This is a genomic window from Paenirhizobium naphthalenivorans, assembly GCF_007992095.1.
Taxonomy (GTDB): Bacteria; Pseudomonadota; Alphaproteobacteria; order Rhizobiales; family Rhizobiaceae; genus Allorhizobium; species Allorhizobium naphthalenivorans.
In genome coordinates this window covers 170,594-332,537 of record NZ_BJZP01000003.1, presented here as the reverse complement: position 1 = coordinate 332,537, position 161,944 = coordinate 170,594, and the positions used below count along the sequence as shown (strand labels likewise).

The 161,944-nt window shown below is 61.8% G+C and carries 148 protein-coding genes, 1 tRNA gene and 1 pseudogene (1 of these 150 only partly in view); 74 read left to right on the top strand and 76 right to left on the bottom strand.

Annotation, left to right across the window (positions count from 1 at the left end):
- Positions 1-2,031: hypothetical protein (locus RNA01_RS23625; RefSeq protein ID WP_170253359.1), on the top strand; the 2,031-nt coding region annotated here is incomplete at its 5' end.
- Positions 2,032-2,067: 36 nt separating this feature from the next.
- Here RNA01_RS23625 and RNA01_RS05030 read toward each other — a convergent pair.
- The 4 genes from RNA01_RS05030 to RNA01_RS05015 form a co-directional block, all read right to left on the bottom strand.
- Positions 2,068-2,670: a hypothetical protein gene (locus RNA01_RS05030; protein ID WP_147178857.1), complete on the bottom strand. Its 603-nt coding sequence runs from the start codon at positions 2,668-2,670 to the stop codon at positions 2,068-2,070.
- Positions 2,671-3,729, bottom strand: a complete 1,059-nt coding sequence (locus RNA01_RS05025; RefSeq protein WP_147178856.1) for a hypothetical protein — start codon at positions 3,727-3,729, stop codon at positions 2,671-2,673. It abuts the gene before it with no gap.
- A gap of 1 nt (position 3,730) precedes the next feature.
- Positions 3,731-5,113 carry a tyrosine-type recombinase/integrase gene (locus tag RNA01_RS05020; RefSeq protein WP_147178855.1) on the bottom strand — a complete coding sequence of 461 codons (1,383 nt, stop codon included), beginning with the start codon at positions 5,111-5,113 and terminating at the stop codon, positions 3,731-3,733.
- A gap of 99 nt (positions 5,114-5,212) precedes the next feature.
- Positions 5,213-5,289: transfer RNA gene (locus RNA01_RS05015), tRNA-Arg, on the bottom strand.
- Between the two features lie 317 nt (positions 5,290-5,606).
- Between RNA01_RS05015 and RNA01_RS05010 the strand changes: the two genes are divergently transcribed.
- Positions 5,607-6,074 carry a MarR family winged helix-turn-helix transcriptional regulator gene (locus RNA01_RS05010; RefSeq protein ID WP_235916423.1) on the top strand — a complete coding sequence of 156 codons (468 nt, stop codon included), beginning with the start codon at positions 5,607-5,609 and terminating at the stop codon, positions 6,072-6,074.
- A gap of 127 nt (positions 6,075-6,201) precedes the next feature.
- Here RNA01_RS05010 and RNA01_RS05005 read toward each other — a convergent pair whose 3' ends face one another.
- The 6 genes from RNA01_RS05005 to RNA01_RS04980 form a co-directional block, all read right to left on the bottom strand.
- Positions 6,202-6,651, bottom strand: coding sequence for a hypothetical protein (locus RNA01_RS05005; RefSeq protein ID WP_147178854.1), 450 nt, complete (start codon positions 6,649-6,651; stop codon positions 6,202-6,204).
- Between the two features lie 101 nt (positions 6,652-6,752).
- On the bottom strand, positions 6,753-7,580 hold the full coding sequence (locus tag RNA01_RS05000) for a transglutaminase family protein (protein WP_147178853.1): 828 nt from the start codon (positions 7,578-7,580) through the stop codon (positions 6,753-6,755).
- Positions 7,581-7,606: 26 nt separating this feature from the next.
- On the bottom strand, positions 7,607-8,548 hold the full coding sequence (locus tag RNA01_RS04995) for an alpha-E domain-containing protein (RefSeq protein WP_147178879.1): 942 nt from the start codon (positions 8,546-8,548) through the stop codon (positions 7,607-7,609).
- Between the two features lie 7 nt (positions 8,549-8,555).
- The gene (locus tag RNA01_RS04990; protein WP_170253358.1) at positions 8,556-9,965 is read right to left on the bottom strand and encodes a circularly permuted type 2 ATP-grasp protein; all 1,410 of its coding nucleotides are present in this window, start codon (positions 9,963-9,965) and stop codon (positions 8,556-8,558) included.
- Positions 9,966-10,461: 496 nt separating this feature from the next.
- The gene (locus RNA01_RS04985; protein ID WP_147178852.1) at positions 10,462-11,853 is read right to left on the bottom strand and encodes a DEAD/DEAH box helicase; all 1,392 of its coding nucleotides are present in this window, start codon (positions 11,851-11,853) and stop codon (positions 10,462-10,464) included.
- Positions 11,854-12,152: 299 nt separating this feature from the next.
- Positions 12,153-12,857 (bottom strand): helix-turn-helix transcriptional regulator, encoded by a 705-nt coding sequence (locus RNA01_RS04980; protein ID WP_147178851.1) that lies wholly within the window; start codon positions 12,855-12,857, stop codon positions 12,153-12,155.
- A gap of 98 nt (positions 12,858-12,955) precedes the next feature.
- Here RNA01_RS04980 and RNA01_RS04975 point away from each other — a divergent pair, with 98 nt between their 5' ends.
- Together RNA01_RS04975 and RNA01_RS04970 are read left to right on the top strand one after the other, a co-directional pair.
- Entirely contained in the window at positions 12,956-13,255 is a 300-nt protein-coding gene (locus RNA01_RS04975) for a hypothetical protein (RefSeq protein ID WP_147178850.1), read from the top strand.
- Between the two features lie 7 nt (positions 13,256-13,262).
- Entirely contained in the window at positions 13,263-14,384 is a 1,122-nt protein-coding gene (locus RNA01_RS04970) for a DNA alkylation repair protein (RefSeq protein ID WP_147178849.1), read from the top strand.
- Positions 14,385-14,405: 21 nt separating this feature from the next.
- On the opposite strand, the gene RNA01_RS04965 is transcribed toward RNA01_RS04970, so the two are convergent.
- The 4 genes from RNA01_RS04965 to RNA01_RS04950 are packed head-to-tail and all read right to left on the bottom strand — an operon-like array spanning position 14,406 to position 17,750.
- The gene (locus RNA01_RS04965; RefSeq protein ID WP_147178848.1) at positions 14,406-15,314 is read right to left on the bottom strand and encodes a purple acid phosphatase family protein; all 909 of its coding nucleotides are present in this window, start codon (positions 15,312-15,314) and stop codon (positions 14,406-14,408) included.
- 59 nt (positions 15,315-15,373) lie between these two features.
- The gene (locus RNA01_RS04960) at positions 15,374-16,720 is read right to left on the bottom strand and encodes a sensor histidine kinase (RefSeq protein ID WP_147178847.1); all 1,347 of its coding nucleotides are present in this window, start codon (positions 16,718-16,720) and stop codon (positions 15,374-15,376) included.
- Complete coding sequence (locus tag RNA01_RS04955; protein ID WP_147178877.1) at positions 16,717-17,382, bottom strand: response regulator transcription factor; 666 nt, start codon at positions 17,380-17,382, stop codon at positions 16,717-16,719. Before RNA01_RS04955 ends, RNA01_RS04960 begins: the two co-directional genes overlap by 4 nt.
- Positions 17,382-17,750, bottom strand: a complete 369-nt coding sequence (locus RNA01_RS04950) for a PepSY domain-containing protein (protein WP_210245728.1) — start codon at positions 17,748-17,750, stop codon at positions 17,382-17,384. Before RNA01_RS04950 ends, RNA01_RS04955 begins: the two co-directional genes overlap by 1 nt.
- A gap of 134 nt (positions 17,751-17,884) precedes the next feature.
- On the opposite strand from RNA01_RS04950, the gene RNA01_RS04945 reads away from it, so the two are divergent.
- From RNA01_RS04945 to RNA01_RS04935, 3 genes are all read left to right on the top strand, one after another.
- Positions 17,885-18,160, top strand: coding sequence for a PepSY domain-containing protein (locus tag RNA01_RS04945; RefSeq protein WP_147178846.1), 276 nt, complete (start codon positions 17,885-17,887; stop codon positions 18,158-18,160).
- Positions 18,160-18,732: a cytochrome b/b6 domain-containing protein gene (locus RNA01_RS04940; protein WP_147178845.1), complete on the top strand. Its 573-nt coding sequence runs from the start codon at positions 18,160-18,162 to the stop codon at positions 18,730-18,732. Before RNA01_RS04945 ends, RNA01_RS04940 begins: the two co-directional genes overlap by 1 nt.
- Positions 18,733-18,975: 243 nt before the next feature.
- Positions 18,976-23,076 carry a PAS-domain containing protein gene (locus RNA01_RS04935; RefSeq protein WP_147178844.1) on the top strand — a complete coding sequence of 1,367 codons (4,101 nt, stop codon included), beginning with the start codon at positions 18,976-18,978 and terminating at the stop codon, positions 23,074-23,076.
- Here RNA01_RS04935 and mnmC2 read toward each other — a convergent pair.
- On the bottom strand, positions 23,050-23,796 hold the full coding sequence (gene mnmC2 / locus RNA01_RS04930; protein WP_174824536.1) for a tRNA (5-methylaminomethyl-2-thiouridine)(34)-methyltransferase MnmC2: 747 nt from the start codon (positions 23,794-23,796) through the stop codon (positions 23,050-23,052). The two genes, RNA01_RS04935 and mnmC2, sit on opposite strands and share 27 nt — an antisense overlap.
- On the opposite strand from mnmC2, the gene RNA01_RS04925 reads away from it, so the two are divergent.
- The 5 genes from RNA01_RS04925 (at position 23,795) to alc (ending at position 28,344) form a co-directional block, all read left to right on the top strand.
- Entirely contained in the window at positions 23,795-24,973 is a 1,179-nt protein-coding gene (locus tag RNA01_RS04925; RefSeq protein WP_147178842.1) for an NAD(P)/FAD-dependent oxidoreductase, read from the top strand. The genes mnmC2 and RNA01_RS04925 overlap by 2 nt on opposite strands.
- Before the next feature lie 102 nt (positions 24,974-25,075).
- Positions 25,076-25,783, top strand: a complete 708-nt coding sequence (locus tag RNA01_RS04920; RefSeq protein ID WP_147178841.1) for a DUF1045 domain-containing protein — start codon at positions 25,076-25,078, stop codon at positions 25,781-25,783.
- Positions 25,784-25,894: 111 nt separating this feature from the next.
- The gene (gene puuE / locus RNA01_RS04915) at positions 25,895-26,818 is read left to right on the top strand and encodes an allantoinase PuuE (protein WP_147178840.1); all 924 of its coding nucleotides are present in this window, start codon (positions 25,895-25,897) and stop codon (positions 26,816-26,818) included.
- Position 26,819: 1 nt separating this feature from the next.
- The gene (uraD, locus tag RNA01_RS04910) at positions 26,820-27,320 is read left to right on the top strand and encodes a 2-oxo-4-hydroxy-4-carboxy-5-ureidoimidazoline decarboxylase (protein WP_147178839.1); all 501 of its coding nucleotides are present in this window, start codon (positions 26,820-26,822) and stop codon (positions 27,318-27,320) included.
- A 1-nt stretch (position 27,321) separates the two neighbouring features.
- Positions 27,322-28,344, top strand: a complete 1,023-nt coding sequence (alc, locus tag RNA01_RS04905) for an allantoicase (RefSeq protein WP_147178838.1) — start codon at positions 27,322-27,324, stop codon at positions 28,342-28,344.
- Between the two features lie 25 nt (positions 28,345-28,369).
- On the opposite strand, the gene RNA01_RS04900 is transcribed toward alc, so the two are convergent.
- Positions 28,370-28,543, bottom strand: a complete 174-nt coding sequence (locus RNA01_RS04900) for a DUF2735 domain-containing protein (protein WP_147178837.1) — start codon at positions 28,541-28,543, stop codon at positions 28,370-28,372.
- 400 nt (positions 28,544-28,943) lie between these two features.
- On the opposite strand from RNA01_RS04900, the gene RNA01_RS04895 reads away from it, so the two are divergent.
- The 4 genes from RNA01_RS04895 (at position 28,944) to RNA01_RS04880 (ending at position 31,825) form a co-directional block, all read left to right on the top strand.
- The gene (locus tag RNA01_RS04895; RefSeq protein ID WP_147178836.1) at positions 28,944-29,984 is read left to right on the top strand and encodes a glutamine synthetase beta-grasp domain-containing protein; all 1,041 of its coding nucleotides are present in this window, start codon (positions 28,944-28,946) and stop codon (positions 29,982-29,984) included.
- Between the two features lie 247 nt (positions 29,985-30,231).
- Positions 30,232-30,732: an ureidoglycolate lyase gene (locus tag RNA01_RS04890; protein WP_147178835.1), complete on the top strand. Its 501-nt coding sequence runs from the start codon at positions 30,232-30,234 to the stop codon at positions 30,730-30,732.
- Positions 30,729-31,085 (top strand): hydroxyisourate hydrolase, encoded by a 357-nt coding sequence (gene uraH, locus RNA01_RS04885; RefSeq protein ID WP_147178834.1) that lies wholly within the window; start codon positions 30,729-30,731, stop codon positions 31,083-31,085. The genes RNA01_RS04890 and uraH overlap by 4 nt, the downstream gene beginning before the upstream one ends.
- Complete coding sequence (locus tag RNA01_RS04880; protein WP_147178833.1) at positions 31,085-31,825, top strand: metallophosphoesterase family protein; 741 nt, start codon at positions 31,085-31,087, stop codon at positions 31,823-31,825. The genes uraH and RNA01_RS04880 overlap by 1 nt, the downstream gene beginning before the upstream one ends.
- A gap of 42 nt (positions 31,826-31,867) precedes the next feature.
- On the opposite strand, the gene RNA01_RS04875 is transcribed toward RNA01_RS04880, so the two are convergent.
- The 5 genes from RNA01_RS04875 to RNA01_RS04855 form a co-directional block, all read right to left on the bottom strand.
- A complete protein-coding gene (locus tag RNA01_RS04875; protein ID WP_147178832.1) occupies positions 31,868-33,019 on the bottom strand; it encodes an alpha-hydroxy acid oxidase in 1,152 nt (383 codons plus the stop codon).
- A gap of 38 nt (positions 33,020-33,057) precedes the next feature.
- On the bottom strand, positions 33,058-33,459 hold the full coding sequence (locus RNA01_RS04870) for a potassium channel family protein (RefSeq protein ID WP_147178831.1): 402 nt from the start codon (positions 33,457-33,459) through the stop codon (positions 33,058-33,060).
- Positions 33,460-33,527: 68 nt separating this feature from the next.
- Positions 33,528-34,835, bottom strand: a complete 1,308-nt coding sequence (guaD, locus tag RNA01_RS04865; RefSeq protein ID WP_147178830.1) for a guanine deaminase — start codon at positions 34,833-34,835, stop codon at positions 33,528-33,530.
- Positions 34,832-36,067 carry a urate hydroxylase PuuD gene (gene puuD / locus RNA01_RS04860; protein ID WP_147178829.1) on the bottom strand — a complete coding sequence of 412 codons (1,236 nt, stop codon included), beginning with the start codon at positions 36,065-36,067 and terminating at the stop codon, positions 34,832-34,834. The genes guaD and puuD overlap by 4 nt, the downstream gene beginning before the upstream one ends.
- Before the next feature lie 120 nt (positions 36,068-36,187).
- Positions 36,188-37,105 (bottom strand): LysR substrate-binding domain-containing protein, encoded by a 918-nt coding sequence (locus RNA01_RS04855; RefSeq protein ID WP_147178828.1) that lies wholly within the window; start codon positions 37,103-37,105, stop codon positions 36,188-36,190.
- A gap of 111 nt (positions 37,106-37,216) precedes the next feature.
- Here RNA01_RS04855 and RNA01_RS04850 point away from each other — a divergent pair, with 111 nt between their 5' ends.
- Complete coding sequence (locus RNA01_RS04850; protein ID WP_147178827.1) at positions 37,217-37,447, top strand: hypothetical protein; 231 nt, start codon at positions 37,217-37,219, stop codon at positions 37,445-37,447.
- Positions 37,448-37,551: 104 nt separating this feature from the next.
- Here RNA01_RS04850 and xdhC read toward each other — a convergent pair whose 3' ends face one another.
- The 4 genes from xdhC to RNA01_RS04830 form a co-directional block, all read right to left on the bottom strand.
- The gene (gene xdhC, locus RNA01_RS04845; RefSeq protein ID WP_147178826.1) at positions 37,552-38,349 is read right to left on the bottom strand and encodes a xanthine dehydrogenase accessory protein XdhC; all 798 of its coding nucleotides are present in this window, start codon (positions 38,347-38,349) and stop codon (positions 37,552-37,554) included.
- A gap of 210 nt (positions 38,350-38,559) precedes the next feature.
- The gene (gene xdhB, locus RNA01_RS04840) at positions 38,560-40,896 is read right to left on the bottom strand and encodes a xanthine dehydrogenase molybdopterin binding subunit (protein WP_147178825.1); all 2,337 of its coding nucleotides are present in this window, start codon (positions 40,894-40,896) and stop codon (positions 38,560-38,562) included.
- Position 40,897: 1 nt separating this feature from the next.
- Complete coding sequence (gene xdhA / locus RNA01_RS04835) at positions 40,898-42,367, bottom strand: xanthine dehydrogenase small subunit (protein WP_147178824.1); 1,470 nt, start codon at positions 42,365-42,367, stop codon at positions 40,898-40,900.
- A gap of 32 nt (positions 42,368-42,399) precedes the next feature.
- The gene (locus tag RNA01_RS04830) at positions 42,400-43,173 is read right to left on the bottom strand and encodes a 3-hydroxybutyrate dehydrogenase (protein ID WP_147178823.1); all 774 of its coding nucleotides are present in this window, start codon (positions 43,171-43,173) and stop codon (positions 42,400-42,402) included.
- A 244-nt stretch (positions 43,174-43,417) separates the two neighbouring features.
- Between RNA01_RS04830 and RNA01_RS04825 the strand changes: the two genes are divergently transcribed.
- Positions 43,418-44,464 carry an LLM class flavin-dependent oxidoreductase gene (locus RNA01_RS04825; RefSeq protein WP_147178875.1) on the top strand — a complete coding sequence of 349 codons (1,047 nt, stop codon included), beginning with the start codon at positions 43,418-43,420 and terminating at the stop codon, positions 44,462-44,464.
- Positions 44,465-44,517: 53 nt separating this feature from the next.
- Positions 44,518-45,267 carry a type I methionyl aminopeptidase gene (map, locus tag RNA01_RS04820; protein WP_147178822.1) on the top strand — a complete coding sequence of 250 codons (750 nt, stop codon included), beginning with the start codon at positions 44,518-44,520 and terminating at the stop codon, positions 45,265-45,267.
- A gap of 41 nt (positions 45,268-45,308) precedes the next feature.
- Here map and RNA01_RS04815 read toward each other — a convergent pair whose 3' ends face one another.
- Positions 45,309-45,539 carry a hypothetical protein gene (locus RNA01_RS04815; protein ID WP_147178821.1) on the bottom strand — a complete coding sequence of 77 codons (231 nt, stop codon included), beginning with the start codon at positions 45,537-45,539 and terminating at the stop codon, positions 45,309-45,311.
- A 180-nt stretch (positions 45,540-45,719) separates the two neighbouring features.
- Between RNA01_RS04815 and RNA01_RS04810 the strand changes: the two genes are divergently transcribed.
- Complete coding sequence (locus RNA01_RS04810; protein WP_147178820.1) at positions 45,720-46,889, top strand: YbfB/YjiJ family MFS transporter; 1,170 nt, start codon at positions 45,720-45,722, stop codon at positions 46,887-46,889.
- A gap of 166 nt (positions 46,890-47,055) precedes the next feature.
- Positions 47,056-48,321 carry a peptide antibiotic transporter SbmA gene (sbmA, locus tag RNA01_RS04805; RefSeq protein WP_147178819.1) on the top strand — a complete coding sequence of 422 codons (1,266 nt, stop codon included), beginning with the start codon at positions 47,056-47,058 and terminating at the stop codon, positions 48,319-48,321.
- A 372-nt stretch (positions 48,322-48,693) separates the two neighbouring features.
- Here sbmA and RNA01_RS04800 read toward each other — a convergent pair whose 3' ends face one another.
- Entirely contained in the window at positions 48,694-49,692 is a 999-nt protein-coding gene (locus RNA01_RS04800; protein ID WP_147178818.1) for a polysaccharide deacetylase family protein, read from the bottom strand.
- A gap of 128 nt (positions 49,693-49,820) precedes the next feature.
- Here RNA01_RS04800 and RNA01_RS04795 point away from each other — a divergent pair, with 128 nt between their 5' ends.
- The 3 genes from RNA01_RS04795 to der all read left to right on the top strand — a co-directional run bounded on the left by RNA01_RS04795 (position 49,821) and on the right by der (position 52,662).
- Complete coding sequence (locus RNA01_RS04795) at positions 49,821-50,405, top strand: NnrU family protein (protein WP_147178817.1); 585 nt, start codon at positions 49,821-49,823, stop codon at positions 50,403-50,405.
- Between the two features lie 119 nt (positions 50,406-50,524).
- The gene (locus RNA01_RS04790; protein WP_147178816.1) at positions 50,525-51,196 is read left to right on the top strand and encodes a tetratricopeptide repeat protein; all 672 of its coding nucleotides are present in this window, start codon (positions 50,525-50,527) and stop codon (positions 51,194-51,196) included.
- Between the two features lie 38 nt (positions 51,197-51,234).
- Positions 51,235-52,662, top strand: a complete 1,428-nt coding sequence (gene der / locus RNA01_RS04785) for a ribosome biogenesis GTPase Der (RefSeq protein WP_147178815.1) — start codon at positions 51,235-51,237, stop codon at positions 52,660-52,662.
- Between the two features lie 18 nt (positions 52,663-52,680).
- Here the strand turns inward: der and RNA01_RS04780 are convergent, their stop codons facing one another.
- Positions 52,681-53,748: a glycosyltransferase family 4 protein gene (locus tag RNA01_RS04780; RefSeq protein WP_147178814.1), complete on the bottom strand. Its 1,068-nt coding sequence runs from the start codon at positions 53,746-53,748 to the stop codon at positions 52,681-52,683.
- Between the two features lie 305 nt (positions 53,749-54,053).
- On the opposite strand from RNA01_RS04780, the gene bglA reads away from it, so the two are divergent.
- Positions 54,054-55,718: a beta-galactosidase BglA gene (gene bglA / locus RNA01_RS04775; protein WP_147178813.1), complete on the top strand. Its 1,665-nt coding sequence runs from the start codon at positions 54,054-54,056 to the stop codon at positions 55,716-55,718.
- Positions 55,719-55,736: 18 nt separating this feature from the next.
- On the top strand, positions 55,737-56,183 hold the full coding sequence (aac(6'), locus tag RNA01_RS04770; protein ID WP_147178874.1) for an aminoglycoside 6'-N-acetyltransferase: 447 nt from the start codon (positions 55,737-55,739) through the stop codon (positions 56,181-56,183).
- 12 nt (positions 56,184-56,195) lie between these two features.
- On the opposite strand, the gene RNA01_RS04765 is transcribed toward aac(6'), so the two are convergent.
- From RNA01_RS04765 to RNA01_RS04745, 5 genes are all read right to left on the bottom strand, one after another.
- Positions 56,196-56,978 (bottom strand): potassium channel family protein, encoded by a 783-nt coding sequence (locus RNA01_RS04765; protein WP_147178812.1) that lies wholly within the window; start codon positions 56,976-56,978, stop codon positions 56,196-56,198.
- 15 nt (positions 56,979-56,993) lie between these two features.
- Positions 56,994-57,245, bottom strand: a complete 252-nt coding sequence (locus tag RNA01_RS04760) for a DUF2442 domain-containing protein (RefSeq protein WP_147178811.1) — start codon at positions 57,243-57,245, stop codon at positions 56,994-56,996.
- Complete coding sequence (locus RNA01_RS04755) at positions 57,226-57,471, bottom strand: DUF4160 domain-containing protein (RefSeq protein ID WP_147178810.1); 246 nt, start codon at positions 57,469-57,471, stop codon at positions 57,226-57,228. The genes RNA01_RS04760 and RNA01_RS04755 overlap by 20 nt, the downstream gene beginning before the upstream one ends.
- Before the next feature lie 215 nt (positions 57,472-57,686).
- The gene (gene ade / locus RNA01_RS04750) at positions 57,687-59,381 is read right to left on the bottom strand and encodes an adenine deaminase (protein WP_147178809.1); all 1,695 of its coding nucleotides are present in this window, start codon (positions 59,379-59,381) and stop codon (positions 57,687-57,689) included.
- A gap of 64 nt (positions 59,382-59,445) precedes the next feature.
- Positions 59,446-60,324, bottom strand: a complete 879-nt coding sequence (locus RNA01_RS04745; protein ID WP_147178808.1) for an aldose 1-epimerase family protein — start codon at positions 60,322-60,324, stop codon at positions 59,446-59,448.
- 393 nt (positions 60,325-60,717) lie between these two features.
- Between RNA01_RS04745 and RNA01_RS04740 the strand changes: the two genes are divergently transcribed.
- Both RNA01_RS04740 and RNA01_RS04735 read left to right on the top strand, forming a co-directional pair.
- Positions 60,718-61,635: a DnaJ C-terminal domain-containing protein gene (locus tag RNA01_RS04740; RefSeq protein WP_147178807.1), complete on the top strand. Its 918-nt coding sequence runs from the start codon at positions 60,718-60,720 to the stop codon at positions 61,633-61,635.
- On the top strand, positions 61,632-61,961 hold the full coding sequence (locus tag RNA01_RS04735) for a chaperone modulator CbpM (RefSeq protein WP_147178806.1): 330 nt from the start codon (positions 61,632-61,634) through the stop codon (positions 61,959-61,961). The genes RNA01_RS04740 and RNA01_RS04735 overlap by 4 nt, the downstream gene beginning before the upstream one ends.
- A 165-nt stretch (positions 61,962-62,126) precedes the next feature.
- On the opposite strand, the gene RNA01_RS04730 is transcribed toward RNA01_RS04735, so the two are convergent.
- From RNA01_RS04730 to RNA01_RS04700, 7 genes are all read right to left on the bottom strand, one after another.
- Positions 62,127-62,498: a hypothetical protein gene (locus tag RNA01_RS04730; RefSeq protein ID WP_147178805.1), complete on the bottom strand. Its 372-nt coding sequence runs from the start codon at positions 62,496-62,498 to the stop codon at positions 62,127-62,129.
- 279 nt (positions 62,499-62,777) lie between these two features.
- On the bottom strand, positions 62,778-64,106 hold the full coding sequence (gene aptA, locus RNA01_RS04725) for an omega-aminotransferase AptA (RefSeq protein ID WP_147178804.1): 1,329 nt from the start codon (positions 64,104-64,106) through the stop codon (positions 62,778-62,780).
- A gap of 499 nt (positions 64,107-64,605) precedes the next feature.
- Positions 64,606-64,923: an ArsR/SmtB family transcription factor gene (locus RNA01_RS04720; protein WP_147178803.1), complete on the bottom strand. Its 318-nt coding sequence runs from the start codon at positions 64,921-64,923 to the stop codon at positions 64,606-64,608.
- A 111-nt stretch (positions 64,924-65,034) separates the two neighbouring features.
- The gene (locus tag RNA01_RS04715; RefSeq protein WP_147178802.1) at positions 65,035-65,784 is read right to left on the bottom strand and encodes a HugZ family pyridoxamine 5'-phosphate oxidase; all 750 of its coding nucleotides are present in this window, start codon (positions 65,782-65,784) and stop codon (positions 65,035-65,037) included.
- A 44-nt stretch (positions 65,785-65,828) separates the two neighbouring features.
- Positions 65,829-66,875: a choline ABC transporter ATP-binding protein gene (gene choV, locus RNA01_RS04710; RefSeq protein WP_147178801.1), complete on the bottom strand. Its 1,047-nt coding sequence runs from the start codon at positions 66,873-66,875 to the stop codon at positions 65,829-65,831.
- Positions 66,872-67,747 carry a choline ABC transporter permease subunit gene (gene choW / locus RNA01_RS04705; protein WP_147178800.1) on the bottom strand — a complete coding sequence of 292 codons (876 nt, stop codon included), beginning with the start codon at positions 67,745-67,747 and terminating at the stop codon, positions 66,872-66,874. Before choW ends, choV begins: the two co-directional genes overlap by 4 nt.
- An 80-nt stretch (positions 67,748-67,827) precedes the next feature.
- Positions 67,828-68,784, bottom strand: a complete 957-nt coding sequence (locus RNA01_RS04700) for a choline ABC transporter substrate-binding protein (RefSeq protein ID WP_147178799.1) — start codon at positions 68,782-68,784, stop codon at positions 67,828-67,830.
- Positions 68,785-69,075: 291 nt separating this feature from the next.
- Here RNA01_RS04700 and RNA01_RS04695 point away from each other — a divergent pair, with 291 nt between their 5' ends.
- From RNA01_RS04695 to RNA01_RS04665, 7 genes are all read left to right on the top strand, one after another.
- Entirely contained in the window at positions 69,076-69,459 is a 384-nt protein-coding gene (locus tag RNA01_RS04695; protein ID WP_147178798.1) for a c-type cytochrome, read from the top strand.
- A gap of 231 nt (positions 69,460-69,690) precedes the next feature.
- Positions 69,691-70,779, top strand: a complete 1,089-nt coding sequence (locus RNA01_RS04690; RefSeq protein ID WP_147178797.1) for a coiled-coil domain-containing protein — start codon at positions 69,691-69,693, stop codon at positions 70,777-70,779.
- Positions 70,780-70,947: 168 nt separating this feature from the next.
- Positions 70,948-71,808, top strand: a complete 861-nt coding sequence (locus RNA01_RS04685; RefSeq protein WP_147178873.1) for a prohibitin family protein — start codon at positions 70,948-70,950, stop codon at positions 71,806-71,808.
- Positions 71,809-71,829: 21 nt separating this feature from the next.
- A complete protein-coding gene (locus tag RNA01_RS04680; protein ID WP_235916417.1) occupies positions 71,830-73,002 on the top strand; it encodes a hypothetical protein in 1,173 nt (390 codons plus the stop codon).
- A 3-nt stretch (positions 73,003-73,005) separates the two neighbouring features.
- On the top strand, positions 73,006-74,928 hold the full coding sequence (locus tag RNA01_RS04675; RefSeq protein ID WP_147178796.1) for an AAA family ATPase: 1,923 nt from the start codon (positions 73,006-73,008) through the stop codon (positions 74,926-74,928).
- Positions 74,925-76,223, top strand: a complete 1,299-nt coding sequence (locus RNA01_RS04670; protein ID WP_147178795.1) for a DUF6638 family protein — start codon at positions 74,925-74,927, stop codon at positions 76,221-76,223. The genes RNA01_RS04675 and RNA01_RS04670 overlap by 4 nt, the downstream gene beginning before the upstream one ends.
- On the top strand, positions 76,216-77,325 hold the full coding sequence (locus RNA01_RS04665; RefSeq protein ID WP_147178794.1) for a DUF2333 family protein: 1,110 nt from the start codon (positions 76,216-76,218) through the stop codon (positions 77,323-77,325). Before RNA01_RS04670 ends, RNA01_RS04665 begins: the two co-directional genes overlap by 8 nt.
- A gap of 419 nt (positions 77,326-77,744) precedes the next feature.
- On the opposite strand, the gene RNA01_RS04660 is transcribed toward RNA01_RS04665, so the two are convergent.
- A complete protein-coding gene (locus tag RNA01_RS04660) occupies positions 77,745-78,467 on the bottom strand; it encodes a helix-turn-helix transcriptional regulator (RefSeq protein ID WP_147178793.1) in 723 nt (240 codons plus the stop codon).
- A gap of 166 nt (positions 78,468-78,633) precedes the next feature.
- A complete protein-coding gene (locus RNA01_RS04655; protein ID WP_147178792.1) occupies positions 78,634-79,095 on the bottom strand; it encodes an Lrp/AsnC ligand binding domain-containing protein in 462 nt (153 codons plus the stop codon).
- A 110-nt stretch (positions 79,096-79,205) separates the two neighbouring features.
- On the opposite strand from RNA01_RS04655, the gene putA reads away from it, so the two are divergent.
- The 3 genes from putA (at position 79,206) to RNA01_RS04640 (ending at position 86,756) form a co-directional block, all read left to right on the top strand.
- Positions 79,206-82,325 carry a bifunctional proline dehydrogenase/L-glutamate gamma-semialdehyde dehydrogenase PutA gene (putA, locus tag RNA01_RS04650; protein ID WP_147178791.1) on the top strand — a complete coding sequence of 1,040 codons (3,120 nt, stop codon included), beginning with the start codon at positions 79,206-79,208 and terminating at the stop codon, positions 82,323-82,325.
- 283 nt (positions 82,326-82,608) lie between these two features.
- Positions 82,609-84,288, top strand: coding sequence for a formate--tetrahydrofolate ligase (locus RNA01_RS04645; RefSeq protein ID WP_147178790.1), 1,680 nt, complete (start codon positions 82,609-82,611; stop codon positions 84,286-84,288).
- Positions 84,289-84,572: 284 nt separating this feature from the next.
- On the top strand, positions 84,573-86,756 hold the full coding sequence (locus RNA01_RS04640) for a TonB-dependent hemoglobin/transferrin/lactoferrin family receptor (protein WP_147178789.1): 2,184 nt from the start codon (positions 84,573-84,575) through the stop codon (positions 86,754-86,756).
- Positions 86,757-86,820: 64 nt separating this feature from the next.
- On the opposite strand, the gene RNA01_RS04635 is transcribed toward RNA01_RS04640, so the two are convergent.
- Positions 86,821-87,528 carry an extensin-like domain-containing protein gene (locus RNA01_RS04635; protein WP_147178788.1) on the bottom strand — a complete coding sequence of 236 codons (708 nt, stop codon included), beginning with the start codon at positions 87,526-87,528 and terminating at the stop codon, positions 86,821-86,823.
- 334 nt (positions 87,529-87,862) lie between these two features.
- On the opposite strand from RNA01_RS04635, the gene RNA01_RS04630 reads away from it, so the two are divergent.
- Entirely contained in the window at positions 87,863-90,052 is a 2,190-nt protein-coding gene (locus RNA01_RS04630) for an anthranilate synthase (RefSeq protein WP_147178787.1), read from the top strand.
- Between the two features lie 95 nt (positions 90,053-90,147).
- On the opposite strand, the gene RNA01_RS04625 is transcribed toward RNA01_RS04630, so the two are convergent.
- The 3 genes from RNA01_RS04625 to RNA01_RS04615 are packed head-to-tail and all read right to left on the bottom strand — an operon-like array spanning position 90,148 to position 93,123.
- The gene (locus tag RNA01_RS04625) at positions 90,148-90,921 is read right to left on the bottom strand and encodes an SDR family NAD(P)-dependent oxidoreductase (RefSeq protein WP_170253357.1); all 774 of its coding nucleotides are present in this window, start codon (positions 90,919-90,921) and stop codon (positions 90,148-90,150) included.
- Positions 90,922-90,949: 28 nt separating this feature from the next.
- Positions 90,950-91,783 (bottom strand): alpha/beta hydrolase, encoded by an 834-nt coding sequence (locus RNA01_RS04620; RefSeq protein WP_147178785.1) that lies wholly within the window; start codon positions 91,781-91,783, stop codon positions 90,950-90,952.
- The gene (locus RNA01_RS04615) at positions 91,780-93,123 is read right to left on the bottom strand and encodes a flavin-containing monooxygenase (RefSeq protein ID WP_147178784.1); all 1,344 of its coding nucleotides are present in this window, start codon (positions 93,121-93,123) and stop codon (positions 91,780-91,782) included. Before RNA01_RS04615 ends, RNA01_RS04620 begins: the two co-directional genes overlap by 4 nt.
- A gap of 858 nt (positions 93,124-93,981) precedes the next feature.
- On the opposite strand from RNA01_RS04615, the gene RNA01_RS04610 reads away from it, so the two are divergent.
- The 3 genes from RNA01_RS04610 (at position 93,982) to RNA01_RS04600 (ending at position 97,795) form a co-directional block, all read left to right on the top strand.
- A complete protein-coding gene (locus RNA01_RS04610; protein WP_147178783.1) occupies positions 93,982-94,911 on the top strand; it encodes a cation diffusion facilitator family transporter in 930 nt (309 codons plus the stop codon).
- On the top strand, positions 94,908-95,372 hold the full coding sequence (gene queF, locus RNA01_RS04605; protein ID WP_147178782.1) for a preQ(1) synthase: 465 nt from the start codon (positions 94,908-94,910) through the stop codon (positions 95,370-95,372). Before RNA01_RS04610 ends, queF begins: the two co-directional genes overlap by 4 nt.
- A 152-nt stretch (positions 95,373-95,524) precedes the next feature.
- Positions 95,525-97,795, top strand: coding sequence for a putative bifunctional diguanylate cyclase/phosphodiesterase (locus RNA01_RS04600; RefSeq protein WP_170253356.1), 2,271 nt, complete (start codon positions 95,525-95,527; stop codon positions 97,793-97,795).
- Between the two features lie 46 nt (positions 97,796-97,841).
- On the opposite strand, the gene RNA01_RS04595 is transcribed toward RNA01_RS04600, so the two are convergent.
- Positions 97,842-98,414, bottom strand: a complete 573-nt coding sequence (locus RNA01_RS04595) for a HupE/UreJ family protein (protein WP_147178780.1) — start codon at positions 98,412-98,414, stop codon at positions 97,842-97,844.
- 269 nt (positions 98,415-98,683) lie between these two features.
- Entirely contained in the window at positions 98,684-99,178 is a 495-nt protein-coding gene (locus tag RNA01_RS04590; protein WP_147178779.1) for a hypothetical protein, read from the bottom strand.
- Positions 99,179-99,472: 294 nt separating this feature from the next.
- Here RNA01_RS04590 and RNA01_RS04585 point away from each other — a divergent pair, with 294 nt between their 5' ends.
- Positions 99,473-100,951: a protein adenylyltransferase SelO gene (locus RNA01_RS04585; protein ID WP_147178871.1), complete on the top strand. Its 1,479-nt coding sequence runs from the start codon at positions 99,473-99,475 to the stop codon at positions 100,949-100,951.
- Positions 100,952-101,103: 152 nt separating this feature from the next.
- Positions 101,104-103,671 (top strand): GcvT family protein, encoded by a 2,568-nt coding sequence (locus RNA01_RS04580; RefSeq protein ID WP_147178778.1) that lies wholly within the window; start codon positions 101,104-101,106, stop codon positions 103,669-103,671.
- A 260-nt stretch (positions 103,672-103,931) separates the two neighbouring features.
- Here RNA01_RS04580 and RNA01_RS04575 read toward each other — a convergent pair whose 3' ends face one another.
- Positions 103,932-105,035 (bottom strand): saccharopine dehydrogenase family protein, encoded by a 1,104-nt coding sequence (locus tag RNA01_RS04575; protein ID WP_147178777.1) that lies wholly within the window; start codon positions 105,033-105,035, stop codon positions 103,932-103,934.
- Positions 105,036-105,159: 124 nt separating this feature from the next.
- On the opposite strand from RNA01_RS04575, the gene RNA01_RS04570 reads away from it, so the two are divergent.
- The 4 genes from RNA01_RS04570 to RNA01_RS04555 all read left to right on the top strand — a co-directional run bounded on the left by RNA01_RS04570 (position 105,160) and on the right by RNA01_RS04555 (position 108,435).
- Positions 105,160-105,591: an Lrp/AsnC family transcriptional regulator gene (locus RNA01_RS04570; protein ID WP_147178776.1), complete on the top strand. Its 432-nt coding sequence runs from the start codon at positions 105,160-105,162 to the stop codon at positions 105,589-105,591.
- Between the two features lie 323 nt (positions 105,592-105,914).
- Positions 105,915-106,496 carry an ATP-dependent Clp protease proteolytic subunit gene (locus tag RNA01_RS04565; RefSeq protein ID WP_147178775.1) on the top strand — a complete coding sequence of 194 codons (582 nt, stop codon included), beginning with the start codon at positions 105,915-105,917 and terminating at the stop codon, positions 106,494-106,496.
- A 212-nt stretch (positions 106,497-106,708) separates the two neighbouring features.
- A complete protein-coding gene (locus tag RNA01_RS04560) occupies positions 106,709-107,851 on the top strand; it encodes a hypothetical protein (protein WP_147178774.1) in 1,143 nt (380 codons plus the stop codon).
- Positions 107,852-108,099: 248 nt separating this feature from the next.
- Positions 108,100-108,435 carry a hypothetical protein gene (locus RNA01_RS04555; RefSeq protein WP_147178773.1) on the top strand — a complete coding sequence of 112 codons (336 nt, stop codon included), beginning with the start codon at positions 108,100-108,102 and terminating at the stop codon, positions 108,433-108,435.
- Between the two features lie 97 nt (positions 108,436-108,532).
- Here the strand turns inward: RNA01_RS04555 and RNA01_RS04550 are convergent, their stop codons facing one another.
- The 3 genes from RNA01_RS04550 to RNA01_RS04540 form a co-directional block, all read right to left on the bottom strand.
- Complete coding sequence (locus RNA01_RS04550; protein WP_147178772.1) at positions 108,533-109,438, bottom strand: hypothetical protein; 906 nt, start codon at positions 109,436-109,438, stop codon at positions 108,533-108,535.
- A gap of 284 nt (positions 109,439-109,722) precedes the next feature.
- Complete coding sequence (locus RNA01_RS04545) at positions 109,723-110,964, bottom strand: saccharopine dehydrogenase family protein (RefSeq protein WP_147178771.1); 1,242 nt, start codon at positions 110,962-110,964, stop codon at positions 109,723-109,725.
- 48 nt (positions 110,965-111,012) lie between these two features.
- Complete coding sequence (locus RNA01_RS04540; protein WP_147178770.1) at positions 111,013-112,110, bottom strand: carboxynorspermidine decarboxylase; 1,098 nt, start codon at positions 112,108-112,110, stop codon at positions 111,013-111,015.
- Between the two features lie 248 nt (positions 112,111-112,358).
- Here RNA01_RS04540 and RNA01_RS04535 point away from each other — a divergent pair, with 248 nt between their 5' ends.
- From RNA01_RS04535 to RNA01_RS04520, 4 genes are all read left to right on the top strand, one after another.
- On the top strand, positions 112,359-113,543 hold the full coding sequence (locus tag RNA01_RS04535) for a benzoate/H(+) symporter BenE family transporter (RefSeq protein ID WP_147178769.1): 1,185 nt from the start codon (positions 112,359-112,361) through the stop codon (positions 113,541-113,543).
- A 327-nt stretch (positions 113,544-113,870) separates the two neighbouring features.
- On the top strand, positions 113,871-115,586 hold the full coding sequence (gene leuA, locus RNA01_RS04530) for a 2-isopropylmalate synthase (RefSeq protein ID WP_147178870.1): 1,716 nt from the start codon (positions 113,871-113,873) through the stop codon (positions 115,584-115,586).
- Between the two features lie 3 nt (positions 115,587-115,589).
- Positions 115,590-116,378: an alpha/beta fold hydrolase gene (locus tag RNA01_RS04525; RefSeq protein ID WP_147178768.1), complete on the top strand. Its 789-nt coding sequence runs from the start codon at positions 115,590-115,592 to the stop codon at positions 116,376-116,378.
- A gap of 127 nt (positions 116,379-116,505) precedes the next feature.
- The gene (locus RNA01_RS04520) at positions 116,506-117,168 is read left to right on the top strand and encodes a CerR family C-terminal domain-containing protein (RefSeq protein WP_170253354.1); all 663 of its coding nucleotides are present in this window, start codon (positions 116,506-116,508) and stop codon (positions 117,166-117,168) included.
- 3 nt (positions 117,169-117,171) lie between these two features.
- Here the strand turns inward: RNA01_RS04520 and RNA01_RS04515 are convergent, their stop codons facing one another.
- Positions 117,172-118,080, bottom strand: a complete 909-nt coding sequence (locus RNA01_RS04515; RefSeq protein ID WP_147178766.1) for a metallophosphoesterase family protein — start codon at positions 118,078-118,080, stop codon at positions 117,172-117,174.
- A 41-nt stretch (positions 118,081-118,121) separates the two neighbouring features.
- Here RNA01_RS04515 and RNA01_RS04510 point away from each other — a divergent pair, with 41 nt between their 5' ends.
- Positions 118,122-118,613 carry an NUDIX domain-containing protein gene (locus RNA01_RS04510; RefSeq protein WP_170253353.1) on the top strand — a complete coding sequence of 164 codons (492 nt, stop codon included), beginning with the start codon at positions 118,122-118,124 and terminating at the stop codon, positions 118,611-118,613.
- Positions 118,614-118,622: 9 nt separating this feature from the next.
- Here the strand turns inward: RNA01_RS04510 and RNA01_RS04505 are convergent, their stop codons facing one another.
- Entirely contained in the window at positions 118,623-119,603 is a 981-nt protein-coding gene (locus RNA01_RS04505; protein ID WP_147178765.1) for a glutathione S-transferase family protein, read from the bottom strand.
- Positions 119,604-119,862: 259 nt separating this feature from the next.
- On the opposite strand from RNA01_RS04505, the gene RNA01_RS04500 reads away from it, so the two are divergent.
- On the top strand, positions 119,863-120,399 hold the full coding sequence (locus tag RNA01_RS04500; protein ID WP_147178764.1) for a GNAT family N-acetyltransferase: 537 nt from the start codon (positions 119,863-119,865) through the stop codon (positions 120,397-120,399).
- Here the strand turns inward: RNA01_RS04500 and RNA01_RS04495 are convergent.
- Positions 120,383-120,802: a GNAT family N-acetyltransferase gene (locus RNA01_RS04495; RefSeq protein WP_147178763.1), complete on the bottom strand. Its 420-nt coding sequence runs from the start codon at positions 120,800-120,802 to the stop codon at positions 120,383-120,385. The genes RNA01_RS04500 and RNA01_RS04495 overlap by 17 nt on opposite strands.
- Before the next feature lie 138 nt (positions 120,803-120,940).
- Between RNA01_RS04495 and RNA01_RS04490 the strand changes: the two genes are divergently transcribed.
- Positions 120,941-121,477 carry a hypothetical protein gene (locus RNA01_RS04490; protein WP_147178762.1) on the top strand — a complete coding sequence of 179 codons (537 nt, stop codon included), beginning with the start codon at positions 120,941-120,943 and terminating at the stop codon, positions 121,475-121,477.
- Between the two features lie 55 nt (positions 121,478-121,532).
- On the opposite strand, the gene RNA01_RS04485 is transcribed toward RNA01_RS04490, so the two are convergent.
- Genes RNA01_RS04485 through RNA01_RS04470 form a run of 4 tightly spaced genes read right to left on the bottom strand, consistent with a single transcriptional unit; the run spans position 121,533 to position 128,370 of the window.
- A complete protein-coding gene (locus tag RNA01_RS04485) occupies positions 121,533-123,602 on the bottom strand; it encodes a hypothetical protein (RefSeq protein ID WP_147178761.1) in 2,070 nt (689 codons plus the stop codon).
- Position 123,603: 1 nt separating this feature from the next.
- Positions 123,604-126,405: a DUF4159 domain-containing protein gene (locus RNA01_RS04480; RefSeq protein WP_147178760.1), complete on the bottom strand. Its 2,802-nt coding sequence runs from the start codon at positions 126,403-126,405 to the stop codon at positions 123,604-123,606.
- A complete protein-coding gene (locus RNA01_RS04475) occupies positions 126,402-127,322 on the bottom strand; it encodes a DUF58 domain-containing protein (RefSeq protein ID WP_147178759.1) in 921 nt (306 codons plus the stop codon). Before RNA01_RS04475 ends, RNA01_RS04480 begins: the two co-directional genes overlap by 4 nt.
- 34 nt (positions 127,323-127,356) lie before the next feature.
- Positions 127,357-128,370, bottom strand: coding sequence for an AAA family ATPase (locus tag RNA01_RS04470; protein ID WP_147178758.1), 1,014 nt, complete (start codon positions 128,368-128,370; stop codon positions 127,357-127,359).
- Positions 128,371-128,530: 160 nt separating this feature from the next.
- Here RNA01_RS04470 and RNA01_RS04465 point away from each other — a divergent pair, with 160 nt between their 5' ends.
- From RNA01_RS04465 to RNA01_RS04455, 3 genes are read left to right on the top strand one after another with little or no spacing between them, the layout of a single operon-like run.
- Positions 128,531-129,154, top strand: coding sequence for a DUF1285 domain-containing protein (locus tag RNA01_RS04465; protein WP_147178757.1), 624 nt, complete (start codon positions 128,531-128,533; stop codon positions 129,152-129,154).
- A complete protein-coding gene (locus RNA01_RS04460) occupies positions 129,151-129,783 on the top strand; it encodes a CoA pyrophosphatase (protein WP_147178756.1) in 633 nt (210 codons plus the stop codon). Before RNA01_RS04465 ends, RNA01_RS04460 begins: the two co-directional genes overlap by 4 nt.
- Positions 129,780-131,036, top strand: coding sequence for a CCA tRNA nucleotidyltransferase (locus RNA01_RS04455; protein ID WP_147178755.1), 1,257 nt, complete (start codon positions 129,780-129,782; stop codon positions 131,034-131,036). The genes RNA01_RS04460 and RNA01_RS04455 overlap by 4 nt, the downstream gene beginning before the upstream one ends.
- 119 nt (positions 131,037-131,155) lie before the next feature.
- On the opposite strand, the gene RNA01_RS04450 is transcribed toward RNA01_RS04455, so the two are convergent.
- From RNA01_RS04450 to hemF, 3 genes are all read right to left on the bottom strand, one after another.
- On the bottom strand, positions 131,156-131,341 hold the full coding sequence (locus tag RNA01_RS04450) for a DUF1059 domain-containing protein (RefSeq protein WP_147178754.1): 186 nt from the start codon (positions 131,339-131,341) through the stop codon (positions 131,156-131,158).
- Between the two features lie 140 nt (positions 131,342-131,481).
- Positions 131,482-131,754 (bottom strand): hypothetical protein, encoded by a 273-nt coding sequence (locus tag RNA01_RS04445; protein ID WP_235916415.1) that lies wholly within the window; start codon positions 131,752-131,754, stop codon positions 131,482-131,484.
- A 158-nt stretch (positions 131,755-131,912) separates the two neighbouring features.
- Entirely contained in the window at positions 131,913-132,827 is a 915-nt protein-coding gene (gene hemF / locus RNA01_RS04440; RefSeq protein WP_147178752.1) for an oxygen-dependent coproporphyrinogen oxidase, read from the bottom strand.
- Positions 132,828-132,991: 164 nt separating this feature from the next.
- Between hemF and RNA01_RS04435 the strand changes: the two genes are divergently transcribed.
- Positions 132,992-133,252, top strand: a complete 261-nt coding sequence (locus RNA01_RS04435) for a hypothetical protein (RefSeq protein ID WP_147178751.1) — start codon at positions 132,992-132,994, stop codon at positions 133,250-133,252.
- Between the two features lie 199 nt (positions 133,253-133,451).
- On the top strand, positions 133,452-134,411 hold the full coding sequence (locus RNA01_RS04430; protein ID WP_147178750.1) for a flagellin N-terminal helical domain-containing protein: 960 nt from the start codon (positions 133,452-133,454) through the stop codon (positions 134,409-134,411).
- Positions 134,412-134,485: 74 nt separating this feature from the next.
- Here RNA01_RS04430 and RNA01_RS04425 read toward each other — a convergent pair whose 3' ends face one another.
- Both RNA01_RS04425 and RNA01_RS04420 read right to left on the bottom strand, forming a co-directional pair.
- The gene (locus RNA01_RS04425; RefSeq protein ID WP_147178749.1) at positions 134,486-135,853 is read right to left on the bottom strand and encodes a cell envelope biogenesis protein OmpA; all 1,368 of its coding nucleotides are present in this window, start codon (positions 135,851-135,853) and stop codon (positions 134,486-134,488) included.
- 213 nt (positions 135,854-136,066) lie between these two features.
- Complete coding sequence (locus RNA01_RS04420) at positions 136,067-136,522, bottom strand: tRNA (cytidine(34)-2'-O)-methyltransferase (RefSeq protein WP_147178748.1); 456 nt, start codon at positions 136,520-136,522, stop codon at positions 136,067-136,069.
- A 377-nt stretch (positions 136,523-136,899) separates the two neighbouring features.
- Between RNA01_RS04420 and RNA01_RS04415 the strand changes: the two genes are divergently transcribed.
- The 5 genes from RNA01_RS04415 to RNA01_RS04395 all read left to right on the top strand — a co-directional run bounded on the left by RNA01_RS04415 (position 136,900) and on the right by RNA01_RS04395 (position 144,008).
- Positions 136,900-138,753, top strand: a complete 1,854-nt coding sequence (locus tag RNA01_RS04415) for an ABC transporter ATP-binding protein (protein ID WP_147178747.1) — start codon at positions 136,900-136,902, stop codon at positions 138,751-138,753.
- 226 nt (positions 138,754-138,979) lie between these two features.
- Positions 138,980-140,911 (top strand): HAMP domain-containing methyl-accepting chemotaxis protein, encoded by a 1,932-nt coding sequence (locus RNA01_RS04410; RefSeq protein ID WP_147178746.1) that lies wholly within the window; start codon positions 138,980-138,982, stop codon positions 140,909-140,911.
- 219 nt (positions 140,912-141,130) lie between these two features.
- Positions 141,131-141,601, top strand: coding sequence for a DMT family transporter (locus RNA01_RS04405; protein WP_147178745.1), 471 nt, complete (start codon positions 141,131-141,133; stop codon positions 141,599-141,601).
- Positions 141,601-142,023, top strand: a complete 423-nt coding sequence (locus tag RNA01_RS04400; protein ID WP_147178744.1) for a DMT family transporter — start codon at positions 141,601-141,603, stop codon at positions 142,021-142,023. The genes RNA01_RS04405 and RNA01_RS04400 overlap by 1 nt, the downstream gene beginning before the upstream one ends.
- Before the next feature lie 104 nt (positions 142,024-142,127).
- Positions 142,128-144,008, top strand: coding sequence for an ABC transporter ATP-binding protein (locus RNA01_RS04395; protein WP_170253352.1), 1,881 nt, complete (start codon positions 142,128-142,130; stop codon positions 144,006-144,008).
- A gap of 40 nt (positions 144,009-144,048) precedes the next feature.
- On the opposite strand, the gene RNA01_RS04390 is transcribed toward RNA01_RS04395, so the two are convergent.
- Positions 144,049-144,996 carry an endonuclease/exonuclease/phosphatase family protein gene (locus RNA01_RS04390; protein ID WP_147178743.1) on the bottom strand — a complete coding sequence of 316 codons (948 nt, stop codon included), beginning with the start codon at positions 144,994-144,996 and terminating at the stop codon, positions 144,049-144,051.
- A gap of 289 nt (positions 144,997-145,285) precedes the next feature.
- Here RNA01_RS04390 and petA point away from each other — a divergent pair, with 289 nt between their 5' ends.
- The 4 genes from petA to RNA01_RS04370 all read left to right on the top strand — a co-directional run bounded on the left by petA (position 145,286) and on the right by RNA01_RS04370 (position 148,720).
- The gene (gene petA / locus RNA01_RS04385; protein ID WP_147178742.1) at positions 145,286-145,864 is read left to right on the top strand and encodes a ubiquinol-cytochrome c reductase iron-sulfur subunit; all 579 of its coding nucleotides are present in this window, start codon (positions 145,286-145,288) and stop codon (positions 145,862-145,864) included.
- 13 nt (positions 145,865-145,877) lie between these two features.
- Positions 145,878-147,146 carry a cytochrome b gene (locus RNA01_RS04380; RefSeq protein WP_147178741.1) on the top strand — a complete coding sequence of 423 codons (1,269 nt, stop codon included), beginning with the start codon at positions 145,878-145,880 and terminating at the stop codon, positions 147,144-147,146.
- A 25-nt stretch (positions 147,147-147,171) separates the two neighbouring features.
- Positions 147,172-148,050 carry a cytochrome c1 gene (locus RNA01_RS04375; protein ID WP_147178740.1) on the top strand — a complete coding sequence of 293 codons (879 nt, stop codon included), beginning with the start codon at positions 147,172-147,174 and terminating at the stop codon, positions 148,048-148,050.
- A gap of 127 nt (positions 148,051-148,177) precedes the next feature.
- The gene (locus tag RNA01_RS04370) at positions 148,178-148,720 is read left to right on the top strand and encodes an adenine phosphoribosyltransferase (protein ID WP_147178739.1); all 543 of its coding nucleotides are present in this window, start codon (positions 148,178-148,180) and stop codon (positions 148,718-148,720) included.
- A 10-nt stretch (positions 148,721-148,730) separates the two neighbouring features.
- Here the strand turns inward: RNA01_RS04370 and RNA01_RS04365 are convergent.
- The 5 genes and pseudogenes from RNA01_RS04365 to RNA01_RS04345 form a co-directional block, all read right to left on the bottom strand.
- Positions 148,731-149,341, bottom strand: a pseudogene (locus RNA01_RS04365) (LysE family translocator).
- 78 nt (positions 149,342-149,419) lie between these two features.
- Entirely contained in the window at positions 149,420-150,085 is a 666-nt protein-coding gene (locus tag RNA01_RS04360; protein WP_307725725.1) for a helix-turn-helix transcriptional regulator, read from the bottom strand.
- Positions 150,086-150,229: 144 nt separating this feature from the next.
- Positions 150,230-150,709: a glutathione peroxidase gene (locus tag RNA01_RS04355; RefSeq protein ID WP_147178738.1), complete on the bottom strand. Its 480-nt coding sequence runs from the start codon at positions 150,707-150,709 to the stop codon at positions 150,230-150,232.
- A gap of 11 nt (positions 150,710-150,720) precedes the next feature.
- A complete protein-coding gene (locus RNA01_RS04350) occupies positions 150,721-151,188 on the bottom strand; it encodes a MaoC family dehydratase (protein WP_147178737.1) in 468 nt (155 codons plus the stop codon).
- Positions 151,185-151,652, bottom strand: a complete 468-nt coding sequence (locus RNA01_RS04345) for a MaoC family dehydratase (protein ID WP_147178736.1) — start codon at positions 151,650-151,652, stop codon at positions 151,185-151,187. The genes RNA01_RS04350 and RNA01_RS04345 overlap by 4 nt, the downstream gene beginning before the upstream one ends.
- 67 nt (positions 151,653-151,719) lie before the next feature.
- Between RNA01_RS04345 and RNA01_RS04340 the strand changes: the two genes are divergently transcribed.
- The 3 genes from RNA01_RS04340 (at position 151,720) to RNA01_RS04330 (ending at position 153,951) form a co-directional block, all read left to right on the top strand.
- Positions 151,720-152,382, top strand: a complete 663-nt coding sequence (locus RNA01_RS04340; protein ID WP_147178735.1) for a Crp/Fnr family transcriptional regulator — start codon at positions 151,720-151,722, stop codon at positions 152,380-152,382.
- 78 nt (positions 152,383-152,460) lie between these two features.
- Positions 152,461-152,667: a YgaP family membrane protein gene (locus RNA01_RS04335; RefSeq protein WP_147178734.1), complete on the top strand. Its 207-nt coding sequence runs from the start codon at positions 152,461-152,463 to the stop codon at positions 152,665-152,667.
- A 195-nt stretch (positions 152,668-152,862) separates the two neighbouring features.
- Positions 152,863-153,951, top strand: a complete 1,089-nt coding sequence (locus tag RNA01_RS04330) for a hypothetical protein (RefSeq protein ID WP_235916413.1) — start codon at positions 152,863-152,865, stop codon at positions 153,949-153,951.
- A gap of 45 nt (positions 153,952-153,996) precedes the next feature.
- On the opposite strand, the gene ychF is transcribed toward RNA01_RS04330, so the two are convergent.
- Positions 153,997-155,100 (bottom strand): redox-regulated ATPase YchF, encoded by a 1,104-nt coding sequence (gene ychF, locus RNA01_RS04325; RefSeq protein WP_147178732.1) that lies wholly within the window; start codon positions 155,098-155,100, stop codon positions 153,997-153,999.
- 188 nt (positions 155,101-155,288) lie between these two features.
- On the opposite strand from ychF, the gene clpS reads away from it, so the two are divergent.
- Positions 155,289-155,600: an ATP-dependent Clp protease adapter ClpS gene (clpS, locus tag RNA01_RS04320; protein WP_147178731.1), complete on the top strand. Its 312-nt coding sequence runs from the start codon at positions 155,289-155,291 to the stop codon at positions 155,598-155,600.
- 6 nt (positions 155,601-155,606) lie between these two features.
- Here the strand turns inward: clpS and RNA01_RS04315 are convergent, their stop codons facing one another.
- From RNA01_RS04315 to RNA01_RS04295, 5 genes are all read right to left on the bottom strand, one after another.
- Positions 155,607-156,059 (bottom strand): GNAT family N-acetyltransferase, encoded by a 453-nt coding sequence (locus RNA01_RS04315; RefSeq protein WP_147178730.1) that lies wholly within the window; start codon positions 156,057-156,059, stop codon positions 155,607-155,609.
- A complete protein-coding gene (pth, locus tag RNA01_RS04310; RefSeq protein ID WP_147178729.1) occupies positions 156,059-156,778 on the bottom strand; it encodes an aminoacyl-tRNA hydrolase in 720 nt (239 codons plus the stop codon). The genes RNA01_RS04315 and pth overlap by 1 nt, the downstream gene beginning before the upstream one ends.
- A gap of 93 nt (positions 156,779-156,871) precedes the next feature.
- The gene (locus RNA01_RS04305) at positions 156,872-157,588 is read right to left on the bottom strand and encodes a substrate-binding periplasmic protein (protein ID WP_147178867.1); all 717 of its coding nucleotides are present in this window, start codon (positions 157,586-157,588) and stop codon (positions 156,872-156,874) included.
- A 28-nt stretch (positions 157,589-157,616) separates the two neighbouring features.
- Entirely contained in the window at positions 157,617-159,992 is a 2,376-nt protein-coding gene (locus tag RNA01_RS04300) for an EAL domain-containing protein (protein ID WP_147178728.1), read from the bottom strand.
- Between the two features lie 236 nt (positions 159,993-160,228).
- A complete protein-coding gene (locus tag RNA01_RS04295; protein ID WP_147178727.1) occupies positions 160,229-160,828 on the bottom strand; it encodes a 50S ribosomal protein L25/general stress protein Ctc in 600 nt (199 codons plus the stop codon).
- A 326-nt stretch (positions 160,829-161,154) separates the two neighbouring features.
- On the opposite strand from RNA01_RS04295, the gene RNA01_RS04290 reads away from it, so the two are divergent.
- On the top strand, positions 161,155-161,944 hold the 5' portion of the coding sequence (locus RNA01_RS04290) for a putative bifunctional diguanylate cyclase/phosphodiesterase (protein ID WP_147178726.1). 1,304 nt of this gene lie beyond the right edge of the window; the window shows 790 of its 2,094 coding nt (coding positions 1-790); the start codon lies at positions 161,155-161,157; the stop codon falls past the right edge of the window.

The window sequence follows — 161,944 nt, the reverse complement described above, 5'->3', positions numbered from 1 at the left end:
GGACCTGACGCGAACTACGTCCCGCTCGTCGCGGAACACAATCGCATCGCCCACCTCGACCAGATCGTCCACCACGAGGTCATGGAGAAGTTCTTCAAGGAAGCCATCAAGGACCACGGAGGAGCCCGTATCTCGGACGACCTCGCGGGCCGCATGGCGAAGGGCTATTGGGCCAACATCCGCAAGGCGGGCTACGGGATCGAGGACAGCATGTCCAAGGCTCTCCACCTTGAGGACCGAGAGGGGTTCAAGAAGGCGTTCCAAGAGGCTCTGGAGGACCAAGGCGCTCTCTCGAACAAGGAGCTTGAGGAGGTCTTCGACTTGCTCTCGGGCATGATGGATGAGGCGAAGAAGACGGAAGGCGATAGCTCCAAGGGCGTCGGCTACCTCAAGCGCCGCACCCTCATGAACTACGACTACAAGGCCACCATTCAGGACCGTGACGGGAACCTGATCGAGCTACGTCCTCGTGACCTGTTCGAGCAGGACGCGGAGCTTCTGTTCCGCCGCTACGCTCGCTCGATGTCGGGCCGGATCGCATTCGCCAAGACGAAGATTTACAACCCGGAAACGGGGGCTCTCATCGTTGACGGCATCCGATCCCAAAGCGATCTCGACAAGCTCAAGCAGTCCCTCAAGGAGAGCTACCGGCTTATGCCTGGCTCTCGTGCCGACAAGGAAGCGGAACTCTCGAACGCGCTGGAAAACATCGACTTCGGGTGGGCCAAGATCAACGGCATCCCGATCTACGGTCAGGAGAAGGGCTACGCTCAGTGGGCACGGCGGCTCAAGTCGGCTCAGTTCATCCGCCTCATGTCCAACATGGGCCTGAACCAAATTCAGGAAACGTGGAAGATCGTGTCCCTGACGGGGTTCCGGGCGTCTCTCTCGCAAATCCCCGCGATCAAGGACATGGGCCGCGCAGTGGCCTCGGGGAAGATGAGCAAAGACAAGCTCCTGAACGAGCTGGCCGACATGACGGGGATCGGGATGGACAACCTGTGGAACCGCTACGACCTGCGTCTGGACGATGATCGTCTCGGTGCGCAGTCGGGCGGGCGGATCACTCAGGTGGTGGATAACGTCCTCGACGCGGGACAGCGCCTCACGGCCAACGTCTCGTTCATGCGGCAAATCCACGACTACCAGCAGCGGTGGGCCATGAAGGCCATCACGCAGCAGATCGCGCACATGGCTCGGAAGACCCGCAATGCGGACGGCTCCTTCGACTACTCGAAGCTCAAGCCCCGCGACCGGGACCGTATGGCCTCCATCGGGCTCGGAGAGGACGACGCCAAGCGGCTGTTCAAAGACCTCCTCGATCACGCGGAGTTCGACGGCAACAAGATCGTCGGCATCAACACGATGAAGTGGGACCCGGCGACTGTCTCGAAGTTCCGTGTCTTCCTCAACCGCTACACGGATCGGCTGGTCCAGCAGAACGATTACGGCGCTCTGTCGAAGTGGATGAGCCGCCCGGTTGCGTCAATGTTCGTGCAGTTCCGCACGTTTGTCTTCGGTGCGTGGGCCAAGTCCACCCTTTGGTCCCTGAACCACGGGGCATTCACCGATCCCAAGATGATCGTCCTCTTCCTCGGAGAGATTGCAGCCGGTTCGGCTACTTACGCGGTGCGCCAGTCCGGTCAGGCCGTCACCGAGGATGGATGGGAGAAGTATTGGGAGGAGACCATGGACCCGGCGAACCTCTTGAAGAACGGGTTTGCTCGAACGGCGACTGCTTCGGTGGTCCCGATGTTCCTCGACAGTGTGCTGTTAGCTACCCCGCTCGGCCCCCAGTTCGGACAGGCCCGTGCCTCGGGATCGGCTACTGACGTGTTCTTTGGGACTCCTGCAAAGGATCAATGGGACAGCGCCGTGAGCTTCACCAGAGGTGCGGCTACATCTGTCTGGACGGGGGAGGACATGACCCAAAGCCAAATCCGGCAGGGCATCCGGGCGTTCATGCCGCTCGGGAATTGGGTGCCGCTAACGGCGGCTATTGGTGCGCTGATCGAGGATCGACCGGAGTAACCAAAATGGTCCCGCCTTCGGGCGGGGCCGCTAACTTCAATCATTAGGCTGATGCATTCGCTCGGTGAGGAAAAATATCCCGTGAAGCGTGGTGATCAGCATCGAGCAGAACCCCAAAAGCAGTGCAGAGCCCACCATGAATTCGACAATCGATAGAAGCCATGCACCGTAGGAGAATGTTTCCATGTAAGCTGCGAAACCCGGCAATGTGGGGGCAAGAGCGTTGATCCCCAAAATCGACAGGCAAAGTATGAACGACAGAACGACAAGGTAGGAAAACAAATAGGATAGAAACTGACGGCGACTAAGGTCATGGGGGATGAATGTTCCGCGCACCCGAATAGTAATTGAGGGGGTCGGCGTGGGCATCGTTGTGTCCATCCCGTGTCCTCCAAACGTCGCAACCGCAGCTAGTCCCGCGAAATAGAAGCCGGGCAGCGTCGAAAGGATGGTCTGCAATCCGGCAAAAACGCCGTTTTCACCTAACCACTTGAAGTCAAGGCCAAATCCGTAGTAGATTGTTATGGAAATACAATAAACTAGAAGCGGAAGCCATAGTGTGTACTTCGGCATATCAGGGTGACGTATAGCGCGATAAGCAAAACCTCTCGTTAGCTCGTACAGAAGTTCCCTAAACATTTAGATCGCCCTATAAGACTTAAATTGCTTTATTGCCGGATCACTTAAGCGCGTCACTACCGTTTTCGAAGAATGCGCCAACGGTGGGAAGATGGGGCCGATTTCGAAACTCTCCACATACAAATCGCTCAAAGGATGTCCTGTGGTCGAATTTAACTCAACAGTAACAAACCTTTTGCTTCCGGGCCGTTGATAGGAAACTTTCGCGGTGCCAAAATCACCTGAATTCGCCTTCAGCGCACGTTCGATGGAGCCCCAAACTTGCATCGGCAAATTCTTGAAGTCGATGTCAAGTTTCAGTTCTGTCTCTGATTTTCGTAGAAAAGGGGCACCCGCAATCGGTGTGATGGCCTCACTTCTAATAAGGCTGATCCCGGTTAAACGCCCGTTGTTTATGTCCTTGATCATGGAAGCGGAAGGACGCCCGCGCAATTCAGTATGTGGGCAACAGCGCTCCATTCGAGGCTGATTGTCTCTGTTTAAGCCGCCGCCGGGGTGCGGATACTTGTAGAATTCAGCATTCTCATTGTATTCGTAGTTCAGCATTTTGCTCAATATTCGCTGAACTAGTCCGGCCGATATGCCCGGTACTCGCTCTATAGCGCATGTATATACGTTGGGCTGCGCCTTCTCCATGACCGTTGAGATGATAACATGGCACGCAAAGTCCGCACCAATCTTACCCTCTTTTACGTGTTCAACGTAATCTCCATTAGACGGGTTTGAGTAAACGCTGTTAGGTGCCGCAGTGTCGGAGATGCGAAGTAGCATAGTAATGCAATTTTCTTGATCGTCGCGGACAATGTCGCCTATTAGAAGTGTGGCTTTATCGTTGTTTAGTGGATATACGCGCCCGTTCTTCCACATTTTATGCCAAACTGCGTATGCGTCGTCGAACGAAAGGACTTTTGCTCCGTCCTTCCTCGCCGCCAATTCGAGATCATAGATATAAAACGCCCGCCGATCATTCTTCATTACATTGCCCCATGTGACTGCATCCCTTACTTTCAACAGAGTTGTATCGGTATGCAACCACAATCGGCCGTCAGAAGCTTTCACGTCACAACTCGGATGAGATGGTCCCGGCATTTAGGCTTAGAGCCGCTTTCACAGCCTTGAGCGCGGCTTCTAGTCGCGCATCCGGGCCACCGTACCGCTCGCTCATTCCACCTTTGGTGTGACCGAGGACAAGATTTCTGTCAAACTCCTCGACTCTCGCCCTGATTAGCCTGTCTTCCATCGTGTGCCGCAGGGAGTGGACTGTAATCTTCCGGCTAGTCGTCACCTTGCGAACATGCTTCATGAGTGCGTTGGAGGCGTGGGTTGCCGCCTTCTTTCCCTTGCCCTTGCCGCCCTTAGTCTTCACGACACCGGCATATTGGACGAACAGATACGGCCCTTCGCCCGCAGCCTTCACGGCGTCTTTCGCCGCTTCCAACGCGTCACCCACAAGCGGCACCCTTCGGGCAGAGCTTTGGTTCTTGACGCGCCGATGTTCGCGGAAGCCGACATCGAGATAGGGGATGGGGGCGTCTAGTTTCACGTCTTCAACCAGCAGGGCGGCAACCTCTGCCAATCGGCACCCAGTCCCCTCAAGCATTCTCCACAGTTGCCACAGATCTGGGCCAGCGTTGGTGGACAGCGTTTCCCTAATAGCCGGGAGCATGTCTTCCGGGATCGGGTGCCGCTCATCCACAACAAGGGTCTCAACCCTAATCGTAAGGCCGTTGAACGGGTTGCCGACGCTGCTCATGTCGTTCTCCCGGAGGCCAAGGTTCACCATCGACCGAATGTCAGCGATATACCGCTTCACGGTTCCGGGCTTCATTCCGAGATCGCGGAGCATATGGTCTCTGACTTCGCGGGCATCTTCACGGGTCAGCTTGTCGAGCGGCCTACTCGCCTCAACGGCATGGGCAAGAATGTCCATGACGCGACCCAGTCGGAGAGTCCGGTTCCTCTCGTTTATGTCGCCTTTGACCTTCTCTGCTAGATAAAGCCGCTTTGCGTCCTCGACAGTAGGAACGGGACGAGGAAGGTTCCCCCCGTTTGCCACCAGATTAACGGCCTGACGCTCCACCGGATCGGAGACACCCTTCGATAGGGCGCTGTCACGGATCACTTCCGCAGCTTCTGGATCGGCTCCAGTCAACTCCCGGCCACCGACATAGACCTTCATTGCTGCCAGTTCGGTAGCCCGCAATTCAGCGAGTCGGCGGATTTCCAACGCCGTAAGTGCGTCGTTTTCAGGAGAAGCCGCACGAGCCCCCGCCACTAATTGTTCATACAGCGCGTTGATTTTCGGGAAATTCTTCAAGGCTTCGCGCTCAGTCTCGCCCAGTAGGCGCTTGAATTCGCTCTTGCCGATAATCGTCGCTACGTCCTTGGGAACTCGGCGGCGGTAGTGAAATGTGCCCGCTTTCGTGACTACGATATGCTTCAACGTTAAACCCATTGTGTACTTTCCGTGGACCTGAATGTGGACCGGAAAGGCTGACAAATCATTGGAACTGTTGGAAATTATGGGGTTTTCAGAGAGAAATGGCGCACCCGACAGGATTCGAACCTGTGACCTTTGGAATCGGAATCCAACACTCTATCCAGCTGAGCTACGGGTGCATCCGTCAGCGTGTCCTGTGACTCGCCGTCAAACCAGTTTGGCGGTAATAGCCCAGACTCTCATCCGCATCAATGCGGAAAATGCGCAATTCGCAACGCTTGTCCACTTGCCGGGGAAGGAAGGCCGTTGTGCCTTTTCATCCCTGCAAACCGGGCCGGCGCTTGGCTGACAAAACTGTCGACTTTCGTAGTGCTCTGCCGCGTAACGCTTGTGCGCCATCCGCATTGCTATAAATTCATAACTTATTTTCCAGACATTGCAGTGTCTCGCGATTCTGTCGTCTGGGAGTGGGGGCAAGTACAAGAATGGCGACGGCATGACGGATGATCACGCTGAGAAGGTAGCCCAGGGCGCTTCCAAGATAGATTTTTCAATGATGGAAGACGCAGTCGGCTATCGCCTGCGTCGAGCGCAACTGGCCGTTTTCCAGCATTTCAACGAATCTTTTTCGGCCAAGGGGTTGCGGCCGACCGACTTCGCCGTGCTTCTGCTGCTGACGCGAAACCAGGGCGCCAAGCAGAGCGAGGTGGCCGAAGCCCTCGGCATTCAGCGCGCCAATTTCGTCGCGATCGTCGACGGGCTGGAGAACAAGGGGTTTGTCGTGCGGCGGAAGTCCGAGGTCGACCGGCGCGTCCAGGCCCTGCACATCACCGATGCCGGACTTGCCTATCTCGATGAACTAATGCCGATCTGGCGGGAACACGAGGAGCGGCTTTTGGCCCAGCTCGGTGGCGAACAGGTGCGCGATCAGTTGATCGGATTGCTGAAACGCCTCTACGATTGAACCGGCCCGGGCGCGCGCTTGGGGCCGGCGCAGCAGCCAGAAGAACACAATCACTTTTCATCGAGAATGATGCTCGACTTTCAAAGTGTCATATCGTCCCTGGCCGGTCTGAAAAGAGGCGCCGCGCTTAACCGAGCGTGCGGATCGCCTCGTCGACCAGAAGATTGGCGATCTTCATGCGCGTCGTCGCGGGGCCGCGGAAGGGAGCGGGCTGACCATCGGGGTGGTTGAGACGAGCGAAGGCGCGGCGCTTTTCGGTCAGCGTTTCCCGATTGTCGTCCGCCCTCAGGTCGAGATCCTCGGCGATTTCCTCGATTGTCAGCCGCGCCAGATGCTTTGGCATGGCCGGCGCCGCCGCGCGCCCGGGTGTTTGCTGTGTCACCGTTTCTGGCATCATGGCGAGATAGGCATCGAGGCGAAAGCTCTCCGCGTGGGTCGAAGCGACGCTCTCGGCGACAAAGCCACTCGACAGGCCGGAGACGCGGTAGCCCGCTCCGACCGGAACGTCATCCACTTCCTCGGCCTCTTCGGCAAGCCGTTCGACCACCGACTGAAAGAGCGATTTTCCAAACAGCATCCGCCGCCTCTCCTCTGGCTGCCGATGATGACAGCACGGCAAGGTGGCGCCGGGCTTGCGATGGGCACCGGGGGGCGGAATGCAAGGGCGGGCGGGGTGCCTCAGCTCTGGCTCTGGCTCTGGGACTGGCTCTTTGCTTCGTCGACCACCACGCTGACGTCGAGGTCCTCTCCGGCCGGTCCGATTCGCATGCCGGAAACCGGTGCGGCATCGGCATAGCAGAGGCCGGTCGCCAGCCGCACGTAGCGCGCATCCGGGCAGTGATTGTTGGCCGCGTCGAAGCCGACCCAGCCCAGGCCGGGCAGGTGGACTTCCGCCCAGGCGTGCGTCGCGGCCTGCGCGATCGCCTCGTCCATTTTCAGGTAGCCGGAAACATAGCGCGCCGGCACGCCCATGCAGCGGGCCGCGGCGATCATCACATGGGCATGGTCCTGGCACACGCCCTGGGCGGTTTCCAGCGCCTGTTCGGCTGTGGTCTCGGCGTCGGTGCGTCCGGGAAGATAGGCGATCTCCTGGTGGATCGTCTCCATCAGGTCATGCATCTGGGTGAGCGGTTCGGGGGCGGTGATGCTCTTGACCAGTTCTCGGGTCAGCTTTCCAGCCTTGGTGCGCGGCGTGTCACGCAGGAACAGCCACAGCGGGCAAAAGCCGACATGGGGACCGAAAACGCCGGCATTGTCTTGCGTCACCACCTCGCCGCAGGCCTCGATGCGCACTTCGTGGGCCTCACCCTCGGTCGAGACCAGGTGGACATGATTGCCGAACTGGTCGTTGTAGCCCGCTTCGACGGTGGCGCCATCGACGGTGATATGCCAGCTCTCCACATGCTGCAACGCGCAGGTCGGCGGCGTCAGCCGGAGCCGTTGCAGTGAATAGAGGACCGGTGCTTCGTAGCGGTAAAGGGTGGTATGGGTGATCTTCAAGCGCATGATCTCTTGTCCATTCCCGGCATGCCTCAGCTGTAGAAGCGGTAGCCCTCGGTGATTTCCTGGCCGAGCCGGTTGTTGCGGGCGATGAAGCTGTCGAGAAACTCGTGCAGTCCCTGGTCCATGATCGTGCCGATTGTTGTCGATTGCAGTGTCGTGCGCATATCGTCGGCGGTGTCGTGAGCCGCCAGGCGCTCGCCGTAGTCCTTGGCGATGTAGCCGAGATTGCTGGCGATCTTGTCATAGGAGTAGGCGAGCGAGCGCGGCATCTGACCGTTGAGGATCAGGAAATCGGCGATGTTGGCGGCGCGGTAGTCGCCGTCGTAGACCCAGCGATAGGAGCGGTGGGCCGAGACCGAGCGCAGGATCGATTCCCACTGCATGTTGTCGAGCGACGAACCGACATGGGTGATCGCCGGCAAAAGCACGTAGTATTTCACGTCGAGAATGCGGCTGGTGTTGTCGGCGCGCTCGATGAATGTGCCGATCCGGGCGAAATTGTAGATCTCGTTCCTGAGCATGGAGCCGTGGAACGCGCCCCGGATCAGGCCGGCCCGGCGCTTCACCGTGTCGATCACCTCCGGCAGGTCGGCCGATTTCAGCCTGCGGGCGAGCATTTGCTTGAGGTCGATCCAGCACTCGTTGGTCGCCTCCCAGGTCTCTCTCGTCAGCGCCGTACGCACCATGCGGGCATTGTTGCGCGCCGCCTCGATGCACGACATGACGCTTGACGGGTTGGCGGTGTCACGCAGCAGGAAGTCGATCGCGTCGGCGGCGGTGACCTTGGCGTGGCTTGCGTCGAAACCCTCGCGCACGTCGGCGCTCAAAAGCACCGCCGCCCAGTCGTCGTCGCTGGCGCCGCTGCGCGTCAGCGACATTCTCAGCCCCGCGTCGACCAGGCGGGCAATGTTCTCGGCCCGCTCGATATAGCGGAACATCCAGTAGAGGCCGTTGGCCGTTCTTCCGAGCATGACCATGTCAGTCCTCCAGTACCCATGTATCCTTGGTGCCGCCGCCCTGGCTGGAATTGACCACGAGCGAGCCCTGCTTGAGGGCCACGCGGGTCAAGCCACCGGGGATGATCTGCACCTTGTCGGAAACGAGGACATAAGGGCGAAGGTCGACATGGCGGGGTGCGATCCCCTTGTTGACCAGAACCGGGACTGTGGAGAGCGACAGTGTCGGCTGGGCGATGTAATTGCCCGGACGGGCCTTCAGTTTCTCAGCGAAGGCGGCCCGCTCCTTCTTCGAGGCAGCCGGGCCGACCAGCATGCCGTAACCGCCCGAGCCGTGGACTTCCTTGACCACCAGTTCCTCGAGATGTTCGAGCACGTATTTCAGGCTGTCCGGTTCGGAGCAGCGCCAGGTCGGTACGTTCTCCAGGAGCGCCTTGCGGCCGGTGTAGAATTCGACGATTTCCGGCATGTAGGAGTAAATCGCCTTGTCGTCGGAGATGCCGGTGCCGGGGGCGTTGGCGATGGTGATATTGCCGGCGCGATAGACATCCATGATGCCGGGCACGCCGAGCGCCGAATCGGGCCGGAAGGTCAACGGATCCAGGAAGTCGTCGTCGACGCGGCGGTAGAGCACGTCGATCGCCTCATAGCCGCGCGTGGTGCGCATCTTCACCTTGCCGTCGATGACGCGCAGGTCGGAGCCCTCGACCAGTTCGACGCCCATCATGTCGGCGAGGAAGGAATGCTCGTAATAGGCTGAATTATAGATGCCGGGTGTCAACACGGCCACCCGCGGCTTTCCCTTGCAGCCCGGAGGGGCGAGCGATGCCAACGATTGACGCAGCAGATAGGGGTAGTCCTCGACCCTCTGCACCTTGTTCACCTGGAAGAGTTCCGGGAACATCTGCATCATCGTTTCGCGGTTCTCCAGCATGTAGGAGACGCCCGACGGCGTGCGGGCATTGTCCTCCAGAACGTAGAACTGGTCCTCACCTGTGCGCACGATGTCCGTGCCGACGATATGGGTGTAGACGCCACCCGGGGGCCGGAAGCCGATCATTTCCGGCAGGAAGGCATCGTTGTTTTCGATCAGCTGGCGCGGGATGCGGCCGGCCTTGATGATCTCCTGCTTGTGATAGATGTCGTCAAGGAAGGCGTTGAGCGCCAGCACGCGCTGCTCTATGCCCTGAGCGAGGCGGCGCCATTCGCGGCCGGAGATAATGCGCGGGATGATGTCGAAGGGAATGAGCTTTTCGGAGGAGTCCGCATGGCCGTAGACGGCGAAGGTGATGCCCGTCTTGCGAAAGATGTTTTCCGCGTCTCTCGACTTGGCAAGCAGCCTGGCTGGGTCCTGGTTGGAATACCAGTCATGGTAGTTCTGGTAGGGCACTCGCGGACTGTTGTCCGCATCTCTCATTTCATCAAATGCCAACGGCGCCATCCCCTTTTTTTGCCATTTGAATACAACCCATTGACCAATGCAAGAAGCGTGCGGGGTCTTCGATGCAGAAATTGAGAGGCGCGAAAAAGTGGCATGAGCCTACATTTGCGCCATTTTCTTGCTTTGTGTCCGGCGGCTTGACCATTCGCAGTCGCGTGTATTGACGAATGTCCGCTCTTTGGCCGATCGGGCTTCTGCCGGTTGCCTAAAATATAGCCATGCTCTTTGCGAAAAAAAGTTTTCAGGCACTCCAGCGCAAAGGAATCGATCGACTGCGGAAGGAAAACGCCTTTGACGTGTCCTTGTGCCGCCGCCGGGCAAGCGCGATCGGGAGGGCGCGCTCCGGCCGCCCGGGAGGCGGCTTTATCGGATGCCTCCCGTGGCCATCGCAGGACCGCCGCGAAGGGCGACTGAGTTCGGCCCAAACGAAAATGGCGCGGCCTAAGCCGCGCCATCTCCAATCAGTGTCTGGCTCGTTGCGTGCCGATCAGGCTTCGCGACGGCGGTTGCGTTGCTGGCCGCCGGCCGGGCGGCCACCGGGCTTGCCCTGGCCGGCATGGGCGCCGGCCGGACGGCCTGCGCCGCCATTGCCCTTGCGATGGCCGGGCTTGCCGGCGGGACGTCCTTCGCCGGCCGAGCGGCTTTCGCCGTCATGCTTGGCACGGCCCTGATGGTTGCGGTTGTTGCCGCCGGGGGCACCGCCACCGCCGCCACGACGCTGCGGGCGGGCCGGGCGGTTGAGGTTTGCCGGCGCTTCGCCGCTTGCCACCGGGATGTCGATGCCCATGAGGCGTTCGACGTCGCGCAGAAGGCGGCCTTCGTCGGGACCGCAAAAGGCGATTGCGATACCGTCTCGGCCGGCGCGGGCGGTACGGCCGATGCGATGAACATAGGCGTCCGGCACTTCCGGCAGGTCGTAGTTGAAGACGTGGCTGACGGCCGGAATGTCGATGCCTCGGGCGGCGACGTCGGTGGCGATCAGCGTGCGGATCTCGCCGTCACGGAAGCCCTTGAGCGCTCGCTCGCGCTGGCCCTGGCTCTTGTTGCCATGGATCGAGGCGACCGAGAAGCCGGTGACGTCGAGATGCTTCATCAGCTTTTCGGCGCCGTGCTTGGTGCGCAGGAAGACGATGGAGCGGCCGTCCGGATTGTCCGTCAGGATCTTCTTCAGCATCTCCGTCTTGGCGTTCTGACCGGCGACGAAGTGCACATACTGCTCGACCTTGTCGGCGGCCTTGCCGGGAGGCGAGACTTCAACCTTGACCGGATCGGTCAGGAAGCTGGCGGCGAGATCGGCGATGGTCTTCGGCATGGTGGCCGAGAACAGCAGGGTCTGGCGCTTGGCCGGAACCATCTTGGAAATCTTGCGTAGGTCGTGGATGAAGCCGAGGTCGAGCATCTGGTCGGCCTCGTCGAGGACGAGATAACTGACGGCACGCAGCGAGATGGCGTTACGGGCGATCAGGTCGAGCAGGCGGCCAGGGGTGGCGACGAGGATGTCGGTGCCCTTTTCCAGCTGGAGCTGCTGCTTGCCGATCGAGGCGCCGCCGACGACCTGGTTGATCCGCAACGGAGTCTTCTTGAGGAACGAGCGCAGGTTGTCGCCGATCTGGTTGACCAGTTCGCGGGTCGGGGCGAGGATCAGGGTGCGCGTGGTGCGATTGTCCGGACGGGTCGGCTTGGCGAGAAGCATCTCGATCAGCGGCAGGCCGAAGGCCGCTGTCTTGCCGGTGCCGGTCTGGGCAAGGCCGATCAGGTCGCGGCCGGAGAGAACCACCGGGATACCCTTCAGCTGGATCGGGGTCGGGGTTTCATAACCGAGGGCGGAAACGGTGGCGGCAATGTTCTCGGACAGGCCGAGATCACGAAAGTTGGTCAATTCTAATACCTTTCGGGGCGCCACGCGACATCCGGCGAAACCGCACCTTGCGATTTTGCCTGTCTCGTAGCGTCAAGAACCCCGCGTGAATTGGGAACTTGTAAGTTGGAAAAAAGCTTTCCAGCGCGGTGTTGCATCAAGCAACGGTTTGTCGTGCGCTTTAGATCCTTCTTCGCGTCTGTCTTGTCGCTGGGCGCGCTCACGCGGCGGCCGGAAGGTGAAAGCTGATCTGCAGATGGGCCTTTCGGCTTGGAAAGTCAAGGAAATGTTTTTGCGTTGCGGCAAAAGACCGGGCGCGGCTAACGCGTTGCGCTGCTCGACCAGCTCGCCTGCAGGCCCGCCAGATAGGCCGCATAGGTCTGATGCTGGTCCGGCTCGAACCGTTCTGAAAGGACCTTCCAGTCTTCGATGCGGTCGAGGCGGAAGTCGCGGAAGTCATTGCGTGTTTCGCACCAGGTGGTGGCCACCCAGATGGCGCCGAAGGCACTGAGGCCGAGTGGCCAGACGGTTCGCTGGCTCTGCTCACCGGCCAGTGAGTTGTAGGAGATCCAGACCTTTCGCCGGACCGAGAGCGCGGTTCGCACGTCACCGAGGCATTCGGGCGGCTCGGGCTGGCTTGCGGCTCGGAAGGCGTGGATCGGCGCGCTGGCCAGCCGCGCCGCGTGTTCCGGCGGTAGAAGTGCGCGCATCTTGTCCTTCGCTTCCCGTGCTGCTTGGCCGAGACGCGGATCGCCAAGCATCTCCACGGCCCGTAGACCGAAGGCGAGCGCCTCCAATTGCTCGAAGGTGAAGGTCAGTGGCGGCGCGTCGAAGGCCTCGCGCAGCAGGTAACCGACGCCGCGCTCTCCCTCGATCGGTGCGCCTGAGGCGATCAGGTGCTCCATGTCGCGATAGATGGTGCGCGGCGCGACCTCCATCCGCGCGGCGATCTCGGCGGCGGTCATGGCGCGGCCCGTGGCGCGCATCAGCTGTATGATCCGGAAAAGGCGATCTGCGGGACGCATCAGGGGCTTTCGACAAAAGGTTATGGCCATAAGGCTGTCAGTTGGCCTGTGCTAGGTCAAGCGTATCGATAAACGATCGACAAACGAGGAAGTTTTTCATGACCAAGAACACCGTGCTCGAAATCGCCGTCTGCACCGTTGCCGACAAGCCTGCGGCGGAGGCGGCCCGCCTCGCTGCCATGCAGGCGGTCCGGCACTATCCCGGTTTCGTCAGCTGGCGAGCGCTGACGGCATTGGAACGGGGCGACATGATCACCGACCTCGTCGAGTGGCAGGACAGGGCCGCGGCCGATGCCGCAGCGGAAAAGGTTGGTCGCGATCCCGTCTTCGCCCCTTACATGGCGGCGATCAGCGCGGTATCGCTGATGCAACACTTCGAAACCCGTCAGGCGATCTGAGAGGATCATGGCCGAACCGCTGAAACACCTGATCGGCCCGCAGACCGCCCGCGACACGGCAAGCGCCGTGTCGCGGGCCTGGCCGACGTTTGCCGAGAGGGAGTTCCTCGCGGCCGTGTTGCCGAGCCTTGAGGCGCTGGAGTTGATGCAGCGCGGGCAATTGATCGCCGATGCCCTGCGAAACATCCTGCCGCAGGATTTCGCCAAGGCTGCGCCGATCCTCCGGGCCTGCCTGCCGCAAGGCGAGCGAGGTGGTCTAACTGGCTGGGCGCTCCTGTCGTTCAACCAGTACATTGCAGTCCATGGTCTCGACCATGTCGAGCTGGCTCTCGATCTCCTGAAGGCGCTGACGCCGCATTTCACCGGCGAATTCGGCATCCGTCCCCTCATCCATCGGGAGCAGGCGCTCGCCCTTTCCGTAATCTCCGGCTGGATAGGCGATCCGAACCACCATGTCCGGCGGCTGGCCAGCGAGGGTACGCGTCCGCGCCTGCCTTGGGCCATGCGCCTGCCGGCATTGGTGCGCGATCCGGCGCCGATCCTGCCGATCCTGAGCGCGTTGATCGACGATCAGGAAGACTATGTACGCCGCTCGGTGGCCAACAGCCTCAACGATATCGCCAAGGATCATCCGGACCTGGTCGCTGGTTTCGTCGCATCGCATCGCCCGGGCGCAACGCCGGAACGGCTTTGGTTGCTGAAACATGCCTCCCGGACGCTGCTCAAGAAGGGGCACGCGGCAGCGCTGGCGAATTTCGGCTTTCAGCCGCTCGACGGCGTGGCCGCAGACCTGTCGCTGGACAAGGCCGAGGTCGACTTTCCGGGCCAACTCACGTTCCGCGTCCGGCTGAGCAACGCGGCGCCTGTGCCGCAACAGGTCATGCTCGACTATGCCATCCACCACCGCATGAAGGATGGCAGCCTGCGTCCCAAGGTGTTCAAAGGCACCAGCCTGACCCTGCCGCCTGGCGAGGGCGTGACCATCGGCAGGCGCCATGCCTTTCGGCCGATCACCACTCGGGTCTACTATCCGGGCGAGCACGGTCTGGAGATCCTGGTGAATGGCGTAAGCCTCGCCAGCGAGACGTTCGTGCTGGCCGCCCCGACACCTGTGCGAGATGGCCCGTGAAGGAGACGCCGCCGGTCGGCGTCAGATCTTCAGCGGTTGGCGATAGAGCAGGATGGCATCCTTGTCGAAGAAGGATGCGGTCCCCCCCTTGGTGGTCAATTGAACCAGCAGGAACCCCGGGGTTTCGGATGCGAACAGGCTCTTCGGGTGAGGCTTGGGATGACGGCTGCGGCTGCCGCTGCCCGACACGAAATAGTTCACCTCCCCGGACCGCAGTGCTTCAAGATCATGATCGTGGCCGCAGAGGTACATGTCGACGCCATAGCGATCGAGGATAGGCTTCAGATACTCGCCGAGGTATTTGTTGTCGCCATGCAGGCCCCCGGAGAAGATGGGGTGATGGCCAACGACGATCTTCCACTCCGCCCGGCTGGCGGCAAGCGCGCGCTCGAGCCATTCCAACTGCTTCGTCGCGTCCTCGTGGAACAGCATCTCGGCCACGGTTGTGCCCTTCATGCGCTGCGTGTCGAGAAAATACATGTCAGCTCGGCAGGAGCCGATATGTTTGCTGACTGCGAAATAGCGGTCCGGCATGGTCCAGCGTCGGTTTTTCCTCGAATATTCTATCTGGGCTGAAATGTTGCCGATGTAGTCGTGATTGCCCAGTACCGCATACCAGGGGACCTGCAACGACGGCGCGACATAGACATTCTCGAAACTCGTCTGCCATTTTCTGTCGGACGTGTTCTCGACGCCTCTTTCATAAAAGTTGTCGCCGGTCGAAATGACAAAGGAAATTCCATGGCGCTCGCCGATGCGCCCCATGGCATCGGCCACGGCGCTCGCCGTTCTGTGGGATCCACCATCGCCCCAGTCACCGACGACAAGGAAGGAAAACCCGTTCGCCGCCGTGGCCTTGCCCGTCCCGGCGACGCCGAACACCAGGGAGGCGAGGGCTCGCTGGAGGAGGGAGCGGCGGGTCTGAAACATGGTTTGTCCTTCTCGATCTGTGGAGCCGTCGACCCGAGGCCCCCGACTCAAGTCGCGCGCTAGAATGAGACGCTGACCTTCAATCCGCCGGTCTCGCGATTCGCGATCTCGATGCCGAGATCGTAGACGGACGCGATATCGCTGACGATGGCAAGGCCGATTCCTGTGCCGGGCGTCTGGCTGTCAAGCCGGATGCCGCGCTCCGTCATCCGCTTGATCCCAGCCGGATCTGCACCGGGGCCGTCGTCCTCAATGACCATGCGCGTGCGATCCGGCCCTTTGCGGACGGTGACATTGATATTGGAGCGCGCCCACTTCACGGCATTATCTAGGATGTTGCCGAGCAATTCCTCCAGGTCGTGCGGATCGACTTCGACCGTCACGTCCGGCGGAACATCCACTGTCCAGACCAGTTCTTCGCCTTTTGGCGTGCGCCTGAGGGTCCGGACGATACGATCAACGGCGAGGCCGATGTCGGCGTCGGAGGCGCGAAGCTCTGCGGTAGCAGCGATGCGGCTGCGTGCCAGTTCGCGCTCGACATGGGCCTGCATGACCGAGACCAGGTGAGCAAGCTCATCGGCAATGTCGGTCTGCCCCCGCTCCTTGAGCGTCTGCGCGTCGTTTGCCATCACTGTCAGCGGTGTCTTGAGGCCGTGGGCAAGATCGGCCGAGCGGGTGCGCGCTTTCTGCAGGATTTCGGACTGGGCGTCGAGCAGGCTGTTCACGGCATCGACGACGCCCTGCAATTCCTTTGGATAGCGACCGTTCAGCCGTTCGGCCTTGCGTTCCCGAATGCGGTTCAGGCCCTCGCTGACCGACGAAACGGGGCGCAGGCCGAAGGTCAGCTGCGCCAGCGACGCGGCGACGAGAAACGCGGCCAGAACGGCCATGAACGGAATGATATCCAGCGTGTACCCGGTCCGCGCCTCGCTCACCACGCGCGCGTCGATCGCGGCGGCGACGCGGATCGGGCGCGGTCCCTCCGGTGCCGCGATTATGATCTTGCGCTCCTGTACGATCAGGTCGGCGCCCTCTGGTCCCGGCAGTATGTAGCGATGCACGGCATTGGCCTCTTGGGCATCGTCGGGTAGGGGCAGCGTATAGTCCCAGAGTGACTGGGAGCGAAGTTGACGTCCCTTCAGATCATCCTGCACCTGCCAGTAGAGACCGCCATAGGGCTCGGTAAAGCGGTGGTCGACGGGCCGGTCCGGCAGTTCGAGCGTGCCGTCCGGCGTAAGCCGCAGCGTGCCGGCGAACAGGTTGATGTGGCTGGTCAGCTCGTCATCGATACGACGCTCCAGCCCGCGGGTGAAAAGGGAGACGAAAACGAATGCCGCCAGCACCATGGCTAGGCACACGCTGGCGGCGGAGACGATCAGGAACCGGCCCCGGATGGAGCGCATCATTCGTCGCCCCCGCCGATGCGATAGCCGTAGCCACGCCGCGTCGAGATGGTGTCTTTGCCGAGTTTCTTGCGCAGGCGGCCGATCAGGACCTCGACGGAATTGCTGTCGCGCTCGAAGTCTTGGGCATAGAGCTGCTCGGTCAGTTCCAGTTGCGAGACGTTGCGGTCGCGATTGTGTGCGAGGTGGGCGAGGCAGCGGAATTCGAGCGGCGTCAGGTCAACAGGCACGCCGGCGCGGCTGACGGTACTTGTGCGCGTGTCGATGGCAATGTCGCCGACCTGAAGCACTGGATTGGCCTGTCCGACGCTGCGTCTGATGATGGCGCGCAGCCGCGCCAGCAGTTCCGCCATCTGGAACGGCTTGGTCAGGTAGTCGTCGGCGCCCGCATCAATACCCTCGACGCGTTCCTGCCAGTTGCCGCGCGCAGTCAGTATCAGCACAGGCACCTGCCGCCCGGCGGCGCGCCAGCGTTTCAGGATGGTCAGTCCATCCATGCCTGGCAGACCGAGGTCGAGTACGACTGCTGAGAATTCCTCGGCGTCGCCGGTGTACCATCCGGCTTCGCCATCGCTTTCATGCATGACGACAAAACCCGCCCGCTCAAGGTGGTGCGTGACGTCGCGGGCGATCAGCGGGTCGTCTTCGATCAGGAGCAAGCGCATCATTCATTCTCTATTTCACGGATCCTGCCGCTTGCCGCATCGACCTCGGCTTCGACGAGGTGGCCGTTGGCGGTCAGGATGCGGAATTCGTAGACAAGGGTTTGGTTTTCGCGGTTGAGCTCGATAGAGACGATTTCACCGGGGACCCGTCGGCTGACGATCCGCTTGAGTTCGGCCAGAGACCGGGCTTGCCCGCTATTGACGGCCTTGCGGACCGCCTCATGGTCGTCGTCGGCTTCCGTGTAATGGTGATCGCGATCGCCGTCGGCTTCGTCCGCGAATGACGGCCAGCATTGGCCCAGCATCAGGAGCAGCGCGCATCCTGCTGTCATCACGCGGCGAGATGTGTGCCTGGACAGTGCTTTCATCATAGCGCCATAGCACGAAAAAGCTGATTTTTCGCTGACATTTGCTGTCAGTTATCGCTCAGCATGCCTGTTCTAGGTTCAGCGTCAACGGTCGATGGCATGGTGCCCGGCCGCAATGACGAAGGACTTGCTCTATGAAGAAGATCATTCTCACCGCGCTTCTCGCTACCGCAGCACTCGGTTCGACCGCCTATGCAGAAAGCAAAAATGCCTGCGGCAACGTACCGAAGGACAAGTGGATGACCGAGGATGCGCTGAAGGCCAAGGCTGCCGGCATGGGCTTCGAAGTGCGGCGGGTGAAGGTCGAGGATGGCTGCTATGAGGTTTATGGCCTCAAGGCCGGCAAGAAGGTTGAGGTCCTCTTCAACCCCGAAACCGGTGAGCAGGTTGGTTCTGAAGGGAATAATTGATGTCTGAAGCCACGCAGGAATTGCATGGCGCCCACTCCGTTCGCTCGACGCGGACGGAGTGGGTCAAGGTGTGGGATCCGCTCGTGCGGATCTTTCACTGGTCGCTGGTCGGGCTCTTCGTCTTTTCATACCTGACTGGCGATGAATGGAAATCGGCTCACATCGTTTCGGGTTATCTGATCGCCGGGCTGCTGACCGTCCGCGTGATCTGGGGCCTGTTCGGTACGGAACATGCGCGCTTCAGGAATTTCATCTACCATCCGGGAACTGTTTTGAAGTTCCTCGCGGATACTGCACGAATGCGGGCCCAGCGCTATCTCGGCCATAATCCGGCGGGCGGCGCGATGGTGATCGCGCTGCTGGTCTCAATAGCCAGCATTGCGACCACCGGCTACATGATGACGACCGACGCCTTTTGGGGTGTCGAATGGGTCGAAGATGCGCATAAGACACTTGTGAACGTCACGCTCGGTCTCATCGCGCTGCATGTCGCCGGTGTCGCGCTCGCGAGCCTGGAACACCGCGAAAACCTCGTGCGGGCAATGCTGAACGGCCGCAAACGCGGCCAGTGAATACGTGGTCTAGAGGCTCGCCTCAGCGCGAAAACTGTCGAGAGAAAAAGGCTCCGGGCGGCAGATCGCGTCCGGGGTCTTTGCGTGACCCGAAGACCGTGCGGCAAGCATGAAAGGCTTCGGGCAAGGCAAGCGGTGCACAATCATGCGTGGAGAGTATCGGCGTGGCACGCGGCGGATGCTCAGGCTCCAGTTACTTCGAATTTACCATTCGAGAGCATTTTCGGAGCGGAAGTTCGGTTCTTGAATACGGGTGGCGATTTGCTCAATATTGTTTGCGAAAAGATCGCTGAATTGGAGGTGCCCGCCTTCATCAAGGACAGCGAGCTGCGTTATATGGCGGTCAATGACGCCTATGCCGCCTTCTTTCGTGAGCGCCCCGACGCTTTTGCTGGAAAAACCGATCGCGAGTTGTTCGGTCCGCTTGAGGACTGCGCGCGCGATGACCGCGAGCGACAAGTGGTCGTTTTCGGCGATGAGCAGACGACATCTATTTTCGGCCCCTGTGGCCATGAGCGTTATCCTCTCAGACTCGAGCGATTCTTCGGCGACGATGACGCCATTTATGTGTTTGGCATGTTCGAGGAGGCGCCACCTGCAACGAGTCGGCCGGAGGTGGTCGAAGCAGACCCCTCGCGATGCGAACAGCCGGTGATCGTGCCTGAACCCATGGCGCTATGCTGCACCGACGAGCTCTTCCAGGCCACGTTGGAGGACCTGCCTGTCGCGACCTATGTGCGCGACGCTGACCATCGGATGGTTTTCGTCAACAGCGCCTTCGCCGAAATGGTCGGCCTTGCCAAGGAGCGGCTGATCGGCCGGACCGAGCGCGAGTGCTTCCCCGATCGCGGCGACGAATATTATGCCGAGAACAGTCGTACCCTGGAGGAGGGCGTGGCGACTGAGCAGGAGGATTTCTTCCTCCGGCCGGACGGGACTGTGGTGCCGGTGATTTCGCGCACCAGCCGGATAGAGACGGCGAGCGGTGATCACTACATGGTGGGTTCGATCAGCGATGTTTCTCTGCTGAAGATCCGCGAAGCGCAGTTGGTCGAGGCACAGGGTGAGGCGGAAGGCCTGCATCGGCATGTCGAGAGCCTGCTCAAGTCGATGCCGGTGGGCATGCTGATCCTTGGCGCGGATCTGCTGATCGAATACGCCAACGATGAATTCTACGACATGCTGGAGGCTAACGAGCGGGTAGACCTGACCGGATGGCACTATCGCGATTTCCTGACCTATAGCCGTCGGCATGGCGGCTCGGGTGTTGACGAGCAGGACGTCGAGACGATTCTCAGTCAGCGCCTCTCACAGTTCAACAATCCCGATTACACAATGACCTCTCGCGCCGAGAGCCGGTCGGGGCGACTCCTGGCCATCCGCAGCAAACGGCTTGATAGCGGCAAGATTCTTATCACCTATTCCGACATCACCGACCTGCACCAGCGGGAACAGGAGAGTGTGCTCTATCGCACGGCGATTGAGCAGCTGCCGGTTCCGGTCTTTATTCGTGACGGCGAGCGTCGGTTGATCTTCGCCAATGCCGCTTATGAGGACTTGCAGGGCGAGAATTGCGAGCAATTTTACGGGCTCCGGGAGGACGAGATGTTCCCGGACATGGGCGACCAGCTGCGGCAGGACAACCTGCATATTCTCGAGACCGGTGAACCCCTCGAACGGTCCCAGGAACTGCCGATGGCGAAAGGGCGGGTCCACTCCGTGATCACCCGGCTCAACCGTATCGTTACCCCGGGCCAACAGCGCTATCTCGTCGGATCGATCACCGACGTGTCTGTTCTCAAGGCGCGTGAACGCGAGCTGATGGAGGCGCAGACGCAAGCCCAGAAGCTCTATGCCGATCTTGAGAACATCCTGCGCGTCATGCCCGTCGGCGTCATCATCCTCAATGAGGATCTGGTCATCGAATTCGCCAATCCCAAGACCCGCGAGATCTGGGAGTGGCCGGTGGAACGGTCGCTCGAGGGGGCCACTTTCGGGGATTACGCCAGGACGAATCACGACCGTGGTTGGGTGTGGGAAGGTGGCAAAGATTTTGACGTCGGGCTTGACGAACGGATCACCGAACTGCGCGCGCTCGAAGGCACGATGCAGCGTGAGCTCGTCTACCCTGACGGAAAGCAGGTGCTGATCACCACGACGTCGCTCGTCGATCACAAATTCCTCATCACCTATTCCGACTTCACCGAGCTGCGCCGTCAGGAGCGGGAAATCAGCGAGGCGCGCGAGCAGCTTGAACGCATCGGCCAGTTCATGCAGGACGCGACCCGCGTGATGTCGCAGGGCCTCGTGGTGATCGAGGATGGCGTCATCGTCCAGAGCAACGAGTCGCTCGCCCGCATGCTCGCGGTGCCACAGGCAATGCTCGCGCCCGGACAGAGCTGGCATGCCTGCTTCGCCTATTGCGCCAAACGCGGCGATTTCGGCGCCGACCCGATGACGGTGCTTGAGGATTGGCAGGAAAAGGTCCATTCCATGACCGGTTTCTCGGCAACCTTCCTCTGCAACGAGCAGACCTGGGTCCAGATGGAAGCGACCGCCAGTGGCCACGGACACTGGATGGTCGTGTGCACTGATGTTACCGATCTCAAGCGCCGCCAGGAGGAACTGACCGTTCTTCTGGCCAGGAGCGAAGCGGCTGACCAGGCCAAGTCAGAATTCCTCGCCAACATGAGCCACGAGATCCGCACCCCGATGAACGGTGTGCTGGGCATGGCCGAATTGCTGGCGAAATCCGCGCTCGATACGCGCCAGAAGACCTTCGTCGACATCATCGTCAAGTCCGGCAACGCGCTCTTGACCATCATCAACGACATCCTCGACTTCTCGAAGATCGATGCAGGACAGCTCAAGCTTCGTAACGTGTCGTTCGATCCAGTGGAGGCGATCGAGGACGTGGCGACGCTGCTGTCGACCTCGGCGGCTGACAAAGACATCGAGCTGATCGTCCGCGCCGATGCCTCCGTGCGGCACATGGTGTCGGGTGATCCCGGCCGTTTCCGCCAGATCGTTACCAATCTGCTCGGCAATGCCATCAAGTTCACCGAGAAGGGGCACGTTCTGGTCGAATTGTCAGGCACGCCCTTGGACGGGCCACAGGTAATGCTGACGATGCGGGTCGAGGATACCGGCATCGGCATTCCCGATGACAAACGCATCTCGATCTTCGACAAATTCTCCCAGGTCGACACGTCCTCGACGCGGCGGCATGAAGGCACCGGACTCGGTCTTGCCATTACCGCCGGCCTGGTAAACTTGTTCGGTGGTCACATAGACGTCGACAGTCGGGTCGGCGAAGGGTCGGTCTTTACCGTGCGGATGCCTTTTGCCGTGGCTAACGAGCGACAGAAGCCGCAACCATTGCCGGTGAATGTCGAAGGCGCGCGCATTCTGGTGATCGATGACAACGACATCAATCGCCGGATACTGACCGAACAACTGGCGCTCTGGGGTTTCGACGGCGTCGCCGTCGACAGCGGTCACGAGGCCATGGCCGTACTTGACGAGGCCCATCGCCTCGGGGTCTCCATCGATGCGCTGATCATCGACTACCAGATGCCGGTGATGAACGGGATCGACGTGGCACGGATGATTCGTGCCGATCATCGGTTCGAGGCGATCGCCATGATTTTCCTCACGTCGATGGACATGGTTGGCGACGAACGGATCTTCGAGAAGCTGAACGTCCAGGCGCATCTGATGAAGCCGGCGCGCGCCAATCTTTTGCGCAGCACCATTGTCGAGGTGGTGCGGGCCGTGCGGCTGGGGTGGCCGCGTGGTGCGATTGGCAAGCCCTTGCGTGTCGTCTCGGCGAACAGCCACCCGGAACAACCCTCCACTCGTGCTGTTCCGGCAACGTCAGGCAGCGCGTTGGCTGCACCGCCGGTGCGCCCCACATCTGCCTCGAGTGGTTGTGACGTGCTGATCGCTGAGGACAATGAAGTCAATCAGATCGTCTTCCGCCAGATTCTGCAATCGACCAACCTGACCCAGCACATCGTTGAGAACGGCCGGGAGGCGGTGGAGGCCTGGCGTGCGCTCCAGCCCAGACTTATCATCATGGACATCTCGATGCCCATTCTCAACGGCCACCAGGCGGCGCGCACCATTCGCGAGGCGGAGAAGGCTGAGGGCGAGGGGCGGCATGTACCGATCATCGGGGTGACCGCCCACGCGCTCGACAGCGACCGGGAGGCCTGCCTGGCCGCCGGCATGGATGATTATCTGTCGAAGCCGGTCAGCCCCGAGCAGCTTGAGGAAAAGATCGAGCGCTGGCTGGGCCGTTCCCTGCGCGACGGTTCAGTGTTCTTCGGCTGCGATATCTGACGCGGGCTTGATGCCGCAGAGCATTTCCCGTTTTCCCGCGAAACCCTTGCGCCTCTCCACGGTGTAGCCAGCCGCAGTCAGGTTGCGACGGACGAAACCGGCTGCTGCATAGGTGGCGAAACTGCCACCCGGTGCTGTGTGGTCGAACACCTGCTGCATCAATTCCGCCGACCACATGGCCGCATTGCGGGCGGGCGCGAAGCCGTCGAGATACCAGGCGTCGAAGATAAGCGGGCTGGCGCAAAGGCTTGCGAGCGCGTCGCCGCACAGGACGGTCAGCCGCGTCTGTTGGTCGAGTTCTATATCGACCGTTCCTTCGGGATGCTCAGGCCAGCGCGCGACGAGTGTCTTCCGCTCGGCATCGATCTGCGGCCAGCGTGACAGCGCCCGTGAAAGTTCCTCCGCTTGCATGGGAAAGAGCTCGAAGGAGACGAAATGCAGGTTTGCGCCCGCGGTTCGCGTGGCCTTCCATTGTCGCCAGGTCTCGCAGGCGTTGAGGCCGGTGCCGAAGCCCAGTTCGCCGATGCGGAAGATGCCGGGGCGCAGCCAGCGCTCCGGTAGTCCGTTGCCGGCGAGAAAAACGTGGTCGCATTCGAGCCGGCCGTCGGTCTGACAATAAAAATGATCGTCAAAGGCGGTCGAATAAGGCATATCGCCGTCGCGCCAGGTGAGTTCCTGGGCGCCGGCCGAGGTCGGGGATGTTGAGGTGGAATGGGCCATGGCCATAGCGGATAATGCGAGCGGGCTTGCCGGTCAATCGCGCGTTGCCCTATTGATCGCCGGCGGCGGCATCATGGGCCTGTGGGCGGCGCTGAAGGCCGACCGCCTTGGCATCGATACACTCATCCTCGACGAGGGAGCGCTCGCGTCGGGGGCAAGCGGGGGGCTGCTCGGCGCGCTGATGCCGCACATGCCTGACAAGTGGAGTGACAAGAAACAATATCAATTCGATTCTCTCTTGATGCTCGAAGACGAGGTGCGCGCACTTGAGGCGGAGACGGAGCTGTCTGCCGGTTATCGTCGCTGCGGCCGGCTCATTCCTCTGCCCAAGCCGCATCTGCGGACCATCGCCGAGCGGCACGAGCGCGAGGCCCTGGTCAACTGGCGGGCCGGGGGGCGGTCCTTTCTATGGGAAACGCTCGATACCTCACCGTTCGGTCCCGCCTGGCCAGTCGCCAGTTCCTGTGGCGCCGGACTGGTGCGCGACACATTTGCCGCACGGATTTCCCCACGAGGCCTGACCGGGATGCTGGTCGCGCGTCTGCGCCGCTCTCGCCATGTGCGAATTGTCGAAGGCCGTGGCGTCGAGTCGATCGAGGGGCGGACGGCGCGGCTGGTAGATGGTGGCAGTATCGCCTTCGGCCATTGCATCGTCGCGGCGGGCTACAAGTCCTTCCCCTTGCTCGAAGCGCTCGGTCCCGCCTTGCCGTGTCCGCTCGGACAGCCGGTCAAGGGGCAGGCGGCCCTTCTGAAAGCCGACATTGACGCCGACCTGCCGCTTCTCTATCTCGACGGCCTCTATGTCGTGCCACATGAGGACGGGTTTACCGCCATCGGCAGCACCAGCGAGGGTCAGTTCGCGGAGCCTTTCTCGACGGATCAGCAGGTCGAGGATCTGGTCGAACGGGCTCGCGCGCTGGCGCCGGCTCTGCGTTCGGCCGAAGTTGTTGAGCGCTGGGCGGGGTTGCGGCCGAAGGCGATCGACCGGGATCCGATGGTCGGGCCGCATCCGGACAATTCGCGTGTCATCGCGCTCACCGGCGGCTTCAAGGTCAGTTTCGGCATGGCGCACCGTCTGGCCGACGAGGCCCTCGCGGCCGTGGAGGGGCGGTCCATAGCAATGCCTGAGGGGTTCCACCTGCGGAGCCATATCGATGTCGCTACACGCAAGGCGTGAGATTTTCCCCGTTTCCCTTCGTCATATTGTCACGCAAATCACCTAACTGCTGCGATATAACGTCCATTGCTAAAATGGACGCCCCTCGAAGCGAGGTGCCGCATGCGCTATGCTATTCACTTTACGCCGTCCTTCAGCGATCCGCTGACGCTTGCTGCGGCGAGTTGGCTTGGGCGCAGCGTGTTTTCCGGCGAATCGGTTGAGCATCCGGCCGTGCGCGGTCTCGGAGTCCAGGAGATCGCTTTCCACACCGCACTGCCGCGCCGTTATGGTTTCCATGCGACGCTCAAGGCGCCGTTTCACCTCAACGGGGACTGCACCGAGGCCGGTCTGCTGCGGGAGTTGATGCGCTTTGCCGGGACGCTTGAGCCGCTGGTGCTTCCACGGCTGGTTGTCGGCCGAATCGGAAATTTCTTCGGTCTCGTGCCGGAGGCGCCTTGCGCCGGGCTCGATTTCGTCGCGGCCAAGATCGTGCAGCATTTCGACGGCTATCGTGCGCCGCTCAGTGAGGCGGAAATTGAACGGCGCAATCCGGACGGGTTGTCGGCGGCGCAATTCTCCAACCTGCATCGCTGGGGTCATCCTTATGTGATGGATGAGTTTCGTTTCCACATGACACTGACCGCGCCGCTTCTGTCGCGGGATTTCGGCCGGCTGGAAACGGCTCTCAGCGGGTATTTCGCTCCTCTGCTCTGCGAGCCGATCGAGATCGCCAATCTCGCGCTGTTCGTCGAGAAGGAGCCGGGCGCTCCATTCGTGGTCCATTCGCTGCACCCTATGGGCCGTGTCGCCGCCCGGAGGAGCGCTTGAGGGCGTTTTGAGGTGGCCACCGCCAACAGGTAAAGTTGCAGACGCGTGTTTGCATCTCGACATCGGCCGCTGGTCTGCTTACCGTCTGGCGTCCGTTTTCAGGGTGATTTGATGCACAACAATAGCTATCCACGCGACCTCGTCGGCTATGGTCGCAATGTTCCAGATCCGAAATGGCCAGGCGATTCCCGTATCGCCGTGCAGTTCGTCGTCAATTATGAAGAGGGCGGCGAGAGCTCGATCCTCGACAGCGACCCGGCCTCCGAATGCCTGTTGTCCGAGATCGTCGGCGCGCAGCCGTGGCCGGCTCAGCGCAATCTCAATATCGAGTCGATCTACGAATACGGCTCGCGCGCCGGCTTCTGGCGGCTGTGGCGAATGTTCACCGCGCGCCAGATGCCGGTCACCGTCTATGGTGTGACGCTCGCCATGGCGCGAAACCCGGAAGCGGTCGCGGCGATGCAAGAGGCCGGCTGGGAGATCGCCAGCCACGGCTATCGCTGGCTCGAGTACAAGGATTTTTCCGAGGAGGAGGAGCGTAAGCATATCCTTGAGGCCGTGCGGTTGCACAAGGAGCTGACCGGCTCGCATCCGCTCGGCATGTACCAGGGCAAGCCGTCCGGCAATACGCTGAAGCTGGTGATGGAGGAGGGCGGCTTCCTCTATTCCTCCGACAGTTACGCCGACGATCTGCCCTATTGGGTCAAGGGTCCGGACGCCAAGCCGTTCCTCATCATCCCGTACACGCTTGAAGCCAACGACATGCGCTTTGCCACGCCGCAAGGCTTCAACTCCGGCGACCAGTTCTTCACCTATCTCAAGGACACGTTCGATGTGCTCTACGAGGAGGGCAAGGCCGGCAGCCCGAAGATGATGTCGGTCGGTCTGCACTGCCGCCTCGTCGGACGACCGGGCCGGGCCGCCGCATTGGCGCGTTTCCTCGATTATGTGGCGAGCCACGAGAAGGTATGGATTCCGAAACGCATCGAGATCGCCGAGCATTGGTACAAGCATCACAAGCCGGATGCGGTTTGAGATGATGACGCGCGAAGACTTTGTTTCCCGCTTCGGCGGCGTGTTCGAACACTCGCCCTTCATCGCCGAGCGGGCCTATGACGCCGGACGAATCGTAGAGCCGCTGTCGGCGTCCGGCGTTCATGCGGCGCTGACGGAAAAATTCAGGGCCGCTTCCGCCGACGAACGTCTCGGCGTGTTGCGCGCCCACCCGGACCTCGCCGGCAAGCTGGCGATCGCCGGTCAGCTGACCGAGGATAGCCGTAACGAACAGGCCGGCGCGGGCCTCGATCGGCTTTCGGCCGAAGAGCATGCGCGTTTCACCGGGCTCAATACCGCCTACACCGAAAAATTCGGTTTTCCCTTCATCATCGCGGTGAAGGGTCTGACCAAAGACGATATCCTTGCCGCTTTCGAGCGACGGATCGACAACAGTCGTGAGACCGAGTTCGAGACCGCTTGTGTGCAGGTCGAGAAGATTGCCCGGCTTCGCCTCGAGAGCCTTCTACCGGAGAACCGCTGATATGCTTGAAACATCCACCGTGGTCCTGCCCGAATTCGCCGCGGGCGCCGTCAACCTCGCTTCCGCCCGGCTCGGCGCCAAGGGGCTTTTCGCGACCGACGAGTTCTTCGCCCCGCTGTCGCGCATGCTGAACGATGAGCCGGCGAGTTTCGATCCTGATCTCTACGACGACAACGGCAAGTACATGGACGGCTGGGAAAGCCGGCGCAAACGAGTGGCCGGCCATGATTGGTCGGTGATCCGCCTTGCCATGCCGGGCCGGATCTTCGGTTTCGACGTCGACACCCGCTTCTTCACCGGCAACTACCCGCCATATTGCCTGATCGAGGCGGCTTTCGTTGCCGAGGGCGATCCGACCGAAGCGACGGAATGGACCGAGATCCTGCCCAAGTCCCCGCTCGGACCGGGTGCCCAGCATTTCTTCGAGAATGCTGATCGCGAAAAGGTCTGGACCCACCTTCGGCTGCACATCTATCCCGATGGCGGGATCGCGCGGCTGCGCGTTTATGGGGCGGCCTATTTCGACTGGTCGAAGGTCGGCGAGGAACAGGAAGTCGATCTGGCCTATATTTTTCACGGTGCCAAGGCGCTGGCCTGGTCGGATGCGCATTTTGGCCATCCCGACAAGATGCTTGGTCCGGGGCGCGGCCTCAACATGGGCGACGGCTGGGAGACCAAGCGCCGGCGCGGCCCTGGACACGACTGGGCGATCATCCGCCTCGGTCATCCGGGGCTGATCAAGCGCGTCATCGTCGATACGCACTTCTTCAAGGGGAACTATCCCGACACCTGCGAACTGCTCGGCGCTTATCTGCCGGATGCCGGGGACACGTTCAGCGAGGCCGATATTGCCGCCTCGGAAAGCTGGAAGCCGATCCTTGAGCGTCAGAAGCTGGAGATGGACCGTAAGCACGAGTTCTCAGGTCCGGTCATCGCCGATGTCGGCCCGGTGACGCACGTACGCTTCGCCATGCATCCGGACGGGGGCGTCATGCGGTTGCGCCTCTACGGCATCAAGGCCTGAGGCTGAAAAAAACCGGCGGAGGCGCTTACTGCTTGGGCGCCTCTTCCGCCTCGCGGATGGCCTCTTGGTGATACCAGCTGCCGCAACCGCTCTCGATGATGACAGGACGCTCGCGCTGCTGCATCTCTCTCAACTTTTGAATATTTCGAACCGGGAACTCTAAGATCTTCGCCGATTCCCGAACCATGTTCGTCGTCATGCTACTGCCTCTTTTTGTTCATCGGCGGATAGCCGGGAGAGAACTATACCAGATCTTAAGAGGTTCGCACAGGAAAAGTGCAAAATGCCTATAAAATAGGCTGTTTCGTGCTTTTTTCTTGGTTGGCTGCGAAGTGACCAGTTGTGACCTGTTGTTCGCAGCGGCAAAAAATCTCGCAAAAATCGCGTCAGAACTCTGGAGAAGCGGGGAAGTCTCTTCAGGAAATGATGCGATTCAGCCCTCTTTTTGGGGAGGTGTGATGGATTTCGAATCGAATGGGACGCAATTCGATCAAGTTGGCATGATTCATGCCTGTTAAGATGTCGACTCGCCGGGATGCCGGAGAATCAGCCCTCTGTTGCGCTCTTTGGGCGAGCGCTTGACTGAAGAGAGACCAAGAATGACCAAGTACAAGCTCGAGTATATCTGGCTCGACGGCTATACGCCGGTTCCGAACCTTCGCGGCAAGACGCAGATCAAGGAATTCGATACCTTCCCGACGCTGGAACAGCTCCCGCTCTGGGGTTTCGACGGTTCCTCGACGATGCAGGCCGAAGGTAGCAACTCCGATTGCGTGCTCAAGCCGGTCGCCGTCTATCCCGACCCGGCCCGCCTCAACGGTGCACTGGTCATGTGCGAAGTCATGATGCCGGATGGCGTCACGCCGCATCCGTCGAACGCCCGCGCCACGATCCTCGACGACGAGGGTGCCTGGTTCGGTTTCGAGCAGGAGTACTTCTTCTACCAGGATGGCCGCCCGCTCGGCTTCCCGGAGCATGGCTTCCCTGCGCCGCAGGGCCCGTATTACACTGGCGTCGGCTACAAGAACGTCGGCGACGTTGCGCGTCAGATCGTCGAGGAACATCTCGACCTCTGCCTCGAAGCCGGCATCAACCATGAAGGCATCAATGCCGAAGTGGCCAAGGGCCAGTGGGAATTCCAGGTCTTCGGCAAGGGCTCCAAGAGCGCAGCCGACCAGATGTGGATCGCCCGTTACCTGCTGCTTCGCCTTTGCGAAGGCTATGGCATCGACATCGAGTTCCATTGCAAGCCGCTCGGCGACACCGACTGGAACGGTTCGGGCATGCACTGCAACTTCTCGACCAAGTACATGCGCGAAGTCGGTGGCAAGGAATATTTCGAAGCCCTGATGGCCGCTTTCGCCAAGAACTGGAAAGAGCACATCGACGTTTACGGTCCGGACAATCACATGCGCCTGACCGGCAAGCACGAGACGGCACCGTGGAACAAGTTCTCCTACGGTATCGCCGACCGCGGCGCCTCGATCCGCGTTCCGCATTCCTTCGTCAACAACGGCTACAAGGGCTACCTTGAAGACCGTCGTCCGAACTCGCAGGGCTGCCCCTACCAGATCGCTTCGCAGGTTCTCAAGACGATCTCGGAAGTCGCGACCGCCGATTTCGGCCGTAGCGCCGCCTGATCGTTTCGATCTCCCAAGGCATTCGGACGACGCCGGCGAAAGCCGGCGTCGTTTGCGTTTGATCCGGCCTTCGTTCCGTCAAGTCCCGCGCGGGACGCTTTCCTCGTACACGTCGCTCGGCTATGTAGATCCTGAAGCCGACAGGCTTTCCTGGCATCGGGATTTCCGAGACCGGGCGAAACGAGGGTATTTTTCGCGGCGCGTCACCTGTGAATGCGAACCGCCTCATCCCCAGGGGGAATGATATTTGAACCAGCCTCTTGCCGTACAGCCTCTCACCGCCGCTGCCTTCTTGCCCTTCGGCGAAGTGATCGAGGCGATGCCATCCACCATGCGCCTGATCAACGGTGGTACGACCGAGCGGTTTCACGCGCTCTTTGCCCCCGAGGCGGTGGGCGAGGGCGCGCGGGTGATCGCCAGCATATTTCGTGGCCAGCCCCGTCGCTTTCCTTACGAGATCGGCATGATGGAGCGTCATCCGCTCGGCAGCCAGAGCTTTTCGCCCCTGTCGGGCCGGTCCTTCCTTGTCGCCGTCTCCGAGGACGAGGGCGGCCGGCCCGGCGAGCCGAGGGTCTTCCTCGCACGGCCCGACCAGGGGGTGAACTACCACCGCAATGTCTGGCACCATCCGTTAATGGCAATCGGTGATCCATCTGATTTTCTGGTTGTCGATCGTGACGGGCCGGGCAACAATCTCGAAGAACACTTCTTCCCAACGCCTTACCGCATTCTGGAGCCCCATCTATGACCGGTCTCACCACCCATGTCCTCGACACCGCGCTCGGTAAGCCCGCCGATGGGCTGAAGATTCAACTGATGCGGATGAACGGCGAAGAAGCCGAGTTGATCACCACAGTCTTCACCAATTCCGACGGTCGGGTCGATGGTGGGCCGCTCCTTGTGGGGGCCGATTTTCAGGTGGGGCAATACGAGCTTCTCTTCCATGCCGGCGACTACCTCAAGACCAAGGGAGTCTCCCTCACCGACCCGCCCTTCCTCGACGTGATCCCGATCCGCTTCGGCATTTCCGACACGACAGCGCATTATCACGTGCCGCTTCTGCTTTCGCCCTACGGCTATTCGACCTATCGGGGCAGTTGATGATCTTTGCCGCCATCGCCGACGTGCACGGCAACCATCTGGCGCTTGAGGCGGTGCTTGAGGACATCCGTGGGCTGGGCATTTCCGACATCGTCAATCTCGGTGATTGCTTTTCCGGTCCGCTGGATGCGGCAAGGACGGCGGAACTGTTGATGCCGCTCGATGCAGTGACCGTGTGCGGCAACCATGATCGGGCGCTGATCGACCGGCCGTTCGAGGCGATGGGAGACTGGGAGCGGCCGTCCTTCGAGCAACTCTCCGAAGAGCAGCTCGACTGGATCCGCACGCTGCCGTTCAGCACGGTTTTCCGCGATGAGGTCTATCTCTGCCACGCGACGCCGCAGGACGATAACACCTATTGGATGGAGACGCTGAACGAGCAGGGCATCTTTCATCTCAAGCCGCTCTCGGAGATCGAAGCGCGGGCCGAGGGCATAGACCAGCCGCTCATCCTGTGCGGCCACAGCCATATCGCCCGTTCGGTGCAGCTTTCCGACGGCCGGCTGATCGTCAATCCGGGTAGCGTCGGCTGTCCCGGTTTCGATTATGACAAGCCATTTTATCACAAGGCCCAGGCCGGCACGCCATTCGCCGCCTATGCCGTCCTGGAAAAGACCGGCCGTGGCTGGCAGCCCAGTTTCCGGCAGGTGCGCTATGACAATCTCGCCGCCGCCGATATGGCGAAGGCGTATGGCATGACCGACTGGATCAGCGCGCTTTCGACAGGCTGGATCGTTTGAGAGGCAGGAGGCACGCTGGCGGCGCCTCCCTCTCTTTGGCGTTCAGACCTTGAACGGGTTTTCCGCGATGATGCCACCGTCGATCTCGGCGATGCCGCGCTTGCCGCACAGTGCCATGGTGGTGTCCATCTCCTTGGCGATGATCTCCAGCGCCTTGGTGACGCCCGGCTTGCCCATGGCGCCGAGGCCGTAGAGGAAGGGCCGGCCGATGAAGGTGCCCTTGGCGCCGAGCGCCACGGCCTTCAGCACGTCCTGACCGGAGCGGATGCCGCCGTCGAGGTGCACTTCGATCTTGTTGCCGACAGCATCGACGATCCGCGGCAGCATGGCGATCGAGGAATGGGCGCCGTCGAGCTGGCGGCCGCCGTGGTTGGAGACGACGATCGCATCCGCCCCGGTCTTCGCCGCCATCTTCGCGTCCTCCACGTCGAGAATGCCCTTGATGATCAGCTTGCCGCCCCAGCGCTCCTTGATCCACTCGACGTCTTTCCACGACAGCTGCGGGTCGAACTGCTCGGTCGTCCAGGCGTTGAGCGAGGCGAGGTCGGTGACGCTCTTGGCGTGGCCGTGGATATTGCGGAAGGTGCGGCGGTTGGTCTGGAGCATGTTCCAGCACCAGCGCGGGCGCGTCGCCATCTGGTAGAGGTGCTTCGGCGTCAGTCTGGGCGGGGCCGACAGCCCGTTGCGCAGATCCTTGTGGCGCTGGCCAAGAATCTGCAGGTCGGCGGTCAGCACCAGCGCCGAGCACTTCGCCGCCTTGGCTCGCTCGATCAGGTTCAGCACGAAATCGCGGTCGCGCATGACGTAGAGTTGGAACCAGAAGGGCTTGGTGGTCACCGAGGCGACGTCCTCGATCGAGCAGATGCTCATGGTCGAGAGGGTGAAGGGAACGCCGAACTCTTCCGCCGCCTTCGCCGCCAGCATTTCGCCATCGGCATGCTGCATGCCGGTGAGACCGGTCGGGGCAAGCGCGACAGGCATCTTGACCTTTTCACCGATCATCGTCGTTTCGAGCGAGCGGCCGCTCATGTCGACCAGCACCCGTTGGCGCAGTTTGATCTTCGAGAAATCGCTTTCGTTGGCGCGGTAGGTACTCTCCGTATAGGCGCCGCTGTCGGCATAGTCGAAGAACAGCTTCGGTACGCGACGCTTCGCCAGCGCCTTCAGGTCGGCGATCTCAAGAATGGGGGACACGGGAATTTACCTCTTTGGAAATTAACGACAGAGTGTCATCAGAAATGCTCGCCAGAACGGAAGGGGCCGACACGCATGCCGGCGGCGACCAGGTAGGCGGTCGACCAGCCGATCAGCACGAAGCCGTTCACCCCCTCAAGGGCCGCCAGCATGCGCCATTCAACCGCGGGAACGACGTCGCCATAGCCGACCGTCGAGAAGGTGATGGTGGCGAAATAGAGTGCCGTCGGAAAGTCGGTGATGAAGCCCAGCAACCGATAGCAGAGCGCCCAGAGCCAGACTTCCGCCGTCAGAACGGCGAAGACGCCGATCACCACGGTGTTCATCGCCAGCAGATGGCTGCGATGCCCGGCAAGGCGGATGCGATCGGTCACCCAGCCCATGGCGCGCGTCACGCCGATAAGGCCGAACGTGTGGATGATGACGGTCATCGAAATCATCAAGACTCCGAGGACAATATTGGCGAAGAGTTGCAGCAAAATGAGTTCGGTTCCGGGCCGTAATGCTGTCACGCGGTAGGCTTCATGCTCCGCCCGGCGACATAGGTTTCCACGACCGACCGGTCGTCGCCCAATGTTTGCAGCAGAAACAGTTCCTCCGCAAGGGAGCGGATGGTCTCCATTCGCAGGGCCATGGCCGGGGTTGCCGCGGCGTTCAGAACGACGAAGTCGGCATCGGTGCCGGGTTCAAGCGTGCCGATCCGATCCGAAAGCGAAAGCGCCTCGGCATTGCCGAGCGTCATCATGTGAAAGCTCTCCAGTGGGTTGAGCCGTTCGCCGAGCAACTGCTGTATCTTGTAGGCTTCGTCCAGCGTCTTGAACATGGAATAGCTGGAGCCGCCGCCGATATCGGTCGCCACCGCGATCCGAAGCTTCTTGTCGCGGCGCTGGTATTTGCGCAGCGGGAAGAGACCGGAACCGAGGAAGAGGTTGGAGGTCGGGCAATGCACCGCGACGGCACCGGCCTCGCTCATCGCGTCGGCCTCCCGGTCGGAGAGATGGATCGCGTGGCCGAAAAGGCTTTTCCGACCAAGCAGGCCGTAATGCGCGTAGATGTCGGTGTAATCGACCGCATCCGGGTAGAGTTCGCAGGTGTAGCGGATCTCGTCGTGGTTCTCCGACAGGTGCGTCTGTATGTGCAGGTCGGGAAACTCTTGCGCCAGCGCCTGAACGCGTTCCATTTGCTCCGGTGTCGAGGTGATGGCGAAGCGTGGCGTGATGGCGACGTGGTTGCGGCCCTTGCCATGCCAGTCGGCGATGACCTGACGGGTTTCGTCATAGCCGGTCTCCGGGGTGTCCAGGAGGCCCTGCGGCGCGTTGCGGTCCATCATCACCTTGCCGCCGATCATCAGGCTGCCGCGCCTGAGGCTTTCGGCGAAGAAAGCGTCGGCCGAGGCCTTGTGTACCGAGCAATAGGCGACCGCCGTCGTCGTGCCGTTGCGGAAGAACTCGTCGAAGAAGGCCTTGGCGATGCGGTCGGCATGGGCCTGCTCGACGAAACGGCATTCCTCCGGGAAAGTATAGGTGTTCAGCCATTCAAGCAGGTTGGCGGCATAGGACGCGATCACCTGCATTTGCGGGAAATGCACATGGGTGTCGATCAGTCCGGGCAGGATCAGGTGCGGGCGGCGGTCGATCACCACGGTGTCTTCGGGAACTGACGTGCTCACCGTCGCATAATCGCCCATGGCGAGGATCTTGCCGTCATCGACCAGCAGGGCGCCGTCGCTCTCGTAGCGGTAGCTGCCGCTGTCGTCGATATGCTCCGGGGCGCGAGTGAAGCTCAACAGCCGTGCGCGAAAGAGGGTCGCGCTCATGGCTGCTTGTTTCCCGAAACAGCGCTTTCGAACCAGGCGACCAGCAGGGCGCGTTCCTCGGTTGAGACCTCGGTGATGTTACCGGGCGGCATGGCATGGCTGCGGCCGGCCTGGAGATAGATCTCGCGGGCATGGGCGGCGATTTCCGCGTCTGTCTCGAGCTTCACGGTCTTTGGCGGCCGCACAACGCCTTCCCAGACCGGCTCGGCCGCATGGCACATCGAACAGCGCGACAAGACGACGTCGCGGGCAGCTTCATAGTGGGCATTCTCGACGAAGCGGAGATTGACCGGAGCGACCGAAACCTCCTCCTCGACCGGTGCCCTCTGCACGGTCGACAGCCACATGATGGCGATGAAGATCAGCGCCGTGGCGAGCCAAGTCCAGGTCGGGCGGCCCTTGCGGGCGTGGGTGGTGTTGAACCAGTGGCGGATGGTGACGCCCATCAGGAAGACCAGTGCGGCGATCACCCAGTTGTAGGCGGTGCCGAAGGCCAGCGGATAGTGGTTGGAGAGCATGAAGAAGATGACTGGCAGCGTCAGGTAGTTGTTGTGCAACGAGCGCTGCTTGGCGATCACGCCATATTTCGGATCCGGCGTGCGGCCGGCGATCAGGTCGGCGACGACGATTTTCTGGTTCGGAATGATGATCAGGAAGACGTTGGCCGACATGATAGTGGCCGTGAAGGCGCCGAGATGCAGGAAGGCGGCGCGGCCGGTGAAAACCTGCGTATAGCCCCAGGCCATGGCGATCAGCGCCACGTAGAGCACGCCCATCAGCACCCAGATATTCTTGCCGAGCGGCGACTTGCATAACTGGTCATAGATCACCCAGCCGACCGCGAGCGAGGCGATCGAAAGGGCGATCGCCTGCCATTGGGTCAGGTCGAGCACATGCCGGTCGATCAGGAACAGATCGGCCCCGCCGTAATAGACGACGGCCAGCATGGCAAAGCCCGAAAGCCAGGTGACATAGCTCTCCCACTTGAACCACGTCAGATGCTCGGGCATCGAGGCCGGCGCCACTAGATATTTCTGGATGTGGTAGAAGCCGCCGCCGTGGACCTGCCACTCCTCGCCGTAGGCGCCGACCGGCAGATGGTCGCGCTTCACCAGCCCGAGATCGAGGGCGATGAAGTAGAAGGATGAACCGATCCAGGCGATTGCCGTGATCACATGCAGCCAGCGGACCGCGAAGGAGAGCCATTCCCAGGCAATGGCATATTCGTACATCAGAAAATCCTTTTCTTCCTCCGGCGAAACAGTTTGAAAAATAATCGCCGTCAAGGAAAGCCCCACATGTCGGATCGTGGGCCTATCCAGAGAAATTCTTTGCCTCTTGCCTACCCGGCGTTATCGCGCGGCGAGCGCTATCGCGTCACGCTCCGGTGCCAGGGTGGCTTCCAGCCATTCGCGGAACTTGCGGACCTTGGGCAGATTGCGCCGGTTTTCGGGATAGACCAGCCAGTAGGTGCTGTCGTCCAGCCAGCTGAGTTCAAACGGCTGTATGAGCCGCCCGGACGCCAGTTCGTCCTGAAGGTAGAAGGGGCTCAGCATGGCGACGCCATGACCGGCCATCGCCGCTCCGGCTTCAAGATCGAGCGCGCCGCCCGCGTCGAACGTGCGCGCGGTGTGGTCTGCGGCATCGAGGCCCGCCTGCGTGAACCAGCGTGTCCAACGTCCGTCGTCGTCGGTAATCCAGGGCAGCTTCAGCAAGTCGACCGGCTTCTTCACGCCGCCGATGCTCTCCGCCAGCTTGGGGCTCAGCATCGGCGAATAGCTCAGCCGCAGGATCGGGTGGCATGTGAGGCCGGGCCAGGGGGCCTGGCTGATCCGGATCGCGAGATCCGCGGTCTCGCGGCTGAAGTCGGTGAGCCTGGAGCCACGCAGCAGCCGGACCGCGATGTTCTGATGGGCGAGCTGAAAGGCGCCGAGATGCCGGGCAAGCCAGTGGGAGGCAAATGTCGGTGTGGAGTGGATCTCAAGGATCTCGTCGGCATTCTGACGCGCGGTGTCGATCACTTCGCGCAGGGTGGCGAAGGCTTCCGTCACCTTGGGCAGCATGCGTTCGCCAATCGGCGTCAACGCTATCTGGCGCGGGCGGCGCAGGAAGAGGAGTTCGCCGATATTCTCTTCCAGCAGCTTGATCTGGTAGCTCACCGCCGTCTGAGTCATGCCCAGCTCCTCGCCAGCCTTGGTGAAGCTTCCCAACCGGCCGACCGCCTCGAAGACGCGCAGGGCATTGAGCGGGAACTGTTTCGACAGTTTCATGGATAAGCTCTCTTTATCTATGGTCACCGTAATTGAATTGGATATGCCACGCAATGCCGGGCATTCTGAGCGCATCAAAGATCAAATGAAATTGGGCGATGGAGACGCGACATGGTGTCCGCGATCAAGAATCTGTGGCTTGTGCCGGGCCTTTCTTTTGGCGGCATCAAACGATTTTTCACGCGCCTCTTGGCGCGCGGCGAGACGTGGTCGGATACGCTTCCAGACAGCATGAAAAAGGACCTCGGCCTCCTCGACGGTCGCCCCTCACGCAGCCGTACCGACGCCTATTGGTCTGATCACAGGCGTCATCGCGACTGGATACGCTCCGGGCCGCTTTGAAGGAATGATGAATCTTATCAAGGTGATACGCCGGCGAACTCAAGCGTTGATTCCGGGCCTTCATGCGATGATTCAGGTGGCGCGTCGTTCGTCTCGACCGTCCATCAGCCAAGCAGCACGGCCAGCAGTTCGGCTGCCACCAGTGCGGCGATCACCGGCGGGCGCTTGTCGCGCAACGCGCTGCCGCCGATCGGCAAGGTGAGTTTGTCGAGTAAGGTCTGATCGCCGCCTTCGCGCCGCAGCCAGCGGGTGAAGGTGGCGCGCTTGGTGGCTGAACCGATCATGCCGACATAGGCGAGCTCGGGGCGGGCAAGCGCTTCACGCGCTATCAGGAAATCGAGGGCATGGTCGTGGGTCAGGATAACGGCTGCCCCGCCCGGCCGGATGGACGCAACCTCCGCCTCCGGCATGGCGACGTGACGAAGCGTCATGCCCTCCGGTATCGCACCATCCTGCGTTTCTCGCGTCTCGATCAGCGTGGCGTTGAGCGGCAGAGGACGAAGGGCAGCAGCGAGCGCCAGGCCGACATGGCCGGCACCGAAGACGAAGACGTCGGGATAGTCGCTTTCCATTTTCGCCTGCCGGTCGATCAACGCCCGCCTGCCTGCGTCGTCCAGCTTGCTGAAGGAAAGCAGGGTGCGGCCGCCACAGCACTGGCCGATCTCGGGGCCGAGTGGCACGTCGAGCGATGTGGCGCGTTCGCCTCCCGCCAGCATGGTTCGGGCATGGTCGATCGCCAGGAATTCCAACTGACCGCCGCCGATCGTGCCGAACAGCGCATTGGTCGCGACCAGCATGAAGGCGCCGGCCTCGCGCGGGGTGGAGCCTTTGGCTTCGATGAGGTCGACCAGAACGAGCTCGGGATGGGTGGCTAGGAAGGCGGGGAGGGAGAGTGGGATCATCGTAATTCCCCCTCTGGCCTGTCGGCCATCTCTTCCACAAGCAGGGAGAAACCGCATGGTACCGTTTCTACCCTCAGGTTACGCAGGCGTGCCGGAAATGTGGAACTGCAATATTTGCGGAGTGTGAGGAGGGCAAGACCTCCCCACTTGTCTTCTCCCCCCTTGTGGGGGAGATGGCCGACAGGCCGGAGGGGGGCTTCTTCCGGCACCCTACATCGCCTTCAGCCGCTCGACCGCCATCAACACGCGCTCGGGCGTCGCGGGGGCGTCGAGGCGCGGGCAGTGCTTGTAGTCGGCGACCGAGGCGACAGCCATGGAGAGCGCTTCAAGCACCGAGATCGCCAGCATGAAGGGCGGCTCGCCGACGGCCTTGGAACGGCCTATGGTCGGCTCGGCATTCTCGGACCACTCGGCCAGCCGCGTGTTGAAGACTTTTGGCCGGTCGGAGGCGAGCGGGATCTTGTAGGTCGACGGCGCATGGGTGCGAAGTCGGCCCTTGCCGTCCCACCAAAGTTCTTCCGTCGTCAGCCAGCCCATGCCCTGGACGAAGCCGCCCTCGATCTGGCCGATGTCGATCGCCGGATTGAGCGACTTGCCGACATCGTGCAGGATGTCGGTGCGGTCCATCAGGTATTCGCCGGTCAGCGTGTCGATCGACACTTCCGTGCAGGCCGCGCCATAGGCGAAGTAGTAGAATGGCGTGCCGCGGCCGGCGGCTCGGTCCCAGTGAATCTTCGGCGTCTTGTAGAAGCCGGCGGCCGAGAGCTGGACGCGGGCGAAATAGGCCTTGTTGACGAATTCCGGGAAGGGGATCTCTTGCTTGCCGACGCGCACGCGGTTGGGCAGGAACTCGACCTCGTCCGGGGTGACCTCGAACTTCTCCACCGCAAAGGCAACCAAGCGTTCCTTGATCTGGCGGGCGGCGTCATAGGCGGCCATGCCGTTCAGGTCGGTGCCGGAGGAGGCGGCCGTCGCCGAGGTGTTCGGCACCTTGCCGGTGGTCGTCGCGGTGATCTTGACGCGCTCGACATCGACCTGGAAGCACTCGGCGATAACCTGGGCGACCTTGGTATAAAGGCCCTGGCCCATTTCGGTGCCACCGTGGTTCAGGTGGATCGAGCCGTCCTGATAGACATGGACGAGCGCGCCGGCCTGGTTGAAGGCGGTCATGGTGAAGGAAATGCCGAACTTCACCGGGGTGAGCGCGATACCCTTCCTGATGACCGGGCTGGTCCGGTTGAAGTCGATGATCGCCTGACGCCGCGCCTGATAGTCGCTGGAGGTCTCCAGTTCCTCGACCACGCGGGCGATGATGTTGTCCTCGACCGTCTGGTGGTAGGGCGTGACATTGCGGCCGGAGCCGATGTCGCCATAGAAATTCGCCTTGCGGATCTCGAGCGGGTCGCGGCCGAGCGCGTAGGCGATCTCCTCGATGACGCGCTCGCCACCCAGCATGCCCTGCGGGCCGCCAAAGCCGCGGAACGCGGTGTTGGAGACCGTATGGGTTTTGAGCGGCTGCGAGGTCAGCTTCACATGCGGATAGAAATAGCTCGAATCTGCATGGAAGAGGGTGCGGTCGGTGACCGGGCCGGAAAGGTCGGCGGAATAGCCGCAACGCGCGGCGAAATTGGCGATCATCGCGTGGATACGGCCGTCGCCGTCGAAGGCGACGTCGAAGTCCATGCGGAAGTCGTGGCGCTTGCCGGTCAGCGCCATGTCCTCGTCGCGGTCGGGGCGGAATTTGACGGCGCGGTTGAGTTTCTTGGCGGCCAGCGCCGCCAAGGCGGCAAACTGGTTGCCCTGGGTCTCCTTGCCACCGAAGCCGCCGCCCATGCGCCGCACGTTGACGGTAATGGCGTGGCTCGGGATGTCGAGCACGTGGCCGATGATATGCTGGATCTCGGATGGGTGCTGGGTGGAGGACCAGACGGCGACCTCGTCGTCTTCGCCGGGGATGGCGAGCGCGATGTGGCTTTCCAGATAGAAGTGCTCCTGGCCACCGATCTGCATCGTGCCTTTCAGGCGATGCTCGGCCTTATCGAGTTCGGCCTCCGGTTCGCCGCGTTTCAGCACCATGCCGGGCGTGACCAATGGCGCGTCGTTTTCCAGCGCAGCATCAACATCGGTCCAGAAGGGCAGGTCCTGGTAGTCGATTTTGGCAAGGCGCGCGGCCCGGCGAGCGGCATCGCGCGTTTCGGCGATCACGGCAAAGACCGGCTGGCCGTGGAATTCGACCTTGCCCTCGGCCAGTAGCGGCTCGTCGTGGCGACCGCCGGACGAGACATCGTTGACGCCCGTCACATCCTTGGCCGTCAGCACCGCGACGACGCCGGGATAGGCCTTCACCTCGGACAGATCGACCGCAAGGATTTCGGCATGGGCCCGGTCGGACATGCCGAGCGCTCCGTGCAGCAGTCCTGCGGGTTCGGGAATATCGTCGATATATTCGGCACTTCCGCTGACATGCTTGTGCGCTGAATCATGGCGGAGCGACTGGTGCATTGGGCCGTTGATGTATTTGTAGGTCTCGTAACTCGCCTTATCCATGTCACGCCTCCTCCAGGGCAAAGCGCTTCAGCTCCTGCGGCTGACCCGTTGTTTCAAGGAAGAAACGGGTCAGCAGGTTCTTCGCGGTCAGCTGGCGATATTCGGCTGTTGCGCGCCAATCGGAGAGCGGCTGGTAGTCTTCGTCGAAGGCGTCGCGGGCGGCGAGCATGGTCGCCTCTGTCCAGGGCTTGGCGTAGAGAGCCGCTTCCACCGCGCGGGCCCGTTTCGGGGTCGCGGCCATGCCGCCGAAGGCGATACGGATATAGCTCACCTTGCCGTCTTCGCCGAGCGTCAGGTGGAAGGCGCCGCAGAGTGCCGAAATATCCTCGTCGCGGCGTTTCGAGATCTTGTAGACGGCATAGTGGCTGCCTGTCTCGGGGCGGGGTACGTGGACAGATTCGACGAACTCGCCGGCCTTCCTGTCCTGCTTGCCGTAGGCGATGAAGAAATCCTCAAGCGGGAGTTCCCTGCTCCCGGAAGACGAGCGCAGTCTGACCGAAGCGCCAAGCGCGATCAGCGCGGGCGGCGTGTCGCCGATCGGCGAGCCGTTGGCGATATTGCCGCCGACCGTTCCCATGTTGCGCACCTGCTGGCCGCCGATGCGTTCGATCAGCCGGCCAAAGGCGGGGATTTCCGCGCGGATGGTCTCATAAGCCTTGCTGTAGCTCACGCCGGCTCCAAGGGTTATGCCCTTGGCGTCCACGGTGAGCGCTTGCAGGTCGCTCAGGTGATTGATGAAGACAACCGGGTTCAGCGGTCGCATCTGCTTGGTGACCCAGAGCCCGACATCGGTCGCGCCGGCAACGATGGTGGCCTGCGGTTCTTCCGCCAGAAGATCGGCAAGGGCGGATACCGAGCCTGGAACGATCAGGCGGCGGTCATCCTTGACGATGGTGATGGTGTCGCTGCCATGCAGGTTCCACAGGCGCGCCATGATGTTGGCGCGGTCACGCTCCAGCGGGTCGAAGAGCGCGCTTGGCCGGGTGCGCGAGACCTGTTCCGCGGCCTTGACGATAGGCTCATAACCGGTGCAGCGACAGAGATTGCCCTGGAGCGCCCGTTCGATCTCGGCCCGCGACGGATTGTCGTTGGAAAGCCACAGGCCGTAGAGCGACATGACGAAACCGGGGGTGCAAAAGCCGCACTGTGAGCCGTGACAGTCGACCATGGCCTGCTGCACTGGATGCAGATCGCCGTTGTCGGCGGCGAGATGCTCGACGGTCACCACATGAGTGGCATTGAGCGAGCCGACGAAGCGGATGCAGGCATTGACCGTCTCATAGGTGAGGCGACCGTTGTCGAGCCGTCCGATGAGCACGGTACAGGCCCCACAGTCGCCCTCGGCGCAGCCTTCCTTGGTGCCGGTCAGCCGGCGTTTCAGCCTGAGGAAGTCGAGCAGCGTCTGCGTCGGCTCGAAGCTGGATACGGCGACATCCTCGCCGTTCAGGATGAAACGGATACAATCGGTCATGAACGGTCTTCTCTTTGGCTCGTCGGCCGATGTTATTGCGCGGTCCAGCCGCCGTCTATCGAGATATGCGTGCCGGTGATCTGCCGGGCCGCATCGCTGGCGAGAAAGATCGCGACGGCCGCCACATCCTCGACGGCGACGAATTCCTTGGTGGGCTGGAACTTCAGCATGACGTCGGATTTCACTTCCGCTTCCGAAATCCCACGTGTCCTGGCCGTGTCAGGGATCTGCTTCTCGACCAGCGGAGTCAGCACGTAGCCGGGGCAGATGGCATTCGCCGTCACGCCGAATTCGGCCAGTTCCAGCGCCACGCTCTTGGTCAGGCCCATGATGCCGTGCTTGGCGGCGACATAGGCCGACTTGAAGGGTGAGGCGATCAGGCCGTGGGCCGAAGCGACATTGATGATGCGGCCGGCCTTCTTTTCCTTCATCGCGGGAACGGCGGCGCGAATGGTATGGAAGGAGCTGGACAGATTGATGGCGATGATCTGGTCCCACTTCTCCGGCGGAAAATCCTCGACCGGCGAGACATGCTGGATGCCGGCATTGTTGACCAGTACGTCGACCATGCCGAACTCATGGGCCGCTGTCGCCATCAGGTCGTCGATCTCGGCGGGTTTCGACATGTCGGCGCCATGATAGATCGCGCGTGCGCCTGCCACTTCCAGGCTCTGGCGGATCGCCTCGATGTCGCTGGCGTCGCCAAAGCCGTTGATAACGACGTTATCGCCATGGGCGGCGAATGCCCGGGCAATGGCCAGGCCGATGCCGCTGGTCGATCCGGTGACAACGACTGTTCTCTTCATCTCAAATTCTCTCCCGAAAGGCGTCGGCGTTCTGTTGCGCCGCAATGGACAGGAAAGGTTATGCCCGAATCGCGCGGGCTGGCAATTGCGTTTTTATTTCCGTCTCCAGCTTATTCCCGGCCGTGCGCGTTGCTTTGGCCATGGCTTCAATGGTGGCGCGTCGAACACTGCGTCTCCGCCGGCGGGATTTGCCACGGCCGCCCGCGGCGCTATCTGTTCAGTCCAAGCAAGGAGACGAATGCAGATGGAACTCGGCCTTTACACTTTCGCGGATGTCGATCCGAACGCGGCCAACAAGGGCGTCGAGGCCAAGCGCCGCCTCGATGACTTGCTGGAGGAAATCCAGCTCGCCGACGAGGTGGGGCTCGATGTCTTCGGTCTCGGCGAGCATCACCGGCCCGACTACATGGCCTCGTCGCCCTCGACCATTCTCGCGGCAGTTGCGGTCAAGACGAAGAACATCCGGCTGTCGAGCGCGGTCACCGTGCTTTCCTCCGACGATCCGGTGCGCGTCTTCCAGCAGTTCGCCACCGTCGATCTGCTGTCGAACGGCCGGGTCGAGATCATGGCCGGGCGAGGGTCGTTCATCGAGAGCTTTCCGCTGTTCGGCTACGAACTCGATGATTACGACCTGCTGTTTGCCGAGAAGCTGCAATTGCTGATGGAAATCCGCGATAACGAGGTGGTGACCTGGGAGGGCCAGACGCGCAAACCCATCGCCGGGCGCGGCGTTTATCCGAGGCCGCTGCAGGATCCGCTGCCGCTGTGGATCGCCATCGGCGGCACGCCGCAGTCGGCGGCGCGCGCCGGCTATCTCGGCCTACCGCTGGCGCTTGCCATCATTGGCGGAGAGCCGCGTCGCTTTGCCCCGCTGTTTGATCTTTATCGCCAGAGTGCTGCCAAGGCGGGGGTGGATGCAAAGACGCTCAAGACCTCGATCAACGTGCATGGCTTCATCGCCGACACGACCGAGGCGGCGGCCGACACCTTCTACGAACCGCAGGCCGTCGTGATGAACAGGATCGGCCGCGAGCGCGGCTGGGGACCGACCAATCGTGGCCAGTTCGACGCCGCGCGCGGGCCACAAGGAGCGCTCTTCGTCGGCGACCCGGAGACGGTCGCGGAAAAGATCGTCGCCAACCACAAGATCTTCGGCAATGACCGCTTCATGCTGCAGATGGCGATCGGTCCGATGCCGCACCGCGACATCATGCGTGGCATCGAACTCTACGGCACAAAAGTCGCGCCGCTGGTCAGAAAGGCGTTGACCCCGTCGGAAGCGGGGGCGTAAGCACCGGCCATCCCAAAACAGCAAAGAGCGGGCGAAAGCCCGGAAGACGAGCGATGATTGTTTCCAGCGAAGACGACCTCAACGGGCTGAAGGAAATCGGCCGGATCTGCGGAAACGCGGTGAAGATCATGGGGGCGGCGCTGGAACCGGGCATCACCACCCGCGAACTCGATGTGATCGGCCGCAAGGTGCTGGAGGATGCCGGAGCGCAGTCGGCGCCGGAATTCTGCTACGAGTTTCCGGGCGCGACCTGCATCAGCGTCAACGAGGAAGTGGCGCATGGCATTCCCGGCGATCGCAAGATCCAGGCCGGCGATCTCGTCAACATCGACGTGTCGGGCGTCAAGAACGGCCTGTTCGGCGATACCGGCTCGTCCTTCATCGTGCCGCCGGTCAAGCCGAAGATCGAGAAGCTCTGCCGCGACGGCAAACGGGCGATGTGGGTCGGTCTCGGCCAGGTGCGCACCGGTCACCCGATGGCCGCCATCGGCAATGCGATCGGCACTTTCGCCCGCAAGAACCGCTATACGCTGATCCAGAACCTCGCCAGCCACGGCATCGGCCATTCGCTGCACGAGGAGCCAAAGGAACTGTCCACCTGGCCGGATCCGGATGAGACGCGGATCATGGAGGAGGGGCTGGTCTTCACCATCGAACCCTTCCTGTCGCTCGGTGGCCTATGGGCCGAAGACGGCGACGACCCGTGGACGCTCTACAGCGAACCTAAGGCGCCGACCGTACAGTTCGAGCACACCATCGTCGTCACGAAGAACGGCCCGATCATCCTGACGCTCGTCGACTGAGGGCGTAAGGCCAATGCGGCTCGCGGGGCGGCCGCCTGATCTCAGGCCGAGAACGCGACGGCCACGCCCTTTTTCTTGAAGTAGGACTGCATGATCTTGCGGCCCTGGCGATTGGACTGGGCGAGCCTTGCGGGCTCGAAAACCGCCTCCTTGACGCCCTCGCGGGCCATGGCCGCCTTCAGCGCCGCGATGTGGAGGTCGATCTCCTCGTTGTCGTTGTTGATCGAGGTGTAGATGTTGTCGATGGCCTGGCTCAGTGTAAGATCGCTCATGGGGCACTCCTTGAAGTCGTTTCCCCTCCACTAGCGATTTTTGCGACCGGGGCAAGCCAGGGTTTGTGAGCCAGCGGCGCAGATTGTCGCGCGAAACAGCGCAATCCATCTCAGCCGATTACATCCACGATCAGTATTTGTGGTTTGTGGGCGTCCTCCCGCGGTGCAATAAACGCAACCATGACAATAGCCCGCACCGATCGCGCCCACCTCCTTGCCACCGCCACAGCCGGCGCGCTCTCCATGGCGGCGGCCATGGGGTTCGGGCGTTTTTCCTTTACGCCGATCCTGCCGGGGATGATCGCCGATCTCGGGCTGTCCTCGACCGAGGCTGGGGTGATCGCCGCGGCCAATTTCACCGGCTATCTCGCCGGCGCGGTGGTGGGAGCCTACGGCTGGGCGAACGGGCGGGACCGTTGGCTCGGCCTTGCCTCGCTGTTGTTCACCGCGCTGCTTATGGCCGGAATGGGGTTGACCGATTCGGTCGCAGCCTTCGTCGTGCTGCGCTTCCTGTCCGGTATCGCCAGCGCTTTCGCCATGATCTTCATCACCTCGATCGTGCTTGGCCATGCTGCGCGCGCCGGAAACGAGGCCGTGCAGTCGGCCCATTTTGCCGGCGTGGGTTTCGGCATAGCCGCATCGTCGCTGATGATCATGCTTGTCGGGCTTGCCGGTTTCGGCTGGCGGGCGGACTGGCTGGCGGGGGCGGGCGTGACCTTTGCCGTCTTCCTCTTCGTCGCCCGTTTTTTGCCCCGAGCGCCCGTTCACGCCGCGGACGTGCCCCACGAACCGCCGATCGTCTGGAGCCCCGCCGTCATCCTGACGATGCTCTCCTACGGCCTGTTCGGCTTCGGCTATGTGGTGACGGCGACCTTCATCGTCACCATGGCACGCATGGCCAACGCAGGCCCGATGGTAGAGTTCCTCACCTGGTTCGTCACCGGCTGCACGGCGGCGGCCTCGTTGTTTCTCTGGCGACCGGTGATGCACCGCAAGGGTCTCGGCGGCGCCTATCTCGCAGGACTGCTGGTCGAGGCGGCGGGCGTGCTCGCCTCCGTCGCCCTGCCGTCGCCGGCAGCGCCGCTGGTCGGCGGGGCGCTGCTTGGCGCGACCTTCATGATCATCACCGCGTATGGCCTGAGGCTGGGACGTGCGCTTTCGCCGCAAAGTCCACGCCGCGCGCTCGCCTTCATGACCGCCGCCTTCGGCATCGGCCAGATCGTCGGACCGCTTTGCGCCGGCTGGCTGGCCGAACGCACCGGGAGCTTTTCCGCGCCGAGCCTTGTGGCGGCGGCCGTGCTTCTGGTGTCGGCCGGGCTGATCCTGCCGGTCCAGCGCCGTCTGCCCTGATTTGACGGCAAAGCCACACGTTGGCGTGAAACTGTGAATTGGCGCAGGCCAAATCCGTCACAATCGGTTGATGGCATTGCTGGCCACTTTTTTCTGCCCTAGTTTCGCGCCAAAGAGCGGTTTCTTGAAGGCCCTCTTGTCCCACGCCGAGAAAGCAGACCACTCCGTGTTCCAATCCTTCTTTCCCAAGCCGAAACTGTTCTTTTCATCCTTCGCAATCTGGACGCTCCTGTCGATCCTTGTCTGGTATCTGTTCGGTGCACAGATGGGGACTGCCATCGGATTGCCGCCGTTGCCGGAAGACGCCGAGCCGATCATCAACCTGAGCTTTTTCGTTACGCCCGACTATCTGTGGTTCTATCTCTACACCGGCGTGTGGGCGTTGGCCTTCGGGTTGTTCTGGGAGTTCTACGCCAAGGACCACCCATGGCGGCACTGGGCCATATGGGGCTCCTACTTCATTATTTTCACCACGTATTTTGACGTTCAGGTCTCTGTGCTCCTCAACAACTGGCGCCGTCCCTTCGGCGACCTCTTGCAGAATGCCCTTCAGGGCAAGCCGGGGGTCACGACTTGGGACTTCTACAGTCTGATGATCACCTTCTGGAGCATCGCTTTCCTGAATGTTGCCGTCTTCGTGGTCGTGCGCTTCTTCGTCAGTCATTACGTCTTTCGCTGGCGCACGGCGATGAACAATTACTACATGTCGATGTGGCCGAAGGTGCGTCATATCGAAGGCGCCTCGCAGCGTGTCCAGGAAGATACGATGCGGTTTGCCTCCACCTTCGAGGGACTCGGCGTCAGTCTGATCAACGCGGTGATGAACCTCGTGGCCTTCCTGCCGATCCTGTTCATGCTATCAGGTTATGTCACCGAACTACCGATCATCGGCAGCATTCCGCACAGCCTGTTCTGGTTGGCGCTGGTCTGGTCGGTGTTCGGAACGGCGCTTTTGGCGCTCGTCGGCATCAAGCTTCCGGGGCTGGAATTCCGCAATCAGCGCGTCGAAGCCGCCTACCGTAAAGAACTGGTCTATGGCGAGGACCACGCCGACCGCGCTCAGCCGCTGACCATCGCCGAACTGTTCATTAATGTCCGACGCAACTATTTTCGGCTGTATTTCCACTACACCTATTTCAATCTGGCTCGTTCCTTCTACGGGCAGGCCGATGGATTGTTCCTGTATTTCTTCCTCGTTCCGACCATCGTGGCCGTGAAGATCACTTATGGTATCTTCCAGCAGATTCTAACGGCCTTCGGTCAGGTGTCGAACTCGTTCCAGTATCTGGTCAACGTTTGGCCGACGATCGTCGAGTTGCTGTCGATTCAAAAGCGCTTGCGCGCCTTCGAGGCCGCAATCGACAACGAACCGCTGCCGGGTATCGATCAGGAATATCTGGCTGACAACGGTGACGTGGTTGGCAGGAAATAAGCCTGCCGAAGACCGCAGCAACTTTGGCCGCGCCGGGGACGTCCGGCGCGGTTTTGCTTTCGGGAGGAGGGCAGGCGGGGTTGAAACTGGGTAAAGGTATCAGGCTTTCCGCCTGCCCCGGTCGTTTGGGGCGCCTTTCGGCTCGCGGGGATCGTCAAAATGCCGCTCACCGTCCCGTCACGACCGTCATCGGCGCCGAGCCTCGAAGAGGATGGAGGAAGCCGGTTCGCGACCCGGTGTCCCGTCCGATGACCCGGTCAGGATAGATCGGGCCGCGCGGACGGGGACAATCGCAGCGTTCGCGGTCGGCCATGTGCTTGATTGGATTGCGTGAAAATTTCAGTTCCGGGAAAAATTTCCCCACGGCAAAGATCAGGAGTGCGGCTTTTCCGCCTGCTTCGCCAGAAGATCGATCGCCTCGGAATAGCTGACGCAGGCGACGTCGGCACGGTGGCAGACATCGGTTACCAGCCGTTCCATTGCCCGCCAGTAGGCGCCGCCATTCATCTCGACGAAATGAAAGCCGAATTGCAGCGGGATCCGATCACCCTCGTACTCCTTGTCGAAGGCGGCCTTGAAGGCCGCGTAGCTACGCTCCTCGAATTCCCGCGATTGCGAGGGATTGTCCATACCGGCCGAGTGGCGGATGAAAAGATTATAGTCCATGCCGATGATGTTGCGGTTCTTCGGCCCTTCGGGGATCAGCGGCAGGCCAAAGCGCACGAGCGAACCATTCTCGTCGGGTGGCATCGCTCCCTTGGTGACGAGGCTTGCGTCGTAGGTGAAGCCGAACTCCCTTTCCGCTGCCACCAGACTGTCGGGCGCCGAGAGATAGGGCGCGCGGAAGCCGCGGATGCTGGCCCTGGCGAAAGCCGCCCAGCCTCGCGGCTCCCTGTCGGCAAGGCCGTTTGCCTTCCACGCGTTGGCGACGACTTCGCGGAACGTTTGGAACTCGGACAGCCAGTCCGCTTTGGTCCAGTCCTTTCCGTCGAAATGGCCGCAGGCATGGCTGGCGATCTCGTGCCCCTCCTGGCGGGCGTTCCAGATATGGTCGAGCCGGATCGCCACATTCTCGGCGCTCGGGGCAAAGCCGATATTGGACTTGCCGGCCTTCATGCCAGGCCCCTTGTAGCCCTTGGCCTCGGCGCGCGGGATCAGCATCGTGCAGGAGAGAAAATAGGTGAAATGCGCGTTGGCGCGACGCGCGATGTCGCGGCTCTTCACCCACAAGGCATTGTCATGGGCCCCATCGAAGGAAATCAGCAACAGCTGCTTCGGCCTGGGTACCGTCGGGGTCTCCCGCGGATCGGCCAACGCCGGCTGTGCGAGAAGCAGGATGAGAAGGGAAGAGACACAATACGGACGCGACATCGAAAAACCTGACAAGGATCAAGGGTGGTTTTCTGTCAGGCAAATGCGGCGAAGCTTTGAACGGGCTGGAATTTCCGCGCGCCGACCTTTATGCCAATCAAAGGCAATTCACTGATTGAGGTTCCACCATGACAGTCCTGATCCTTGGGATCATACTTTTCATCGGCACGCACATGGTCCGCGTCGTCGCCCCGGGGTTCCGCACGGCGATGGTGGAGAGGTTCGGTGATGGTGGCTGGAAGGCCATCCACGGTGTGGCAAGTGTCATCTCGCTCGTCGTTCTGGTCTACGGCTGGCAACAGGCGCCGGTGGTCGACCTGTGGTTCCCGCCCAAGGGCATGACGCACCTGACGCTGACACTGATGCTGTTCGCCATGATCTGTCTGATCGCTGGCCTTCTGCCGGCCGGCCATATCGCCACGAAGACCAAGCATCCGATGGTGCTGTCGGTGAAGATCTGGGCGCTCGCGCATCTTCTCTCCAATGGCGATCTCGCCTCGGTGCTGCTGTTCGGCTCCTTTCTTGCCTGGGGTGTGATTGTGCGCATTTCGCTGAAGCGCCGCCAGCGCGCCGGCGAGATTACGCTGCGCCCGTTTGTCTCGGGAATTTATGATGTGGCGGCGGTGGTCGGCGGCATCGTCGTCTGGGGATTGTTCATCTGGAAGCTGCATTTGCTTTTGATCGGCGTTGCGCCGCTTCCTCTTCCCATGTGAACTGTCGCGCCTGCCAACGGGCCTTCTCGCCGTTTTCCGCTTACAACTGCGGAAAAATCGGTTAGAAGGCCGCTCACGCATAACATTGCATCGAAAGGCCGGCCGGTCCGGAAGCATTCATGGTTGACAACAACGACAGCTTTATCCGCGAAGTCAATGAGGAGCTGCGCTCCGACCAGTTCCGCAATGCCTGGAAAAGCTATGGCCGTTTCGTCATCGCTCTCGCCGTTTTGATCGTTGTCGGGACCGCGGGCTATCGCGGCTATGAATACTGGCACGAGAGCCAGTCTTCGAATGCCGGCGACAAGTTCCTCGCCGCGCTGACGCTTGCCAACGAGGGCAAGGGCGATGAGGCCAAGGCCGCGCTCGCCGCCCTCGAAAAGGATGGCTACGGCGCCTATGCGGTGCTGGCGCGGATGCGCTCGGCGACCGTCGAGGCGGAAAAGGGAGACCCGGCCGCCGCGATCGAGGCTTTCTCGGCAATCGGCAAGGACACCTCGGTTCCGGTGGTGATCCGCGACGTCGCTCGCATGCGGGCGGCTTGGCTGCTGATCGACTCCGGCACCTATGAACAGGTCTCCGCCGAGGTCGAGGCGATGGCGACGCCGCGCGACGCGTTGCGCCATTCGGCCCGCGAGGCGCTCGGCCTTTCCGCCTACAAGGCCGGTGACATGGCCAAGGCGCGCGAGTGGTTCACCCTGATCGTCGAGGATGCCGAAGCGCCGCGTAATGTCGCCAGCCGGGCGCAGATGATGCTCGACAATATCAAGGCTTCCGGCAAGGCGCCGTAAGTCGACAAGGCGGAAACGCCGGAAGGACGTGATCAGTCATGAGTTTTACCGTCGCCATCGTCGGGCGTCCGAATGTCGGCAAGTCGACCTTGTTCAACCGTCTGGTTGGCAAGAAGCTGGCGCTCGTCGACGATACACCGGGCGTCACCCGCGACCGTCGCCCCGGCGACGCCAAGCTGATCGACCTGCGCTTCACCATCATCGACACGGCCGGCCTCGAAGAGACCGGCCCGGACACGCTTGAGGGCCGTATGCGCGCCCAGACCGAGGCGGCGATCGACGAGGCGGATCTGACCCTCTTCGTGGTCGATGCCAAGGCCGGCCTGACGCCGCTCGACAAGACCTTCGGCGAGCTTCTGCGCCGCAGCGGCAAGCCGGTCGTGCTGGTGGCCAACAAGTCGGAGGCCAAGGGGTCTGAAGGCGGTTTCTACGACGCCTTCACGCTTGGGCTCGGAGAGCCCGTGCCGATCTCGGCCGAACACGGTCAGGGCATGATCGACCTGCGAGACGCCATTGTCGCGGCGATCGGTGAAGAGGTCGCGTTCCCGGAAGAGGTCGATGAAGCGGAGACCGATGTCAGGGTCACGGCGGCGGAAGTCGGTGATGAGGCCGGCGATGAGATCGAGCCCGAGTATGACGAGACCAAGCCGCTGCGCGTGGCGATCGTCGGCCGGCCGAATGCCGGCAAGTCCACACTGATCAACCGCTTTCTCGGCGAGGACAGGCTGCTGACCGGCCCGGAGGCCGGCATCACCCGCGACAGCATCTCGGTCGAATGGGACTGGCGTGGGCGGACCATCAAGATGTTCGACACTGCCGGCATGCGGCGCAAGGCGCGCGTGCAGGAGAAGCTGGAGAAGCTCTCGGTCGCCGACGCGTTGCGCGCCATCCGCTTCGCCGAAACGGTGGTCATCGTCTTCGACGCGACCATTCCGTTCGAGAAGCAGGACCTGCAGATCGTCGACCTCGTGCTGCGCGAAGGTCGTGCCGCCGTGCTCGCCTTCAACAAGTGGGATCTGGTCGAGGATCCGCAGGCGGTGCTCGCGGAACTGCGCGAGAAGACCGAACGGCTGTTGCCGCAGGCGCGCGGCATCCGTGCGGTGCCGATGTCCGGCCAGACCGGTTACGGGCTCGACAAGCTGATGCAGTCGATCATCGAGACGGACCGGGTGTGGAACAAGCGCATCTCGACCGCCAAGCTCAACCGCTGGCTCGAGCACACGCAGGTCCAGCATCCGCCACCGGCCGTTTCGGGCCGCCGCATCAAGCTCAAGTACATGACGCAGGTGAAGGCCCGTCCGCCCGCCTTCATGATTTCCTGCACCCGTGCCGATGCCTTGCCGGAGAGCTATGTGCGCTATCTGACCAATGGCCTGCGCGCCGATTTCGACATGCCGGGGGTGCCGATCCGCATCCATTTCAAGGCGGGCGAAAACCCGTTCGAGAACCGCAAGAAGAAGCGCTGAGGCGCTTCTTCCTTTTGCTCAGGCATCAGCCGGCTGGTTCGGCTGACGGCGCGACAGGCGCCTTCTTCTTGCCTGGGTCTTTGCTTCAATGACATTGTCGAGAAACTGTTTCGTCGCCGCCTGCCAGGTGAACCCCTCGGCGAGATGGCGGGCCTCCGTGCGTGACCGTTCAAGCGCGGCGAGGCATGCGGTAAGCAGGTCGTCATCAAGGGCGCCGGCCCCACTGCCAGCCGGAATGATGTCGGCCGGGCCTGTGACGGGATAGGCCGCAACCGGGACACCGGAGGCGAGCGCCTCCAGGATCGTGTTGCCGAACGTGTCCGTCTTGGAGGGGAAGACGAAGACATCTGCCTCGGCGTAGGCCGCAGCCAGTTGTTCACCGAACTTGACGCCGGTGAAATGTACGTGGGGATATTGCGCCTCCAGTTCGGCGCGCGCCGGGCCGTCACCGACGACGACCTTGGAGCCCGGCAAGTCGAGATCGAGGAAGGCGGGCAGGTTCTTCTCCACCGCGACCCGGCCGATGGTCATGAAAATGGGGCGGGCCAGGCCGAACGGCACTGCGCTCCGCGGCCTCGGGTGGAACAGCTTGAGGTCTATGCCGCGGCTCCACAGACAGAGATTGGCGATGCCCTTTGCCGCCAGTTCCCGTCTCAGGCTTTCCGTCGCGACCATGCAGGCGCCGCCGCGATTGTGGAACCAGCGGACATAGGCATAAAGCCAGCCGAGCGGCACGGGGATGCGGGTGCGCACATATTCCGGGAAGCGGGTGTGGTAGCTGGTGGAAAAGGCCATGTCATGCCTGAGGCACCAGCGGCGCGCCATCAGGCCCAGCGGCCCCTCGGTGGCAATGTGCATGAAGTCCGGCTTCTCCGCCTCGATCATGCGGGCGATCTGGCCGTAGCGGGCGAGCGACAGCCTGATTTCCGGATAGGTGGGCATGGGGATGCTGCGAAAGGGCTTCGGCGTGATCATTGCCACGTCGTACCCCATGGCGGCCAACTCGCGATTGGTCGTCTCGATCGAGCGGACGACGCCGTTCACCTGCGGGTGCCAGGCATCGGTGACGATCATGATCTTGGGCATGGCGTGATCGCTGTTCTCTCGGTGGCGGGCCGGCGGCGCATGGGCCGGTCGTCCGCATCGCGTCCCCGTCCGACGTCCGCATGTGCGGGAAGGGGCCTCGGGACTCAAGGTGCCCTCGTCTTTGACGACCCTTATGGTCGGGCAATGTTACAGCCGCATGTCAGAGGCCTGACGGGCGCCATCCCGCCTGTCCGAGCTTTGCCGAATTTGGCAGCCGCTCCTGCGATTTCGGCACTCGCCATCGGCGCGCGGTCGCTTATATTCGCTGACATACCCACCGTCTCACCATCCCGACAGGAGCGCGCATGACGAAGAGCCAAGCCAGGGCCGAGCCCCACGAGAGCAATGCCGACTGGTGGCGCGGCGCGGTGATCTACCAGGTCTATCCGCGTTCGTTCCAGGACACGGATGGCGACGGGATCGGCGACCTCAAGGGGGTTACCCAAAGACTGCCCTATATCGCGGCGCTTGGAGTCGACGCGATCTGGCTTTCGCCCTTTTTCACCTCGCCGATGGCCGACATGGGCTATGATGTCTCCGACTATTGCAACGTCGATCCGATGTTCGGGACGCTTGCCGACTTCGACGCGATGATGGCGCAAGCGCATCGGCTTGGCCTCAAGATCATCATCGACCTGGTGCTGTCGCATACGTCCGACCAGCATCCTTGGTTCAAGGAAAGTCGGACGAGTCGCGACAATCCGAAGGCAGACTGGTTTGTCTGGGCTGCCCCCAAACCGGACGGCACGGCGCCGAACAATTGGCTTTCGGTGTTCGGCGGTCCCGCCTGGGAATGGGACGGAGTGCGCAAGCAATATTACATGCACAATTTCCTCGCCTCGCAGCCGGACCTCGATTTCCACAATCACGAGGTCCAGGAGGCCCTGCTGTCGGCGGCCAAGTTCTGGCTCGACCGGGGCGTCGATGGCTTCCGCCTCGATACCGTGAACTATTATTTCCACGACAAGGAATTGCGGGACAATCCGCCCCATGCTCCTGACAGCGAGGACGCCGGGCTCGATGCGCCGGACGTCAACCCTTACGGCATGCAGAGCCACCTCTATGACAAGACCCAGCCGGAGAATGTGGCGTTCCTCAAGCGGTTTCGCGCGCTGCTCGACCAATATGACGGGCGCACTTCGGTCGGCGAGGTGGGTGATGGCGCGCGTTCGCTGAAGACGGTCGCCGCCTATACCGCCGGCGGCGACAAGCTGCACATGTGCTATACTTTCGACCTGCTCGGTCCGGACTTCACGCCAAACCACATCCGTCATTGCTGCGAGGCCTTCCATAATTCCGTGGCCGATGGTTGGGTGTGCTGGGCTTTTTCCAACCACGACGTCAATCGGCACGTCAGCCGGTTCATCGAGAATGCCGAGGAGCGCGAGGCGGTGGCGAAGCTCGCCGTCAGCGTGCTTGCGAGCTTGCGCGGTTCGATCTGCCTCTATCAGGGCGAGGAACTGGGGTTGCCGGAGGCGGAGCTTGCGTTCGAGGATCTGACCGACCCCTACGGCATCCGCTTCTGGCCGAGCTTCAAGGGGCGCGACGGTTGCCGCACACCGATGCCGTGGGCCTCCGCTGAGGATCATGCCGGCTTCACCACGGCGAAAAAGAGCTGGCTGCCGGTGCCGGCCGAGCATCGGGCGCTGGCGGTCGATACGCAAGAGGGCAAGGGTGGCTCGGTGCTGGAGCACTATCGCCATACGCTCGCCTTCCGAAAGGCTCACCCGGCGCTCACCGACGGCGACATGCAATTCCTCGACCTCGACGAGGACGTACTCGCTTTCACCCGCGCGAAAGGCGACGACCGTCTGCTGTTCATCTTCAACCTGCGGGGTGGTCCGCAGGCGGTGAGACTGCCATCCCACATAGAGATCAGGGAACTGGTCGGCATGCCCGGTCTTTCCGGCAGCCTGATCGACGGCGTGGTTCTGGTCGAGGCCCAGGACGGTTTCTGCGCACGGATCTGAATGGAGGAGGGAGTGTCGATGGACGTCAGACCCGCCACTGCTGCGCATCGCGCGGCCTGGATTGATCTCCGGCAGCAGCTTTGGCCGCAGGAGTCCGTGGAAGGTCATGCCGCGGAAATCGATGACGCTTTGGCCAGGTCCGACACGTTTACCGCGTTCGTCGCTGTCGACCAGGCCGGCGCCTTGATGGGATTCATCGAGGCTGCCGTGCGCTTCGACCATGTGAATGGCTGCGAAGGATCTCCGGTCGCGTTTCTCGAAGGAATCTATGTTGCGCCCGCTTTTCGCAAGCAAGGGGTCGCGCGGGCACTGATTGCGGCCTTTGAGGATTGGGCTAAGGGGAAAGACCTCCGCGAGATGGCGTCCGACGCGGAGATCGACAACCGGGTCTCGCACGCGATGCACCAGGCGCTTGGCTTTGCGGAGACCAAGCGGGTCGTATACTTCCGTAAGCCGGTTGCTTAGGGACGTGCCATCTCAAAGCCCCTCGTCGGGAATGTTGAGAATGTGGCCGCAGGCCTTGCAGTGCACGGCGTCGGCATCGTGGCGTTGCAATCCGCATTTCGGGCAGGGGAAGCTGACCTTGTAGGGACGCACGATCGCCTGGGCGAGCCGGACGAAGAGCGAGATGCCGATGATCATGGTGACGATCGAGGTCAGCTTGCCGAAAGTGCCGGGCAGGGTGATGTCGCCGAACCCGGTGGTGGTGACGGTCGCGACCGTGAAATAGAAGGCATCGACAAAGCCCTCACCGCCATCCACCCGGTAGAAGAAGAAGGTGTAGACGAAGCCGGTCACGGTGAAGAGGAAGACGATGAAGTTGACGACGGCGGTCGCAACATCGGTCATGTGACCCCAGCCGAAACGGCGCAGCATAATCGTGAAGATCGGCCGCTGGGCGATCGCCCAGATCCGCAGCGCGCGCAGGAAGGCGAAGCTGAACAGAAGCTGGGGAAACAGCAGGGTGCCGAGCACCAGCAGATCGACCCAGGTCATCGGCCGCAGCAGCCAGCGGCGCACGTTGGGCGAGATTACCATCTGCATCAGCAGTTCGGCGGCGATCCAAATCGCGATCAGGTAATCGACGATCAGATAGCCCGGCCGCTCGCGCATATAGGGACCGAGGAGGAAGAAGGTGATGATGGCGATGTCGATCAGCGCCAGCGTCAGCTGGAAGCGGATTGCTGCGATGGTCTCGCCGAAATAGAGGCGGGCGAGGCGCTTGCGGAGGGGGGCTGATACTTCCCGATCCTTTGTCATGCGAGAGGCATCGGTCTATTCCGCTGCCATGGACACCGGTCGCGTCTGGTCACCACGACCAGCCAACAGTCCCGCGATCGAGATGTCTTCATCCAAACCTTCCCAATGAATGCCGGTCGGGCTCAATTCATATCTTTGCAGGTCGGAGGGGGCAGCAGCCAGAAGTCTGGGAAACCAGGCCAAAGGCACCCCGAGAACACGACCATCGGTGAGGGAGACCCACATGGTCGAATCATCGAACCGCACCTCAGTCGCCGAAATGCTCATGCCATGCCCTTTCGATTTCGGAGCGATGCTCCTGCGCCAAGGTGACGATATCAGAGAGTTCCCGACTCTTGAACCCATAGCTCTCAGCGAGGGCGACCTGCGGCTCCAGCCAAATCTTGGCGATCTCCCCGCCACGGCGAACATGAACATGCAACGGTTCGCGGGGTGAACCTTCGTTCGAGTAGAAGAAAAATCGATATCCGTTGCAGCAAAAGACGACCGGCATAGTTCTGCTCCCATTGGTGACCGGCTCAATTTTGAGGTGTCTTGCAGGCTGTTCAGTGCGATGGGATGAAATCTGGACCGATATTCTCTCGGTCCTCCAGTCCGTCAAAGTCTGTGACCCGTTTTCCTCCCGATAGACAGAACGGGGCCTGTGGATAATGGGCCGAATTGAATCGTTTGCCGAGTTTGCACTGAACTAGTGTGTTGACAGGCCACTCACCCGATCAGGCAGAACTTGTCGACGTCGACCATGCCCATGTCGGAGATCTTCAGGTGGGGGATGACCGGCAGTGGCAGGAAGGCGACCTGCAGGAAGGGTTCCTGTAGCGTCGTGCCCAGTGCATAGGCCGCCTTGCGCAGTTCATGCAGCGTGTCGCGCACGCTCTCATAGGGCTCAAGGCTCATCAGGCCGGCGACGGGCAGGGCGATCTCGCCGGTCACCTTGCCGTTGTCGACCACGACGAAGCCGCCCTTGATCTCGCCAAGCCGGTTGGCGGCCAGCGCCATGTCGTCTTCGGAGACGCCGACCACGCAGATATTGTGGCTGTCATGGCCGACGGTCGAGGCGATCGCGCCGGACTTCAGGCCAAAACCCTGGACGAAACCATTGGCATGGTTGCCGTTCTTGCCGTGGCGTTCGATCACGGCGACCTTGATGATGTCGTTTGCCAGATCGATGCTGGTCTGGTTGCCATTGGTCGGAAGGCGGTAGCGGCGGTGTTCGGTGATGATCTTGCCGGGCATGACCCCGATTACCGGGGTTTCGCCGGTTGTGACCGGCACACCGAAGTCGGCGGCCTTGACGATCCGCGCCTTGACGCTGTCGAGGCCGACCGGGGCGACTGGCTTGCGGGTGGAAAACAGAGCATCGGTGACGCGGCGGCCGGCAGCAAAGACCATTTCCGCCTTGCAGTTCTCCAAGCTGTCGACCACCACCAGATCGGCCCGCCAGCCGGGGGCGACGAGGCCGCGATCGCGAAGGCCGAAGGCGCGCGCCGCCGAAATGGAGGCCGCCCGATAGACGGCGATCGGTTCCACGCCATGGGCGATCGCCGTGCGGATCATGTAGTCGAGATGACCTTCCTCGGCGATGTCGAGCGGATTGCGGTCGTCAGTGCAGAGCGCGAGGAAAGGTGACAACCGCTCGGTGAGGATCGGCATCAGGGCATGAAGATCCTTCGACACGGAGCCCTCGCGCACCAGAATATGCATACCCTTGCGGATCTTCTCCAGCGCCTCCGGCACATTGGTGCATTCGTGCTCGGTGCGGATGCCGGCCGAGAGATAGCCGTTCAGGTCGCGGCCGGAGAGCAGCGGGGCGTGACCGTCGATATGGCCGCCCTGGAAGGGCTCGAGCTTGGCCATGCAGATCGGATCCTTGTGGATCACGCCGGGGAAATTCATGAATTCGGCAAGGCCGATCACCTTGGGATGATGGCGAAAGGGCAAAAGCCGCTCGATCGGGAGATCGGCGCCGGAGGTCTCCAGATGGGTGGCGGGTACGCAGGACGAGAGCTGGACACGGATGTCCATGATCGTCTGTTCGGAACTATCAAGGAAGAACTCGATGCCCTCGGTGCCGAGCACGTTGGCGATCTCGTGCGGATCGCAGATCGCCGTTGTCACACCGTAGGGCAACACGCAGCGGTCGAACTCATGCGGCGTGACCAGCGAGCTTTCGATGTGCAGGTGGGTGTCGATGAAGCCCGGAACGATGATCCGGCCGGATATGTCGATCTCCTCGTGACCCTCGTAGGCCTCGCCGGTGCCGACGATGGTGTCGCCGCAGATGGCGACGTCAGAGGCGATGAGTTCGCCGGTAACGAGATCGAAGAAACGGCCGTTCTTCAGGACGAGGTCAGCGCGGATGCGGCCGGTGCCCTGGTCGATGCGGTTTTCCAAGGTGCTCATGTAGTCTACTCCGGTTCCGTCATTGAGGAAGCTTAGCGGTTTGGCGCCGACAAGGGAATCGGCATCACGGCCTTTGGTCCGGCAGCTCCACCGAAAAGCCGTAGCGGGCGTTCTCCCCGCTGGCGAGGGTGACAGTGAACGGTCGTTCGGCCAATTCGGCGGTGCCGCCGACACGGGCGGCCATGCCGTGCCAGGGCTCGATGCAGACGAAGGGCGCGCCGGGCTTCTGCCAAAGGGCGATGTTGGGCAGGTTCTCAAAGGTGAAATGCAGCGAAGGACCGCCTTCTGCCGCATAGGTCAGCCCGGTGCCGGCGCCTTCCGGAAAGATCATCGCGTCGTCCTCGAACAGGTCCGGAGCGAGCATAAGGCGGCCTGTGGCGAAGGGTGATGGCCGCTGATCCGGACAGACAAGGCCGTCCGCCAGACGAAGAAGCGACGGGACGCCGCCATTGTCGAGGATAATTGTGTGCGGCCTGCCTTCACCACCCGGCAGCGGCCAGAGGAAGGCCGGATGGAAACCGATGCCATAGAGCATGGGCGTATCGCCACGGTTGGTCACGGTGGCGGTGATGGTCAGCGTGCTCTCGTGCAGCCGGTGTTCCACATCCAGCTGGAACTCGTAGGGGTAGATCGCCCGTGTTTCGTCACTTGCGACAAGACGGTGGCGACAGGCGGTTCGGGTGGCTTCCACCAGAGAGAATTCGCTGCGCCGGGCAAAGCCGTGCTGCTTCATAGGGAAGGACTTGCCGGAAATCTCCAGCACGTCGTCCGGGGTTTTGCCGACGATGGGAAACAGGATCGGCGAACGGCCGGACCACCAGGCGGCATCGCCATTCCAGAGAAAGCCCTGACCTCGGCTATCCGTCAGGGACTGCATTTCAGCACCAAGCGAGGACACCTTCACGGAAATCCGGTCATTGGTGATGGGGGTGATGTCCGGCATGGATCTGGCTTCCTCTGGGGTGGTGCGGCGCACAATAGAGGATTCGCGTCCTTGCCGGCGAGGGAAAATGCATTCCCGTTCCTTGATCCTCCGGATTTCAGGGGTGCAGCGATGGGGATATGCGCTGGCGCGGGGCACTAACGGGTTCGGCCAACTGATGCGCCAGCCAGCCTCTCCTATGGCGCTATGGGGTGATCGTGGCTTGGCTGTGAGAGGAGGGATGACTTCTCGGCGCGGGCTTTTTTGTCCGGGGCGGAAATAGTGCCTGCCCCATTGCGTCCGGCGATCACGCTGACTACGTTTTGTTGTATGGGATACGCGCGGGCCTATCTGGCTCGCTGCCCCTGACGAGGCATATGGCCGTTCAAGACGTGTGTGAGATGGGATCAAAGCATGGCAGACCCTTATGAGACCCTTGGCGTCGCTCGTTCCGCGAGCGATAAGGAAATCAAGGATGCGTTCAAGAAGCTGGCACGCAAATTCCACCCCGACTTGCATCCGGGAGACAAAAAGGCCGAAGAGAAGTTCAAGGCTATCTCCGCGGCACACGATCTGCTGAAGGATAAGGACAAGCGCCGGCGTTTCGATGCGGGTGAGATCGATGCCAGCGGAGCGGAAAAGCCGCAGCAGCGGTATTACCGTGATTTTGCTGATGGGCCGACCCATTCCGCCCACGCGGCGCAGGATGGCTTTGCCAGCAATGAGGATCTGGAGGATTTTCTCTCGCGCGCTTTTGGCGGCGGGGCGAAACGATCCCATAGCACATTCCGGGCGCGCGGGCAGGATGTGAACTATGTGCTGCCCATCGGTTTTATCGACGCAGTCAATGGGGCCGTGAAGACCATTACATTGCCTGAGGGCAAGACGCTCCAGGTTACGATTCCCGAAGGGGCTGACGACCGGCAAACGCTGCGGCTGAAGGGGCAGGGAATGCCCGGTTTTGGCGGTGGACCGGCAGGGGATGCCTTTGTCGAACTGCATGTCGAGCCGCACCCGTTCTTCCACCGCAAGGACGATAATATCCATGTGGAGGTGCCTGTCACGCTGAAGGAGGCCGTGCTGGGCGCGCGGATCAATGTGCCGACAATCAGTGGTCCGGTCGCAATGACAATCCCGAAGGGCGCAAATACTGGCCAGACGCTTCGACTGCGCGACAAGGGCGTTCGCAACCGTAAGACCGGCCAGCGCGGGCACCAGTTGATCACTCTGAAAGTCGTTCTGCCCTCCGGCAACGAACCCGAGCTGGCAGCGTTTCTGGAGACCTGGCAGCCGAAGACTCCGGACGAACCGCGCAAGGAGATGCTGAAATGATGCGCGTTGACGAAATTGTCGAGCAGATCGAAGCACTTCAGCGCAGCGACCTCGACGCCTGGATCGAAGAGGCTCTGGTTTCCCCGCAGGAGGAGGCCGGAGCGCTGCTCTTCTCTGACATGGAATGCGCCCGGATCAGGATGATCTGCAGCCTGCATTATGAACTGGAGATCGATGCGGAGGCCCTGCCGGTTGTATTGTCTCTCGTTGATCAGCTTTACCAAACGCGTCAGCAACTGTTGACGCTGACGGCCGCTGTGGCGGCACAGGGCGAGGACGTGCAGGCGGCAATTCTCTCGGCCATTGACCCCGAGCGGCAAGATTGACGAGAAGGCTTGAGGACGGATGGGTGGTTTCGCATCTGAACGGAGCGGCGTCCCGTTCCGGTTTACCTTGGCGGCACTGTGATCTGTTTCTCTCCTGATGCCGAATGCTTATCCGCGGGCCCTACCCGGCGGCAGTCGGCTATGGGCAACAGCTCTCGTTTTCGATCAGAGAATCACGACGCGGGTCCCAAAGGGCGTGTCGTCGTCGAAGTTCTGGGTGCCGATCCGGTCGCTTTCGCCGGAAAACTCCGGATGCTCCGGCGGTTTCTCAGCTTCTTCCGCCTCACCATAAGGCTCACCCAAGTGCCGGGCGCGTGACTCGCGCTCGCGCACGGCTTTGCTGTCTTCCTCTGGCTGGCTGCGGGAGGCGATTTCGTCTCGGGCGGCCTTTTCAAGGGCCAGCAGACCTTCGGTAATTTTCGACTGCCGGGCTGCAATCCAGGCGTTATCGGGCTCGGAGCTGATCGAAAGGCTGCTGTCGATCTGGGTTGGCGCCGAGGGATCGGTGCGCGAGATGCGTTTGACCGGGTCGACCATGGACGTCTCCTGACGTGCGTTAATGGGCGAACCAAACACCGGCGCCTTAGGGCTATGGCCGGCGACGCGTCAGGCTTTGTAAGGCGCCTCGGTCAATGCCCTGCCAGTGGTCGGCGCAGGGGCATTGGCTCATGCCCTCAATTTTCTTGAGGATAAGCCGGATGGGGAAACGGCGCAAGGGCAGCCGTCCTAATGAAAAGCGGCCGTTTCCGGCCGCTTTCCCTGGGTGCCTGATCCTTCGAGGCCCTTGCGGTGTAAGCGCGCCGCCGGACGAAGGTCTTAGATATTGCTCATCAGTACCTTGCGCAGCTTGTCGAACAGTTCGTCGATCTCGGCCTTGGTGATGATCAGCGGCGGCGAAAGCGCGATGATGTCGCCGGTGGTGCGGATCAGCAGGCCACTTTCATAGGCCTTGAGGAAGGCGTTGAAGGCACGCTTGGTCGGTTCGCCGGCGATCGGGGCAAGCTCGATGGCGCCGATCAGGCCGATGTTGCGGATGTCGATGACATGCGGGCAGTCGGCGAGCGAGTGCAGCTTCTCTTCCCAGTAGGGCGCAAGCTCGGCCGCACGGGTGAGCAGGCCTTCTTCCTTGTAGGTGTCAAGCGTGCCGAGACCGGCAGCCGAGGCGATCGGGTTGCCGGAATAGGTGTAGCCGTGCATGAACTCGATCATGTGCTCCGGACCGGTCATGAATGCGTCATGGATCTCGGAGGTGACAAAGACCGCACCCATCGGGATAACGCCGTTGGTCAGGCCCTTGGCGGTGGTGATGATGTCCGGCATGACGTCGAAGTACTGCGTGGCGAACGGAGTGCCGAGGCGGCCGAAGCCGGTGATGACTTCGTCGAAGATCAGCAGGATGCCGTGCTTGGTGCAGATCTCGCGCAGGCGCTGGAGGTAGCCCTTCGGCGGGATCAGCACGCCGGTCGAGCCCGAAACCGGTTCGACGATGACGGCGGCGATGGTCGAGGCATCGTGCAGGGCGACGATGCGTTCCAGCTCGTCGGCAAGCTCCACGCCGTATTCCGGCTGGCCCTTGGTGAAGGCGTTCTTGCCCGGCAGGTGAGTGTGCGGCATGTGGTCGACGCCGGTCAGCAGCGTGCCGAACATTTTGCGGTTGGAGACGATGCCGCCAACCGACATGCCGCCGAAGTTGATGCCGTGATAGCCGCGCTCACGGCCGATCAGACGGAAACGGGAGCCTTCACCCTTCACGCGCTGGTAGGCGAGCGCGATCTTCAGCGCGGTGTCGACCGATTCCGAACCGGAGTTGGTGTAGAACACATGGTTCATGCCTTCCGGCGCGATGTCGACCAAGCGGTTGGCAAGCTCGAAGGCCTTGGGATGACCGAGCTGGAAGGCCGGCGCATAATCGAGTTCGCCAGCCTGTTCACAGATCGCCTCGGTGATCTTCGGGCGGCAGTGGCCAGCGTTCACGCACCAGAGACCAGCCGTGCCGTCAAGCACCTGGCGGCCGTCATGGGTCGTGTAATACATATCCTTGGCGCCGACGAAAAGACGCGGCTCCTTCTTGAACTGGCGATTGGCCGTAAACGGCATCCAGAAGGCGCGCATATCGTTAGGCGTGGTGTTCAGGCGGTTGGACATCCAATTTCTCCATGGCCATTTTCGTTGCGGGAGACCATTTCCCGGTTGGCGGCGAAGACGCCGCAGATGTGATAAAACCCGGTCAAATTAACAGGGCACCCAAAGTCGTCAACCGGCATCACGAAACATCATGGATCGTGCCGGTTCCGGTTATGTTTGGGAAACCGGTAGAGCGGCTGCGCACCCCCAGCGCGGACAGGCTCAACGCGTCGCCTCAAGCTCAACGCAAGCTCGATAGTCAACTATAGGTTTCGTCGGGGGCGTTCCGGAGGGCAGTTCGGGCGTCTTTCGACAGACCGGCGGCAAGCGCTGGCAGGTACCGGTCCGGCTGTCTAAGGTGGCGGGTCGGTGCCTGCGAATGCGTGAGACACAAAGACCGGCGGATCGTAGATCGGCCGGTCCGGAATTTGTGATTAGGTCATGAAATATCGAAAATTATCATGTGGCCGGACGGCGAGAAGACGCTGATTGCCTTCTCTATGCCGTAGACGGCGAGTCGTCAGGCGGCCGTCTTGCTGGCGTTGTTCGAGCAGTAGATGTCTTCCAGCGTGCCAAGGATCTTGATGACGGCCTCAGCGTTGCTGGAATAATAGATCGTCTGCGCGTCACGGCGGGTCTTGACCAGCTTCTGGGCGCGCAATTTCGACAGGTGCTGCGAAAGGGCAGACTGACTCAGGCCGACCTGGTTGGCGAGCACGCCGACCGGAACTTCGCCCTGGACGAGGCTGCAGAGGATCATCAGGCGCTTGGGGTTTGCCATGGCCGAAAGAAGGCTGGCGGCGGGAATGGACTGTTCGGACAATGCCTTGGTTTTCATCAGGTCAACTTTCGTTTTGCCGGGCCTCGGGGGGAAGGCGACGGTCTGCAATCCATCAAATAGGCTGTATCTAAACACTACCAACGCCTACAAGATTGTATATTCCTAAATTTAAGGTATCCGGTATTCTATATTAGAAATTAAAGAATAAAGGTCTGCCTTTGATTCTATAAGATGCCTGAAATCGTATCTAACCAGTAAATCGCCCGAAATTATATCAATTCCTGCCCGGTCCAGGCCGCAAAGAAGCCACTTTCCCGGTTTCTTGCCGCAAGGCCCGGTGGCCAATTGCGCGGCAAGCTCCGGCCTGGCGCTTGCCAGATCTTGCAGCAGGGCTGCTTCGTTTCCCGAAACCTCCCCACTGGGTTCGGAGGGGATCAAGAAGTCCTCTCCAGGCAGGAGATAGGCCCGGCCGAAGCCGCCGTTGAGGCTTGCGCTCTTTGGTACGAGGCGGAAAAAGCGGAAATCGGGAAAGTCGATGTAGAGCTTCGCTTTCGGGTGGCGGTCGATGAAGCGGGTTCGCAGCCGGTCATGGGCAGCGCCATCGCGCTCGACAGGCTCGGCGACACATTGCAGAGTGAGGCGGGGATGGGCGAGCGGGTCACCCTTGCCGGGTTCGCCGGCAAGGAGCGACACCCGGTTATCCGCATCGAGCGCCCTGGTATGTGCCGAAAGCTGCGACACAAGGATTACCGGAACCCCGTCGGTGTCCGTGCCGATGAGAACTCGGCTGACCGAGGGGAAGTGCGTCTGGGGATCGATCACAGCCAGCGCCACGAAACGGGCCGATCGCAAGAGACGGCGTGCGAGGCCGCGCGCCTCGTCGTCCGTTTCGCGAATGACCGAGGGTTTGTCGTTCATGATGGTCTCCGTTCCGTCCGACGTCGCCGGACAGAACGCACGCTTCAATCCTTGCGGCGGTGAAGGGTGAGGCCGGTGACGATATCCTGGGCCGAGATCGTCCCGATGATTGACCCATTGTCAACCACGCCGACCGCCCCAGGGTGTCGGGCGAGCGCGTCGATGATCTCGACCAGCGGCGTTTCCGGTCGTGCCGTACCGGCGACAGTGCCTTGGTCGCCAGTCGTTCCAGCTCCGGTGCGCATCACATCGCGGGCCGTCAGCATGCTGATCGGATTCATGTTCTGGACAAAGTCGGCGACATATTGGTCGGCCGGATTGCGTACGATTTCCTGCGGCGTGCCGCACTGGATGATTCGTCCACCTTCCATGATGGCGATTCGGTTGCCGATTCGGAAGGCTTCATCAAGATCGTGGCTGACGAACAGGATGGTCTTCTTCAGCCGACGCTGGAATTCGAGGAGTTCGTCTTGCAGCCGCGTCCGGATCAGCGGATCCAGCGCCGAGAACGGCTCGTCCATGAGCAGGATCGGGGCGCCGGTGGCAAAGGCGCGGGCGAGGCCGACACGCTGCTGCATGCCGCCCGAGAGCTCGTTGACCTTGCGGTCGGCCCATTGGGTCAGGTTGACCAGATCCAGTTGTTCAGCGACCGCACGCTGGCGCTCGGCCTCGCCTGTGCCTGCAAGCTCCAGCCCGAAGCCGACGTTCTCCGCAACGGTGCGCCAAGGCAAAAGGCCGAATTGCTGAAATACCATTGAGACCGTGTGCATGCGCAGATCGCGCAGCCCCTTGGGGGAACAGGTGTAGGGATTGGTCGTTTTGCCGTCATTGAAAACCTGGACATCGCCGCGCACCACCGGGGCAAGCCCGTTGACGGCGCGCAGAAGGGTCGATTTTCCCGAGCCCGAAAGCCCCATCAGGACCAGGATCTCGCCTTCCTTGACACTCAGCGAGGCATTGGCGACGCCGAGCACCAGGCCGGTTTCCTCACCGATTTCGTCACGGCTTCTACCCGCGTCCGCCATCTCCAGCGCGCGTTTGGGATTGTTGCCGAAGATGATCGAGACATTGTCGAACTGGACAGCGGTCATGCGGCGTCTCCTTCGTCGGATGGCCGGAAGATGCGATCGAGGATGATCGCGAGGATGACGATGCAAAGACCCGATTCAAAGCCCTTGGCGATGTTGACGGTGTTCAGCGCGCGCACGACCGGTACACCGAGACCGCTGGCGCCGACGAGCGCGGCAATCACCACCATCGACAGCGACAGCATGATCGTCTGGGTCAAGCCTGCCATGATCTGTGGCATGGCGAAGGGCAGTTCGACCTTGCGCAGCACCTGGGAGGGCGTGGCGCCGAAGGCCTGAGCTGCTTCGACCAGCGAGGGCGGCGTGGAGATGATGCCGAGGCGGGTAAGCCGGATCGGGGCGGGAATGGCGAAGATGACAGTCGCAATCAGCCCCGGAACCATGCCGAGCCCGAACAGGATCAGCGCCGGGATCAGGTAGACGAAGGTTGGGATCGTCTGCATCAGGTCGAGAATGGGGCGAATCACCGAATAGAGCCAGGGACGCCGGGCAGCTGCGATGCCGATCGGCACGCCGACCACCATCGACACGCCAGTCGCCGCCAGCACCAGCGCCAGGGTCTCCATGGTCTCTTTCCAGTAGCCCTGGTTGTAGATGACCAGAAGGCCGATGAGGGTGAAAACAGCGATCCCGATGGAGCGCCGCATCAGCCAGGCGATCGCGGTAAAGATCAGGATCATGATCAGTGGATAGAAATCCGCCAGGGCCGTTCCCTTGAGATAGGGGGCCTGGAGCACGAACAGCATCGCATTGATCGAGGCGCTCAGGATCATTGCGATGAAGTCGAAAAAGAGTTTCAGATGTGTCGTCAGCAAGTCGACCACTTGCTTGGCGCCCACCCCGATTGGGATCTTGTAATCCGTCAGCCAGTCCATAGTTCCCCTGTGCCTTCGCGGCCTTGTCATACTCCCGAGAAAGAAGGAGCGGCTTTCGCCGCTCCCTTGATCATTTGTCGTTAGAGGCCGAGGGCGCTCTTAACGGACGCCAAGCCGTCGCCGCCATCCTTGGTGGTGACGCCGGCGAGCCAGGGCTCGATGGCCGCGCCGTTGGCCTTCAGCCAATCGGTCGCCGCGACCTCCGGGTCCTTGCCGTCATTGAGAATGCCGCCCATGACCTGATTTTCCATGTCGAGCGAGAACTTGAGGTTGGTGATGAATTTGCCGACGTTCGGGCATTCGGTGGTGTAGCCGGCGCGGATGTTGGTGTAGACCGACGCGCCGCCGAAGTTCGGGCCGAAGACGTCATCGCCGCCCGTCAGGTAAGTCAGCTTGAAGGTGGAGTTCATCGGGTGCGGAGCCCAGCCGAGGAAGACCACCGGCGCACCGTCGCTTTCCGAGCGGGCGACCTGCGCGAGCATGCCCTGTTCGGAGGATTCGACCACTTCGAAGCCTTCAAGACCGAATTCGTTCTTTTCGATCATTTCGAGCACCAGACGGTTGCCGTCATTGCCCGGCTCGATGCCGTAGATCTTGCCTTCCAGCTCATCCTTGTGCTTGGCGATGTCGGCGAAATCCTTGATGCCGAGCTCGGCGCCCTTGGCGTTGGTCGCCAGCGTGTACTTCGCGCCTTCGAGGTTCGGGCCGAAGGATTCGACCGACTTGTCGTCGAGATAGGGCTTGATGTCATTGCTCTGGCTCGGCATCCAGTTGCCGAGGAAGACATCGATGTCCTTGTTTTTCATCGAGGTGTAGGTCACCGGCAGCGACAGGACGGTGACCGAGGTTTCGTAACCGAGTGCCTTGAGGATGACCGATGCAGTTGCGGTCGTCGAGGTGATGTCGGTCCAGCCGACGTCGGAGAAGCGGACGGTGGAACAGCTTTGTGCTTCAGCGGCCTTTGCCTGGGTGAAACCGAAGGCGATGACGGCGGTCGCGGTCGCGACGGCCAGGCGGTGGAATGCGAGCTTGGACATGTTGGACTCCCGTTTTTTGATGTTCCCAAGTCAACATTCTATACATCACAAAAGCAAGCGCGGGCGCATTTGCGCCTCAAACCCCTCCCTGTTTGCGACGCGGTATGGACCTGTTCCCGTCGATTCTTTAGTCGCGCTTGACCCGGCCAAGGTTATGAAATCCTTGGCGTCGCATGATCGCTGTCAATACCGCGGCATTGCGTCCTGTGGAAAATGGTCCACAGTTCATCTATTCTATTCGCCAACGCGTCGCATTCGCGCGGCGCGATACGGATTCCAAAGGGAGAGTTCATGAAACTTCGCTGTCTGATCCTGGCTGCCTCGCTGACCATTCCCGCGGGCGCAGCCTTTGCTGAAGGGGATGCCGTCGCCGGCGCCAAGGTGTTCAAGCAATGCCAGGCCTGCCACACGGCCACGGAAGCCAAGAACAAGGTTGGCCCGAGCCTGATGGGCGTTGTGGGACGTCCGGTCGCAACCGTGGAGGGCTTCAAGTATTCCAAGGCAATGAAGGAATTCGGCGAGCACGGCAAGGTGTGGACCGAGGAGCTTCTGACCGAATACCTTCCCAAGCCGAAGGATCTGGTCAAGGGCACCATCATGGCATTTGCCGGCCTCAAGAAGCCTGAAGACATCGCAAACGTCATCGCCTATCTGAAGAGCACGTCCGCCCAATAACGGGTGCGGCCAGCTGGCGCATTTCTTGACGGGCAGTGGCGCGAAACATCGCCGCTGCCCGTTTTTATTTTTCGGCTCTTGCGGGCGGTGTGCCAACCTCCATATCAGATCCGTAATTTTCTGTCCGGCGGTCGCTGCGGCGGTTCTAATATCATTGATTTGTTATAAGGTTGCGGTGATATGCCGTTTGGGCCGGATGGGTATCCGGCGACAGTTCAGGGAGACGACCGCATGGCCTCGCTTCAGTCCTTCGACAGCGAAATCGAAAAGACCCGTACCATCGTCAGCGAGGTCAGGGGCAAGATGGAGCAGTCTAGCGTCGTGCTCGACCAGTTCGCTAAGGCTGACACGAAGCTCGGCGACGTCAATTTCGACATCGAGAACGCCCGCATCGAGGACGTCATCAAGCAACAGAAGGTGATGGAGGCGAATATCGCCGATCTGATCATCGGGCTCGAGGATGCGACCAATGTGTTCGGCGCCGAGTTCGAGAGCATGAAGAGCTATACCGGCTACGAGAAATTCATCGGCATTTTCTCCAAACAGAAGGCGCAGCGCATGCGCACCGATCGGGTGCGCAATATGTCGCTTGCTGGCAATCTGCAGGAATTGCTGGCCAAGTCCGACAGCATCGTCGGCATTCTCAAGGACCAGCGCACCGTGCTGGACCAGCGCTACAGCAGCTCCGAGGCGAGCCTGATCCAGGTGATCGAGCGGCGCAAAATGACGATCGCGACGCTGGAAACGACGCAGAAGCGCATTGAAGAGCTCAATCCGATGCTGCTCGACATCGAGAACGGGATCGCCGCGTCGACCGATCAGTCGGCCCGCACCCAACTCGAGGGCGAACGCTCGAAGCTGGCAACCGAATACAACCAGGCGCAGGCCAAGGAGCAGGAACTTCTGGCCGAAAGCCAGACGCTGGAACGCTATACCTCGATGTTCCAGACCTTCGTCGACAGTCTCAACAACCAGATCGCCGCGCAGAACACGCTGATCAACAAGCTGACGATCGATACCGAGCAGCGCATCGTGCTCTACAAGGCGCTGGAAGACTCGCTGAAGACGGCCGCCCAACAGGAGGTGGCGCACAGGATCAACACGCTTGGTAGTCAGGTCGATACCGCTGCCGAGGAAACCATGGCCGGCGTCGGCGCCGCCGCGCAGCGCCACATCGGCGATCTGCTGGAGCTGCACGAGAAGAACATGCTGTCCACCCAGGACATCCAGCGCCGCAAGAAGCTTGCAGACGAGGCCTTTGCCCGGCGTTTCCAGACGGTGCTCGACAAGCATAATTCGGCCAATTACGTGAAGTCGTGACGCGTCCGTTCGGGCACTTGATGCCGGGACGGCGACCTTTCTGGCGTCGTCCGGCACGCCTCGCGAAACGCACGTTGCTTCTGCCGATCCCAAGCGTTTCATCGAATTCTATCGGGGGACTGTATGGCCAAATTTCTTTCGGGTGCCGCAACCGGCGGCGAGGGTACTATGGGTGCAGCCGGGCGGCTCGGCAAGGTCGCGCTTTATTCGGCGCTTGCTTTCTTCGCCTTCGTCGTCGGACTTAAATCCTTCTACACGATCGACGAGGGTGAACGCGGCGTCATCCTGAGAACGGGAGCCATCGTCGGCACCGCGGAGCCCGGCTTGGGTTTCAAGATTCCCTTCCTTGACCGCGTGGTGAAGATCAGCGTGCAGAGCCGGGCGCAGATCTATGCCGATGTCATGGCCTATTCGCGCGACCAGCAGGCCGCGGTGATCAAGCTTTCCGTCAACTACCGCTTGCCGGCCGGTGAGGTCGAGCGCATCTATGCCAATTACGGCAGCGAGGCGGGGTTGGTCGAGCGACTGATCGACCGTCGCGTGTTCGAGCAGGCGAAGAATGTCTTCGGTCGGTTCAATGCAGTGACGGCGATTCAGGAGCGCGGACGACTCAATGCCGAGACCGAGGCGGCCATCCGTGATGCCGTCAAGGGGCCGGTGCTGATCGACAGCGTGCAGATCGAGAATATCGATTTTTCCGATGTCTACGAGCAGTCGATCGAGAACCGCATGCTGGCCGAAGTCGAGGTGCAGAAGCTGCGCCAGAACGCCGAGCGTGAGAAAGTGCAGGCCGAGATCACCGTTACCCAGGCCAATGCTCAGGCAGACGCCGTGCGCGCCCAGGCCGAAGCTCAGGCGACAGCGACACGGCTTGCCGGTGAAGCTGAAGCCGATGCCATCCGGGCCAAGGGCGCCGCCTTGCGCGACAATCCCTCGCTGATCGAGTTGACGGCGGCGGAACGCTGGAATGGCCAGTTGCCGACGACGATGATCCCCGGAGCGGCCGTGCCTTTCATCGGTATGAAGTGAGGGTGCGGCGATGCACCGACGATGAAGATTGGAAGAACCCAGGCGATGCTTGAGCAGAACGGCGCCCCCGTTGCACAGTATTTCAACTCCATCCGCGCCGCGCTCGGCGGGATGGAGACCTATCTATCCAACCCCGATCTGGCGTTGCCGGGCAGCGGTTTCGCTGGTCCGTTGCTGCTGCCCTATCTGGCGCGGCTGAAAAACTCGTTCGCCTGCTGGGAAAACCGCATCGGCTTCACCGAGCATTTCCGCATCTCCCGTGCCGAGAGCGGCTTTCCGGTCTATCAGAACGTATTGGAGCTGGAGAACGATCGGCTGAGCGCCGAAAAGCGGCTCGCCAACCTGCCCGACGCCAAGGCGATGCGCTCGGAAATGGTCGACTTCATCTTGCGGCACAAGGCGTTCCCTTCCGCCCTTCAGTCGCAAATGGCTGAGCGGATCTACCTCGAGCAGATCGGCAAGGGCGACATCTTCTCGCCCTATGTCCTGCCGGAGACGGTGCATGTCACGGTGAGCGAAAAGTCCGGGCGGCCGCATTATGTCGTGACCTGGGCGGTCTTCGACGGGACGAATACGTTGCCGATGATCTATATCGCCGGCATTGAGGATTCCTCCGACAATGTGCGCGGCCTTCTGGTCGGCAAGGACGGCAGGCTCAATCCGGATGTCGATATTCCTCTGCCGGTCGGAGGCTTGCTCAATCCGCAGCTCGCCGCCCAGTTCGACGATTTTGCCGGCAAGAATGGCGCCTATGCACTCACACCGGCGACGATCGCCACCAATATGGACAAGGATTTTCCGACCCTGCATCCAAAACAGCTCCGACGGATCGTGCTCGGGCCGTTCTATTCGGCCGGCATCACCGAGAACAATGCGCGGATCAACGAGATCCTGTCGCGGGTGCGCAAGAGCGAGAATGCCTGGCTCTTGACCTGGACCATGCAGGAGGTGTTTTCCAAGACCGAGCGCCCGGCGCAGAAGGGTTTCTTTTCTTCGACCCCGGCGAGCCAGGAATTCCACATTGATACCAATGATCTCGAGGCCGCGCGCATGGGCGTTTCGGCTTATGAGAAGCATGCGCTGGTGCCGCATGACGCCTATCAGGCGCTCTATGCCTCGGGCGAGGCCAATGCGATCTTCGGCGACTACAAGGTCCACGTCATTTCCGGCAATAATGTCGTCAGCGAGGTCTAGCGCATGGGTAACGGATTGAATGCTGGGCTGACCACCCTTCGCGAGGACGAGATCGCCCGGCATCTGGCGGTGGCGCAGGCGCTGGTGACGCGGTTCGTGGCGCTCGATCCCGGCGAGGGGACGGCCGGCACGACGCTTGCCGGCACCGGGCGGCGCTTCGTTCCGACGGTTTCGACCGGCGGCGTGCGGCGCACCCGCGAGGTGGAGCTGGCCCGGACCATCCAGTCTTCGGGTAGCGGCGATCCGCTGCTGACACCGACCCAGCACACGGTGCTTTACCGGGTGCGGCGCGGCATCCAGGTGGCGCTGGCGGTGGGCGAGGTGTTCGGCCGGCAGACCGACCTCGAGCAATTGCAGGCCCGCAATGTCGCGGCTCCCCTGCAGGGCGAGGAGGCGAGCCGCTTCAAGACGCTTCTGTCGACCTCGGCCTATGTCGCCGCTTTTTCGCTGGCCGCCTATCTCCTCTCGACGCTTGCGGGAGAGGGTGAGCCGGTTAACGATACGCCCGAGCCGGACTTTCTGTTCGATACGCCGCAGGATGCGTTGAAGAGCATGGTGGCGGGCCTCGATGCGGCGCTGAAAGGCGCTGCCGACGACGCGACGCTCAGCCAGCGGACGCGCGCCTTTGCCCGCGCGGCGATCGACGGGCTTTTGACCCGCAAGGCGCGGTTCACCGGGCTTTCATCGTTCGAGAACACCCATATCCGCATCGATCAGGATGATTTCACCCTCGACGGTTTCGATGTGGCGCCCGGCGCAAGGCGTAAGCCGCTGTCGATGACCTTCAAGAAACCGGAAGAGATCATCGGCAATCACATCGCCAAGTTCCAGGCGATGAAGCTCGCCAAGATGCTGATGGCCTACGACTTCGACCGGCAGATGAACCCTTTCGTCGAGCTCGGCGGCTTCATGTTCACCTTCATCGGCGACGGTATGCCGGGCACCGGCAAGACCATCCTGATCCAGATGATCGCCGGCCTGCTCAACGACTACTGCCAGATCGCCGGGTATGCCTTTCACTACGAGAATTTCGGTGTCGACCAGATCTCGTCCTATCAGGGCAAGTCGGGGCAGAACGCCAAGGCCTTCGTCGACAATGTCGTCAATCCGCGGGTGATCGGCTTCGGCACGATCGACGACGTCGATCAGGTGGCGGCGAAGCGGTCGGACGACCGGGCGTCGGCCGGCCAGCACGAGGTGACGGCGGTGCTGATGGAGGCTTTCGCCGGGGCGTCCACCGTGGTGCGCGGCAATTGCACCTTCGGCATGTTCTCCAACTATCCGGAGAATGTCGATGACGCGCTGAGGCAGCGCGCCGGCGGGCGCTGGCTGATCGACGGGCCGCAGACGGAAGAGGACTATATCGACATCTTTGCGCTGTTGATCGGCAAGAACCATTCGATCCCGCTCGGTCAGCATCAGCTGTTTGCCAATCAGCAGATCAAGCGCGCGGTCTCGACCTCCTATGAAAAGCACGGCCGCCCTGAGGAGGACGGATTGGTCGCGGTTTGGGAGCGGTTCGAGAGGGCGCGCGGCAAGATCGAGACGCTCGCCGACGTCGGCGCCTATCTGCACGAGATCAAGCTGGCCGAGCCGCGCTTCACCGGCCGGGCGATCAAGAACATCACCGATGCGGTGAAGATGCGGGCGATGGACGTCGAACTGCCCGACGACTGGTTTGTCACACCCGAGGCCTTCATGCACAAGGGCTACGACGAGAAGAAGGCGATGATCGCCGAGCTGCGCGGGCCGGTCACGATGGAGATGATCCTGCAGGAGATCAACCGTTATGCCGACAGCGAATTCCGCTATGCCGACAAGTCGGACGAGGCGGCTGTCACCGAGATCATCCGGCGCGAGAGACAGCGCGAGCGGGCGATCGGCGAGATCGAGGCGATGAAGCGGGAGGGCAGGTGGCAGGCATGAACCGTCTTCTTGAAGCCGAACTGATCTATGGCCGGCTGCTCGCCGTCACCGAGCCGCATCTGATCGCGCGCTACAACAAGGCGCTGGCCGGGTTCGGACTGAGGCCGACGGCGCTCTCCGAATTCGACATCGATATGACCGGCTTTTCACCGCAGGTCGCCGCCGAATTGGGCGACAAGGACTATCTCGATCCGAACCGGGTGAACCGGCGTTTCATCATCCTGACGCCGGAGCAGGAGAGCCTGCCGGTGGTGCATACGAGTTTCTCCAATACCGCCGGCCTGATGCACGAGTTCTTCACCGCGAATGCGCGGGCGATCAATGCCGTAACCATCAAGGATGCGCTTTACGGAGAGATCGAGGATTCGGTGGCAACGGTCGAAAGCCTCGAGGACCTGCTGTCGATCAATGCCGTGCAGTTCAAGGTGCTCTCGGCCGAGGATCTGCTGGGCAAGGCCGCGGAGCTTCGCCGGCTGTCCGACCGGTTGCAGAGCGAGCCCGATGCCTGGCGTGACGACGCGCTGCTCAATCGCATGGTGGAGCTGGCCACCCTGACTGGCGACATCCGCCAGAACGTGCTGGTGCCGGACAAGCTGGTGTTCCGCCACGATGCTTTCTGGGCCAATCACTTCGGCGGCACCTATGTGTTCGTCGACGACAAGATCACCACGGTGATCTGCGATCCGTCCGCGCCTGGCTTCCGCCGCTCGCGGCCGTGGCAGGTCAGCTATATCTCGATCAAGGACCCGGCACAGATCTTCGATTTTCTGACCAAGACCGGACGGGTCGAGCTTCCTCGCGCCAGCTGGGTGGAGGGCTCGGGGCTCTACGCCCATCGTGCCGAAATGGCGGTCGTTGCGCTCGCCTATGCGAGCGATCCGACCATGGACTTCTCCAAGGTGGAGCCGGTGTGGTTGCAGACTTTCATCCACCGCAATGCTGATCGTGTTGCGGGCGAGGGGACCTACCCGTTCCTGCAGGAGATGATCCGGGCGATCGGCGTCTCCGGCAGCATTCGCATCGAGGAGGTCGAGCCGGCCCGGCGTTTCCTGCTGATCAGGGCGCGGCCCGACCATCGCGACCAGTGGCTCACCAACCGACTGATCGCGCAGATGACGCCCATGGACTTCGTGTCGCGTTTCATTTTTGACAAGCAGGGCTTTTATGAAGCCTACGAAGGGTTTAGCGATGGCTTTCGGGAATATGTTGCATCCCGCCTGTCGCGGACCTATCTGCAAGACAAGGCGGGATTCCGCAAACGCCTCTACGGCATAGGAGAAGACGACAATGCTTGATCCGATCATCGCGTTCTTCCAGCGCGTCTTCGCTGCCGTCGGACGCGGCATCGGTCTGGTGGTGGCGGCCATTTTCTGGCCATTTCTAGCCGCGCACAGCTGGTATCAGCGGCGCAACTGGCTGATCAAGATCCCGGTCCTGCTGTTCGTTCTGGTGGTGATCGGTTTCTACGGGCAGTTCGTCTGGCGCACCCAGGTCTGGTACGGTTTCGATCCGGAATTCGTGCAGGCCTATAAATTCTCGACCCGTCAGGTTGCTGCCGGACAGGAGAATGCCGACAAGCCGGGCACCTGCCAGAATTCGGCGATCGTCACCGTGGTCGCCGATCTCACCGATATGAATGTCAACCAGAACGTCTGGATCTCCTCGTCGCTGATATACAAGCTGGGACTGTTCGGCGTGGACTGGGACCATACCCCGTTCTTCGACAATAAGGCTTCGTTCCAACGGGGCGTTAACCAGGTCGCGCGGCGCTTGGCGATCGAGCTTGCCGACAATCTCGGCCGCGTGCGCGGCACGTCCGGCATGAACAATGATCTGCAGGATGCGCGCGGCAATATCCAGTTCGACGAGGGGACCTGGTATTTCGGCACCGATCCGCTCGGCTTCAAGACGCCGACCCCGAAGTACTACCGGTCGGCCGTCGACAGCTGGCGCCGGTTCAACGCGTCGCTGGAAACCTGCGGCTCGGTGTTCGACGCGCGTGCCGACAATCTCGTGCAACTCCTCGACCGCATGGCGAGCGACCTGGGCAATACGTCTGACATTCTGCGCCGCCGTTCGGAAGAGTATAATGCCGGCTGGTTCGATACGCGTGCCGATGACCGCTTCTGGTTCGCCTATGGCCAGCTCTACGCGCAATATGCGGTGCTGGAAGCGGCAAGGGCCGATTTCGTCGATGTCATCCGCGAACGCAACCTGACCGCCATCTGGACCGAGATGGATAAGCAGTTGCAGGCGGCGCTCAGAATTCAGCCGGCGATCATCTCCAACGGAGCCGAGGACGGCTGGATCATGCCGACGCATCTGGCGACTATGGGCTTCTACATTCTCAGGGTGCGCTCCAACATGGTCGAACTGCGCTCCGTGCTCGACCGCTGAGCATCCAAGGCCGGCCCCGTGTTCTGCGGGCCGGCGCGTCCGCAGGAGCGTCATTCCTCGTCCGGGAATGACGCTTGCGCAAGGGCTCGAAGAACTCGCGGGTGACGCCGATGATTTCGCACGACGTACCGGTCTGTCGACGGCCGCAGGTCCGTCCAGGCTCATTGGCTTGTCGGTCGTCTGCGTATCGAAGATGCGAAAGACACCGGGCGTCGCCAGCGTCGCCAGATCCGGGCCGGTGTCGAGATCGCTCCGCCAGACGCTGTGGAGGCGGAAAACCTGTGCCGGTTCCGGGAACTGGTGTTCTGTCTGCCGGCCAAGGCGCGGCCCCGCAACGCCCTGCGGGAGAGTCGATCAAGGCGCCGGGATACGGCATCTCTTTCCCTGATTGCGGGTCCTGAGCGGCTGTTTGCCAGGAATCAGTTGATCAACTTGAGCCTGATTGCCTTGGCTACCAACTGGGTCCTGTTCACACAATCGAGCTTTTTAATCGCATTGGTCATATAGGCGTTGATCGTGTGATCGGAGAGGGACAGGATCTGCCCGATCTCGATCGATGTCTTGCCTTGTGCCGTCCAGCGCAGCACTTCCAGTTCGCGGGCCGAAAGCAGGTTCGGTGCCGTCGTTTCAGCCCTGCGCATGCGGTCGAACACATCGAAGGCGTGGAGCGAAATCATGCCCAGCTCATTCAACTCGGCCTGATGCAACGGCGAGCGTTTGCCATCATAACGCAGGAAATAACGGCTCGCGTCGATCGAGGTTACCGGGAAGATCAGTCCCATCAGCAGACCGTAGCGCTGCATCAGTTCGTACATTTTTTCCGGGCAGTCGAAGTTTGGCGAGGGGCCTTCGCCATCGAGCGACCAGCTTTGCGGCAGAACCGAATTGTTGAACTTAGGCAGGATCGGGCAATAGCGCAGGAAATGGTTCTTGTCGAACTCGCGGGCGAATTGTCCAGGCAGGGTACTTTCCAGCACAAGCGGCGCGATCGCCATGTCGTTCGGTCCCGGCGCCTGCATGATCGTCAGGTGGTCAAGGCCGAACTCGCAGATGACACGCGCCATGATGGCCATAAACTGAGTGCGCGTCTGGCTAGTCGCTATTTCACCGCTCAGTTGCGATTGACGTTCCGCGATTATCATTTGTGGGTTCAAACTTGAGGAGAGAAAGTATGTTATGTTTTACAAATATATCAGTTGTTCTGAAAAGCCACCACTTTTTTAGTGGCCAATGCGAGAAAGTCCACGCCGAAAGGTAAAAAGGTGAGTGCGTGGTAAATGGAACGTGCGGTTGTCGTCTGTTCGAAAGTCAGACCGGCAGTGCCGAACCGGTTTTGACTTCCTCCATGACGGCATAAGTATGGGTTTCCCGAACGCCCGGCAGTGGCAGGATAACCTCGGAAAGGAATTGGCGGTAGGCTTCCATGCCGGCGACCCGCGCTTTGACCAGATAGTCGAAGCCACCCGCCACCATGTGGCATTCCATCACGTCGTCCGAGCGCTTGACGGCGGATGCGAAGGCGTCGAAAACATCCGGCGTGGTGCGGTCGAGCTTGACCTCGATGAAGACAAGGAGATTGCGGCCAAGCTTCTCGGGTGACAGGATGGCCATATAGCCGGTGATGAAGCCGTCACGCGTCAGGCGGCGGACTCGTTCGGCGGTGGCCGTCGGCGACAGGCTAACGCGCTCTGCGAGTTCGATATTGGTCAGTCGGCCTTCCTTCTGCAGGGTCCGGAGGATCTTCCGGTCGAGCCTGTCAATTTCCTTCATTTGTCGCTACTCTCTGGAATTTTTCTAGTCATTTTTTCTGACTATATCAAAAAAATCAGTGATTAAAATCAGCAATCACTCGATACGTTGTCGATAACACGGAGGTGACAATGATCAAGAGTGCCATGCTCGATTTCCCGCAGTTTTCCGCGCCTTTCGCCGGTGATGACGATCAGTTGATTCGGACCCTCGCGACCCGCCTGTCGCTGAACGCGCAGCAGAATGTATCGATCGACCAGCGCGCCACGCGCTTTATCGAGGCGATCCGTGACAATTCCGGCTCCATCGGAGGTGTCGAGGATTTCCTGCGCGAATACGGTCTGTCGACGCGGGAAGGACTGGCGTTGATGGTGCTGGCCGAGGCGCTGCTGCGCGTGCCTGATGCGCTGACCCAGGACCGCCTGATCGAGGACAAGCTGAAAGAGGGCGGCTGGAGCGAGCATGAGGCGCATGGCGACAGCTGGTTCGTCTCCGCCTCCGCCTGGGCGCTGGGCTTGTCTGCCCGTGTCATCCGTCCGGGAGAGACGCCGGAAGGTGTCATTCGTGGACTGGTCAAGCGCATGGGGCTGCCGACCGTGCGCTCCGCCACCAAGCAAGCGATGCGCTTCCTCGGACACCATTTCGTCCTCGGCGAGACGATGAAGGACGCGCTCGGCAGGGCGGCCAAGAGTGAGGAAAAGGGCTATCGCCACTCCTTCGACATGCTGGGCGAAGGCGCGCGCACCGCCGACGACGCCAAGCGCTACTTCAAGTCCTACGCCGACTCGATCGAGTCGATCGGCGCCTTCATGACCAAGCACGGCAAGGGCAGCCAGCTGCCGGACCGCATGGGCATTTCGGTCAAGCTTTCGGCGCTGCATCCGCGCTATCTCGCCACTCATCATGAACGGGTGATGCGCGAACTGGTGCCCGATCTCTTGAAGCTGGCGCAGATGGCCAAGGCGCATCAGTTGAACTTCACCGTCGATGCCGAGGAGGCCGATCGTCTCGAGCTGTCGCTCGACGTGATCGGCGCCGTGTTCTCCGATCCGTCGCTTGCCGGTTGGGACGGGTTCGGTCTCGCCATCCAGGCCTACCAGAAGCGTGCGCCGCAGGTGATCGACTATATCGACGATCTGTGCCAGCGGAACGGACGCCGCATGATGGTGCGTCTCGTCAAGGGCGCCTACTGGGATACCGAGGTCAAGCGTGCCCAGGAGCGCGGCCTTGACGACTATCCTGTCTGGACCCGTAAACCGGCGACCGATCTGTCTTATCTCGCCTGTGCGGCGCAGCTTCTGTCCAAGCGGGCGCGCATCTTCCCGCAATTTGCAACACACAATGCGCTGACCGTGTCGATGATCCTCGAGCTGGCCGGCTCCGACCGCAGCGGTTTCGAATTCCAGCGGCTGCACGGCATGGGTGAGGCGCTGTACAATAACCTGCTTTCCGGAAACGAACGTATCGCCTGCCGCATCTACGCGCCGGTCGGCGGTTATCGCGACCTGCTTGCCTATCTCGTGCGGCGTCTGCTGGAAAATGGCGCCAACTCGTCCTTCGTCGCCGTGGCCGGCGACAAGAACGTGCCGATCTCCAGCCTGCTGGAGCGCCCGCTCGAACGGCTCGGGATCGACAAGGGCAAGGGTGCGCGGCACAGCCAGATCCCCATGCCGAACGGGCTCTATGGAGACCGCCACAACAGCTCCGGGTTGGAATTCGGCCATCGCCAGAGCCTTCAGGCGTTGATCGCCTCGCTCGCCGGCCAGACGACGCAGGTCGAGGCCGGTCCGCTGGTGCCGGGTGCCAGCGGCCAAATGGAGACCCAGCCGGTGCTGTCGCCAGCTGATCGCAGCCGCGCTGTCGGCACCGTGCGCAATGCCGCCGTCGCCGACGTCGACCGTGCCTTTGTCGCCGGCCGCAAGGGGTTTGCCAGGTGGTCGAAGATGCCGGTCGAGGCGCGCGCCGCCTGCCTCGACAAGACCGCCGACCTGATGGAAGAAAACCGTGATCGGCTGCTGGCACTGCTTTCCGCCGAAGCCGGCAAGACGCTGGACGACGGCATCGCCGAAATCCGCGAGGCGGTCGATTTCTGCCGCTATTATGCGCAGCAGGCCCGCAAGCTGTTCGGCGAGGCCGAAGCCATGCCTGGCCCGACCGGCGAGAGCAACCGCCTTTTGTGGCGTGGCCGCGGCGTCTTCGCCTGCATTTCGCCTTGGAACTTTCCTCTGGCGATCTTCCTCGGCCAGGTCTCGGCGGCCCTTGTCGCCGGCAATGCCGTGGTCGCCAAGCCGGCGCCGCAGACACCGCTGATCGCCTTCGAGGCCGTCAAGCTGATGCATCAGGCCGGTGTTCCTGCCGATGTTCTGATGCTGCTTCCCGGCGGCGCCGAAGTGGGGGCGGCGATCGCTGCCCACCCGGCACTTGGTGGTCTGGCCTTCACCGGTTCGACCGGAACCGCCCAGTCGATCAACCGGACGCTTGCCGCCAAGACCGGCCCGATCGTGCCGCTGATCGCCGAAACCGGCGGTATCAACGCGATGATCGTCGATGCCACCGCGCTTGCCGAACAGGTGGCTGATGACGTCGTCATGTCGGCCTTCCGCTCGGCCGGCCAGCGCTGCTCGGCATTGCGTATCCTCTATCTTCAGGAAGACATCGCCGACGGCATGCTGGAGATGATCGAGGGGGCGGCCCGCGAGCTCAACCTCGGCGATCCGGCGCTGACGACGACCGATGTCGGTCCGGTAATCGACGAGAAGCAGAAGGCCATGCTCGAAGGGCATATTGCCGACATGCGCAAGGGGCAGAAGGTCCGTTATGCGGGGACGGTGCCCAACACCGGCAATTTCTTCGCGCCGCACATCGTCGAACTCGACAAGCCGGAAGCGCTGACCAAGGAGGTCTTTGGCCCGATCCTGCATGTCGTGCGCTGGAAAGCGAAGGACCTCGGCAAGGTAATCGAGTCGATCAATGCGACCGGCTATGGCCTGACTCTTGGTGTCCACAGCCGCATCGAGCAGACCATCCGCACCGTCACCGAAGCGCTCGACACCGGCAATGTCTACATCAACCGCAACATGATCGGCGCGGTGGTCGGCACCCAGCCGTTCGGCGGTTCGGGCATGTCTGGCACAGGCTTCAAGGCTGGCGGACCGGCCTATCTGATGCGTTTCGCGCTGGAGCAGGTGATCTCGGTCAACACTGCCGCCGCCGGTGGCAATGCCAGCCTTATGGCGATCGGTGAAGGCTGACAGCGCGCACGGTCCGGGCGTTTCGCTCAAGAAATGAGGGGGAGAGGCGCGTGCGTCTCCCCCTCATTTGCTTTGGGTCGACGACACTGGCCGGCGATGGGCCTGTCCGCGCCACAAGACGGAGCGAGCACCTCACTCCGCATACTGCCCTTCATTCCCTTTTTTGTCGTTCTTCGATAAACGGTAGAGCGATCCGGCACTGTCCTGGCACAAGATCTCCGTCCTAGCCTTGGCGGGGTACGGCCGGAGGAGCCGGGATGGGGCAAAGGGGAGAGTGCTGCACATGCGCGAATTCAAGACCGACATCGAGATCGCCCGGGCGGCGCAGAAGAAGCCGATCCAGGAGATCGGTGCCAAGCTCGGTATTCCGGCTGAACAGCTGGTGCCCTATGGGCATGACAAGGCCAAGGTCTCGGCCGAGTTCATCCGCTCGCTCGGCGACCGGCCGGACGGCAAGCTGATCCTGGTGACGGCGATCAATCCGACGCCGGCGGGTGAGGGCAAGACGACCACCACGGTCGGGCTCGTCGACGGGCTGAACCGGATCGGCAAGAACGCGATGGTGTGCATCCGCGAGCCCTCGCTCGGTCCATGCTTCGGCGTCAAGGGTGGAGCGGCTGGCGGCGGTTATGCGCAGGTCGTGCCGATGGAAGACATCAACCTGCACTTCACCGGCGATTTCCATGCCATCACCTCGGCGCATAATCTGCTGTCGGCGCTGATCGATAACCACATCCACTGGGGTAACGAGCAGGGGATCGACAGCCGTCGTGTCAGCTGGCGACGCGTTCTGGACATGAACGACCGGGCGCTGCGCGACATCGTCTGTTCGCTCGGCGGGCCGGCCAATGGCTATCCACGCGAAAGCGGTTTCGACATCACGGTGGCCTCCGAGGTCATGGCCATCCTTTGTCTTGCCGCCGATCTTGCCGATCTCGAGCGGCGGCTGGGCGACATCATCATCGGTTACAGGCGCGACAAGAGTCCGGTGTTTGCCCGCGACATCAAGGCCGATGGGGCGATGACGGTGCTTCTGAAGGACGCGATGCAGCCCAATCTGGTGCAGACGCTGGAAAACAATCCGGCCTTCGTCCATGGCGGACCGTTCGCCAATATCGCCCATGGCTGCAATTCGGTGATCGCCACCAAGACGGCGCTCAAGCTGGCTGACTATGTCGTGACCGAGGCGGGCTTTGGCGCAGATCTCGGGGCGGAGAAGTTCTTCGACATCAAGTGCCGCAAGGCGGGGCTTAATCCGGCCGCCGCCGTGATCGTCGCCACGGTCAGGGCGCTGAAGATGAATGGCGGGGTGAGCAAGGAAGACCTCGGCGTCGAGAATGTCGAGGCGCTGACGCGAGGCTGTGCCAATCTCGGCCGCCATATCGCCAATGTCCGCCGCTTTGGCGTGCCGGTCGTCGTGGCAATCAACCACTTCACTTCGGATACCGATGCGGAAGTGGCGGCGGTCAAGGACTATGCGGCGGGGGAGGGGGTGGATGCGATCATCTGCCGTCACTGGGCCGACGGCGGGGCGGGTATCGAGGAACTGGCGCGCCGGGTGGCGGACCTTGCCGCATCCGGCCAGGCGGCGTTCAAGCCGCTTTACCCGGATACCATGCCGCTGATGGAGAAGATCGAGGCTGTGGCCTCGAAGATCTACCATGCCGCGGAAGTTACCGCCGACAAGGCGGTGCGCGACCAGCTCGCCCAATGGGAGGCGCAGGGCTACGGACATTTGCCGGTGTGCATGGCCAAGACGCAATATTCCTTCTCGACCGATCCGACGCTGCGCGGCGCGCCGGAGGGCCATGTCGTACATGTGCGTGAAGTGCGGCTTTCGGCCGGCGCGGGCTTTGTCGTCGCCATCACCGGCGAGATCATGACCATGCCCGGCCTGCCGCGCTCGCCGGCCGCCGAGCGGATCTCACTTAACGAGCAGGGGTATATCGAGGGCCTGTTCTAGGCGGGGGATTTCCTCGACACGGCCGGCGAGCGCGGCAAGCATCGCGAGCCGCCTGACTGCCGATCCTTGTGTTGCCATTTTACACCGTCGCGCTGATTGCAAAATCATGATTAAAATAATCATGTATGTATTGTTGACTAAAATCATCATGTTTATTAGGTGACATAAGTGAGGCGGGCAACAGCTGCCCGCCCAGATTTTGACATCAACTAGATCGGCTTTGCTCGATGCGCTCGGCGCTTTCGGGGACGGTAGGGCTTTGCCGGTGAAAGGACGTATTTCCCATGGTCGTTCGGCATTTCAGACCACTTCTTCTTACCTGCACGGCGCTGGTTGCCGTTGCGCCCGGATTTTCCGCCCTTGCCCAGCAGGCAGACGCTTCCGGCTCCGCTGCTGGCGACACCCAGCTCGAGACCATCGTTGTCAAGGGGAAGCGCGTAGCCCAAGGATCTGTCGCGGACACGCCGCTCGCCACGCAGACAACGCAAGACGACATCGCCAAGAAGGAGATCGATAGTCTCGAGGACCTCGGCAATACGACCGAGCCGGGCGTCACCTTTGTCGAGGCGACGCAGAGCGTCAACATCCGTGGCCTGGAAGACGATCGCGTGCTGACGACCATCGACGGCATTCCGATCCCCTATCTCTCCGACCTGGTGCGCAGCTCCTTTGGGGGCGCGAACAGCTATGATTTCTCGTCGCTTTCCTCCATCGATATCCTGCGGGGAGCGGATTCGAGCCGGGCCGGTTCCGGCGCGCTCGGCGGTGCCGTGTTGCTACGGACACTGGAGCCGGAAGACCTGATCGGCGAAGGCAAGGACTTTGGCGGTGTTGCCAAGACGACTTATGACAGCTCCGACCAGTCGTTCGGTGGTTCGCTGGCGGTCGCCAAGAAGGTCGACAATACGTCCGTCCTCTTGCAGGGCAGCTACAAGAAAGGTCACGAGCAGGAGACCGGGGGCGATGTCGGCGGCTATGGTTCGACCCGCACCGAAGCCAATCCGGAGGACTACGACAAGACGAACGTGCTGTTCAAGATCCGCCAGGACCTCGAAGGCGGCCACCAGATAGGCATCACCGCCGAGCGTTACGACTTCGATTCGACGACGAACCTGAAAGGTACCCAAGGCAGTACCTACGCCAAGGACAATTACGACGAGATTTCAGACAATACCCGCAACCGCGTCTCGCTCGACTATCGCTATGAGGCGATCGCCGAGGACAGCCTGATCGACGCGGCCTTCGCCACGCTCTATTGGCAAAAGACCGAGCGCAAGGAAGGCACTGACGGCTACCGCAACACCGCGCCGATCGGCGACTACAGCCGCATCAGCACCAACGAGGAGGAGGCTTTCGGCTTCGCCGGCTATATCTACAGCGATTTCGCCACCGGCATGCTACAGCACAGGCTGACTATCGGTACGGATCTGAGTTTCGCCACCACGACCCAGTTTGCCAGGGGCGAGGATAGCTGCGATGTCACCTACGTCCCGACCTGCGCTTACTTCCACAACAACCAGGCCGACATGCCGGAAACGGACTCGAAGAGGATCGGCCTTTATGCCGAGGACCGGATCGAGATCGGTTCGAGCGGCTTTTCGCTGACGCCCGGCCTGCGCTTCGACTGGTACGACTACGATCCGCAGGAGACCGCGGGCTATGAGAACAACAGCGGCTATTCAGGGCTGCCCGACGGCCAGTCCGACTGGGCGCTGTCGCCCAAGCTTCGCGCCGGCTGGCAGGCACGTCCCGACGTCGAACTGTTCACGCAGTTTGCCACCGGCTTCAAGGCGCCTAACGTTTCCCAGCTCTATTCCAACTTTGACAACGGGCCGCTCTACCGGCAGGTCGGCAATCCGGACCTCGAAGCCGAAAGCAGTTACGGCTTCGAGGTCGGCGCGAACCTCGGCGACGAGGACTTCGGTGGCCGGGTGACGGCATTCACCACGCGCTACAAGGACTTCATCGACACCGCTACGGTGCCCTTGGCCGGCTACATGCTCGGCAGTTTCGAGTTCTTCAACCGCGGCAATGTCCGGATCTCCGGTGTCGAGGTGCGGGCTCAGAAGAAGTTCGCCAATGGTTTCAGCGCGCATGGCTCCGTCGCCTATGCCTATGGCGAGGATCTCGACTCCAACGAGGTGCTCGGATCCGTGCCGCCTCTCAAGGCGATCATCGGACTGGGTTACGAGACGGAAAACTGGGGAACCGACGTCAGCCTGATCGCAGCGGCGGCGGTGGACGAGGATTCCACCGCGAGCAGCAAGCCGGCGGGCTACGGCATCGTCAACCTGACGGGCTGGTGGGAGCCGGAGCAGGTGCAGGGGCTTCGTGTCCAGGCGGGCGTTTACAACGTCTTCGACAAGACCTACTTCGACGCGCTCGAGGTGAAGGACGTCGCCAATGCCTCCGAGCTTTATTCGCAAGCCGGCCGTTACTTCAAATTTTCGGTGACCCAAAAATTCTGATCGACGGCATCGGTCCGGAAATGGGAGGCGGCGCGGCACAGGCGCCGCCTTCTGTTTTTCCGGCTCAGCGACAATAGCGGAAATCGCCGTTGCGCTGGAGGATGTCGAGATGCAGGTGATCCTGATGGGTGCTGTCGCTACCGGGTGACAGGACCGTGGGGAAATAAAGACAGGCGGTGGCATTCAGGCTGCGCTGGAACGCAGCCTGCAAGGTGGCGTCCTCCTGGCCGACGGTCGCCATCGGCACATGACCCTTTTCAAACCGCAGTCTGGCAATGTCTACGGCATTGCCACGGGCATGTTCCGAGATCTTGCCAGCATCGGCGCTGTTGCGCTTGCGGCAGATATAGGTGGAGGCTTGGTTGACGGTTATCAGCCTGCCCTGATCCGGCAACGACAGCTCTGCGGCCGGGATGACGATGGTTTTCAGCCATTGCGCCAGATGGAGCGCGGTTTCGCAGCGCATGATGCCTTGCGGCACCAGGTCAACGCCGGGCAGGATGCTGGTCACGCTGATCGGCTTGTCGATGCCGCAGCCCTCCCCATCGTCGATCCGCGACATCGGCTCGAAAACCGCGCCAATCCCGGCCAAGGCCTTGCCGCAGCTCTCGAAGGCGGCGGCGTCTTCCGGCTCGATGACGTCTCGCGGTGCGGACGGCTGTGGCTGCAACAAGGTCGCCGGTTTGCCTGCGGGCTGGGGACCTTTCTCCGGTAGGCCGGCTCCGACGAGGAGGAAAAGGCTTAAGGTGGCGGCGGCGATTCGAAGTGCCATTGGTTAGCCTTTCTATGGGTAGGGGACCCCTGTTAACGCAAAGCTTGGCAGAAGGTTGCCGCACGGCCGCAGGCTGGCGTGGCTTTACGCGGGCGTTCGGCCATAAAATCGGCCCCGGGGCGGAAAATCCCGTTGCGTGGAAAAGCGGCCCACGCTATTAAATCGCCCCATGATCAAGTCGATGAACATGGGTAACTGGTGGTGGGCACGCTAACGCGGCCTTGACCAGTCATGTCCTAAGACAAGTGACCCCAAAGCCGCCCGGAAAACCTGAGGCGGCTTTTTTGTATTCAGGCGCCTGGACCCGGGCCTTGAGAGACGGAGAAACGGAAGCATGGCGACGATCATTCGGGACGATGGCGGAGAAACCTACGAGACGCGTGGCGGGATCACGGTCACGCGCGCGCGGCGACCGACGCCATACGCCGATGCCATCTCGAGCTATATCGATCGGCTCGACGAGCGGCGTGGCGCGGTGTTCTCCTCGAACTACGAATACCCCGGTCGCTACACCCGCTGGGACACCGCCATCATCGACCCGCCGCTCGGCATTTCCTGCTTCGGCCGCAAGGCCTGGATCGAAGCCTACAACGAGCGCGGCGAGGTGCTTCTGTCGCTCATCGCCGACAAGCTGGCGACTGTCGCCGACCTGACGCTTGGAGCGCGCACGGCGCGACGTCTCGACCTTGCCGTCAATGAGCCGGACCGGGTGTTCACCGAGGAGGAGCGCTCGAAGATCCCGACAGTTTTCACCATTCTCCGGGCTGTTACCGATCTCTTCCATTCTGACGCGGATTCCTCGATCGGCCTGTTTGGCGCCTTCGGCTATGATCTCGCCTTCCAGTTCGACGCGATCAAGCTGTCGCTCGAGCGGCCTGAAGATCAGCGCGACATGGTCCTCTTCCTGCCGGACGAGATCCTCGTCGTCGATCACTATTCGGCCAAGGCCTGGATCGACCGCTACGATTTCGCCAAGGGGGGCCTGACGACCCGGGACAAGTCGGGCGAAATCGCGCCGGAACCCTTCAAGCACACCGAGACGATCCCGCCGCGCGGCGATCACCGTCCGGGGGAATATGCCGATCTGGTCGTCAAGGCCAAGGAGAGCTTCCGTCGAGGCGACCTGTTCGAGGTGGTGCCGGGCCAGAAGTTCATGGAACGTTGCGACAGCAAGCCGTCGGAGATTTCCAAGCGGCTGAAGGAAATCAATCCGTCGCCCTATTCCTTTTTCATCAATCTCGGCCATCAGGAGTATCTGGTCGGCGCCTCGCCGGAAATGTTCGTGCGCGTCTCGGGCCGGCGCATCGAGACCTGCCCGATCTCTGGCACCATCAAGCGCGGCGACGATCCGATTGCCGATAGCGAGCAGATTCTGAAGCTGCTGAACTCCAAGAAGGACGAGAGCGAACTGACCATGTGCTCGGACGTCGATCGCAACGACAAGAGCCGGGTTTGCGAGCCGGGCTCGGTCAAGGTCATCGGCCGTCGGCAGATCGAGATGTATTCGCGCCTGATCCACACCGTCGACCATATCGAAGGCCGCCTGCGCGATGGCATGGACGCGTTCGACGGTTTCCTGTCCCACGCCTGGGCCGTCACCGTCACCGGCGCGCCAAAACTCTGGGCGATGCGTTTCATCGAGGCGCATGAGAGGAGCCCGCGCGCCTGGTATGGCGGGGCGATCGGCATGGTCGGCTTCAACGGCGACATGAACACCGGGCTGACGCTGCGCACCGTGCGCATCAAGGACGGCATTGCCGAGGTGCGGGCCGGCGCGACGTTGCTGAACGATTCTATTCCCGAAGAGGAAGAGGCCGAGACCGAACTGAAAGCATCGGCCATGATCGCGGCGATCCGCGACGCCAAGACCGGGAATGACGGCAAAGCCAAGCGCGGTGTCGCCAAAGTCGGGCAGGGGGTCAAGATTCTGCTGGTCGACCACGAGGACAGCTTTGTTCATACGCTCGCCAACTATTTCCGTCAGACGGGGGCGGAGGTTTCGACCGTGCGCACACCGGTGCCGGAAGAGGTGTTCGACCGGATGGACCCGGACCTTGTGGTGCTGTCGCCCGGTCCCGGATCACCCAAGGATTTCGACTGCAAGGCGACGATCAAGAAGGCGCGCGCCCGTAATCTGCCGATTTTCGGCGTTTGCCTGGGGCTTCAGGCGCTCGCGGAAGCCTATGGCGGGGAGTTGCGCCAGCTGGCGGTGCCGATGCACGGCAAGCCGTCACGCATCCGCGTGCTCGAACCCGGCTTGGTCTTCTCCGGGCTCGGCAAGGAAGTGACGGTCGGTCGTTATCACTCGATCTTCGCCGATCCGGCGACGCTTGCCCGTGAATTCATGATCACGGCGGAAAGCGAGGACGGCACGATCATGGGCATAGAGCACACCAAGGAACCGGTGGCCGCGGTGCAATTCCATCCGGAATCGATCATGACGCTCGGCGGCGATGCCGGCATGCGGATGATCGAGAACGTGGTGGCGCACCTGGCGAGACGGGCAAAGGAAAAAGCGGCTTGACCGATGTTGAATTGAGGCCCGCCCCCCGGCGGGCTTCATGCCTTTTGCAGGGGCCGGACAATCGATAGAGACCGGTGGTTCTTGCCCCTTCGCGGTCAGCTATAGCCGCTCAGCCGCCTGGCGATGATGCTGAAGTGGTCGCCGAACAGACGCACTGCGAGGTGCAACAACTTGGCGTCAAAACCGACCCGCCAAATGAGCTTCCTGCCGTGGGCGGCGCGCCATACGGTTTCGGCGACGCGCTGCGGGGGGATCTTCACACCGAGCCTCTCGATCGAACGCGCCTTGACCTTGGCGCCATAGACCAGGGGCGTCGTGACGTAGGAGGCGGTGATGGCGCTGACGGTGATTCCGTGTTCGGCGAACTCGATGCTGAGCCCCTCGGTCAGGCTGCGGACGAAGGCCTTGGCGGCGGCATAAACTGCAAGTTCGGGTACGCCGTATTCGGCCGAGGCCGAGCTCATGCTGATCAGGTGCGCATCGGGCGTCCTTTTCAGCGGCACAAACGTGGCGCTGATCATGTTCAGGATGCCGTCGATATTGACGTTGTTCATCAGGGTGTGGTCGTCCGGCGAGATGTCGATGAACGGCCCCATGCGCAGGATGCCGGCGTTGAGAAAGGCGACGTCAAGGTAGCCGAGGGTATGCTGCGTGAAGCTCTCGACCATGTGGCCGACGGCTTCGCGATCGGTGACGTCGGCGACCATCGGGACGATGCTGCCGTCCGGCGCCCTGGCTTGAAGGCGTCCGAGGCGTGGGGCATCGATGTCGGCTGCACCGACCAGCCAGCCGCGTCTGGCGAAGAGGATGGCGGTTTTCAGGCCGATGCCGGAACCGGCACCGGTGATCAGTATCGATTTCCGTCTCACCTGACTCTCCATGTTCTGGCTTCTGACTTCAGCTGGCCGCGGTTGGTTCTGCGACCTTGTGTTCCAGCCACTCGAGCATGATCTCCGCGGCCTCCCGCCAGCATTGCTCGACGGGCAGCATGTGCGAGGCTTCCGGGATCAGGAGGGCCTCGACGCCGAGTTTCCGTGCCGTGGCATGCACGACCTCGCAGGGGAAGAGCTCGTCGCGTTCTCCACCCAGCACGAGGCGTGGCACCCGATCCGGAAGGCGACAGGTGACACGCTGAAAGAGCATGCCGAGGAAGGCGAGGTAGGATTCGGATCCGAAGTGATGGAGCAGGTGGTCCATGTCGCGTGTCGAGGGCCCTCGTGAGAACAGAAGGCGCCTGGCCAGATCGCGATTGCTGACGATCGGCTTGAGATCGAAGGTGAGTGTGCAGGCGAGGAGCTTTAGCGGGCTCTCGCGCAACACCCGCCACAGGGCCGACCAGGCGCCCCAGGGTGGAACTGAGGCGAGGAGGGCCACGCCGCCCACCGGATGACGCGTGGCGTAGTGCTGGGCGATCAGGCCGCCCATCGAATGGCCGATCACGACAGGGTCGGTGAGGCTAGCTGCCACTGCGGCGACATCCGCGATATAGCCATTGAGCGTGGCCAGCCGTAGGTTGCCTTCGCTGTCGCCATGGCCCCGTAGATCGAGGGCCACTGTATCGAAGCCCGCCTCCGCGAAGAATGGCATGAAATGTTCTTCCCAGTACCATGTCGATGACCAGGCGCCATGGACGAAGAGCAGCTGGCCGCGCTTGTCACCCACGGCCTCAATGTAGCGGATGCCGATGCGACCGGCCGGACCATGCATCGTCCCGGCGCGCAGGTTGCTCATTCGGCTGCCGCAAGCTGCGACGAGGCCAGACCAGGTTCGGCCGGCACAGGGGCCGAGCGTGCGAGGTCGGTCTTCAGCCGCTTGCGGAAGGCCATGTCGTTGACGGTGACCGTGTGTCGCGGCGAGTTCACCTGATCGACATCCGGGTGAGCAAGTTCGTGATCGATCAACCGCGAGAGCGGAGCTCTCGGCTTCCACAGACCGGCGAGGTGTCGGGCAGCGAGCTTGGCCTGGAGTGCAGCGCCGGGCCAGATGCAGCCGAGAGGCTGGAACAGGCCGATGAAGTAGATGTTCTTCAAGGTCTCCGGCATCATCTTCTGGTACAGCCGCACCGGCGCCTTCGACAGGTCTATGAGCGAACTATCAAGGAAGGGGTGGGCGATCTGATAACCGGTGCAGGCGACGATGACGTCAAACTCCTCCGATGTGCCGTCGACGAAGTGGACGCGCTTTCCGTCGAGCCGCTGGATGTCGCGCTTCGGTTCCACCTTGCCATGGCGGATCGCCAGGTAGAGGTCGGAGTTCAGGGTTGGATGGGTCGCCATGATCCGGTGATCCGGGTCCGGCAGGCCGATGTCCCTGTTCTTGCCCTGCAAGAGATTGAGCAGGAATTCCAGACCGGCCAGTTGCAGACGCTTGGGAAACCAGGTGAAGCGGTAGAACAGCTTGTCGACCGGTTGGCCCAGCATGAATTTCGGAATGAGGTAATAGCCGCGCCGCCAGCTGATGGCGGTCTTGGCCGAGACACGCGAGGTTTCCACCGCCACATCACAGGCCGAGTTGCCTCCGCCGATGACCAGCACCCGCTCGCCCGCGAAGGGGGCGGCCCGCTTGTATTCGTGCGAGTGCATCATCTTGCCGGTGAACGTGCCGGGATATTCCGGCATCCGTGGCGTGTGGTGATGGCCGTTGCAGACGCAAAGCGCATCGAACACCTCCGTTGTGAGGTCCTCGTCGCCGGACCGGCGCCAGCTGACAGACCAGCGATCGTCCGGCACGGGCTCGCATTTGACCACTTCGGTTTCGAACCGCACCCGTTCGTCGACGCCGAAGGTCCGGGCGTAGTCCGCGAAATACTTGGCCAGAACCCGGTGAGACGGATAGTCTGCGGCATTGTCCGGAAGAGGAAAATCCTCGTAGGACGAAGTGTGTTTCGAGCTGATGATGTGGGTCGTCTCGAAGACGCTCGAATGGCCGGTCGGATCATCGAAACGCCAGTTGCCGCCGACGCCCTGGCAGCGGTCGAAGCCGACAACGTCGAAACCGAGATCCGTGAAATTCTTGATGGCGGCAATGCCGGCCGGGCCGGCGCCGATCACAGCGACACGCTTTGCAACCATGGGGCCCCTCCTCCCAAAGTGTACCTGTGGTTGAGGTTTGATAAAAAATACGCGCTTGTCAAATGTAATAGTGGCGCGTGCGTCATTCTTGACCAATAAGCTAATGTATAAATTGGATTTTCCTTCTCGAGAGCGATGCTTTGTAAAAAAAAGAAGGCGCGAGTGGGCGAATCAAAGCGAGACCGGAATAAGAAAGCCAACCGCATTGCTCTTCTGGAGACGGCGCGGACGGTGTTGCCGCAACTCGGCTATGGGGCAGTGACGGTGTGCGACATCATGCGCTGAGGCGACCTGATTACGGGACCCCCTACAACTATCTTCACGACAAGGAGGCGGCGTTCGAGGCTCTGGTCGCCGAGATGCTGCATCCGCTTGTCGAGAGGGCTTCGCGGCAGCCGCCGAAGCACCGGCTTGGTCGAGTTCTTCTGGCGCTGTTTGTGCTGGGGGTGGAGTTTGCGTTGAATGATCCTGGCAAGGCGCTTTTGATCGTGCGCAGCCAGACCCTGTTCCGGCGGATCTTCTGCCTCGGGGACAGCAACCGATATCCGGAAGGCCTTTATGGGCTGACGGCACTTGGCCGGCGCAGGCCGCACGACGCCGCTCTGATGGCGGAGACAATGATCGCGCTCGGCGTCGATCTGGTGGTGCAGGTCCCGCTGGCATCGGGGCTCGCATTTCCTTCCTTGTCTCGCTCATTCCTGGAGCGTGGCGACGGGCCTCAACCGACGTCCCGTTTGACAAGCCGGACGACTTGGCTCATACGAGGTCCAACGACCGTCCGCGCGCAAAACGCGGGCGGTTTTGCGTTTTCTACGGGCGGATTTTTGCAATTCGTTCGCATCTGCAAGGACGACTGTGATGACGGAACAGGGCAACGGTATCGTCGCGCGACTGGCTTTTTGGGGTATTCCGCTGTCATTCGGTGTGATGGGACTGAAGTTGGTCGCCTGGTGGCTGACGGGATCGGTGGCGCTTCTGTCAGATGGGCTGGAATCGACCGTCAACGTGATCGCCGCCTTCGTTGCCTATTTCGTCATCCGCTATGCGCAAAAGCCGGCGGACAACGACCACCCCTACGGTCACCATAAGGCGGAATATCTCTCCGCGGTTCTGGAGGGCGTGCTGATCGTGGTCGCGGCACTGCTGATCATCCGGGAAGCCGTCGTCGCCTTGGCGGACCCGCATGTACTCGATGCGCCGGTGTTGGGGCTTGCGATCAATGGCGCGGCCGCTGTAATCAACGTCATCTGGGCCCGCCTCCTGATCCGCATCGGCAAGACCCACAGGTCTCCCGCCTTGTCGGCGGACGGGCAGCACATCATGTCGGACGTGGTGACATCCGTGGGCGTTTTGGTTGGCCTGGTTCTGGTGGTTGTCACCGGTCAGGCGATCCTTGATCCGGCGCTGGCGATCCTGGTGGCCTGCAATATCATCTGGCAGGGTTGGAAGGTGATCTCCCATTCGGTCGACGGCCTGATGGACAAGGGTGTGGAGCCAGCCGACGAGGCGGCGATCAAGGCGGCGATCGCGGCGAATTCGGCGGGCTCGCTCGATGTGCATTACCTGCGTACGCGCCGCGCCGGCACAGTCACCTTCGTCGCGTTCGACCTCGTCGTTCCCGGCCAGATGCCGGTCAGCGATGCGCACAAGATTTGCGATCGGTTAGAAGCCGCCGTGAAAGCTGTTTTGCCGGGCGGGCGCGTGACCATTCACGTCGAGCCGGAAAGCGAAGCGGCGCATGGCGTCCGCGTTGGTATCGGCGGCAAGAGCAAGGGGCAGAATTCATGAGCAAAACCGATGTCAGCGGACTGTCGCAGCTTGGGCAGAGCGTAGAGGCCCCGACCAGCCCGGAGGCGGCCGTGCTGGAAAAGGTGCCGAACGGCAACGCGGGTACTGACTATGTGGTACGGTTCACCGCACCGGAATTCACCTCGTTGTGCCCGATGACGGGCCAGCCGGATTTCGCCCATATCGTCATAGACTACATCCCTGGCGATTGGCTGGTGGAATCAAAGTCGCTGAAGCTCTTTCTGTTCTCCTTCCGCAATCACGGCGCCTTCCATGAGGATTGCTCGATTTATATAGCCAAGCGCCTGGTCGAGCTGCTCGATCCGAAATGGTTGAGGATCGGCGCCTACTGGTATCCGCGCGGCGGCATTCCTATCGATGTGTTCTGGCAGACGGGTGCGCCGCCCGAGGGGGTGTGGCTACCGGAACAAGGCGTGGCGACCTACCGCGGACGCGGCTGAACAAACACCCAAGGCGTTGTCTGCTTGACAATCGGGGCAGACAAGCGCGGCATGAAACGCGGCGCCGTTAACGGATTGGACACCCTGTCGCGAAGCGCGGTGTTAAGGCACGTCTGTCATTTGTTGAACATATGAACAGAGGCTCACATACTATGGCATTCCCTGGGTTCCGTCGCGAGGCCGATATTTCCATTCTGAAGATTGTCGTGCTCGCTGCGGTGGGAATGATCGTGCTCACGGTGGCAACCTTTGCATTTCTGGTCTGGTCGACCTGGAAAATCGACACCGTGTCTGTGGCTCGCCAGAGCGAGCTGGCACGCCATGTCATCAGCCGTTTCCGTCACCAGATTGCCCATGATCAGGAGAGTGCCACGGTCTGGGACGATGCTGTCACCAACGTGCGCGCATACGCCTCGCCCGAAAGCATGGACTGGATCAACGCCAACCTCGGCGAATGGATGCACACCTATTTCGGTCATGATGCCGCTTATGTGATCACCGCGGAGGGGAAGCCAGTCTACGTCTTCTCAGACGGAATGAGGCAGGGGGCGGGCGCATACAATTCGATTGCCGCGACGGCCGCTCCGATGCTGGGGGAATTGCGGGCGGCGCTCATTCGCGGAGATCCGATTGCTCCTGACGAAGGGATCAGCAGTCCCGGCGTTAGTGATTTCCGCCTTCTCAACGGACGCCCGGCTGTTGTCAGCCTGAAGCCGATCATCAGCGACAGTGGCGAGATCGAGCAGGTTGCCGGCGAGGAGTTCATCCATATCGCGGTCCGGTATCTCGATGGGACGTTTCTCCGGGAGCTCGAGACCAAGTATGATTTTGGCGCGATGCATTTCTCTCGCACCGATGAGGAGCGAGCTCAAAAGGCCAGTTTGCCGCTGACGACGACTGGAGGCGACGTTATTGGCTATCTGGTTTGGGAACCCTATCGCCCGGGCCTGGCATTTCTCCAGTCGATCACACCGGCGCTCGTCGCTATCCTGCTCTGCCTGGTCGGCGCAGTCGGTGTCTTCATCGGCATGCTCTATCGTCGCGCTATGGCCAACCGCGAGCAGGAAGCACGCATCCGCTATCTGGCAAGTCACGATTCCCTGACCGGGCTTCTCAACCGCGCCTCGTTCGAAACGCGGCTGGACGCGGCGCTGTCAAGTGCTGCGGGCACACCCCAGCAGATCGCCGTCCTCTATCTCGATCTTGATCGCTTCAAGCCGATCAATGATACGCTTGGACACCCGGTCGGCGACACTGTCATTCGCGAGGTGGCTGAGCGTATCTGTCGACTGGCACCTGAGGGCGCGCCGGTCTGCCGGGTGGGAGGCGACGAGTTTAATGTGCTCGTGCCTTACGCTCAGGTTGAAGAGATCGAGGTGCTGTGCCGTGCGATCGTGCGGTCGATTTGCCAACCCATCGACATCCACGGGCAGAACGTCTTCGTCGGCATTTCGATCGGAGTGGCGCTTTCGCCGGTGCATGGCACGGAGCGAACGGAACTCACGCGCAAAGCCGATGTTGCGCTCTACAGCGCCAAGGCAAGCGGGCGTGGCTGTTACTCGATTTTTGGACCACACATGGATGCGCTGGTTCGGGAACGTGCGGAAATCGAGAGAGATCTGCGTGACGCGCTGTCCGATTACAGTCAATTCGAAGTGCTCTATCAGCCGAAATATTTTGCCGCGACCGGTGCGATTGGCAGCGTCGAGGCGTTGGTGCGGTGGCACCATCCGACCCGTGGCCTCATTTCACCGGCCTATTTCATTCCGATCGCCGAGGAGGCCGGTCTGATACGCGAACTCGGACGGTTCGTGCTCAAGGAGGCGTGTCGTGCGGCGGCCGCTTGGCCGATCGCGAATGTCGCCGTCAATATCTCGGCGGTGCAGCTGCGCGACGAAGGCTTCGCCATGGAGGTCATGGCGGTTCTCGCGGCTACGGGCCTTGCACCGCAAAAGCTGGAGATCGAAGTCACTGAAACAGCGTGGATGGACAGTTTCGACAGTTGTGTTGCCAATATACGGGCACTTCGCGCCGCCGGAATCTGCATTGCGCTCGACGACTTCGGCACAGGTTTTTCCACCTTCGGCCGACTGCACGAAACCGAGGTCGACCATATCAAGATCGACAAGATGTTTGTCGAGGGGCTTGGCAAGAATCGCGGCGACGAAGCGATCATCCAGGCAATCGTCGAACTGGCGCGGGCCAAGGGCTTGAAGACCACGGCCGAGGGTGTGGAGACCGAGGAGCAGAACGCTTTCCTGACGCAGATCGGCTGCGATGAGTTGCAGGGTTTCCTGTTCGCCAAGCCGATGCGCCGGGCGGACGTGGCGGACCTGCTGTCCAAAACCGGTTGGAAACGCAAAGCGTTTGTCGGTGGTCTGGGACGATCCGCAGACGACGGGAAAAAAGAAATCGGCGGGTGAAGACCCGCCGACCGCATTTGTCTTGTCTTGGTGCTGAACGCAGCGATCAGCCGAGTACGAGAGCCGCGCCGCCCAGGGCGGTCAGCGCGCCGAGCAGACGGGTAACGAGCGGGCCCATCCGGCCGAGCGCTATGCCGAGGCCGACGCCGGCGGCATGGAGTGCGGCTGTCGCAACCAGGAAGCCGATGCCGAACTGCAGAGCCCCGGCCGCACCGAGTTCGCCACCGTGCGCGTGACCGTGGAAGAAGGCGAACAGGCCGACGACGGCGGCGGATGCTGCAACCGGGAGACGGGCTGCGGTTGCCACCAGCAGGCCAAGGCCGATCACCGAGGCGAGGACAGCCGGCTCGACGAAGGGCACTTCAATGCCCGAAACAGCAAACAGGAATCCAAGGGCCATGGTGCCGACGAAGGCGGCCGGAACAGCGAGAAGCGCACGACCGCCGATCTGCGAGGCCCACAGGCCCACGGCCACCATGGCGAGGATATGGTCGGCGCCAGACAGCGGATGGGAAAGGCCGGCCATCAGCGAGCCGTGCTCGGCCGGATCGAGATGGGCGAAAGCAGGGGCTGCTGCTGCGGTGAAAATCGCGGCGGTGATTGAAAGGCGTTTGAACATGGTTGTCCCTCTTTTTGGTCGACACGGCGCCCGGAAATCGGTCGCGCCGGCCTACGGCTATATCGCACCGCGAAGACTATCGTAAGCTCTTTATCGCTGTCTACGGCAAAGCCTTGCCCGCCGCTGTCGCAAAAGCGGCGGTGCAATCGCCATCGGCCCGGCAAAGCGATGGGGCCAGGGTGTCAGGTGTCATCGATCGTGACGGCCGGAAAGCGAAAGAGCCTCCGCCCGGTTGGTGCGGAGAGCCAATTCGGCAGGATCGTCGAGAATCACTTCTGCGGATGAGCGTCCAGCACTTCGGCGCAGCGCGAGAGGCTGAGACCCTCGCCGTCGGTGTCATTGGTTGCGCGGATGGCGACGATGCGGTCCGACGGGTCGGCGGTGATCTGCAATTCGCAGAACAGTTCCTCATAGCGTGGCGGCGAGATCATCTGCGGCTGGCCCGACAGATAGCCGCCGCTCGTCGTGGTCTTGGTGACTGTCACGCCAGGCTTCGCCTCGCGCGTGACGGTTCGCGTCTGAACCGGCGTGGGCGTTGAATATTGTGGCGGAATGTAACGGGTCTTGTCTCCGCCGCGCCAAGTGTAGAGCATGTTGCCGCTTGCCACCTGGAACTCGGAGATCGGTGGGCCATATCGGGTGAAGAACAGTTCCGCCGGTTGGCCGATCCAGCGCGACTGGATCACGGTATTGGCTTCCTCGGTCGTCGTGCAGCCGGAAAGCATGGCGGCGATCGCCACAATGGCGGCAAGGTGTCTCTTCATATCTGGTCTTCCCCTCGGCAATCGGCGGCCGGCTTGATTGCCCGTGGTTCGGGCCGTTCGGCCGGCGCTGAGAAAATCTCTGGCTCCGCTGAACTCGGAACGCTGAACGCAGTTGTCGCGAAGGTTAGAGGGCCGGCCCCCCTCGGGACAATGGCCCGACGACCTTGCACCCAAATTTGGTCGCGGCGCCCGTCACCATCGACGCCGCAGCGCGATGGTGCAATTCAGCTTGCTCCGATGCGGCGGTGCCCCATATTGAACAGTGAAGCCCCGCCACTGGCCGAGCGGGAGACAATGGAGCGACAAGCCGTGTTTGCATTCGACAACAGCTATCGGCGGCTGCCGGAGCGTTTTTTTCGTCCAGCCGAACCGGCCGGCGCCAGGGCGCCGCGGCTGATCCGCTTCAACACGGGGCTGGCCGAGACGCTCAATCTTGATCCCGCGGCCGCAAGCGACGAGACGCTGGCGGCGATCTTCTCCGGCAACAGCCTGCCCGAGGGAGCGGCCGTGATCGCCATGGCCTATGCGGGGCATCAGTTCGGCAATTTCGTGCCGCAGCTTGGCGATGGGCGGGCGATCCTGATCGGCGAGGTGATGGACCGCGACGGGCAACGGCGCGACATCCAGCTGAAGGGTGCCGGCGCCACGCCTTTTTCCCGCAATGGCGATGGCCGCGCGGCGCTCGGGCCGGTCTTGCGCGAATATCTCGTCTCGGAAGCCATGCACGCGCTGAAGATCCCGACGACGAGGGCGCTTGCGGCGGTGATGACCGGAGAGGCGGTCCATCGCGAGACGAAATTGCCGGGCGCCGTGCTGACCCGTGTGGCGGCAAGCCATATTCGCATCGGCACCTTCCAGTATTTTGCCGCGCGGGGTGATGTGGAGGCGATCAGGACGCTCGCCGACCACGTGATCGCCCGTCACTATCCGGCGCTCGCGGGGGTCGAGCAACCCTATCTCGCCCTGTTCAGCGCGGTGGCGACGCGCCAAGCCGATCTCGTCGCCCGCTGGCTCTCCGTCGGCTTCATCCATGGGGTGATGAACACCGACAATATGGCTGTCTCGGGCGAGACGATCGATTTCGGCCCTTGCGCCTTTCTCGATGAATACGACCCGCGCAAGGTGTTTTCCTCGATTGATCAGCGCGGCCGCTATGCTTTTGCCAATCAGCCCGGTATCGCGCAATGGAATCTCGCGCGTTTCGCCGAGACCCTGTTGCCGCTGTTCGGCGGAAGCGAGGAGGAAAATGTCGAGGCGGCCAATGGCGCGCTTGCGGCGTTCGGTCCCGTCTTCCAGACCTTCTGGCTCGATCGCTTCCGCGCCAAGCTGGGCATCGCCGGCGAGGCGGCAGGTGACCTCGACCTCGTCAATTCACTGCTCAAGTTGATGGAGGCAGGCGAGGCGGATTTCACCCGGACTTTCCGGGCACTTGGTAAGGTCGCCGGTGGTGCGGACATCGGGCTTTTGGCCACCGAATTCACCGATCCGACCGGTCTTGACGACTGGCTTGCCCGTTGGCAGCAGCGCGGCGAGAGCGATGGGCGCACGGCCGAGGCGCGGCAGGTGGAGATGGAAGCGGTCAATCCGGCGATCATTCCGCGCAATCATCGCATCGAGGCGGCGATCCAGGCCGGGCTCGCCGGTGATTTCTCCGTTTTCGAGCGACTGCACGCGGCCTTGCAGACCCCCTATGTCGAAGATCCGGAGTTTGTCGCCTATCAGCGGAAGCCGGAGACCGCAGAGCGGGTGGAACGCACGTTCTGCGGAACCTAGTCGTGTCTGCCATGTCGCAAACCTGATCCGCGCCGCGCCAAAAGCCCACCGAACATGGGTCGTCCGGTATCTGTCGAATGTCGCATTGAGAATGTGGTGACGCGTCGTGTCGCCCTAAAATCCGGGCACAACATCAATCGGGATTTCAGGCAATGGCAGAGTTTCCGTCTAAGGCAAAGGTCGTCATCATCGGGCTGGGCGGCATCGTTGGTGCCTCGATCGCGCATCATCTCATCGAACGTGGCTGGGACGACATCGTCGGTATCGACAAGTCGGGCATTCCGACCGACATCGGCTCGACGGCCCATGCCTCGGACTTCTGCTTCATGACCAGCCACGACTTCCTGTCGGTCTGGACATCGCTCTATTCGCTCGAGTTCTATGACAAGATGGGCCATTACGCCCGCGTCGGTGGCATCGAGGTGGCGCGCACGGGCGACGACGCCTGGATGGAGGAGCTCAAGCGCAAGGTCACCTCCGGCAAGGCGTTCGGCACGCGCGCGAGCATGATCAGCGCCAAGGAGGTCAAGGAGAGGTTCCCGCTGGTCGAGGAGGAGATGGTCGACGGCGCCCTTTGGGACCCGGACGCGGGTCTTGTCATTCCGCGTTCGCAGACGGTCGCCGGCAAGCTGGTCGATGCGGCGGAGAAATCCGGCAAGCTTCAGATGTTCGGCAATACGCCGGCGCAGTCGCTGATCGTCGAGGGCGGCCGGATCAAGGGCGTCGTCACCCATCGCGGCACGATCATGGCCGATCATGTCATCGTCTGCGCCGGTCTGTGGGGCCGGCTGATTGCCGAAATGGTCGGCGAGGACCTTCCGATCATGCCGGTCGACCATCCGCTGACCTTCTTCGGGCCCTTCAACGAGTTTGAAGGCACGGGCAAGGAAATCGGCTATCCGCTGCTGCGGGACCAGGGAAATTCGGCCTATATGCGCGATACCGGCGACCCGAAGACCACCGAGGGCGGCCAGATCGAGTGGGGCTATTACAACACCGAAAATCCGCGCATGTGTCATCCGCGCGAGCTTCTGGAAAAGGAGCAGGCGCGGCTTTCGCCTTCGCAGCGTGACCTCGACCTTGAGGCGGACGGTCTGATGGAGGGGCTGGAGCGGGCGATCGAGCTGACCCCGATCCTGGGCGAGCTTGGCTATAATGAAGGCCATTCCTTCAACGGCCTGCTTCAGGTTTCCGCCGCCGGCGGCGCGTCGTGCGGCGAGAGCCAGAAGGTGCGCGGCCTGTGGTATTGCGTCGGCATCTGGGTCAAGGATGCGCCGGGTTACGGCAAGCTGCTCGCCGACTGGATGACCGACGGGCGCACCGCGATTGACCACAACAGCATCGACTATGCGCGCTTCTATCCGCATCAGCTCAAGGAGGACTTCATCCTCGGCCGCTGCACCGAAGCCGCCTGCAAGATCTATTTCCCGGCCGTGCATCCGCGCGAGCCCTATGCGACGGGCCGTAACGTCAAGCGTTCTCCCTTCTACGAGCGCGAAGTCGCGCTTGGCGGCTATTTCATGGAGTTGGGCGGCTGGGAGCGCGCCCACGGCTACAAGGCCAACGAGCACCTGCTGGAGAAATACGGCGACCGCGTTCCGGTCCGCGCGGCCGAATGGGACAACCGCCACTTCTGGCGCGTCTCCAACGCCGAGCATCTGGCGATGAGCGAGGATTGCGGCATCGTCAACCTGTCCCACTTCCATATGGTCGACATCGAGGGGCCGGACCATGTCGCGCTTCTCGAATGGCTGTGCGCCGCCAAGATCGGTGGCGACGGCAATATCGGCAAGGGCATCTACACTCACTTCCTCGACGACGAGGGCATGGTGCGGGCCGACTTCACCGTCTTCCGCATGGCCGACCGCTGCCGTCTCGTGAACGGTGCCGATGCCGGTCCGCGCGACTTCCACTACATGAAGCGCGTGGCCGAGGATCGTGGGCTCGACGTCACCATCACCGACGTTTCGGAGACGTACATCACCATCGGCATCTGGGGCCCGAACGCCCGCGACACGCTGAAGAAGGTGGTCGCCGATCCGGCCGGGCTCGATGTGGAAAACTTCGCATTCGCCGCCATCAAGCCGATCGAGATCGCGGGCAAGACCGTCTCCGCCTTCCGCATCTCTTATGTCGGCGAGCAGGGCTGGGAACTGCACATGAAATACGAGGACGGCCTTGCCGTCTGGGACGCGCTGCGCGAAACCGGTGTCATGGCCTTTGGCGTCGAGACCTATGCCAACTCGCGCCGCATGGAAAAGAGCCTGCGCCTGCAGAACGGCGACCTGCTGACCCAGTACAACCTGCTGGAAGCCGACCTCGCCCGTCCGAAGGTCAAGGAAGCCGACTTCCGCGGCAAGGCCAAGCATCTGGAATACAAGGCGCGGGACCACCAGCCGGCCATGCTGTGCACGCTGGTAATGACCGAGAACACCGATTCCAAGGGCGTAAAACGCTATCCGGTCGGCGCCATGCCGGTCATGGACCCGGAAACCGGCAAGACGCTGGTCGACGAGCTGGGCCGCATGTCCTACACGACCTCAGTGGCCTACGGCCCGACGATCGGCAAGAACATCGCGCTCGCCTATCTGCCTTGGGACTATTGCCAGGTGGGCCGTACGCTCAACGTCGAGTATTTTGCCGAGACCTATCCGGTCGAGGTCGTCGCGGTGGGCTACAAGCCGCTGTACGATCCGGAGAATTTGAAGCCGCGGAGCTGAGGCGAGCAGTTAGATTACTGAGGGAATTGGAACCCGTCGGCCGAGAGGCCGGCGGGCTTTTTTGATTAAGCGCTTGCCGCGCTTCGATGCGGCCGACTACCTAAAACACCCGGAGGGTGCAGGCAGAATATATGGCGGCGGCGCCGCGGTGTCGTTTCGCACCCTGAAGTGCCAGGTGAGGACGAGATCGTGTCGCATCAATCCTTCGAGGCCCCCGCTTGCGCGGGGCCTCGGGATGGGGAGGGATCGCCGGCGGCGGCTTAGCCGGCCTTCTTCATCGCCGCGACTTCCGGGTCGTAGACCCGGCCAAAGCGGTTGGCCAGGAAGTCGGTGAGCTTGATCTCCTCCTGTGTGACAAAGCCCTTTTGCGGCAGTTTGCCGTCGGCCAAGAGGTCAAGCACCGTGCAGATGCCGGCGGCGGTGGTGATCTGAATGGCGCTCATCAGGCGGCCGCCGACGACGCCGGCGTAGACCTTGTTGGCATAGGTTTCCTGCATGAAACGGCCGTTCTTCGTTCCGCAGACGGTGACGAAGATGACGACGACGTCCTGCATGGTGGCGGGCAGGGCGTTCTCGAACAGATCCTTCAGCACATCGCGGCGGTTCTTCAGGTTGAGGTCGTTGAGCAGCGCCTTGACGATCGCCTGATGGCCCGGATAGCGGATGGTGCGGTAGTTCATCGTGCGCACCTTGCCCTCCAGCGTCTTGGCCAGCGTGCCAAGGCCGCCGGACGTGTTGAAGGCCTCGTAGGTGACGCCGTCGAGCGAGAATTCCTCGCGTTCTTCCATGGCAGGCACGTTGATCAGCTTTCCCTCGACGATCGCCTCGCAGGGCTCGATATATTCATTGATCAGGCCGTCGGTGCTCCAGGTCAGATTGTAGTTGAGCGCGTTGGACGGATATTGCGGCAGGGCGCCGACGCGCATGCGCACGCTGTCGAGCGTGTCGAAGCGGGTGGCAAGCTCGTTGGCGACGATCGAGATGAAGCCGGGGGCGAGACCGCACTGGGGAATGAAGGCGGTGCCGGCGTTCTTCGCCAGTTGCTCGACCTTGCGGGTCGTGGCGACGTCCTCGGTCAGATCGAGATAATGGGTGCCGGTGCGCGCGGCCGATTCGGCAATGGCGCCGGTCAGGTGGAAGGGCGCGGCCGAGAGCACGGCGAACTTGCCGGCGAGCACGACGTCGAGTGCTGTCGCATCGGTGATGTCGACGGCGGCGGTCGCGATCGCCGGATGGCGCTCGATGGCGGCCAGCTGCGCCTCGCTGCGGTCGGCGACCGTGATCTTGTAGGCGCCGCTGTCGGCCAGCATGAGTGCGATCGCGCTGCCGATCTTGCCGCCGCCGATGATCACTACGTCCTTCATTGCATTATCCCTCTTGAGTTTTGTCAGATGTGAACAGGATGCCGACCGGACTTGTCGATTCATAGCGACGATTTGTGCGATACGTGGTATCACTATCGGCAAATTGACGATCGGATTGGGCGAAATGCAAATCAGCGACAAGGACCGCGAACTGCTGGCACTGCTCGGAGAGAACGCCCGCATGCCGGTGGCGACTCTGGCGCGGCGGCTCGGGCTGTCGCGCACCACCGTGCAGGCGCGGCTGGAGCGGTTGGAGCGGGAAGGGGTGATCGCCGGCTATGGGGTGCGGCTGTCGGAGGCCTATCAGAGCGGGTTGATCCGCGCCCATGTACTGATCACCATCGCGCCGAAATCTCTGCCGAAGGTGAGCGCCGAACTCGACGCCATCCGCCAGGTGACAATGCTGCATTCGGTCAACGGCTCGTTCGACCTGATCGCCATCCTGGCCTCGAGTTCGATCGCCGAACTCGACGGGCTGATCGACAGGATCGGCGCGATCGCCGGCGTGGAGCGGACGCTGTCGTCGATCATCCTGTCGACGCGGATTTCAAGGTAGGGCGGCGTCCCGGCGGGGATGATAGGGGAATTTGCGTGGCACGGCGCGTTGCGTCTTGGCGGGTGCAGGCTCGGCAAATCGAGGATTTGCGCAAGTCCGATCCATCTCGTCGTGGCCGCGTGCCATGGCCGTTTCGATGTGGCGCTCTCCGTCGGAGCCTCGGGTTCGTGTCGCGTATTTCGATGCTCTCATATATTGGGGGCGGAGGACGCGCTAACCCCCTGTTCACCGGTTCCGTGCTTCCCCTTTTTCCCACATTGTTTTACGACATGAGTCGCACTATGTGCGGGTGAGAGAAACGCGAGAGCTTAAGGAATTGCCGAATGAACGAAGAAGACGACGACAAGAGCAAGGAACTGCCGCTCGGCAAGGAAACGGAAGCGAACCTCTTCAAGTCGCGTTCGATCTTCATCTATGGCGGCATTACCCAGGAACTGGCGCAGAAGGTCTGCACCCAGTTGGTGGCGCTGGCCGCCGCCTCTGACGACGACATCCGCGTCTATGTCAATTCGCCGGGCGGTCACGTCGAATCGGGCGATTCGATCCACGACATGATCAAGTTCATCAAGCCGAAGGTCATCATCATCGGCACGGGCTGGGTCGCTTCTGCCGGCGCGCTGATCTATGCCTCCGTGCCGAAGGAACGGCGCCTTTGCCTGCCCAACACCCGCTTCCTGCTGCATCAACCCTCGGGCGGCACCCGCGGCATGGCATCCGACATCGAGATCCAGGCCAACGAGATCATCAAGATGAACAAGCGCCTGATCAAGATCTTCGCCACGGCCACCGGCCAGTCGGAAGAGAAGATCGCCAAGGACATCGACCGCGACTACTGGCTGTCGGCCGAAGAAGCCAAGGCTTACGGCCTCGTCGGCAAGATCGTCGAGAAGCAGTCGGAACTCTGAGCCCCCGGCCAGAGCCTGAGTTGAAATGACCCCGTCGGCGAAAGCCGGCGGGGTTTTGCGTTGGGGCGTCCCACTCGCCGGCGCGTGACCTGCTCGGGAGGGGGGCGCCGGATGTCGGCAATGGGACTAATGCCATCGTCTAAGCCGGCGCCAATCGTCTGGTACGGCCGGCCGTGCTAATATGCCGTGCAGAGGGATGGAGTCTGAAAATCATGCGCAACGTTGTCGGGGAAATCTGCGCCTGTCTGGCGCTGGCGGTGGGCCTTATCCTCGCGGCAGCGCTTCCTTCTGCCGCGCAGGAGGTGACCTTTCGCACCTACAAGGACAATTCCGGCTTCTCCTGCTCGTTTCCCTCGGACTGGGACTTCAAGCAGACTGCCAACGGTGACCGGGTGTTTTCGGGGCAGACGGGCAGTGCGCGCGAAGCGGCGATCATCGTTCAGGTGATCGACCGCGCGCAGACCGCCGAGAAGACTGCTCAAGCGCAGCTCGATGGGCTGAAGGCACAATTGCTCGCCGTTCGCGACGGCCGTATCCGCACCGAGGGCGCCGCCCCCATCGCCGGACAGCAGGCGCCCTTCGTCATCGCCAGCTACAGCACGACGGACAGTGCGGGAAAGATGCGACCGTTCAACCATATTCAGATGGTGGTAACGGCGCCGCGCGTCTTCCTGCTGATGTCCTATTCTGCGCCAGAGGGGATTTTCGACGAGTATATGAAGGTCTTCCAGAACTGTTCGGCGACCCTGGCGCTTGGCGAGGGGACGGCCGCTGTGCCGGAGCCCGAGCACGCTCAACCCGCGACGCCGCCCCCATCGACACCACCGGGCCCTCCAGCCAAGAGCGATGGTGCGGATGCCGGCAAGCCGGCCCCCGCCGACGGGGGCGACACCATCGTCTGGCGGCGCAATTCCGACCGCGGCTTCTGGATCGCCGTGCCGCGTATCTGGTCGAGCCAGATTGACGATTCCGAACCCTATTCGCTCGACATGCGCCATCCTGACCGGGTGGAGGGCGTGATCGTCTGGGCGCTGGATCTCGGCCAGAACACCAAGGCGAAGGATTTCGCCGATGCCTGGGAAGAGAAACTGGCGGACAAGATCTTCTTCATGAGCGAGCGGCTTGCGAAGCCGACGGAGCAGCATCCGGGTGTCGGCCTACCCAAGGTGCCGGTCGTCGTGCGCCAGTATCAGGGTGAGATCAGTGGCGCCACCGTGCAGAGCATTGCCGCCTATGTGGTCTACAAGAAGCGCGGCTACACCATCGTCGGCTATCACTTCCTCGGCGATGCGAAGGGGCAGAAGCGGGTTCACGACGCGGTGATGAGTTTCCGGCTGTCGGCACCGGACAACTGAAAAAGGGCAGTCCTTGCGGGCTCTTCGCCGGAGCCGATGGAAAAGGCGCGGTCGAGGCCGCGCCTTTCTTGCATCGCAAATAGATCCCCGTCTTGGGGGTGGCATGACTTTCTTGCGGGTGAAATCCCGCCCGAGCGCGGCGCACCGAAGGATCTCACCAGAAATGGGTCGAAAACACCTCTTTTCGGGAACCTGCCAAACGGCTAAGAAATTGTCGCCGGCGCTCCACACGTAACAGGATGAAAAACATGAAGAATTTCTCTTTGGCCGTTGCGTCCGCAACGATGCTTCTCGCGTCCGTTTCGGTCTCCCATGCCGAGGATCTGGTGTTCACGCTGAAGAACGGAACCAGCGCTGTGCTGACGAACTTCTACACCTCGCCGGTTGGTGTGGGCGATTGGGAGGATGATGTCTTTGGCAGTCAGGTGCTGAACCCTGGCGAAAGCATGCGGATCACCATCGCGGACGGTCGTGATGTCTGCAAATACGACATGCGCTTCGAGTTTGATCCGGATTCGGACCTCGACACCACGACGGATACCCAGGACCTCTGCGAAATGGGCTCCTACACGATCCACGAATGATGCGATGGACCGGCGGCGCACCCTCAGGATTGCCGTCGCCGGTTCCGGCCATGCGGCGGATGATGGCTGGGGCGCACCTTGATCCGACCGTTATCTTTCATGGTTTATGCGCTTGCAGGGCGACTGCTCCGTCGGCTACCGCCCGCGCCACGCAGGAAAGTTTCACCGCCTGCCAGCGGTGATAGGCATCCACGAGTTCGGGCGCGAGCCAACAGTCACGGCCATGCCCGGTGGTCTGCCAGCCCATGGCGCCGAGTTTGCGCGCCCTGGCAAAAAGCCTGCCGGTATGGCTCTGGGAAATCAGATAACCTTGCGCCATGCGGGCGGAGGACATCGGGCCGATCCATACCTTGCCATCGACGACGGGCTTGCCTGCGGCGAGTGCCGCAAGGTGATGCAGCAGATTGCTGCCGGAATCCGCCTTCACGAAGGCCGCCACGGCTTCGGGCGGATCGGACCATTCCCGTTCGGCCAGCACATACCGCGTCATCAACGGCTGGGCATGGAAAAGCAGGTCCGGCCTTACCTGCGAGAGACTAAAACGGTTGCCATTGTCCATCAGGTCAAGCGCGCGCAGATGGATATGGAACCACTCGCGGATAAGATCCTCGGCATAGGGTTGGGCGAGGTAGCTTCGCACGCGCCGGTCGCCGCTCGGCAGCGGCTCGACGAGCTTGTAGTGGATCATCTCCTTCAGGAAGGAGAGCGTCGTGTTGCGGCTCGAAACATGCGTTCCTTCAAGAAAGCGCAGCAGGTTCGCCGGCGAGATGGGCAGGTCGCTAAGGCCGGTCTTATATTCGAAATGGACGGCAAGCGTTGCCTGACTGAGCAGCCAGCGTTGCAGGTCAGCGACATAGCGAACCTCGCGCGGCAGGCGTTGATGAACGCCGAGCAGATCATCCCTCGAAGCTTCCAGAGTGGCGGCGAAGCGAGGCGATGACATGATCTCCTCGACAGTGAAGGACTGGGGAAAGGCACGTGAGGAGTCGGAGAAATCTGACATGGTTTGGTATTTCAAATCGGCGGAGCACAGGTCTCCTTAACTGCAACAGGGCGCTCGGCAATCCGGAACTGGAGGATCTTGCCGGATCGTCAATTCAGAACAACCGATGTTTTCGGGCTATCGAGTGGCCGTGTCTCTCCAAATGTGGCTCCAGCGGGTGCGTCGAAGATAATCTGTCGCCGGTGTAGCCGAAAGGCCGCCACCATGAAAAATCCCCGCCGTCATCGACAGCGGGGATTGCGTTTTTCGGTTCCCATTTTCCGGGAATTTTTCCCGGTCGCGGATCAGGCGAACTCGACCGGACGGTCGCCGTTCTCATCCTGGATGCGGGTCGGCAGACCGATGCGGTTCAGGATGTTGATGAAGGGCTTGGGCGGCAGTTCCTCGACGTTCGCCATCTTCTTCACGTCCCACTCTCCGGTGGCGATCAGCATGGCGGCGGCGACCGGGGGGACGCCTGCCGTGTAGGAAATGCCCTGGGAGCCGACTTCCTCATAGGCTTCCTTGTGGTCGGCCACGTTGTAGATGAAGACGGTCTTTTCCTTGCCGTCCTTCAGGCCCTTCACGTAGTCGCCGATGCAGGTCTTGCCTTCATATTCCGGTGCCAGCGACGAGGGGTCGGGCAGGCAGGCCTTGACCACCTTGAGCGGCACGACTTCCGAACCGTCGGCCAGCTTGACCGGCTGCTCGGAGAGGAGGCCGATCGACTTCAGCACGGTAAAGACGTTGATGTAGTGATCGCCGAAGCCCATCCAGAAGCGAACGTCGGCGCCGTCCATGTTCTTGGCCAGCGAATGCACTTCGTCATGGCCGCAGAGATAGGCGCGGCGCGTACCCACGACCGGCAGGTCGTAGTCCTTGCCGATCTCGAACATCTTGTTGGTCTGCCATGCGCCGTTCTGCCAGGAGTAGACGACGCCGGTGAATTCGCGGAAGTTGATTTCCGGGTCGAAATTCGTGGCGAAATACTTGCCGTGGCTGCCGGCATTGATGTCGACGATGTCGACGTCGGTGACCTTGTCGAGATATTCGTCCTTGGCGAGCTTGGCATAGGCGTTGACGACGCCCGGATCGAAGCCGGCACCGAGGATGGCGGTAATGCCCTTCTCCTCGCATTCGGCGGCGCGCTTCCACTCGTAATTGCCGTACCACGGCGGGGTCTCGCAGATCTTGTTCGGCTCTTCGTGGATCGCGGTGTCAATATAGGCGACGCCGGTGTCCATGCAGGCGCGCAGCACCGACATGTTGAGGAAGGCTGTGCCGACGTTGATGACGATTTCGGACTTCGTCGACTGGATCAACGCCTTGGTGGCTTCGATGTCGAGGGCGTCGAGGGCATGCGCTTCGAGCACGCCCGGCTGCTTCATCGCCTTTTTCTCATGCACGCTGGCGATGATCTTGTCGCACTTGGCCTTGGTGCGCGAGGCGATATGAATGTCGCCGAGCACGTCATTGTTCTGGGCGCATTTATGCGCCACGACCTGGGCGACGCCACCGGCGCCGATGATGAGCACGTTCTTCTTCATGATGGGGACCAACTCCTATGTCCAATCGTCAGAACCTGTCCCGAGATTTCAGGACAGGCTTTGTTCGTAGTCCGTGTAGTCGAACTCACGGACCGTCCTGAGGCTGCCATCCAGTTCACGGATGGCGATTGCCGGCATTTTCACGCCGTTAAACCAGTTTTTCTTGACCATCGTGTAGCCGGCGGCGTCCTGGAACGAGATACGGTCGCCGACCTTCAGCTCGTTTTCGAAGTCGAATTCGCCGAAAATGTCGCCGGCGAGGCACGACTTGCCGCAGACCATGTAACGATGTGGTCCCTGGTTTGGGGAAACCTTCGCGTTCTCACGATAGATCAGCAGATCCAGCATGTGCGCTTCGATGGAGGAATCCACCACGACAAGGTTCTTGCCGTTGTAAAGGGTGTCGAGCACGGTCGTCTCGAGCGTGGTCGAGCGGGTGATCGAGGCTTCGCCCGGCTCAAGATAGACCTGAACGCCGTATTCGCCGGAGAGGCGCTTGAGCCGCTCGGCGAATTTCTCCAGCGGATAGTCATCGCCGGTGAAATGAATGCCGCCGCCGAGGCTGACCCATTCGGCTTTCTTCAGCAGCGAGCCGAACTTCTGCTCGATGTCGCCGAGCATCCGGTCGAACAGGTCGAAGTCCTTGTTCTCGCAATTGTTGTGGATCATGAAACCGGAGATCAGATCCATGACCGGCTCGACTCTGGCGACGTCCCATTCGCCCAGCCGCGAGAACGGGCGGGCCGGGTCGGCGAGGTCGAAGCTCGACGAGGAAACGCCGGGATTGAGGCGCAGGCCGCGAACGATGCCGGAAGCCTTGTCCGCGAATCGGTTGAGCTGACCGATCGAATTGAAGATGATCTTGTCGGCATGGGCGACGACTTCGTCGATCTCGTAATCGGCATAGGCGACCGAATAGGCGTGCGTCTCCTTGCCGAAGCGCTCGTGGCCGAGGCGGACCTCATTGAGCGAGGACGAGGTCGTGCCGTCCATGTAATCGCGCATGAAATCGAACACCGACCAGGTCGCGAAGCACTTCAGCGCCAGAAGCGCCTTGGCGCCGGACAGCTCGCGCAGCTTCGCGATCCTCTCCATGTTCTGGAGCAATTTCGACTTGTCGATGAGGTAATAGGGCGTCTGAAGCAAAGGCTCTTTCCTCTTCGCTGGGGCTTCGTTGGGGGGTCCCTTAGGCAAAAGGGGGGGATAAGGCAAGCGGAAGCTGCCCCCGGTTTGTCCTGGGTCCTATGGCTGCCCATTGTGAAATCGACATGACGACGCCCGAATTTGCCGGCGCTGTCACGCCTGGGTGTACCCTTTCCGCCCCAAGGCGCCTTGCGTTCCCTTGTGCAAATGGCGATGCCTAGGCGGATCGAGACAAAACCCCCGAGTCCACCATGTTCAAAGACCTTTCCGCGCAGAGTTTTTTCATGGGCTGCCTGACAGCCTTCGTCGGTTTCGCCAGTTCGTTCGCAGTCGTTTTGCAGGGCCTCAAAGGGGTCGGGGCGAGCGATTACGAGGCCGCGTCCGGCCTGATGGCGCTGTCGGTGTCGATGGGGCTTTGCGCGATCCTGCTGAGCGCCTGGACGAAGCTGCCGGTGTCGATCGCCTGGTCGACGCCGGGCGCAGCACTGCTGGCGACCGCGGGAATGGTGGAGGGTGGGTTTGCCGCCGCTGTTGGCGCCTTTCTTGTCTGTGGTGTGCTGATTGTTATCGCCGGGCTGTTCCGCCCCCTTGGCCGCGCCGTGGCCGCGATACCGGCGTCGCTGGCCAATGCCATGTTGTCCGGCGTCATCCTTGGCCTGTGTTTCGCGCCGTTCAAGGCGATCGCCTTCGATCCGAAGCTCGGCCTGCCGATCCTTATTGCCTGGGCAGCCGTGCTGGCCTTCAAGCGGCTCTATGCCGTGCCGGCGGCTCTGCTCGCCTTCGTCATCGTGATGATCTTCGGCGTCGACCTGCCGGAGGGCGCGATGGCGAGTTGGGCATCCTCGCTGGCGCCGCCGATGGAACTGGTCATGCCAGTATTCACGCTGCCGGCGCTGGTGTCGATCGCTCTGCCGCTCTTCATCGTCACCATGGCATCGCAGAACATTCCCGGCATCGCTGTCCTCAAGGTCAACCATTATGATCCCATGCCCGGCCCGCTGTTTGCCGTCACCGGACTGTTCTCGCTGCTGTCCGCGCCGTTCGGCGGCCATGCCGTCAACCTTGCGGCGATCACGGCCGCCATGTGCGCCGGCGAGGACGCGCATCCAGATCCGAAGAAGCGCTACTGGGCGGCGATCATCGGTGGCGTTGGCTACGTGATCCTCGGGCTTCTCGCCGGCGCGGTCACCGCCTTCGTCTCGCTGGCCCCGCCGATCCTCATTCAGGCGGTGGCGGGTCTGGCCCTGATCGGGGCCTTCTCCGGTTCGGCGGTCGCGGCTTTCAAGGAGCCGCAGACGCGCGAGGCCGCCGCCGTTACCTTCCTCATCACTGCGTCGGGCGTTTCGTTCGGCGGCATTTCCGGCGCCTTCTGGGGGCTGATCGCCGGGGCGCTGATGCTGGCGCTGCTCAAGGTTGCACAATCGCGCCGGGCGTGAGGAAGCCCTTGCAGAGGGTGCATGGCTTGCGCTATAGAATCGGCCATGACCTATTCGAGCGCCTTTTTGATGGTTACGGCTTCTGCCGGTCGCACCGCGACCGCAGCCCGCCCGCGCGCTCTAAACTCGCTTCTTCTTAGCCTTATCCGCGGTTGCCGGGTCCTTTGAGGAGCGCCCGGCGGCCGTATAGCCGCATGGCTCAGCTCCTCGACGCAAATCCTGTAAACTGAGACTATTTGGCCGACTTGAGGCCAGCATTTGCCGTCGCAAAAATGCGCTTTATGCGCTAAGAGCCGGGCAGATGCGGAAGAGGAAGAGATGAACGACATGAGCATGAAATCCGGAAGCGGCGTAGTGGGAATGCCCGAAGCGGCGACGAAGTACCGGCCCTATCCGCAGATCGACATCAAGGACCGCACCTGGCCGTCGAAGACCATCACCAAGGCACCGATCTGGTGCTCGGTGGATCTGCGCGACGGCAACCAGTCGCTGGTCAATCCGATGGGCCATGACCGCAAGGCCCGCATGTTCCAGCTGCTCATCGACATGGGCTTCAAGGAAATCGAGATCGGCTTTCCGTCCGCCTCGCAGACCGATTTCGACTTCGCTCGCTGGTGCGTGGAAGAAGGCAATGTGCCGGACGACCTGTCGCTGCAGGTGTTGGTGCAGTGCCGTCCGGAGCTGATCACCCGCACGTTCGAGGCGCTGGAAGGGGCCAAGCGGCCGATCATCCATTTCTACAATTCGACATCCGAATTGCAGCGCCGCGTGGTGTTTGCCAAGGACGTTCCGGGCATCAAGCAGATCGCCGTCGATGCGGCCAAGATGATCACCGACATGGCGGCCAAGGCCGGCGGCGGGTTCCGCTTCGAGTATTCTCCGGAGAGCTTCACCGGCACCGAGCTGGACGTGGCGCTGGAAATCTCCAATGCCGTGATCGACATTATCAAGCCGACAGCGGACAACAAGCTGATCCTCAACCTGCCGTCGACCGTCGAAATGGCGACGCCGAACATCTATGCCGACCAGATCGAATGGATGTGCCGTAATATCGACAACCGTGAGAACGTGCTGATCTCGCTGCACCCGCACAATGACCGTGGCACCGGCATTGCCGCCACCGAACTGGGCTTGATGGCCGGCGCCGACCGTGTCGAAGGCACCCTGTTCGGCAATGGCGAGCGTACCGGCAATGTCGACATCGTCACGCTGGCGCTGAACATGTTCACCCAAGGGGTCGACCCGAAGCTGGACTGCTCCGACATCGAACGCATCAAGGCTGTCTACGAATATGCCAATGAGATGAAGATCCCCGAGCGCCATCCCTATGTCGGCGAACTGGTCTACACCGCCTTCTCCGGTTCGCACCAAGATGCGATCAACAAGGGCATGAAGGCGATCCGCAAGGCAAATTCGCCGGTCTGGGAAGTGCCTTACCTGCCGATCGACCCGCAGGACGTCGGACGCTCCTACGAGGCGATCATCCGCATCAACTCGCAGTCGGGCAAGGGCGGTATCGCCTACATCCTGGCGGAGGACTACGGTATCAACCTGCCGCGTAACTTGCAGGTCGAGTTCCGCGAGGATATCCAGCGGATCACCGACGACGAGGGCGTCGAACTGCCGTCGAAGCGGATCTATGAGCGTTTCATCGAGCGCTATGTCGAGCAGCCCGCCGCACGGCTGAAATATGTCGACCACCACACCTATGCCGATCCTGCCCACAAGGGTCGCCGCATCGTCGCCGCCGAGATCACCGATGGCGGTGTGACCAAGCGCATCGAGGGGCAGGGGACTGGCCCGATCGACGGTTTCATTAATGCGCTGTCGAACTATCTCGGGATCGAGCTGACGGTTGCCGACTACTCCGAGCATTCGCTGCAGCATGGTTCTAACGCCTCGGCGATCGCCTATGTTGAAGTGGTGCATCCGGGCGGCAAGTTGTTCGGTGTCGGCATCAACACCAACATCGTCGCTGCTTCGCTCGAGGCGATCGTCTCGGCTGCGAACCGGGTGCTCGAAGATCGCATGACAAGGGGCTGAAACATGGCGCTCCACGCCGTCGCACTCGGAGACGCGAGAAAGTCTCCGCCGCTCGTTCTACTGCACGGCTTCGGCGGCGGGGCGTTCATCTGGCGCAGGGTCATGGCCGAGCTTGGTCCGGCAATGCCGATCATCGCCTATGACATGCCTGGCCATGCGGGTTCGCTCCACGCCGACGGGGCCGGCGGGGCAGGCAAGATGGCAAAGGTCATCCGAAATGATCTCGACTTGCGCGGGGTCACAAACTTTCACGTCGCCGGGCATTCGCTCGGCGGGGCCACTGCCGCGTTGCTGGCGCTCAAGGATCCGAAGCGGGTGCTGAGCGCCACGCTGATGGCGCCCGGCGGAATCGGTCCGGCGATCAATCACCGGCTGCTTTCGCACTATGCACAGGCCGAGACCCATCTCGACCTGACATGGGCAATGGAGCTCATGTTCGGATTCAATGCGACAATCGCCGATGATCTGATCGACGACATGATGAGCGTTCGCCATCTGCCCGGCGCGCGCGAGGCGCTTGATCGGATCTTCGAGGCTATCACCTATGTCTCGCCCATCGGCGAACGTCTGCAGGGCGAATTGCCGCTCGACGCGCTTGCCGCTCTGACGATGCCGATCCGAGTCGTTTGGGGGGTGGAGGACTGCGTGTTGCCGGTGATGCAGGCTGACAGGCTGCCTGACAATGTGGCGCTGACGCGCATTGCCAATGCCGGCCATATGTTGGTCGATGAATGCCCGCTGGCGATGGCGGCTATTCTTCGCGAGATGACGTCCGAGGCATCTCCAGGCTGATTGCCTTTCCGATGTCGGGAAACGTCAGACGAAATGTACTCGCTGATAGCAAGAATGCGGCAGCCAGAATTGGAATCGCCAGCGTTCTCTTTTAATCAATCGAATGATTATTCGTCGGGAGAGGGGCATGGCAAGAGCGCTATCGGGCGCTGCAGCGACGCGGAGATCGCTGATTTCAGCGGCCCTCGAACTGTTCGGCAATCATGGCTACGAGGCCGTATCGACCCGTCAGATCGCCGATCACGCGGCTGCCAATATCGGCAGTATCGCTTATCATTTCGGCGGCAAGCCGGGCCTGCGAAATGCCTGTATCGGGTATGTGATCGATGTCGTGCTCGAATCGCTCGGGCCTGCGCTGACCCAGTCGCTCCCGGCTAACCTTACACCGGATGAGGCGCTGGACATGCTCGACGGCATGATCGCCACGATGATGCGCATCGGTGCCTCGCGCCCGGATGCCGACCTTCTTACCACTTTCATGAACAGAGAAATGGTCATGCCCGGCGAGGTGGACAGCGTTCTTTACGAGCGGCTGGCAAAGCCGATACACGAACGCTCCTGCCAATTGTTCGCCATTGCGGTCGGCCGTCCCGGTGCGGAAGACGAACTGGCGCTGACCGTGTTTTCGCTGTTCGGCCAGTCGGTCTTCTTCCGTATCTGCAAATCGGTTCTCGTTGAGCATATGGGATGGCGCTGTTTCGGATTGGACGAGATGCAGGCGGCCATCGCTGTCTTTTCCGACAATCTGCGGGCGATTGTCATCTGGCACCGCGGACGTAATGGCGCCTGAGCGTCAGCCGAGCAGGATCTGGTGGTGGTCGTGGCGCAGTTTGGCGGTGGCGTCGAACAGGCTGTGGCGGTCCCATTTCAGATGCCAGGCGCCGGGCTCGCCACTGATTGAAAACAGATTATAGCCGGCGGGTGGCTTCGGCGCTCCGGGCCCCTGAGAGGCGGAGGCGATGCCGATGACCGGCACGCGTTTTCCGCGTCCCTCCAGCCAGTAAAGCGTGTTGAGGTGGGTGTGGCCGTGCAACACCAGGTCGGCACCGCCGGCCGAGATCGCCTCGGCGAAACGGCGGATGCCGATCATACGTTTGTGCGCGGAAGCGGCACCCCGGATTGGCGGATGGTGGATCATCACCACACGGAAAAGACCTTCCTCGTCCGCTGCCTTCAACAGTTCGGCTGTCTCGCGGGCCTGGCGGGCGCTGAAGTAGCCGGTGGCGGAGAAGGGGGGCGTGGCGATCGAGGTGGAACAGCCGATCAAGGCCACGGGACCACGGCGGCGGATATAGGGGAAGAGCTTGTGGCCCTCCCGCCAGATCAGCGGGTCGTCGTCACCGCGCATGTAGTCGTACCAGGCCTGCACCGCCTTGTCGTGGGCGCCGGGGACATAGGCGTCATGGTTGCCGGGAACGACTGAGGTGTCGAGGGGCGCGCCGGTCTGGCGCAGCCATTCGGCGACAAGTCTGATCTCTATACCGGTGGCCAGATTGACGAGGTCGCCGGTGATCGCCAGATGGTCGGGCTCATGGCGGCGGAGATCCTCGATCACCAGATCAAGCGCGTTGGCGAAAAGATGCTTGCGCCGGTTGCGGTGCCAGTTCACATAACCGGTGATGCGCTTGGAGGCCAGTTCCCGGATGGTCAGGTTAGGCAGCGGCCCCAGGTGAACATCGGATATATGCGCGAGTTTGAACATGGCGCCTGTCTTAAAGATCAGGCGTGACAGGGGCAAGAAGAATGAGCCAGCAGAGCGGTCTTGATGAACGCAACGGGCTTGCGCGGCGTATGCTGCTGAAGGTGCTGCACGGCTATTTCGCCATGTCGCGTGGCATGACGCTCGGTGTGCGGGCCGCCTGCTTCAATGCCGAGGGGCAGATCTTTCTCGTGCGTCATTCCTACGTGCCCGGCTGGTACATGCCGGGCGGGGGCGTGGAGCGCAACGAGACGGCCTTTCAGGCACTCGAGAAGGAACTGCGCGAGGAGGGCAATCTCGAACTCACCGCGCCGCCGCAGCTCTTCCACGTCTATTTCAACCGCCGCATCAGCCCGCGCGACCATGTGCTGCTCTATCGCGCCCAGGTACTCCAGACCGCACCGCGGCTGGCCGATCGCGAGATCGTCGAAGCCGGCTTCTTCGACCCGCGCGACCTGCCGAAGGACGTGACGTCGGCCACCCTGTGCCGCTTGCGTGAACTGGGCGGGGAGGTCAGTCCCGCCGATTTCTGGTGATAACCGGCTTCAGCCGAGTGCCTGACGGCCGTGCGGTCGATCGAGATCGAGTTGCGGGCCGACAGGTACTATTCCCGTCGGGTTGATCGTCTTGTGACTGCGATAGTAGTGGTGCTTGATATGACGAATGTTGACCGTTCCGGCGACGCCCGGCGTCTGGTAGAGATCGCGAACATAGGCCGATAGGTTCGGATAGTCGACAATCCGGCGGATGTTGCACTTGAAATGGCCGACATAAACCGGGTCGAAGCGCACCAGCGTGGTGAAGAGCCGCCAGTCGGCCTCGGTCAGTTGATCGCCGAACAGATAGCGCTGGGTCGTCAGGCGCTGCTCCAATTCGTCAAGCATGGCGAAGAGCGGGTGGACGGCGCTCTCATAGGCCTCTTGCGTGGTGGCGAAACCGGCCTTGTAGACGCCGTTGTTGACGCTGTCGTAGATGCGGGCGTTGAGCGCGTCGATCTCGGGCCGCAGGGCTTGCGGAGAGTAATCAGAGTCGGATCCGGTCAGGCCGTTGAAGGCGCTGTTGAACATGCGGATGATGTCGGCGGATTCGTTCGAGACGATCGTGCCGGTCTGCTTGTCCCAAAGGACTGGAACGGTCACACGGCCCGAATAGTCTGGATCGGCCTTGAGGTAGATCTGGTAAAGGAAATCCGAGCCGAACAGATGGTCGACCGTCGCTCCGTCACGGTCATGGAACTCCCAGCCGTTTTTCAGCATCAGCGGATCGACGATCGATAGCGAGATCAGGTGTTCCAGACCCTTCAGCTTGCGGAAGATCAGTGTGCGGTGCGCCCAGGGACAAGCGAGCGACACATACAGATGATAACGGCCGGGCTCGGCCTTGAAGCCGCCTTGGCCGGTCGGGCCGGCGGAGCCGTCGACAGTCACCCAGTTGCGGAACCGGGCCTTGGAACGCTCGAAATGGCCGGCGGTGGTTTTCGTGTCATACCAGACGTCTTGCCAGACGCCTTTGACGAGCATGCCCATCGGCGCTCTCCTGTCGTTTGATCGTGTTGTGCCGCATAGATACGCTACACCGCGCATTTTGTGAGGTGCGAATGGTTGAACACTGCGTTTTTCCATTTACGCCCGGAAAAAATGCTGCTATCCGGGATTTCGCTCAAAACGGATGACTATTGCTCCATGACTGCACCACGGACCCTGCGACGACGCTGATGCTTCCCGAACGCCCTGTCGGCGTTATCGAGAACCCCTATCTCCGTCTGTTCTGCTGGTTCTGTCATCCATGAAAAATCACGACCTTGTCTACCTCACCGAGGATGCGTCGCATGACGCTGTCATCGAACACATCAACGAAGAAGCCTTTGGTCCTGGCCGGTTCACCCGGGCGGCTGCCCGTATCCGCGAGCAGGGGCCGCACGACCGGCAGTTGTCCTTCATCTGCGCCGACGACGGCGAGACGATTGCCTCGGTGCGCATGACGCCGGTGCTGGCCGGTTCGGTGAAGGGGCATCTGCTCGGGCCGCTGGCTGTGCGGCCGTCGCACAAGAACCGCGGCATCGGCCGGGAGCTGGTGCGCATCGCCATCGAGGCGGCGCGGCGGGCAGGCTCGGAGGCTGTCATCCTGATCGGCGACCCGCCGTATTACATGCCGCTCGGCTTCGAGAAAGTGGCCTACAAGGCGTTGGATTTTCCAGGCCCTGTCGATCCGGCACGGGTGCTGGTCGTGCCGCTTGGCGCCGATGTGCATGAGCGGTTGAAAGGCCTGATTGCCTGGCGGGACGAGGCCAAGGACGCCGAAACGCTCAGAAAAGCTTCTTGAGCCAGGTAATCGCGAAGTTGCTGGTGAAATTGTCGATCGCGCCGCAAATCTGGTAGCCTTGCCGCTGATAGGCGCGGCAGGCCTGCGGATTGATCGTGTCGATATAGGCACCCTTGCAGCCGCGCGCCTTCGCCTCGTCCTCCGCCCGCTGCAACAGCTGACCGGCAAGCCCTCGGCCGCGCAGGCGTTCGGGCACGTAGAGCATTTCGGTATAGAGCCAGCCGCGCCCGGTATAGCCGATCAGCCCGCCCTCGACCTTTCCCTCGTCATCCTCCAGCGGGATGAAGATGTTCTGCCGGTCGGTCGGGCCGAGCAGGGCATTGTTATGGTCGATGATGCCCTTGCGGATCGCTGCGCGGGCGTCGTCTGGGACCGTGTCGGAGAGGGGGAGGGTGTCGGGCATGGGGCGAGGGTAGGGGGATTTGCGGTGGGTGTCGATGGGGGGTCGCAGGCCGGAGCGAACATTGGAGACCTATTTGCTTGGCGGTCGCTTCGCGCCCTCTCAGCCGATATTGTCGCAGGGCATTTAGCTTGATATCCCGTGCAGATGATTAGAAACCATACGTTATTGTCGTTCTCGGTCCTGAAGTTACTTCAAAGATCTCCCTCTCAGGTGGTCCGTCCGGATGTCCCCTTTTTCTCCGTTGGACGCGCCCTTGGACCACCAAGCTGGTGGGATTTTGGCGGGGACCCGGCCAGTTTTGACAGCCTCCTCGACTACCACGGTAACATTCAAGTCGAACTTTGGGTTCAGGGAAAGCAGGTTGAGGTTCGTCGCGTTGGCGTGCGGATGTGGGTGGCAAACAATGAGTCTCCAGCGCCCAAGCAAGGAAAGATGAAGTTTGCTCCTCGACGCTACGTTCGCTTTGATGGTTTCGAACCTGGCTTGTCGGTTGGCGAGACCAAGGCTCTTCTTGATCGTGCGTCGATAACGTACACGGAAGTGGCAGTCGCGGATGCGTCAGAGACCGTGGTTGTTCTTAGCCTTTCAAACAAAACTGAACTGCTTTTCTTCATGATGGGAGGCCGACCCTCGTTGGCAGAGATCCAAGCATTCTCAGAACATAGAGGCGCCTAACGCTTCCCAGGTAAAGAGTCCGCATAGGGGCCGGCTCCGTTAGCTCTCCGTCCCCCTATCGCCCCTCGCGCCACCACGTCGCCGACATCGCCAGCAGCAGCACCGCCAGCCCGGCGAAGCCGGCAAACAACGGCAGGGTGTTCACGCCCTTCAGCACCGTTTCGTCGGTGAGGCGCACCAGCAGGCGGCGGTCGTCGGCGATGCGGACGTCGCCGCGGACGGGGAGGATGTCGGGGAGGCGAAGACCGCCCTTGCCGTCGTCGAGGCGGGCGATCCTGCCGCGGGTCTCGTTGGCGATCGGCTTCAGGGTATCGAGCGTCGATACCATGGCCTTGAATTCCGGCGCATCGACCGCGCCGACATGGACGAGGGTCGAGAATTCGCCATTGGCGATGGTGAAGAGGCCCGTTTCGTCCATGGGCTTTTCGCCGCGATAGAGGCCGGGCGCGGTTTCACCGAGCGCCAGTGTTTCGGTTCTTCCGGAAGGGTAGCGAATGGTCGCCAAGCCCGGATCACCGCCGATGGTCTGGCGGGTGATCTCCAGCGTGCGGCCCGAGGCGCGGGCCTTCAGGGACTCTTCCTCAAGTTCCGGTTCCTTCATCAGCCAATGGGCGATGCGGCGATAGAGCGAGACATGCGGGCCGCCGCCCTCGAAGCCGCGCGCCCAGAGCCAACCCTGGTCGGACAGCAGCATGGCGACGCGGCCTTCCTCGGCGCGATCGAGCACCAGCAGCGGCCGTCCGTCGGCGGCGGTCATGACGGTCTCGCCGCGCGGCGGATCGACGTCGACGCTGCGGAACCAGCGGCCCCATTGCGGCGGTTCCGAGGTCGAGCCATCAAGCCCCCGGGTAACGGGGTGGCGCTTGCCCTGTTCGGAGAGGCGTGGATAGAAGGCCGCCTGGTGGACATCGCCGGTCGGTGCCGCCGGCAGCACGGCGGCCAGCGGCGTGATGGCGATGGAATCCTCGCCGGCATGTTCGGGGCCTGCGGCGATCAGCAGCGCACCGCCCTTCTTCACGTATTCGGCGATGTAGTCATAGTAGAGGATCGGCAGCACCCCACGGTGCTGGTAGCGGTCGAAGATGATCAGGTCGAAATCGTTGATCTTCTCGATGAACAGTTCGCGCGTCGGGAAGGCGATCAGCGACAATTCGTTGATCGGCGTGCCATCCTGCTTTTCCGGTGGTCGCAAAATGGTGAAATGCACCAAGTCGACGGCGGCGTCGGACTTCAACAGGTTGCGCCAGGCGCGTTCGCCGGCATGGGGTTCGCCCGAGACCAGCAGCACGCGCAGGTTCTCGCGGATGCCCTCGATCAGGTGGATGGCGCGATTGTTGACCTCGGTGACCTCGCCGGGCGTGGCGGCGACGGTGAATTCCAGCACGTTGTTACCGCCGCGCGGCACCTTGAAGCCAAAGGGCGTCTCCGCGCCGGGCACGGCGTTGAGGGTGGCGATTTCCTCACCGTTCATGCGCACCGTGACCGTAGCTGGCACATCGGTTTGCCGACCATCGTCAAAGACGCGCAGCGTCAGTTCCTGTTCCTCGTTGACGATGCCGAAACGCGGCGCGCGCAGGACCTCGATACGCCGGTCGAATTCGTCGGCCTTGCCGGTCACGAGAGCATGGACCGGAGCATTGAAACCAAGGGCCTGGCCGGTGGCTGGAATGTCGTGGATCTGGCCATCGGTGATGAAGACGGCGGCGCCAACCCGGGCGGGCGGGACATCGGACAGGGCCGAGGCGAGCGCCTCGAACAGCCGTGTGGACGGCGCGTCGGAGGTTGTCGGGTCACGGACCTCGACAATGCGCGGTTCGATGCGGGCAAAGCGCGACAGTCGGTCTTTCAGGCCTTTGAGTGCCGCGTCGGTCATGGCTATGCGCTCGGGCGTTTCCTGGCTCTGGCTGCGGTCGACGATGACCGGCACGACGGTGGACAGCGCTTCGCGGTCCTCCTTCAGCAACTGCGGATTGGCAAGTGCGGCCAGCACGGCGGTGGAGGCCAGAAGCCGGATCGCTGTGCCGCGCACGCCGCGCGCAAAACCGGCTGTGGCAAGGATTAGCGCCAGCACGGCCAGCGCCAGAAGGACAAACCATGGAACGAAGGGGGCGAATTGAAGCGTCATGTCACTGCCCCAACCGTTCGAGCAGAGCCGGGACGTGCACCTGGTCGGCCTTGTAGTTGCCGGTCAGCATATACATCATGATGTTGACGCCGGCGCGGAAGGACAGTTCGCGCTGCCGTTCATCCGGCGGTACGGTCGGAAGCAGAGAGGCACCATTGTCGTCGACCGCCCAGGCGCCGAGCAGATCATTGCCGGTGATCAGGATGGGCGAGACGCCGTCGCCGGAGGAGGTCAATTCGCTGTTGGAGGTTTTTGCCTCCTGACGTGCCTCGACCCAGAGCGGGCTGCCGCTGTAGCGGCCGGGAAAGCTCGAGAGCAGGTAAAAGGCGCGCGTCAGCACGTGATCGCTGGGCACAGGTTCGAGCGGCGGGATGTCGATGTTGTCGAGGATCGCCTGCAGCCGTTCGCCGTTGGCGCTCGGGCCGCTCTCACCTCCAAGCGCAGAAAACTGGTCGCGGGTGTCGAACAGCACGGTGCCGCCGGCGCGCATATAGGCATCGATCCGGCTGATGGCGGCGGCCGTCGGCATGGGGGCGGTCGCCGAGATCGGCCAGAAGATGATCGGATAGAAGGAGAGCTCGTCCTTGGTGATGTCGAGGCCGACCGGCGGGGACGGCTCCAGGGTGGTGCGATAGGTCAGGAAGTCGGTGAGCCCGCGCAGGCCGCTTTCCGACAGGCGGTCGACATCCTGTTCGCCGGTAACGACATAGGCGAGGTGAGTGTTGTCGAGACGCTCGAAGATCAATTCGTCGCCCGGCCTGGAATCGTCCGCAGACGCATGGTCGCCGGGCGCAAAGGCAAGGGCGCAGGCGAGCGCCACGATGGATGCCGTCGTCGCGCGGCGAGGCAACCGCGAAAAGGCCCCCCCCATGAGCAGCACCACAAGGCTGTCGAGGATCAGCAGCGCGAAGGCGAGCGACAGGAGCGCCGGCTTCAGCGGCGTCGCCGCAGTGCCGGCGAGCGGCTCGCGGGTGATCGGCAGCGATGCCTCGGTGTTGAGTGGTTTCAACTCGGCGCCTGTCGGTAAAGGGTTCAAGGCGGCAAAGCCGTCTTCCGTGCCGTAGAGGCCGGGGGGATTGTCGAAGGTCGCAGCGGTCGGACGCGAAGGGCCGAGATCAAGCGGGCGAGCATTACCGGTTTCCGAGGTCAGCGCGCCCCGTTCGGTCAGCAGGCGGAACGGGGCGAGTGTCGCCTTGGCCGGGCCATCGGTTGCGGCATTGCCGACGCGGGCGAGTTGCACGACGCGGCGCAGCATCTCGACGAATTCGCCGGAAATCGGCAGATCGGACCAAGTGGCCTCGGCACTGACATGGAAAAGGACGGTGCGGCCGGCGCCGCTCTCCTTGACGGTGACGAGCGGTGTGCCGTCGGCAAGACTTGCCCAGGTGCGCTCGGCGAGGTCGGGCGTCGGCTCGGCCAGAACCTGGCGCTTGATCAGGATGCCTTCAGGCTTCGGCATTCCGGCGAAAGGGCCGAAGTTGGGAAAATCGGCGAGCGGCTGCGGCTCGGCCCAGGACAGTGCGCCGCCAAGCGCTCGCTCGCCCTGGCGCAGGATCACCGGCACCAGCGGATCGCCAACCGGCGCTGCGGCAAGACGCGGCCCGGCAAAACGGATCAAGGTGCCGCCCTGAGCGATCCAGGTTTGCAGGGGTTCACAGACGGTTTCCGGCAGACGGCCGATGTCGGCCATGATGATGGCCGAGGGTTTTTGCGCGAGAATTTCGGGCACCGAGACGGCGAGATCGGCGACGCCCGGCTTGATCAGGTCGGCATAGGGGGCGATCGCCCGTTCGATGTAATAGAGCGGCGACAGCAGCGGCTGGAAATCGGCTCCGGTGTCGCCGGAGATCAGCGCGACGCGGCGACGTCGGAAACCGTCGTCGAGGAGGTGGGTCGCCCCGGCTGAGCCAAGGCCGGCGATCGACAGGCGGGCGAAATCATTGCGTAGCTCGAACGGGGCGGAAATCTCACCGCTCGCAACCGTCGCACCGGCGGAAAAATCCACAGTGCCGGAGGCGATGATGCGGCCTTGGCGGTCCTGAGCGTCGACGATCAGGCTTCGCGCGAGACGGCCATCGACACGCGACAGGGTAACGGTGAGGGCATCGGCGCCGTTTGCAGCAGAGGTGATCGCGAGTGCCGCCACATTGTCGCCTTCGATCAATCGGAGCTGGGCGGGAGCGAATGCCGCAAGCTCGGTCATTAGCCGTTCCCGTTCGTCAATGGCGATGCCGTCGGATAGAACCGCGAGCGTGCCGGGACGTGTGCCATCAAGAGCGGTCTTCAGGGCCTCGACCGCGCGGACCCGATCGGGGCGAAGCGGTTTCGGGCGTGCGGCGCGCAGCTTTTCCAGAGCGGTAGCGGCACTGACGGGAACCGCGTCATGGGTCGGATCGGCGGTGAAGACGATCGACACCGGCAGGTCGCTGCCGTTAGCATCGCCGATCAGTGCTTCGGCCGTGGCGACGCGGCTTTGCCAGTCGGTAACGGTCGCCCAGTCATTGTCCACGACGAGCACCAAGGGGCCATCGGCCGAGAGCGAGGCGTTGCGTGGATTGAGCACGGGATCGGCGAGCGCGAAGATCACCAGCGCTGCGAGCGCCATGCGCAGGAGCGTGAGCCACCACGGGCTCTTCGATGGCGTTTCGTCGCGCTTGAGCACGCCCGCCAGAATGCGCAGCGGCGGAAAGACTTCCGACGTCGGGCGCGGCGGCGTGAGTTTCAAAAGCCACCAGATCAGCGGTAGTGCGGCAAGGGCGATCAGCACTGCCGGGGCCGTAAAGGCGAGGGGGAGGGCGTTCATGGCGTGTTGCTCCGGCTAACGAGCGGCGGCGTGCCGGAGAGATACATATGGACCGCGACCAGCGCCTCGGAGGCCAGGTGGTCGGTGGAGTGATGGACGAAGCTCCAGCCGAGGCGGCGCAGCTGTTCGCCGAGATTTTCGCGGCGGGCGAGATAGGCGCGGCGGTAGTCGTCACGCAGGCCCTCGGCGCGGCCGGACACCAGTCTTTCGCCGGTTTCCGGATCGATGAATTCGGTGCGGCCGGAATAGGGGAAACTCTCCTCGGCCGGGTCGGCGATCTCGACCACATGGCCGCGCAGGCCGCGGCGGGCAAGCGGCGCGATCTTCTCCATGATACGGTCGGCATCATCAAGGAAGTCGCCGATCAGGACGATGTCGCTTGAGCCACGGATCATCGTGGTGTCCGGCAGGCCGTTGATCAGCGGGGTATGGATGACAGCGGTTGCCAGCCGCTCGGCCGCATTGCGGGCGGAGATGGGCTCCATCACGCCGGGGCAACCGATTCGTTCGCCTGAGCGAGCGAGGATCTCCGCCAGCGCCAACATCAACACCAGCGCCCGACTTTCCTTGGAGACGGAGGCAAGCGTCGACTTGTACATCATCGAGGGAGACAGGTCGGCCCACAGCCAGACGGTATGGGCGGCCTCCCATTCGTGATCGCGGATATAGGTATGGTCGTCACGCGCCGAACGGCGCCAGTCGATACGGGCGAAGCTCTCGCCTTCGGCGTAGGGGCGGAACTGCCAGAAGTTCTCACCGATGCCACGCTGGCGCCGGCCGTGCCAGCCGGCGATCACGGTGTTGGCGATGCGCCTGGCCTCGACCATGCAATCGGGCACGAGTGCAGCCCGCTGGCGCGCGCGCGTCAGCGCGTCGCTGGCTGAGGTCTGCTCGACGATCTGGCCGATGGTTGCCACAGGTGCGTCGCCCTTTCTTATTGTGGGCCGCTTGTCAGCCGCGTGCCCGCTTGACGAGGCCGGCGATCACGTCGCGCACCGACATGCCCTCGGCGCGTGCGGCGAAGGTGAGCGCCATGCGGTGCTGGAGCACGGGTTCGGCCAGCGCATGAACATCGTCGAGCGAGGGGGCTAGCCGGCCTTCGTAGAGCGCACGGGCGCGGGCGCACAGCATCAGCGCCTGGCCGGCACGGGGGCCAGGCCCCCAGGAGACCGTCTTGTCGGTCTCGGTATTGCCATGGCCCGGGCGGGCCGAGCGCACGAGTGACAGGATGCCGTCAACGACGCTGTCGGAGACCGGCATCTGCCTGATCAGCTTCTGGATCTCGACCAGCCGTTCGGCGTTGACGACGCCGACGGCCCTCTGCTCGTTGATGCCGGTGGTCTCCAGAAGAATCTGCCGTTCGGCGGCCAGTTCCGGATAGCCGACGTCGACCTGCAGCAGGAAACGGTCGAGCTGGGCTTCGGGCAGGGGGTAGGTGCCTTCCTGTTCGAGCGGGTTCTGGGTGGCCAGAACGTGAAAGGGCGACGGCAGATCATAAGGGCGTCCGGCGATCGTCACCTGGTATTCCTGCATCGATTGCAGAAGCGCCGACTGGGTGCGAGGGCTGGCGCGGTTGATCTCGTCGGCCATAAGCAGCTGAGCAAACACCGGCCCCTTGACGAAGCGGAAGGAGCGTCTGCCGTTCTCGTCCTGGTCCATGACTTCCGTACCGAGGATGTCAGAGGGCATGAGGTCCGGGGTGAACTGAATGCGGCTGGCGTCGAGGCCGAGCACGGTGCCGAGCGTGTTGACGAGCTTGGTCTTGGCAAGGCCCGGCACGCCGACCAGCAGCGCATGGCCGCTGGAGAGGATGGCGAGCAGCGTGTTTTCAACCACCTGCTCCTGGCCGAAAATGACCTTGGAGACGGCCTGACGCACGGCGGCGATGTCGGCCAGAGCCTTTTCGGCGGCTTCGATCATGGCCTTTTCGCCGAGCGGGGCATCCGGGGTTGGCATCATGCCCATAGGTCCTCTCCATATGATTTCGCGATCGCTGCCGAATCGGGGCGTTCTTCCCGATGCCGGTACATGGAGGTAACTTATTCCCCAATGGGCGGCTGACAAGCGCGTTTCGAATGACTATCTCGTGTCATAACACGGACTAGGAAACAACCGGGACGCAAAGATGGCAGATGAGACGCTGAAGGCGACAACGGATGCGGCAGGACTGGCGGCGATGATTTCGCGCGCGGCCGCGCAGACGGTCGGCGGGAAGTCGAGTCTGCCACCGGTGGAGCGCTGGGAACCGCCGTTTTGCGGGAATCTCGACATGGAGATCCGCGCCGATGGCACTTGGTTCTACATGGGCACGCCGATAGGGCGAGCGCCGCTGGTGCGGCTATTCTCGACGGTGTTGCGCAAGGACGCGGACGGCAAGACCTATCTCGTCACACCTGTGGAGAAAGTCGGCATCCGGGTCGAGGACGCCCCGTTTCTCGCTGTCGAGATGAGCGTAACCACCCGGGACGGCGAACCTCTGCTCACCTTCCGCACCAATGTCGGCGACGTGGTCGAGGCCGGCTCTGATCATCCGCTGCGTTTCGTCGTGCATGGTGAGAATCACGAACTGAAGCCCTATCTGCATGTGCGCGGGCGGCTGGAGGCGCTGGTGTCGCGCGCTGTGATGTATGACCTGGTGGAAGAGGGCGAGACGGTCGAGATCGACGGGGTCGAGATGTTTGCCGTGCGTTCCGGCGGTGCGGTCTTTCCGGTCATGCCGGCGGCCGAACTGGACCGGTTGACGCAATGAGTTCTAACGCATTTTCCGCCTCCGACTTCCGCCATCGGGCGCTGAACCAGATTGGCGCGCCACTCGAACATGCGTGGCGCGACCATGGCGATCACGTGTTGAACCCGGAGTCGCTGCTTGAAGTCGAGGGGTTGAAGCTCAAGGACGCCGCGGTACTGGTCCCGGTTGTCGACGACCCGGACGGGGCGAAGGTGATCCTCACCCAGCGGACAGCGAAACTGAGGAAGCACTCGGGCCAGATCGCCTTTCCGGGCGGCGGCATCGACGAGGGTGACCGGTCGCCGGAAGTCGCGGCGCTGCGCGAGGCCGAGGAGGAGATCGGCCTCGATCCGGCCTTCGTCGAAACGGTCGGGCGGCTGCCGCAATATCTGTCCGGCACCGGTTTCCGCATCATTCCGGTGCTTTCGGTGGTCAAGCGCGGTTTTGTCATCACGCCGAATCCCGACGAGGTGGATGCGGTGTTCGAAGTGCCGCTCGCCTTCCTGATGAATCCGTCCAACCATCAGCGCGACAGTCGTGATTGGCAGGGGATCGTCCGGCATTTCTACGTGATGCCCTATGGTGAACGCTATATCTGGGGCATTACCGCTGGCATCATCCGCACGCTGTACGAAAGGCTCTACGCATGACCAACCTGTCGAACGAGACATGGTTTCGCGATCCGGCGCTCCAGCGGCTGTTCGCCCTTCTCAATGCCGACGGTGGCGAGGCGAGGGTGGCCGGCGGGGCGGTGCGCAACAGCCTGATGGACCTGCCCGTGGCCGACATTGACATGGCAACGACGCTTGAGCCGCAGACGGTGATGGACCGGGCGAAGGCGGCGGGCATCAAGGCGGTGCCGACCGGGATCGACCACGGTACGGTGACACTCGTGCTCGACGGCAAGGGCTTCGAGGTCACGACGCTGCGCCGCGACGTCGAAACCGACGGCCGTCGCGCCAAGGTCGCCTTCGGCCGCAACTGGCAGGAGGACGCGGAGCGGCGGGATCTGACGATCAACGCGCTCTATGTTGGCAAGGACGGGGAGGTGATCGATCTCGTTGGCGGATTGCCCGACATCGAGACGAGAACGATACGCTTCATCGGTGATGCCGACATGCGCATCGCCGAGGATTACTTGCGCATCCTGCGCTTCTTTCGTTTCTTCGCGCATTATGGTGGTGGGCGGCCGGATGCAGCCGGACTGAAAGCCTGCTCCAGGGCGAAGGACAAGCTGTCGACGCTTTCGGCGGAACGTGTCTGGTCGGAGACGAAGAAACTACTCTCGGCGCGGGATCCGGGCCGGGCGCTGTTGTGGATGCGCCAGTCCGGCGTTCTAGGCGCGATCCTGCCGGAAACCGAGAAGTGGGGCATCGATGCGATCCCCGCGCTTGTCGCTGCCGAACAGGCGCTTGGCTGGGAACCGGAGGCGATGTTGCGGCTCGCCGCCATCGTGCCGAAGGACGCCGAGCGGCTGGCGGCGCTTGCGCAACGGTTGCGCCTGTCGAACGCCGAGGCGGCTTTTCTCGATCACTTTGCCAGGACGCCGCGCATCAAAGACGATGTGACGGATGCGGCCTTCGATCGCGATCTCTACCGCATCGGCAAGGAGGGCATGATCGCGGTGCTGAAGATCGATTTCGCCCTGGCCCGCGCCAATGCGCAGTTCGACGGAAAGGCCATGGCCAAGGCCGGACGTCTGTCAGTGTTGTTGAAGCGGGCGGAAAAGTTCACGCAGCCGGTGTTTCCGCTGAGCGGTGCGGATGTTCTGGCAGCCGGTATTGTGCCGGGGCCCAAGGTCGGCGAAACGCTGAAACAACTCGAGGCGGTTTGGGTCGGCTCGAACTTCACCTTCGACCGGGCGAAACTGCTCGCCCGGCTCGGTGATCTGCTGAGCAAGTGATTCAAGTTGTTACGAGAATGAATCACTTTCTCGTAACAAGCGCTTGTTGCTAAAGCGAATTGGCGTCGCACTTGTTGTCGTGATTGCATGCGCGACATGTGCCGGACACTGCCATGCAATCAGGCGGCGTTCGCCTGATTGGTGATGCGGGCTTTGATGTTGTCGACCATCTTTTCCCGGATGACAGTTTCGTTGTGCGCGTCCCGCATGTGCTCGACGGCGCGGCGAACGACTTCGGCTTCCTCCTCGGCGCGCGTATGCCAAGAGCAACCCGGAACCAGTGAACCGCATTCAAACTGCTTCATGTCGCATCTCCTCTTCGACTGGGTTCAACGCACGAAAGCATATCACAAAACGATGGCAAGGCAAAATTCAGACACGCCAAGCGCGCAGCACCGAGCCTGCCACCGCCTTGCGCCATAATGTAAATGCCAGACCGAGCTGGCTATTCAGGCATGGCCCAAGCTCGGAAAACCGAACTGCCCGTCCGCGACATGCGCTTGCTTGAATTACCCTCGACGTCATTGGCCGCGGTAATGTCCGTCAGGTCGTGACGGGCCAGGGCGAGGCGGACCTGCTCGACGAAATAGGAATGGGGCAGGTCGACACCACTCGACGCGCGAAGCTCCTCGGCCCGGCGGTCAATAAACTCGGGTGTATCGAGGAAATGCTCGCTCGACGCGGAGTTCTGGGTTGGAATGCTGTTCGGATAAGCCATCATATAACTCCTCCCTAAAAGCTAAAGAAATCATAACACGATGGCAGTGTATTCCAAATGCAATTTAATGTCGCAGCTCCTCCGCGTCGCACACGTACTCTGCGAAGCGCTTGGCGCCCGGCAATGGGCGCGCCGGTACGCCCTCCATCTTGCTGTGTTCAGGGCCAGCGCACCACGGGTGGCATGGAGGACAGGATCGATTCGACATTGCCGCCGGTCTTCAGGCCGAAGATCGTGCCACGGTCGTAAAGCAGGTTGAACTCGACATAGCGGCCGCGACGGATGAGTTGCTCGTCACGGTCCTCCTCGGTCCACGGCTTGTTGAAATTGGCGCGGACGATCTTCGGGTAAACAAGGTTGAAGGCGCGCCCGACGTCCTGGACGAAGGCGAAGTCGGCGCTCCAGCCGCCGGCCTCCGCCGGCGAGTGCTGCCAGTCGAAGAAAATACCACCGATGCCACGCGCTTCGTTGCGATGCGGCAGGAAGAAATATTCGTCGCACCAATCCTTGTATTTGCTGTAGTCGGCAGTGGCCGCATGGCGGTTGCAGGTGACCTCCATCGCGCGGTGGAACAGGCGGCTGTCCTGATCCTCCTGGGTGCGGCGCCGGTCCAGAACGGGCGTCAGGTCGGCGCCGCCGCCGAACCAATGGCTGGTGGTGACGACCATGCGGGTGTTCATGTGCACAGCGGGCACGTTCGGATTGACCGGATGGGCGATCAGCGAAATGCCGGAAGCCCAGAAACGAGGATCCTCCTCTGCGCCCGGCATGGTCTTGCGGAACTCCGGAGAGAATTCGCCGTGGACCGTCGAGGTGTGTACGCCGACCTTCTCAAAGACGCGGCCTTCCATCATCGACATGCGCCCGCCGCCACCGGCTCCGCCGTCGCGTTGCCAGTCCTTGCCAACAAAGCGGCCCGGCGCGTGATCGCAAAGCGGCCCGGTCAGGTCATTTTCCAGCGCCTCGAAGCTTGCGCAGATGGTGTCGCGCAAGCTCTCGAACCAAGCGCGTGCCGCCTGTTTCTTGTCTTCAATGTCGTCTGGAAGGCCTTTCGGCAGATCAGGTCTTTGCATGGCTTCCCCCGGGCATCAGCCCATGCGCGGCGACTCGGCGCCTATTGCGACTCCGGAATTAACAGGACGATACCGCCTCGGCCAGACCGGGGCGGGCCATTCCCCTAGAATCGACTGGCAAAACGCGCGCACTGGCATTATTTTACCGGACAGCGAGGTGTTTCATGACGAGAATGCCCGGTCCGCCGCCGCTAGACGGCCTGAAAAAGCGCATCGCCCATCACCGGCAAGCCAAAGCCGGCAAGGACGGTGGACAGTTCGTGCGGGAGACCTTCTGTCTCACGCGCGACGAGGCGCGTGCAAAGGCGCGCGAATGGTTCGACAGCTTCCCGAAGGCGGCTTACTGGACGGAAGTCGAGAGCTGGCGCCAACTTGATGGTGACCAGATCGAGTTCACCATGCGCCGACTGCCATCCGCCGACTGACGCAGGGCTATCAATCGCTATGGCCGGTATTTCTCCGGTTCGTCAGCGGTCGCTAAATTTCTAACGGTTTCCTAAAGCGTATATCAAACCGGCTCTGGCAAGCTTGTCGGAGTTGATGATCAACGCGTGCTGGCACGAAGCCAATCAATCATCAAGGCCACGGCCCGGTATGTCTCCTGGTTCATCGCAAGGACAACTGATGACTAGCGTTTCCTTCAATACGACATCCGCCTCGGCCCTGTCTTTGCTGACCGGTTCGAGCCGGGCACTCGAAGCGACCCAGACACGTGTGGCTTCTGGCAAACGGGTCGATGAGGCGTCTGATAACGCCGCCTATTGGTCGATCGCCACCACGATGAACGCCGACAGTATGTCGCTGTCCAGCGCCGAGGACGCGACCGGGTTCTCCGCCGCGATCTCGGATACCGCTGCGCTCGGCATGGAGGCGGCGACCTCGATCGTCGCGGAAATCCAGTCGAAGCTGATCCTCGCCCAGGCGGTCGGCACCAACCGCTCGGCGGTCAATGCGGAGATCACCCAGCTCAAGGAGCAGATCGGCACGATCGCACAGTCAAGTTCGTTCAATGGCCAGAACTGGTTGAAACTGGATGCCGGACAGCAGCCGAAGGTGCAGTCCATGGTCGCCTCCGTCACCCATGATGGCGATGGTGGTGTTTCGGTCAATGTGATCGACTTCGACACAGCCAAGTCGACGCTGATCAGCGGCGAGGATGCTTCGGACGGCTTGTTGACACGGTCTTATTCCGGCATGACCAAGAGTGGCGTCGCCTATGATTATCACCTGCTTGATGCCAATTCCACCGCTCCTGTCGCTGCCACGTCGAAGGAGATCTCGGTTTCAGACACGACCACCAGCGACCAGTTCAGCGGCATGATTTCGGCGGTGAACTCGATGATGACGAACATGATCGACGCCAGCGCCAGTCTGGGCGTGACCCGCAACCGTATCGCTTCCAGCACCGAATTCCTGCAGGATCTCCACGACATCACCGAGATCGGCATCGGCCGGCTCGTGGATGCCGACATGGAAGAGGAATCGGCCAAGCTCTCGGCGCAAAAGGTGCAGCAGCAGTTGCAGACGATCGGGCTCAATATCGCTAACAACTCCATGGGCGCTTCGCTCAAGCTGTTCGTCTGAGCGTGGCCCTTTAGAACGAAAAGGCCGACGAGCACCTTGCCGGCCTTTTCGTTCTCTTGCCTTGCCGTCGACCGTCAGCGGCGGGTCGGCCCCTTTGGTTTCGATGTTCTTTGCGATGCGCTTGCGCTCTTGCGACGGGCCGGGCGCTGTGGGGCCGGGACAGGCACAGGGGTTGGTTCGACTATCGCGGCCGTAACGGGCTCCTCCTCGGCGATTGCCTCGAGCGGAGCTGAGGCGTCTTCCGCGCTGCTGGCCGCGACCGGCGGCGTTTCCGCAATCACCGCGTCGATTTCTTCCGGCATTGCCGCGGCCTGGGCCGGTGGCTCGCTCTCCACCGTTGTATTTTCCGCAATCGTTTCCACGTCCGCTTCGGCGGCGAGCGCGGATTCCGCACCGACAATCGCTTCGGGCTCTGGCGCAGGGGCCGGCGAAACGGCAGGCGCCTTGGCGATGATCGTTTGCGGCACTGGCGGATGCGCCTGTTCGGGAACAGCAGGCAGGCTGCGGGCGATGATGTCCTTCAGGACCTTCGTGACCTGCATGGCCCCGGCCAGGTCGGTATTGGTCGAGTGACCGGCCAGTGGCACGCGAATGTCGCTGGCGATCTGCGGACGTGAATTGATCTCGCCGAACCAGTCAAGCTCGCCGATGACGTCGATCACATCGCGGCAGTCCGGCGGCATGGTGATGCGCCCGCCGAAGGTGACGATGCGCAGGCCGTTGGCCATTCTGCGCAGGCGGCCGGGGTCTTCCTGCTTGATGGCGTAGAGCGCCTCCGACAAGACCCTGTTGCCGCGCGAGTGACCAGTAAGCAGATGGAAGGAGAGGCTCGGATCGGCCAGCATTGTTGCCACCGTGTCGGTGTCGAGGGCGCTCGGATGCGGTTTGAGCGCCAGTTTGTGGCGATCCTCGTAGGCGCCGAGATGCGGGCGGCCGACGGTGTCATCGATCAGTTCGAGATCATTGCGCATATGGCCGAGCCAGCCAAAGAAGAAAGAACCGCCGATCGTCTCGTTGATAATGTCTCCGAGACCATAGCCGGAAACCACGGCGACGACCGGCTCGCCGATCGCATCGGCAACATTGCGGGCAAATGCCGCCGCGCCGATGGCCGAACCGCCGCCGCCGGCCACCGCCATGGCGTGGACATCAAGGCCGCCACGCAGTTTGTATTCCGCCACGTTGTCGCAGATCGTCAGCATGTCGCCGCCGCTCGGCGGAACGATCATGATCAGACCTTCGGAGGCAATGGAATCGCTGATGTAGAAGGTCTCCTCCGCTGTCAGCGACTTCACGTCATAGAGCAGGGCGTCGAGCCCGGTATTGCGCAATCGCCAGGGCTCGAGTGCGGCATTGCGGGCAGGACGGTGCTGCAACCGTTCAGGAAAGCTGAGGCTTCGGGCAAATTGGGTCAAACTCAGGGCGAATGCGGTCTCAAACATCAATCATCTCCCGGTTTTTGCTGCAATGCAGCATAGCATCATCCAGCCGGGCTAGCAAACATTCAGGCAGTCCGGAGCCATCATGTCGCAGTTGCAAATGCAACCGCTGCGCGTCGCCCGTCGACCGGCGCAAACAGACTAGCGCGGGTTCGCGACGCTTGATTGACGGGGAGGTCGCTGCAGGAGAGAGATGTTCGGGTGCAAAGTCCCGGCTTAGCGGGTCTGTCTGAGTGCCTCGCCGACGATCATCGCCGCCGACATTGCCACGTTGATCGAGCGCTGGCCCTCGACCATGGGAATGATGATACGGGCTTCCGCCCGATCGTGCACATGGTCTGGAACTCCGGCGCTTTCTCGGCCGAACAGCAGAATGTCGTCGGGGCGGTAGGCGAAATCGGTGTAGCGGCCTGCCGCTTTGGTCGAGGCGAGCACCAGGCGGCGGCCAGTCGCCTGCCGCCACTCCTCGAAGCGCTCGAAGTTGACATGGCGCACCAGGCTCACGCTTGCCAGATAGTCCATGCCGGCCCGCTTGAGGTTGCGATCGGAAATGTCGAAGCCGGCGGGTTCGATGATGTCGACGCCGAGGCCGAGGCAGGCGGCAAGTCGGAGGATCGTTCCGGTGTTGCCGGGTATATCGGGCTGGTAAAGGGCGATACGGAGTGCGGTCATGGCCCTTCCTAGCCCGAGCGGCTCATCTTGCTCAAGGGGCGCCGGGACACACCCTGTTGTCTTCGGGCAACAGATCCGGCGGAACGAGCGTCAATTCGAGCTTTGATGCTTTTCAATTTCGCCCGGAAAAGGTAGAAGGCGGTTCTCTTCAACACGCAACAGGGAGGCCTCGATGATAGCACACCGCATGACGCGCCTTCCGGTGCCGCACTATTTGCAGGCTGCGTGACGGCGACGCTCTCGCCCCCATTTCAAGACCAACACATTTGAATCGCCCTGAGGCCGGATTACGGCCTCATCGTCTGATTTCTAGCCCTACCGGGATCCGACAGCGGATTCCAGTTCTTCATCGGGCGTTTATTTTCTGGAGCTTTTCCATGTTTTCGTGGTTTGAAAACCGCCTCAATGCCTATCCGCCGGAAGCGCCGGCGCTGCCGCCGAAGGGCCTTGTCGCCTTCTGCTGGCACTATACCAAGCCGGCCGGCCCGTGGCTGCTGCTGCTCGGGATCTGTTCGATGCTGATCGCCGTCGGGGAGGTCTTTCTCTATCAGTTTCTCGGCAATATCGTCGACTGGTTGTCCGTTGCCGATCGCGCGACCTTTGTTGAGACGGAAAAGGGCAAGCTGATCTGGATGGCGGCGCTGCTGCTGATTGGGTTGCCGTTCGTCGGCTTCGTCCATACGCTGACCATGCATCAGGTGCTTGCCGGCAACTTCCCGATGATCGCCCGCTGGCAGATGCACCGTTTCCTGCTGCGTCATTCCATGACCTTCTTTGCCAATGAGTTTGCCGGCCGGGTGTCCACCAAGGTCATGCAGACCTCATTGGCCGTTCGCGAGGCGGTGATGAAGATCATCGACGTCTTCGTCTATGCGATCAGCTTTTTCGTCTCGATGCTGGCGCTGGTGTTTGCCGCCGACTGGCGGCTGGTCGCACCGCTGATCATCTGGATCATTACCTATACGCTGATCCTGACCTTCTTCGTTCCGCGACTACGCCGGCTGTCCAGCGAACAGGCCGATGCGCGCTCGATGATGACGGGGCGGATCGTCGACAGCTATACCAATATCGCGACGGTGAAGCTGTTTTCGCATGCCGGCCGGGAGGAGGCCTATGCCAAGGAGGGCATGAATGGCTTCCTCGACACCGTTCATCGACAGATGCGGCAGATCACGCTGCTCAATGTCTTCGTCGACATCAACAACGCCATCGTGCTTTTCACCATTTCCGCTCTCAGCATCTGGTTCTGGCTGGGAGGCACGGTGTCGGTCGGCGCGATCGCGGTGGCCATCGGCCTTGCCATGCGTATCAACGGCATGTCGCAATGGATCATGTGGGAGGTTTCGGCGCTCTTTGAGAATATCGGCACGGTCTATGACGGTATGGCCATGATGACGAAGCCGCATGACATCGTCGATGAGCGGGATGCCAAGGCTTTGACGGCGCCGAGCGGTGCGATCACGTATGATCATGTCCGCTTCCACTACGGCAAAGACAAGGGAATTATCGAAGACTTCTCGCTCACCATCAAGGCCGGCGAAAAGGTCGGTCTGGTCGGACGCTCCGGCGCCGGCAAGACGACGCTGATGAATCTCCTGCTGCGCTTCTACGATCTGGAGAGCGGCCGCATCACCATAGATGGCCAGGATATTGCCCGTGTTTCGCAGGACAGTCTGCGGGGGCTGATCGGCGTCGTCACGCAGGATACCTCGCTGTTGCACCGCTCGATCCGCGACAACATCGCCTATGGCCGGCCGGACGCCACGGATGCCGAGGTGATCGAGGCGGCACGGCGCGCCAATGCGCTCGAGTTCATCGAGGGACTTGTGGACATGCAGGGCCGCCAAGGCCTTGACGCGCAGGTCGGCGAGCGGGGCGTCAAGCTCTCCGGTGGCCAGCGCCAGCGCATCGCCATCGCCCGCGTCTTCCTCAAGAACGCGCCGATCCTGATCCTCGACGAGGCGACGTCGGCGCTCGATTCCGAAGTGGAAGCGGCGATCCAGGAGAGCCTGTTCTCGCTGATGGAAGGCAAGACGGTGATCGCCATCGCGCATCGGCTGTCGACGCTGACGCAGATGGATCGGTTGGTTGTCCTCGACAAGGGCCGGATCATCGAGACGGGAACGCATGACGCATTGGTGGCCGAGGGCGGCACCTATGCGGATCTGTGGAGCCGCCAGTCCGGAGGTTTCCTGGCCGATCAGCGTGAGACGGAGGCTGCGGCGGAATAGTCGCCCCATCTGCAATCCGCCGGGAATGTCCGGTCCCCGGAAGGAGGCGTCGTCGGGTGGCGCCTCCCCAAATAGGGTGGGTTAAATCCGGTAGGGCGGTTCACAAGATTCCATTTAAGTGCCGCGACTTAATGAGGAGACCCCGACGTTCCTCCATGGGAAATGATCTTCCTTGGGCAGTCATGCCCGCCGTTGGGATGTCCTCATACCTTCCGGATTGAAGTTCATGTCAAACATTAAAATCAAGGTCATGCTGCCGCTGCTTTTCGCCGTGGTGGTGCTGCTCGGCCTCGGCCAGGGCGTCATGGCTGTCAAATTCATCACCGACGTCAAGGCGCAGGTCGACGTCATTGGACGTGAGCGCATGCCGCGTACTCTGGCGATTGCCGAGATGGATTCCCGTTTCGCCGAGGTGCGCCGCAATTACGCGATCATGCTGAGCTCCGTCGGCTCGCGGGAGGTGGCCCGCGTAGGTGCGCTTCTCAATCAGTCCGTGGTCGCCCGCGATGCAGCCTTCAGCGCTTTCGGATCGTCGATCTCACGGCCGGCGACGCGTGCAAGCTTCGACAGGCTGATGACGGCAATCGCCAAATACGATGTGCTCGGCGCCAAACTCATGGAGCTCAAGGCCGCCTATGATTCCGAGGGCGCCCGGGCGATCTTCGTCGGTGAAATGACTGACGTCGCCAAGGCGACCAGCGCCCTTGTGACGGAGATGATCGAGGCCAACAACCAAACGACCGACGCGGTGATCGTCGAGGCCGACAGCGTCTCCGCTTTCGCCCTTTATGCGACGCTCGGCTTCATGCTGGTCGCCTGCGTGCTCGCTGTTGCGGCCGTTGCTCTCAGCATCCTGCGTGTCGTCAGGCCGATCGGCCAGATCACTCAGGCCATGAATGGCTTGGCTGGTGGTGACACCGCAAGCGAGATCCCGTTTGGCGGGCGCAAGGACGAGCTCGGCGAAATGGCCGCGGCTGTTGCCGTTTTCCGCGATAATGCCATCGAACGCGCAAATCTGGAGCGCAAGGCCGAAGAAAACCGCAACCTCAGCGAAGAGGAGCGGGTCGCCCGTGAGGAGCAGAAGGCGCGCGAAGCCGCCGAAGTGCAGTTTGCCGTCGACCAGTTGGCCGAAGGGCTCTCGCGTCTTTCCGCCGGCGATCTCGCCGTGCAGCTCAATGCCGCCTTCGCCGGCCAGCTCGATGCCCTGCGCACCAACTTCAATCATTCGGTCTCCAGGCTTCAGGATGCGATGCGCGCCGTTGGTGAAAATGCCCGTGCCATCGATGCCGGTGCCAACGAGATCCTGTCCGCGGCCGAGGACCTGTCGAAGCGCACCGAGCAGCAGGCGGCTTCCGTCGAGGAAACCGCGGCGGCGCTGGAGCAGGTGACTACTGCGGTCAAGGACTCCTCCATCCGGGCCGAAGAAGCTGGTGCTCTTGTTGCCCGTACCCGCGAGGGTGCCGAACGTTCCGGCGAGGTCGTCGGCCGCGCGGTTGCGGCGATGCAGGAGATCGAGAGGTCCTCCGGTGAGATCGGCAGCATCATTGGCGTGATCGACGACATCGCCTTCCAGACTAACCTTCTGGCGCTGAACGCCGGGGTCGAGGCGGCCCGTGCCGGCGAAGCTGGAAAGGGTTTTGCCGTGGTGGCGCAGGAAGTGCGTGAACTCGCACAACGCTCGGCCAATGCTGCCAAGGAGATCAAGGCGCTGATCACCACTTCAGGCGATCAGGTTCGCAATGGAGTTCATCTTGTCGGTGAGACCGGCCAGGCGCTGGAGATGATCGTCACCGAGGTGCAGGAAATCAACCGCAATGTCGGTGCGATCGTGACTTCGGCGCGCGAGCAGTCGACCGGGCTTCACGAGATCAACACGGCCGTCAACACCATGGACCAGGGCACCCAGCAGAACGCCGCCATGGTCGAGCAGCAGACGGCCGCGAGCCATAACCTTGCGCAGCAGGCGGCGGCGCTGATGGCGCTGATGGCCCAGTTCAAGCTCGATGCGGGCCAGCCTTCGCAGGTGGCGCAACCGGTCCGAGTTGCGACACCCGCGTCGCGCCCGGCCGCTTCACCGGCCCGCGCGCTCGGCCAGAAGCTTGCCGGCGCCTTCCGCGGCAATGCGGCCGTCGCTACCGAAAGCTGGACCGAGTTCTGATTCCCGACGCGCATGCGAGACAACAGGAGATGGGGCAGAAATGCCCCATTTCGCGTTTCAGGCGCGGCCGTCCTTCCCGCTGGCTGGCGATCCCGCGACGGCCTCACCTGCAGATTTTCTGAAAGGCCTTCGCCTACAAATCGATTGTCGGGTTTCCGGCGGCGCGCTATGCAGCCCCTTCGCCATGGCCGGCGGACCGATAGATGGCTGAGCGGGGGCATGATGCGGCACTACCTCGATTGGATATGGGCGGGTCTCGCCGGTGGTTTGCTGGCGGTGATGATCACCATCAACAGCGGGCTCGCGGCTCATTCGACACCTTTCGTCGCCTCCTGGGTGGTACACGGTGTCGGCGCGTTGGCCGCTTTCGTGCTGCTGCGCGCCAATGTCTTTCTGGCTGGCAAACGTGCCGGTTCGGGGCAGGGGGCTGCGCGGCCACCACTCTGGTCCTATTTCGGCGGGGCGCCGGGCGCCTTTGCCGTGGCGCTCTCCTCGATTGCGGTGAATTCCGAGCTGGCGCTCGCCGGCGGGCTTTCGCTTCTGCTTGTGGGGCAGATCCTGTTCGGCCTTATTTCCGACCTCTGGGGGCTGTTCGGCACGCCGAAGCGGTTGCTCAACCGCTTCGACCTCGTGGCCGCCCTTTGTGTGGTGGCCGGCAGCGCGCTGATCATCTACTCGGGAGGCGCCTGATGATTTCGTCCATCCTCATCGCGCTTTCCGGTGGCGTAGCCGTCGGCATGAGTCGCTCGATCAACGGGAGACTGACCATGGACCGGGGCGCCTTTTGCGCATCTTTCTGGAACCATTTCATCGGATTTCTCCTACTCACGGTCTTCGTTTTCATCTTCGCGCGACAGGGTCTGGCGCTTCTCGTTGACGTTCCGGGCTGGGCCTTCACCGGCGGCATCATCGGCGCGATTTTTGTCGCCATCTCCTCCTATGTCTTCCCGCGCATCGGCGCCAACCGCTCGGCGCTCTTGATCATCGGCGGGCAGATGATCGCCGGGTTGTTGATCGATCATCTGCGCGGCACGGCGCAATTCCATATCGGCCAGCCGGCCGGTGTGGCGCTGATCCTGTCCGGCATCTATCTGACCCGCTACTCGCGCTGATTTTTCGGATATGGCCGTGCGCGGCGACATCAGGCCCAGGGCTTGCCGGCCGAGATCGGCCGATTGTCTTTGCCGCGTCGCGGAATCCTCCTATATCCCCAACCATGATCTTCCGCTCCGTCGCCCGCCTGTTTGAAAACTGGATCTCTCCATTCGCTCGTGCCGAGGACCTCAGGCCGCCGGCGGGAGCGTGGGGCTTCGTCTGGTTCTATGTTCGCCAGGCCAAGCTTCCCTTCGTCATGATGGCCCTGTTCGGTGGTGCGGTCGCCATTCTCGAGGCTGCGCTGTTCTGGTTTGTCGGGCGGCTGGTCGATCTGCTGGACACGGCCCCGAAGGAGGGGGGCTGGGAGGGGCTGATCGCGGCGCACGGGGCTGAGCTTCTCGGCATGGCCTTTGTTATTCTGCTTGGTCGCTTCGTCGTCGTGACCATCGGCGCACTGGTCGAGGAACAGGTGATCGTCCTCAATTTCTTCAATCTGGTGCGGTGGCAGGCCTATGCGCATGTGGCGCGCCAGTCGCTCTCCTTCTTTCAGAATGATTTCTCCGGTCGGCTTGTCACCAAGGTCTGGTCCGCCGGACAAGCGACCGGCGATCTCCTGACCTCGCTACTTCAGGTCGTCTGGTTCATGGTGATCTACACGGTCTCGACCATGGCGCTGGTCGCCCAGCTCGACTGGCGATTGGCGGCGATTATCGCGGCATGGATCGCCATCTTCCTGGTGCTGGCCCGCATCTTCGTCCCGCGTATCCGCCACCATGCCCGGGAAACGGCGGAGGCGGCGTCGATGTTGAACGGCCGGCTGGTGGATTCCTATTCCAATATACAGACTCTCAAACTGTTCGGCCGGGAGCGGCAGAACGACCACTATATCCGTGCGGGATTCGACCGCTTCCAGGCAACGCTCACTCCCTTTGCCCGGCTCTTGACCGGGGTGCGTTCATCGCTCGCCATGCTCTCGGGGGTGATGATCCTGATGATCGCGGCTTTGTCGGTCGATCTGTGGTTTGCCGGCGCGATCACCGCCGGCGGCGTCGCCTTCACGCTCGGCCTGGTGTTGCGCCTCAACATGCTGCTTGGCCGGATGATGACGCAGCTCAACGGCATCATGCGCAACATCGGCACGATCCAGAATTCGGCAGAGCTGATCTCCAAGCCGATCGAACTGACCGACAGGCCGGATGCGGCCAGACTGGATGTCCAGAGCCCGGAGATCCGCTTCGAGGACGTCTCCTTCCACTATGGTCGCAAAAGGGGCGCCATCGATCATTTGACGCTGACGATCCGCCCAGGTGAGAAGGTTGGTATCGTCGGACGCTCTGGCGCGGGGAAATCAACGCTGGTCAACCTGCTTTTGCGCTTTTACGACGTCGAGGGCGGTCGCATCCTGATCGACGGTCAGGATATTTCGGCGGTGACGCAGGAGAGCCTGCGCTCGCAGATCGGCATGGTGACCCAGGATACCGCGCTGCTGCATCGTTCGATCCGTGACAATATTGTCTTTGGCCGCGAGGATGCGGACGAGGCGATGCTGCGCAAGGCGGCGGAGCGAGCCGAGGCGCTGGAATTTATCGACAGGCTGGAGGACCAGCGCGGTCGAAAGGGCTTCGATGCCCATGTCGGCGAGCGCGGCGTCAAGCTCTCCGGTGGCCAGCGGCAACGTATCGCTATCGCTCGCGTCATGCTCAAGGATGCGCCGATCCTGGTGCTCGACGAGGCCACATCGGCGCTCGACTCGGAGGTCGAGGCGGCCATCCAGTCCAATCTCGACCGGCTGATGCAGGGCAAGACCGTGCTGGCGATCGCCCACCGCCTGTCGACCATTGCCGCGCTCGACCGGCTCGTCGTGATGGATCGGGGGCGGATCATCGAGGAGGGGACCCATGCCGAACTCGTGGCGAGCGGCGGGCTCTATGCCGAACTCTGGACGCGCCAGTCGGGTGGGTTCTTGCCCCTGCACGATAGCGAGGACGACGAAGGGGAGTAGAAGGCGGGCCGCGATCGGCCGGTTGGCAGACGGCTGCCGCTCAGTTTGGCTGGGCGATGGCCAGATCGGCAATCAGGCCGAAGTGATTGGAGCCGTAGTTGTCCTCGATCCGTTCGAGCGAAAGCGGGGTTATGTCCTTCGACGTGTAAATGTGATCGATCGGAACGCCGAAGATGCCGGCCGCTACCGGCCATGTCGCCGGCTCTGACCCGGCGGTCTGCAGGCCGCCGCGCCGCAGAAAATACTGCATGTCGGGGGCTATCGTATCGGAATTGAAGTCACCGCCGATCACCATGGGACCGCCCCGTTTTCGCAGTTTTGCTCGGGCGTTGAGCAATTCCTCCGCGTGATAGTCATCGAAATAGGGCTTGCTCAGATGAATTGCGGCAAACTGCACGGGCGTGCCGCCGATGCGGATCGTCGCTATGGCGAAACGGTTGGCGCGCAGGTCGCTGAGACTGAAAAACTGCGGATTTTCGATCGGGTGCTTCGAGAGGATCAGGAGGTCGCACACGTCGACCGCCACGCCGCAGCCGATCCGGTAGGGGTAGGCGGTTTTCAGGGCGTCGAGATGGTGCAGCAAAGGGCCAGCCTCGAACACATAGGCGACGTCGGCGCCTGAGGCATTGATCATGGTGATGATCCGGCCGACATTGGCGAAGTTGTCGCCCAGCATATTGAACGAAAGCAGACGCGCGCGCATCGCGTTGGCGGGTGGGGCCGCATCGCTGTTGGGCAGGAATTCGCGCTGCATCCAGAAAGCGTGACCACACAACAGCAAGGATGCCGCGAGGAGGGCGTAGCCGTAACGGCTGCGGTGCAGGACCAAGGACGCAAGGGCGCCGAGCGCGGCTATGACGCCGAGCTGAGGCTGTAGGCTGAAGAAGAAGGACAGTAGCCAGAAACCAGTGACATAGCGAAGGCTGACGACCAGCAGGCCGACGGAGATCAGGACGTCCAGGGCCGATGAAATCCGTTCTCTGATCAAGGGTGCAAATCCGTGGGCCGCTGCTGTGTGGGAAGGCGGCGAACATGCCGCAATTATCACCGCGACGCAACAAGGTCGAAAGGCTGGTGGAAAAGCCGCCAGGAGGCGCGAATAATTCCGCGACATTGTGCCCGCATCCCCCTGTGAAGACTGGACATAATCCGATATCAAGCTTAGAACGCGCCAAATTGGCGGGGAATCTGTGGCGTAATCGTGATTGCGTGTGAGATTCGCTGTCGCCTGGCAATGCGGTGAGTCGCATAGATTTTGCGAAGAGGATGGTTTGACCGTGAGCGAGCACGAGATGAATAGCGAAACCTTGGGCGAGCCAACTCGCCGCGATTTCCTTTACCTGACTACGGGTGTGGCCGGTGCCGTCGGTGTCGCTGCCTTCGCCTGGCCCTTTATCGACCAGATGCGTCCGGATGCCTCTACGCTGGCACTCGGCTCGATCGAAGTCGACGTCTCGGCACTGGAGCCGGGCATGTCGCTGATCGTCAAGTGGCGCGGCAAGCCGGTCTTCATTCGCAACCGGACCGACAAGGAAGTCGAAGAAGGCAAGGCCGTCGCGCTCACCGACCTCAAGGATCCGATTGCGCGCAACGCCAACGACGATCCTGCCACCCCGGCTACGGACCTCGCCCGCTCTGCCGGCGAAGGCAAGGAAAACTGGCTGGTCATGCTCGGCGTCTGCACCCATCTGGGCTGCGTGCCGCTCGGTCAGTCCGGTGATTTCGGTGGCTGGTTCTGTCCCTGCCACGGCTCGCACTACGATACCGCGGGCCGTATCCGCAAAGGTCCGGCGCCGGAAAACCTGCACATTCCGACATTTGGATTCGTTTCCGATTCTGTGATCAAGATCGGTTGAGGGGATACTTAATATGAGTGGTCATTCCAGTTACCAGCCGTCGAGCGGCTTCGAGAAGTGGATCGACGCGCGGCTGCCGCTGCCGCGCATGATCTACGACAGCTTTGTCGCCTATCCGGTTCCTCGCAACCTGAACTATGCCTACACGTTCGGCGCCATGCTGTCCGTCATGCTGATCGTGCAGATCGTGACCGGCGTGGTTCTCGCCATGCACTATGCGGCCGAAACCGGCGTCGCCTTCGTCTCGGTCGAGAAGATCATGCGTGACGTCAACCACGGTTGGCTGCTGCGTTACATGCATGCCAACGGCGCGTCGTTCTTCTTCATCGCCGTCTACCTGCATATCGCCCGCGGCCTCTACTACGGCTCGTACAAGGCGCCGCGCGAAATCCTCTGGATCCTCGGCGTGGTCATCTACCTGCTGATGATGGCGACCGGCTTCATGGGCTATGTTCTGCCCTGGGGTCAGATGTCCTTCTGGGGCGCGACCGTCATCACCGGCTTCTTCACCGCCTTTCCGATGGTCGGCGAATGGATCCAGCAGTTCCTGCTCGGCGGCTTCGCCGTTGACAACCCGACGCTGAACCGCTTCTTCGCGCTGCACTACCTGCTGCCCTTCATGATCGCCGGCGTCGTCATTCTCCACGTCTGGGCACTGCATGTCACCGGCCAGACCAACCCGACCGGCGTCGAAGTGAAGTCGAAGACGGATACCGTTCCGTTCACGCCTTACGCGACCCTCAAGGATGCCTTTGGTGTATCGGTCTTCCTGATCGCATTCGCCTGGTTCATCTTCTACATGCCGAACTACCTCGGTCACCCCGACAACTACACGATGGCCGATCCGCTGAAGACCCCGGCCCACATTGTTCCAGAGTGGTATTACCTGCCGTTCTACGCGATGCTGCGCGCCATCACCTTCAATGTTGGCCCGATCGACTCCAAGCTCGGTGGCGTTCTGGTGATGTTCGGCTCGATCATCATCCTGTTCTTCCTGCCCTGGCTGGATACCTCGAAGGTTCGCTCCGCTGTCTACCGTCCGTGGTACAAGCTGTTCTTCTGGATCTTTGTTGTCGACTGCGTTCTGCTCGGTTGGCTTGGCTCTCGTCAGCCCTCGGACCTGTATACGCTGATGGCGCAGCTCGGAACGCTCTACTACTTCGGCTTCTTCATGGTGATCATGCCGATCCTCGGCCTCGTCGAGAAGCCGCGTCGTGTTCCGAACTCGATCACCGAGGCGGTTCTCGCAAAGAGCGGCAAGTCCGCCGACGCAACCGCCTGATCGCTGCGATAGAGGGAAAACAAAGATGAAAAAGCTTGTTACAAGCATCGCTCTGATCGCTGCCATGGCCGGTTTCTCGACCGGTGCATCGGCTGCCGAGGACGCGCATGACCTGGCCGCCGCTGCCGAGCATGCCGCTGCCGCCGGCCACTACCCGATCCTCAAGCCGCACAACCTCGAATGGTCGTTCGCCGGTCCGTTCGGCAAGTACGACAAGGGCCAGCTGCAGCGCGGCCTGAAGGTCTACAAGGAAGTCTGCTCGGCCTGCCATTCGATGAATCTGGTATCCTTCCGCACGTTGGGGGATCTCGGGTACTCGGAGGATCAGATCAAGGCTTTCGCCGCCGAGTACGAAGTGGAAGATGGTCCGAACGCTGACGGTGAAATGTTCACCCGCAAGGCCGTTCCGTCGGATCATTTCCCGTCGCCGTTCCCGAACACGGCAGCAGCGGCTGCCGCCAACGGCGGCGCGGCTCCGCCGGACATGTCGCTGCTCGCCAAGGCACGCGGCATCGAGCGCGGGTTCCCGACCTTCATCTTCGATATCTTCACGCAGTATCAGGAAGGTGGTCCGGACTATATCTACTCGCTGCTGACTGGATACACCGAGGCTCCGGAAGGCGTCGAAGTGGCGGAGGGTACGAACTTCAATCCCTACTTCGCCGGGGCTGCCGCGTTGAAGATGGCGCCGCCGATCGCCGACGATCAGGTCACTTATGACGATGGTACGCCGCAGACGCTTGACCAGTATGCCAAGGACGTCGCTGCCTTCCTTATGTGGGCTGCGGAACCGCATCTCGAAGAGCGCAAGCGCACGGGCTTTATGGTCATGGTGTTCCTGGCGATCTTCACCGCTCTGATCTATCTGACCAAGAAGTCGGTTTACGCCAACAAGGAACATTGATCCCCTTCGGGATAGAAAGTTCGAACGGAAAAGGCGGCCCTTGGGTCGCCTTTTTTGTTGGTCTGGTTTTGCTGGACTTGATAGTGTTTTGCGTAATTCTCCCTCACCAATCGATTGTGGACTGAACATGAGTAACTTTGCGCTGGAGCTTGCCTCCTCGATCCGTTCCATTCCCGACTATCCGAAACCCGGCATCATCTTTCGCGACATCACCACATTGCTCGGCAATCCGCGCGCCTTCCGCCGCTCTGTCGACGAACTGGTGCAGCCCTATGCGGGGTTGAAGATCGACAAGATCGCCGGGATGGAAGCACGTGGCTTCATTCTAGGCGGAGCGGTTGCGCATCAGCTCTCGGCGGGCTTCGTGCCGATCCGCAAGAAGGGCAAGCTGCCGTATGAGACGGTCAGCATCTCCTACAGTCTGGAATATGGCTTCGACGAGATGGAGATGCATGTCGACGCGGTCGAACCGGGTCAGAAGGTCATTCTGGTGGACGATCTGATCGCCACCGGTGGCACAGCGGTTGGTGCGGTGCAATTGTTGCGCAAGATCGGCGCGGACGTCGTCTCGGCCTGTTTCGTCATCGACCTTCCGGACCTCGGCGGCCGCCAGAAGCTCGAGGCGCTTGGCGTGGAGGTCCGCACGCTGGTGGAATTCTCCGGCCACTGAGCCGAAGCGGTTAGCGCTCGGCGAGCGCGAGCCGCATGCCGAGAAACAGGAAGCCCGCCGCGAACGTGCGGCGGATGCCGTTGGTGAGTACTCGGCTCCGCAGCACGCGGTCTCGGGTGAGGGCGGCGAACCAGCCGTAGAGCGCAAACACCACTAGGGTCAACAGCATGAAGGCTATGCTGTAGCAGGTCATCGCCAGCAGTGCGTTCGGCTCGTCGGAGTGAACGAACTGCGGCAGAAGCGCGAGGAAGAAGATCGAGAGTTTCGGATTGAGTAGATTGATCAGCACGGCGTGGCGGATGATCTCGCGCCCGGACCGTGGTCTTTCGTCGGTGGCCGGTGTCAGCAGGCTTGTGTCGCGCCACACGCTGATCGCCATGTAGATCAAGTAGAGCGCACCGGCAAACTTCAACAGGTTGAAGGCAGCATCATTGGTCGACAGCACAGCGGCCAGACCCAGCATGGCCGCCGCCATATGCGTACGATCCCGAGCGAGCAGCCGAGAGCCGCGACGAGGGCGGTTGCGCGGCCGTGCGAGAGCCCCATCGCGATCGTGTAAAGCGCGCCGGTACCCGGTGTGGCGATGACGATGAGGGAGGTCAGGGTGAATTCCAGCAGCATGGTTTGTTCCGTTCAGATCGCGTTCGGGGTTAGCCTAGGCCCATGGTGGAGAGCGGTCTTGAACAGAATTGCAGCGCCTTATCGAGTTGTGGCAAAGGCGGCTGGCGTCAGTCCGTAGCGGCGGCGGAAATCACGGGTCATGTGGCTTTGATCCGCGTATCCGGATTCCAGCGCCGCGCTTGCGAGACCATGTCCCATGATGATCAGCCGTCTGGCGAGGTTTGCCCGCTTCTGCATCAGATAGGCGTGCGGCGTCAGACCTGTCCAGGACACGAAGGCGCGGAGCGTCTGGAATGGGCTGAGGCCGGCCTCGGCCGCAAGTGCCGAGAGTGAGTGGTTGCGTGTCGGGTCGTCGTCGAGAAACGCTCGCGCGCGTCGCAGACCGCCATGAGAGCAATCCGGGGGGTGGTCGTCTCTCCTGCGGACCAGCGAGGCGAAAAGGTCGATCAGGGCTTCGTTGGTGGCGAGTTCGGGCTGCGCAAGGTCAGCCTCCGTCAAACGGGTGAAGGCGGAGGCGAAGGAGCCCGCCATTTCGCTCTTGTGGAAGACGGGGGCGGTGAACTCGAATTCTCCCAAGCGGTCGAAGCCAAGCGAGACCTCGCGCATGTGTTCAGTCGAGAGGTAGAGCATGCGCCATTCTCGGACTTCACCGCGCAGCGGCTCCCCGTCGTGCACCTCGCCAGGATTGACGGTGATGATGTCGCCGGCACCGGCGGTCACCTGTCCGCGACCGGAGGCTGACATCTGGCCGCCCCGGGAGATCAGCCAATGCCGTAATCCTCATGCGTGTGGCGAGGGAAGCTGTGGGCTGAGCGGGCTATGACGGCGGCAAGGCCCGGGTGCCCGGTCCCTGCCAGCCGAAACTCGCTTGCGCGCCGCCGCATCCGCTCAGCCGCCGATCGCCTTGCGGATGTCGCCGGCTATGTCCTCAGGCTTGGTGCCCGGAGCATAACGGGCGATCGGCTCACCGTCGCGGCCGATCAGAAACTTGGTGAAGTTCCACTTGATCGCTTCCGTACCGAGGATGCCGGGGACCTCATGCGTCAAGTACTTGAACAGGGGATGGGCACCGGCGCCGTTGACCTCGACCTTGGAGAAGAGCGGAAAGCCAACCTTGAAGTTGAGGTCGCAAAAGGCCTTGATCTGGTCCTCTGTGCCGGGCTCCTGACCGCCGAACTGGTTGCAGGGAAAGCCGAGAACGACGAGATCTCCGGCAAAGGTCTCCTGCAGATGTTGCAGGCCCGTGTACTGCGGGGTGTAGCCGCAGGCGCTTGCCGTGTTGACGACAAGCACGACCTTGCCGGCGAACTCCGCGAGGTCGCGGTTCTTGCCGTCGATATCGAGCGCATGGAAATCATAGAGGTTCACAGACGGCACTCCTATTCGAATTCGAGGATCTTGGTCTGGAAGCGAAGGACGGTCTCACCGTTCTGGTTCACGCCTTCGCCGAGGCCGATGTTCAGGATCAGGCCGGGACGCGACGCCAGCGGCCGGCTTTCCAAGCTGGTCAGACTATAGGTGATCGCGTCGTCGGCATAGACCGGTTTCAGCCATTGCAGCTGTTCGAAGCCTGGGGAGGGGCCAAGCTTCGGGGGCGCAATGCCTTCGGCCTTGAGACGCTTTGTCTCGGTGCCCCAGAAGTCGATGAAGCAGCGCATCCATCCGGCGCAGGTGTGCCACCCTGATGCGCAAAGCGCGCCGAACACGAAGTCCTTGGCCGCCTCGGAGTCGGTATGGAACGGCTGGGGATCGAATTTTTCGGCGAAGCGGATGATGTCTTCGGCGGAAAAGACTTTCGTGCCGGTCTCGACCTTGTGGCCGGCCGGATAGAGTTCAAGCATCTTCATGCTGAAACCTCCGCGTCACGCCGGCGGAACATGATCGAATTGCGCGAGCGCAGGACTGTTTCGCCGCGCTGGTTTTCCAGCTCGTGGCTGAAGGTCACGATACCGATATGTGGGCGCGAGCGCATCGGCCGGGCCGCCTCGACGATCGAGCGCCCCTTCAGGGTGTCGCCGGCCAACACAGGCTTTCTCCACTCCATTACGTCGATGCCGGGTGCTCCTTCGGAGGCCGAAGCAAGCAGGTAGGAATCGATCATCATCCGCATGAACATGCTGCTGGTGTGCCAGCCGGACGCGGAAAGCCCACCAAGGATGCTGGCTTTTCCGGCCTCCTCCGACAGATGCATCGGCTGTGGATCGAATTCCCGCGCGAATTCAATGATTTCAGAGGCGTCGACGGTTTTTGCGGCGAGTTCGAACACCCTGCCGACGGGGAGGTCTTCGAAGTGCAGTATCGGGGATGGCATGCGTCGTTTCCTTGTGGGCGTTTCTGTGCAGAATGGCTGGCTGGAGGCACAATTACAAGGAATTGCGATGGCTGTGTGGATTGAGCAGGCGCCGTTTCTGGCGGAATTGAATCGTGAGGCGCGCGCTCATCTTGACGGTCTGCGGCCTCAGCACATCCCAGATCGCACGACACTGTTTCGCCCCGGAGACCAGGCGGAGGTTTTCGTCATTCTTCTGTCCGGTCGGATCGGAGTCTACCTGACCGGGCGCGGCGGTCGCGAACTCCTGCTCTATGCGGTGACGCCGGGCGAGACCTGTGTCCAGACCACGCTCGGCGTGCTTGGCGGTGCCGCCTATACCGGCGAGGCGATCGCCGAGGGTGATCTCGTCGCGGTGATGGTGCCCCGGAGCCTGTTCGAGGACTTGATGGCGAACTCCGCGCCCTTCCGCACGTTCGTCTTCCGCGCCTTTGCCGCGCGCCTCAGCGACCTGATGTTCGTGCTCGAACAGGTCGCCTTCGTCAAGGTGGAGAAGCGGCTCGCCCACGCCCTCATCGAACGGGCAGCGGGAGGCGACCTGATCGAGGCCACCCATCAGGAACTGGCGGCGGTGATCGGCACGGCTCGGGAGGTGGTCTCCAGGCGGCTGGAGGCGCTCGCATCGAAAGGGATCGTCGCCAACGAGCGCGGTGTGATCCGCCTGCTTGATGCCGCCGAACTGGCGCGCATGGCCAAATCGCCGAAAGCGTGACTAAGTCACTGACATGTCGTCGTCGCTCGCTATGGTAAGCTTACTGTGCAACCTGCCCAGCCCCGAAAGGAATTTGCCATGTTCGCCAAGAATGTCGGATCGGTCGATCGTATCCTGCGCATCGTCGTCGGTCTTGTCGTGCTGTCGCTGTTTTTCATCTATCCGGATGCATCCTGGCGCTATTTCACCCTGATCGGCATTGTTCCCCTGTTGACCGGGCTCCTGTCGACATGCCCGCTCTATTCCATCTTTGGCATTTCGACCTGCCCGATGAAGAAGGTCTGAGACCGAAGGGCCAGCAGAACAAGCAACAAGTGGGCTCGCCGACTTCCTGTCGGCGGGCCCTTCTTGTTGGGACACGAGATACCAACGGTTGGGCAGGGCGGCGGGACCATTTGTGAAAATTGAATGTGCGACTCTGGTCGGGAGATGGCTGGGCCTGTATCAAGTTCGCCAGTGAACATGACGAAGGGATGGTCTGTGGCTTCCAACCTGACGGCGATCCTCGCCGATGCGGCCCAAGACGGAATCATCAGCGACTGCCAGGCGGAGCAGTTGCAGGCCTACATAGCGCTCAGGAGCCCGGCTGCGGTCTTTTCCGACCCGAGCGGGATCGACGCAAGTCCGATCGGTGACACCGAGACGCCGCGTTTCGTGCGTGGTTTCCATGACGTGCTGATCACGATCGGCATTGTCATCGTACTCGCCGGCATATGGGGCGTCGGATCATTCTATGCGGTGCTGCCCGCCATCGTGATTCTCGCCGAGGTGCTGGTGCGCCGCCAGCGCCTAGCCCTGCCGGCGGTCGCGCTGACCATTGCCTTCGTACAGTGGATCGCGGTCATTGCCGCTCTTATGATCGACACGGAAGCTGAGAGAATCGGCCTGGCCATGTCGTCACTCTTGTATGTCTTGCCGTTCCCGGTCTTGCTCGCCCCCTTCTACTGGCGCTATCGGGTGCCGTTGTCTCTGGCGCTGCTGTTCATGTCAGCCTGTGCGCTTGGGCTGGCGGCGGTCTTTTACGTGATTATGACGGTAACGGGGGACGCGGATTTCATCCTGAACCACCGCTCGGCGACGTCACTCATCCTGCTTTTCGCGGCGCTGGCGCTCTTCATGCTCGCCCTCGGTTTCGATCTCAAGGATCCGCCACGGACGACACGCAATTCCGATGTGGCGTTCTGGCTGCATCTGGCGGCGGCGCCGGCCTTGCTCTACGCCATGCTGTCTTTCGTCTTCGTCGGCGGCGCTGACGGTTTCGCCTTTTTTTCCCAAAGCACCGGTAGTCTGGAAGCCTTTCTCGTGGTCGTGATCGTCATGCTGTTCATGGGCATCGGACTGGTGATCGACCGGCGAGCCTTCGTCACCTCGGGGCTCCTGTCGCTTGGCTTCGCCATCTACCAGCTGTTCCAGAAGGCCGAGCTGGCGCTGGATCTTTATGTCTTCGTCACGCTGCTGATCGTCGGCTTGGTGGTGCTCACCATCGGCATCGGCTGGCCTCGGTTCCGCCGCATGGTGGTCGGGAGGCTTCCAGCGTCGCTGCAAACGAAACTGCCGCCCCTTGGGTAAGGGACGGCAGCGCAACATCGATCTTGAAGCTCGGTTCGAGCCGGCTCAGGTGTTGAAGCGGAAATGGATCACGTCGCCGTCCTGGACGACATATTCCTTGCCTTCGTCGCGGCCCTTGCCGGCTTCCTTGGCGCCGACTTCGCCCTTGTAGGCGATGTAGTCGTCATAGGAGATCGTGAATGCGCGGATGAAGCCGCGTTCGAAATCGGTATGGATGACGCCGGCGGCGGCCGGCGCCTTGGTGCCGCGGACGATCGTCCAGGCACGGCATTCCTTCGGGCCGACGGTGAAATAGGTGATCAGATCAAGCAGGTGGTAGCCGGCGCGAATGAGGCGGTCGAGGCCAGCTTCTTCCAGGCCGAGGGCCGAGAGGAATTCCTTGGCTTCTTCCTCGGGCAGCTGGGCGACTTCGGATTCGATCGCCGCCGAGATGATCACGCATTCCGCACCCTGTTCGGCGGCCATCTTGGCAACGGCCTGGGTGTGGGCGTTGCCATTCACCGCATCGGCTTCGGCGACGTTGCAGACGTAGAGAACCGGATGCGACGTGAGGAGGTTCAAACCCTTGAGGATTTCGATGTCGTCGTCGGCCAGCGTCTTCAGCAGGATACGGGCCGGCTTGCCGTCATGCAGGAGCTTGATGACGGCTTCCATGACCGGAAGCTGAGCCAGCGAATCCTTGTCCTTGGAGGCGGCGCGCTTGCGGGTCTGCTCGACACGGCGCTCCAGGCTGTCGAGGTCGGCGAGCATCAGCTCGGTCTCGATGGTGTCGGCGTCGCCGACCGGATTGATCTTGCCTTCGACATGGGTGATGTCGTCATCCTCGAAGCAGCGCAATACGTGCACCACCGCATCGACTTCGCGAATGTTGGCGAGGAACTTGTTGCCGAGGCCTTCACCCTTCGAGGCGCCACGCACCAGGCCGGCGATGTCGACGAAGGAGATGCGGGTCGGGATGATCTCCTTGGAGCCGGCGACGGCGGCGAGTTTCTGCATGCGCGGATCGGGTACGGCGACTTCGCCGGTGTTCGGCTCGATCGTGCAGAACGGATAGTTGGCCGCCTGGGCCGCCGCCGTCTTGGTCAGCGCGTTGAAGAGAGTGGACTTGCCGACATTGGGCAAGCCGACGATACCGCATTTGAAGCCCATGGCCAGAGTACCTGCTTAACTTGGAATTTTCGTTGCTCACGCGTATGGGATAAAGGAGCCATGCGGTCAAGTCTTCGGCGCTGGCAAAGCCCCTATGGAGTGGTCGACGTCTGGCCGCTGAAAGCATATGATGACCTTGGTCGGCACAACAGATGACCCGTGACAGGTCATCGACGCATGAGGTTCCGATGACGGACAGCAATGTCGCCCTCAAGCCTAAAACCGTGACCAAGCCGAAGCCAGAGAAGCCTCGGCTCTACAAGGTTCTATTGCTCAACGACGACTATACGCCGCGCGAATTCGTCACCCTGGTGCTCAAGGCCGTGTTCCGCATGAGCGAGGAGACCGGTCGCCGGGTCATGATGACCGCTCACAAGTTCGGCACGGCGGTTGTGGTTGTCTGCACTCGGGACATTGCCGAGACAAAGGCGAAGGAGGCGATCGACCTTGCGAAGGACGCGGGCTTTCCGCTGATGTTCACCACCGAGCCGGAGGAGTAATGGTTCTCAGTTCCTGCGGACCTGGAAGCCGGTCTTGTTCTGCACAAAGCCGCAGCCCTCATAGAACTTGTGAACGGCGGGATCGGTGCGCCCTGTGAGCAGCATGGCTTTGTAACAACCGGCGGTCCAAGCCGCTTCAATCGCATGGCAAACCACCGCCCGGCCATAGCCTTCACCGCGATGACTGCGGGCGCTGACAACATTCTCGACCAGGGCATAGGGCCTGCCGCCGCGGGTCAGATTGGGGATGACGACGAGAGACGCTGTGGCCACCGGTGTTTCACTGTCGAGTGCCACGAAGATTGTCAGGCCTGGATGGGCCAGAATCGTATCGTAGGTGGCGCCAATGCTGTTGGTTTGCGGCAAGTCATCATCGCTGTTGAGCTCCCGGTAGAGCGCCAGAAGATGTGGAAGGTCCGCCGTGTCTGCCGCTCTGATGATGATGGAGGCCCGGGGCATCAATCGTCCTTCTTGCCGAACATCCGCTTCAGCATTTCTGCCATCGGCCCGGTCTCCGGCAGTTTCTTCGGTTGATTGAAATTGCGCGCCTGACGAATATGCGACTGCCCGCCCGGCTTCGTTGCCTTCGCGGGTGAGGGGGAATCCTCCTTGGTCCCGGTGGCCAGGGCGAGCTTGTTCATCAGCTTGCCATCCTCGCCGTTGACCAGCAGGTCGGCGTTGTCGGCGATGGCGTCGAGCAAGGGTTCCAGCCAGATCCGGTCGACCTTGGCGAAATCGCCGAGCACATGGCCATGGACGCGGTCTTTGTCGCCGGGGTGGCCGATGCCGAGACGCAGGCGCCGGTAGTCCTTGCCGCAGTGGGCATCGAGCGATTTTAATCCGTTGTGGCCGCCATGGCCGCCGCCAACCTTGATCCGCACCTTGCCGGGCAGCAGGTCGAGTTCGTCATGTATGGCGACAATGTCGGCGGGGGCGAGCTTGTAGAAGCGCATGGCTTCGCCGACCGCTTCGCCGGACAGGTTCATGAAGGTTTGCGGCTTCATCAGCAGCACCTTTTCCCCGGCAATCTCGCCTTCGGAGATCTCAGCCTTGAACTTCTTCGACCAAGGCGAGAAGGAATGGCGACGGTGAATGGCGTCGATCGCCATGAAGCCGATATTGTGGCGGTTCGCCTGATATTGCGCGCCGGGATTGCCGAGCCCCGCTAGGATGATCATAAGCCGTGTCCGTCAATGGTGAACGTGCCCTTCAGCACCGCGAAAAGGCGGCGTTGTCAAGTCGGTTGGCTCTCTGATGCCGGTAAGAGGCGATCAATTGCTGATCGGCATCTTGTATTTCTGAAAGATCGCCCTCTGTGTACCGTCGGCGATTAGCTTGTCGAGCCCCGCCTGCATCTGACTCAACAGCGCATCGGGGAAGTCTAGGTTGCAAGCGATGGAGAATTTCTGTTCGGAAAGCACGAACAGGGCTTCGATCGCGTTGCCCTCGGCCTTGAGGTCCTCGAAGTATTTTTCCGAGATCGGCATGAGATCGATCCGGCCGCTCATCAGCTTCTTGAAGGTGAGCTTGAGGTCGGTCGCGAGGTCGATCTTGGGGAACCCGTTCCGCTCGAGCAGGTCCTGGGTGTAGTCGTTGCGCTGGGTGCCGACGATATATTGGCGCGCCTCCTCGATCGAACGCGGCTCAATGCCCGACGCCTTGTTGGCAATCATCACGTTGCGGTCGATGGCGAGAGGCTCGACCCATTTGAACCGTTTGTCGCGTTCGGCAATATGGGCGGTGGTGAAGACGCAATACATCTTGTCGGTTTCGGCGAGTGAAAGCGCGCGCGCCCATGGCATCATCTCGATCGTATGGTCTGCCTTTACGTATTGCATCAGGCCGATCGCCTGTTCGTAGCCGACGCCACGGTACTGACCTTCCTCGCGGAAGTTGTAGGGCGGATAGTCCTCGGTGGCGAAGTGGATGGTTTCGGCGCCAGCGGCGTTTGCCAAACCCATGGACAGAAGAAATGCGACAATTCTCATAGGCATTTTCTTTCTCATTCAGGCTTGCTCAGGCGACTGAGCTTCCGGGCTGGTGCGACTTCTCAAGTGTTTTCATCAATTGGCGGATAGGCTGCGGGCGGGCGAACAGATAGCCCTGACCGCGATCGACGCCGAACTGGCGCAGGATGTCGCGCTGCTCTTCGGTCTCAACGCCTTCGGCGACAACGGAGCATTCCATCTTGTGGGAGATGGCGGTGATACCTTCGACCAGCATACGGCTCTTGTGTCGCAGCTCCGGCTCTTCGGCGGAAAGCGAGCGGATGAAGGACTGATCGATCTTGACGATGTCGACCGGGAAACGATTGAGGTAGCTGAGCGACGAATAGCCTGTGCCGAAATCGTCAAGGGCGATGCGGCACCCGAAGCGGTGGAATTCGTCGAGGATGGTTCTGATCTGCGGATTGTCGTGCAGCAGGGTCGCTTCGGTGATTTCGACGACCAGCCGATGCGGCGCGATCCCGTAGCGGGAGGTCAATGCGGCGAGCCTGATCGGCAGGGTATGCTCAAACTGCAGCGGCGAGAAGTTTATGGCGATATAGGCATCCTTGTCGCCTGTCGCTTCTGAAAGCTCCACCAGGTTGGCGAGTGCCTTTTCCAGTACACGATTGCCGACGCGGATGATGGCGCCGGTCTCTTCGGCGATTTTGATGATGTCGCTGGGCGCAAGCGTGCCCTTCGTCGGATGCTCCAGCCGCAAGAGTGCCTCATAGCCGGCCACACGGCCACCTTCGAGATCGACGATCGGCTGGAAATAGGCTTCGAACCAGTCTTCCTCAAGGGCGCTTTCGATGTCGCGCTCGATCGCGGCGCGTTGCCGCGTGTGGTCCTGCATCATTGGGTGGTAGAGAAGTGCGCCATTCTTGCCGTCGCGCTTCTTGCTGTACATGGCCATGTCAGACTTCTGCAGCAGTTCGGCGGCATTGCCGGCGTGGCGTGGATAGAGTGCCACGCCCACGCTGGCGCTCAGACGGACGGTGGCGCCGTGCACCGGCATGGGGTTGTCGTAGAGGGCGCAGAGCCGATGGCTGATGTCCAGCGCGTCGTGCTCAACCTTGGCCGAGCGCAGCAGAATGGCGAATTCGTCGCCGCCGAGGCGGGCGGCGATCGCGCCGGCGGGCAGGAGAGGGCGCATCAGATCAACCAGCATGCGCAGCACTGTATCGCCGGCTTGGTGACCCAGATTGTCGTTGATCCACTTGAAACGGTCGAGGTCGATGAAGATGCAGGCGAGTTCGCCCCCCATTGCATCTGTTTCGCGGATCTCCGCATCGAGCGCGCTTTCAAAGCCCTGCCTGTTCATCAGACCGGTCAAATGGTCGGTGATCGCCTGGCGGTGGTTGCGCGCCTCCGATTGCTTCAATGCGGTTACGTCGGTCATGACGCTGAGGGAAAGGCCGCTTTCGCTGGCCTTGCCCTCCTTGCTCGCCTCGGCAATCAGCACGTCCATGAGATTGCCGTCGGCGCAAACGAATTTGGTCGTGCTCTCGACCACCGCGTCCTTGAGGTTTTTCTGGCGCTTGCGCTTGAGGTAGGCCACACGGGCATCCTCGTGCACGAGGTCGCCGAAGCGCTTGCCGAGCACCTCGGAGCGTTCGTAGCCTGTGGCGAGCAACCAATAATCGCTCACTCCGGTAATACGGTCCTGTTCATCGAGGGAGAACAGCATGGCGGGCGTCAGGTTATAGATGTCGGTGGCGCGCCGATGGGCGATCTTCAGCTCGCGCTCTTCCTGCTCGAGCTTGATCTGCATGGCGTTGAAGCTCTGCGCCATGCGGCCGATTTCATCGTTGGAGTGCCAGTCGACGTGATGGCGCGACCCGAGCTGACGCGTCGCCTCGATCGCCGCCGTAAGCTTCATCAGCGGCTGGATGATCATCAGACGGTTGCCGAAGATTGCGGCAAGGACGACGCCAAGGACGGCAACGATGAAAATACCGATCAAGATGGCTTCGGCGTCGTGGATGGAGGCCAATGCGTCGAACCGGCCATAGTAGATGGTGATCGTCCCCACCTGCTTGCGGCCATCGATCCCATCGTAAAAGATCTCGCGCGACTTGGATTGCACGCCACTCTTCGGCCATATCGGCAAGGGCGGCATGGAGACGTTGATGCCACCGGAGAGATCCCGTACCTGAACCTTGCTGACGGCGTTGGCCGAGATGATGGTCGCGGTGATCTGCTCGACGCCCTCCCGATCGAAGTCCCACATCGGCTTGGCCAGCGCCTGGGAGTTGGTCGCGAGCAGGATTTCCACATGGTCCTGCAGTTCCTTGGCCGCGCGATCCGAAGAGAGTGCCAGGAAAAGCGCAAAGAGCGGCACCACCAGAATGAAGACGGTGATCGCGACAATGGCCAGGAAACGGCTTTCGATCGACCGTGTCATGCTGCGGCAACCCCATCGAATCCATGAGGACTTTGGATCCTTGCCAAGACGATACGCTCCCCGATGTCCCCACAAACAAGGGTGCAAACTGTCACAAATTTATTAAATCTCGTTAAAGCGATGGCTCATAGATTTCGCGCAGGTTGTAATTGCCGTTAGGAGCTCAGCATAAAAAAATCCCGCCTCCGGGGTGGAAGGCGGGATTATCATGCGGCAATAATTCCTGCCGAATTCGATCAGGCTTCTTCGGTCTCTGCCTCAGACACGCCAGCTGCCGGAGCAACAATCGTGGCGATCGTGAAGTCGCGGTCGGTGATAACCGGAGTGACGCCAGCCGGAAGCTTGACATGCGAAATGTGCAGGCTGTCACCGATCTTGTGGTCGGCGAGATCGACGGTGATGAATTCCGGGATGCTGTTGGCCGGGCAATGCAGTTCGACTGTGTGACGAACAACGTTCAGAACGCCACCAATCTTGATGGCCGACTTTTCTTCGTTGATGAAGTGAACCGGAACTTCGACGGTGACCTTGCTGTCGGCGGAGACGCGCAGGAAGTCGATGTGCATCGTGAAATCACGCACCGGATCCAGCTGGTAGTCCTTCGGCAGTACGTTGACCTTCTCGCCGTTGACGTCGATCACAGCGACGGTGGTCATGAAACCGCCGGCGTGGATACGCTTCGTCACTTCGTTGGCATTCAGCGAGATGGCAATGGGGGCCTGCTTGTCACCATAGATGACAGCGGGAATCAAACCGTTGCGGCGAAGTTCACGGGAGGACCCCTTACCTACCCGTTCGCGCGCCTCGGCCTTCAGCTCGTAAGCAGCGTGGCTCATGGCTTTTCCTTTCGAGGTTGTTTGGAGAGTCTCGCCGGCGTAGCGTTGTGTCGACGACAGAGACTGGAGGCCGCGAACGGCCTCATCCGCGTTGCCTCCAAGGGTGTCTACACGGACCGGCGCGCTATAGACCAGAAGCGTCGGAAAGGCAAGCTTTGCCGGGAATAATCGAAAATGACGAGTGCCTGTTTGTTTTGCCAGCTTTTCGGCAGGCTCCGGTGCGTCGGCTGATCGGAACATAGAAAGCGTTAACCATTTGCCGCAAGCCTTTTGAAATTGATGGTTGTTATTTCCGAAGACGTTAAAGCAAACAACGGCCGGAACGAATGCTGAATATCCTCACTTGTATTGCGATCGATCATGATCCGGTTTTCCTTGGCTTCTCAGTGGCAATCTGCGTCTTCGGATCGCTGCTGACGATGCGCCTTTTCGGGAGAGTGCGCAGCAATCGCGGTGTTGCGCGCATAAGCTGGCTCGCGTTGACCAGCGTTATTGGCGGCTGCTCTATCTGGACCACCCATTTCGTCGCGATGATGGGTTATGAAACCGGGTTGGCCGTGGGCTACGAGCCGCTTGTCACGCTGTTGTCTCTGGCCTGCGCCGTGCTCGTGACGGGGCTCGGGTTCGCTGTTGCGGGACTTCCCGCCCGCAGTCCGTTGATCGAGGCGGGTGGAGTGATCGTCGGCCTTGGCATTGCGCTTATGCATTATCTTGGCATGTCAGCCTACCAGGTGCAGGGACATCTGGTTTGGGATTCCACCTATGTGGTGCTTTCGCTGGTTCTCGCCGCTTTTTTCGGAGCCCTCGCGACCAATCGTGTGGCGCGGCCCGTGACGCATTTATGCCGCTATGGGGGCGCCTTGAGTCTGATCCTGGCGATCGCCTCTACCCATTTTACCGGTATGACGGCAGTCAGCGTCATTGCTGACTCCACTGCGGCGCTACCCGCCAATTCCCTCAATGAAGGCATCCTGACGGTTGTTGTGGTCGCTATTACGGTGATGATCCTAATACTCGGAGCGATGACTTATGTCATCGATATCCAGGCAACGCAGGCAAGCCTGGCGCGATACCGCCACCTGTCGCTTCACGACGCACTGACCGGCCTTTCCAATC

What these genes read in the sequence shown, in the direction of transcription:
- RNA01_RS04415 (WP_147178747.1), top strand. Translation starts at nt 136,900, where the DNA reads ATGTTTTCGTGGTTTGAAAACCGCCTCAATGCCTATCCGCCGGAAGCG.
- uraD (WP_147178839.1), top strand. Translation starts at nt 26,820, where the DNA reads ATGATGACGCGCGAAGACTTTGTTTCCCGCTTCGGCGGCGTGTTCGAA.
- ade (WP_147178809.1), bottom strand. Translation starts at nt 59,381, where the DNA reads ATGAGCACCTTGGAAAACCGCATCGACCAGGGCACCGGCCGCATCCGC.
- RNA01_RS04675 (WP_147178796.1), top strand. Translation starts at nt 73,006, where the DNA reads ATGGGTAACGGATTGAATGCTGGGCTGACCACCCTTCGCGAGGACGAG.
- RNA01_RS04955 (WP_147178877.1), bottom strand. Translation starts at nt 17,382, where the DNA reads ATGCGCTTGCTCCTGATCGAAGACGACCCGCTGATCGCCCGCGACGTC.
- RNA01_RS04525 (WP_147178768.1), top strand. Translation starts at nt 115,590, where the DNA reads ATGGCGCTCCACGCCGTCGCACTCGGAGACGCGAGAAAGTCTCCGCCG.
- RNA01_RS04735 (WP_147178806.1), top strand. Translation starts at nt 61,632, where the DNA reads ATGATGCGCGTTGACGAAATTGTCGAGCAGATCGAAGCACTTCAGCGC.
- pth (WP_147178729.1), bottom strand. Translation starts at nt 156,778, where the DNA reads ATGATCATCCTAGCGGGGCTCGGCAATCCCGGCGCGCAATATCAGGCG.
- RNA01_RS04870 (WP_147178831.1), bottom strand. Translation starts at nt 33,459, where the DNA reads ATGATTTCGATGACCGTCATCATCCACACGTTCGGCCTTATCGGCGTG.
- RNA01_RS04350 (WP_147178737.1), bottom strand. Translation starts at nt 151,188, where the DNA reads ATGAAGATGCTTGAACTCTATCCGGCCGGCCACAAGGTCGAGACCGGC.
- RNA01_RS04795 (WP_147178817.1), top strand. Translation starts at nt 49,821, where the DNA reads ATGACAGTCCTGATCCTTGGGATCATACTTTTCATCGGCACGCACATG.
- RNA01_RS04565 (WP_147178775.1), top strand. Translation starts at nt 105,915, where the DNA reads ATGAACGAAGAAGACGACGACAAGAGCAAGGAACTGCCGCTCGGCAAG.
- RNA01_RS04335 (WP_147178734.1), top strand. Translation starts at nt 152,461, where the DNA reads ATGTTCGCCAAGAATGTCGGATCGGTCGATCGTATCCTGCGCATCGTC.
- RNA01_RS04645 (WP_147178790.1), top strand. Translation starts at nt 82,609, where the DNA reads ATGCGCGAATTCAAGACCGACATCGAGATCGCCCGGGCGGCGCAGAAG.
- RNA01_RS04700 (WP_147178799.1), bottom strand. Translation starts at nt 68,784, where the DNA reads ATGTCCAAGCTCGCATTCCACCGCCTGGCCGTCGCGACCGCGACCGCC.
- RNA01_RS04485 (WP_147178761.1), bottom strand. Translation starts at nt 123,602, where the DNA reads ATGACGCTTCAATTCGCCCCCTTCGTTCCATGGTTTGTCCTTCTGGCG.
- RNA01_RS04730 (WP_147178805.1), bottom strand. Translation starts at nt 62,498, where the DNA reads ATGGTCGACCCGGTCAAACGCATCTCGCGCACCGATCCCTCGGCGCCA.
- RNA01_RS04445 (WP_235916415.1), bottom strand. Translation starts at nt 131,754, where the DNA reads ATGGCTTATCCGAACAGCATTCCAACCCAGAACTCCGCGTCGAGCGAG.
- RNA01_RS05005 (WP_147178854.1), bottom strand. Translation starts at nt 6,651, where the DNA reads ATGCTGTTTGGAAAATCGCTCTTTCAGTCGGTGGTCGAACGGCTTGCC.
- guaD (WP_147178830.1), bottom strand. Translation starts at nt 34,835, where the DNA reads ATGAGCGCGACCCTCTTTCGCGCACGGCTGTTGAGCTTCACTCGCGCC.
- RNA01_RS04550 (WP_147178772.1), bottom strand. Translation starts at nt 109,438, where the DNA reads ATGTCAGATTTCTCCGACTCCTCACGTGCCTTTCCCCAGTCCTTCACT.
- RNA01_RS04360 (WP_307725725.1), bottom strand. Translation starts at nt 150,085, where the DNA reads ATGTCAGCCTCCGGTCGCGGACAGGTGACCGCCGGTGCCGGCGACATC.
- RNA01_RS04900 (WP_147178837.1), bottom strand. Translation starts at nt 28,543, where the DNA reads ATGACGACGAACATGGTTCGGGAATCGGCGAAGATCTTAGAGTTCCCG.
- xdhC (WP_147178826.1), bottom strand. Translation starts at nt 38,349, where the DNA reads ATGATCCCACTCTCCCTCCCCGCCTTCCTAGCCACCCATCCCGAGCTC.
- RNA01_RS04630 (WP_147178787.1), top strand. Translation starts at nt 87,863, where the DNA reads ATGGCGACGATCATTCGGGACGATGGCGGAGAAACCTACGAGACGCGT.
- RNA01_RS04400 (WP_147178744.1), top strand. Translation starts at nt 141,601, where the DNA reads ATGATTTCGTCCATCCTCATCGCGCTTTCCGGTGGCGTAGCCGTCGGC.
- RNA01_RS04640 (WP_147178789.1), top strand. Translation starts at nt 84,573, where the DNA reads ATGGTCGTTCGGCATTTCAGACCACTTCTTCTTACCTGCACGGCGCTG.
- RNA01_RS04465 (WP_147178757.1), top strand. Translation starts at nt 128,531, where the DNA reads ATGGCAGATGAGACGCTGAAGGCGACAACGGATGCGGCAGGACTGGCG.
- RNA01_RS04510 (WP_170253353.1), top strand. Translation starts at nt 118,122, where the DNA reads ATGAGCCAGCAGAGCGGTCTTGATGAACGCAACGGGCTTGCGCGGCGT.
- RNA01_RS04560 (WP_147178774.1), top strand. Translation starts at nt 106,709, where the DNA reads ATGCGCAACGTTGTCGGGGAAATCTGCGCCTGTCTGGCGCTGGCGGTG.
- RNA01_RS04395 (WP_170253352.1), top strand. Translation starts at nt 142,128, where the DNA reads ATGATCTTCCGCTCCGTCGCCCGCCTGTTTGAAAACTGGATCTCTCCA.
- RNA01_RS04790 (WP_147178816.1), top strand. Translation starts at nt 50,525, where the DNA reads ATGGTTGACAACAACGACAGCTTTATCCGCGAAGTCAATGAGGAGCTG.
- RNA01_RS04945 (WP_147178846.1), top strand. Translation starts at nt 17,885, where the DNA reads ATGAAGAAGATCATTCTCACCGCGCTTCTCGCTACCGCAGCACTCGGT.
- RNA01_RS04620 (WP_147178785.1), bottom strand. Translation starts at nt 91,783, where the DNA reads ATGAGCAACCTGCGCGCCGGGACGATGCATGGTCCGGCCGGTCGCATC.
- RNA01_RS04745 (WP_147178808.1), bottom strand. Translation starts at nt 60,324, where the DNA reads ATGCCGGACATCACCCCCATCACCAATGACCGGATTTCCGTGAAGGTG.
- RNA01_RS04595 (WP_147178780.1), bottom strand. Translation starts at nt 98,414, where the DNA reads ATGTTCAAACGCCTTTCAATCACCGCCGCGATTTTCACCGCAGCAGCA.
- xdhA (WP_147178824.1), bottom strand. Translation starts at nt 42,367, where the DNA reads ATGACCGATTGTATCCGTTTCATCCTGAACGGCGAGGATGTCGCCGTA.
- RNA01_RS04780 (WP_147178814.1), bottom strand. Translation starts at nt 53,748, where the DNA reads ATGCCCAAGATCATGATCGTCACCGATGCCTGGCACCCGCAGGTGAAC.
- RNA01_RS04685 (WP_147178873.1), top strand. Translation starts at nt 70,948, where the DNA reads ATGGGTGCAGCCGGGCGGCTCGGCAAGGTCGCGCTTTATTCGGCGCTT.
- ychF (WP_147178732.1), bottom strand. Translation starts at nt 155,100, where the DNA reads ATGGGCTTCAAATGCGGTATCGTCGGCTTGCCCAATGTCGGCAAGTCC.
- RNA01_RS05000 (WP_147178853.1), bottom strand. Translation starts at nt 7,580, where the DNA reads ATGCGCTTGAAGATCACCCATACCACCCTTTACCGCTACGAAGCACCG.
- aptA (WP_147178804.1), bottom strand. Translation starts at nt 64,106, where the DNA reads ATGTCCAACCGCCTGAACACCACGCCTAACGATATGCGCGCCTTCTGG.
- RNA01_RS04420 (WP_147178748.1), bottom strand. Translation starts at nt 136,522, where the DNA reads ATGACCGCACTCCGTATCGCCCTTTACCAGCCCGATATACCCGGCAAC.
- RNA01_RS04925 (WP_147178842.1), top strand. Translation starts at nt 23,795, where the DNA reads ATGGCCATAGCGGATAATGCGAGCGGGCTTGCCGGTCAATCGCGCGTT.
- alc (WP_147178838.1), top strand. Translation starts at nt 27,322, where the DNA reads ATGCTTGAAACATCCACCGTGGTCCTGCCCGAATTCGCCGCGGGCGCC.
- xdhB (WP_147178825.1), bottom strand. Translation starts at nt 40,896, where the DNA reads ATGGATAAGGCGAGTTACGAGACCTACAAATACATCAACGGCCCAATG.
- RNA01_RS04340 (WP_147178735.1), top strand. Translation starts at nt 151,720, where the DNA reads ATGGCTGTGTGGATTGAGCAGGCGCCGTTTCTGGCGGAATTGAATCGT.
- RNA01_RS04315 (WP_147178730.1), bottom strand. Translation starts at nt 156,059, where the DNA reads ATGCCCCGGGCCTCCATCATCATCAGAGCGGCAGACACGGCGGACCTT.
- RNA01_RS04575 (WP_147178777.1), bottom strand. Translation starts at nt 105,035, where the DNA reads ATGAAGGACGTAGTGATCATCGGCGGCGGCAAGATCGGCAGCGCGATC.
- RNA01_RS04975 (WP_147178850.1), top strand. Translation starts at nt 12,956, where the DNA reads ATGACCAAGAACACCGTGCTCGAAATCGCCGTCTGCACCGTTGCCGAC.
- RNA01_RS04655 (WP_147178792.1), bottom strand. Translation starts at nt 79,095, where the DNA reads ATGAAGGAAATTGACAGGCTCGACCGGAAGATCCTCCGGACCCTGCAG.
- RNA01_RS04615 (WP_147178784.1), bottom strand. Translation starts at nt 93,123, where the DNA reads ATGGTTGCAAAGCGTGTCGCTGTGATCGGCGCCGGCCCGGCCGGCATT.
- RNA01_RS04545 (WP_147178771.1), bottom strand. Translation starts at nt 110,964, where the DNA reads ATGAAGAAGAACGTGCTCATCATCGGCGCCGGTGGCGTCGCCCAGGTC.
- RNA01_RS04535 (WP_147178769.1), top strand. Translation starts at nt 112,359, where the DNA reads ATGTTCAAAGACCTTTCCGCGCAGAGTTTTTTCATGGGCTGCCTGACA.
- choW (WP_147178800.1), bottom strand. Translation starts at nt 67,747, where the DNA reads ATGGACTGGCTGACGGATTACAAGATCCCAATCGGGGTGGGCGCCAAG.
- RNA01_RS04855 (WP_147178828.1), bottom strand. Translation starts at nt 37,105, where the DNA reads ATGAAACTGTCGAAACAGTTCCCGCTCAATGCCCTGCGCGTCTTCGAG.
- mnmC2 (WP_174824536.1), bottom strand. Translation starts at nt 23,796, where the DNA reads ATGGCCCATTCCACCTCAACATCCCCGACCTCGGCCGGCGCCCAGGAA.
- map (WP_147178822.1), top strand. Translation starts at nt 44,518, where the DNA reads ATGATTGTTTCCAGCGAAGACGACCTCAACGGGCTGAAGGAAATCGGC.
- RNA01_RS04470 (WP_147178758.1), bottom strand. Translation starts at nt 128,370, where the DNA reads ATGGGCATGATGCCAACCCCGGATGCCCCGCTCGGCGAAAAGGCCATG.
- hemF (WP_147178752.1), bottom strand. Translation starts at nt 132,827, where the DNA reads ATGCAAAGACCTGATCTGCCGAAAGGCCTTCCAGACGACATTGAAGAC.
- RNA01_RS04755 (WP_147178810.1), bottom strand. Translation starts at nt 57,471, where the DNA reads ATGCCGGTCGTCTTTTGCTGCAACGGATATCGATTTTTCTTCTACTCG.
- RNA01_RS04850 (WP_147178827.1), top strand. Translation starts at nt 37,217, where the DNA reads ATGGTGTCCGCGATCAAGAATCTGTGGCTTGTGCCGGGCCTTTCTTTT.
- RNA01_RS04960 (WP_147178847.1), bottom strand. Translation starts at nt 16,720, where the DNA reads ATGATGCGCTCCATCCGGGGCCGGTTCCTGATCGTCTCCGCCGCCAGC.
- RNA01_RS04880 (WP_147178833.1), top strand. Translation starts at nt 31,085, where the DNA reads ATGATCTTTGCCGCCATCGCCGACGTGCACGGCAACCATCTGGCGCTT.
- RNA01_RS04410 (WP_147178746.1), top strand. Translation starts at nt 138,980, where the DNA reads ATGTCAAACATTAAAATCAAGGTCATGCTGCCGCTGCTTTTCGCCGTG.
- uraH (WP_147178834.1), top strand. Translation starts at nt 30,729, where the DNA reads ATGACCGGTCTCACCACCCATGTCCTCGACACCGCGCTCGGTAAGCCC.
- RNA01_RS04500 (WP_147178764.1), top strand. Translation starts at nt 119,863, where the DNA reads ATGAAAAATCACGACCTTGTCTACCTCACCGAGGATGCGTCGCATGAC.
- RNA01_RS04980 (WP_147178851.1), bottom strand. Translation starts at nt 12,857, where the DNA reads ATGCGTCCCGCAGATCGCCTTTTCCGGATCATACAGCTGATGCGCGCC.
- RNA01_RS04665 (WP_147178794.1), top strand. Translation starts at nt 76,216, where the DNA reads ATGCTTGATCCGATCATCGCGTTCTTCCAGCGCGTCTTCGCTGCCGTC.
- RNA01_RS04555 (WP_147178773.1), top strand. Translation starts at nt 108,100, where the DNA reads ATGAAGAATTTCTCTTTGGCCGTTGCGTCCGCAACGATGCTTCTCGCG.
- der (WP_147178815.1), top strand. Translation starts at nt 51,235, where the DNA reads ATGAGTTTTACCGTCGCCATCGTCGGGCGTCCGAATGTCGGCAAGTCG.
- RNA01_RS04425 (WP_147178749.1), bottom strand. Translation starts at nt 135,853, where the DNA reads ATGTTTGAGACCGCATTCGCCCTGAGTTTGACCCAATTTGCCCGAAGC.
- choV (WP_147178801.1), bottom strand. Translation starts at nt 66,875, where the DNA reads ATGACCGCTGTCCAGTTCGACAATGTCTCGATCATCTTCGGCAACAAT.
- RNA01_RS04895 (WP_147178836.1), top strand. Translation starts at nt 28,944, where the DNA reads ATGACCAAGTACAAGCTCGAGTATATCTGGCTCGACGGCTATACGCCG.
- RNA01_RS04965 (WP_147178848.1), bottom strand. Translation starts at nt 15,314, where the DNA reads ATGTTTCAGACCCGCCGCTCCCTCCTCCAGCGAGCCCTCGCCTCCCTG.
- RNA01_RS04635 (WP_147178788.1), bottom strand. Translation starts at nt 87,528, where the DNA reads ATGGCACTTCGAATCGCCGCCGCCACCTTAAGCCTTTTCCTCCTCGTC.
- RNA01_RS04300 (WP_147178728.1), bottom strand. Translation starts at nt 159,992, where the DNA reads ATGACACGGTCGATCGAAAGCCGTTTCCTGGCCATTGTCGCGATCACC.
- RNA01_RS04520 (WP_170253354.1), top strand. Translation starts at nt 116,506, where the DNA reads ATGGCAAGAGCGCTATCGGGCGCTGCAGCGACGCGGAGATCGCTGATT.
- RNA01_RS04660 (WP_147178793.1), bottom strand. Translation starts at nt 78,467, where the DNA reads ATGATAATCGCGGAACGTCAATCGCAACTGAGCGGTGAAATAGCGACT.
- RNA01_RS04920 (WP_147178841.1), top strand. Translation starts at nt 25,076, where the DNA reads ATGCGCTATGCTATTCACTTTACGCCGTCCTTCAGCGATCCGCTGACG.
- RNA01_RS04505 (WP_147178765.1), bottom strand. Translation starts at nt 119,603, where the DNA reads ATGGGCATGCTCGTCAAAGGCGTCTGGCAAGACGTCTGGTATGACACG.
- RNA01_RS04580 (WP_147178778.1), top strand. Translation starts at nt 101,104, where the DNA reads ATGGCAGAGTTTCCGTCTAAGGCAAAGGTCGTCATCATCGGGCTGGGC.
- RNA01_RS05010 (WP_235916423.1), top strand. Translation starts at nt 5,607, where the DNA reads ATGACGGATGATCACGCTGAGAAGGTAGCCCAGGGCGCTTCCAAGATA.
- RNA01_RS04600 (WP_170253356.1), top strand. Translation starts at nt 95,525, where the DNA reads ATGGCATTCCCTGGGTTCCGTCGCGAGGCCGATATTTCCATTCTGAAG.
- RNA01_RS04435 (WP_147178751.1), top strand. Translation starts at nt 132,992, where the DNA reads ATGACGAGAATGCCCGGTCCGCCGCCGCTAGACGGCCTGAAAAAGCGC.
- RNA01_RS04810 (WP_147178820.1), top strand. Translation starts at nt 45,720, where the DNA reads ATGACAATAGCCCGCACCGATCGCGCCCACCTCCTTGCCACCGCCACA.
- RNA01_RS04995 (WP_147178879.1), bottom strand. Translation starts at nt 8,548, where the DNA reads ATGCTCGGAAGAACGGCCAACGGCCTCTACTGGATGTTCCGCTATATC.
- puuD (WP_147178829.1), bottom strand. Translation starts at nt 36,067, where the DNA reads ATGTACGAATATGCCATTGCCTGGGAATGGCTCTCCTTCGCGGTCCGC.
- leuA (WP_147178870.1), top strand. Translation starts at nt 113,871, where the DNA reads ATGAGCATGAAATCCGGAAGCGGCGTAGTGGGAATGCCCGAAGCGGCG.
- RNA01_RS04480 (WP_147178760.1), bottom strand. Translation starts at nt 126,405, where the DNA reads ATGAACGCCCTCCCCCTCGCCTTTACGGCCCCGGCAGTGCTGATCGCC.
- RNA01_RS04815 (WP_147178821.1), bottom strand. Translation starts at nt 45,539, where the DNA reads ATGAGCGATCTTACACTGAGCCAGGCCATCGACAACATCTACACCTCG.
- RNA01_RS04430 (WP_147178750.1), top strand. Translation starts at nt 133,452, where the DNA reads ATGACTAGCGTTTCCTTCAATACGACATCCGCCTCGGCCCTGTCTTTG.
- RNA01_RS04455 (WP_147178755.1), top strand. Translation starts at nt 129,780, where the DNA reads ATGACCAACCTGTCGAACGAGACATGGTTTCGCGATCCGGCGCTCCAG.
- RNA01_RS04720 (WP_147178803.1), bottom strand. Translation starts at nt 64,923, where the DNA reads ATGAAAACCAAGGCATTGTCCGAACAGTCCATTCCCGCCGCCAGCCTT.
- RNA01_RS04305 (WP_147178867.1), bottom strand. Translation starts at nt 157,588, where the DNA reads ATGAGAATTGTCGCATTTCTTCTGTCCATGGGTTTGGCAAACGCCGCT.
- RNA01_RS04760 (WP_147178811.1), bottom strand. Translation starts at nt 57,245, where the DNA reads ATGAGCATTTCGGCGACTGAGGTGCGGTTCGATGATTCGACCATGTGG.
- clpS (WP_147178731.1), top strand. Translation starts at nt 155,289, where the DNA reads ATGACGGACAGCAATGTCGCCCTCAAGCCTAAAACCGTGACCAAGCCG.
- RNA01_RS04695 (WP_147178798.1), top strand. Translation starts at nt 69,076, where the DNA reads ATGAAACTTCGCTGTCTGATCCTGGCTGCCTCGCTGACCATTCCCGCG.
- RNA01_RS04515 (WP_147178766.1), bottom strand. Translation starts at nt 118,080, where the DNA reads ATGTTCAAACTCGCGCATATATCCGATGTTCACCTGGGGCCGCTGCCT.
- RNA01_RS04610 (WP_147178783.1), top strand. Translation starts at nt 93,982, where the DNA reads ATGACGGAACAGGGCAACGGTATCGTCGCGCGACTGGCTTTTTGGGGT.
- RNA01_RS04495 (WP_147178763.1), bottom strand. Translation starts at nt 120,802, where the DNA reads ATGCCCGACACCCTCCCCCTCTCCGACACGGTCCCAGACGACGCCCGC.
- puuE (WP_147178840.1), top strand. Translation starts at nt 25,895, where the DNA reads ATGCACAACAATAGCTATCCACGCGACCTCGTCGGCTATGGTCGCAAT.
- RNA01_RS04825 (WP_147178875.1), top strand. Translation starts at nt 43,418, where the DNA reads ATGGAACTCGGCCTTTACACTTTCGCGGATGTCGATCCGAACGCGGCC.
- RNA01_RS04690 (WP_147178797.1), top strand. Translation starts at nt 69,691, where the DNA reads ATGGCCTCGCTTCAGTCCTTCGACAGCGAAATCGAAAAGACCCGTACC.
- RNA01_RS04740 (WP_147178807.1), top strand. Translation starts at nt 60,718, where the DNA reads ATGGCAGACCCTTATGAGACCCTTGGCGTCGCTCGTTCCGCGAGCGAT.
- putA (WP_147178791.1), top strand. Translation starts at nt 79,206, where the DNA reads ATGATCAAGAGTGCCATGCTCGATTTCCCGCAGTTTTCCGCGCCTTTC.
- RNA01_RS04405 (WP_147178745.1), top strand. Translation starts at nt 141,131, where the DNA reads ATGATGCGGCACTACCTCGATTGGATATGGGCGGGTCTCGCCGGTGGT.
- RNA01_RS04670 (WP_147178795.1), top strand. Translation starts at nt 74,925, where the DNA reads ATGAACCGTCTTCTTGAAGCCGAACTGATCTATGGCCGGCTGCTCGCC.
- RNA01_RS04380 (WP_147178741.1), top strand. Translation starts at nt 145,878, where the DNA reads ATGAGTGGTCATTCCAGTTACCAGCCGTCGAGCGGCTTCGAGAAGTGG.
- RNA01_RS04590 (WP_147178779.1), bottom strand. Translation starts at nt 99,178, where the DNA reads ATGAAGAGACACCTTGCCGCCATTGTGGCGATCGCCGCCATGCTTTCC.
- RNA01_RS04375 (WP_147178740.1), top strand. Translation starts at nt 147,172, where the DNA reads ATGAAAAAGCTTGTTACAAGCATCGCTCTGATCGCTGCCATGGCCGGT.
- RNA01_RS05030 (WP_147178857.1), bottom strand. Translation starts at nt 2,670, where the DNA reads ATGTTTAGGGAACTTCTGTACGAGCTAACGAGAGGTTTTGCTTATCGC.
- RNA01_RS04680 (WP_235916417.1), top strand. Translation starts at nt 71,830, where the DNA reads ATGAAGATTGGAAGAACCCAGGCGATGCTTGAGCAGAACGGCGCCCCC.
- RNA01_RS04295 (WP_147178727.1), bottom strand. Translation starts at nt 160,828, where the DNA reads ATGAGCCACGCTGCTTACGAGCTGAAGGCCGAGGCGCGCGAACGGGTA.
- bglA (WP_147178813.1), top strand. Translation starts at nt 54,054, where the DNA reads ATGACGAAGAGCCAAGCCAGGGCCGAGCCCCACGAGAGCAATGCCGAC.
- queF (WP_147178782.1), top strand. Translation starts at nt 94,908, where the DNA reads ATGAGCAAAACCGATGTCAGCGGACTGTCGCAGCTTGGGCAGAGCGTA.
- RNA01_RS04830 (WP_147178823.1), bottom strand. Translation starts at nt 43,173, where the DNA reads ATGAAGAGAACAGTCGTTGTCACCGGATCGACCAGCGGCATCGGCCTG.
- RNA01_RS04450 (WP_147178754.1), bottom strand. Translation starts at nt 131,341, where the DNA reads ATGAAGCAGTTTGAATGCGGTTCACTGGTTCCGGGTTGCTCTTGGCAT.
- RNA01_RS04345 (WP_147178736.1), bottom strand. Translation starts at nt 151,652, where the DNA reads ATGCCATCCCCGATACTGCACTTCGAAGACCTCCCCGTCGGCAGGGTG.
- RNA01_RS04950 (WP_210245728.1), bottom strand. Translation starts at nt 17,750, where the DNA reads ATGAAAGCACTGTCCAGGCACACATCTCGCCGCGTGATGACAGCAGGA.
- RNA01_RS04765 (WP_147178812.1), bottom strand. Translation starts at nt 56,978, where the DNA reads ATGACAAAGGATCGGGAAGTATCAGCCCCCCTCCGCAAGCGCCTCGCC.
- RNA01_RS04570 (WP_147178776.1), top strand. Translation starts at nt 105,160, where the DNA reads ATGCAAATCAGCGACAAGGACCGCGAACTGCTGGCACTGCTCGGAGAG.
- RNA01_RS04370 (WP_147178739.1), top strand. Translation starts at nt 148,178, where the DNA reads ATGAGTAACTTTGCGCTGGAGCTTGCCTCCTCGATCCGTTCCATTCCC.
- RNA01_RS04970 (WP_147178849.1), top strand. Translation starts at nt 13,263, where the DNA reads ATGGCCGAACCGCTGAAACACCTGATCGGCCCGCAGACCGCCCGCGAC.
- RNA01_RS04460 (WP_147178756.1), top strand. Translation starts at nt 129,151, where the DNA reads ATGAGTTCTAACGCATTTTCCGCCTCCGACTTCCGCCATCGGGCGCTG.
- RNA01_RS04585 (WP_147178871.1), top strand. Translation starts at nt 99,473, where the DNA reads ATGGAGCGACAAGCCGTGTTTGCATTCGACAACAGCTATCGGCGGCTG.
- RNA01_RS04715 (WP_147178802.1), bottom strand. Translation starts at nt 65,784, where the DNA reads ATGAACGACAAACCCTCGGTCATTCGCGAAACGGACGACGAGGCGCGC.
- RNA01_RS04800 (WP_147178818.1), bottom strand. Translation starts at nt 49,692, where the DNA reads ATGTCGCGTCCGTATTGTGTCTCTTCCCTTCTCATCCTGCTTCTCGCA.
- RNA01_RS04940 (WP_147178845.1), top strand. Translation starts at nt 18,160, where the DNA reads ATGTCTGAAGCCACGCAGGAATTGCATGGCGCCCACTCCGTTCGCTCG.